This window comes from Marinoscillum pacificum, from assembly GCF_024714495.1.
GTDB lineage: Bacteria > Bacteroidota > Bacteroidia > Cytophagales > Cyclobacteriaceae > Marinoscillum > Marinoscillum pacificum.
On the sequence record NZ_JAMZMJ010000009.1, the window covers coordinates 1 to 216,707 of the forward strand.

At 39.3% G+C, this 216,707-nt stretch carries 181 protein-coding genes and 1 tRNA gene; 74 read left to right on the plus strand and 108 right to left on the minus strand.

What is annotated here, in order from left to right; translation table 11 throughout:
• Positions 1-312: 312 nt before the first annotated feature.
• The 4 genes from NXS00_RS18195 to NXS00_RS18210 are packed head-to-tail and all read right to left on the minus strand — an operon-like array spanning position 313 to position 4,639.
• Positions 313-1,590 (minus strand): adenylosuccinate synthase, encoded by a 1,278-nt coding sequence (locus NXS00_RS18195; RefSeq protein ID WP_258100689.1) that lies wholly within the window; start codon positions 1,588-1,590, stop codon positions 313-315.
• A 5-nt stretch (positions 1,591-1,595) separates the two neighbouring features.
• Positions 1,596-1,934, minus strand: coding sequence for an STAS domain-containing protein (locus NXS00_RS18200; protein WP_258100690.1), 339 nt, complete (start codon positions 1,932-1,934; stop codon positions 1,596-1,598).
• Positions 1,924-2,400: a Fur family transcriptional regulator gene (locus NXS00_RS18205; RefSeq protein ID WP_258100691.1), complete on the minus strand. Its 477-nt coding sequence runs from the start codon at positions 2,398-2,400 to the stop codon at positions 1,924-1,926. Before NXS00_RS18205 ends, NXS00_RS18200 begins: the two co-directional genes overlap by 11 nt.
• A 37-nt stretch (positions 2,401-2,437) precedes the next feature.
• On the minus strand, positions 2,438-4,639 hold the full coding sequence (locus NXS00_RS18210) for a RelA/SpoT family protein (RefSeq protein ID WP_258100692.1): 2,202 nt from the start codon (positions 4,637-4,639) through the stop codon (positions 2,438-2,440).
• A gap of 70 nt (positions 4,640-4,709) precedes the next feature.
• Between NXS00_RS18210 and NXS00_RS18215 the strand changes: the two genes are divergently transcribed.
• The 4 genes from NXS00_RS18215 (at position 4,710) to clpX (ending at position 8,198) form a co-directional block, all read left to right on the plus strand.
• A tRNA-Leu gene (locus tag NXS00_RS18215) sits at positions 4,710-4,791 on the plus strand.
• 88 nt (positions 4,792-4,879) lie between these two features.
• Complete coding sequence (gene tig, locus NXS00_RS18220) at positions 4,880-6,202, plus strand: trigger factor (RefSeq protein WP_258100693.1); 1,323 nt, start codon at positions 4,880-4,882, stop codon at positions 6,200-6,202.
• A 90-nt stretch (positions 6,203-6,292) separates the two neighbouring features.
• Positions 6,293-6,967: a ClpP family protease gene (locus NXS00_RS18225; protein ID WP_258100694.1), complete on the plus strand. Its 675-nt coding sequence runs from the start codon at positions 6,293-6,295 to the stop codon at positions 6,965-6,967.
• A 1-nt stretch (position 6,968) separates the two neighbouring features.
• Positions 6,969-8,198, plus strand: a complete 1,230-nt coding sequence (gene clpX / locus NXS00_RS18230) for an ATP-dependent Clp protease ATP-binding subunit ClpX (RefSeq protein ID WP_258100695.1) — start codon at positions 6,969-6,971, stop codon at positions 8,196-8,198.
• Here clpX and lpxB read toward each other — a convergent pair.
• Positions 8,184-9,287, minus strand: coding sequence for a lipid-A-disaccharide synthase (gene lpxB / locus NXS00_RS18235; protein ID WP_258100696.1), 1,104 nt, complete (start codon positions 9,285-9,287; stop codon positions 8,184-8,186). The genes clpX and lpxB overlap by 15 nt on opposite strands.
• Positions 9,288-9,296: 9 nt before the next feature.
• Positions 9,297-9,716 carry a 6-pyruvoyl trahydropterin synthase family protein gene (locus NXS00_RS18240; RefSeq protein WP_258100697.1) on the minus strand — a complete coding sequence of 140 codons (420 nt, stop codon included), beginning with the start codon at positions 9,714-9,716 and terminating at the stop codon, positions 9,297-9,299.
• A gap of 79 nt (positions 9,717-9,795) precedes the next feature.
• Here NXS00_RS18240 and rfaD point away from each other — a divergent pair, with 79 nt between their 5' ends.
• Entirely contained in the window at positions 9,796-10,701 is a 906-nt protein-coding gene (gene rfaD, locus NXS00_RS18245) for an ADP-glyceromanno-heptose 6-epimerase (protein WP_258100698.1), read from the plus strand.
• Here rfaD and NXS00_RS18250 read toward each other — a convergent pair.
• The 16 genes from NXS00_RS18250 to NXS00_RS18325 all read right to left on the minus strand — a co-directional run bounded on the left by NXS00_RS18250 (position 10,682) and on the right by NXS00_RS18325 (position 36,403).
• The gene (locus NXS00_RS18250; protein ID WP_258100699.1) at positions 10,682-14,008 is read right to left on the minus strand and encodes a S8 family serine peptidase; all 3,327 of its coding nucleotides are present in this window, start codon (positions 14,006-14,008) and stop codon (positions 10,682-10,684) included. The two genes, rfaD and NXS00_RS18250, sit on opposite strands and share 20 nt — an antisense overlap.
• Before the next feature lie 54 nt (positions 14,009-14,062).
• Positions 14,063-14,944, minus strand: coding sequence for a hypothetical protein (locus tag NXS00_RS18255; protein ID WP_258100700.1), 882 nt, complete (start codon positions 14,942-14,944; stop codon positions 14,063-14,065).
• A gap of 5 nt (positions 14,945-14,949) precedes the next feature.
• Positions 14,950-15,657, minus strand: a complete 708-nt coding sequence (locus NXS00_RS18260) for a hypothetical protein (protein ID WP_258100701.1) — start codon at positions 15,655-15,657, stop codon at positions 14,950-14,952.
• A gap of 11 nt (positions 15,658-15,668) precedes the next feature.
• Positions 15,669-17,066, minus strand: coding sequence for a RagB/SusD family nutrient uptake outer membrane protein (locus tag NXS00_RS18265; protein WP_258100702.1), 1,398 nt, complete (start codon positions 17,064-17,066; stop codon positions 15,669-15,671).
• Positions 17,067-17,092: 26 nt separating this feature from the next.
• Positions 17,093-20,065 carry a SusC/RagA family TonB-linked outer membrane protein gene (locus tag NXS00_RS18270; protein WP_258100703.1) on the minus strand — a complete coding sequence of 991 codons (2,973 nt, stop codon included), beginning with the start codon at positions 20,063-20,065 and terminating at the stop codon, positions 17,093-17,095.
• Between the two features lie 374 nt (positions 20,066-20,439).
• Complete coding sequence (locus NXS00_RS26885) at positions 20,440-23,844, minus strand: PKD domain-containing protein (protein ID WP_308709425.1); 3,405 nt, start codon at positions 23,842-23,844, stop codon at positions 20,440-20,442.
• A gap of 256 nt (positions 23,845-24,100) precedes the next feature.
• Positions 24,101-25,606, minus strand: a complete 1,506-nt coding sequence (locus NXS00_RS18280; protein ID WP_258100704.1) for a SusD/RagB family nutrient-binding outer membrane lipoprotein — start codon at positions 25,604-25,606, stop codon at positions 24,101-24,103.
• 12 nt (positions 25,607-25,618) lie between these two features.
• Positions 25,619-28,819 (minus strand): SusC/RagA family TonB-linked outer membrane protein, encoded by a 3,201-nt coding sequence (locus NXS00_RS18285; protein ID WP_258100705.1) that lies wholly within the window; start codon positions 28,817-28,819, stop codon positions 25,619-25,621.
• A gap of 219 nt (positions 28,820-29,038) precedes the next feature.
• Positions 29,039-30,967, minus strand: a complete 1,929-nt coding sequence (locus tag NXS00_RS18290) for an OmpA family protein (RefSeq protein ID WP_258100706.1) — start codon at positions 30,965-30,967, stop codon at positions 29,039-29,041.
• Positions 30,922-31,557 (minus strand): 7-carboxy-7-deazaguanine synthase QueE, encoded by a 636-nt coding sequence (locus NXS00_RS18295; protein WP_258100707.1) that lies wholly within the window; start codon positions 31,555-31,557, stop codon positions 30,922-30,924. The genes NXS00_RS18290 and NXS00_RS18295 overlap by 46 nt, the downstream gene beginning before the upstream one ends.
• The gene (locus NXS00_RS18300; protein WP_258100708.1) at positions 31,532-32,410 is read right to left on the minus strand and encodes a bifunctional 5,10-methylenetetrahydrofolate dehydrogenase/5,10-methenyltetrahydrofolate cyclohydrolase; all 879 of its coding nucleotides are present in this window, start codon (positions 32,408-32,410) and stop codon (positions 31,532-31,534) included. Before NXS00_RS18300 ends, NXS00_RS18295 begins: the two co-directional genes overlap by 26 nt.
• Before the next feature lie 64 nt (positions 32,411-32,474).
• Complete coding sequence (lepA, locus tag NXS00_RS18305) at positions 32,475-34,265, minus strand: translation elongation factor 4 (RefSeq protein ID WP_258100709.1); 1,791 nt, start codon at positions 34,263-34,265, stop codon at positions 32,475-32,477.
• A 75-nt stretch (positions 34,266-34,340) separates the two neighbouring features.
• On the minus strand, positions 34,341-34,790 hold the full coding sequence (gene dtd / locus NXS00_RS18310) for a D-aminoacyl-tRNA deacylase (protein WP_258100710.1): 450 nt from the start codon (positions 34,788-34,790) through the stop codon (positions 34,341-34,343).
• Positions 34,787-35,467, minus strand: a complete 681-nt coding sequence (locus NXS00_RS18315) for an NAD-dependent epimerase/dehydratase family protein (protein WP_258100711.1) — start codon at positions 35,465-35,467, stop codon at positions 34,787-34,789. Before NXS00_RS18315 ends, dtd begins: the two co-directional genes overlap by 4 nt.
• A gap of 21 nt (positions 35,468-35,488) precedes the next feature.
• Entirely contained in the window at positions 35,489-35,878 is a 390-nt protein-coding gene (locus NXS00_RS18320; protein WP_258100712.1) for a YkvA family protein, read from the minus strand.
• Positions 35,879-35,881: 3 nt separating this feature from the next.
• Positions 35,882-36,403 carry a DUF7935 family protein gene (locus NXS00_RS18325; RefSeq protein ID WP_258100713.1) on the minus strand — a complete coding sequence of 174 codons (522 nt, stop codon included), beginning with the start codon at positions 36,401-36,403 and terminating at the stop codon, positions 35,882-35,884.
• Between the two features lie 56 nt (positions 36,404-36,459).
• Here NXS00_RS18325 and NXS00_RS18330 point away from each other — a divergent pair, with 56 nt between their 5' ends.
• A complete protein-coding gene (locus tag NXS00_RS18330; protein ID WP_258100714.1) occupies positions 36,460-36,759 on the plus strand; it encodes a HesB/IscA family protein in 300 nt (99 codons plus the stop codon).
• Here NXS00_RS18330 and folB read toward each other — a convergent pair.
• The 3 genes from folB to NXS00_RS18345 are packed head-to-tail and all read right to left on the minus strand — an operon-like array spanning position 36,756 to position 38,827.
• On the minus strand, positions 36,756-37,106 hold the full coding sequence (gene folB, locus NXS00_RS18335; RefSeq protein ID WP_258100715.1) for a dihydroneopterin aldolase: 351 nt from the start codon (positions 37,104-37,106) through the stop codon (positions 36,756-36,758). The two genes, NXS00_RS18330 and folB, sit on opposite strands and share 4 nt — an antisense overlap.
• Positions 37,107-37,892 carry a DivIVA domain-containing protein gene (locus NXS00_RS18340; protein ID WP_258100716.1) on the minus strand — a complete coding sequence of 262 codons (786 nt, stop codon included), beginning with the start codon at positions 37,890-37,892 and terminating at the stop codon, positions 37,107-37,109.
• A 23-nt stretch (positions 37,893-37,915) separates the two neighbouring features.
• Positions 37,916-38,827 (minus strand): WD40 repeat domain-containing protein, encoded by a 912-nt coding sequence (locus NXS00_RS18345; protein ID WP_258100717.1) that lies wholly within the window; start codon positions 38,825-38,827, stop codon positions 37,916-37,918.
• 48 nt (positions 38,828-38,875) lie between these two features.
• Here NXS00_RS18345 and NXS00_RS18350 point away from each other — a divergent pair, with 48 nt between their 5' ends.
• Positions 38,876-39,481, plus strand: a complete 606-nt coding sequence (locus tag NXS00_RS18350; protein ID WP_258100718.1) for a 4'-phosphopantetheinyl transferase family protein — start codon at positions 38,876-38,878, stop codon at positions 39,479-39,481.
• Here NXS00_RS18350 and NXS00_RS18355 read toward each other — a convergent pair.
• The 8 genes from NXS00_RS18355 to NXS00_RS18390 form a co-directional block, all read right to left on the minus strand.
• Entirely contained in the window at positions 39,478-39,834 is a 357-nt protein-coding gene (locus tag NXS00_RS18355) for a hypothetical protein (RefSeq protein WP_258100719.1), read from the minus strand. The two genes, NXS00_RS18350 and NXS00_RS18355, sit on opposite strands and share 4 nt — an antisense overlap.
• Before the next feature lie 7 nt (positions 39,835-39,841).
• The gene (locus tag NXS00_RS18360; RefSeq protein WP_258100720.1) at positions 39,842-40,591 is read right to left on the minus strand and encodes a LytR/AlgR family response regulator transcription factor; all 750 of its coding nucleotides are present in this window, start codon (positions 40,589-40,591) and stop codon (positions 39,842-39,844) included.
• On the minus strand, positions 40,588-41,598 hold the full coding sequence (locus NXS00_RS18365) for a sensor histidine kinase (protein WP_258100721.1): 1,011 nt from the start codon (positions 41,596-41,598) through the stop codon (positions 40,588-40,590). The genes NXS00_RS18360 and NXS00_RS18365 overlap by 4 nt, the downstream gene beginning before the upstream one ends.
• Before the next feature lie 81 nt (positions 41,599-41,679).
• On the minus strand, positions 41,680-43,599 hold the full coding sequence (locus tag NXS00_RS18370; RefSeq protein ID WP_258100722.1) for a fasciclin domain-containing protein: 1,920 nt from the start codon (positions 43,597-43,599) through the stop codon (positions 41,680-41,682).
• 117 nt (positions 43,600-43,716) lie between these two features.
• Entirely contained in the window at positions 43,717-44,571 is an 855-nt protein-coding gene (locus tag NXS00_RS18375; protein WP_308709433.1) for a transglutaminase-like domain-containing protein, read from the minus strand.
• A gap of 69 nt (positions 44,572-44,640) precedes the next feature.
• A complete protein-coding gene (locus tag NXS00_RS18380) occupies positions 44,641-46,269 on the minus strand; it encodes an acyl-CoA carboxylase subunit beta (protein WP_258100723.1) in 1,629 nt (542 codons plus the stop codon).
• Between the two features lie 59 nt (positions 46,270-46,328).
• A complete protein-coding gene (locus NXS00_RS18385) occupies positions 46,329-47,270 on the minus strand; it encodes an MlaD family protein (RefSeq protein WP_258100724.1) in 942 nt (313 codons plus the stop codon).
• A 19-nt stretch (positions 47,271-47,289) separates the two neighbouring features.
• Positions 47,290-48,072: an N-acetylmuramoyl-L-alanine amidase family protein gene (locus NXS00_RS18390; protein WP_258100725.1), complete on the minus strand. Its 783-nt coding sequence runs from the start codon at positions 48,070-48,072 to the stop codon at positions 47,290-47,292.
• A gap of 80 nt (positions 48,073-48,152) precedes the next feature.
• On the opposite strand from NXS00_RS18390, the gene NXS00_RS18395 reads away from it, so the two are divergent.
• The 4 genes from NXS00_RS18395 to NXS00_RS18410 all read left to right on the plus strand — a co-directional run bounded on the left by NXS00_RS18395 (position 48,153) and on the right by NXS00_RS18410 (position 54,201).
• On the plus strand, positions 48,153-50,924 hold the full coding sequence (locus NXS00_RS18395) for a putative LPS assembly protein LptD (protein ID WP_258100726.1): 2,772 nt from the start codon (positions 48,153-48,155) through the stop codon (positions 50,922-50,924).
• A gap of 98 nt (positions 50,925-51,022) precedes the next feature.
• Complete coding sequence (locus tag NXS00_RS18400) at positions 51,023-52,738, plus strand: PAS domain-containing sensor histidine kinase (protein WP_258100727.1); 1,716 nt, start codon at positions 51,023-51,025, stop codon at positions 52,736-52,738.
• Positions 52,739-53,043: 305 nt separating this feature from the next.
• Positions 53,044-53,406, plus strand: coding sequence for a LytR/AlgR family response regulator transcription factor (locus NXS00_RS18405; protein ID WP_258100728.1), 363 nt, complete (start codon positions 53,044-53,046; stop codon positions 53,404-53,406).
• Between the two features lie 84 nt (positions 53,407-53,490).
• Positions 53,491-54,201 (plus strand): YebC/PmpR family DNA-binding transcriptional regulator, encoded by a 711-nt coding sequence (locus NXS00_RS18410; RefSeq protein ID WP_258100729.1) that lies wholly within the window; start codon positions 53,491-53,493, stop codon positions 54,199-54,201.
• 83 nt (positions 54,202-54,284) lie between these two features.
• On the opposite strand, the gene NXS00_RS18415 is transcribed toward NXS00_RS18410, so the two are convergent.
• Entirely contained in the window at positions 54,285-54,740 is a 456-nt protein-coding gene (locus NXS00_RS18415) for a hypothetical protein (RefSeq protein WP_258100730.1), read from the minus strand.
• A 190-nt stretch (positions 54,741-54,930) separates the two neighbouring features.
• Between NXS00_RS18415 and NXS00_RS18420 the strand changes: the two genes are divergently transcribed.
• From NXS00_RS18420 to NXS00_RS18440, 5 genes are all read left to right on the plus strand, one after another.
• Positions 54,931-55,485, plus strand: coding sequence for a hypothetical protein (locus tag NXS00_RS18420; RefSeq protein ID WP_258100731.1), 555 nt, complete (start codon positions 54,931-54,933; stop codon positions 55,483-55,485).
• Between the two features lie 67 nt (positions 55,486-55,552).
• Positions 55,553-56,095: a hypothetical protein gene (locus tag NXS00_RS18425; RefSeq protein ID WP_258100732.1), complete on the plus strand. Its 543-nt coding sequence runs from the start codon at positions 55,553-55,555 to the stop codon at positions 56,093-56,095.
• A gap of 16 nt (positions 56,096-56,111) precedes the next feature.
• Positions 56,112-56,933, plus strand: coding sequence for a glutamate racemase (gene murI / locus NXS00_RS18430; RefSeq protein ID WP_258100733.1), 822 nt, complete (start codon positions 56,112-56,114; stop codon positions 56,931-56,933).
• Positions 56,934-56,951: 18 nt separating this feature from the next.
• Positions 56,952-57,284, plus strand: coding sequence for a TfoX/Sxy family protein (locus NXS00_RS18435; RefSeq protein WP_258100734.1), 333 nt, complete (start codon positions 56,952-56,954; stop codon positions 57,282-57,284).
• Positions 57,285-57,287: 3 nt separating this feature from the next.
• Positions 57,288-57,746 carry a GNAT family N-acetyltransferase gene (locus NXS00_RS18440; protein ID WP_258100735.1) on the plus strand — a complete coding sequence of 153 codons (459 nt, stop codon included), beginning with the start codon at positions 57,288-57,290 and terminating at the stop codon, positions 57,744-57,746.
• A gap of 56 nt (positions 57,747-57,802) precedes the next feature.
• Here NXS00_RS18440 and lysS read toward each other — a convergent pair whose 3' ends face one another.
• Both lysS and NXS00_RS18450 read right to left on the minus strand, forming a co-directional pair.
• Entirely contained in the window at positions 57,803-59,518 is a 1,716-nt protein-coding gene (gene lysS, locus NXS00_RS18445; protein WP_258100736.1) for a lysine--tRNA ligase, read from the minus strand.
• A 285-nt stretch (positions 59,519-59,803) separates the two neighbouring features.
• Positions 59,804-60,985 (minus strand): proline dehydrogenase family protein, encoded by a 1,182-nt coding sequence (locus NXS00_RS18450; RefSeq protein ID WP_258100737.1) that lies wholly within the window; start codon positions 60,983-60,985, stop codon positions 59,804-59,806.
• A gap of 121 nt (positions 60,986-61,106) precedes the next feature.
• Between NXS00_RS18450 and aroB the strand changes: the two genes are divergently transcribed.
• The gene (gene aroB / locus NXS00_RS18455) at positions 61,107-62,171 is read left to right on the plus strand and encodes a 3-dehydroquinate synthase (RefSeq protein ID WP_258100738.1); all 1,065 of its coding nucleotides are present in this window, start codon (positions 61,107-61,109) and stop codon (positions 62,169-62,171) included.
• Here aroB and NXS00_RS18460 read toward each other — a convergent pair.
• Positions 62,164-62,325: a hypothetical protein gene (locus NXS00_RS18460; RefSeq protein ID WP_258100739.1), complete on the minus strand. Its 162-nt coding sequence runs from the start codon at positions 62,323-62,325 to the stop codon at positions 62,164-62,166. The genes aroB and NXS00_RS18460 overlap by 8 nt on opposite strands.
• 76 nt (positions 62,326-62,401) lie before the next feature.
• Here NXS00_RS18460 and NXS00_RS18465 point away from each other — a divergent pair, with 76 nt between their 5' ends.
• The 3 genes from NXS00_RS18465 to arsS all read left to right on the plus strand — a co-directional run bounded on the left by NXS00_RS18465 (position 62,402) and on the right by arsS (position 65,591).
• The gene (locus NXS00_RS18465) at positions 62,402-63,625 is read left to right on the plus strand and encodes a 3-phosphoshikimate 1-carboxyvinyltransferase (RefSeq protein WP_308709438.1); all 1,224 of its coding nucleotides are present in this window, start codon (positions 62,402-62,404) and stop codon (positions 63,623-63,625) included.
• 451 nt (positions 63,626-64,076) lie between these two features.
• Positions 64,077-64,412 carry an arsenosugar biosynthesis-associated peroxidase-like protein gene (locus NXS00_RS18470; protein ID WP_258100740.1) on the plus strand — a complete coding sequence of 112 codons (336 nt, stop codon included), beginning with the start codon at positions 64,077-64,079 and terminating at the stop codon, positions 64,410-64,412.
• Between the two features lie 132 nt (positions 64,413-64,544).
• A complete protein-coding gene (arsS, locus tag NXS00_RS18475; protein WP_258100741.1) occupies positions 64,545-65,591 on the plus strand; it encodes an arsenosugar biosynthesis radical SAM (seleno)protein ArsS in 1,047 nt (348 codons plus the stop codon).
• Positions 65,592-65,828: 237 nt separating this feature from the next.
• Here arsS and NXS00_RS18480 read toward each other — a convergent pair whose 3' ends face one another.
• The 3 genes from NXS00_RS18480 to NXS00_RS18490 all read right to left on the minus strand — a co-directional run bounded on the left by NXS00_RS18480 (position 65,829) and on the right by NXS00_RS18490 (position 70,314).
• Positions 65,829-67,583: a hypothetical protein gene (locus NXS00_RS18480; protein ID WP_258100742.1), complete on the minus strand. Its 1,755-nt coding sequence runs from the start codon at positions 67,581-67,583 to the stop codon at positions 65,829-65,831.
• Positions 67,584-67,679: 96 nt separating this feature from the next.
• Positions 67,680-68,618, minus strand: a complete 939-nt coding sequence (locus NXS00_RS18485; RefSeq protein ID WP_258100743.1) for a D-Ala-D-Ala carboxypeptidase family metallohydrolase — start codon at positions 68,616-68,618, stop codon at positions 67,680-67,682.
• Entirely contained in the window at positions 68,590-70,314 is a 1,725-nt protein-coding gene (locus tag NXS00_RS18490; protein ID WP_258100744.1) for a L,D-transpeptidase family protein, read from the minus strand. Before NXS00_RS18490 ends, NXS00_RS18485 begins: the two co-directional genes overlap by 29 nt.
• 209 nt (positions 70,315-70,523) lie before the next feature.
• Here NXS00_RS18490 and NXS00_RS18495 point away from each other — a divergent pair, with 209 nt between their 5' ends.
• The gene (locus NXS00_RS18495; protein ID WP_258100745.1) at positions 70,524-71,885 is read left to right on the plus strand and encodes a M28 family peptidase; all 1,362 of its coding nucleotides are present in this window, start codon (positions 70,524-70,526) and stop codon (positions 71,883-71,885) included.
• Positions 71,886-71,937: 52 nt separating this feature from the next.
• Here the strand turns inward: NXS00_RS18495 and NXS00_RS18500 are convergent, their stop codons facing one another.
• The 6 genes from NXS00_RS18500 to ettA all read right to left on the minus strand — a co-directional run bounded on the left by NXS00_RS18500 (position 71,938) and on the right by ettA (position 81,705).
• On the minus strand, positions 71,938-73,344 hold the full coding sequence (locus NXS00_RS18500) for a POTRA domain-containing protein (RefSeq protein ID WP_258100746.1): 1,407 nt from the start codon (positions 73,342-73,344) through the stop codon (positions 71,938-71,940).
• Positions 73,341-73,712 (minus strand): BlaI/MecI/CopY family transcriptional regulator, encoded by a 372-nt coding sequence (locus NXS00_RS18505; protein ID WP_258100747.1) that lies wholly within the window; start codon positions 73,710-73,712, stop codon positions 73,341-73,343. Before NXS00_RS18505 ends, NXS00_RS18500 begins: the two co-directional genes overlap by 4 nt.
• 170 nt (positions 73,713-73,882) lie before the next feature.
• Entirely contained in the window at positions 73,883-75,010 is a 1,128-nt protein-coding gene (locus NXS00_RS18510) for an efflux RND transporter periplasmic adaptor subunit (RefSeq protein WP_258100748.1), read from the minus strand.
• A gap of 26 nt (positions 75,011-75,036) precedes the next feature.
• Entirely contained in the window at positions 75,037-79,314 is a 4,278-nt protein-coding gene (locus tag NXS00_RS18515) for a CusA/CzcA family heavy metal efflux RND transporter (protein WP_258100749.1), read from the minus strand.
• A 6-nt stretch (positions 79,315-79,320) separates the two neighbouring features.
• Positions 79,321-79,746, minus strand: coding sequence for a hypothetical protein (locus tag NXS00_RS18520; protein ID WP_258100750.1), 426 nt, complete (start codon positions 79,744-79,746; stop codon positions 79,321-79,323).
• A 279-nt stretch (positions 79,747-80,025) separates the two neighbouring features.
• Positions 80,026-81,705 carry an energy-dependent translational throttle protein EttA gene (gene ettA, locus NXS00_RS18530; RefSeq protein WP_258100752.1) on the minus strand — a complete coding sequence of 560 codons (1,680 nt, stop codon included), beginning with the start codon at positions 81,703-81,705 and terminating at the stop codon, positions 80,026-80,028.
• Positions 81,706-81,785: 80 nt separating this feature from the next.
• Between ettA and NXS00_RS18535 the strand changes: the two genes are divergently transcribed.
• Positions 81,786-83,009 (plus strand): DUF349 domain-containing protein, encoded by a 1,224-nt coding sequence (locus NXS00_RS18535; RefSeq protein ID WP_258100753.1) that lies wholly within the window; start codon positions 81,786-81,788, stop codon positions 83,007-83,009.
• Positions 83,010-83,148: 139 nt separating this feature from the next.
• On the plus strand, positions 83,149-83,370 hold the full coding sequence (locus NXS00_RS18540) for a DUF2795 domain-containing protein (protein WP_090257868.1): 222 nt from the start codon (positions 83,149-83,151) through the stop codon (positions 83,368-83,370).
• 59 nt (positions 83,371-83,429) lie between these two features.
• On the opposite strand, the gene NXS00_RS18545 is transcribed toward NXS00_RS18540, so the two are convergent.
• Both NXS00_RS18545 and queA read right to left on the minus strand, forming a co-directional pair.
• A complete protein-coding gene (locus tag NXS00_RS18545; RefSeq protein WP_258100754.1) occupies positions 83,430-84,092 on the minus strand; it encodes a 2-C-methyl-D-erythritol 4-phosphate cytidylyltransferase in 663 nt (220 codons plus the stop codon).
• The gene (gene queA, locus NXS00_RS18550) at positions 84,092-85,138 is read right to left on the minus strand and encodes a tRNA preQ1(34) S-adenosylmethionine ribosyltransferase-isomerase QueA (protein ID WP_258100755.1); all 1,047 of its coding nucleotides are present in this window, start codon (positions 85,136-85,138) and stop codon (positions 84,092-84,094) included. Before queA ends, NXS00_RS18545 begins: the two co-directional genes overlap by 1 nt.
• 185 nt (positions 85,139-85,323) lie before the next feature.
• Here queA and NXS00_RS18555 point away from each other — a divergent pair, with 185 nt between their 5' ends.
• Positions 85,324-86,520 carry an ABC transporter permease gene (locus NXS00_RS18555; protein WP_308709447.1) on the plus strand — a complete coding sequence of 399 codons (1,197 nt, stop codon included), beginning with the start codon at positions 85,324-85,326 and terminating at the stop codon, positions 86,518-86,520.
• 338 nt (positions 86,521-86,858) lie between these two features.
• On the opposite strand, the gene recA is transcribed toward NXS00_RS18555, so the two are convergent.
• Complete coding sequence (recA, locus tag NXS00_RS18560) at positions 86,859-87,890, minus strand: recombinase RecA (RefSeq protein WP_258100757.1); 1,032 nt, start codon at positions 87,888-87,890, stop codon at positions 86,859-86,861.
• Positions 87,891-87,994: 104 nt separating this feature from the next.
• Here recA and NXS00_RS18565 point away from each other — a divergent pair, with 104 nt between their 5' ends.
• From NXS00_RS18565 to tsf, 8 genes are all read left to right on the plus strand, one after another.
• Positions 87,995-89,014, plus strand: coding sequence for an aminopeptidase (locus tag NXS00_RS18565; protein ID WP_258100758.1), 1,020 nt, complete (start codon positions 87,995-87,997; stop codon positions 89,012-89,014).
• A gap of 171 nt (positions 89,015-89,185) precedes the next feature.
• Positions 89,186-89,872, plus strand: a complete 687-nt coding sequence (locus tag NXS00_RS18570) for a response regulator transcription factor (protein WP_258100759.1) — start codon at positions 89,186-89,188, stop codon at positions 89,870-89,872.
• Positions 89,873-89,881: 9 nt separating this feature from the next.
• A complete protein-coding gene (locus NXS00_RS18575; protein WP_258100760.1) occupies positions 89,882-90,970 on the plus strand; it encodes a sensor histidine kinase in 1,089 nt (362 codons plus the stop codon).
• On the plus strand, positions 90,963-91,697 hold the full coding sequence (locus NXS00_RS18580; RefSeq protein ID WP_258100761.1) for an RluA family pseudouridine synthase: 735 nt from the start codon (positions 90,963-90,965) through the stop codon (positions 91,695-91,697). Before NXS00_RS18575 ends, NXS00_RS18580 begins: the two co-directional genes overlap by 8 nt.
• A gap of 132 nt (positions 91,698-91,829) precedes the next feature.
• Entirely contained in the window at positions 91,830-92,273 is a 444-nt protein-coding gene (gene rplM, locus NXS00_RS18585) for a 50S ribosomal protein L13 (RefSeq protein WP_258100762.1), read from the plus strand.
• 7 nt (positions 92,274-92,280) lie between these two features.
• Positions 92,281-92,667, plus strand: a complete 387-nt coding sequence (gene rpsI, locus NXS00_RS18590) for a 30S ribosomal protein S9 (RefSeq protein ID WP_258100763.1) — start codon at positions 92,281-92,283, stop codon at positions 92,665-92,667.
• Between the two features lie 7 nt (positions 92,668-92,674).
• On the plus strand, positions 92,675-93,433 hold the full coding sequence (gene rpsB, locus NXS00_RS18595; protein ID WP_258100764.1) for a 30S ribosomal protein S2: 759 nt from the start codon (positions 92,675-92,677) through the stop codon (positions 93,431-93,433).
• Positions 93,434-93,535: 102 nt separating this feature from the next.
• Positions 93,536-94,366 carry a translation elongation factor Ts gene (tsf, locus tag NXS00_RS18600; RefSeq protein ID WP_258100765.1) on the plus strand — a complete coding sequence of 277 codons (831 nt, stop codon included), beginning with the start codon at positions 93,536-93,538 and terminating at the stop codon, positions 94,364-94,366.
• A gap of 84 nt (positions 94,367-94,450) precedes the next feature.
• Here tsf and NXS00_RS18605 read toward each other — a convergent pair whose 3' ends face one another.
• A complete protein-coding gene (locus NXS00_RS18605) occupies positions 94,451-94,921 on the minus strand; it encodes a hypothetical protein (protein WP_258100766.1) in 471 nt (156 codons plus the stop codon).
• Between the two features lie 200 nt (positions 94,922-95,121).
• Positions 95,122-95,967 carry a zinc dependent phospholipase C family protein gene (locus NXS00_RS18610; protein ID WP_308709453.1) on the minus strand — a complete coding sequence of 282 codons (846 nt, stop codon included), beginning with the start codon at positions 95,965-95,967 and terminating at the stop codon, positions 95,122-95,124.
• Positions 95,968-96,206: 239 nt separating this feature from the next.
• Here NXS00_RS18610 and rpsT point away from each other — a divergent pair, with 239 nt between their 5' ends.
• The 11 genes from rpsT (at position 96,207) to NXS00_RS18665 (ending at position 108,071) form a co-directional block, all read left to right on the plus strand.
• Positions 96,207-96,458: a 30S ribosomal protein S20 gene (rpsT, locus tag NXS00_RS18615; protein ID WP_258100768.1), complete on the plus strand. Its 252-nt coding sequence runs from the start codon at positions 96,207-96,209 to the stop codon at positions 96,456-96,458.
• Between the two features lie 85 nt (positions 96,459-96,543).
• On the plus strand, positions 96,544-97,245 hold the full coding sequence (gene radC / locus NXS00_RS18620; RefSeq protein ID WP_258100769.1) for a RadC family protein: 702 nt from the start codon (positions 96,544-96,546) through the stop codon (positions 97,243-97,245).
• 79 nt (positions 97,246-97,324) lie between these two features.
• On the plus strand, positions 97,325-97,936 hold the full coding sequence (locus NXS00_RS18625; protein ID WP_258100770.1) for a DUF1684 domain-containing protein: 612 nt from the start codon (positions 97,325-97,327) through the stop codon (positions 97,934-97,936).
• A gap of 195 nt (positions 97,937-98,131) precedes the next feature.
• Positions 98,132-100,540 (plus strand): phenylalanine--tRNA ligase subunit beta, encoded by a 2,409-nt coding sequence (gene pheT / locus NXS00_RS18630; RefSeq protein ID WP_258100771.1) that lies wholly within the window; start codon positions 98,132-98,134, stop codon positions 100,538-100,540.
• Positions 100,540-100,839, plus strand: a complete 300-nt coding sequence (locus NXS00_RS18635) for a DUF3450 domain-containing protein (RefSeq protein ID WP_258100772.1) — start codon at positions 100,540-100,542, stop codon at positions 100,837-100,839. The genes pheT and NXS00_RS18635 overlap by 1 nt, the downstream gene beginning before the upstream one ends.
• Positions 100,840-100,848: 9 nt before the next feature.
• Positions 100,849-101,133, plus strand: coding sequence for a cell division protein ZapA (locus tag NXS00_RS18640; protein WP_258100773.1), 285 nt, complete (start codon positions 100,849-100,851; stop codon positions 101,131-101,133).
• Positions 101,134-101,204: 71 nt separating this feature from the next.
• Positions 101,205-102,764, plus strand: a complete 1,560-nt coding sequence (rny, locus tag NXS00_RS18645; RefSeq protein ID WP_258100774.1) for a ribonuclease Y — start codon at positions 101,205-101,207, stop codon at positions 102,762-102,764.
• A gap of 94 nt (positions 102,765-102,858) precedes the next feature.
• A complete protein-coding gene (locus NXS00_RS18650; RefSeq protein ID WP_258100775.1) occupies positions 102,859-104,850 on the plus strand; it encodes a DUF3858 domain-containing protein in 1,992 nt (663 codons plus the stop codon).
• Complete coding sequence (locus tag NXS00_RS18655; protein WP_258100776.1) at positions 104,847-106,727, plus strand: DUF3858 domain-containing protein; 1,881 nt, start codon at positions 104,847-104,849, stop codon at positions 106,725-106,727. Before NXS00_RS18650 ends, NXS00_RS18655 begins: the two co-directional genes overlap by 4 nt.
• A 91-nt stretch (positions 106,728-106,818) precedes the next feature.
• Positions 106,819-107,277, plus strand: coding sequence for a hypothetical protein (locus NXS00_RS18660; protein ID WP_258100777.1), 459 nt, complete (start codon positions 106,819-106,821; stop codon positions 107,275-107,277).
• Between the two features lie 47 nt (positions 107,278-107,324).
• Positions 107,325-108,071 (plus strand): MBL fold metallo-hydrolase, encoded by a 747-nt coding sequence (locus NXS00_RS18665; RefSeq protein WP_258100778.1) that lies wholly within the window; start codon positions 107,325-107,327, stop codon positions 108,069-108,071.
• On the opposite strand, the gene NXS00_RS18670 is transcribed toward NXS00_RS18665, so the two are convergent.
• The 14 genes from NXS00_RS18670 to NXS00_RS18735 all read right to left on the minus strand — a co-directional run bounded on the left by NXS00_RS18670 (position 108,072) and on the right by NXS00_RS18735 (position 131,541).
• Positions 108,072-108,272 carry an ABC transporter permease family protein gene (locus NXS00_RS18670; RefSeq protein ID WP_258100779.1) on the minus strand — a complete coding sequence of 67 codons (201 nt, stop codon included), beginning with the start codon at positions 108,270-108,272 and terminating at the stop codon, positions 108,072-108,074.
• Between the two features lie 259 nt (positions 108,273-108,531).
• A complete protein-coding gene (locus tag NXS00_RS18675) occupies positions 108,532-109,686 on the minus strand; it encodes a DUF4249 domain-containing protein (RefSeq protein ID WP_258100780.1) in 1,155 nt (384 codons plus the stop codon).
• Between the two features lies 1 nt (position 109,687).
• The gene (locus NXS00_RS18680; protein ID WP_258100781.1) at positions 109,688-109,915 is read right to left on the minus strand and encodes a hypothetical protein; all 228 of its coding nucleotides are present in this window, start codon (positions 109,913-109,915) and stop codon (positions 109,688-109,690) included.
• Between the two features lie 111 nt (positions 109,916-110,026).
• The gene (locus NXS00_RS18685) at positions 110,027-110,767 is read right to left on the minus strand and encodes a hypothetical protein (RefSeq protein ID WP_258100782.1); all 741 of its coding nucleotides are present in this window, start codon (positions 110,765-110,767) and stop codon (positions 110,027-110,029) included.
• A 241-nt stretch (positions 110,768-111,008) separates the two neighbouring features.
• The gene (locus NXS00_RS18690) at positions 111,009-113,258 is read right to left on the minus strand and encodes a Plug domain-containing protein (protein ID WP_258100783.1); all 2,250 of its coding nucleotides are present in this window, start codon (positions 113,256-113,258) and stop codon (positions 111,009-111,011) included.
• The gene (locus NXS00_RS18695) at positions 113,258-114,412 is read right to left on the minus strand and encodes a DUF4249 domain-containing protein (protein WP_258100784.1); all 1,155 of its coding nucleotides are present in this window, start codon (positions 114,410-114,412) and stop codon (positions 113,258-113,260) included. Before NXS00_RS18695 ends, NXS00_RS18690 begins: the two co-directional genes overlap by 1 nt.
• A gap of 1 nt (position 114,413) precedes the next feature.
• Positions 114,414-117,188, minus strand: a complete 2,775-nt coding sequence (locus NXS00_RS18700) for a TonB-dependent receptor (protein ID WP_258100785.1) — start codon at positions 117,186-117,188, stop codon at positions 114,414-114,416.
• Entirely contained in the window at positions 117,185-117,925 is a 741-nt protein-coding gene (locus NXS00_RS18705; RefSeq protein ID WP_258100786.1) for a hypothetical protein, read from the minus strand. The genes NXS00_RS18700 and NXS00_RS18705 overlap by 4 nt, the downstream gene beginning before the upstream one ends.
• Before the next feature lie 234 nt (positions 117,926-118,159).
• Entirely contained in the window at positions 118,160-120,829 is a 2,670-nt protein-coding gene (locus NXS00_RS18710; RefSeq protein WP_258100787.1) for an FtsX-like permease family protein, read from the minus strand.
• On the minus strand, positions 120,822-123,485 hold the full coding sequence (locus tag NXS00_RS18715; RefSeq protein WP_258100788.1) for an ABC transporter permease: 2,664 nt from the start codon (positions 123,483-123,485) through the stop codon (positions 120,822-120,824). The genes NXS00_RS18710 and NXS00_RS18715 overlap by 8 nt, the downstream gene beginning before the upstream one ends.
• Positions 123,478-126,045, minus strand: coding sequence for an ABC transporter permease (locus NXS00_RS18720; protein ID WP_258100789.1), 2,568 nt, complete (start codon positions 126,043-126,045; stop codon positions 123,478-123,480). Before NXS00_RS18720 ends, NXS00_RS18715 begins: the two co-directional genes overlap by 8 nt.
• On the minus strand, positions 126,038-128,710 hold the full coding sequence (locus NXS00_RS18725; RefSeq protein WP_258100790.1) for an ABC transporter permease: 2,673 nt from the start codon (positions 128,708-128,710) through the stop codon (positions 126,038-126,040). The genes NXS00_RS18720 and NXS00_RS18725 overlap by 8 nt, the downstream gene beginning before the upstream one ends.
• The gene (locus NXS00_RS18730) at positions 128,703-131,201 is read right to left on the minus strand and encodes a permease prefix domain 2-containing transporter (protein WP_258100791.1); all 2,499 of its coding nucleotides are present in this window, start codon (positions 131,199-131,201) and stop codon (positions 128,703-128,705) included. The genes NXS00_RS18725 and NXS00_RS18730 overlap by 8 nt, the downstream gene beginning before the upstream one ends.
• Before the next feature lies 1 nt (position 131,202).
• Positions 131,203-131,541, minus strand: coding sequence for a PadR family transcriptional regulator (locus tag NXS00_RS18735; protein WP_258100792.1), 339 nt, complete (start codon positions 131,539-131,541; stop codon positions 131,203-131,205).
• Positions 131,542-132,001: 460 nt separating this feature from the next.
• On the opposite strand from NXS00_RS18735, the gene NXS00_RS18740 reads away from it, so the two are divergent.
• Both NXS00_RS18740 and NXS00_RS18745 read left to right on the plus strand, forming a co-directional pair.
• Positions 132,002-133,927: a tetratricopeptide repeat-containing sensor histidine kinase gene (locus NXS00_RS18740; RefSeq protein WP_506530937.1), complete on the plus strand. Its 1,926-nt coding sequence runs from the start codon at positions 132,002-132,004 to the stop codon at positions 133,925-133,927.
• Complete coding sequence (locus NXS00_RS18745; protein ID WP_258100794.1) at positions 133,920-134,567, plus strand: response regulator; 648 nt, start codon at positions 133,920-133,922, stop codon at positions 134,565-134,567. Before NXS00_RS18740 ends, NXS00_RS18745 begins: the two co-directional genes overlap by 8 nt.
• Here NXS00_RS18745 and NXS00_RS18750 read toward each other — a convergent pair whose 3' ends face one another.
• From NXS00_RS18750 to NXS00_RS18785, 8 genes are all read right to left on the minus strand, one after another.
• Positions 134,568-137,294 carry an ABC transporter permease gene (locus NXS00_RS18750; RefSeq protein WP_258100795.1) on the minus strand — a complete coding sequence of 909 codons (2,727 nt, stop codon included), beginning with the start codon at positions 137,292-137,294 and terminating at the stop codon, positions 134,568-134,570.
• Positions 137,287-137,622: a PadR family transcriptional regulator gene (locus NXS00_RS18755; RefSeq protein WP_258100796.1), complete on the minus strand. Its 336-nt coding sequence runs from the start codon at positions 137,620-137,622 to the stop codon at positions 137,287-137,289. The genes NXS00_RS18750 and NXS00_RS18755 overlap by 8 nt, the downstream gene beginning before the upstream one ends.
• Before the next feature lie 128 nt (positions 137,623-137,750).
• Positions 137,751-140,231, minus strand: coding sequence for an FtsX-like permease family protein (locus NXS00_RS18760; RefSeq protein ID WP_258100797.1), 2,481 nt, complete (start codon positions 140,229-140,231; stop codon positions 137,751-137,753).
• A complete protein-coding gene (locus tag NXS00_RS18765) occupies positions 140,224-142,803 on the minus strand; it encodes an ABC transporter permease (RefSeq protein WP_258100798.1) in 2,580 nt (859 codons plus the stop codon). The genes NXS00_RS18760 and NXS00_RS18765 overlap by 8 nt, the downstream gene beginning before the upstream one ends.
• Positions 142,796-145,426 (minus strand): ABC transporter permease, encoded by a 2,631-nt coding sequence (locus tag NXS00_RS18770; RefSeq protein ID WP_258100799.1) that lies wholly within the window; start codon positions 145,424-145,426, stop codon positions 142,796-142,798. Before NXS00_RS18770 ends, NXS00_RS18765 begins: the two co-directional genes overlap by 8 nt.
• Before the next feature lie 72 nt (positions 145,427-145,498).
• The gene (locus tag NXS00_RS18775) at positions 145,499-145,831 is read right to left on the minus strand and encodes a PadR family transcriptional regulator (RefSeq protein WP_258100800.1); all 333 of its coding nucleotides are present in this window, start codon (positions 145,829-145,831) and stop codon (positions 145,499-145,501) included.
• A 123-nt stretch (positions 145,832-145,954) separates the two neighbouring features.
• Positions 145,955-148,300, minus strand: coding sequence for a glycoside hydrolase family 127 protein (locus NXS00_RS18780; RefSeq protein WP_258100801.1), 2,346 nt, complete (start codon positions 148,298-148,300; stop codon positions 145,955-145,957).
• Positions 148,281-150,677, minus strand: a complete 2,397-nt coding sequence (locus NXS00_RS18785) for a glycoside hydrolase family 127 protein (RefSeq protein WP_258100802.1) — start codon at positions 150,675-150,677, stop codon at positions 148,281-148,283. The genes NXS00_RS18780 and NXS00_RS18785 overlap by 20 nt, the downstream gene beginning before the upstream one ends.
• A 155-nt stretch (positions 150,678-150,832) precedes the next feature.
• On the opposite strand from NXS00_RS18785, the gene NXS00_RS18790 reads away from it, so the two are divergent.
• From NXS00_RS18790 to NXS00_RS18850, 13 genes are all read left to right on the plus strand, one after another.
• Positions 150,833-151,573 carry a GLPGLI family protein gene (locus NXS00_RS18790; protein ID WP_258100803.1) on the plus strand — a complete coding sequence of 247 codons (741 nt, stop codon included), beginning with the start codon at positions 150,833-150,835 and terminating at the stop codon, positions 151,571-151,573.
• Between the two features lie 3 nt (positions 151,574-151,576).
• Positions 151,577-154,339 carry a TonB-dependent receptor domain-containing protein gene (locus NXS00_RS18795; protein WP_258100804.1) on the plus strand — a complete coding sequence of 921 codons (2,763 nt, stop codon included), beginning with the start codon at positions 151,577-151,579 and terminating at the stop codon, positions 154,337-154,339.
• A gap of 232 nt (positions 154,340-154,571) precedes the next feature.
• Complete coding sequence (locus NXS00_RS18800) at positions 154,572-154,766, plus strand: type II toxin-antitoxin system VapB family antitoxin (RefSeq protein ID WP_258100805.1); 195 nt, start codon at positions 154,572-154,574, stop codon at positions 154,764-154,766.
• Positions 154,763-155,155, plus strand: a complete 393-nt coding sequence (locus NXS00_RS18805; RefSeq protein WP_258100806.1) for a PIN domain-containing protein — start codon at positions 154,763-154,765, stop codon at positions 155,153-155,155. Before NXS00_RS18800 ends, NXS00_RS18805 begins: the two co-directional genes overlap by 4 nt.
• 89 nt (positions 155,156-155,244) lie before the next feature.
• On the plus strand, positions 155,245-156,078 hold the full coding sequence (locus tag NXS00_RS18810) for an alpha/beta fold hydrolase (protein WP_258100807.1): 834 nt from the start codon (positions 155,245-155,247) through the stop codon (positions 156,076-156,078).
• On the plus strand, positions 156,079-156,564 hold the full coding sequence (locus tag NXS00_RS18815; RefSeq protein WP_258100808.1) for an RNA polymerase sigma factor: 486 nt from the start codon (positions 156,079-156,081) through the stop codon (positions 156,562-156,564). It begins immediately after the preceding gene.
• A 140-nt stretch (positions 156,565-156,704) separates the two neighbouring features.
• Positions 156,705-157,295: a hypothetical protein gene (locus NXS00_RS18820; RefSeq protein WP_258100809.1), complete on the plus strand. Its 591-nt coding sequence runs from the start codon at positions 156,705-156,707 to the stop codon at positions 157,293-157,295.
• Between the two features lie 130 nt (positions 157,296-157,425).
• Positions 157,426-157,983, plus strand: coding sequence for a hypothetical protein (locus NXS00_RS18825; RefSeq protein ID WP_258100810.1), 558 nt, complete (start codon positions 157,426-157,428; stop codon positions 157,981-157,983).
• 114 nt (positions 157,984-158,097) lie between these two features.
• The gene (locus tag NXS00_RS18830) at positions 158,098-158,418 is read left to right on the plus strand and encodes a hypothetical protein (protein WP_258100811.1); all 321 of its coding nucleotides are present in this window, start codon (positions 158,098-158,100) and stop codon (positions 158,416-158,418) included.
• Between the two features lie 500 nt (positions 158,419-158,918).
• The gene (locus NXS00_RS18835; protein WP_258100812.1) at positions 158,919-161,174 is read left to right on the plus strand and encodes an alpha-L-rhamnosidase-related protein; all 2,256 of its coding nucleotides are present in this window, start codon (positions 158,919-158,921) and stop codon (positions 161,172-161,174) included.
• A 220-nt stretch (positions 161,175-161,394) separates the two neighbouring features.
• The gene (locus NXS00_RS18840) at positions 161,395-162,015 is read left to right on the plus strand and encodes a hypothetical protein (RefSeq protein WP_258100813.1); all 621 of its coding nucleotides are present in this window, start codon (positions 161,395-161,397) and stop codon (positions 162,013-162,015) included.
• Between the two features lie 102 nt (positions 162,016-162,117).
• Positions 162,118-162,666, plus strand: coding sequence for an REP-associated tyrosine transposase (locus tag NXS00_RS18845; RefSeq protein ID WP_258100814.1), 549 nt, complete (start codon positions 162,118-162,120; stop codon positions 162,664-162,666).
• A 195-nt stretch (positions 162,667-162,861) separates the two neighbouring features.
• Entirely contained in the window at positions 162,862-163,374 is a 513-nt protein-coding gene (locus tag NXS00_RS18850; RefSeq protein ID WP_258100815.1) for a YfbM family protein, read from the plus strand.
• A gap of 86 nt (positions 163,375-163,460) precedes the next feature.
• Here NXS00_RS18850 and NXS00_RS18855 read toward each other — a convergent pair whose 3' ends face one another.
• The 3 genes from NXS00_RS18855 to NXS00_RS18865 are packed head-to-tail and all read right to left on the minus strand — an operon-like array spanning position 163,461 to position 165,027.
• Positions 163,461-164,480: a type II toxin-antitoxin system HipA family toxin gene (locus NXS00_RS18855; RefSeq protein ID WP_258100816.1), complete on the minus strand. Its 1,020-nt coding sequence runs from the start codon at positions 164,478-164,480 to the stop codon at positions 163,461-163,463.
• Positions 164,477-164,812 carry a HipA N-terminal domain-containing protein gene (locus NXS00_RS18860; RefSeq protein ID WP_258100817.1) on the minus strand — a complete coding sequence of 112 codons (336 nt, stop codon included), beginning with the start codon at positions 164,810-164,812 and terminating at the stop codon, positions 164,477-164,479. The genes NXS00_RS18855 and NXS00_RS18860 overlap by 4 nt, the downstream gene beginning before the upstream one ends.
• A gap of 2 nt (positions 164,813-164,814) precedes the next feature.
• A complete protein-coding gene (locus tag NXS00_RS18865; protein WP_258100818.1) occupies positions 164,815-165,027 on the minus strand; it encodes a helix-turn-helix transcriptional regulator in 213 nt (70 codons plus the stop codon).
• A gap of 269 nt (positions 165,028-165,296) precedes the next feature.
• Between NXS00_RS18865 and NXS00_RS18870 the strand changes: the two genes are divergently transcribed.
• The 3 genes from NXS00_RS18870 to NXS00_RS18880 all read left to right on the plus strand — a co-directional run bounded on the left by NXS00_RS18870 (position 165,297) and on the right by NXS00_RS18880 (position 166,967).
• Complete coding sequence (locus NXS00_RS18870; protein ID WP_258100819.1) at positions 165,297-165,956, plus strand: hypothetical protein; 660 nt, start codon at positions 165,297-165,299, stop codon at positions 165,954-165,956.
• Between the two features lie 72 nt (positions 165,957-166,028).
• Positions 166,029-166,691, plus strand: coding sequence for a hypothetical protein (locus NXS00_RS18875; RefSeq protein ID WP_258100820.1), 663 nt, complete (start codon positions 166,029-166,031; stop codon positions 166,689-166,691).
• An 18-nt stretch (positions 166,692-166,709) separates the two neighbouring features.
• Positions 166,710-166,967 carry a hypothetical protein gene (locus NXS00_RS18880; protein WP_258100821.1) on the plus strand — a complete coding sequence of 86 codons (258 nt, stop codon included), beginning with the start codon at positions 166,710-166,712 and terminating at the stop codon, positions 166,965-166,967.
• Positions 166,968-167,271: 304 nt separating this feature from the next.
• On the opposite strand, the gene NXS00_RS18885 is transcribed toward NXS00_RS18880, so the two are convergent.
• Positions 167,272-168,183: a site-2 protease family protein gene (locus NXS00_RS18885; protein WP_258100822.1), complete on the minus strand. Its 912-nt coding sequence runs from the start codon at positions 168,181-168,183 to the stop codon at positions 167,272-167,274.
• Positions 168,184-168,432: 249 nt separating this feature from the next.
• On the opposite strand from NXS00_RS18885, the gene NXS00_RS18890 reads away from it, so the two are divergent.
• From NXS00_RS18890 to NXS00_RS18905, 4 genes are all read left to right on the plus strand, one after another.
• On the plus strand, positions 168,433-169,212 hold the full coding sequence (locus NXS00_RS18890; RefSeq protein ID WP_258100823.1) for a CPBP family intramembrane glutamic endopeptidase: 780 nt from the start codon (positions 168,433-168,435) through the stop codon (positions 169,210-169,212).
• A 98-nt stretch (positions 169,213-169,310) separates the two neighbouring features.
• Positions 169,311-170,384: a serine hydrolase domain-containing protein gene (locus NXS00_RS18895; protein WP_258100824.1), complete on the plus strand. Its 1,074-nt coding sequence runs from the start codon at positions 169,311-169,313 to the stop codon at positions 170,382-170,384.
• Entirely contained in the window at positions 170,385-170,822 is a 438-nt protein-coding gene (locus NXS00_RS18900) for a putative quinol monooxygenase (protein WP_258100825.1), read from the plus strand.
• A 40-nt stretch (positions 170,823-170,862) separates the two neighbouring features.
• A complete protein-coding gene (locus NXS00_RS18905; protein WP_258100826.1) occupies positions 170,863-171,273 on the plus strand; it encodes a cupin domain-containing protein in 411 nt (136 codons plus the stop codon).
• A gap of 137 nt (positions 171,274-171,410) precedes the next feature.
• Here NXS00_RS18905 and NXS00_RS18910 read toward each other — a convergent pair whose 3' ends face one another.
• Positions 171,411-173,669, minus strand: coding sequence for a cellulase family glycosylhydrolase (locus NXS00_RS18910; RefSeq protein WP_258100827.1), 2,259 nt, complete (start codon positions 173,667-173,669; stop codon positions 171,411-171,413).
• A gap of 269 nt (positions 173,670-173,938) precedes the next feature.
• Here NXS00_RS18910 and NXS00_RS18915 point away from each other — a divergent pair, with 269 nt between their 5' ends.
• The 3 genes from NXS00_RS18915 to NXS00_RS18925 are packed head-to-tail and all read left to right on the plus strand — an operon-like array spanning position 173,939 to position 175,392.
• Entirely contained in the window at positions 173,939-174,106 is a 168-nt protein-coding gene (locus tag NXS00_RS18915) for a hypothetical protein (RefSeq protein WP_258100828.1), read from the plus strand.
• A 2-nt stretch (positions 174,107-174,108) separates the two neighbouring features.
• Positions 174,109-174,744 carry a LysE family translocator gene (locus NXS00_RS18920; RefSeq protein WP_258100829.1) on the plus strand — a complete coding sequence of 212 codons (636 nt, stop codon included), beginning with the start codon at positions 174,109-174,111 and terminating at the stop codon, positions 174,742-174,744.
• Positions 174,745-174,756: 12 nt separating this feature from the next.
• Positions 174,757-175,392 carry a hypothetical protein gene (locus NXS00_RS18925; RefSeq protein ID WP_258100830.1) on the plus strand — a complete coding sequence of 212 codons (636 nt, stop codon included), beginning with the start codon at positions 174,757-174,759 and terminating at the stop codon, positions 175,390-175,392.
• 73 nt (positions 175,393-175,465) lie between these two features.
• On the opposite strand, the gene NXS00_RS18930 is transcribed toward NXS00_RS18925, so the two are convergent.
• Positions 175,466-177,709, minus strand: a complete 2,244-nt coding sequence (locus NXS00_RS18930; protein WP_258100831.1) for a PAS domain-containing protein — start codon at positions 177,707-177,709, stop codon at positions 175,466-175,468.
• Between the two features lie 228 nt (positions 177,710-177,937).
• Between NXS00_RS18930 and NXS00_RS18935 the strand changes: the two genes are divergently transcribed.
• A complete protein-coding gene (locus tag NXS00_RS18935; protein ID WP_258100832.1) occupies positions 177,938-179,584 on the plus strand; it encodes an amidase family protein in 1,647 nt (548 codons plus the stop codon).
• A gap of 34 nt (positions 179,585-179,618) precedes the next feature.
• Here the strand turns inward: NXS00_RS18935 and NXS00_RS18940 are convergent, their stop codons facing one another.
• Positions 179,619-180,332, minus strand: coding sequence for an ankyrin repeat domain-containing protein (locus tag NXS00_RS18940; RefSeq protein ID WP_258100833.1), 714 nt, complete (start codon positions 180,330-180,332; stop codon positions 179,619-179,621).
• Positions 180,333-180,507: 175 nt separating this feature from the next.
• Here NXS00_RS18940 and NXS00_RS18945 point away from each other — a divergent pair, with 175 nt between their 5' ends.
• The gene (locus tag NXS00_RS18945) at positions 180,508-181,374 is read left to right on the plus strand and encodes a DMT family transporter (RefSeq protein ID WP_258100834.1); all 867 of its coding nucleotides are present in this window, start codon (positions 180,508-180,510) and stop codon (positions 181,372-181,374) included.
• A gap of 51 nt (positions 181,375-181,425) precedes the next feature.
• Here the strand turns inward: NXS00_RS18945 and NXS00_RS18950 are convergent, their stop codons facing one another.
• The 6 genes from NXS00_RS18950 to NXS00_RS18975 form a co-directional block, all read right to left on the minus strand.
• Positions 181,426-183,981 carry a GEVED domain-containing protein gene (locus NXS00_RS18950; protein ID WP_258100835.1) on the minus strand — a complete coding sequence of 852 codons (2,556 nt, stop codon included), beginning with the start codon at positions 183,979-183,981 and terminating at the stop codon, positions 181,426-181,428.
• A 422-nt stretch (positions 183,982-184,403) separates the two neighbouring features.
• Entirely contained in the window at positions 184,404-185,294 is an 891-nt protein-coding gene (locus NXS00_RS18955) for a DUF8428 domain-containing protein (protein WP_258100836.1), read from the minus strand.
• 72 nt (positions 185,295-185,366) lie between these two features.
• A complete protein-coding gene (locus tag NXS00_RS18960) occupies positions 185,367-186,731 on the minus strand; it encodes a sensor histidine kinase (RefSeq protein WP_258100837.1) in 1,365 nt (454 codons plus the stop codon).
• On the minus strand, positions 186,728-187,405 hold the full coding sequence (locus NXS00_RS18965; protein WP_308709474.1) for a response regulator transcription factor: 678 nt from the start codon (positions 187,403-187,405) through the stop codon (positions 186,728-186,730). The genes NXS00_RS18960 and NXS00_RS18965 overlap by 4 nt, the downstream gene beginning before the upstream one ends.
• Positions 187,406-187,454: 49 nt before the next feature.
• Positions 187,455-188,549, minus strand: a complete 1,095-nt coding sequence (locus NXS00_RS18970) for a Gfo/Idh/MocA family protein (protein ID WP_258100838.1) — start codon at positions 188,547-188,549, stop codon at positions 187,455-187,457.
• Positions 188,550-188,579: 30 nt separating this feature from the next.
• Complete coding sequence (locus NXS00_RS18975) at positions 188,580-189,152, minus strand: DinB family protein (protein WP_258100839.1); 573 nt, start codon at positions 189,150-189,152, stop codon at positions 188,580-188,582.
• Positions 189,153-189,349: 197 nt separating this feature from the next.
• Between NXS00_RS18975 and NXS00_RS18980 the strand changes: the two genes are divergently transcribed.
• The gene (locus NXS00_RS18980) at positions 189,350-189,496 is read left to right on the plus strand and encodes a lmo0937 family membrane protein (RefSeq protein WP_258100840.1); all 147 of its coding nucleotides are present in this window, start codon (positions 189,350-189,352) and stop codon (positions 189,494-189,496) included.
• 85 nt (positions 189,497-189,581) lie between these two features.
• On the opposite strand, the gene NXS00_RS18985 is transcribed toward NXS00_RS18980, so the two are convergent.
• The 5 genes from NXS00_RS18985 to leuC all read right to left on the minus strand — a co-directional run bounded on the left by NXS00_RS18985 (position 189,582) and on the right by leuC (position 194,960).
• A complete protein-coding gene (locus NXS00_RS18985) occupies positions 189,582-190,256 on the minus strand; it encodes a DUF2461 domain-containing protein (RefSeq protein ID WP_258100841.1) in 675 nt (224 codons plus the stop codon).
• A gap of 83 nt (positions 190,257-190,339) precedes the next feature.
• Positions 190,340-191,860 (minus strand): 2-isopropylmalate synthase, encoded by a 1,521-nt coding sequence (locus NXS00_RS18990; protein ID WP_258100842.1) that lies wholly within the window; start codon positions 191,858-191,860, stop codon positions 190,340-190,342.
• An 11-nt stretch (positions 191,861-191,871) separates the two neighbouring features.
• Positions 191,872-192,966 carry a 3-isopropylmalate dehydrogenase gene (gene leuB / locus NXS00_RS18995; RefSeq protein WP_258100843.1) on the minus strand — a complete coding sequence of 365 codons (1,095 nt, stop codon included), beginning with the start codon at positions 192,964-192,966 and terminating at the stop codon, positions 191,872-191,874.
• A gap of 6 nt (positions 192,967-192,972) precedes the next feature.
• Positions 192,973-193,563 carry a 3-isopropylmalate dehydratase small subunit gene (leuD, locus tag NXS00_RS19000; protein ID WP_258100844.1) on the minus strand — a complete coding sequence of 197 codons (591 nt, stop codon included), beginning with the start codon at positions 193,561-193,563 and terminating at the stop codon, positions 192,973-192,975.
• Complete coding sequence (gene leuC, locus NXS00_RS19005) at positions 193,563-194,960, minus strand: 3-isopropylmalate dehydratase large subunit (protein ID WP_258100845.1); 1,398 nt, start codon at positions 194,958-194,960, stop codon at positions 193,563-193,565. The genes leuD and leuC overlap by 1 nt, the downstream gene beginning before the upstream one ends.
• 157 nt (positions 194,961-195,117) lie before the next feature.
• On the opposite strand from leuC, the gene NXS00_RS19010 reads away from it, so the two are divergent.
• Positions 195,118-196,677, plus strand: a complete 1,560-nt coding sequence (locus tag NXS00_RS19010; RefSeq protein ID WP_258100846.1) for a hypothetical protein — start codon at positions 195,118-195,120, stop codon at positions 196,675-196,677.
• A gap of 409 nt (positions 196,678-197,086) precedes the next feature.
• Positions 197,087-197,650 (plus strand): SiaB family protein kinase, encoded by a 564-nt coding sequence (locus NXS00_RS19015; protein WP_258100847.1) that lies wholly within the window; start codon positions 197,087-197,089, stop codon positions 197,648-197,650.
• Here NXS00_RS19015 and NXS00_RS19020 read toward each other — a convergent pair.
• From NXS00_RS19020 to NXS00_RS19070, 11 genes are all read right to left on the minus strand, one after another.
• Positions 197,647-198,708: a VOC family protein gene (locus NXS00_RS19020; RefSeq protein ID WP_258100848.1), complete on the minus strand. Its 1,062-nt coding sequence runs from the start codon at positions 198,706-198,708 to the stop codon at positions 197,647-197,649. The genes NXS00_RS19015 and NXS00_RS19020 overlap by 4 nt on opposite strands.
• A gap of 49 nt (positions 198,709-198,757) precedes the next feature.
• The gene (locus NXS00_RS19025) at positions 198,758-199,546 is read right to left on the minus strand and encodes a hypothetical protein (RefSeq protein WP_258100849.1); all 789 of its coding nucleotides are present in this window, start codon (positions 199,544-199,546) and stop codon (positions 198,758-198,760) included.
• Positions 199,547-199,551: 5 nt separating this feature from the next.
• Positions 199,552-201,573: an excinuclease ABC subunit UvrB gene (gene uvrB, locus NXS00_RS19030; RefSeq protein WP_258100850.1), complete on the minus strand. Its 2,022-nt coding sequence runs from the start codon at positions 201,571-201,573 to the stop codon at positions 199,552-199,554.
• Between the two features lie 6 nt (positions 201,574-201,579).
• On the minus strand, positions 201,580-202,326 hold the full coding sequence (locus NXS00_RS19035; protein ID WP_308709480.1) for a shikimate dehydrogenase family protein: 747 nt from the start codon (positions 202,324-202,326) through the stop codon (positions 201,580-201,582).
• Positions 202,327-202,417: 91 nt separating this feature from the next.
• Positions 202,418-203,323 (minus strand): DUF368 domain-containing protein, encoded by a 906-nt coding sequence (locus NXS00_RS19040; protein ID WP_258100851.1) that lies wholly within the window; start codon positions 203,321-203,323, stop codon positions 202,418-202,420.
• Positions 203,320-204,081 carry a phosphosulfolactate synthase gene (locus NXS00_RS19045; protein WP_258100852.1) on the minus strand — a complete coding sequence of 254 codons (762 nt, stop codon included), beginning with the start codon at positions 204,079-204,081 and terminating at the stop codon, positions 203,320-203,322. Before NXS00_RS19045 ends, NXS00_RS19040 begins: the two co-directional genes overlap by 4 nt.
• A 71-nt stretch (positions 204,082-204,152) precedes the next feature.
• Positions 204,153-205,553, minus strand: coding sequence for a tetratricopeptide repeat protein (locus NXS00_RS19050; RefSeq protein ID WP_258100853.1), 1,401 nt, complete (start codon positions 205,551-205,553; stop codon positions 204,153-204,155).
• Between the two features lie 101 nt (positions 205,554-205,654).
• On the minus strand, positions 205,655-206,371 hold the full coding sequence (locus NXS00_RS19055; RefSeq protein ID WP_258100854.1) for a tyrosine-protein phosphatase: 717 nt from the start codon (positions 206,369-206,371) through the stop codon (positions 205,655-205,657).
• Between the two features lie 38 nt (positions 206,372-206,409).
• Complete coding sequence (locus tag NXS00_RS19060; protein ID WP_258100855.1) at positions 206,410-208,749, minus strand: GumC family protein; 2,340 nt, start codon at positions 208,747-208,749, stop codon at positions 206,410-206,412.
• Positions 208,746-209,546 carry a polysaccharide biosynthesis/export family protein gene (locus tag NXS00_RS19065; protein ID WP_258100856.1) on the minus strand — a complete coding sequence of 267 codons (801 nt, stop codon included), beginning with the start codon at positions 209,544-209,546 and terminating at the stop codon, positions 208,746-208,748. The genes NXS00_RS19060 and NXS00_RS19065 overlap by 4 nt, the downstream gene beginning before the upstream one ends.
• A 71-nt stretch (positions 209,547-209,617) precedes the next feature.
• Positions 209,618-210,724 carry a glycosyltransferase family 4 protein gene (locus NXS00_RS19070; RefSeq protein ID WP_258100857.1) on the minus strand — a complete coding sequence of 369 codons (1,107 nt, stop codon included), beginning with the start codon at positions 210,722-210,724 and terminating at the stop codon, positions 209,618-209,620.
• An 85-nt stretch (positions 210,725-210,809) separates the two neighbouring features.
• On the opposite strand from NXS00_RS19070, the gene hflX reads away from it, so the two are divergent.
• Positions 210,810-211,949, plus strand: a complete 1,140-nt coding sequence (gene hflX / locus NXS00_RS19075; RefSeq protein ID WP_258100858.1) for a GTPase HflX — start codon at positions 210,810-210,812, stop codon at positions 211,947-211,949.
• On the opposite strand, the gene NXS00_RS19080 is transcribed toward hflX, so the two are convergent.
• The 6 genes from NXS00_RS19080 to NXS00_RS19105 all read right to left on the minus strand — a co-directional run.
• Complete coding sequence (locus NXS00_RS19080) at positions 211,946-212,464, minus strand: DUF350 domain-containing protein (protein WP_258100859.1); 519 nt, start codon at positions 212,462-212,464, stop codon at positions 211,946-211,948. The genes hflX and NXS00_RS19080 overlap by 4 nt on opposite strands.
• Positions 212,454-213,245: a transglutaminase-like domain-containing protein gene (locus NXS00_RS19085; protein ID WP_258100860.1), complete on the minus strand. Its 792-nt coding sequence runs from the start codon at positions 213,243-213,245 to the stop codon at positions 212,454-212,456. The genes NXS00_RS19080 and NXS00_RS19085 overlap by 11 nt, the downstream gene beginning before the upstream one ends.
• 102 nt (positions 213,246-213,347) lie before the next feature.
• Positions 213,348-213,512: a DUF1328 domain-containing protein gene (locus tag NXS00_RS19090; RefSeq protein ID WP_258100861.1), complete on the minus strand. Its 165-nt coding sequence runs from the start codon at positions 213,510-213,512 to the stop codon at positions 213,348-213,350.
• A gap of 121 nt (positions 213,513-213,633) precedes the next feature.
• On the minus strand, positions 213,634-215,106 hold the full coding sequence (locus tag NXS00_RS19095; protein WP_258100862.1) for a hybrid sensor histidine kinase/response regulator: 1,473 nt from the start codon (positions 215,104-215,106) through the stop codon (positions 213,634-213,636).
• Between the two features lie 10 nt (positions 215,107-215,116).
• A complete protein-coding gene (locus tag NXS00_RS19100) occupies positions 215,117-215,566 on the minus strand; it encodes a response regulator (protein ID WP_258100863.1) in 450 nt (149 codons plus the stop codon).
• A 1-nt stretch (position 215,567) separates the two neighbouring features.
• The coding region (locus NXS00_RS19105; protein ID WP_258100864.1) for a sensor histidine kinase at positions 215,568-216,707 on the minus strand (1,140 nt) is incomplete at its 5' end.

The window sequence follows — 216,707 nt, forward strand, 5'->3', positions numbered from 1 at the left end:
GCGCCGTTTCTCTCAAACGGGACGCAAAGATAGAGAAGAGATTTTAATTAAAAAGAAAAAATCAAATCTTTTTTTTCTCTCCTTTCAGTATTTCAATCTGGCTTCCTGATTCATCTTCCTGACGCCTGATTATCACTAACCAAACACTCAAAAATATCCCTCAGTACCGCCTCTTTGCACGCCCGTTCCTCTCAAACGGGACGCAAAGATAAGTCAACATTTTCCCCAATTCCTAACTTCCAAACAAAGAAAATTTAAGATTTCTACAACAAAATCCTTATCTCGTTGAATTACTGTTAGTTATTGTTTGAATTATTTGGAAATCTCTTCTTTCATCAAGGTCTGAGTACGATCAGGACCTAATGAAATCAAGCTAATAGGAGTATTTGTTTGCTTTTCGATGTAAGCAACATAATCTGATAACTCTTGCGGAAGCTGGCTAAAGCTTGGAATGTCATTATTCTTCCATCCTTTGAAAGACTGGAACTCCAAACCAAGACCATCTTTATCTAAATAAAGCGGAAGTTCGTGTGTAATAGCATCTCCTACTTTATAGCCTTCGCAGATTTTGATTTCGTCCATATCCGAAAGCACATCAGCTTTCATCATGAATAGTTGGGTCACTCCATTGAGCATACATGTGTAGTTCAATGCAGGAAGATCTAACCAACCACATCTTCTAGGACGACCAGTAGTAGCGCCAAACTCATTACCTAGTTTGCGCAGTTCTTCCCCTGCATCTCCATGTAGTTCTGTTGGGAACGGCCCGGATCCCACTCTTGTGCAATATGCTTTGAAGATTCCATAGACTTCTCCAATCTTACCAGGGGCAACACCTAATCCGGTACATGCTCCAGCTGCAATAGTATTGCTACTAGTCACGAATGGATAGCTACCAAAGTCAATATCTAATAAAGAGCCTTGTGCTCCTTCTGCTAATACACTTTGTCCGTCAACCAAAGCTTGGTTGATCAAGTACTCTGTACTAAGTATATCGAACTCACGAACAACTTCGCATGCTTCGAAGAATTGCTTCTCTTCTTCCTTAAGATCTGCCTCGAAATTGTATCGCTCAAGTATTTCTAAATGGAAGTCTCTTAACTGCTGATAACGAGAATCAAAATCAGGTTCGTTGATATCACCAATTCTTAAACCCTTACGCGCAGCTTTGTCTTGATACGTCGGACCGATTCCACGTAAAGTGGATCCAATCTTTTTATCTCCCTTTGCAATCTCATAGGCTTTGTCAAGCATTCTATGAGTAGGAATGATCATTTGGGTCTTATTGGAAATAACCAAATGGCGTTTCAAATCCAGATTAAAAGGAGCCAGTCCTTCTATTTCCTTTTTAAATGTAATTGGGTCAAGAACAACACCATTTCCAATCACATTCAATATACCTTCATGGAAAATCCCAGATGGTATTTGGTGTAAAACATGCTTATGTCCATCAAACTCTAAAGTGTGCCCTGCATTTGGCCCACCTTGAAATCTTGCCACCACATTGTATTTTGGTGCCAAAAAATCCACAACCTTTCCTTTACCCTCATCTCCCCATTGAAGGCCTAATAAGATGTCTACTGCTGCCATTAAGTTTAGTTGATTTTACCGAGCGCTTGCTCTTCTGTATCTACAATGTTAAAAATCGCTTGAAGTTTGGTGATGATCAATAGCTTTTTCACATGCTCTGAAGGCTTGATCAAGAAAAGCTCACCACCTTTATTTCTGAATTTGGTAAGTATGGTAATCAAAACCCCGATGCCGCTACTATTAATGTAACGAACGTCAGCGATATCAATCAAACAATACTTAGCACCCTTGCTTAAAGTGTTGTTAACTAGCTCAACCAATTCGGGTCCATTGTTTTCACCGATTAGGTCTCCATTAAAAACAAGTCTTAGCTGATCTCCAGTAAGTGTGTGCTTATAATTCATTCTTGTTATTTCTTTTGTTCTCACAGTTTTCACGTTTACAGTTGGCATGTAGTATCAACGAATGCTGAACAACATCAAACTGTAAAAGTTGACCAACGGTATTTTGGATATTTTGGATTCGCGGATCGCAAAACTCCATCACCTTATTGCAATCTGTGCAAATTAAGTGATCATGCTGTCTGTAACCGTATGATTTTTCATACTGTGCCAGGTTCTTGCCAAACTGATGTTTAGTCACCAAGTCACATTCCACAAGAAGATCCAGAGTATTGTAAACTGTAGCTCTACTCACCCTGTAGTTCTTATCCTTCATGCTAATGTATAAGGACTCTACGTCAAAATGACCATTACGCGAATATATTTCTTCTAGAATAGCGTATCTCTCAGGAGTTTTTCTCAGTCCCTTCTTTTCTAAATACTCGGTAAATATGTTTTTAACTTCCTCAAATACGATCACTTGGCTCAAATTTTATACAAATATAGATGAGATGTTGAAAAATCAATTAGCTGTCTCTGGTAACTGACACAACACCTTGCACTTGCTCCAATTTTTCAATGAGCTGATCAACGTGATGTGTATCACTTACATATAATTGTATTTCGCCTTCAAAGATTCCTCCTTCTGTGTTAATAGTTATAGAACGCATATTCACCTTGAGTTCTCCAGAAATAATGCTTGAGATGTCATTGATCAAACCAATGCGGTCGGTTCCAATAATGTGAAGACCGGCAAGGAACGAATTATCCTGACTAGATGTCCATTTCGCTTTAACTACCCGATAGCCATAATTGGAAAGTAGTTCTGCCGCATTAGGACAAGTAGTTCTATGTATTTTGATTCCATCATTTACTGTAACGAAACCGAAGACATCATCACCAGGAATAGGATTGCAGCATTTGGCAAACTTATAGTCCACCACATCCATGTCCTCCCCTATTAATAAAAGATCGTAATCCTTCTCACGAACTTTCTTAATCTGAGACTGCATTCCTTTCGCATCTGAAACTCTGCGATACTTATGTTCTTTCTCTTTCTTCTCGTTGAATTTCTTAATAAGAGAGTGATCAATTTTTCCCTTACCTATAAGATAGAATAGATCTGTTGGAGTTTTAACTTCGAAATGAGCTGTGAGTTGCTCAATTGTTTCCTGACTGAAAGGAATCTTGAGTTGCTTCAATTTACGCTTGACTACCTCACGCCCTTCAGCAGCAAATTGTTTCTTCTCTTCTTTTAAGGATTCCTTAATACTAGACTTTGCTTTGGAACTTACTACATACTTTAACCAATCTTCATTTGGTCGCTGCTTTTTGGAAGTAAGTATCTCAATCTGGTCACCATTCTTCAATACATAATTAAGTGGTACCAACTTCTGATTGACCTTAGCTCCTAAACAACGAGCACCTACCTCTGTATGTATATCAAATGCAAAGTCCAAAGCAGTGGCACCGTTTGGCAATGTGATAAGATCTCCTTTTGGTGTAAATGCAAAAACTTCTTCCTGGAATAGGTTAGATCTGAAATCATCAACAAACTCAATGGCTGAGGCATCGTTTTGTTCAAGGATTTCCCGAACCTTACCGATCCACATTTCAAGACCTTTATCGGCATCAGGGTTTTTGCTCTCTTTATATTTCCAATGAGCAGCATATCCTTTCTCAGCGATTTCATCCATTCGCCTGGTTCGGATCTGCACTTCTACCCATTGTCCTTTACCACTCATTACTGTAGTATGTAAGGATTCATAGCCGTTAGCCTTAGGAATATTAATCCAATCTCTCAATCTATCTGGATTTGGCTGATAATAATCTGTCACTATAGAATAGACTTGCCAACAAGCAGCCTTTTCCTGTTCCATCTCTGTATCAACGATGATTCGAATAGCAAACAAATCATAGACCTCTTCGAAAGGCACATTTTGTTTTCGCATCTTATTATTGATACTATGAATAGATTTTGGTCGACCCTTTATCTCATAATTGAAACTCTGAGAATTGAGCTCTTCTTTTATTGGCTTGATGAAGTTTCGAATGAATTTGTTTCGAGCATCCTTAGTAGCATTGATCTTATTAGCAATGTGCACATACGCCTCTCTATCTGTATACTTTAAATAGAGATCTTCTAGCTCTGACTTAATAGCATAAAGTCCTAGTCTATGAGCTAATGGTGCATATAGATATATAGTCTCGTTAGCAATTTTCAGCTGCTTGTCTCTTGGCATACTTCCAAGAGTTCTCATATTATGTAATCTGTCGGCCAGCTTTATAAGTATAACCCTAACATCTTCAGAGAGGGTCAGCAACATTTTACGGAAGTTCTCCGCTTGCTGTGAGCTACCTTGTTCGAATACTCCAGATATCTTGGTTAGGCCATCTATGATCTTTCTAACCTTTACTCCATATCCTTTTTCTATATCTGTAAGAGATACTTCTGTATCTTCTACTACATCATGAAGCAGAGCTGATACAATAGAAGTGGTACCAAGTCCAATTTCACTAACACAAATTTGGGCTACCTCTAATGGGTGATATATATAAGGTTCTCCAGATTTACGACGCATATCCTTATGCGCCTCCATTGATAGGTAAAATGCTTTTTTGATGAATTTCGCATCTCCGTCTTTTAGTATCGGTTTGGCGTGTCTAAGCAGTTTTCGATACCTCCTAATGATCTCCTTTTTCTCTTCTTCTAAATCAATCTCAATCATTAATTAAAAATTTTTTCAAGCACTCTTGACAAAATTAAACTTTTATCTATATTTGCACTCCGTTTCACACGCGGATGTGGCGAAATTGGTAGACGCACTAGACTTAGGATCTAGCGCCGCGAGGCATGGGGGTTCGAGTCCCTCCATCCGCACTCAATAAAACAACCCTCTTCCGTTTCTTGATAACAATCGAGATTTGTAAGAGGGTTTTTATTTTTATAAACATTAATACGCACCAAATTGGAAATCACACTTGACAAAATCGACAAGACCACAGGTTTAATTAAAGTTAAATTAAACGAAGCTGATTACCAACCGGGAGTAAACGAAAAGATTAAGGATTACAGCAAGAAAGCTAATCTGAAAGGTTTCCGCCCAGGGAAGGTTCCAACAGGCTTAATCAAGCAGATGTATGGGAAGTCAATCAAGGTTGAAGAAATCAACAAATTAGTTTCTGATAAGCTAAACTCTTACTTAAGGGAAAGCGATTTGCAATTCTTAGGAGAGCCAATGCCGAACGAGGCTGATTTCGACAGCATTGATTTTGATACTCAAAAAGACTTTGAGTTTTCTTACAATGTAGGATGGGCAGAAGACTTTGATCTTCCAATAGATAGCAAAGTAAAAATCGACAAGCACTCGATCAAAATCGATGATAAAGTAATCGATGAGACTATCGAAAACTTACAGAGTCAATTTGGTGAGACTGAAACTGCTGAAGTAACAGAGGCAACTGATATGGCTTATGGCCCTATCAAAAGTAAAGATGGTGAGATCGACAAAGAGATCAGCATTGACTTAAAAGACTGTGAAAAAGCTGCTGCTAAAAAACTTACAGGTGTAAAAGTTGACGAAGAAGTAGAGTTAGATCCTAAGAAACTTTACACTGACAGTCACAAACTTCACCACCAATTGGGTATCTCTCATGACGAGTTTGATGCTCTAAAAGGAAAATTGACTTTTACTGTTAAAGGAATCAGCAGACAAAAGCTTGCTGAGGTAAACCAGGAGTTGTTTGACAAGACTTTTGGTGAAGGAAACGTAAAAGACGAAAAAGAATTCAGAGCAAAAGTTGCTGAATCTGTAGAAGGTAACTTCAAAAACGAAGAAGAGCGCTACTTCGAATTCCAACTAAGAGAAAAATTGGTTGATCAAGCGAAAATCAACACTCCTGATGAATTCTTAAAAGATTGGTTAGTAAAAACTAACGATCAGATTACTCCTGAAGTACTTCAAAACGAGTACCAGACATACGTAAACGAGCTTAAGTGGTCATTGATCAGAAACAAAATTGTAAAAGATCAAGATTTCAAAGTAGAAAACGAGGAAGTAATTGAAGAGGCAAAAGAATTGATCAGACAGCAATTTGGACAAGCTGGCCTAATGGGTCAGATGGAAGATAAGCTAGATATGTTTGCTCAAAACTACCTTCAAGCTGAAAATGGTGACAACTACATGAAAGTTTACAACCAGGTTCAGAACAAAAAAGTATTCTCATTCATTAAAGACAATATCTCTATTAAAGAGAAAAAAGTAACAATGGATGAATTCCGTAAGCTTTAAGGAAACTTAGTGCATACAAAACAAGTTTATAAAGAGTCCTTAGTATACTAAGGACTTTTTTATTTTTGCTTAGTAAGCTAAATTGAACTCATGATCAATAAAGAAGAATTCCGCAAGTTTGCCGTAAAAGGCCAGGGTATCAATGGATTAACTTTTGATACATATACTAATAGAGTAGAAAACATGACCCGTTCAGTAATCGAGGAGAGACCTACGAGATTTGCTGAAATTGATGTATTCTCAAGACTAATAATGGATAGAATTATTTTCCTTGGCATGCAAGTAGAGGAGAATATTGCAAATATTATCACTGCACAGCTGCTTTTCTTAGAGTCTGTTGACTCTAAAAAGGATATCCTTTTGTATATTAATAGTCCTGGAGGATCTGTATATGCAGGTTTAGGTATGTACGACACCATGCAACTGGTAAGTCCAGATGTGAATACTATCTGTACTGGCATGGCTGCATCTATGGGTGCTGTACTTATGTCTGGTGGAGCAAAAGGTAAAAGATCTGCCCTACCGCACTCTAGAATTATGATTCACCAACCAAGTGGTGGAATGCAGGGTCAATCAAGAGACATGGAGATCACTTTGAAGCAAATGCAAGAGCTTAGAAAAGATCTTTATGAAATATTGGCTCATCATACTGGTAAATCATACGAGCAAATTGAAAAAGACTCAGACAGAGATTACTGGATGAGAGCTTCGGAAGCTAAGGAATATGGCCTTATCGACGAAGTATTAGAACGTAAAAACAAGTAAAATGGCACAGGTAACGTGTAGCTTCTGTGGGAGAAATAAGAAGGATGTAGACCTGATGATCTCTGGGATTCACGCTCACATATGTGATAAGTGTATATCTCAGGCTCAGCAGATCCTAAATGAGGAGCTAAAAACAAAGAGCACAACTGAGAGTCCAAAATTCAACTTAATCAAGCCTGCGGATATGAAATCCCACCTTGATGAATTTGTGATTGGGCAGGATGAAGCTAAACGGTACATGTCAGTAGCGGTCTATAACCACTACAAGCGATTGATGCAAGCCGACAGTAAAGACGATGTAGTGATTGAAAAATCAAACATTGTAATGGTTGGTCAGACAGGAACAGGTAAAACTTATCTAGCAAGAACTCTTGCTAAGATTCTTCAAGTGCCATTCTGTATAGCTGACGCAACTGTACTCACTGAGGCAGGATATGTAGGTGAAGATGTGGAAAGTATCTTGACCAGACTTTTGCAAGCCGCTAACTATGAAGTTGAGGCAGCTGAGCGAGGCATTGTTTATATCGATGAGATAGATAAGATCGCTAGAAAGTCGGACAACCCATCCATCACAAGAGACGTGAGTGGTGAAGGTGTACAGCAAGCGCTTTTAAAACTTTTGGAAGGCACATCTGTGAATGTTCCGCCTCAAGGAGGAAGAAAGCACCCAGATCAAAAAATGATCACTGTAAACACTGAGAATATCCTATTCATCTGTGGTGGAGCATTTGATGGTATTGAACGTCATATTGCGAATAGATTGAATACTCGTCCTATTGGATTTGCAAGTAAGGACGACTTTGATATGGGACAAATTGACAAAGAGAACTTGCTACAGTATATCACTGCACAAGATCTTAAGAGTTTTGGATTGATTCCGGAATTGATTGGTCGTCTGCCTGTATTGACTCATTTGGATCCTTTGAATGGAGATGCGTTGCAACGCATTCTTACAGAACCAAAGAATGCTTTAATCAAACAGTACGAAAAGCTATTTGACATGGAAGATGTCAAACTTACCTTCAGTAAGGATGCTTTGGCTTACATCGTAGATAAAGCTATGGAGTTTAAGCTCGGAGCAAGAGGTTTGCGTTCAATCTGTGAAGCAATTATAACGGATGCGATGTTTGAAATTCCTTCAAGTCAGGACATCAAGGAAATGGAAATAACCAAAGATTATGCTTCTGAGAAATTCGAGAAATCGAAATTCAATAAGTTAAGAGCTGCATAATTTATAGATGATCTCAGCAGCATTTTTAGATGCGCTTTTGTCACCTAAAACTTTACGAATCTCCGAATAACCTTCGGAGATTCTTTTTTTGGTACCCTCATCAGTTAATAAGCTTTCTAACTCAGCAACTACATTGGCTGAATCATAATCACCTTGAATAAGCTCAGTCACTACACGATGCCCAGCAATCAGATTAACCAACGAGATATAAGGAACTTTTAACAGTAGTTTAGCTGCAACATATGTCAGCAAACTCGTCTTGTAAACTACTACTTGAGGAATACCTAATAAAGCAGCCTCTAATGTGGCCGTACCGGAAGTGACAACTGCAGCGGAAGAAGCTTTAAGAACATCATAAGTTTTTCCTTTTATGATCTCGACATTATCATGACTAAGAAGAGGTTTATAGAGTCGCTCGTTCACATTATCTACGGCTGCTATGAGGAACTTAATTTCTTCGAAGACAACCACTAATTCCTGAATGACTTTTACAGCATTTCTCACTTCTGATGTTCGACTACCAGGCAATACAGCTATTGTCTTTCGAGGATTGTATTTGCTAAGGAAAGCTTGATCTGGCTCGTAATTGTTCAATGCATCGAGAATAGGATTTCCCACATACTCAACATCCATGGATTCCTGCCTGTAAAATTGTTTTTCAAAAGGCAGAATGACCATCATCTGATCTACAGATTCTTTAATCTTCCTAATTCTCGATTTATTCCAGGCCCAAATCTTTGGGGAAATGTAATAGGTCGTTTTAATACCAAGCTGCCTGGCATAAGCAGCGATTCTCAAATTAAATCCAGGACTATCTATTAGAACAAGGCAATCAGGCTTAAGCTGTTCTATCTGTTGTTTACAGAGCTTCAACTTCTTATTGACGTGAAGCAGATTACTCAACACTTCTGACAGCCCAATAAAATTGATTGATTTATAGTCCTCGAGAATAGTAGCACCAGCATCACCCATTTGCTGACCACCCCAAGCATAAATCTCCCCTTTTGGATCCAAAAGCTTGATCTGGGTAATCAAGTTTGCCCCGTGAAGGTCGCCAGAGCGCTCGCCAACTACGATGAAGTATTTCATATCAAGGATTTACTCCCCAAAATACTCCACGTAGTTTCTTGGAGTTTCATAGAGTTTTAATTGATGCAGCTGACCAAATTTGGCAATGGCTTTTACTTCTGGCTCCAAAATCTTCCAAAACTCGATGATCAGAGTTTCACAACTAGCTAGCTTATCAGCCATAAATGGCACATCTAGATTCAAATTCTTGTGATCTACCTTGTCTATGACTTCTCTTCTAATTACTGTACTTAACTTTTTCAAGTCAACAACAAATCCAGTATCAGGATCAGGAGTCCCTTTTACCGTAACGATCAATTCGAAATTGTGACCATGCCAGTTTTCATTAGCACATGGCCCAAATACCTCCACATTCTTCTCTTTGCTCCAAGCTGGATTGTACAACTTATGAGCAGCATTGAAATGCTCTTTCCTACTTACGTAAATCATACCCTTGTGAATTCTCTTGCAAAGATAGAAAGTAATTTAATGGAGTCCTATGAAGGCATTTTTGATTTATTTTTGATTCATGATAGTTATCACCGGTGCTGCAGGATTTATTGGATGCAATCTCATTAGAGCATTAAACGAACTGAACTACAATCATTTAATTGCTGTAGATAAGTTTGATAATGAACTTAAGAACTCAAACCTGGAAGGAACCAAACTTTTAGCAACTATTGATCGAAATGCGTTTATTCCCTGGGCTAAGGAAAATGCTGAAGCAATCGAATTCATCTTTCACCTTGGAGCTAGAACTGACACCACTGAAATGGATTTACAACTATTGAGACAGCTCAATACCGAGTATAGTAAATCAATTTGGAAATTATGTGTAGCAGAACAAATACCTCTGATCTACGCAAGTTCTGCAGCCACCTATGGAAATGGGGAATTAGGTTTTTCTGATGATGAAGCGCTAATCCCGCAACTGAAACCTTTAAATCCTTATGCAGTGTCCAAGCAAGAATTCGATCTGTGGGCTCTGGCAGAAGAAAGGAAACCTTTTTTTTGGTCAGGACTTAAGTTTTTCAACGTCTATGGTCCATATGAGCAGCACAAAGGAAAGATGGCATCAATGATCCATCAATGCTATTTACAAATACAAGAAACTGGAAAAGTAAAGCTGTTTAAATCTTACAAAGAAGGAATAGCTCATGGAGAGCAAAAGAGGGATTTTATTCACGTAGATGATGTAGTCGATACATTGATCAAACTAATGCATCATCGAAAAAACTCTGGTATTTATAATCTCGGAAGTGGAAAGGCTAAAACCTTTAATGAAATGGTTCGCCAGGTATTCGCTTCACTGAATCTGGAGCCTCAAATAGAGTACATTGAGATGCCTGAAGGTTTAAAAGAGAGGTATCAGTATGTGACAGAGGCTGATTTAACCTCTCTTAAAACCATTCCAGTTATTCCACAATTATTTTGAATAGTCTAACCTCGTTTTTAGACTTCAATCTCAATATATATATTCCTGATAACCCTTCAAGATCAATCAAGTTATCCTCCATTTTATCAAGAATACCATCTTTAACTTTGAGACCTCCTATATCAAGGAGTTCATAGTAACAGTTCTTCCCTTTGAAACTAACTTGAATTTTACTAGCTGCCGGATTAGGAAAGACCTTGTAATCACTAGTAGATTGTGTACTTAATAATTCGAATATGAATATTGGTGACCTCTTTACACATGAAGCATTATTTATTTCAACATAATACTCTCCACTAGACAGATTACCAGCTAAAGAAGAACTTTCTTCTCCTTCGATTCGCTCGCCATTGTAATACCAATTATAGCTATTCCCAAAGGCTGTTGATTTTAATACTCCGTCAACCAATTCTAATTGTGGGTTTCCTAATTTCCCATTTTCAATTCGAACCGATTTTTCAAAATAACTCGTATCATTAAAAGAATCTACTACTCGCAATTGGACATAATATGTACCAGTATCTCTATAAATGTGTTCTGGGTTTTCAGTTAATGAAACATTATCCTCTGAATTTGTATCACCAAAATCCCATCTCCAACTCAATGGCTCACCATCACTTTGATCATGAAAAGTAGTTATTCCTCCTCTGCAAACAGACTCAAAGGTAAAATTTGCATCCAGAACATCTTCACAATTTCTAATAATCCAACCTTCACTATTTTCGACACTTGATGTTAATGACAACACTAACTTACTTGAACCTAAAGCATCAACATTCAATACATCTATACTGCCTAAACAAGCCTTATTGAACGCATCAGAAAAAATAGTTGCTTTCCCATTATTGCCAACAATTTTAACAATAGAAGAAGATTGAATATTTAACGCTTTTAGGATGTTTATTCTTGAACCAGACTGTAGTTTTAGAGAATCAACATTTTCTAAGGTCAGACTATCAAATTCGAAATATCCATTTAGGTTTACTTTACCTCCATCTGATCTCAGGTCACCAATAAACAAATCTGATACATCTATAGAAATCTCACCATTTATATTTCTAATACTTACATCCTCTACCAGGCCAAATTTACATAAACCATTTGTTACTGTTTGAACAGATAAATTTCCAGTACTCTTATCAATGTCTATATAATCTCCCTTTAGTTTCGCCTCATTGGAAAACAAATTTGAGTTTTCAATTATCATCGAATCAAACTCTAATGAAATATCATTTAAATAAACATTAGAATTATTTGCCGATATATTAGCAAATTGATTAGCCGTACCACTCTGTTTAAAGAATAAGTCTTTATCTGTCACTCTCAAATTTAACTTATTAGATTTCCCATTAAATTCAAATACTGTACGATTTACTCCAGCTATAAGTATTTCACCATTCTGTACTAAACAATTCTCGTTGAATACTCCAACGTTCTGAGATATCTCTAAACTATGACCGTTAAGATCAATGACTACTTCCGCATTACCTGAAATAACAAGAGATTTTAATTTTAAGTCTGAATTTATCACAATATCTAGCTGACTATCAGCCCTAACTATTGCAACATCTCTACTTGAAGGAACCAAAACAGTTGAGCTTCCCCCTTTCGACAAAGACCAAGCACCGGACTCATCTAGATTCTTTCCATTTCCCAGAAAGTAGAATGCCTTTCCTTCTATATCATTTAATTTTCTAGATGTAACAAAGACACCATAGTTCTGACTGATATCTAGTACTCCTTTATGACTAACTTCAATTCGGTAATTACCTGGAGGAACGATTGCTTGAATTTTCTCAACATTATCTCGAAAATTATCTCCTTTACTCACCTGTTTAGTTTCTGGATCAATAATCCAAGGATATATTATCTCTTGTGACACTTTGTTAATCAACCTAATATCCAAGTCATTTATTAGCATTAAGTCAGTGGGGTCAAGTACCGCTTCATTAATTGGGTTACCAGGAAGATCTGTCCAACAAATTGTAATATCTACTTTTGAAGAATCGATAACTGATAAATCATACGTCTTCTTTTCTTCGTTATTAATGATGTCTTCTAACATTCTAAATCCATCACCGCTAGCCGTTGAATTCAATAGATGATTAGCAGCATTCTTTCCACTAAATAATCCCCATCCATATATATAATCTGGGCCTTCTGCGGATCCTGCTTCATGTGCAGTATGAATCACCAATCCTTTCAACATGAAATTCTTTAATATATCGCCATGAAGGTCGACAGCTAATTCCTGCAGCAAAGCAAGCCCTCCAGTTACATTTGGGGCAGACATTGACGTACCACTTAAGGTTAAATAATCCTCATCTCCAGAAGCGGCGCTTGAAAGCACATTTACTCCCATTCCAACGATATCAGGTTTTATCCTACCATCATCAGTTGGTCCCCAACTTGAAAATGAACTCATCACAACACTTTGAGGATCTACATATCCTCCATTAATTGCCGTAACGGCACCTACTGTAAGAATATTCTTAGCACACGCCTGAGGTCCAAGTATGTCAAAGGGACCATCTGCCGGCCTAGTACCATTACCTGAATCAGACCTATCATTTCCTGCTGACTTCACAATAAGGTATCGTTGATTTTCATAGGCTATATCATCCCATACATAGGCATCTTGATTATACAAGCCAAACCTATAATCTTCTAGTGTACTTACATCTGCATCACCGAACCATTCCCATTTCTGATCCGTCCCATTATAATTCCATCCCAAAACACTACCATATGAGTGATTTGAAAGTATTAATCCTTCTGTAGCAAGTGATCTCATTTCCGAATCATCACCATTAAAATCATAATTATAAGATTTGGCATTGTAAGCCATTCCTTTAGCTTCAGGATTAATTCCTTTAGCCAAAATTGTACCTGTAACATGAGTTGCATGGTCAGATGTTCCGTTAGTATTATCTCGCTGAGTTGTTTTATCTTCCAACTCAACATGACTAACAAGTACACCTCCACCATCCCATACTCCAACCGTAATATTTTTTCCGGATAAATTCAATGCAAGTTCATCTCCAGAATAGAGCTGATTAATCTCTGTGGTTGATGCAGCTTTAGCATTTAATGTTTTGTAATAAAGCGGATGGTCATTGGGACCTAGATACTGAAGTTCATAATAAATTTCACCATCCGAGAATTTCACCGGAGCATTGTGTTCAAATGCCCAATCCAGCGCTTTTTGCTTTTCTCTTTGAAAGTCCTCGGAGGTTTTTATAATCTGGGCATTCAAACTAAAGCTTATAAAAACAACACTAAATAGAATTGAAAGTAGCTTTTTCATTACTGACAAAAAAGGGGAGCTATGCTCCCCTTTTGAATTAAAGTTAATATAAAATTAATTTCCGTTATCATATACAAATGTACCTGGGAAGTAAACCGTTGCCCCAGCTGTAAGCACATAATCCATTGTAATAACACCGCTCTCCAAATCATATTCTCCATTTGTAATGGTAAGAACATAATCATCTCCAGCTGCATTTGCATAAGGACTTTCACCAGCTGCATCATCAGCTGCATAAATTTTGAAGTCTCCATCAACTATCGTACCTGTTAAAGACTCTGGAGAGTCTTCTACAATACTAAATCCATTCATTCGAGCATCAGTTGTCGCGAATATAGAACCTGCTCCTCCAATAATATCAAATCCATAACAAGCTTCTGGAGTTGTTACTATAGAGATACTAACCGGAGAAGAAGAGTAACCCAAATCTTCTTCTGACAGAACAAATTCTGACATAAGGTTTCTAGGGCACCAGAAATCATCTTCGGTAATAGTAATGGCTACAGCACTTCTGCCTGAACCATCAGTTGCTGTTCCCAATCCTTGACCTACTGAAGCAATAGTTACACTAAGACCTTTTGCTCCATCAGTGATATTATCATTGTCGATTACAGAAAATGATACTGTAGCTGTAGATTCGCCGGCAGGAATTGTTACTGAAGTTCCTGAAGACCAAGTATAATCAACACCTGACGCCACATTAGTTTCAGTAATATTCAACCCGACTTCCAGATCAGAGGAAAGTTGCGGACCTACAAGTTGAACCTCAAATTGGAAGGTAGGATTTGCAGCGTTTTCCTGAGCAACAATTGAACCCGTAGAAAACTGTACAAATGGATCATAACTAGTATCGGTATCATCTTCAAATCCCGGATTACAGGAAAAACCGATGGCTGCCAGCGCAGCAAATGCTAATATTTTATTTAGTTTATTCATCTTTTTCACTTTAACATTTCAAGACGTCCTAATAAATTAATCAAATCTGATTCAGTATTAATTTTAACTTTATTCTCGTCAAAAAAAGACTGAAACTTATCATATCCCTTCAATGCATTCTCGAGATCTCGTCGCTTTAACTTTTCAAAACTTACGGTCTCTCCAGAGTCAAATACAATTAGATAATTTGACCCTTTATCAAATCGATCCGTAGGAGTTTTACTCGAGGCATTGTATCCAGTTTGCTGTGTAGTATTACCACCCTTGATTAATTGAACTCCATAATTCTTATACAGAGTCATTAAACCATCCGGACGCAAAACCTGGTAGAATTTTAAAGGATGTCCCTTAAATTTGGTGTTCACGAATTTAACTCGCTTACCATCCGAATTTAGAAGATCGAACTCTTTAACAAAGTCATTTGTCAATGCAATTATTCGATTATCATCCTTCTTTAATTCCAATGAGCCCTCATAAATATTATATCTAATACTTAGATCAACGAATTCTTTATCCAGGTTTGTAATAACCTTCCCTTTTGTGAATTCTTTATTTAAGTAAGGATCACCAGAAATTTCTTCATACCGATTATAAAGCAAGTCTGTAAGATTGGCTGCAGATTGATCCAAGTTGTTAAGTAACGGACCAGTTTGAGCCAAGGAAACGCTTCCAAATACGATAATGAAAGAAATGATTAATATTACTCTAGACATTATAAGTCTTCTTAGTTTGAATCACCATAGTTAGCGTTTTGCTCGATATTCTGGTTAACTTGAATTTCTACTCTAGGAATTGGGAAAACTCTAAGATAGGAATTGGCAGCAATCGAACAAGGAGCTTCTACCTCTAACCCAGAATTACACTGTGTTCTTTCAAGAGACCTTCCTGTTCTCCACAAATCAAAAGTACGATGTCCTTCGAAGGCAAACTCTCTGTTTTTCTCTGTGTAAATCTCTCCGATCACCTGATCATTTGGAAGAGATGCAGCATCTACACTAGTTTCACCTCTAACTGCACGCAACTTATTCAATTCACTTCTTGCACCATTGAAATCGTTTTGTTTTGCTTTAGACTCAGCTGCAATTAAAACCATTTCCTCTGATCTCAAAACTTTCACATTCATCAATCCTGGAACTCCCTCTTGTGCTAAATATTTACCATTGTAAACTTCTCCTTGCTGGGTATAAACCAAATCAAGTCTTGGATCAGCGGCATCATATTCGTCCAGTAAATCCTGAGCAACTCTAATATCCCCATATCCTTGTGGATTATAGATTTGACCTAAGTTATCTGACCCCAAGCTTTCATTTGACAATCTTCTAACAGTAAAGATTTCAGAATCATTTCCACTTGTTGACCAATAAGATGTCAAATCTGCTGCTGCGGTTAGTGGATATGAACCAAGCAAACTAGAAGCCAGTTGGTCAGCAGTACTCCATTCGCCTTTATACAACATTACACGCGCTTTAAGCGCAGTTGCCGCATCTTTAGTGAAACTATAAGGACCAGTAGCATTTCCTAAAAATCCAATCGCTTCATCTAAATCACTTTCAATTTGAGTATAAGTCTCACCAAGTGTATTTCTTGCTGGCTCATCTATTTCAGAAACCAATGTGACAGGAACACCTAATTGTGAGCCATTACCTTCTGCATATGGCAAACAAAATACTCTTGTTAAATCAAAATAATATAACGCTCTCAAAGCCAAAGCTTCTCCAAGAATTCTATTTCTCTGACCATCTACATAATCTTCAGGATTATCAATGTTATTGATAATGTTATTTACCTTCAATATACCAGCGTATAAATCAGTCCAAATATTAGCAGCAAAGCCGTTATCCTGATTGATTTGGTAATTATATTCAGTCAAAAATCTATTTGAATTGTTTATAGAAACATAAACATTATCACCTCCAACTTCTGGAACAACCACATAGTCTCTCCCATAGTAGTTGACATCCTGAAGTTCATCATATGCACCAGCCAAAGCCGCTTCCATACCCGAAGCATCAGACAATGATGCAGTAGTAGAAAGTGACTGGAATGGTTCTAATTCCAATTTTTCACCACAGCCTATTGCAAAAAGCAGTAGAAATGCATTTATTATTAATATTCTTTTCATGTTAATTCCTTTTTAATGTTTTCGATTTAGAAACTAATTTCAATACCCGCGGTGTATGCTCTACCAACTGGGTATCTAAAGAATTCGTCACCATCTTCTTCAGCTTCAGGATCAAAACCGGAATAATTTGTGAAAGTCAGTAAGTTTTGGCCTTGCACAAATATTCTCGCATTAGACATACCTACTTTTGAGATTACATTCTTAGGAAGAGTGTATGAAAGGTTTACGTTTCTTAACCTAACAAATGATCCATCCTCCAAATATCTTGTACTGATTGAGTTTGCTTGATTATTTCCACCCAAACGAGGCTGTGGTCTGCTAACAATATCACCAGGAGCTGTCCAATAGTCTTCTCCAGCAACTTCCAAGTGATTCCAGCCAAATCTTTGACCATCACTTTCAATAAATCTTCTTGAAGAGTTGAAAATCTCATGTCCCAAAGCGAAGTTAAAGAAGACATTCAGTGTTAAACCTTTATACGATAACGTATTACTTAAGCCACCAATATAATCTGGTGTTGCATTTCCTACTTCAAATAAGCCGGCATTAGCATAGTTTCCGGTTACGCCGCCATCTTCAGTAAACCACAATGGTGTACCATCAGCTGGATTAACACCAGCCCATTTCTGAATCTCCCAGGTTCTGATTGGCTTTCCTTCTCTCCAAACTTGATTTCCGTTATCAATATCTTCTCCATCAGGAAGTGACAAGATTTCATTTTCGTTATACGCTATATTAAAATCAGTTGTCCATTTCAGTTCTCCTTCAAGATTTACTGTGCTTAAAGTCAACTCAATTCCTCTGTTTCTTAACTCACCAATGTTTCGTGTTGCAGTAGTGAAACCACTCGTTCTGGAAACTGGCACATCTAATAAAAGATTCTCTGAGATTTTATTATACAGTTCAGCACCTAGCAACACTCTATTTTTAACGAAACCTAAATCAATTCCAATATTAAGAGTTGTACTCGTTTCCCATGTCAAATCTGGATTTGCAATTTGTGATGGAGCGCTACCTGGCAATCCATTATATGCAACTCCAAATCCATATAATCCTAAAGAAGCATAGTTACCAATTGAAGCGTTTCCAGAAGTACCGTATGATACTCTTAATTTCGCGTCAGTGAGGATGTTTTGTGGTTGCATAAACCCTTCCTCAATCAGTCTCCATGAACCTGCAACTGCCCAAAAAGTGGCATATCTATTCTCAGCTCCAAATCGAGATGATCCATCCCTTCTTACTGAACCTGTGAAATAATACCTGTTTAGGTAATTATAATTTAATTGACCAAGTACTGATTCAAAAGCGAATTCATTAACAAATCCATCAACACCTTGAGGAACCGCTGTAGATTGTAGCGTTTTCAGCTTACCAGATGCTAATCCCACACCATAGGCAGAAAAATTCTCTCTTCTATTTTTCTGGAATTCATAAACAGCCAACGCATCGAAAGTATGATCATTGCCGATTTTCCAATCTCCACTAATCTGAGTTTGACTTGTTACTGTGATATTTTCATTGTAATCATTTGTAATATCACCATTGTTATCAAATCCATCATTCGTTGTAGGATCCTGGAAAGAATTCTCCTTAATCGAAACAAAATCCACTGCACCAGTTTGAGATACTCTTAAATTATCCAAAATATCCCAAGCCAATACTCCTTTACCAAGTGTTCTAAGTGTATTAGTTGTAACAGGGTTAATCGGAGTGGAGTATAAGAAATTATCTCCTGTAAAAATCGCAAACTCAGGTTCCTGGCCGGTGTACAGCTGACCTGTATTTGGATTGTATGGACTTTGTAAAGGAGTATTAACAAATGCTGCTAATAGCGGAGAAGCAAATCTGTTTCCTGCAACCGCGTTTAATTGATCAGTATAAGAAACGTTAGAGTTCAATGAAAAGTCAATATTGTCTCTAAATCTTTTATCCAAATTAGCTCTAGCAGAAACTCTACTGAATGAAGATTCAATTAAAGTACCATCTTGTTGGAAGTAACTTCCACTTACAAAATACCTAGTTGACTCGTCTCCACCAGTTGCTTGTACCTCATAATTTTGAGTTTTACCTGTTCTAAATGCTGCATCTACCCAGTTGAAAGTAGAATCCAACATTTGGCTTGGTCTATTCGCATCAATTTGTGCCTCATTTTGTCCTGAATTTGCAAGAATAGTTCTCTCGTAATCCCAAGCTTGTTGAGCACTCATCATTTGGAAGTTACCAAATTGGGGTTTTGTTATACCATATTGAGCTCTAGCCGTAATTTTAGTATCTCCAGCTTTACCCTTCTTGGTCGTAATCAAAATCACACCATTACCGCCTCTAGATCCGTAAAGAGCTGTAGCTGCAGCATCTTTTAACACAGTCAGGCTAGCAATATCATTAGGGTTGATATTTGATAGAACATCAGCTGTTTCGGTTGCCGAAGTAAAATCTCCTGACTGAACAGGAATACCATCTATTACATAAAGCGGACCACGTCCTGCTGTAATAGATCCAGTTCCCCTAATACGAATGTTTTGAGCAGCACCAGGCTGTCCAGATGGAGCTGTAGAGTAAACTCCAGGCGCCCTACCTTGAATCAATTGATTCACATCTGGCATTGGAATACTCTCAATTTGAGCACCATCAACTGAACTAATTGCTGAAGTCAATTTGGCTTTGCTCGTATTGTTGTAACCGGTTACTATAACTTCTGTCAATTGTTGTACATCAGAAGCCATTGCAACATCAATAGCAGATCTAGCGCCAATCTCAACTTCTTGACTAGCTAAACCAATAAATGAAAACACTAAGGTCCCTCCCTCTTCGGGCACACTTAGTCGATAATTACCATCTAAATCAGTAGTGGTTCCTGTTGTAGTTCCTTTAAGAACTACGTTTACACCTGGAACTGTTTCTCCTGAATCATCAGTAACAGTACCAGATACTGTCCGTTGTGCTGTAGCAACGAATGCAACAACAAAACTGAACAAACTCAGTAGTAGAATCCTCTTCATATTTTACTGTTTTGTTATGTAAGCATTATGTTTCAATTCCCCTAATTTAGATCACCTGAAGCACATTTTAGTATTTTTTAACACCGGGTTTTTTCATGCTCATTATTAAAAAGACATTAAAATGCAATAAGTTTTGATAGATAATTTCATTTAATGCTTGCAGGCATAAACGACACCAAATAATCAACGGAAATAAACCTGATGCCAATATTTTATTTTGACTAAAAAAGTTGGATTATTTTATCTCTTTTTCATCGAAAAAGGTGATTTCCAGCAAAATAAATTAGTATTTCGTATGAATACTGGTAATTCTGAAATGCGAAGGCATAAAAAAAGCTCAATTTTCATTGAGCCTTCAAACGATATGATTTTTCTTATTTCTTAATGACTTTATAACTTAGCACATCCCCCTCATAGGTAGTAAAACTGAGAACATAAGTACCTGAACTACATTTCTTCCAATGATCACTCAGAGATAAACTTCGAGCACCATCTGGAACACTCCAACTAGCAATTACAGATCCTGAAAGTTCAATAAGATGAACTGATTTTATTCGCTCGTACATATGTACATTCAAAACATCATACGCAGGATTCGGATACAGTTCTATCATATTGGCTTCCTCTTCAGCGGCCACAATGTATATTCCTGATGTAGTCATAGTACATTCACCAATAGTCACAGCACCAGAATATGTACCACTTTTTGAGGCTTTTATGGTTTGCCCTATTTCTTCTGTAAGAACTTCATTATCCAAAAACCACTGATAACTATCACCAGCAGATAAACTTAAATCTACTGTTGGGCCACTTCCAGATTGTGTAACTATCGGCTCATGAGTTGGTGAAACGCTGAAAGTAGTGTCTACACTAATAGTATTTAAACTTTGATCAGCGGCTGTCAAAACCACATTGTAACTGCCTGCATCAACAAATTCTACAATATGTGGACCAGGACCAGAAGCCTGAACCGGAGAAGCACTTTCACCGAAATACCAAGACAAGTCATATATGGCACCTTCTGATTCGTTATAAAATGTATACGCAACACCAGAACAACCGGAATTCCCACTAGTCAACTCACTAGAAAATGCAGGTGCTATTTCCCCTAGTCCGGGCCCAATCAATTCAAAGTCATCGATTGCCATGCCAGCATCAACTTCCGCAGGATCTGTTAAAAACACAAACCTGAAAGAAACATGATTGGAACCACTCAAGAAACTTACATCTACTTTCTTTTGCTCAAAACCATCTGAGATACCGGTAAATATCGGGACCCCATTCCCAAAAATTGCGTTAGGATCTGACAAATCATCATACCATTCTTCACGCACTTGCTCATCTAACTTTGTCCATGTTTGTCCTCTATCAGTGGTATATTCTACTATAAAACCATCCCAAAGATTCTCAAATGAATACTTCGCAAAGAATGACATTTCATAATCACCGATGATGGCAAAATCAAATTCTGGAGTATACAAATATGCTTCTGAGTTATTAGCATAATTACCTTCTGCAAGACCAGTCACCCATGCCAAATCTCCAGAATTTGTCCCATCTTTTCCTGGAACATCTGAATTACCCAATTCAAATCCAGTTCCTGCGAGATTTACAGCAATAAAATCAGAAGTAGAACTTTCAAAATTTCCACCATCGCTCAATTGATAGGTCGAACCTTTTTGACTGATTACAGTGATATAGTTTTCTCTTGTAAAAGAAGACGAACCATTAGGATAATTAACTGTCAATGAGATATCAAAACTGCCTCCCTGATCATATATGTGAATTGGATTTTGGACATCAGAAGTGGTTCCATCACCAAAGTTCCACAGATAGCTAGTTGCCCCAGATGAAGCGTAAAAAAACTCAATTTCTTGATTGGGGAAATTAAAAGTTGTGTCAGCTGAATAAAAACGAGCTGTAGGATCAGATGCTAGAATTTGAAAATTATCAATCAACACACCCTCATTTCCATACTCTGAATTTTGCCCACCAGATAGCAAAAAATACGATATTTTAATCATTACGGAGTTACCAACTATGCCGTAAAGAGGATAACTCGCTGTTTTCAATTCATATGAATCGTCCGAATCCTTTGTATCAACACCAAAAAAATCACCATAGGCTATAGATTGATACCATGACTCCCCCAATCCATCATTAGCATTACCCAGCTTAGACCAAGTAACCCCGGAGTCCAAACTAAAAAACACTCCTGCATAATCAAACTCAGAGAATTCACCCAAATAATCAAAGCTTAAAACATAATCTTTAGATTCATCACTCAAATCGAAAACAGGACTTACTAATGCGCTTTCAATACTTTGATTTGGAGACACAATTGTATTGGATAACCCCGTAACCCAAGCCTGAGAAGAATAATTTTCAAATTTGTCAACTGGAATACCTAGTTCCCAGAGCCCTTGACCTGAAATATTGCTCGAGGCAATGAAACCAGCAGCATCAGAAGTAAAATCACCACCGTCACTTGTAGTAAATGGAGGATTTATAGAACTTAAACTAGTTAGTGTTACTTCATAGCTCCCTATTTCTGGAACTCTGTAACTTTTACTCAACGCATCACTTAATCCATCGAAATAGTAATTGAGGGATGACTTAGTAGCATCAGGACTTACATTAACTGTGAAAACACCTGAACTAACTTCTGCTAAATTATATGCTACGGTATCACCTCCATCATAATAAACATTCACCACAAAGTCATCGGTAATAAGTGTAGTATCAGATGCCAGAGTTACTTTAAAATTCAATGGTGAATTAACATCAGCAACTAGCAATGGACTGTGGTCTATATCTGTTCTAAACCATCCCATGTCAGCAAAAAAACCTAATGTAATAATTCCAGGATCGTGAATAACCTCCGACGGAGCAACAGCTGGTGTCATTAATGCATTCGCAGTATTATTAAATGTTGATTCATCCCAGTGTGATATACTTGACCCTAAATCATAATTTGATGGGGCATAAACTCTTGCAGGCCCACTGTTTGCACTATTTACTAATTCACTGGAAACATAAACATCAGCACTAGTTAGAAAGCTTCCAATTTCAGTACTCCCATTTGGAAGAGATATAATGTTAGTACCAACCCCATCTTCCAAATATTTCGTAAAAATCATTGGAAAACCAGTTTCTTGCAAATCCCATCTCCCTGTATCATCGGTATCATCATAATCTTCTCCGGATATAAACCCGAGACCATGCCCAAGTTCATGAAGAACAACCGACACAAGATCATATTGGCCTGATCCCTGACCATCAGTTCCTAGGTACCAATTACTAAAGCTGCTATTGAATGAAGCTTCAATATCAAATTCATCCTCTCCATTAAGATCTATTCCGGCAATTTTCTCTGCAAGAGGAATTGGGTACCAAGTATTTGATTCTGGTGCATTCTCAAAATCTCTAAAATATGTAGTTGCCCCCGCTGCACCAAGAACCCCAGATTCCAAAGGCTCCCAAGTTGCCTTTACACGTATTTTGACATCCGATTTCAAAATAGACTCCCATATATCTACAGCATATTGAAATGCTATCTGAGCCTCATCAGAAAAGCCTATATATTCTACTTCAAAAATACCATTTGCGGATTGTCCTTGCGCTGAACGTGTGTTATGAGGGATTCTTGACAACAACTTAAAGTCATTCGGCTTAGTTATTGCCGGACAAATTACTGGAGTCCCTTTTCTACTTTCTTGGGCTTCAGAAAGAAATCCCAAAAGAATAAGAAGTATAAACAAACTATTTTTTACAATCATTTCAGCTAATTCAATACAATCAAGAGTATTTAAAAACTATGCTAAATATAAATAATAGAGCTCTTAAGTGTATTGATAAATCTACATATCATCATTATGATATTTGGCAGACCTAGAATAATTGAGGAAAGTTGCACACAATTTTAAAATACCATCAAGCTTTTGTAGCATCCTTTCCCTTTGTCTTATTGGCATAAAAAAAGACTACCCTTTTTAGGTAGTCTTTTTAAAATATTGATATTCTTAGTTTATAGGATTAATTAGCATCCCACCATAATTTACCATCCAAATCATCTGCAGCCCAGCCTTGATTTGAAATAGCATCATTATAGTTACTAGAGTTCAAGTCTCTTTCACTTGTACTGTAACCTTGTCTTGTTGGTATTTCACCACTTTCATTTTGTGCGTTATCAGCAGGAGCCAAAGTAGGGAAACCTAATCTTCTCCATTCAGCCCAAGCTTCATATCCATTAGGGAATATTGCAACCCATTTCTGGTAAGCAATTTGCTCTATAGCTCTAGAAGCATCAAAAGCAACCTCACTGTTTGTGATATAAGTAGCATAATCTGCATCTACACCATGTTGAGCAAGAGAAGCCTGTATACCTTGCTCATAAAAAGTTTGAACATCTCCAGTTATCCAGCGTCTCTCAACACCTTCAGCTAAAGTGAAAGCCACTTGTGCAGAAGTGTAGATGTCTGCAGGAGTATCTTGCATTCTAAACGCATCACCTAAGAAAGATACAGCACTGTTAGAAATGGATCCAGCAGCAGCCTCAGTCAATCCATATGGCATACCTACATAAGTTGTAGTATTTTCAACTGGATTCGCATAAACTGGCAATCTTGGATCTGCAATCACATCCATCATACCTGATCCTTTAGCACCTGGGTGAGGACTAGTATATGTATCAATTTGCATGTAGTTCATCAAAGGATCTGCAATAGTCCAGTCTTTTCTACCACTAGTTACAAATGAATTATAGTATGGGTTTTCATAAGTCTGAACAGCTAAGTATCTGTAGCTGATATTTTCAGAATTATCCAGAGCTATAACACCATCACTGTAAGCACTAGCAAATTCAGTAGCAGCTTTAGAAGGAGAAACTTCTGACAACCTTGCAGCAGCAATTAGTCTAGTTGTGTTAGCAAATTTCTCCCACATATCCATATCACCACCAAACAGGATATCACCACTTATAGGATCACCACTAGCATCAATCATCGCTACAGCATCTTTAAGTGTTTGAATACAACCATCATAGATAGCCTCTTGAGTATCATATTCAGGAGTGATTACTGGTTCAGCAGCTGCTCCTTTCAACGCATCAGAATAAGGAAGGTCTCCCCATCTGTTGGTCATATGAAGGTAGTAATACGACTGAAGAATTCTAGCAATAGCAATTTGATTAGTATTAGAACCATCTCTTGCCGCCTCTGCCATAGTTTCTTCATTGGTATTCATATCGATGATCTTTTGCAAATCTGCAAGAGGACCACTATAGAATCCATCTGAAGAGAAATTAACAGTTGTGTAGTTATCAGCAGATGTATACTGACTGTTAGCAATGTACTGAACATACAATGCACCCTGAGTAGCTGTGATTGTACCACCAAGACTTAGCATACTATTAGTAAGTAATGCACTTGTCTTAGGTGTTGTTGAAGCATTAGAGTTTATTACATAATCACCATAATCATCCCATCCACATGAGTATGATATTAGGCCTGTAAGAACTAATAATATATATATATTTTTCATGATATATCTTTCTTAGAATTTCAATTTCAGGTCAAATCCAAATGATCTAGTACCTGGTAGGTTACCACTTTCTACCCATGCACCGTTGTTTCTAGATGTTTCTGAATCTCCACTGATTTCTGAAGGATCTATTCCATCAACGTTGCTATGAATTAACCATGGGTTATTAGCAACCAATGCAATAGAAGCGCCTTTAAGCACACCAGTTTTATCTAACATACTAGCAGGGAAGTTGTAACCAACTCTGATTTCTCTCATCTTGATGAATGTCATATCGTACATCCATGCTTCGTGAAGAGCGAATAAACTTTTCCAGTACTCATCAGCAGCAAGGTAAGTTGTGTTAGCAGAACCATCTTCGTACACACCACCAAAGCTTAATCCACCGCCAGTTTCTGGAGAATCTCTAATTGGATTGCCTTTGTCGTTAGTACCAACAGTTTCAGCAGTCAAACCTGAATATGCTCCAAACATTCTACTGATTGAGTGGAACATACCACCAAATTGGTAATCAATAGTAAATGACATTTCAAAATTCTTGTAAGAGAATCTATTGAACATACCACCAGTGAAATCAGGAAGCATTTGACCTAAATCTTCACCGTCATCATAAAGTGGAGTTCCATCTGTATTTACAACGATATTACCATCATCATCTCTTCTGAATTTACGACCTACGATTACTCCTAGTTCAGCATTTTCTCTAGCAACAGCCTGGATACCTCCCCAGCCACCAACAGTGCTTGTACCTCTAAATCCGTTAGATAAAGCAAAAGCATCATCTTCTTCTGGATCACCATAACCTAAGTTATCGATTACTGTAGTGTTCTGAGCAATGTTGAAGTTCACATCCCAGTTGAATCCACCTGCTGATTTAACAGGAGTACCTCCGATAGAAAGTTCCCAACCTTTAGTATGAGACTCTACAGAGTTAGTCAAGAAAACACTACCTCCTGAAGATGCAGGAATAGTTACATCCAAAGGCTCATTTGAGTTATCCTGATAGTAGTAAGAGAAATCTGTTTTCAATCTATTGTTCAAGAAACCTAATTCAAGACCTATTTCTTGAGAAGATGTAGTTGCTGGCTCAAGAGTTGGATCAATCAATCTATTAGGAACAGATGTGATTGCGTTACCATCATAAGCAATTCCTAAAGGATAAGTAAGCTGAGTTCTGTAAACATCACCTGAGTAAGGATCAACCTCAGAACCTACTCTTGCATAACCACCTCTTAATTTACCATAAGAAAGGAAGCTTAAATCTACTAGTTCAGAGAACACGAAAGATACTGATGTAGAAGGGTAAATGAATGCATTGTTACCGTTAGGTAATTTAGAGTCATAATCTGCTCTCAATGTTCCATCGAAATATAAGAAATCTCTAAATCCAAGTGAAATCTGTCCAAAGTAACTATTCACTTTACTTTGACCAACGTAGTTTCCTACTGTAGCTTGATCCACTGAAGCAGAGATATTGAATAGGTTATCCACACTCAAACCTCCAGAAGTTCCCATGTTCCATGTTCTGAAGTTATTTGTTCTGAAGTTAACACCAGCGTTTGCTACTAATGATAATGTTTCACCGAATCTTTTATTGTAGCTTAACATACCCTGGATGTTATCCTCAAATCTGTCATATGCACTTGTGCTGTATCCAGACAGGTTCAATGTTCCTGAAGCTGTTCTACTTTCAGACCAGTAATTCTGAGCATCTCTTGTTGCTTGTAAAGAAACTTTCAAGCCATCAATGATCTCATAGTTCAACGCAAATTTCGCACTGTAAACTTGCTTTTCCCACTCGCTTGAGTTTGCATAAACTGTTGTGTATGGGTTATCCCAATATAATGGAGTTGGATCAGTTGGTGAGTTGATGTTCCAACTTGTATAAGAGCCATCTGGCATTTGATAGTATTTCTTCAATAGATCAATATCCAATTGTCTCTGGAACCACTGATTCACGTTTGATCCCACACTATTGTAACCTTCAAACAAGTTACCAAAAGTTGAAGTCTTATTATAGTTTGCTGCAGCAACAAGCTCTAACTTATCAGTCAAGTTAGCGTTCAAACCTAAGTTGAAATATAGTTTCTCTTGATCTGTGTTTTCCATCACACCAGTTCTAGCAGATCTAGTGATTGTAGTATTCAAATTGTATTTGTCACCACTTTTAGAAACAGTAACACCAGTTGTATTGGTCACACCAGTTCTAAAGAAATCTCTTACGTTATCAGGATTAGAATTCCAAGGTCTTGCTTGACCGTATCCAGCAGTTCCTTTTGTGAATGCATCCCACTGGGCAACCATTCTACCATCTAACTTAGGACCCCAGCTTTCATCAGCGTAGAATTCAGTCATTGGCATCCCATCCAATCCTGCCAATCCTGCATCATGAATACTTGGATCGTAGTTGAATGTAGCAAAATCCTGAGAATAACCTCCACCATACTCATTCTGATATTCCGGTAGGATGTAAACTTTCTCAAACATAGTAGTTTGGTTCAAGCTAATACTAACTTGATCCTTAGATACACCTTTCTTAGATGTAAGGATAACTACACCATCTCTTGCTCTGTTACCATACAAAGCAGCAGCGTTCGCACCTTTCAATACGTTCAAGTTAGCGATGTTATCCATGTTGATCGATGAAGGATCCTGAACAACAATTCCATCCAAAACATAAAGTGGGCTGTTACCACTCAAACCTCTGATACCTCTAATACGAACAACTGGAGCACCAAACTTAGCACCAGAACCAGACACGATCTGTACACCGGCAATTTTACCAGCTAGAGCAGTGTTGATGTTCGTTTCACGAGCTACTCTTAGGTTTTCAGCAGCTACTTCTTGTGTAGCATAACCCAAAGATTCTTTATCTCTCTCAATACCTAATGCTGTTACAACAACTTCAGTAAGTTGTTGAACATCACTCTGCATTGTTACATTCACTACTGACCTTGAACCTACTTCAACTTCTTGAGTAGCCAATCCAATAAATGAAAAAACTAAAGTACCGCCTTCTTCAGGAATACTTAGTCTGTAAGTACCATCGATATTTGATGTGGTACCATTACTGGTTCCTTTCAGAACCACATTAACACCTGGAATTGTATTTCCGTCCTCTTCGGACACAGTTCCAGACACAGTTCTTTGTGCCCATGCCACATTGCTCATGATGCAAAGTAACACTGCACTAAGAAGTAGAATCCTCTTCATAATGTGCTGTTTAAAATTGTACAAAGTATGTTTCAACTGACAATTTATACAATTCACATCATATCATACAAATAAATTCCTTTGACAAATACTTAGAACAAGATTTAAAATGTTACTAAATACTTAAAATCAAAATTAAATTTTTGAAAATATGGCAATACCAGTGGATTTACAAAATTCTGACAGGTTTTGAGGGAATAGAAGAAAATATAATTTTTATTAGATTTTTGAAGAGACAGTAATATTAATTCTCCGGTTTTTACCGCGACCAATCACATTATCATTAGTTTCCAAGGGTTTAGCACTTCCAAAACCTTGGTAGGCAACCTGGGAACTGTGTATTCCATGAGCAAGTAAATAGTCATATACGGTGCGAGCGCGCAACTTAGAAAGCTCCAAATTATACGATTCAGACCCTGTATTATCAGTGTGTCCTTCTATTAAAAACTTCAACTTTGGATTCTTCTTCATAAATTGAACCAAATCATCAAGTTCAACTAAACTTCTATTATCCAAATTATAGCTATCTACTTCAAAATAGATGTTTTGAAGAACCACAGACTCCCCTTCTCTGATTGGACTTAATAAAATGTCCACAGTATCTGGCTCCAGAATGGAGTTGTCTCCGGCAGTAAAAGATAAGTTCTCAAACAAATAACCTTCTCTCTCTATAAAAACTCCATACTGATTACCCTGTGTTAAAACCAAGAAATACTTTCCAGATATCGAGTCAGATTCCACAAAATACACATCATCAGGATCTTGCAGGTTGTTCATTTTAAAATTGGCTCCTAAAACCTGACCAGTTTCTTTATCGAGCACCCTTCCAGTAACATAACTAGCCTTACTTGTCAATAATGTATCTGTAGGTATTTTAAACTTAGTAATGACAGACTCTGAGCTTCTTCGTCCTGCTGAATTCTCTATTGCATAATAACCGTAGCTGCCAGCCGCATTGATGAATAAAGAAATTTCATCGTTTGGAGAGTTCACAGCAACGCCTAAATTAACAGGTAAACTCCATCCATCATTTTTCTCACTAACAAATAAGTCCAACCCTCCAAGCCCATAATGTCCGTCAGATGAAAAGAATAGTGCTTTTCCATTGACATGTATAAATGGAGTGGTCTCGTCTTTCTCTGTATTTACAGGTCGACCTAAATTTTTTGGCGTTGACCATCCGTTCTCTGTCTTCTTCGAAACCCAAATATCTCTTTTACCAATTCCTCCTGGCCTGTTAGATGAAAAGTATAATGTCCGACCATCCGCAGACAAAGCCGGCTGAGAATCCCAATACCTACTATTGATACTATCCCCAAGATTTTCTGGGTTAGACCAATTGTTACCATTACGATAGGTCACATACAAATCACAACTCCCAAAAGATTTCCTACCCTCACAAGCTGTAAAGATCAACATCCGTCCATCGGCAGAAATAGAGCACGCGCCTTCATTAAATGTCGTATTAATGGAGTTAGAAATAGGCTGAGCTGGTATCCAGTTTCCATTAATCTTTGTACTGATATAAATATCTTCATCGGAAGAAGGACCTGCATTATCCCGTTTGGTATAGATGATCTTACTTTCATCCACTGTCAATACAGGAAAGTACTGCATTCCAAAAGCATTGATCTCTTCGGGCAACTCCTCCTTTTCTAAAGAAACTTTCGAAGACTGAGATTTAACAGCAAATTCAAGACTAAGCTTTAACAAGGAATCCGGTTTAGCAAGGCGGTTTATCGCACTTAAACCGTCTTCATAATTGCCTGCCTCATAATTCATTTTAGCTGCTGCGGCCCACATCTTATCTGAAACCTTGCTTTGAGGCGTTGCTTGTATTCCTTTATTGTAATACTCTACCGCTAAGTCTTTCTGTTGATAAACTGTATAAACACCCGTTAACTTGAAATATGGAGTAGGAAAAGAAGGATCAGTCTCTATTGCTTTTTTATACAACTCTACTGCTTCCGTGAAATCTCTTTCTTTGATAAGTGCGTCAGCTTTTTCTGTTAATTTGACAGCCTTCTTGCTGAATTCCTGCGCATTGACTACTGAAGAAACAAGGAAAATAAAAAGAGTAAAAGCAAATGTCTTTCTGAAAATCAAGGAATGTCCATGTATTTGTGAGTCTGTAAAGATATACGCCATTTAGGATTTTTCTTTACATACTCAACGATCAGGGGAAGCATTTGGTCTTTCTTGGACCATTCAGGCTGAAGAAATAAATTGACTTTATCTGCGCATTTGGCTGCATGCTCTTCAGCCCACTTAAAATCAGACTTATTGTAAACGACTACTTTTAACTCATCTGCCGCAGAATAGAATTCATCTTTAGGAGCCATAAACTTCTTCGGTGAAAAGCACAACCAGTCCCAGTTCCCAGATAATGAGTGAGCTCCTGAAGTTTCAATATGGGTCTTGAGGCCTGCAGAATGCAAACTATGAGTAAAGTGATCGAGGTTATACATTAGTGGCTCTCCACCAGTAACCACTACGATGTTAACTCCCTGCTTAGAAGCCTCATTCACAATATCTTCTACTGTTTGGGTAGGATGAGCCTCTGGGTCCCATGATTCTTTCACGTCACACCAAACACATCCTACATCGCATCCCCCTAAACGAATAAAATAGGCAGCACTTCCAGTATGACCTCCCTCACCTTGGACAGTGAGGAAAGATTCCATTACTGGTAATTCATCTATAATTAGTCCATTATCCCTCTGGATTCTGGTCTTCATAAGCTTTGAGTGTATTCAATAATAGTGATGCGATAGTCATAGGGCCAACTCCACCTGGAACAGGAGTAATAAATGAAGTTTTAGGAGCTACGGTATCATAATCAACGTCTCCTGAGAGCCTAAATCCGGACTTTTTAGTCTTATCTTCTACGCGAGTGGTTCCCACATCCACAATTACAGCTCCTTCTTTCACCATGTCTTCTGAGATCAGACCTGGCTTACCTACTGCAACAACCAAAATATCCGCAGACTTAGTATGAGAAGCTAAATCATTAGTGTATTTATGACACAGGGTCACCGTAGCATGTGCGCTTTCAGTCATCATCATACCAAGCGGCGCACCTACCAATCGGCTAGCACCAACTATTACACAATGCTTACCTTCAGTTTCCACATCATACCTTCTCAATAGCTCCATCACACCGAAAGGTGTAGCCGGGAGAATCAATTGATTTTTAGATACAATAGATCCAAAGTTTTGATTGGTAAAGCCATCTACGTCTTTTTCTGGCTTAATGCTTTCTGTAATTTTCTCTACAGAAATATGCTCTGGTAAAGGAAGCTGTACAATGAAGCCATCAATATCTTCATCGCTATTCAAATTCTCTACATGCTTTAGCAACTTCTCTTCAGAAATTGTACTAGCAAAGTGCATCAATGTAAAATCAAAACCTACCGACTTACAAGCAGCTATTTTACCATTAACATAAGTATGACTAGCTCCATCATCACCTACGATGATTATCGCAAGATTTGGTGCACGAAATCCTTTAGACTTACGCTCCTCTACTCTTGCTGAAATCTCATTTTTAATGTCGCTAGCTACTTTCTTACCATCTAAAATCGTCGGCATCTCTGATTAATTTGAAGTTTTAGGTTTAGGGTCAGTAGGTTAATCTGTTTATCCTAAATATGTATTATGAGTCAAGTTTAAGTACGGCCATGAATGCTTCCTGAGGAATCTCCACGTTACCAACCTGACGCATACGTTTCTTACCTTTCTTCTGTTTTTCTAGAAGTTTACGCTTACGAGAGATATCACCACCGTAACATTTTGCCAATACGTTCTTACGCATAGCTTTCACGGTTTCTCTAGCAATAATCTTAGTTCCAATTGATGCCTGAACGGCAATCTCAAACATCTGACGCGGGATCAATTCTCTTAACTTTTCACAAAGTCTCTTTCCCCACTCATATGCTTTGTCTCTATGTACAATTGCAGAAAGTGCGTCGACTTTATCCCCGTTCAACATGATATCTAACTTAACCATGTTTGATTGACGATAGCCAATTAACTCATAATCCAATGATGCATATCCTTTGGAAATAGTTTTTAGTTTATCAAAGAAATCAAATACTATTTCCGCAAGTGGCAATTCAAATGTCAACTCCACTCTGTCTGAAGTCAAATACACTTGATTCTTGATTTCTCCACGCTTATCCATACATAGCGCAATCACAGGACCGATATAATCAGCCTTCGTAATAATTTGTGCTCTGATAAACGGCTCCTCGATATGTGAAATAAAGTTAGGCTCAGGCAATTCTGAAGGAGCACTTACTTTTTTAATTGATCCATCATCACTTACGGCATGGAACTGCACGGATGGAACCGTTGTAATTACGGTCATATCGAACTCACGCTCCAAACGCTCCTGAACAATCTCCATATGAAGCATCCCCAGGAATCCACAACGGAATCCAAATCCTAGTGCCATGGATGTTTCAGGTTCCCAGACTAAAGATGCGTCATTAAGCTGAAGCTTCTCCATAGATGCTCTCAACTCCTCAAACTCGCTGGTTTCCACTGGATAAATACCAGCAAATACCATCGGTTTCACATCCTCAAAACCTTTTACCTGACGTTGAGTAGGTCTGTTCACGTGTGTGATCGTATCCCCCACTTTTACTTCTTTCGCTACTTTGATTCCGGAGATAAGGTAACCTACATTACCTGCCGAGATTTCTTTTTTCTTTTCGTGAGACAAACGAAGCACACCAATTTCATCAGCGTCATACGTTTTACCTGTATTCACGAATTTTACTTTTTCCCCTGATTTCAGCGTACCATTAAATACTCTGAAGAAAACTTCTATACCTCTATAAGAGTTGAAAACTGAATCGAAAATCATCGCCTGAAGAGGCTCTTCAGGATCTCCTGTTGGAGCAGGAATTCGATTAACGATTGCTTCTAGTATTTCTGAAATACCAATACCTTCTTTTGCACTGGCATGAATTATATCTTCTTTAGCACAACCAAGCAAGTCAATCACCTGATCAGAAACCTCCTCGATCATAGCCCCAGGAAGGTCAATCTTGTTAAGCACTGGAATTACTTCCAAATCATGTTCTAAAGCAAGATACAAGTTTGAAATAGTCTGTGCTTCAATTCCCTGAGCTGCATCTACAATCAATAGAGCTCCTTCACAAGCTGCAATAGACCTTGATACTTCATAGGAGAAATCGACGTGACCAGGAGTGTCAATTAAATTGAGTGTGTACTCTGTGCCTTCGTATGGAAAGTACATTTGGATAGCATGACTCTTGATGGTAATACCACGCTCACGCTCCAAATCCATGTCATCCAAAAGCTGCGCTTGCATATCGCGATCAGCCACAGTTTCGGTATTCTGAATGAGTCTATCAGCCAGTGTACTCTTACCATGATCAATGTGTGCAATGATGCAGAAATTCCTAATGTGCTTCATACCTAATTAAAAGTCTGCAAAGGTAGTATAAAGATGCATCAATAATGACGCATTAGGCAAAAGGTTTTCAGTGGATTACACCTTGTTTTTGGTATCCATTAGGATCGTTACAGGACCATCATTTACCAATGCCACTTTCATATCAGCACCGAACTCTCCAGTCTGAACAGGCCGACCGTATGAAGCAATGGTTTTAATGAAATTTTCATAAAGTGGAATAGCCACATCTGGTTTGGCCGCCTTAATATAAGATGGACGATTTCCTTTTTTAGTAGAAGCATGTAAAGTGAACTGACTAACAACCAAGAGCTCTCCATTCTGATCTAGCAGACTCTCATTCATTACTCCATCAGCATCTTCAAAGATCCTCATATTGACAATTTTCTTCGCCAGCCAGTCAATGTCTTCCTGATTATCAGCATCTTCTATTCCCAACAAGATCAGAAGACCTTTACCAATTTCACTTTTTACATTCCCCTCAATTGTTACTGAGGCTTCAGAAACTTTTTGTACGACTGCTATCAAAATCCAAAAGATTTAAGACGATTAGTCATATCACTTGAGCTCATAATTTTTAATCCCCTACGCTGATCTCGTGCTATTAAAAACATGCTTTTAGCAACGTCCGTAGCTTTGATAGACCAAAGTCTTCTCTTTAACCCAACCATGAAGAAACTTAAAAACGCTGAAAAGCCTTTGGCAATGGTTTCGCCGAGTCTAAACTCCTCCCGATCACCTAATAATAAGGAAGGTCTGAAGATCATCAAAGCAGACAACTTCATTTCGCGAAGCTTATCCTCTACCTCACCTTTTACTTGATTATAAAACAAGGGAGAATCGGAGTTAGCTCCCGCAGACGTTACAATCAAGAACTGCCTAAACAGGGAAGATTGCTTCGCAATTTTAGCTAACACTAGCGGGTACTCTAAGTCTACTTTTTTGAATTTCTCTTTTGATCCGGCTTGTTTGATAGTTGTGCCCAGACAACAGAAATAGTCATTCGCATTAAGCTGCTCAGCATATTCCTCGAGTTTATCAAAGTCATCAATGATGATTTCTTCGATTCTGTCATTGTGAAGATTCAAGGACCGACGACTAACTAACTTGATCGTAGAATAGTACGTATTCTCCAATAAAATATCCACCAGAGCACGTCCTACAAGCCCGGTTCCACCTATTACAAGTGCTGAATTATTTGGCATAAATAGCTTTTAAGATTTTAGTTACGCATTGGCTTCTTCCCAAACTCTGAATTTTGCGATATCATCCGCAAGACTCTTGAAAATGAAATACACCAACGAAATATCATCCGTCAAGCCTAAAGCTGGTATAAAATCCGGTATCAAATCTATTGGTGTGATAAAGTACACCAATGCAAATACCAGAGTAAGTATGGTTGTTGCTGAAAAAGCTCTGTATGAGCCATTGATATGAGCTCGGACCATTCTAATGATCACTTGCAATTGATAGATAAAAGTAGTTCGCTCATCAGAATCTGAATTGATTTCCTCTACTTTGTCTTTCACCTCAGAGATTAATCCCTTTACCTTCTCATTCTCGGTAAGGGTCTCCTTGGCCTTTTTGAAAATCTTATCAATTTTGAATTTGCTCATACACTAAAATAATTCTCTTATCTCACTTTTAATAAATGTCAGTGCTCCTGAAATGGTATCTGTTTGATTAGCCATGTTTTTCTCAAACACCTTTCTTGCTAAGTCTAAACTAGTAGCATCACCAGGAAGTTCATTTGCTGACTCATTGATCATAGAAATCAGCTGTTCCACAGCACTTTTCACATAGATCCATGCGTCATCTGACATATAAACTTGCTGAGAGAGATTATGATTCATTTCACTTCGAATTTCTGAAACCATCACTGCTTGCAATTGACCGGCAGTCATCTCCTTTTCATTCACTCGAGGAATCAAATTATTGGGAGTGATCCGCTCTAACAGCAAACACACTCTTTCATATGCTTGCATTCTTACTGGAAGTACTGTTTCCTGATTTTTGTGTCTCAAAGTCAGATGCAATTCATCCATCTGCTTGGTAAAATAGGAACGTACCATCAAGTATGTACTGTACAAAACAAGCACTGCAGGTATCGTAATTTTTAACAGGTCGTAAACCATCTCCATAATCTTGGTGTTAGCGGTTAGGTTAAGAATCAAAATTAAGTATTTTCTTTGGCGTTATGAATGTGCCCATACATATTACTGAGAAAGCTCGAAAAGAAATCAAAGACATCATCAACAATAAGAAAATCCCTGAGGGATATGGCTTACGTGTTGGTGTGAAAGGCGGTGGCTGTGGTGTTTCATTCATCCTGGGTTTTGATAAGGAAAAGGAAAATGACCAGAGCTACGATGTAGATGGCATTCCTGTCTATATCCAAAAACGTGAAATGATGTTTCTTATTGGCAAAGAAGTGGATTTCTATGAAGGATCTGATGCACGTGGCTTTGTATTCACAGATCCTGCCAAAACCAATTAACCTTCTAGGGTCACTACAGCTCTGTGACAAAGACCTTTGATCGGTGGGTTGTATTTACTCACCTTCACTTTCACCTGATTGACTTGTGGAAATTCGGTTTTGAGCTGACGAATCATTTTCCCAGCCAGGTGCTCCAATAACTGCGCATCGATGTTCATGACTTCAGCCACTACTTCATAGACCCGCTCATAGTTAACCGTGCCTTCCAGCTTGTCATCCATAGCTGCATCGGTAAAATCCACATCCAGCTCCACATCCACACTATATTTATTTCCGATTTTACGCTCCTCCTCATAGTATCCATGACGAGCATAAAACTCCATTCCCTCTAAAGCTACTTTACCCATTTACTCTTCTAACTCATCAAAAAATGAACTTCCACCGCTTGCAGGCTTGCTTGCGACTCTATCTTTTGGTTTTGGCGTTCGTACAGGAGCTGTACGAACAGGTTTCGGTTCTTCCACAGGCTGTGAAGCAGCTGGCTTTTTCACCTCTGGCTGCTTAATAGGATTCATCTTCACTGGACGCACCTGTAGATTTTCTTTATTAATTCTCTCTTCAGATTCTCTAACCAATGCTTTTACGCGCTTGGTATGATCCTCCATTTTAAAATCACCCTTTTGCTTGACCGTCCTATTAACTCTGTCCAGCAAATCATCAGAGAAGTTTTTCAGTTCCGAAACAATGTTATCTCTATGGTTCTCAAGGGATTTATAATTCTGCTCCAGTTCTTTGATCGCATCCTGCATCTCTTCAATGATCTGGCGCGCCTCCATCTCCGACTTTTCAATGATGTTCTTCGCCTTAGATTTAGCCTCAGACATCATTGCTTCTGCGTTCATCTGAGTTTCTTTCAAATGAAGTTCTGCAGCTTTATTCGCTTGATCAATCAAATTAGCACCGGTATCCTCAGCAGTTTTCAACGTTTTGAACAATGAACTTTCCACTTCCCGAAGCTTCTGAACCTCCTTTTCAGCCTGATCTAGCTTAATTTTATACTCCTTGTTCTCATCGAGAACACGCTCCCATTCGTTGGACAGTGACAGGAGAAATGCACTCACCTCATCCTTATCGTATCCACGAAGTTTCTTCTCAAAATTTTTCTGTCTTATTTCTAACGGAGTAATTTTCATTGTTCCTGCTTTCTAGAATAAAATTAAACTGAATGCTCAATTTCCCAAACTGAGATGGTGCGATCATCGCTACAAGATACTAACCAATTGTGATAATCCATCCACAAGAGCTTATTCACAGATGTGGCATGACCAGCATGACGTGCTTTATCGATCACTTTTAGCAATCTAAATTCCCGAGCATCCCACACCTTAACGGACTTATCCATACTGCATGTTGCAAAGTATTTTTCATCGGGACTGAAGTCCAAATGATTGATCGCATACATATGACCAACCACCTCTTCTACCAACTGATAATCATTATCGATATCCCAAACTTTGAAACGAGCATCCCTGCTGGTACTTATCAACACCGGCATCTGTGGATGATAACGAAGCGAAAACACAGAAATTTCATGTGCCTTAAACTCCTTTTTGGTTTCCAAGTTGTTAGAATCCAATATTCGAATTTGGTAATCGCTTGAACCCACTGCTATTTCATTCCCTTTTAGAGAAATAGCTAAGGTTCTTACACTTACCTCACTTAACTTAATAGATTTAGTTATGTTCAGATTCCAATCAATCTGAAGCAGTTCACCCGATCCAGTACCTACATAAATGAACTCATCATTTACTTTGATATCAAAAATGGCGGCATCAGTAATTTTCAGCGAACCAACCTCCTCTTTCTTATCAACATCAATCAAATGAATTCCACTAAAATTCTGACCTACCACAAGCAAATTGTGTTTTTCAGAAAAAGTCATCGCATACACAGATGAAGGCACTTTTACGATCATCTGACCGGTTTCCGGATCATTCAAATCCCACCGCACAACCATTCCATCTCCCCCTGCGGAGAAAAATACAGAGTCATTGTATCGACAGAGCGTGTACAAACAATCTTTATGTCCGGTTAAAGTATGCTGTTTTTTTACTTGAATTGCGCTCATAATCAATAAATTCGATGTAAAATTAAATTAAGGTTATCAGATTAGGTCATGCCTTTATTATTATCTAAACAAATAAGTCCTTGTGCGGCATATGCTGTGTGGAACATTCAAGAAACCAATCAAGTTCTCTTGAGTATGGTAGATGAAGAAATTCCTACCAATATGAACCCCACAAGACTCGCTGAATGGATTGTAGGCCGCATTCTAATCAAAAGCCTATGTGCACAATTTGGTATCGACTATCAGGGTGTGGCTGCACGAGAAACAGGCAAACCTCATCTCATAGGCACTGATGTAGAAATCTCCATTTCCCATTCATTTCCAATGGCTGCTGCGATGATTCATAAGGAAAGTCCATGTGGTATAGATCTGGAACGAATGCGCAGTAAACTGATTCGAATACAAGATAAGTTTGTCAACGATACAGAAACGGCTTACTTAAATAACCTTGAAAAGCTTTGTGCGATCTGGTGTGGAAAAGAAGCTTTGTATAAAATCTATGGTCGCAAAAAACTCAGCATGAAAGACGAAACGTTCATTGAGTTCGAATCAGATGAAATCATGAATGGCCTGATTAAAAAAGATGGGGACGAGCAACGATACAGAATCCATTACGAAGCTGTAAAAGACTACTACCTCGCATATAGCATCTAGCGTTTCTTTTTTCGCTTGTCCTTTTTTCCAGCCAGTAACCGAAAAGCATCTGTAAGTAAATAAGTACCCACGATTCCTGTGATTCCACCTGTCACCAATAGTGCCTGACCAAGCTGATCATTTTCTCGTCCGAGCATAAGCCCTCCGGTAATCACTGTGGAGTAACCAATGGTGGAAACAATGATACCCGCCTGAAATCTAGATTTGCTAGACTCCATTCGCAAATCTATGTTCTGAACATACTCATCTAATGCCAAAATTTCCTTTTTCAAACTATCAAGCGATGTGGCCACTTGAGCCTCAGCAAATACAGCAATAAAGGATAGCAGAACAATAATGAATAGTTTTTTCATAAGCCGATTAATGATTGATCCAGGATTTAAATTCAGAAACTCTTTCCTTACTGACTATAATCTCATGCTCTTGATCAATATCTAGAATAACCTTGAGTCGCTGACCTGGATGCTTGACTAGTGTTGATACTCTATTAAGTTGCACGACGTATTTTCTACTGACTCGATAAAATAAGGAAGGATCTAGAAAAGAAGTAATCAACTCATCCAGATTGTAATCAATGAAATATCGCCTTTTCTTCAAATCCACAAAGCTTACATTTTTATCCTCAGAGTAGAAATAGGCAATTTGATCAATCGACTTATGTATCAATTTATCTCCTATTTTACCCAAAAAGTGTCCTTTATATTGCTGAGATTTCTTTAAGCCTAGCAACACATCCAATCCTTGAATTTGGCGATTAGTCTGATATTTATTAATCGCTTTAGCTATGTCTGCAACTTCCACAGGCTTGAGTAGGTAGTGAAGACTATTCACATCAAAAGCTTTAATGGCATAATGATCATATGCTGTGGTGAAAATGATAGGCACTTCAGGATTTACTTGTTTGAAAATATCGAAACAAACTCCGTCTGCCAATTCAACATCCATGAACACGAGATCTAGATCGGTGCAACCCTGACTGAAATACTCTATCGCCTTACTAACAGAGTCAAGTTTACTAATCACTTTCGAATTTATCGATACCTGATCCAACAAGCGCTCTAAACGCTCTGCTGCAAAAGGTTCATCTTCTACTATAGCAACATTCATCATTCACTGGTTAACAAAGGCAGCTTAACTCTAAACACACTTCCGTCATTTAGTATAATTACCTTTTTGTCAATGAAGAACTCATACCTCTTAATAATGTTTTGCAATCCTACTCCCAGTGATTCTTTGGAAGCAGAAACTTTTGGCTGAATGGGATTTTCGACGATTAAATAATCTGAATCTGACCAGATAGTAACAACTAATTTTTTAGATGAGGACACTTCATTGTGTTTGATTGTGTTTTCTATCAACAACTGCAATGCCGCTGGCAAAATCATCTTTTTCAAGGCCATTTCATCCACATTCAGTTTTACAATTAAAAGATTTCTGTACCTTATCTCTATCAGGTAGATATAGGACTTAATGAATTCAATTTCCTCCTTTAAACTAACAAGATCTTCTGTTTGGTTTCGAGTTACATAACGATAGACCTTTGATAGCCTGGATAAAAACTTACTTGCTAACTCCTGGTCTTGAGCGATTAATTCATCCAATACATTTAAGGAGTTGAACAAGAAATGAGGGCTAATCTGACGTTTTAGCGCATTGTAATTTGCAATAACATTAGTTTTCTGAGCGATCTCCACATCCAACTTTGATTGTTGAAGCTGCTGCTGATAATAAATAATTGCGTTGACACAATGCAAAAATAGATTGACCCGGAATACAAAACCCAAAGACAACTTGAGCGCTCCCAAAAACTGCTGAATATGAAATACAGAGCTTATTCCGGCACTTATGCCTGAAAACAATACTACATGCACCCAACTCAACAAAAAACCGACAACCAAAAAACGCGGTGTAGAGACATCTAAGTGATGTTTGTAAAAATTAAATAGTAGCCTATTGCTTTCCCAAACAGCTAAAACAAGGAAACCAATTAACACTATCAGGTATACCTCAGACACACTACCTCCCAGCAGTTGATCCCCCTCCGTAAACTTGATATTGAGGTAAGAATAAACTGCTAAAAGTAAAATATACAAAAACCTATAGCGTGACTTAAACATAAATGAAGGTCAAATTACAGAATTAGGGAGCCATCAATGACAACTCCCTAAATTCACTATCTAATCAATCAAAATCAATAATTATGGTAAAATCACCTGATCAATTGTATGAATAACACCATTTGTTCCCAAGATGTTAGTTCCAACAATAGCGGCGTTATCCAATCCAATTCCTAATGCACCATCAGTCGCAGTGATAGTAAGATCAGAGTTTAGCGTGAAGCTGGCGTCAGTCAACACGGTAGACACACTCACATCTGAGCTACCATCGAGCAGGTTTGGAATATCGGTTGAGAACACCCTTCCCGAAACTACATGATACTGCAACACACTAGCAATGACTTCAAGACCTCCTGCAGCAGAGACCAGATCGGTAATATCAGCATCTCCATCTTCATCTTGATCCCCTACTGCATCATACAGTGTCTGAAAAGCCGCATCAGTTGGGGCAAATACAGTAAAAGCTGCGTCCGCATCAGATAAAACTGTAATCAAGTTTGGAGCGGATGCATCATTTTCAACTGCTGTAAGAGCGGCAACCAACTGCCCGAATTCAGCTTCTGTTGCCTGAGAAGCAGCAACTGCGATATCAACAATATTACTTGAAGGTGGTAATAACGTTCGGTCAATAACATGAACCACTCCATTATCAGCTGCAATATCTGTCGCAACCACTTGAGATATCCCATTTAGGAATATTCCATCTGCATTGATAGACAGATAAGAGTTTCCTCCTAGCGATGGCACTGCACTACCTGTTCCAAGTGCCGCAACTGCCTCTTGATCGGCCTCAAAATCCAATACATGGTAAAGGAGAATATCTGCCAGCTGTTCTGCTGAATAGTCATCTAATGAGGTAATTCCCGCTGCTTCAAACGCCGCATTAGTTGGGGCAAAAACGGTAAACGACGATTCACTATCTATTAATGTAGACAACAAATCAGCCTTAACTACAGCTGACGTCAACGTTGTGAAATCAGCGTTGAAATAAGCCGGCTCAACCACAGTATTAACAATACTCGCTTCTAAAGAAGGGACTAACACTGCGTCAACGATATGCACTACACCATTTATTGCGTTAACATCTGCAGTGACTACTGTTGCATTGTCAATCTGAACAGAAGAGCCTAAAGTTACTTTTACTGATTCTCCATCTAAAAGCGTAGCGATTTCTTGTCCATCAGAAAGGTCTCCTGAGGCTGCCACAGTTCCTGAAACCACATGATATTCTAATATTCTTCTAAGTACACTTTCAGGGATATCATCAAGTTCTTCTTGTCCTACTATACCCAATAAATCTGCAAAAGCCTCATTGGTTGGCGCAAAAACCGTAAACTGTCCGGAATTATCACTTAGTGCTTCCACTAAATCATCAAATTTAGTTAATGCCTGTACCAAAATACTTAAATCACCAGTTGCCACTGCTAGCTCCACAATGTCACTAACAGCAATAAATGAAGGTACAAGTACCGCATCAATAACGTGCACTACGCCATTAGTGGCTTCAATGTCTGCAGTTACAACAGTACTCATGTTAATCATTACTGTTGAGCCATTAATACTTACCAGAACAGATTCTCCTTCAAGGAGAGTTTCCAAACTCTGTCCATCATTCAAATCCGAAGACATAGCAGCGCTTCCCACCACGTGGTACTGTAGTACTTGCTTCAATAAATCGTCAGGTACTTCATCAAGACTGGAATAGCCTAAAACCTCAAGGAGTGTTTGGAATGCTGTATTGGTTGGTGCAAAAACAGTTAGTGATGCCTCAGTATCTCCAAGTGCAGCGACCAAATCGTCATATCCGCCTACAGCAGATACCAACGTACTTAATTCAGTGGTTTCCTGAGCGATTTCGAGAATAGTCTGGTTAACCACCTCGTTATCCATATCATCAGGATCTTCATCATTACAACTTGTCGTCAATACCGATACTGCAATAAGTATTAATAAAGGCAGCTTCAAATAAAGCTTTGAATTCGTAAAATTGAGTTTATTCATGATTATTGTGATGTTTAGTTACATCATCAATAACCTGAACACTATGTTTTAGAATTAATAAGGCTTCTCAACTGACTAAATGAATTACTGAATTAACTAAATCAAGTTCCAAACTGATTATTCGAATCCGGTATATTGATCATCAAGTCGTTTGAGCACAATCTTGATTTCATCGGACTTATGGTAATCCCCTAATTTCTCAAACGAAACAATGAGGTTTCTCAAAGACCTAAGCACAATATCCAAATGACTACAAGGCTCATAGAAAAGATCCTGCGGTGGAATATTTAAGTGATCCAAATAATTGTCGATATCATCTCTTGAAAAGATCAAACCTTTGTTGAATGCATTGATGTAAAATTCCGTGCCTTCACTTTCGTATTTCAAAATGAACAGATTCGGAAGATTAACACCATAAACGGGAATTTCCATTTTCTTGGCAATCAGAAGGTATACCGAACAAAGAGATATTGGATTACCTTTTTTAGACTCCAAAACCGCATTGATCATGCTATTAGCCGGAGAATGGAAATTTTTGGTATTTGCTCTAAACTTAAACTTATTGAAAAGGACGCTATTCATGATTCGTACCTGATCAAAAGGCATTAATTCTTCAGAAAACTCTCTCCAAACCTCCGTGTAGAGTTGATGAACATTTTGTTTCAGTTCATCAATATCAAGATCAGGGTATTGATATGTAGCCACCAACCAAAGACCCTCCAGAAGATTATCCGCCCGATTTTCTTTCCAATCAACCAAACGCTCCTGAAATAACTCAAACTGCAGTGTGTGAATCAAATCTTCTATTCGGCGTTGAATCATAGGATTGAAATTGGTCTCCCATTCTGCCTCTAACAGGGGAATCACACCAGTCCCTATCTCCATGAGCTTTTGCTCAACATGAGTTACAATTTCCTCATCTTCGTCTTCAAGAAGGGTAACTAACGCCTTTAATTCGCTATCCTTGATCAATGTATTGTGTCTAGAGTTACTTGAATTATTAAGATATCAATTATCCTAAACAGCCAAAGTAAACCATTTCTATGTTTGAATCACACCAACATTCATGGATTTTTCGATTGGTGCATTATTGGCTGCCTCTATTCCCATGGAAATAACCTTTCTGGTTTCTAACGGATCTATTACACCATCCACCCATAGTTGAGAGGCAGCATAATATGGACTCAGTTTCGCGTCGTAGCTAGCTTTGATCTCATCAAGCATCTTTTGCTGATCTTCCTCAGAGATCTCTTTGCCTTTAGCCTTCATCGCCGAAACCTTGATTTGCAAGAGCGTTTTTGCTGCCGACTTCCCACTCATTACAGCGATTTGAGCATTTGGCCAAGCATAGATCAAACGAGGATCATATGCTTTACCACACATCGCGTAGTTCCCCGCACCGTAAGATGCACCCATCACAATACTGAACTTTGGCACTACGGAATTAGATACTGCATTGACCATTTTAGCACCGTCTTTGATGATACCACCATGCTCTGATCTACTGCCTACCATAAACCCATTCACGTCATGAAGGAATACCAATGGGATTTTGCGCTGATTACAGTTCATGATGAATCGTGCGGCCTTGTCTGCTGAGTCAGAGTAAATAACTCCGCCCATCTGCATCTCTCCTTTCTTTGTCTTGGTTACGGTTCTTTGATTAGCTACAATTCCTACACTCCACCCATCAATACGAGCATATCCGCAGACAAGTGTCTTCCCGTAGAGCTCTTTGTATTGCTCAAACTCCGAGTCATCCACCATGCACTTAATGATATCAACCATATCATAAGGCGTGCTACGATCATTCGGGAAAAGACCAAAAATATTGTTTGGGTCTTCTTTTGGTGGAGCAGGCTTAATTCGATTAAATCCTGCTTTGTCTGTGTCGCCAATTCGCTCGAAAGTTCTTTTGATTGCATCCAGGCATTCTTTATCTCCCGGATATTTATTGTCTGTAACACCAGAAATCTCACAATGAGTTGTTGCACCACCCAATGTTTCATTATCTACATCTTCACCAATAGCAGCTTTCACCAAATAACTTCCAGCTAAAAATATGGATCCGGTTTTATCTACAATCATGGCCTCATCAGCCATAATGGGCAAGTAAGCTCCTCCTGCCACACAGCTTCCCATAATAGCAGCTATTTGGATGATTCCTTCAGAAGACATCTTCGCATTGTTTCTAAACTGTCTTCCAAAATGTTCTTTATCAGGAAAGATTTCATCCTGCATAGGAAGGAAAACCCCTGCACTGTCTACTAAATAAATTATTGGGAGTTTGTTCTCAATAGCAATTTCTTGCGCTCTTAGGTTCTTTTTAGCCGTCATTGGAAACCAGGCTCCGGCTTTCACTGTGGCATCATTGGCAACAATCACACACTGACGACCAGACACATAACCTATTCCTGTCACTACTCCGGCAGAAGGACATCCACCCCACTCTTCATACATTCCATCGGCAGCAAATGCGCCAACTTCGAGAAACGTATCCATAGAGTCAACTAGATATTCGATGCGCTCTCTGGCAGAGAACTTACCTTTTTCATGAAGCTTTTCAAGTTTCTTTGCTCCTCCACCTTCATGAACTTTGACAAGCTTTCGCTTCAGCTCTGATAAAAGGAGTTTATTGGAATCTTCGTTTTTATTGAATTTTAAATCCATAAAAATACAATTGGGGTGTTTGGGTTAATACGTAAGTAAGAGAATTGACTTTTGGGGTATCAATCCTCTTTTTCAAGATCCCGCATCACTTTTTTATGACTCTTTCCTAATGGCGCAAAGAAGTGTTTCGGGTAATAATTCAAATGATTTGCGAGACTATCAAAGTCGGATACCGTTTTTTGGATCGAATTGTACAACGAGTCATCAGAAATAAATTTGCCCAGAGTACCATTCGGGTCTTTTAATGCGGTGATAGTTGAATTTAAACTATCCAGAGTACCCCTGACGGATGCCAGAGTCTTATTAATTTCTAGATTGTTCAGTGAATCAAGTACTCCATCCGCTTTATTCATCAACGGATCAATGCGATCTAATTTATCATTGATTTTAGCTATAACCGAAGAAGTATTTGACATGATCTGAGCCAATTTGTATTGGTTTTCACCAATAATCTCATTGACACTCTTGGTCATGATCTTTACTTCATCTAAGGTCTCGTTAATTTTTTCACCAGAACCTTTCAGTCCAATTAAAATTTCATTGACACGAGTAATCGTCGTATTCAAGTTACTCGCAACTGGTTCTGCACTCGCAAATAGTTCACTTAAACCTTTATCTTGAAACGGAATTAATGTATCTCCTGGCTCTATGGGATTAGTCAATGGCCCAACATCCAGAATAATTCCCTTGCTACCTAAAAAGTCGGTATTGGACAAAGACGCCACGGTAGAATCTCCCAGTTGCAAACTCTCATCTATATCCAACTCTACCAAGATTAAGTTATTCGCATCTTGAAGAAGCTGGATACGACTTACTCTCCCTACTGCCAGACCATTAATAATCACTGGGTTCGATTTATTTAATCCTTCTACATTATCGTACAGGACATAATATTTATTAGTAGGTGAAAAAAAGTCGTTCCCTTTTAAAAAATTGAAGCCGTAGTACAGAAGCACTCCAGCGATGAGTGCAATTAGTCCTACTTTGAATTCTCTTGACATGCTAGCGCGTTATAATTAGTTAGTTCATCGATTCTAGTTCCTGCTTGTAATCTCGAAAAGCCCTATAAATACCCGAAGCAATGTAAACTTGATTTAGGCGATCATTGAGGTCCTTTTCTTCTTTCTCATTACTAAGGTAACCTACTTCAAACAATACACTAGGCATGGATGTTTTGCGCAAGACCAAAAAAGGTGCAGGTCTTACCCCTCTACTTCTTCTTCCTACTCTTGTTTTCATCTGATCCTCAATGTTTTGTGCCAACAACAAGCTATTCTCTTGATAAGCACTTTGGTATAAAGAAAACAAGATATAAGACTCAGGGGAGTTAGGATCAAACCCGTCATATTTCTGTTCGTGATCTTCTTCTAATAAAATCACAGAGTTTTCACGACTTACTACTTTGAAATTCTCATCTAGCTTTTCTACACCCATTACATAAGTCTCAGTCCCATGTACGCTTGGGTTTGCTACCCAATTGGCATGAATAGAAATAAAAAGATCTGCCTCTAGTTTATTAGCCACATCTGCACGTTCATTTAACTCGGGGAAACTATCATCCTTTCGAGTAAATTCAATTTGAACGTCCGGTAAATTGTCCTTGATTATTCTTCCCAGCTCTAGAGCAATGCCTAATGCGACATCTTTTTCCTTTGACATAGAGCCATGGGTGCCTGGATCCTTGCCTCCATGGCCAGGATCTATAACGATCTTGTCTATCTTATAACTCTTAACGCCTACTGGATTGAAGGCGCAAAGTACCAGCAAGACAGAAATGCTAAAAGTGATTGCAATATTTCTCACGGTAACTCGGTTATATACTAAAATCCCATAATTTTACGCAAAATTGTAAATTTTTCACCAGTAAATAAAATCTGCCGGGCTTGAGGAGAACTGCGTTTGTAATTATTTTATTGTTGGTCGTCGCTAAACTAACCGCGCAGGTGGATTCTACTTCCGTAGATTCAGCTCCAAAACCACTGCTAGATACACATCCTGAAGGAAATATCACTGGAGACTCATTCATTGCAGGAAAAGATAGCACAAATAGTGCCGTTCTTTCAGATACCCTACGTATAAAAGCAGATACTGCAGTTACCAAGCCTCCAAAGCAACAAAAAAAAGACATTGAAACGACTATCAACTATACAGCAGAGGATTCAATGTATTTTGATCTGGATAAAAGAAAGTTGTACCTCTACGGGCAATCTCATATAGACTATGGCAACATAACACTCGAAGCTGAACAAACTTCTATTGACTGGACCGAAAGAACCATCAAGGCACAATACAAGACTGACACGCTTGGCAGAAAACGAGGTAAGCCCGTTTTTTCGCAAAACAATGATGTCTACGAGACAGAAGATATTGTATACAATTTCAAAACACGAAAAGCGATTATCAAAGGCGTAATCACTGAAAAAGACGGTGCTTACATGCATGGAGAAGATGTCAAAAAGAATAGTGAAGACGAACTTTTCATAAGGGGAGCTAAGTACACCACATGTAATTTATCCGACCCACACTTTTTCATCGAATCAGATAAAATTAAGGTAGTTCCCGGCAAGCAGGTCATCTCCGGACCATTCAACATGAAATTTAGAGAGGTACCTACTCCTCTTTGGTTTCCATTTGGAATGTTCCCTCAGCCAAAAGAAAAAGCTTCCGGTATCGTATTCCCATCTTATGGTGAAGAGACTAGAAGAGGATTCTTCTTACGAAATGGTGGATACTATTTTGCTATCAGTGACTATGTAGACGCACGTATTGTGGGTGATATTTATAGCAAAGGTGGGTATGCACTAGATGCAACGAGTAACTATAAGGTTCGCTATAAATTTAGTGGTGCTGTCAACCTTTCTTACACTAAGAATATCACTCAAGGAGAAATAAACCAATCAGAGTCTAATTCATTTTGGGTACGGCTGAATCACACTCCTCAAACAAGAGGAAATTCCAGTGTAAGTGCTAGTGTATCTGCTGGTTCTACTAACTACAACGATCAAAACAACATCCTTCTAAGTGATCCACAACGAAGTATTACCTCGCAGTATACATCCAGTGTGAGTTACAATCAGCGTTTCAGAAACTTACCATTTAGTTTTTCTTCCAATTTCCGATTGAATCAAAATGTTCAAACAGGAATTTATGATGTAACCCTTCCTGATTTATCCGTACAGGTTCAGCGTTTTTACCCTCTAAAAAATGTGGTAAAAAACTCAAAATCACCACTTGCAAAGATCAGTTTAAGTCACAACTTCGTTGCGAAAAACCAGTTCTCTAACGCACCTTTATCTACAGGACTCAGTTTCGATGTAATCAACGAAAGTGAATCCAATCAAGATACGCTTAAGTTTAGTCTTGACAATCTAGGAGAAATTTACAAACGAGCAGACATTGGAGGTAGACACAGTGTACCAATCTCTACTTCCTTTAACATGTTAAAGTATTTTACAGTAAGCCCATCTTTCAATTATCAGGAAGTATGGTACACTCGTGAGCTGGACTACACCTATGTAGCTGAAGAAAATGGAGTTCGGATAGATACTGTGGATGGATTTAGTAGAGCTGGAAGCTGGACATCTGGAGCCTCGGTAAATACCAGACTGTATGGAATGTATTACCTGAAAGCCATTCCAGGCATTGAAGCTATTCGTCACGTAATGACTCCAAGTTTATCATTTACCTACAACCCTGATTTTGGAAGCGAAGATTATGGAGTATACGAAACCATTCAAATAGACTCTACGGGAAGAACGCAAAGAGTTTCCAAATATCAAGGATTCGCTTATGGTAGTCCTACTGGATCTGAAAGCAAAACAGTTGGATTCTCACTGACTAACAACCTGGAAATGAAAGTTCGTACCAAAAAGGATACGGCTAATGAGTTTAAGAAGGTGAAAATCTTTGACAACTTATCCATGAACACAGGCTACAATTTTGCTGCTGACTCATTCAAACTTTCTAACATTAGCTGGAATGCCCGAACGAGCTTCTTCAACAAGAATGTGAGCCTAACTCTATCAGGAAATTTTGACCCCTATCAATATGTGGAAAACGGCACTGAAAGTGGACAGCAAGTGGACAGATATGCATGGAACAACGGAAATGGGTTAGGAACATTGAATCGATTGAATACAGCAGTGAGCATTAACCTGAGACCAAAGAATAGCAAGAATAAAAACAACGATGAACAGCAAAACGATGGTCGCACCGACAACTTCAACAGCTTTGATGACGAAGTAGATAATAGCCCATTTGGCACCGAAGAACAAAAAGAGTATATCAAGCGAAATCCAAATGAATATGTAGATTTTGACATTCCTTGGACCTTGAGAATTAGTTACAATGTCAATAGATCCAAGAATGGACTGGCAGATCCTGAAATCAGCAGTCACGGTTTACAGTTTAGTGGCACACTAGGATTGACTGAAAAAACTCAAATAACCTTCAACTCAGGCTATGACATTAAGAATAAAGACTTTACACAAACCAGGCTTGGAGTAGTTAGAGATCTACACTGTTGGAGTTTAAACTTCTCATGGGTTCCATTTGGAAGATATCAATCATTTGCATTAACCATCAGGCCAAAATCATCACTTCTACAAGACCTAAAACTGGAGAAGAGAAGATCGTTCCAGGACTTCTTCAACTAGGCCAAATCACTGATAATCAAGCTTTACTTGCATAAATCTCCACTTTCCGTTATATTCAAGTAATGAAGGACTGATATTTCACCTTTGTTTCATCGACCTTGACCGAACCGCTACATAACTTCCTCATATCATTTTGGACAGAGTCCTCACATGATTTTGCGTTTTTGCAAGATGAGCTTACTCCACTAGAAAGAGTGGAATTAACAAGGGTCGTAAACCAGGGTGAACTCATTGATTTAATCAATTCAAGAATTCCTCAATTACTTGTAGTTGATGAACTCTTTGAAAGTGAACTAAACGAATTACTATCAAATCAACAACTTGATAAAATAAATAAAATAGTAATGACTACCGGGATGAACACGGTAGAACCCAACCGTAAAGGCACAGTCCCTATACTTCCGCTAACGGAACTTATTTTTTTTATCAGAACATTACAAGCGGCACAACGCCTAAGCATAGGTAGCAACCTAACGTCCAATTCTCTTTACACCATTTTAGTTGATTACGTCAAAGATTTAATCTTTTTCAAAGACACTCAAAAGCGTTATGTCATGATCAATCGATCATTCTCTAGTCATTATGGGTTACAAATGGTGGAAATACTTGGGAAGAACGATTATGAATTGTTCTCTGATGACATCAATACGATTTCAGAAGAATCAGACAATTACGTTTTAAATAGCCATCAATCGATAACCTTTGAAACATCCTACTTTTTAGATTCGAGAATGGTTCATATTGAGACTATCAAAACACCTGTCATCTCTGATAACGAAAGAATTATTGGCATTGTGGGCATAAGCAGAGACATCACTGCCAAAAGAGTGCAAGAAGACAAGTTGAGGAGAAATGCATTACTGCTCAACCAATCAGAATTATTAACTAATTCTGGAAGCTTTGAGATCAAACAAGGGAATAGGCACATTCAGTGCTCCGAGCAATTCCGAAAAATGATGGATCTGGACATAAACGCCCCTATTTCAATTGAAGAATTATATGAAAAAATTCACAAGGCTGACAGAGAAATATTTAAGGAAAAACTCAAGGACACCCTAAACAACGGCAGAAGAAATAGGATAGATCACAGGATTTATAATTTAACGACCTCCTCGTTTACTCCTTGCCAAACAATACTAAACATTGATACACGGGGAAAAAGTCCGATTCTATTTGGAACGATGCTCGACATGAGCGAGATACGTCAGAATCAGCAAGCTATTTTAGATGCTCAAGAAAACGAACGAAAAACCTTAGCGGCTAACTTACACGATGGACTTATTCAAAAACTAGTAGCTGCAAACATGTATATCAGTTCATTGGAAGAAGGCAAACACGATCATGAAAAACTGACTATTGCCAAAGAGCTTATCAATTCTTCTATTGAGGAAACAAGATCTATTACAAGAAACTTATCACTGAGAAATATTGAAAACCTGGGCTTAAAGAATGCGGTATTGGAAGTAATCGAGTCTTATCCAATGGAAACCGAGATTACCTATCATTTTGACTTTGAAGAGAAAGATATCAATCCAGAATTATCTACCACTATTTACCGAATCTTTCAAGAAACTATAGCTAATATCATGAAGTATGCCCATGCTTCATCAATCGATCTACTTATTAAATTCATGAATAATCATATACACTACCGCATTACTGACGATGGCATAGGTTTTACAGCAGCAGATGAAATAAATGGTAACGGTTTAAAGAATATCAGACAACGTGTAGCGCACTGTCATGGCAATTTTGACTTACAAACATCCAATAATCAAGGCACTACAATTAGCATCAAACTTCCTATCATTTGATAGATAATACTATCGTTATTTTAATTATTATTTAATATGTTTACCTAAATACTATCAATTGATAGAATGAGCGGTAACAATATTCATGGAGTTATTTGGTTTCATGGGGAGTATCAGAGTGGGTTACTAGAAGATTTTGAAATCTACGCTTCACAGCACAAAAATTCAAAATTGGTAATGAACTACTATGCGTCATCTCGGCAAGAGTTGGCCAATATTGCCAAAAGCCTTAATAATTCAAACTTACGTAGCATAGATAAAGTATGAGGACTACATTTGTAGCTCGTCTTAACACTTACTAAGTGATGACACAACCAAAAAGCTATAGATGTATCGTTGTAGAAGATGAAGTTCACCACCAGGAGCTCATCTCATTTTATCTCAAAAAAATCGGCAATGTTGAAGTGGTTGGCATGTTTGCTGACACAGTGAATGCAAGCATCCAGATCGAAAAACAGAAGCCTGACATTGTATTCTTAGACATCAATATTTCTGGACTAGAAGGACCTGAGTTTATTGACTTGCTGGAATATCAACCTAAAATCATCATGATTTCAGCACACTCAGAGGAGTTCATGAAGCAGCACTACGACATCCCGTATGAGGCCTATGTGCAAAAGCCAATAAGTCTAGATAAGCTAGAGGATGCCATAAAAGGAATAGAATAACTGAATTAGTTAAGAAATCCTTATCATCTACAAGGCATAAATCATTCATATTCATATTTTTGTGCTCCTAAATAATACGACATTATGGGTAGAGCATTTGAATATAGAAGAGCAGCTAAAGAAGCGCGTTGGGACAAGATGTCCAAACTATTCCCAAAATTATCTAAGGCGATTACGATAGCTGTAAAAGAAGGTGGTCCAGAGCCAGAGATGAATGCCAAACTTAGAACGGCCATTCAGAACGCCAAGGCTCAAAACATGCCTAAAGACAACATCGAAAACGCTATCAAAAGAGCTAGCGGATCAGATGCGGCAGATTATTCTGAGATCACCTATGAAGGTAAGGGCCCACATGGCGTATTGGTGTTTGTAGAATGTGCTACTGACAACACCACTCGAACAGTAGCGAACGTAAAATCTTACTTCAACAAAGCAGGAGGCGGAATAGCCCCGAATGGTTCTTTGGAGTTCATGTTTAGCAGAAAAGCTGTATTCGAATTTGAAAAACCAGAAGGAATGGATCTGGAAGAGCTTGAATTAGAGCTAATTGACGCTGGTTTGGAAGAGATAGAGTCTAATCAGGAAATGGTTTATCTATATGCTGATTACACCAACTTCGGTACACTGTCCAAGGCTCTAGAAGAAAAAGAAATAGACGTTAAGAAAGCAAACCTTCAGCGAATCCCAACAAGTCCAGTTGAGTTTACCGATGAACAAATGGAAGAGATCGAGAAGATGCTAGATAAAATAGAAGATGATGATGACGTACAGGCTGTATTTACCAACATCGCTTAAGTCATCTCGTTAGATAAATAAACAAAGCCCCTCAGATTGCTCTGAAGGGCTTTTTTATTACATAAAATTTACCGAATTTCTTATCAAAGCTGCACCATTCGCCTCCCGGCTTCATTTACAGCGTAGTTCTTAAAGTTTTCAAACTCATTATCACCTAATCCGGATAATGAATTAGCAACCTCATTTGGAGTCTCTTTACCTTCAGAATCCCACCACTTATTAGCAAGTTCCTTCGCACTGGACTCATCAATATCAAACAGGTGCAAGTGTGCATCTGAAATCACCCACACTTTGTCCTGAGCTGAATATTTTTTGAAGATCATATTTCTAATATTAGTAGCCGTTTGATCCCCAGATTTAAAATGCGCTTCCGTATAGGTCATCGTTTCAGGCTCAGTCATTTTGCTGTCCCAAAACTTCTTAGATGAGATGACTTGTGCTGTAGAAAGTAAATAAGCTGACTCCCTATCTAGCATACTGCCACTCAAATCGCACGACGCTTTAAATTTCTTTTTAGTCTTGTTGAATAGGTTAAACATGAATTATTCCGAGTTTTGATCAATAGGGTTTACTGTATTCTGAAGCAAAAGGTTACTCTCAACTTCAGATTTTTATCAGAATCTGTACAGCTATTCGTCTATCCGAATTATTCATTCTGCAAAAAAATGATTAAGTTAGGTAATGCCTTTAGTGGCTGAAAATGTATGTTCAACCCCAACATACCCAAAAATGAAGCAATTACAATACCTCAGTATTCAGGGTAAAAGTGCTCCGGCATACTGGTTTAGAAACTATGATTCACAGAACTTTCGTTCTTTCGTCGAATCAATCACCCTTAGTCAAGCCTTATTGGTTTCTTCTATTTACCGGACAGATTTGTTCTTTTATGCGGATTCTGGCCAGCACCTCGAAAGTATTCTAAAAGCCTGGCATGCGGTCAAGCGGATTCCGCACAAGGAACATATAATTGACAAATTCATTCGTGCTGAAACAAGGGCTGAAACGTTAGAAATGTATTTTGACACCCTGTTTCACTTGATGCATCAGCCCGCTCACCTGGCTAGATACAAAGAGCGATTTCGTGAAACGGTTCAGTTGGAACCACAAAACATCATCTTACAAGACTTGATGGCCTGTGATTTGCACCTGTCTGAGATGTATAAAAAAGATTCACTCTCCCATGTGCGTCTAAATGACAAACCTATTTGTGAAGCTACTTTTCTTCCATGCAAGCACTTCAGTTTGATCGCTGATAAAGGAATTGCAGAAATGATTTACAATTAATCATTTCACTTCTTAATGGCAGAATATTTGTTTTAACTTGAACGTTGGACAAGAAAGTTATAGACGAATGAAGAAATTAGTGATTATCTGCTTAGCTGTATTCCTTACACATTTAAGTTATGGCCAGGTTGGGACAATGTTTCCTGACATGGATGGCGAAAGTCTTGTGCATGGTATGGTAAAAATACCTCAAGACACTAAAGGTAAATACACCCTGATTGGGTTGGCGTTTTCCAAAAAATCTGAAAAATATCTTAACGGATGGTTTAATCCCGTTTATCAGAACCTACTTAAGGAGCCAGACCCGAATGCTTTGTTTGCAATGGACTATGATGTAAACGTCTATTTTGTACCAATGCTCACTGGCGCAAAACGACCTGCTTACAAATCAGTGATGAAAAAGGTGGAAGAAGATGTTGACAAGAACCTTCACCCTCACATTCTCTTCTATCAAGGAACACTCAAAGAATACAAAGATGCCTTGAGCATTGACGACAAGGATATTCCTTATTTGTATTTACTAGATGAAAATGGCAAGATTGTCTATATGGCAAAAGGTGGATATGACCAGAATAAGCTTCAAAAAGTGATTGACAAGTTACCGTTCTAGTCGCTAGATTCGCTGCATGATTCAAGGACCTATTGGTGTATTCGACTCTGGGTATGGTGGTCTCACTGTACTCAAAGAAATAGTCAAAGAACTTCCAGATTATGATTACCTCTATCTTGGAGATAATGCACGTACTCCTTACGGGACACGTTCATTCGAAACTATTTATGAATACACCCTAGAATGTGTTCAACACCTATTTGTACAAAATTGCCAATTAATCATTTTGGCATGTAATACAGCATCTGCCAAAGCATTGCGTAATATTCAACAAAAGGATTTACCCAAAATAGATCCTTCCAAACGTGTATTAGGCGTGATCAGACCAACTGCTGAAATCATTGGAGAGCACACAAAAACTGGACATGTTGGTGTATTAGGTACCAATGGAACGGTTTCTTCTGAATCTTACCTAATTGAGATCAAAAAGCAATTTCCAAATATAATCGTCCATCAACAAGCCTGCCCCATGTGGGTTCCGTTGGTAGAAAACAATGAGTATAACAGTGCGGGCGCTGACTATTTCATACAAAAATATCTTGATGAACTGTTTACCCAGTCATCCGAAATAGACACATTGTTACTGGCTTGTACGCATTACCCGTTGCTGATTGACAAGATCCGGAAACACGCACCCAATGGGATCACCATTCTCAATCAAGGTGAAGTAGTAGCTCCTAGTTTAAAAGACTACTTGCGACGGCACCCAGAACTAGAAACCAGATGTTCAAAAGGTGGAACACGTGATTTTATCACCACTGACTCTACTTCTAATTTCGATAATCACGCTTCTTTATTCTTTGGTAGTGCAATTAAAAGTGAGTTTGTGCATATTTAAGGCTTAATCGCCTTAGCAATGTCCTATAACGAACCACTGGCGGAGAGGATTCTCAGAGCAATTCCTCACGAAGACTTGCCTGACATCACCGAAAAGAAGATGTTCGGAGGGCTGGCCTTCATGTATCGCAATAAAATGTCTATTGGAATAGTGAAAGATGACCTAATGGTCAGGGTAATCGAGGCTAAAATGGACAAAGTTTTAGCGATGCCACATGTTAGGGAGATGGATTTCACCAAAAGACCAATGAAAGAGTTTATTTTTGTTTCCCCTGAAGGCTATAATACTGAGATTGAACTGAAAGAGTGGATTGCACTAGGTATAGAGCATGCACGGAGTAAAGTGGAATAGTAGATGAAGTTGGATATTCGCAAACTGGGGCACAGTGAGAAACCCCCGATGGACTTGCTGCTCAAAGCAGACCCATCTGAAGCCATGATTGAGAAGTACTTGTATGCAGGAGATTGCTATATAGCAGAATCTGAAGAAGAACTTATCGGAGTATTTGTCTTATTACCTAACACAGCTCATGAAATTGAGCTGATGAACATATCTGTGTTGGACAAATACCAGCATCAAGGTGTTGGTAAAGACATTATCAAGTTCGTAGCCAGAATAGCGAAACTGGAAGGCTATGAAGACTTGATTGTAAAAACAGCTGATGTCAGTAAAGACGCTCAGGAGTTTTACAAAAAAATGAAATTTGAATATGACTTCACGGTCAAAGGGTACTTCATCCAGTACTATGAGGAACCGATTATGGAAAATGGAGAACAAGCCATTGATCAAATAGTCTTCAGAAAGAAATTATAACAGAAAAGGCCGATTCAGCTAGCTGAATCGGCCTTTTTATAATTAGTTATTGAGCGTTACTTCGCCTCAATAAACATTCCATCATCTTCTTTAGTGACATTTACCATTCCGGCATTTCGAAGACCTTTCACAGCCTTATCCCACTTTTTATTGGACAAACCAGCAGCATCTTTCAATGCATCAAGTGTCATTTTTCCTTGTGGTTTTAGCAATTCTAACACTCGTTTTTCATCCTCATTCAATTCCACCTTTACTTTTTTCTCAGGCTTCATTTGCGGGAAGAACAATACGTCTTGAATTGACTTAGAATCCGTCATGATCATACTCAAACGATCGATCCCCAAACCAACACCTGCTGTTGGAGGCATACCAAACTCCAGTGCTCTCAAGAAGTCTTCATCAAGAACCATGGCTTCATCATCACCTCTTTTCGCAAGCTCCAACTGATCTTCAAATCGCTTTCGCTGATCAATTGGGTCATTCAACTCGGAATAGGCATTCATGATTTCTTTACCATTACAGATCGCTTCGAATCGCTCTACTAGCCCTGGCTTAGATCTATGCTTTTTAGTCAATGGAGACATTTCTTCTGGATAGTCTGTGATAAACGTTGGCTGAATCAACTGACCCTCACACTTCTCACCAAAGATTTCGTCAATCAACTTCGCTTTACCCATCGTATCATCAGTAGGTACGCCTAGTTTCTTCGCTGTTTCACGAAGCTCAGCCTCCTCCATTTCACTGATATCAATTCCTGTAAAGTGTTGGATGGCTTCAAACATGGTGAATCGCTTCCAAGGCCTCTGGAAGTCAATCGTGTTTTCACCAACTTTCACTTTTGTATCTCCATGAAGGTTGATGGCAATTCGCTCTACCAACTCTTCCATGAAATCCATCATCCAGTTGTAGTCCTTGTAAGCTACGTACAACTCGATTTGAGTGAACTCAGGATTGTGGAAACGAGACATTCCTTCGTTTCTAAAATCTTTAGCAAACTCATAAACCCCGTCAAAGCCACCGACAATCAATCGCTTCAAATACAACTCATTCGCAATTCGCAAATAAAGTTTCATATCCAGGGTGTTGTGATGCGTCTCGAATGGTCGAGCTGCAGCCCCACCATGAATTGGCTGAAGAATTGGTGTTTCTACCTCCAGGTATCCATGCTCATTCATGAAATCTCTGATGGTATTGACCAACTGCGTTCTTTTCTTGAAAGTCTCTTTGATGTGTGGGTTCACAATTAAGTCCAGGTAACGCTGTCTGTAACGCTGCTCAGGATCTGTAAATGCATCCCATGTCTTTTTATTTCCTTCTTCATCCTCACCTTCTTTTACGATAGGCAATGGACGAAGTGATTTACTCAATAGTTTGATATCCGTAACATGGATAGAAATCTCTCCTACCTGGGTAGTGAATACATATCCTTTGATACCGATGATATCCCCGATATCTAATCTTTTCTTGAAGAAATCATTGTACCATGAGGTATCATCACCTTCACAGATATCATCTCTTCGCACATAGATCTGCATACGTCCGGTGCTGTCCTGAATCTCAGCAAAAGAAGCAGAACCCATGATCCGTTTACTCATTAAGCGACCTGCAATAGAGATGTCCTTATAGTCGGTCTTTCGACGCTCGTAGTTCTCCATGATGTCCTTCACGCTTACGTTTACATCAAAAAGATCTGCAGGGTAGGGATCAATTCCCATTTTCATCAAAGCCTCACGCTCGTTTCTTCTCTGAATTTCTTGTTCGCTTAATTGCATTCTATATGACAAAAATTTGTTGTTACTAAACTTCTTTAACCACCCAAAGTCAAAAAAGTCTTTTCTATATAATTATCTACTTGATTTTGAAAATGTTGCGCAAACTTAAAGCATTCTTACCCTTATAAACAGGTATTACTCTAAAAACGCCGTTTTATCAAAACTGTCATTTCGACAATCGGAGAAATCTTCTTTCTAATCCACGATTCTTTTTAATCAAACAATTCCCGCACGATTAAGATAGAAACCTCTGACACACTCGGTAAGACAGTTTTGGGTATTGGCCTACTTACCCTTTCGCCTTTTTAATTCTTTCTGAATTAATCGGTACTCTCTACTGCTCTGACCAGCAATGGAGGTATTTTCTTCCGCTCTTCTAAACAAATAAGGAAGCACCTTCTCTACCGGACCGTACGGCACATATTTAGCCACATTATAGCCCATACTTGCGAGTTTGAATGAAATGTTATCACTCATTCCCAAAAGCTGGGCGAAGTATACGCGATCATCCGATTTATCAATTCCTTTCTCAGCCATCAGATCCACCAAATACTGGCAAGAGTCCTCATTGTGAGTACCTGCACATACGGCAAACTTGTCAATGTGGTCAATTACAAAAGCCAGTGCTTTGTTGTAATCTTCATCTGTAGCTTGTTTCGTTGGTTGAATTGGGTCTCGATAACCTTTCTCTTCAGCTCTTTCTCGTTCCTTTTCCATATAAGCACCACGAACCAACTTAGCAGCGAAATAACAACCAGTAGCGGTTACCTCCTCATATCCCTTTACCATGTTGGCATAGGACTCATGCCTGTAAAGCTGATAGGTGTTGTAGACATACGGTTTTTCTTTGTTATAAGTCTTCATCAGACGATAAACCATTTCATCCACTACATCCTGATACCAGGTTTCCTCAGCATCGATCATGAATTTAATATCGTTCTTCACTGCCTGAGCAACAATCTTATCCAGACGCTCATAAATTTTATCAAACCGCTTTTGTTCTTCCGGGGTGAACGGCTCGCCTTTTTGTTTTTTCTCCAACAACTTACCAGAGCCAATGCCAGTTGGTTTGATTACGCAAAATGGAATACTCACATGTTGCTTGGAATAATCCGATACACGCAATGCCTCCTCTACAGCATCATCGTATCCCTGCTCACTAGCTTCTCCTTCTACGCTGTAATCCAAAATAGTTTTCACCTTAGCTCCAGCCAGGCGTCGCATGCGCTCTTCACTACCTTCTATCGACTCACCCCCACAGAAATGATCAAACAGGGTTTTCTTGATCAGTCCTTTTACTGGTAATTTCATGGCTAAAGCAGCATTGGTCACTGCCGTACCAGCTTTCACGATGAATGGGTAATCCATCACACTGAATACCAAATGAGACTTACGCAACTGCGCATCAGATTTATGCGCGAATGCAGTTGCTGTGTCTTCGAAGTTGATTTTTGAATTTTCTGTCATACTTTTGAATCTGACCGCAAAGATAATATGCGGTTAATCAATTTATCACCCCGTTCGTGTAGTTGAGGAATTTTGTTTTACAAAACAATATGGCTCTCAATTCCGGATAAGAATATGTTGTTTGTTTACAGTAATAAAAGGAAAGAAGAGTTTGAAAATACCAGAGTACATCACTTTTACGAACAACCCAAAAAACACCCTAAATGAGCTTTTAAATGAATTCAAGCCAGATAAGGTTGCTTTTCTGGTGGACGAAAATACCAAAGCCAATTGTCTCCCTTTATTTGAATTGGATGAAAACGCTGATCTGATTGAAATAAAAAGTGGAGAAATCAATAAAAACCTAGACACGTGTCAGCATATCTGGCAATCGATGACCGACCTTGGCTTTAGCAGAAAATCGCTGTTAATTAATGTTGGTGGTGGAGTGATTGGCGACATGGGAGGATTTTGTGCTTCCACTTATAAGCGTGGCATACGTTTTTTCAATTTCCCAACTACCCTCCTTGCCGCAGTTGATGCCAATATTGGCGGAAAGTTAGGTATTGACTTCAATGGCTTTAAAAACCACATTGGTGTTTTCCAAGATCCTGATGCGGTAGTCGTTTGTGACCGGTTTCTAGCTACACTTCCAGAGCGCGAACTAAGATCTGGTTTTGCGGAAGTGATCAAGCATGGATTGATCTATGATGCGAAGTATTATACCTCTTTGAAAGAAAAGACTTTCCCAGACTTTAACTGGAACGAGATTATCCAAAAGTCCATAGAGATCAAAGGAGATGTAGTCGCTCAAGATCCTCGTGAAGGTGGAATTAGAAAGATTTTAAATTTTGGCCACACGTTAGGACATGGCATCGAAACCTGGTATCTGAACTCTGGAAAATCACTACTTCATGGAGAAGCCATTTCCATTGGAATGATCACCGAAGGATATCTATCTGAAAAGACAGGATTAATTACAAAATCAGATCTTTTGGACTTTACCGGTTATATCCAAAAGATCTACGGTCTTTTTGAATTGCCTCCATTGGAAGAAATCCTTCCGCTGATGCAGCAAGACAAGAAGAATGTGGGCAGCGAAATCAATTATTCACTGCTCGAGGGCATTGGTAAGTGTGGATATGACCAAAAAATTGGGCTGGAATTGATCGAAGAAGCCTTCGATTATTACGAAAATCTTAAATAAACAGATTTTCCTTATCCTCAATCCCGTTTTGCTCAGTAGTTTTGGCGGCTCTTAACTTGTTTTTAACCAATTTCTTTGGGCTGGTTACCAAAAAAGTAGCCGAACCAACTAGTGCGGTTACTACAATTGTTCCTAGAGTTTTTGAAAATGACATAGTCAATCGATAATTAAATTACGATAACGCAAACAACACCCCTGCTGTTTAACCTTATTTTAAAATTATTTAAATTTTGAAGTACCTCCTTAAAAAATTCGATCAACCGCTGAAAGGCAGAGTCCAATTGACATCTTCTAAAAGCGAGAGTAATCGTGCCTTGCTGATTAACGCACTTAGTGGCAATAAATTATCACTGGATAATTTATCCGCCGCTAGAGATACTCAAACTATGACTAGGCTATTACAAGAACTAAGCCAAACTTGGGACGTTCTTGATGCTGGCACAACCATGCGTTTTAGTACGGCCTATTTGGGAGTAAAAGGACAGGGAGAAATCATTACTGGCACGGAAAGAATGTGCCAGCGACCAATCGGTCTTTTGGTGGATGCACTAAGAAAACTGGGAGCCACTATCGAATATCAAAAAGAGGAAGGCTATCCTCCGCTCAAAATTTGGGGAATCAAAGAACAGAAAGCCAATAGAATAGACATTCCAGGTAATATTAGCAGCCAGTTCATCTCTGCTTTGTTAATGATAGGCCCTTCATTGCCAAATGGCATTGAAATCAACCTGACCACTGAAATTTTTAGCAGGCCCTACATTGAGATGACTCTTGGTCTGATGAAGCGATTTGGAGTAGACGCCGCATGGGAGAGCCAATTAATTAAAATAGCTCCACAAGAATATACAGGTGGTGACTATACAATCGAGAGTGACTGGTCTGGCGCCAGCTACTGGTATTCTATGGCGGCTTTGAATGCTGACTCAGACATCATTTTAGGTGGATTGAGAGAAGATAGCTTGCAAGGCGATCAAGAGATAGCAACGATCATGGAAAAACTCGGTGTGAGCACTACTTATGTTGACGGTGGAGCGCATCTTAAGACCACTGATCGAGTAGAAAAAGAAATTCACATCGACTTTAAAACGTGTCCTGATTTAGCTCAGACCGTATTGGTAGTTGCAGCAATTAAAGGAGCTACCCTAAAAATGACTGGTCTGGAAAGTCTGCGAATTAAGGAAACGGATCGTATTGCAGCCATGCAAAACGAACTAGCCAAAATGGGTGCTACTTTATCAGAAGAAGGTTCTTCATGGACATTGACGCCAGGTACGCTCCCAGCGCAAATTGAAATGATCGATACTTATGATGACCATCGTATGGCCATGGCTTTTGGTCCCGTATGCCAGCTGCAAGAGGTATTGATTGACGATCCATCTGTGGTTAACAAATCGTATCCTGCTTATTGGGATGATTTGAAATCTGTAGGTACCATCATAGAAGAAGTTCAATAAACATAATTGAAATTCAATTAGAACTAATCTTCTCGACAACTTTCAGAACTTAAGGAAACACCAAACCAACTTTTTTAAGAGTTGGACCATACTATTAAGTTAAGTTCTTTTAAAAAAAGTCCTTCTCCTCCCAGGAGAAGGATTTCGGATGAGGAAAGAACGAAACATCACTTAACTTAATAGTATTTAAGATCCAAAATAAAAGGTAAAAAGGGTACAAGTGATGTTAATCATCCTTGCGAAAAATCTTATTATCCCTACAATCAATAAAAAATCTTTCATTTGAACATCTGACGACATTTAGGCTTCGTAGATAGATCGAATTGTTTATTGCAACGTATAAGTTGTAACTTCATCGATCAGCTGGAAAATAAATGGAACATTCTTCAGCAACAATCGCTTGTGTAAGGACACAAGATTTTTTGAATCCTAAACTCAGATTCCATAGAGAATGAAAGACACGTACTACAATCGCGAAGACTTAGGCAAATTTGGAGACATCACGGAATTCCAAAAGGAACTTGGTGACAAGTTTTTCTCCTATTACAATGACGTATTCAAGCCTGGATCATTGACTCCTCGTGAAAAATCATTGATTGCCTTAGCAGTAGCTCACGCTATCCAATGTCCGTATTGCATTGATGCTTATACTTCCACTTCACTGAAAAAAGGTGCTGACGAAGAGCAAATGATGGAAGCAATTCACGTGGCAGCAGCTATTCGCGGTGGAGCTTCATTGGTGCATGGAGTACAAATGATGAACCAAATCAAAGACAAAACGATGTGACGCGTCGCGTCTTTTATTACTTGAGAAATAATATCTCAATTAAGTCATTTCAGAAACAACCCTTAAGCGACAGCACCCTAGATTCCTAGCTCCTAGACACCTCGAAGATTTTAGAAAGAAACGAATTAATTCATGTCACTAGCAACATTAAATCGACAGCAACACGAATTGGCCAAAGCGGCATCTCAGGTAGAAATATTGGATGACAATGAATCCATCGGCATTCCTACATTCAAGGAAAAGCTTGAGCCGATCGGATTATTTCCTCTGAAACCTACTGGAGTAGACATATTCCAGATCAATGTAGGCAAGATGTGCAATCAGGTTTGCAAGCACTGTCACGTAGATGCTGGTCCTGATCGTAAAGAGATCATGACTCGCGAAACGATGCAGCAAATACTGGACACGATCAGAGGAACAGATGTGCAGACTGTAGATTTAACAGGTGGTGCACCAGAGATGAATCCAGACTTCCGATGGTTCGTAGAAGAAATCTCAGCAATGGGCAAGTCAGTCATCGTGCGTTGTAACCTGACTATTATTGTTGCGAATCCAAAATACAATGATCTTCCTGAGTTTTATAAAAAACATAAGATTCAGGTAGTGTCTTCCCTACCCTACTTTGCAGCTAGAAGAACAGATGCTCAGCGTGGTGAAGGGGTTTTTGAAAAGTCGATCAAGGCCCTAAAAATGCTCAATGAAGTAGGTTATGGTATGCCGGATACCGGACTAAAACTGGACTTGGTTTACAATCCTTCCGGAGCATTTCTTCCAGGCGATCAAATGGAGCTTCAAGCTGAATTCAAAAGCAAGCTTCGAGAACTATATGACATTGAGTTCAACGAACTGTATGCCATCACGAACTTACCAATCAGTCGATTCCTGGATTATCTGAGAAACACCGACAATTATGAAGACTACATGCATGAATTGGTGAATGCCTTCAATCCGGCCGCTGCAGCTGGTGTGATGTGTAGAAACACGATCAGTGTGAGCTGGGATGGTTATCTCTACGACTGTGATTTCAACCAGATGCTGGATATGAAATTGGAGAATACCGCTACTCATATCTCTGAGTTTGACTGGAACACGGTGAATGATCGCCCAATCAGAATAAGTCAGCATTGCTTTGGCTGTACGGCTGGTGCTGGATCTAGCTGTGGCGGAGCGACTACTTAGTTAATTGGGGATGAGGAATTGAGAATTTTGAACTCTTTCACTTTTCTATAGAATATACCATTGAGCAGTGAAAGACTTAAAAAAGGCGCAAATCTAGATTTGCGCCTTTCACATTTCAAAACAGCAGGGAAAAATCCGAGTTCTTCGGGATTTGCAATCCCGAAGAAACGAGTAACAGGATTTAAAATTCAACACTCTGAAAACCGGATTAAAAACCCGAATTAGCCATCCTGGTAATTACTCTACACCAATATTCCAGATCTTGTCATAGCCCATTTCTATTTCCTTAGCTCTCAACGCAGCTATACCAGACTGCATGGCCATCAGGATCGTTTCATGACTACATACTCTTAGCAATTCTTCTTTGCTAGTTTTAAGCAAGTCTCCGTTGAATGGCTCTCCTGTAGTTCTTACCACATAGCCATCTACATACTTACCCTGCTTGCTATTGTTGTTTTCATCCCTTCCAGAGATGCTCAATGTGAATTTTGGAATCAGCACCACATTACCTTCTTTATTTCCTGCGACTTGAAGCTCGATGTGCATCGACATCAAACCATCCAACTCCCCGGCAGCTTTCATCATGTTGACTTTCGGATTATCAGCTGTTTGATTACTAGAAATACTTCCAAACACTTCAAAGATTCCCTCTGGATTTACTCTTTGAGTTCCTTTGTAGCTCATCGCCACTTTAGACTTGTTCAATTCTTCGTTGACAGGGAAAAGCGATGCATATTGCGGAGTGTTGACTACATCTTCCACAGGAACAAAATCGATCTCATAATTCTCTGCAAAGAAAGTTGCTACGTCTTTATAAATACGATCCATGACATATTCCCAGTGCTCTGCTGGCAACTGAGGGAATTCGTAAGTCGTAGTGGTGGTGGTTGTCTGTGTATACTTTGTATCACCTACAGTCCAGGATCTTTCTGAAGTCTCAGATTCTTGCTTGAAAGTGCTCGCACTCATGGTAAAAGACACCAATCCAAATTTAGAAGCTTTGGAGAACGGAATTCCTGTGGTAGCATTAGGCTTGTAAAACTCATATCCTAGGGTTTTATCTTCTGTCCTTGCTCTCACTTTAAGAGACGCCATAATTCCTTCGTCTTGCTTACCTTTTACGATCACAGGAATAGATGTATAAGAAACCGTCTTTAATTCAGATGTTGGGATTTCACCAGGATTTTGATCCGCGCCATATTTGTCTTTTCCGGTGATCACTTCTCTTTCTATAATCAAGAAATTCTCCCCTTTGTTAAACTGACCTGCATTAAGCTGGCCAGCAATTTCTGGGTTCGCTAAAGATTCCTTAGGAATAGTTACTTTCTGATTACCTGGTTTGGCCACTACAAACTCTGCAAAGTGGTTCAAAGCTCTTGCCCCCATTACATCGGTAATCAACGAAACGCGCACTCTTGTTCCTTCAGAACCTTCAGGATTGTAATACTCCAATTCGATATCCTCCGCCAAATCTAAGATTGGCAAGAACTGCTCACCGTTTACTGTTAAAATCTCTATTTCGGGAGTTGGATGTAGTGTAAACGATGCTTCATCACCTGTTGTCGTTTTGATTTTCACCTCCACAGGTTCAACCGGTGGAATAGCAAACCTGGTCAAATAAGACCCCATTCCCACATATTCCATTGGCTTACCTTCGCAAGTCACTTCTCCTTGAATTTCATAAAGTCCCATCCCTTCTTGTTTGAAGAAAGTGATAGATGCCATGTAATCACCCTCATAGGTTCCTTTAGGAAAATACTTTGCCTCGGATGTGGCAATCTCTGGAGGATAAACACTGCAGATATAGCCAGCTTTTACAGATACTTCGGCCAGATCATCAGACTTGCCTGTCATCAGGTTACCAGTCAAATTCCCGATTTTTTCCCCAATATTCATTTTGGGCATTTTGAACTTCTTCTTTTCTTTTTCATCCTGAGCAGAAAGGCTAAACAGGCAAAAGAAAAACAGTGTGATTGCGGCTATCTTCTTCATGGTTTCTTTTTTATTAGCAATTTAGAAGTAGCCTTTCAGAGGTTCAATCACGTCCAACACGTGATTCGCATACCGTCTTCAGGGTATATTTAGAAATCACTTATGCCCCCAGCGGGCTACATATCCTCTGGAGTCAATATGCACAAAGGCCGGATGTCTTGAATTGCGACCATAGAGACCAAGTCCTCCAATAAATGGCTTGTACCAACTTTCTTTCTGCAACCCATTCACCAAATTGAAGAGCACTCTGGCATCGCTCTTGTTACTTTTACCATCACCATTTAGATCATCCATCTGACCATCGCCATCTTCATCAATGTAGACATCACATGAATCCCCAAACACATGCCGGCTGAATTGCACATTGCCAATAGCTTTATTGTATTGAGGAGTTCTGTATCCGCTCATGATCTCCAAACCAGTACATTCATAGCCGGCCAGGTTTATTTGCTCGATGACCATTTCGAGTTTCAATAGCTGTCGCTGACTCATTACTACATACTTTGGATAGCCACCTACCTGCTTACATTTAAAATCTTGTAGGACAAAATGAGGCGACACCATAGTATTCTTGTTTTTATCAGTGATCTCCACAAACCCTTTAGGCTTGGCATATATCGGGTTATCACTATTTGGATACTGTCCAATGTAATAATCATTCAGTTTTCCGCCCTTCATGTCGCTGTATGGATACATTACGAAGCAATTGACGATAATGCTGTCCATCACATTCTTATTCTTGACCACCAGTACGTCGATGGCACCTTTCTTTTCCGGGGCTCGATATTTCCATTCATCAGCGGAAACAGTTTTTATACCACCAATAGAAACATAGGCTTCGTAAGCAGCCGGTTCAATATCCATCAAAGCTTCAACCTCAATTTCCTGACCCGGCAGTAAGAAAACTGAAAAATATGCATGCGGAGACACCTCATCTCCTAGTTTCAAACTAAAAGAAGGAACGGGCTCCTGAGCATAAACCAGAAAGCCTGTCAATATAAATACATTAGTCAGCCAAAGTCGTATATTTTTCAAAGTTCGATTCACTATCATATTCATAAATATCTTTTCTAAACTGCACCAGACCAGTTTCATCACCCCATGCAGACCGATACACCAGATATACAGGTAGCTTTTCTGACAACAGTACCGTTTTTGGTTCTTTCTGATTCATGGCTTCAGCAATAGCCTCTTCATCCCATCCTTTCAAATCTTTGAGTAAGTAAGCAGCAAGCTTGTCTGGATACTCTAATCTTATACACCCATGACTAAAGGCTCGTTCACTTCTGTTAAATAAATAATCAGATGGAGTGTCATGCAGGTAAATATTGACCGAATTCGGCATGATGAATTTCACCAAACCCAATGCGTTAGATGGTCCCGGATCCTGCACCACACGGTAAGTAATTGTTTCTGGATTGACACTGTTCCAATCTATTTTGTCCGACTCCAGTGGCTCGGAATCCTCCTGCCAGTCTGGATACAATTTATAACCTCTCTTGATCAAATATTGGTTATCTGCACGAAGCTTAGGTAGGATTTCATCACGTACAATCCCAGGCGGAACAGTCCAAGTAGGACTAAAAACAATGTATTCCAAATCTTCTCTAAAAATTGGTGTTTGCGACGCTTCCTTACCCACGATCGTACGCATGGAAAGAGTGTTTTTTCCTTTCTCAAAGATGTTGAGGTAATAATCAGGAATATTGACAATTATGTACTTGTCTCCTAAGTCTTCGGGCAACCAGCGCATTCGTTCCAGATTTAGCTTCAGCATGTCTATTTTACGTGAAATTGGGATATTGTAAGCAGCAATTGTTGCCTTACCAATAACTCCATCTGGCTCCAAACCATGTCGTCTCTGAAAATTTACAACTCCGGCCACAAAAACAGAATCAAAATCCTTGGTGACCAAAGCATCTTTAGCAAGATCTCCTGTCTGCATAAACCGGTTGGCCATCTTCAGTACATAGACGCTGGTGTCACCCATTTCCAGACTCAAGTCCTCTGGAAGGGGATCCCAATCAATGATTTCCTTCTCTAGTGTTTTGTATTTGGATAATGCAGCTACAGTCTGATAGTAAGCTGGCTCCTGAGGAGTCAACAAATCAATCGCTTTAGAAACGCTGTTATTCGCACAAATAGGAGCAACAGCAATCTGTGGCCCCACTTCCAAACCGGACAAAGTTCTAGGAGGAACAGACCCGTTTGCCATATGATAGGCATATGTCATGTAAGCAATGGTCATTCGCACATCAAGTACAGCCAGTGCCAAATTATTTGGATTTCGTTTTTCATAAACCTGCTTTCGAAGGTTGATTAACTTAAACACATCGTACGACTGAGGATTCAATCCATGCGAGCGGGCATTCAGAAACAAGTTGAGTAATTCATCAAATTCCTTAGTCGTTGATTTTTCACCTACCCAAACAACCGAAGTATTTTTTAATTGATAAAAATGAAGCACTTCCTCCTTTATCTGATAAGCATTGTACAAATCGCGAACGTGCCGGGCAGTTTCTATTGTATCTAAAACCGTAGCCAGATAATCAGACACATCAGCTGTAGCTGTTTTGTCAATTGGAACTGGAGTAAAATCCTGATCAAAAGTATCTGTTTCATAAGTTGCTAAATCAATGGAGGAAATCTCCAAAGTACCCAAAGTAGGTTTACATGCCACCATCAACACATAAATGAGTGGTATATATAAAGTTTGTCTAAGTTTTTTCATACGTGATTATTTAAGCTGTGGTACCATTCAGAACCGCACAACCCACCAGTTGTTTGAAATGAATTGAAGCTTTCATCACTATATCCATCCAGAAAGTACCACTAACAGCAAATTTTTACCTCCTGTGTTTTAGGCGTGTCTCTTACCTATCCAACACACCAATGACTCAATCTAAAACCCTATTTTTGGAGTAGCACAAACTATATATCATGAGAAAAGCACTTTTCCTGCTAATGCTAATTCCAGCACTTAGCTATGCTCAAGACCATACAGAAATGGTCAAAAAAATCTATGATCATCAACTCACACAAAGCCCAGTTTATGAAAACTTACGCTACTTGTGTAAAGAGATAGGACCAAGACTAAGTGGCTCTCCACAAGCAGCCGCTGCAGTAGAATACACTCGCCAATTGATGATGGACTATGGATTCGACACTGTATACCTTCAGCCAGTAATGGTTCCTCATTGGGTACGAGGACAAAAGGAAATCACCAGAGTGACTAATTCTGACATAAAAGGTGCTTTTGAATTGAATTCTATTGCGCTTGGAAACTCCGTTGGAACAGGAGCTGAAGGCGTGCATGCTGAGGTAATCGAAGTAAAAAGCATAGAAGAAGTGAACAAGCTAGGCAAAGCTGTAGCTGGTAAAATTGTCTTCTACAATGGCGAGATGGACCCAACGAAGGTAAATACTTTCGCTGCTTATGGATCTGCTGTAGTGCAAAGAGCTTATGGAGCATCAGAAGCAGCTAAGAACGGTGCCAAAGCCGTTGTGATCAGATCTATGACCAACAGAAGAGATGATATTCCACATACAGGATCATTGGTTTATAAACCTTTGATGCCAAAGATTCCAGCGGTAGCCATCAGCACCAATGATGCGGACGAGCTAAGCAAATTATTGGCTAAGCAAAAAGGATTGAAAATCTACATGGAAACACATTGTGAGATGAAGGAAGACATTCTTTCCTATAATGTGATTGGAGAAATCAAAGGATCTCAATATCCTGAAGAGATCATCACAGTTGGTGGACACCTGGACTCATGGGATGTGGGAGAAGGTGCTCATGATGATGGAGGCGGATGTATGATGTCTATCGAAGTAGGACGCACATTCATCGAGATGGGAATCCAACCCAAAAGAACGCTACGTGTAGTAATGTTTATGAATGAAGAAAACGGTCTTCGCGGAGGAACCGAATATGCACGTGTAGCTGAAGAAAAAGGCGAAAAGCATATTGCAGCCTTGGAATCTGATTCAGGTTCTTTCGGTCCAATGGGATTCTCGAGCATGGGCAAAGAAGAGCAGCGCAAAAAAGTACAAGGTTGGGCGAAGTACTTCACTCCATATCATGTGTGGAGTTTTGAGCGTGTAGGAAGTGGTGCAGATATTAGCCCACTAGAAAGTCAGGGAGTTTTCCTAATGGAAATGGAGCCAAATCCACAGAAATATTTCAACTATCACCACACCAATGCGGATACTTTTGAAGCAGTGGACAAGAGAGAGTTGGAGCTTGGAGCTGCTACCATGACGAGTATGATCTACTTGATCGATCAGGAAGGAATATAATTCAATTGGTTTAAGATAAATGTGAAAGCCGGGTGATGCCCGGCTTTCTTGCTTATTCAACTACCAAAAACTCTATATCAACAAACCACTCTTCCCCATCTTTATAAGGAGTAGGTGTTGGTACGATATTAATTCCTTCATTTTTAAGATTAAGTGTAGCCGCTATAAGTTTACTCCTGTTGAACAAGTCACCTGGCTTTACATCAATAAATGATTGCACATAATTCAAATCCGACAACCCTTGATCATCAACAGTGCAAACGCGGTTGATATAAACATCTTGTCCCTCATAAACATCAAAAGTCAGAGCCACCATACCATTATCCAATTCTTTTATTTCTGGTTCTACTCTGAAGAATAAATACCCCAGATCCATGTATAATGATGCAACATCCTTATCATCTAGTGATACAAAAGCTAAACGTTTATTTAAATCTTCCTCCATATAAACATCACCAGGCTTCAAACCAAGTTGTGCAGTCAATTCAGCATCCGAGTAAAGCTCATTACCTTCCCACTTAATGCTATTAATAACAGGCCCTGAAAGACTTACCTCTTCTGCATGCATGGTTTCAACTTCTTGAGTACAGGAGGAGAATATAAGACCTGCTAATAGTAAAACAGGCAACGCAAGAGCATATCTCCATAAGCTCTGTGCATTTGATTTTTGTGTGTTAATCATCATGATACGTTTTTTTAAATTTTGTTTAGAAAATGAATGGGTAATGCCTTGACTGGACGAACTACAAGCAAGAGAAAGCATCAACCGAGAGTATTGATCCACATCATGGCTTATAGCCATAGTCGCTTCATCAGCTTGATACTCATGAATCAGCCGTAAGTCTGACTTGATAAAATAAATGAATGGATTGAACCAACAAACAGCTGAAACCAGCTCCATTAGGATCAGGTCATAAGTATGTTTATGATCCACATGTGCCTTTTCATGAGATAAGATTAATGCTTGTGATTGTTCATCAATGGCCTGAAGACATGAAACAAAGATCCATTTCCCAAAGGAGAAAAAACGGGTACTTTGGGGAATGTAAATCAATTGAACTCCTGACTTCATATCCACTTCATTGTTACGAACCAATCTCAACACCTTACTAATTGAAAGAATTATTCGAATAATGAAATAGAGAACACCAATAAGATAGATCGAAAATATCACCACTGGAATTAATGAGAACCAATTGTAGGAAGACTCAACGCTCTCCGATGAGTGAGAGACCTCATTAGTTGATTCCGACCAATCCCAAGTGTATAATTCAGCCGGAGCAGCGGCATTATAAATCGGAATCTCCAATACAGGAATGAGGAATGAAACCAAGACAGTGGCAACCAGATACACTCTACTCCATTGAAAAGATGACAGCTTTTGAAAGAATAATCGATATACCAACCAAAACAAGAAATGGCAACATGCCACCTCTAACAAATAGATAAACCAACTCATGATTGATCCTTTTTGTATTGATCAATCAATTCTGAAATCTCTTTGATATCCTTTTCAGAGAGTTCATCCTCCTCTGCCATAAAGGAAACGACATTGTTCAAAGACCCACCAAAGAAATTCTTCACAAGGTCTTTAACTACATGTTTTTTGTACTTGATGCGAGAGACTATAGGAAAGTATTCATGAGTCTTCCCATAAGCCTTATGACTCACATAACCTTTGGTTTCAAGAATTCTAATGATAGATGAGATGGTCGTGTAAGGTGGCTTTGGCTCCGGATACATCTCCAAAACATCATTCACAAAGCCTTTTTCAATCTCCCAAAGAATCTCCAGAGTGGTTAATTCTCGTTGTGTAAGTTCTTTCATAGATTAAAGATATAACGCAACATTGAGTTAATCAACTTAACTATGCGTTATTTAACGTTAACTTACGTTAAAACCAGAAGTTAGACCATAAAAATGCCCTCAGAAACATCAGAGGGCATTCTAAAATCTTCAGGATAACCTGATACAAATTTTATATTGTAAAATATTCTTTAATGACTATGTGAACTCTCAACGTTTCCACCATTTAGGTTATAGTTTCCTCGCAAAACCACTTCCCTCCCATTGATTAGCTCCAGAGGTCCGAATATCGCCACATTTTTGCCATCATCATGTCCCACTTCTAATTGAACCTTCTTAAACCCCTCATTGGAATTGGTAAAAGCAAAGGAGTTTTCACCTTCTTTCAAAATTTCCGTTGATGGTAGCACCAAAGAAGAATCAACCTGATAGATGATTTTCCCAAAAACCACTGAATTAATCGCTACATCTGGAAAATCCTCAGCTGGATGCACGTGAATATTGGCAGATAGAGTCTCTCTATTAAGTTGTGAATTCACCAAAAACACTTCTCCACCATACTCCTGTGTTTCTCCAGGAAGTCTCAAGAATACTTTCATCCCCTTTTTTACTTTTCTTAAGTCTTGTTGGTATACCTGGAGTTCTACATGCTCATGTTCATGATTTAGAATACTCAAAATAGGCTCAGACGTATTGACATGTTCACCAGTTTTTAAAAACAAATCTGTGATCATTCCCTCAATTGGCGCTCTTAATGGTAAAGTCTGACTTACTGACTCAGAAGTAATCGAATAGGCGTTGATTCCCAATCGGTTCAAGTCAGCTTCAATAGCCCTAAGTTCAGCTTCAGCAGCTATTTGGTCACTCACTAGTTGCTCATAATTTCTCTGAGAAACCGTTTTACCATCCAGCAACTCTGATTTTCGAACTACATCCTTCTGTACAAACTCAAGATGTGATCTGGCTGACAAATAGTTCTTCTGCAATTCAGCTACCGACGGGTGCGTCAGATAACCAAGGACTTGCCCTTTCTTCACCTTGTCGCCTGGCAACACCAATACTCGAGACAGGTAAGCCTCTATTGGAGCCGATAATTTAATGGAATGATTCGGTGGAACATCCACATTTCCTGTTGAAGAAATGGTATGATAAACAACTCCCTTCGGAAGTTTACCCACCTCTATATGGTTGTACGCCAATTGCTCTTTAGTGAGCTTTAGCGCTGCATTCTCCTCATGTACCTCCTCAGTTGGAGCCTCTGATTGGCCACATCTCAGGACCAGGAGTCCTGCAATGATGATATATATGAAATTTTTCATGTCTTTAATTTCTATAATGGAATAGCTTATTCCGTGTAGTAGTTAAGTTCAATAAGTGTTTTGAGGTACAGGCTTTGAGTTGCTAATGCACTTCTTAGTCCTTCGTAGCTCTGATTGACCACATTGATAAAATCGAATGCATCTAACTCTCCAGCATCTAAAGCGACCTGCGCTTGTTGTACCAATACATCTAGCTGATCTGCGGAACTCTCTTGTGCCAATACAAAATCGTCCTGAATCAAACTTAGAGCTGCCAGGCATTTACTAAGCGATTGCTGAAGCTGTCGCATCTGCATATCATTTTGTACTTCCACCTGATCCAAAGCCACTTTTCGCTCCTGCACTCTGGCACTTTGTGGACGGAACCACAATGGAACTGATGCTCCAAACTGGACGCCTTGAAAACCAGAAACACCCTCGAGCTGCTGATTAAAGTAACCGACACTTAATCCCGGGAAATAGCCAAGTTTTTCTGTTTTCAATTGCTTAGATGCCAGAGTTTCGTGCTGATCCAACAGCTGATAGAAAACCGCGCTCAAAACCGTATCGCCACTCGTAAGAAGTGCTGGCAATTCTTGAGGCAATGAAAGTTCTTGCCTTCCCATTGTTGTCATCTCTACTAAGTATTGACTTGTGAGCTCAAAATCAACTTTAGCCTGAGCTACCTGATTCCGCAAATTGCTGTATTGCTGACTTAGGTAAGAAACCTCTAGCAAACTTTTATCCCCAGCTTCCACAGCCTTTTCACTACTTCCTACCACTTCTTTGTAAAGCTCAAGCTGTGATTGAAGTGATTGAAAAGCAAGTCCAGCCTTTACCCAATCGACATACGCCGAAGAAACTTCCATTTTCACCCAGCGCTTGTTCATTTCCTGATTCATCTCAGCGAGCTCAACAGCCATGCTTGCCGTTTTGCCACTAGAAATAGCCTTTGGAATATTACCCAGAGACTGAGTAATGGAAATATTGTAATCATTCACTCCAGCATTGATCTCGCCATACTGGACATTCACACCAAGATTACCCGGATCATATGATTGTTTTTTCAAAGCTGATTGCTTCTGTACTTCCAGGTCAGCCATTTTCACGGCACCATAGTTGGATAGTGCTTTTTGCTGAACTTCTTCCAGACTCGTTGGAGTTTGAGCATTCGTTGTAAAACCTAGTCCACATAACAATACAATGATCATTGCAGCTTTATTCATTCCGAACTTCTTATGATACACCATATTGTAAACCACTGGCAGCACAATCAAAGTCAGTAAGGTAGAAGTAACTAATCCGCCAATAACCACAGTTGCCAAAGGACGTTGCACTTCAGCTCCTGCAGTTGTAGAAATCGCCATTGGCAGGAATCCAAGTGCCGCAACTGATGCAGTCATTACAACCGGACGCATACGTACCATTCCTCCTTTTACAACCAGCTCTTTCAAAGTAATTTCTCCTTCTTCCTGAAGCTGATGATAGTATTGAATCAATACAATTCCATTGAGTACCGAGACACCAAACAAAGCAATGAATCCAACTCCCGCGGAAATACTAAATGGCATGTCTCGAATCCAAAGCGCCAAAACCCCTCCAATTGCTGAGAATGGAACTGCTAGGAAAATTATTAATGAATCGATGATGTTGTGGAATGTGAAATACAACAAAACCACAATGGACAACAACGCCAATGGAACCGCTAGCTGAAGTCTTGCCGTTGCTTTCTCAAGATTTTCAAACTGACCTCCAAACTCCATCACATATCCAGCAGGCATCTTTAGTTCAGCACCAAGTTTTTGTTTCAACTCTTCTACCAAACTAGCTACGTCTCTATTTCTCACATTAACTCCTACACTTATTCGTCTTTTTGCCTGATCTCTCGATATCTGAAGTGGACTTTGAGTTGAAATAACCGAAGCTACCTGTGACATAGGAATCAACTTTCCATGCATGGTCTCTACCCAAAGACCTCCAAGATTGAAATCATTTCTGAAATTTTCATTGTATCGAACCACGAGATCAAACTGGCGTTCATTCTCAAAAATCTGACCAACGGCATAACCCGCATAGGCTGCTTCCACCGTTCTGTTAAGATCTGCAACATTCACTCCATATTGCGCCATCATTTGACGATCATAGGTGATCTTGTATTGGGGAAGTCCTTCTGTTTGATCCACTTTTACATCCCCCACACCGTTCACATCTTGAATGATTTGACCGGTTTTATTAGCCAAGCCGGCCAATGTTTCCAGATTCTCACCAAATATCTGAATGGCGACATCTGTCTTTGCCCCGGTAACCAATTCATTGAACCGTAACTGAATCGGCTGAGTGAAGTCAAAGGAAGCACCAACAATGATTGATAACTTCTCTTTCATCAATGCCACCAGATCTTCACGATTGTCAGCCATAATCCACTCATCTTTTTCTTTCATGATGAGCATGATATCGGCATTCTCAACCGACATTGGATCTGTAGGAACCTCTGCCGTACCAATTTTGGACACAACATGCTCAACCTCTGGGAAGTTCTCTTTCAGTATCTTCTCCGCTGCAGTGGTGGTCTTTATACTTTGAGTCAATGAACTACCTGACTGGATGGTCATCTGCATGGCCATGTCTCCTTCTTCCAGATTAGGAATGAACTCTCCTCCCATTCTTGAAAAAAGAATTACAGATGCCAATAAGGCTGCAACAGCAAAGGCAATGACCAAACCAGGCACTCTCATTGCAAAGTTGAGAGTTGGTCTATACATATTTCGAAGGCCATCAACTATTTTATCGGAGAACGTTTTGTGTTCCTTGATATCCTTTTTCAGGAAAATAGAAGCCATCACCGGCACATAAGTCAATGAAAGGATCATTGCTCCCAGAATCGCAAAACTCACAGTGAACGCCATTGGGCGGAACATCTTTCCTTCGGTACCTACTAAAGTCATGATTGGCACAAAAACCACTAGAATAATCAACACCCCAAATGCTGCCGAGTTATAGATTTTACCTGAAGTCTTGATTACGGCATCATCCATTTCATCTTGAGTGAGCTTCCTACCTACATAGTTGGTATACAAAACATGCAGCACTGATTCTACAATAATCACCGCTCCATCCACTACAATTCCGAAATCCAGCGCTCCCAAAGACATCAAGTTGGCTGAAACACCGAAATAGCGCATTAGCATAAACGCAAACAGCATAGAAAGTGGGATCACAGAAGCTACGATCAATCCTCCACGGATATTACCCAGAAGCAACACCAACACGAAGATTACGATGATTCCTCCTTCAATAAGATTTTTCTCTACGGTACTAATTGCTCGACTAATCAAAGAAGATCGATCAAGATATGGTTCTATTTTCACTCCTTGAGGAAGAGATGACTGAATTTCAGCCACACGGTCCTGCACATTGGCTATAGCCGCCGAAGAATTACTCTCTTTCAACATGAGTGTGATACCTCCTACCACTTCACCTTTTCCATCCATGGTCATGGCTCCATAGCGTTTTGGGCTTCCCAATTTCACTACAGCAATATCACGAACGTATACAGGCAACTCACCATTCTGGGTAACCAAAACCTGCTCTATATCCTCTTTTGTTTGAAGTCTTCCAAATGTTCGGATATAGAATGAATTGGTTCCTTTTTCCTGATAGCTACCTCCGGAGTTTTCATTATTCACTTCCAGCGCACTAATCAACTGTGACATGGAAACACCTAATGAAAACATTCTTTCTGAGTTGATAGAAACTTCGTATTGTTTGACCAACCCTCCGAAGCTACTCACTTCAATAATTCCGGGGATACCTGCTAATTGACGCTTCACGATCCAATCCTGAATGGTTCGAAGATCCATGATATTGTATAGATCTTCATATTCTGGATCAACTGTCAGCGTATACTGGTAAATCTCTCCCAATCCGGTGGTAATTGGCATCAACTCCGGTTTTCCAAGTCCATCAGGGATACTAACTACCGACAGCTGTTCACGCACATACTGTCGTGAATCCAATGTCGGCATATCCTCTTCAAAAACTACGGTAATAACGGACAAGCCATATCTGGAAATCGAACGAATCTCCTCTACACCGGGTAGGTTAGAAATACTCGACTCTATGGGAAAGGTAATAAGCTGCTCTACCTCTTCAGCAGCCAGTGTAGGTGATACGGTCACCACCTGCACTTGATTGTTGGTAATATCTGGAACGGCATCCAATGGTATTCCACGCATGGAATAAACTCCACCGATGACAATCAGTAGTACCAACAAAAAAACAACGAGCTTATTCTCAACGGAATAAGCGATGATTTTTTGAAACATCAATTTTCACTTTAATAATTCGATACTTGTACATGGTGCCAGAGGCACGCGATAAATCAAACTAAAAAGTGAAGGGGGAGCCCGTAAAGTATGGGTAGTAGATAAGTATTGGTGATTGATTGGTAAAGAAACCTCATAGGATTCGGGTTTCTCAGATTGAATCTCAACAAACTCAAAGTCTAGCTCAATAATAGAAAGGACAATCAGATCTGTATTCAAATCTGGCTGAAAATCGGCTATTTCAAATTCTTCCAGGTGATTAAACCCTAGATCGAATTGAAAAACATCACTCAGCAAATTGCTAGGACATTGATGCTGTTGAGCAACAGATAGGCGTTCCCTCGCGCTCTCGTGATGGTGCGGAGTTACAGAATGCAACAGCAACATCAAGAGCGGTATCCACAGAAAGATATGTACACCTTTTTTACTCATGATCTCACAAATTTACGAAGAACATGAGAAATGGTTGGTAACGAGTGTTACAGCTTAGATAAATAAATAGACTAGAAATAAAATAATCAAAAGTATTGCCACCCATTTATAGCCAGGACTAAAGTCGGTAAACTCATAGCCACAGATGGGACACTCCTTGCTTTTAGCATCCACTTCCATTGCACAGGATGGGCATTCTTTCTTTTTCATTCTACAATATTCTCCTAAAAAAATTCACCCTCCCGAGTACTCGAAAGGGTGAAAATTGATCCTTATAATTTATTTTAATTTTCTGTATTTGATACGCGTTGGACCGGTATCTCCCAGTCGCTTCTTACGGTTTTCTTCATATTCAGTGAAGTTTCCTTCAAACCAATACACTTGAGAATCTCCTTCGTAAGCCAATATGTGTGTACAAATTCTATCCAGGAACCATCTGTCGTGACTGATTACCACAGCACATCCACCAAAGTTTTCCAATGCTTCCTCTAGCGCTCTTAGCGTGTTTACATCCAGGTCGTTGGTAGGCTCATCCAATAAAATCAGGTTAGCTCCCTCTTTCAATGTAATTGCCAAATGAACTCTGTTTCGCTCACCACCTGATAGTACTCCTACTTTTTTGGTTTGATCGGATCCTGAGAAATTGAACTTACTCACATAAGCACGAGCATTCATTTCTTTTTCTCCAAGCTTAATGTTCTCGTTTCCTCCAGTAATTGCCTGGAAAACAGAATCATCAGCTTTCAGGTCATTATGCTCTTGATCTACATAGGCCATTTTCACTGTTGGTCCTACTTCGAAGGTTCCTGTGTCAGGTTTTTCCTTCCCTGTAATCAAGTTGAATAAAGTGGTTTTACCAGCACCATTTGGACCGATCACCCCTACGATACCACCTTGAGGAAGATTAAAAGACAAGTTTTCAAATAAGAGCTTATCACCATATGATTTAGAAACATTCTCTACCTCGATCACTTTGGCACCAAGTCTTGGCCCAGCAGGAATGTAAAGCTCAAGTTGGTTCTCTTTCTCCTTACCTTCTTCTCCTACAAGCTTATCATAAGCAGAAAGTCTAGCTTTACTCTTCGCATGACGACCTTTTGGTGTCATCTTCACCCACTCCAACTCTCTTTCGAGTGTTTTCTGACGCTTAGACTCAGTCTTTTCTTCTTGCTTTAGTCTTTTCTGCTTTTGATCCAACCAGCTAGAGTAGTTTCCTTTCCATGGAATACCTTCACCTCTATCTAGTTCCAAAATCCATCCAGCTACATTATCAAGGAAGTATCTATCGTGAGTTACGGCGATTACTGTACCTTGATATTGCTGCAAGTGTTGCTCCAACCAATGTACTGACTCAGCATCAAGGTGGTTAGTAGGCTCATCCAGAAGCAATACATCTGGCTCTTGCAACAATAAACGACAAAGCGCCACACGTCTTTTCTCACCACCCGACAGGTTTTTGATCACTGCATCTTCTGGTGGCGTACGCAAAGCATCCATTGCACGCTCCAACTTGTTATCTAGATCCCAGGCACCTACCTGATCTAGTTTTTCCTGAACTTCTCCTTGCTTCTCGATAAGCTTATTCATCTTATCTGGATCCTCAAGAATCTCTGGCTCAGAAAATTTCAGATTGATTTCATCGTATTGTTTTAGCAAATCGGTAATCTCCGATACAGCTTCACTAATTACTTCTTTTACGGTTTTATCAGGATCTAATTGTGGCTCTTGCTCCAATAATCCAACACTATATCCAGGCGAAAAAACCACTTCTCCCTGATATTCCTGATCGATTCCGGCAATAATCCTCAATAAAGAAGACTTTCCTGAACCATTTAAACCCAACACTCCTATCTTCGCACCGTAGAAGAAGGAGAGATAGATATTTTTAAGTACTTGTTTCTGTGGCGGGTATATCTTGTTTACCCCTGCCATTGAAAAGATTATTTTTTCGTCTGACATTTTTGGTTAATTTCAAAATCGGAAGTCGAAGTTAACTTATTTATCTCATCGATCGGAATATAAGACTAATAGAATAAGTTGTGAGCGAAAAGGAAATACCTTTCGGTAATATTAAGGATGACAAAATTTTTCTAAATGCCTGGGGAGAACACCCTGAACGGCAAATTGGAGAGGTTAGAGAAGACGAAGAATCTTCGGTAGCCTACTTCGTAGAAAAATATGAAGAGCTGGTTAAAAAGATCAATGACCTGGAAAAGGAAATTGAGGAATCCGTTAACAAAGGTTCTTTTTTAATGAAATTGAAGCATTTGAAATCTCAACTATCAGAACATGATGGATTAGGAGATTACATTGTTTTAGAAGAACGACTTACCAAGCAGGAAGCACTTCTTGAGGACATCATTCTAAAGAACAGAGAGCGAAACTCTGAGATCAAAAAGAGTCTTCTAGAGGAAATAAGAACTGCGGCTGACAAAATTAACTGGAAAGAGGCCACTCTCGAAATTCACGATATCAAGGCTCGTTGGATCAAAACGGGTAACCCAAAAGAAGATGAGCAAGAACAGCTAGAAGAAGACTTTTGGGGAGTTATTGAAGCCTTTTTTGAAAAGAAAAAAGAGTTTTACGAAGACAAGAAGCGTCTTGGGGAACTTCGCAAAAAGGAATATGAAGAAATCATTGAGCGTACTAAAACGCTAGAGAATCTTCATGGCAAAGCGAAGTTTGACAAGATTGGAGAACTGAAAGAGGCTTGGAAAGAAGTTGGTAACATTCCTAAGGAAGAATACACTGAGCTTTTGAAAATCTTCAACAATCGATTGAAGCCTAAGAGACCGAGAGTATCATCTCACAGTCAGCCTGCAATGGACATCAAGCCAGTCCTTGCTGACTTAGACAAGTTCATAGATGGTTCTGAGAACTACAATTTCAAAAAATTGGATGAGATCAAAAATTCATTGAAGAATTACAGACCTCATGACTTTGATGGCAAAAACGCAAAAAAAGAAGCGTTCACCAAAGTCCAGTTATTGATGGAACGTGACTTTATAGACAAGCTTGCCAATAAGCGTTTCAACAATTTCAGAGAACTTGAAAAAGCAAAAAAACGTCAAATCAGAATCGGAATTCTAGAAGAATTGATCAGTCGTGATCAAACTGATTTGGAAAAATATCAAGAAAATTCAGCCAACTTCTCTTCATCAGGGAATGGCGGGTTAGGTTTCATTGAAAAAAAATTAGCTCAGCAAGAGGCCAAAATCAGAACGAAAAGGCAGCTTTTGAAGCTCATGAAAGAAGAAAAGTGAAATTTTTTCTTAAAAATGAAACAAAAAAATTGTGTTTTACATTAAAGTGTAATATCTAATAGTGACGTGAGCAAAATAAAAGTTTGATTTCTCACTAGAAAAACTATTTTTGCACGAAATTTTTAAAAGGCAGAAGAATATGTATTGGACATTAGAATTGGCTTCTTATTTAGAAGACGCACCATGGCCAGCCACCAAAGATGAGTTAATTGATTTCTCAATCCGTTCTGGAGCACCGCTAGAGGTGGTAGAAAATCTTCAGGAACTAGAAGACGATGGGCAGCCTTATGAAAACATAGAAGAAATCTGGCCGGATTATCCAACAAAGGAGGACTTCTTTTTCAACGAGGACGAATATTAATTTCGCCACCCGTATTATAAGAAACTGACACTAACCCTGATCTTCTGCATCAGGGTTTTTTATTTTTTCAATAATGCTTCAGCTAGAATCAGATCTTCAGGAGTAGTAATCTTGATATTGCGGTAGTCACCTGACACCACTTCTACTTGTTTACCACTTGCTTCATAGACAGAAGCATCATCGGTAAACAGTGGTGACTCTTCCTGCGCAAATGCCTGTTTAATCAATTCGACTCGAAATGTCTGTGGCGTCTGTACAGCATAGTACAAGGACCGATCTCTTGCTACAGTACCGCCATCACCTTTCTCACGTATAGAATCCTTTAGCGGGACCATTACCACTCCACTACCTTTAGCCTCTGCCAGCTCAAAAGAAGATCTTATTACTTCCTTAGAGATCATTGGTCGAACCGCATCATGTATGGCCACCAAGCCATTATCCACCTGATTCAGACCTGATTTCACACTCTGAAAACGTGTAGCTCCACCAAAAGCGATTGAAACGTCTTGACTAGATAAGTACTTAGCCTTTAACTCCGTCCAGGTAGGAAGATGAGCTTCAGGAAGAACCAGTACAATATGGATGGAAGGGTCATAAGCAAGAAAAGCCTCAATGGTGTGTACCATTATAGGCTTTCCTAAAATTTCTATGAATTGTTTTGGGAGGGCTTGTTTCATTCTAGACCCACTACCTCCCGCTACTATGATTACATGCTTTCGCATTAAATAATCAACATTGCATCACCATAAGTGAAGAATCTATATTTTTCTTTGATAGCAGTCTGGTAAGCCTCCATGATCAAATCATATCCTCCAAATGCAGCAGCCATCATTAACAATGTAGACTCTGGCAAGTGGAAGTTAGTCACCAATGCATTACAGATTTTGAACTCGTATTGAGGGAAGATGAATTTATCAGTCCAACCTTCGTTTGGCTTCAATCTTCCACCAGCAGATACAGAAGACTCTAAAGTTCTCATTACCGTAGTACCTACAGAGATAACTTTTTTCTTCTCATCCAATGCCTGATTTACTCTATTAGAAGTTGATTCTGGCACGAAGTAGTTCTCAGAATCCATTTTATGCTTTGTCAAATCCTCAACATCTACAGGTCTGAAAGTTCCAAGACCAACGTGTAGTGTAATCGGATCGATATCTACACCTTTAATCTCTAAACGCTTCATTACCGCTTGAGTAAAGTGAAGACCTGCAGTTGGAGCAGCTACAGCACCTACATTTTGAGCATAGATCGTTTGGAAACGCTCTCTGTCTTCTGGCTCAGCCGCTCTCTTAATATTTTTTGGAAGTGGAGTTTCTCCTAAACGATCAATCATTTTGTAGAAATCCTCCTCATCACCATCAAATAAGAATCTGATGGTTCTTCCTCTAGATGTCGTATTGTCAATTACTTCAGCAACTAGTTCGCCTTCGCCGAAGTAAAGCTTATTTCCTACACGGATTTTACGAGCTGGATCTACCAAAACATCCCAAAGTTTCATCTCCTTGTTGAGCTCTCTCAAAAGAAAAACTTCAATTTTGGCACCCGTTTTCTCTTTGTTACCGTATAACCTCGCAGGGAATACTTTGGTATCATTGATTACCATCACATCCCCTTCATCAAAATAATCTACAATGTCTTTAAATATCTTGTGCTCTATTTCACCTGTATCTTTATGGATAACCATGAGACGCGATTCGTCCCGGTTTTCCGTTGGGTGTAGAGCAACATGACTAGATGGTAGATCAAATTTGAACGCAGATAATTTCATATCGTATGCTTGGATTAACCGATGGTATGTTATTTAAACAAGTCGGCAAAATTAGCAAATACTTTTGTTTTTATCGCATAAAAACCATATTTACCTTGCAGACTCACTAACCTAACGAACAAAACACATTGCTAGTTCTCAGATTAATCATAGAAAGTTTTCGATTTGCGTGGAACGCGCTTAGGATGAACCTACTTCGCACCACCCTTTCCTTACTTGGTGTTACCATTGGGATTTTTGCCATCATCGCAGTATTTACTCTGGTGGATTCGCTCGAAAAAAGCATTAAAGATTCTCTAAGCTTCCTCGGCACCAACAACATCAATGTTGAAAAATGGCCCTATGGGTTTGGTGGAGGTCCTTATCCCTGGTGGAAATACCTCCAAAGACCTTACCCTACTTATGACGAGTTTGAATTTCTCTCAGAAAATGTAAAACATGCGCAGGCCATAACCATTGCTGCCAGCAGAGGAGGAATTATCGCTAAGCAAGGAAGCTCCAGCTCTGTAGACCTTTCATTAGTTGGCACAGTGTACGAGCACCAAAATGTCTATGAAATCCCAATAAGCACAGGGCGTTATTTCACACCACAAGAAGCCGAAGCAGGCAGGAATGTAGTTGTATTAGGTAGCAGGCCAGCTAAAGAACTTTTCCCTACTGGGGAACCAATAGGACAGGACATTAAAATCAAAGGACTAAAATACCATGTTATAGGAGTCATCAAAGAAGAAGGAGAAAGTTTCATGGGCACTCCAAGTAATGACGACAACATTTATATGCCGTTCAAGTCCTTTACCAAAATATTTTATAGTGGAGCTCGTGGCGGTGTAGAACCATCCATTACGGTAAAGGGACTTGAATCAGACATTGGATTGGTAGAATTAGAATCCGAACTAAGAGGATTGATGCGAAAGAAACGATCACTCAAACCTAAAGAAGAAGACGACTTTGCGCTGAATAGACCGGAAGCAATTGCTAATTTCATAGGATCAACTTTTGATGTAATTGGATTCGCTGGAGGAATTATTGGAGGGTTCTCTATCCTGGTCGGTGGATTTGGTATTGCTAATATTATGTTCGTGTCTGTACGAGAACGAACCAATATTATCGGAATCCAGAAATCACTCGGAGCAAAGAATTACTTTATTCTTTTCCAGTTCTTGTTTGAGTCAGTTTTCTTAAGTGTGATCGGAGGTGGTTTCGGGATTATCCTCGTCTGGCTCCTCTCTTTCATCAATCTCGGGTCACTGGACTTAGTTCTAACCTTCTCCAATATTGCCTTGGGGTTAGGAGTATCAGCAGCCATCGGAATGGCATCAGGAATCATCCCGGCAGCAATGGCAGCTAGACTTGATCCCGTAATCGCCATCAGAACTCAGTAGAGAAAAGAAATTGGCAATATTAGGATTTTGATAATCCTAATATTGCCATCAAATAAAATACTATTTAGAGAATGGAGTGCGATACGAGAAATTCACTCTTACAGTATTTTTGGTTATTGTATTATAACAATGCAAGTCAGCAAAAGGGCCAATATCAACTTTATACCCACCTATACCTGAAGCTTTTACATCTGAAATCCCCATTTCTCTTTCTAAATAACAGGCAAAACTATTATTCATGAAAATCTTGCAATCCTCCCTTGGAAATTCTTCTGATCGAGTGTTAATCTGATCAAAAAGTAACTTTAGGTTTTCTTGAGCTGTCAATCTGAATCTTTTTATTTCTCAACGCCTAACTCATCAGGCACTTCTTCAGCTCCAGCGATTTTAGCCTTAATCTTCGCTTCCAGCTCTTCCATTAGCTCCGGATTGTCTTCAATCAACTGTTTCACGGCATCACGACCCTGACCAAGTTTACTATCATTGTAAGAGAACCAAGAACCTGATTTCTTAATTACATCGAGCTCTACTCCAATATCCAATACTTCTCCAGATTTGCTGATACCTTTTCCATACATGATGTCAAACTCAACTACTTTGAAAGGAGGAGCTACTTTGTTTTTCACCACTTTCACACGTGTACGGTTACCCAATACGTTATCGGCGCTCTCTTTGATCTGACCGATTCTTCTGATATCCAAACGAACCGAAGCGTAGAACTTCAAAGCATTACCACCAGTGGTTGTTTCAGGATTACCGAACATCACACCGATCTTCTCACGAAGCTGGTTAATGAAAATACATGCACATCCAGTTTTGTTAATTGCTCCAGTCAACTTTCTAAGAGCCTGAGACATCAAACGAGCCTGAAGACCCATTTTACTATCTCCCATCTCTCCTTCCAGTTCGCCTCTTGGAACCAATGCCGCCACAGAGTCAATTACTACAATATCCAAAGCTCCAGAACGAATCAAATGCTCTGCAATCTCCAAAGCTTGTTCACCATTATCTGGCTGAGAGATCAATAAGTTCTCCGTATCAATACCAAGCTTTTCAGCATAGCTCTTATCAAATGCATGTTCCGCATCAATAATCGCGGCAAGCCCACCTTTTTTCTGTGCTTCAGCAATACAGTGCATTGCCAGAGTAGTCTTACCAGAAGATTCCGGACCGTAAACTTCAATGATCCTACCTCTTGGTATTCCGCCTACTCCCAAGGCCATATCCAAACTCAAAGAACCGGTAGAAATGATCGGCACATCCAAAACTTTGTTGTCAGAAAGTTTCATGATGGTACCTTTACCATATGTTTTTTCCAGTTTATCTATGGTTATCTGGAGAGCCTTTAGTTTTTCACTCTTTTCAGCCATGCTTTATCTGTATTGTAATGTGAATTTCTGATTTTTAAACAAGTAACAAAGTTATCTTGATTAATACAATATAACCTTGAAAAGCTAAATATATTAGCAAATATATGTTGAAAAAAATTATTTTAGGGTGTTTGCTCATAATAATAGCATTATCTATCTGGAATTGGAAATGGCTAGAATATGGCTATATGCAGGCAAAAGGCCAGATACGTGTCATAGTTGAGGCTAAACCGATAGAAGAGTTTCTGGCAGACCCTAATTACCCTGATTCGCTCAAGCAAAAACTGTTACTTACTAAAGAGGTGAGAAAGTATGCCATAGACAGTCTTGGTTTGTATCAATCAGACAACTACACCAAGCTGTTCGATCAGGGAGGAAAAACATTGCTTTGGAATGTATCTGCTTCAGAACCATACGAATTAAAAGCATATCAATGGAATTATCCATTTCTGGGAAGCATGCCATACAAAGGATTCTTTGGTTTAGAAGAAGCCAAAAAGGAAGCCAAAAAACTTCAAGACGAAGGATATGACGTAAGAATCCGAACTGTTGGTGGATGGTCTACTCTTGGAATCCTTGAAGACCCACTATTGTCAAACATGCTGGAAAGAGGAGATGGCGAATTAGTTGAGGTAATTATCCATGAGCTCACGCATGCCACTATTTTCATCAAAGGAGAAATTGAATTCAATGAAAATCTCGCGAGCTTCATCGGAGAACGAGGCACCGAATTATTCCTGACCAGCCACTTTGGAGATAGTTCAGCACAACTAATGGAGTACATCCACTCAGAATCTGATTCTCGTGCGTTGACTCAAATTATTTTGAAAGGAGCACAATCATTAGACAGTCTTTATGGAACCTTTAGCGAAGATGATCCAACAGCTTTTAAAGATTCACTCAAGGCTCAGAGCATTTTGAATATAACTCGTCAACTAGATTCTGCGGATTTCTACAATCCCCGATATCACCAGATCTTTGAAAAAACTCAACCGAACAATGCATACTTCATGGCTTTTAGAAGGTATCACAACCAGGAAGATTCTATTCGATCCATTTATGAATCCTATAATTCCAATTTCAAAACCATGATTCAGGACTTAAAATCAAAGTATGGAAAGTGAGGGTTAGTTAACAAATTGTTACCTTTTATAAAGAAAATTGATTTCTATTTAATTTTGAATAATATCGAATGTCTTTGCTTGCTTTGGGCAGTACTGTGATGAACAGGCTTAGATGAATTAATTTTTGATAAAAAATCGGTTAACCTAATATTATCTCAAACCAAAAACCACATGGCGAAGCATAACCAAAAAATACTGGTTGTAGATGACGAAGCGGACATTCTTGAATTACTAAAGTATAACCTGGCAAAGGAAGGTTACGATGTAAAAACGGCACAAGACGGAATCAAAGGGGTGGATACTGCCAGAACTTTCATTCCTGATTTGATCATTTTGGATATCATGATGCCCAAGCAAGATGGTGTAGAGACTTGTCGTCAAATACGTGAGATTCCAGAATTAGCCAATGCGTTCGTTATTTTCTTAACAGCTCGTTCAGAGGAGTATTCTGAAGTAGCAGCTTTTGACATGGGTGCCGATGACTACATCACCAAGCCTATCAAGCCAAGAGCACTTGTAAGCCGAATCAACGCGCTCTTTAGAAGAGAGTCTAAAAAGAAGAAGGAGTCTAACAAAATTGCAGTTGGTGATTTGATCGTTGACAGAACGAGTTACACCGTTTATGTAGGCGATGACAAGATTAACTTGCCGAAAAAAGAATTTGAATTACTTTACTTCCTGGCACAAAACCCTGGCAAAGTATTTAGCAGAGACGAATTGCTACAAAACATCTGGGGGACAGATGTATATGTTCTTGCCAGAACGGTTGATGTGCACATTAGAAAAGTGAGAGAGAAAATAGGTGAAGGCTATATCTCCACAGTAAAAGGTGTGGGCTATAAGTTCGATACCAATTAATAACAACCCATGATAATCAACTCCCGAGGACTGTCATTGCTTTTGGCATCAGTAATTGCTGCCATTACCACTGCTTTCCTCACATTGGTACCATCTGTATTACCGGCAGCGTTAGCCATTGGTTTTGGCATAGCATTCTGTTCATCGTATATCTTGATCAGGCTGGTGCTAGAGTTTTTGTTTTTCCGACATATCAACTCTATCCATGAAGTCCTGAATCACATGAAAGATCAGGAGTTGTCTAATCTGACCAAACCTACGAACAAAGTCTCTCTGAATCCACTGAAAAAGATCAACAGAGACATCTACCACTACGCCGAACGCAAGCAACAGGAGATTTTAGAGCTGAAGCGAATGGAAACCTTCCGTAGAGAGTTCATAGCCGATGTATCTCATGAGTTAAAGACACCAATCTTTGCAGCGCAAGGATTCGTCCACACGTTGTTGGATGGTGCTGTAGAAGACAAGAAGGTTCGGATCAAGTTTCTAAAGAAAGCCGCAAAGAGTCTTGACGGACTTGACATTCTGGTTCATGATCTTTTGACTATTTCTCAAATGGAAACTGGTGAGATCAAAATGCACTTTGAAAGCTTTGACATCATGCGTCTAACCAAAGAAGTAATGGATCAGCTAGATGGCAAAGCCGAAAAACGAGACATTGATGTGCAAATTGAAAACGCTGATCAGAAGTACTTTGTAAAAGGTGACTATCAAAGAATCTATCAGGTTATGATGAATCTGGTTTCCAATGCCATCAAATACACCAAAAAAGGCGGGGCAGTGAAAATTAGGTTTGAAGAAAAGGGCAATACCGTATCGACATTCATAATTGATAATGGGCGAGGTATCCCTGAAGAAGATTTGAGTAGAATTTTCGAACGATTCTATCGAGTAGAAAAGAGCAGGTCCAAAGAAAAAGGAGGTACTGGTCTCGGACTCTCCATCGTCAAACACATCATGGAAGGCCATGACTCCACCGTAGAAGTGGAGAGTGAAGTAAAAAAAGGATCCACTTTTAGTTTTAAATTGAAAAAAGGTAAGCCCGTAGCGCATAGATTTGTAGACGAAGAAGAAGACGAAGAGGACGACTATGCATAAGTATGTTAAAGGCTTAAAGTTTGAAGACATTATTTTATTTGAGAATGAGCACTATATCGTGGTAAACAAACCACCTTATATCTCCACTCTTGAAGACCGTAATGACCCTATCGACTTATTAAAACTTGCCAAAGAATATTATGCTGATGCACAGGTTTGTCATCGCCTGGACAAAGAAACCTCGGGAGTAATAGTCATAGCAAAACACCAGGAAGCTTATCGCCACTTCGCTATTTTATTAGAGAAGAGACAAGTAAAGAAAGTTTATCACGCCGTAGTTAATGGAATTCATGAGTTTGAAAACCTGGAGTGTGATCAACCTATCTACTCTACAAATAGCAAATCGCGTGTTGATTTTAGAGAAGGCAAGCCATCGCTTACTTTGGTGAGCACTTTGGAGTCATTTAAACTACACACTTTGCTGAAATGCTTCCCTGTATCGGGAAGATTGCACCAAATCAGAGTGCACCTTGCTTTCCATGGCGCCAATATCGGTTGTGATCCAATCTATGGAGGCGATTACATCTATTTATCCCAGTTAAAGAAGAATTTCAATCTGGGTAAATCAAAAGATGAAGAAAAACCGCTTATTGAAAGAGTGGCACTTCATGCGCACAATATTGCTTTCCACAATTTTGAAGGTGGAGAGAATGATGTTATTGAAGTTGTAGCAGAGTATCCAAAGGATTTTGCGGTGTTGGTGAAGCAGCTTCGCAAGTATCTTTGAGACATCTCAGACTCAGGCATTTAGCCCCTCAACATAAATCACTGCTAATCTTGGTTTTACCAAATAATACTTCTATTTTTGTGTCCCTTTTCTGAGGGGGAACCATTAAGTTCATTATAAACAATTAAAAAATTGGATACTTTAAGCTATAAAACAGTATCGTTAAACAGTGCTACAGTAGAAAAGAACTGGGTCATAGTAGACGCAGAATCTCAAGTGTTGGGGAGAGTGTCCAGCGAAGTAGCAAAAATAATCAGAGGCAAGCACAAGGCGGGTTACACTCCAAATGTAGATTGTGGTGACAATGTTATCGTAATCAACGCAGATAAAATTCGCCTGACCGGTAAAAAATGGACAGAGAAGCAGTATGTTCGTCACACAGGATACCCTGGTGGACAGCGTTTCGAAACTCCAGCGGAAGCTAAAGCAAAAACCTCTAGATTATTAGTTGAAAGAGCGGTTAAAGGCATGTTACCTAAGACTAAATTAGGAAACAAGTTGATCAAAAATCTTTACGTGTATGAAGGTGCAGAGCATCCTCATGAAGCACAAAAACCAAAAGAAGTAAAACTTTAAAACCTAAATGGAAATTACTAACACCATTGGAAGAAGGAAAACTTCTGTAGCTAGAATTTACCTACAGAGCGGTAAAGGCGAAATCATTGTTAACAACAAAGAATTGGCCAAATACTTTCCTTCTGAGATTTTACAGACCATCGTAAAGCAGCCTCTAGTGAAGCTGGAATTGGATGGCAATTATGATATCAACGTTAATGTTGATGGCGGCGGACCAAAAGGTCAGGCGGAAGCAGTAAGACTTGCTATTTCCCGTGCCCTTGTAGAACTAGACGAGGAAAACAAACCTCCTTTGAAGCACGAAGGATTCCTTACAAGAGACCCTAGAATGGTAGAGCGTAAGAAATACGGACGTAGAAAAGCGAGAAGAAGATTCCAATTCAGTAAACGTTAATATCATAATGGAAAAACTAGAATACAAAGACTTATTGGATGCTGGTGTACACTTTGGTCACCTTACTCGTAAGTGGAATCCACAGATGGCACCATACATCTTCATGGAGAAGAATGGCATCCACATCATAGATCTAAATAAGACGCTTACTTCATTGGATGATGCAGCACACGCTATTCAGTCTGTCGTGAGATCAGGCCGAAAAGTAATGTTCGTTGCAACTAAGAAGCAAGCTAAAGAAGTAGTAGAAACTGCTGCTCAGAAGCTAAACATGCCTTACGTAACTGAAAGATGGTTAGGTGGTATGTTGACAAACTTCACTACTATTCGTAAGTCATTGAAGAAAATGGCTGGTATCGATAAGATGATGAAAGATGAATCTTACACGAACCTTGCGAAAAGAGAGCGTTTGATGATCAGCCGTGAAAAAGAAAAGCTAGAAAGAGTATTGGGCGGTATTGCTGACCTAAACAGACTTCCAGCAGCACTTTTCGTGATCGACATCAAAAGAGAGCACATTGCTATTGCTGAAGCTCAGAAATTGAACATTCCTGTATTTGCATTGGTAGATACTAACTCTGACCCTACTCAGGTTGATTATCCAATCCCTGGTAACGATGATGCTTGGAAATCTATCAACTTGATCACTAGCTACATTGCGAAAGCAATCGAAGAAGGTCTAGCAGAGCGTAAGAAAGACAAAGAAGACGCTAAGCTTCAGGAAGAAGAAGAAGAAAAAAGAAAAGCTGACGAGCAAAACGCTTAATCTCAGCCTTACTTCATGAAATAATAATGTGAAAATTGAACATTGTCTCTGATGATGTTCAATTTTTGTTATAAGCATTGCTAAAAATTAAAAGATAAAATAATGGCTATTACTGCAAAAGACGTAAACAAACTTAGACAAATGACCGGTGCTGGTATGATGGACTGTAAAAAGGCATTGGTTGAGGCAGATGGTGATTTCGAAAAAGCAATTGAGCTTCTAAGAAAAAAAGGACAGAAAGTTTCTGCTAGTAGAGCTGACAGAGAAACCACTGAAGGTGTAGTTGTTACAAGAACTAACGCTGACAACACTAAAGGTTTGGTTATCGCTCTTACTTGTGAGACTGACTTTGTTGCTAAAAACGAAGATTTCGTAGGTCTAGCTAACAAAGCTGCTGATCTAGCATTCGAAAATTCTCCTGCTGACGTTGATGCGCTTTTAGCTCTTAGCGCTGGAGACATCACTCTAGGTGAGAAAATCACAGAAACTACTGGTAAAATCGGTGAGAAAATCGAAATCAGTGCTTTCGAAACTATGGAAGGCGAAGCAGTAGTTCCTTACATCCACTCTAATGGTAAATTAGGCGTGATGGTAGTATTGAAAAACGTAAACGGTGCTTCTGTAGAGGACGCTGGTAAAGACGTAGCTATGCAAATTGCAGCTATGAACCCAGTTGCTGTTGACAAAGACGGTGTAGATCCAACTGTTATCGAGAAAGAAATCGAAATCGGAAAAGAGCAAGCAAGACAAGAAGGTAAGCCTGAGAACATCATTGACAAAATCGCTCAAGGTAAACTTCAAAAGTTCTTCAAAGAGAACACGTTGCTTAGCCAGCAATTCGTAAAAGACAACTCGCTTTCAATTCAGCAGTACCTGGATACAGTAAGCAAAGGTCTTACAGTAACTGAATTCAAGAGAGTCTCTATCGGATAATCAACATCCGAATTCAGAATAAAAAACAAAGCCCAGACGATATCGTCTGGGCTTTCATCATTTTTGAGGGGTTATTTTATTGATCTAGTCGATCGAACTTATCAGTGCAAAATCCACTGGTATTAAGTGCTCATCAAAACTCAGCGTCTCCTCCCCTTTATCTTTCGTCTTCACGGACATTGAGTAGTAAATCTGTTCGTCTTTAAAAACGCTTATCTTTTTAAAGTATTGAACTTTGTACTTGTCATATTTCTCATCGAGGTAGTATTCAATCGATAACGGAACCTCTCTAGTCATATCTACTTCTTCGCTCAAGCGAATACCGTCTGACAAGTAAATAGTTTTGTATTCTTTCTCATTAAAAGTAAACTCTGCCTGTATCGCTTGATCTCCAAGCTTTTGCCACTGTTTACTCACGCTTTGGGGATAATGATGGAAATGCCATTTTAAAATCTCAAACCCAATATCATCCTCAGCTAGTACTTGAGCATTACAAAACGATGCCACACCAAACAAAAATGCAGCCATTACAAGTTTAACAAAATTAGGTTTCATGATGGTGATTATTTTGAGATTATTATTAAATCTAAAGAGAATAAATAAAAATATCCTAACATCATCGACGAAAAGTCCAATTATATTGACCTACCTCTTAGATTTTATCACCAAACGCTAAATTCAAGCCTAAACAGACCCCTGTTTTTAACTATTTTGAATTATTTCAAGGTAATTTGAAAGAATGCTAAAAAGACAGTTCACTTACTCCCAACCGACTCACCACTCTCGTGATTCCTAATATTATCTGGTTGTTCGTTTGTATTCAATTGTTCCTCTGCGGGTGAGAAACTTAAAAGTTCATTCAAATCGGGTTGTCCAGCATCTACCCAGGCGGTAAACCAAAAGTCACCCACCATCTTGATAGCTCTGCGCATGTGACGCTCCACCATCCCATTGAGCATCTCATGATATTCTTCTGAAAACTCATAAGAATACACCCGTACAGTCATAGCTCCGCGTTCTTCAAAACTATATTTCTTATCCTGACTAAACTTTGCACTCAGTTCTTTCTCAAATTGCAAAACCGAATCCAGAGCCAAATGCGCATACTCAACCGCTTTCCAGGCTTCTTGCTGCGTATTGTCTATATATTCGGCTTTGCCCACAAATAAGTCATAGTCCTCAAAAAACAACTCCGGCAATCTGGACTCCCAAAAACCATGAATACCATACTGATTGGAAAGTTGGCCATTGTAATTCTCCGTAGTATGAAGTGGTACATTCGCATCACCTATATAATGCCCTATATCTGCAGAGTACTTTAAGATGCGATCAATGTCTCTACTTAACATTGCCTGTGTCAGCTGATACTTCATTAAATTGATGTGCCATGGAACTATACCATACGCCTGGAGCGTATCTTCCGTATACATCTCCACCGCATCCCTCCAATTTCTTGGCATCTTATATAGCGCACTATCTCCGTAAACATCTAAATCGATATAATGACGAGCAGCTTCTTCTTTCATGATGTATCTACGCTTGTCTGGATTGACAGCCTTTTCCTCAAGAAATTGAATATTCTGTTTATAGAACTTAATCATTTCCGGTGGGAGGGTAAAAACAGCCATCCGATTAATGCGCTCATGGGCATAAAAACCCCATCCGGAGCACACCGTAAACACAGTCATTACCAAGAGGATAGACACAGTTTTCTTCATAAGTCCCAAAATACTGATTTTTTCCTTTAATTTTATCAGAGAGTTTCTTTCAAGTGTTTGTTTTATTTATCAATTACTTTATCTTTGCATCCCTTAATCAAGGATAGGAGAATAAAAAGCTTATGGCAAATCATAAATCCGCATTAAAGAGAATAAGATCTAACGAGGCGAAGAAACTTAGAAATCGTTATCAGCATAAGACTGCACGTACTTTCATCAAGAGATTGAGAGAGACTACAGACAAGACTGAGGCGCAAGAATTGTTGAAACAAGTAACTGGTATGGTTGATAAACTTGCTAAGAAGAATATCATCCATTCTAACAAAGCTTCAAACCTTAAGTCTAGCTTAACTAAGAAAGTTAACGCACTTTAAGACTCGTTATTAAGATATACGTACCCTACTTGATGCGTCAAGTAGGGTTTTTTGTTATCTTCAATCTTCTAATGATTGACCGATAATGGAAAAAGCATCAAATTCTTACCTTTCTATCACTCAGTGGGCTGAAGAAGATCGTCCTAGAGAGAAGCTTCTATTAAAAGGTAAATCCAGTCTTTCTGACGCAGAGCTGATCGGCATACTTTTAGGCTCCGGCACCAAAACATTAAGTGCCGTAGATCTTGCGAAGCAAATTCTTAACTCAGTAAACAATGATCTGCATACACTCGCTAAAATGAGTGTCAAGGATCTTTGTAAATTCAAAGGCATTGGAGAAGCAAAGGCCATATCCATCGTCAGTGCTTTAGAACTAGGCAGAAGGAGAAAAGATGCTGAACCCGTGAAGCAGCCACGCATTACCTGTTCAGATGATGCCTATCAACTTCTAAAGCCAGAGCTTACTGATTTACCACATGAAGAATTCTGGATCATTCTTCTTAAAAGAAACAATCAGGTCATCCGAAAAGAGCAGGTCAGTTTTGGCGGAGTATCAGGAACAATCGTAGACCCCAAAATCATTTTTAAGAAAGCGCTGGACAACCTGGCAAGTGGAATGATTTTAGTCCACAATCACCCTTCTGGCAACTTAAAGCCCAGTCAAGCCGACATTCAACTCACCAAAAAATTAAAAACCAGTGGTGAATTGCTAGAAATCCCCATTTATGATCACATCATTTTCACCGATCATGGATACTATAGTTTCTCTGACCAATCGATGATTTAAGCCAGAAACTATAAAACATCACCTCCTGCAAAAGGCATATCGCTTAATTTAGCAGCAACAACCTGTAAAGATTTAGCGCATGAAGAAAATTGCCTATTTAGCCGGAATCATCATATTATTCGTCATTATTTACTACTCTCTTGGCGGAAGTGATAACAATCAAGCTTATAGAGAAAAAGTGGCTGATGTAAGAGCCGAAAGAGTTCGCTTTCTAAAATCATCTGAGCAATCACCTTTCCAACAGTTTGACAAGAAATATCAACCAGTTAGCTACTTCGAAATAGATCCTAAATATAAAGTACGAGCAAATCTGGAACGAATCAGTTCACCAGTAAGAATGGCTGTTCAAAACAGTGATGGCACTACCACCACCTACAGCAAGTTCGCTTATGCCAATTTTAAGATAGATGACCAACCGTTTAAACTACTTATACTTAAACCAGCTGGATTTGGAGCATTACCCAACACCTATTTCACTGCGTTTGCGGATGAAACCAGTGGCTCGCTGACTTATGGAGGCGGACGTTACCTGGATTTAGAAATTGGAAAATCCGACAATATAGAGATTGATTTTAACCTGGCTTACAATCCGTACTGCGCCTATGTATCCGAATATTCATGCCCTTTACCGCCTGCAGAGAACGTTTTACCGCTCAAAATAGAGGCTGGCGAAAAGGCATTTAAGTATTAATTACAGTCATTAAAATCTTAACACAATTTTTGCACCGATTTACAACGGTGATTCGCCCTCACTTCCCTATTTTTGTCGATTGCTCGCAAAGCGTAGAACTTGTTGAGAATTTGGGAGTTGGGTAGCGAGATTGTAACCAACAATAGAATACGAGCAAAAGCATAATTAGAATATAAATAACGACGGAGAAGCAGGATGAAGATTTCCTACAATTGGCTGAAGGATTATATAGATATTAATGAGTCCCCTGAAGAGATTGGTGATGCACTAACGCAGACTGGTCTTGAAATGGAAGGAATAGAACATGTAGAGAAAATCAAAGGCGGGTTAGCTAATCTGGTAGTAGGTGAGATCAAAGAATGTGTACCTCACCCGAATGCAGATAAGCTGAAATTGACGAAAGTTGATGCCGGTATTGGAGAATTATTACCAATTGTTTGTGGTGCTCCAAATGTTGCTCTAGGACAAAAGGTAATTGTAGCGCCAGTTGGAACAATGATCTACCCAACTGAAGGTGATCCATTCCAAATTAAAAAAGCAAAAATCCGAGGTGAAGCTTCTGAAGGGATGCTTTGTGCTGAAGACGAAATTGGCCTAGGACAAAGCCACGCTGGACTGTTGATCCTGGATAATAACCTAGCAATTGGAACACCTGTCAAAGATCTTTTCGAAACAGGAACTGACAGTGTATTCGAAATTGGATTAACTCCAAACAGAGGAGATGCTACCGGACACTTAGGTGTAGCAAGAGATCTAAAAGCTTTCTACAAGAGAGCTATGAAACTTCCTGCAGCACAAGCTAAAGAAGCTAAAATTGATAATCCAATTGAAGTAGTGGTAGAAAACACTGCTTCTTGTCCAAGATATTCTGGAGCCACTATTCGTGGTATAAAAGTGGGTCCATCTCCTGATTGGTTACAGTGGAGACTGAGAGCAATTGGCCTCTCTCCTATCAATAATATTGTAGATATCACCAACTACGTGATGATGAGCCTTGGTCAGCCAATGCACGCATTTGATGCTGATCAAATCAAAGGAGGAAAAGTCATCGTAAAGAATTTACCTGCTGGCACTAAGTTCACTACGCTCGACGAAGAAGAAAGAACACTTCATCATGATGATCTAATGATCTGTGATGAAGCTGAAGGAATGTGCATTGCTGGTGTTTTTGGAGGAATCAACTCAGGCATCAAAGACGGAACAACTAGTGTATTCCTGGAAAGTGCTTATTTCTCAGCAGACTCAGTCCGTGCTACAGCGATGAGACATACGCTATCGACAGATGCGTCATTCAGATATGAGCGAGGAACAGATCCTGAAATGACTATTCCTGCCCTCCATATGGCGATTGATTTAATTTTGGAGATCGCTGGAGGATATTTGGCGTCCGAATACACGGATTTATATCCGACTAAAATAGAGCCCGTCCAAATTGAAACATCATTTGCTAATTTTCATCGATTAATCGGTATAGAAATACCAAATGAGCGAATCATCGAGATTCTGAACAATCTAGATATTGAAACTTCCAATATTACTGACAGCACTTTCACAGCAACTGTACCTCCTTACAGAAGTGAGGTAACACGTGAGGCTGACTTAGTGGAAGAAGTGCTTCGAATCTATGGGTTCAATAATATTCCATTGGAGGAGTCATTCTCTGCTGGCTATCTAGCTTCTTTTGATGAAAAAGAGCCTTATAAAGTACAAGAAAGCTTATCACTATTCTTGTCAGGAACAGGAATGTCTGAGATTCAAACAAACTCTCTGACCAATCCAAAGTACTATCAGGACTTGAAATTAGGTGGTGAACCAATTGAGATATTAAACAAATCAAGTGAAGAACTAGGCTACATGAAAACCAGCCCAGTTTACACAGCACTTGAATCTGTGAGACACAATATCAACCGTAGAATGAGTAATTTGTCATTCTTCGAGTTTGGCAAAGTGTATCATTTGAAAAATGAGAAATACCAGGAAGATGAAATCCTAGGATTGTACCTAACTGGCAACAAGCATGAAGAATCATGGCTGGCTGAATCAAAACCCAGGGACTTCTATGATCTTTCAAGAGCTGGATTTGCAGTATTGCATCACTTGAGAATTGAAAATTACACAACAGAACCAGCAGCTGATGATGAGCTATTTGATTATGGCTTGCACATCAAATTCAACAATAAAGTCGTTGGGAAGTTAGGTAAGTTAAAATCGAAGATCGCTAAGTATTTTGATATCAAGCAAGAGGTATTCTATGCAGAATTCCTTTGGAAGGACTTATTGAAGGCGACAAGACTTGAATCACAGTTCTCAGAAATCTCCAAGTACCCTGAAGTACGAAGAGATTTGTCTCTTGTGTTAGATAAACACGTGAGTTACAATGAGATTCGTGATTTAGCTTTTAAGTCTGAGAAAAAATTATTAACTAGAATAAATGTCTTTAGTGTGTATGAAGGAGACAAACTGGAAGCGGGCAAAAAGTCCTACGCGCTCAGCTTCTATCTTCAGGATACTACCAAGACGCTTACTGACAAAGTCATTGATAAAGTAATGAATGGCTTGATCAGAACATTTGAAAATGAGGTAGGGGCAATCATCAGAAAGTAATGAAAAACGAGACACTAAGAGCGGAATTGAACAATCTTGAAAGAAAAGTAAAACTTCTTCTTAGTGACTATGCCCAGCTCAAAACAGATTTTGACAAATGCCAGACGGAAAATCAGCATTTAAAAGCACAGATTAACGATCAACAGTCGAAAATCTCGAGCTTTCAAAATCAATCGAAAATTAGTAAAATTGTAGAAAGCATGGTAGTCGGCGAAAACGATTCGGAAGAGTTGAAGGATGTGATTGACGGCTATATTAAGGAGATAAATAAATGCATTGCTCATTTGGGTGAAGCTTAACAAACCGAAATGACAGAATTATCAATAAAGCTAAAATTAGCAAACCGGGAGTACCCCATGAAGGTGAAAGCGGAAGACGAAGAAGGCATCAGAAAAGCTGGTAAAATGCTCAATGAGAAGATCAAAGCATACAGAGACCAGTTTGGAATTGATGACAATCAGGATCTTCTAGCTATGGTTGCCTTCGATTGCCTGGTGGAGAAAATGAAAAAAGAGGAAACTACGGATTCTAAGGATGAAATAGCTCTCGATCAAATACGAAACATTAGCCAATTGATATCTGGTGCTATTTAAATAGCTCATTAATAGCCTACCAAATCCTAGCCTGGTACCGTGTATGTTAAATATACATATACACAACACCAATGGATATTATATATATAGTCATCGCAATAGCTGGTATTGCTGTCGGTTTTGCGGTTGATCGAGTGCTCCTGAAAAGGTCAGTCGATAAAAAGCTGCAGGAAGCAGAGGAGCAGAAGAAGCTCATCCTGAAAGAAGCTGAAGTAACAGGCGAAAGCATTAAAAAAGACCGAATTCTCGAGGCAAAAGAGAAGTTCTTCAAAATGAAGCAGGAGTTTGACGAAGAGTCTAACCGCAAGAAGAACCAAATCATCTCTAACGAGAATAAGCTTAAACAGCGCGAAGCAAACCTATCCAAACAGATAGAGCAAAATAAACGATCTGAAGCAGAACTAGAATCTCAAAAAGAGAACCTAACTGCTCAATTGGAGATCGTGAAAAAGCGCAAGGAGGAATTTGAGAAGCTAAAAGCTCAGGAAGTAACCATCCTGGAAAAAGCATCCAACCTTTCTGCGGAAGAAGCTAAAGCTCAATTAGTAGAAACTCTTAAAGATGAGGCTAGAACCGATGCGTCTGCTCATATCAAGCAGATTATGGAAGAGGCCAATATGACTGCCACTAAGGAGGCTAAGAAGATTGTGCTTCAAACAATCCAGAGAACTGCTACTGAGCACGCCATAGAAAACTGTGTCTCTATTTTCAACATTGAAAGTGATGATATCAAAGGAAAGATCATCGGTCGTGAAGGAAGAAACATCAGAGCTCTGGAAGCATCTACTGGAGTAGAAATCATCGTGGATGATACGCCAGAAGCGATCATTATTTCTGGATTTGATCCAGTAAGAAGAGAAATCGCAAGGCTATCACTTCACCGTCTAGTTCAGGATGGTAGAATCCACCCAGCTAGAATTGAAGAGATCGTAGCTAAGACGACTAAAAACATTGAAGAGGAGATTGTGGAGATTGGTGAAAGAACTGTCATCGATCTTGGAATCCATGGCTTGCACCCTGAACTGATCAAGTTGGTGGGCAGAATGCGATTCCGTTCTTCTTACGGACAAAACTTGTTACAGCACTCAAGAGAAGTAGCTAAGCTGTGTTCTACTTTGGCATCTGAGCTTGGATTGAATCCTAAGCTGGCTAAGAGAGCTGGATTGCTACACGATATTGGTAAGGTATGGCCGGATGAGCCAGAGAAACCTCACGCTATCATCGGTATGGAGCTTGCTCAAAAATACAAAGAGAATGCAGAGGTATGCAATGCCATTGGAGCCCACCACGACGAAATAGAGATGACTTCAATGATCTCTCCGATTGTGCAGGCATGTGATGCAATCTCAGGTAGTAGACCTGGAGCTCGTCGTGAAATCATGGAGCAGTACTTGAAGCGTCTGAAAGAGCTAGAAAGTGTAGCGCTTAGCTTTGAAGGAGTAAACAAGTGCTATGCTATTCAGGCTGGTCGTGAACTTCGTGTGATGGTAGACGCAGAAAATGTAACCGATCAAAAAGCTGGAGAGCTGTCGTTCGGTATCTCTCAGAAGATTGAGAAGGACATGCAATACCCTGGACAAATAAAAGTTACCGTTATTCGAGAGACAAGAGCCGTGGCTTTCGCGAAGTAAGATGTAACTGAATTCGTTATAAAAAACCTTTAAAAGAAGTTCTGTATTTCGCAGAACTTCTTTTTATTTATAGCGACTTAACTTAACTAACCAAATGATTAACAAGCTGACCCTTGCTTCCATATTTCTTATGGTTGCTTTCAATCTATTTGCTCAATTTGATGCGAGATTTGGAAAAGTCTCAAAGGAAGAATTAGAGTTAAAAGAATGTTCCTTCGATTCAGACGCCAATTCCATGATCCTTAGTCAAACGGGATACTTGCGTTTCATCTATAATGACTCCAAAAGTCGATGGCAATACAGGATAGACATTACCAAAAGAATCAAAGTTTTCAACAAACTTGATAAAGACGTTGCTAATATCTCAATCGTTCTATATGATCCTGAAAATAGTTCTGATGACGAAAGTGTCTCAAGTTTAAAAGGATTTACTTACAACCTGGTACAAGGCAAAGTAGAGAAAAGCAAACTCACAAACGCTGAAGAGTATAGGACTAGAATAAGTGACTATAGAACGGAAGTAAGTTTTGCCATGCCGGATGTAAACGACGGATCAGTTCTTGAATACAAATACACCATTACATCTGATTATATCAGCAACCTCTATACTTGGCACTTCCAATCCTACTTACCAATTTACTATTCTGAATTTGAAACAATAATTCCTGAATGGTTTAACTACTCCAGCAATCAAGTAGGCACCTATATACCCTTAGAAATTAAAGAATCAAAAATGGATGAGTCATTTACTTATTCATGGGAATCTCAAGGAGCACTTGGACAAACTAGAAAAGGAACGAGCAGTTTGAATTCAATTAGTACTAAAATGTCTCACATTGCCAGAAACACTCCAAAAATTGAGAATGAACCATTTATGAATAACAAACCAGATATTCCCGCTAGATTGGAATATCAGTTGATGTCTTATCAAATGCCTGGTTCTACACTTAAAAAAATTGCTGGCAATTATGATGAATACACTAAAAACATCATGGGTTGGGACTCATTTGGCCATGTACTTAACAAAGGAGGGTTTTCAAAGGACATTATAGCGTCCTTTTATTCAAGTGGTGACTCTCTAGCACATTCAATATATTCTCATGTCCAAAATCATTTCACATGGAATGATGTCAATGGGTTCACCAGTTCTGATGCCGGAAGAAAAGCATACAATGATGCCACAGGCAATGTAGGAGCCATTAATCTCACATTGATAGCTATGCTTAGAGAAGCTGGAATTGAAGCCCATCCTGTCATCTTGAGTACACGAGGACACGGCGTCCCTCATCCTATTTACCCAAACACAGAAGATTTTAATTATGTAATAGCATCCGTTCAACTGTCAGATAAAGTAGTCTTACTAGATGCTACATCTGATTACCCTTTTGGAACCCTTCCCGTAAGGTGTCTTAATGGCAATGGATGGATGGCTACAGAAAACGGTGGTAAATGGGTTGACTTAAAGCAAGGGGCTGAACATGGAATTTCAACTATGATTTCTATAACTATTGAAGATGATGAATTAATCAAAAATCATCAAATGAAATTTACTGGCCACGCTGCATTGGATGAAATTGAAGACTATGATGAAGAAAATGAATCCAAATATATAGAAGCCTTCGAAACATATTTTACAGATTCAGAGGTAGATGAATTTAAGTATGAATCTGATATTGACCAGGTTGTTGTGGCTTTTAATGCCACAAAAGATACTGATATGGAAGATATCATGTATATCCAGCCTATGAACATAGGACTCATACAATCAAATCCATTTAAAAGAGAAGTAAGACAATCTTTAGTAGATTTTTCATATCCAATTTCGCGTTCTGTTATTGTTCAAATAAACATTCCAGAAGGGTATACAGCTGAACTTCCAGAATCAACCATTATAGCCCTACCAAATAATGGTGGTAGATTCACCTATAGCGTTAATCAAGTTGGAAATAAGATCAGTTTGCTTTCCAGATACAACCTGAATCAAACCATGTTTACTACTCAGGAATATCCAGCTCTAAAGCAATTTTATGACTTAATGGTGAAGAAAAACACCGAGATGATTGTACTTAAACCTGTTGGGCCATGAGATTGAGCATTTTAATATTTTGCCTAATTTCATTTTCAAAAAGCTTTTCACAAGGAATTCTGAACAACATCCCTGATTCCCTTCAGAAAAACGCAAATGAAATCATACTGTATGATCACACTAAATTTGAGATCATCGATATTGCTAATTCTAAAGAATCACAGGAATATAAAGTCATCATTGTCAATGATGATACAGATGATCGCACAAGTATACAAATAGGATATGACCAGTTTACCTCCATAACGGATGCATCTGTTGTCGTTACGAACTTAGAGGGAGAAGAACTTGAAAGCTACAAACTGAAAGATTTCGAAGACTATAGTCAAAAGGGAGGAAGCCTGGCTTCTGATAATCGATCAAAATATCTTGAACCAAAATTCGCAACTCCTTATGTATTGGAAGTGAAGTATGAACTGGCTCATATAGGTTCTCTATTCTACCCTACCTGGATACCATTATCGGCAGAAAACCAAAGCCTCTTATCATCAACTTTGAGTATTACTAGCAGCAGAGACAATTATCGGTACAAGAGCTTTGGTGTTAAAGCCCCAATACAGCAAGCAGACAATACTTTGGTTTGGGAAGTATCAAATTTAAAAGCAATTGAAAGTGAATCTTATGCTCCGCAGTATTACAATTTTCTTCCTGTAGTTTATACTGCACCCAACCAGTTTATGATGGATGGATATGAAGGAAACATGTCCACCTGGAAAGGCTTTGGTGAGTGGCAAAACAAACTAATGCTAGGGCTAAATAACTTATCTGAAGAGGACCTCAGGGATTTGAAAGGCAAGATACCTCAAGATGCTTCTGATTTGGATAAAATTAGAATCGTTTATGAATATGTGCAAGCCAATACGCGCTACGTCAGCATTCAATTAGGCATAGGTGGGTGGAAGCCTTTTGAATCTCAATTTGTTCATGAGAAAAAATATGGGGATTGTAAAGCACTTTCATTTTACACCAGATCTCTGCTAGAAGCTGTTGGAATTAAATCTTACTATACATTGATTAATGCAGGTTACTCCAAAAGACAACCATTTGAAGACTTCCCAGCCAGCTATTTCAATCACGCTATTGTAACAGTGCCAATGCAAAAAGACACTATTTGGCTAGAATGCACTTCACAAACGAACCCTTTTGGTTACTTAGGGACTTTCACGAGTGATCGCAATGCATTGATGATTACTGAAGATGGTGGAAAATTAATTCACACCAAATCCTATACCTCTGAAGAAAATATTCAAAGCACATCAACCGTAGTTGAAATTAATGAAGAAGGTACCGCAAGTGTTAATTTGAGCAGATCATATTACGGACTCGAAATAGGAAATGATAAGTTCTCAGGTGCTGTATTAAAATCAGAAGATGATCAAAAAAAATGGTTCTACGATTACCATAGTTGGGGATCAACAAAGCTCTCTAAACTTGAATTAACTAAACCTAGCTTGGATCCTGTCCCAAAAGGCACAATGGTTTTAGAAGCCACTATTGAGCACTTTGCTTCTAACAATGCGAATCGCCTATTTCATAATCCATTCACATTTACCAATATCAAATGGATGGATATGAAAAGTAAAGAACGTGAACTGGATCTGGAAATCAAATATGCCTATACACAACTCGATACGACTTTAATAAAACTTCCAGCGAAGTATGCACCTGAAAACCTACCTAAGGAGGCAGCCATTTCGAATAAATTTGGATCATTTAGTTTGAAAGTGAATCCTTCTGCTGATGGAATACAACTAATTCGAGAGTTTAAAATCAATGAAGGTATTTACACAACAGAAGAGTATGGCGAGTTTAGAGACTTTATAAGAAGTGTGCAGAAAAGTGATCGTCAGAAAATAGTGATGGTAGATAAGACATAACACCAAAATTATTAATGTAATCTTAAGCCCTACTCGGTTTCCTGAGTAGGGCTTATTTATTTTATTATTGTCCCATCAAAATATCCATCTCATGGAAGAAGAAGATTTTAGAAAGCATGAAAAGCTGCCGATTTACCAAAAGGCTCTTGAAATTTATGATCTGGTTCATCAAATAGCGGATCTCATCCCTGAGGACAATGAGCGCTTGATGAATATCAAACAATTTATGCTCGCTGACGCTGGAATGCTGAGCGCAAAAATAGCCGGAGCCGAAGCGGGTGGGCTATACGATCTCAAAATGGAAGCTGCAGCTATTATCAGAAAATCCGCCAAAGACTTAATGCTCCACAACCACTCACTGGAAGCTTTCGGATTTAAAGAGTCCTCCTATTATCAACTAGTCAGAGACCAAATCGAAGAATTTCGGCTGCTATTCATAGACTGGGTAGCTGGTTTCGATCAGTGGGATTACGTGATTGACAATTGGGGACTATTCAATCCTCCAGGAGTTGGGCCATATGATGTCGATCCGGATGATTTGATTGAGTAATCAAACTTTCAATCATAAAATGAGTTTAACATTCAAAACCAACAACTATGAAAACCATACTCACCCTTTTATCCCTAGTATCTATCCTGTCAGTATCAGCCCAAATCGAGCCAGACATGATTCCAGCAAAACATACTGATATCAAGATTCAGCCAATCGGACATGGATCAGTTATCCTGGAGTGGAATGGTGAAGTGATTTATGTCGATCCATTTGGGGCCGAGAAGTATGAAGGACAAAAAGATCCTACAATGATTCTGATCACGGATATTCATGGAGATCACCTAAATGTGAAGACATTGGAAGCTATCAATACCTCCAATGCAAAGTTTGTAGTTCCGCAAGCTGTGAAAGATCAATTACCGGAAGCATATCACAAGAACTTATTTACATTAGCTAATGGAGAAGCGATAAAAGTCAATGATATTTCCATCTCAGCGATACCTATGTATAACCTTCCAGAAACTGATGACTCCAGACATCCTAAAGGCCGCGGTAATGGATACATCCTTAACCTTGGTGGCAAGAAAGTGTACTTATCCGGTGATACCGAGGACATTGAGGAAATGCGTGCGTTAGAAGGTATCGATGTGGCTTTTGTATGCATGAACTTACCTTACACCATGGATATTGATCAGGCAGCGAGTGGTGTACTGGCATTTAAGCCAGCCATTGTCTATTCATACCATTACAGAGGACAAGGAGGATTGAGTGACGTAGAGCAATTCAAAAAAATAGTCAATGAAGGCGATGCCTCCATTGAAGTAAGATTAAAGAATTGGTATCCAGAATGATCACTCATATTGGAGTGACTCCACTGGATTGGTTCTGGATACTTTAAATACTTGAGAGAGAATTGTTACTGCAGCTAGTATTAGCATCATGGCCGTGCCCAACAATACCGTTCCCCACCCAAAACTCACCTGGTTCGGGATATTATCAATCCACAGACGATTGACAAAGAAACTCATTGGAGCAGCTATGATAATCGCCACGCCAATCATGACCAATTCCTATCTTTTCTTGAAATACAGACCCTTTCTCTCCTACAAGCTCTACATACAGCACTTACTCAAATCAGACAACGGTCCTGTACTCTCACTTCTACAATATGCCGAAAAAACGATGGACTTTCCAACAATCAAATAGTCACTATTGAGATGACGTTTACTTCATCACGAAAATTTGAACTCTAAACCAAACAGTTTGAAACAAGAATGAAGAAAATCGAAATACTAAAAACTACACTCATCATTATTCTATCCAATATTCGGGTCTTTGAGTAGAACCAAAACTCGTACAATCTGTGCATGTTCCTGGCTCTAAAACCACAAACTGTTGTTCCTCATTATACTCCACCAAATCTACTTTAGGCAAATAAAATTCGAAGAAATCTTCAAACGTCACCTCTGTAGGAAAACAAAGTGTTCTGTATCCAGGTCTTGGAAAATTTGGATCTAAATCATTATAATTAAAAAAAACTCGTTTTTCTGACACACCGGCTACATCGAAGTATCCAAGTACTATTTCATCTGGATCTGTAAAAGAAGTTACGTTGCTTACCAGGGTTCCGCGCTGTTGATCAAAAAGTGACCCACCCGATTCATTTAATTCCTTGAACTGGCGATAATAACCGTATGAGCTAGCAGAAATAGCATATTGTTTCACACTAATTGAATATCTATTTCGAAGAAAATCATCCAGTCCAGAAATGAATCTAATTGGAAATTCTACAACTCGATTTCCAGATTTCACAGCCTGTGTTATTAAAATACTAGATGACTGTCCATATCCATAGCAGACACTAGTAGAATCTATAGTTACCTCCACTACTCCCTGCTGAAGATACTTATAAAATGCAACCTTAGGCGTTACGATCTTATAATCTTCTGTCCATTCATACAGGTAATTCTGTGCTTGATTCGTATCGTCATGTGTATCCAAAAAGAACTGAATCCCACCTTCATATTGATCACTTCCTTCTACTGATAATTCCGCATATCGATCATAAATACTATCAATAGGTGGCGAAGCAATCAATTCTATTTCATTGGAATTGTACCTCCTATCCGAACCTATCGTGAATTGGAGCTGATAAGTCTCACCAGGAATACCAGCGAATTCTTCTACTGAACTATAATAGCCATCAAATCCCAATTGAAAAAAATACTCCTGACCACTTCCTGCCACTACCTTTACATCTGCATCAGATATTGCTTCATAGAACCCATTATTTACTTCACTTGTGTAGCTCAACCTAATTTTATGAATTTTATACTCATCAGTGATCATTCCATCCACCACTACAGATTTTCTATATCCAAATGATTCTGAATCAATAGGAATAGAACAATACGAGAGTATACCTCCCAGTAACATCACGAAAAGTAGATTCTTAAGTACTTTCATTTTAGAACTTAAAGTTATAACTCACAGTAAGGATTGGCTTTCCAAAAACGACCAGCTTATAGCCTCGTACTTCTCCATTTACCAAATCGAAATAGACTGAACACAGATTGTCCCTACCCAACACATTATAGACAGAGCATGTGACGTCTGAATGTGCCAGTCGAGACAGTTTATGACCCGCCTCTAAACTGATAGTAAAATGGATACCTGGTTTCTTGCTAAAATTCATCGATTATGCTTTTTAGTGATTTCTGTGAATATTCCTTTCTGCTTACAGAAGCTGTCTCTTGAGCTCTACGGGCTAGACTCAAACTACAAAAAATAATAAAATAGAGTTGATTCATTGGGCAATAAGTGATTCACAATAGTTAACTACCTGAACAAAATCTTCATCATGGTCAGGACGAGCTATTTTAAGATGATTCTTTCTGGCATATAGCCTGATCTGCTTTTTGTATACCGGAAATAACTTGAGCAAATCTGACTTACGTTTGATACGATGGTACCCATTGTAGTCTATGAAATACCAATTTTGATTTCGATACTCACTTTCGCCTTTGCTTCCTCCTACGAGTACATACTTTCGTCTTTTAGCGATTAGTTTAATTTGTTCACCATCGTGTAGAAACTGGAAGAAGCCCTCACCTAATAAGTCAACAGAATTTGGTACATATTTAAAAACGGCATCCTTTAACCTAAACCATTCCACCTGATTTTGAATTAATAAAACTGGATGAGAGATAGCCTGATCTGAATTTTGAACTTTTAAGTATAACAGATCCTTTTCCAAATCATACATTAACGGAATCTCACCAAAAGTCTCATCACGATAAGACATACTACCATCAACCCAAATATTGGTACGAAAGAAAGGGTGAGAAACAACCGCCTTTACTTCTGGTATAGCTCGAGTTCCGATGATTAAAGAAGTAGATTCTGGTCCAACTTGACCGTCATACCATGCCTGAAGGTCACCATCCAAATTCAAACTATCTACATTGATAGCCTTTTGCGAATAACTGAAAAATGAAGACAATAAAAGTGCGGTGATAAAAATTAGCTGGTATAGTCTTGATCTCATTAGGCTAGAATGAACATTGTTAAAACTGTAAGTGTCTTCAAAAATGTGATTTCCCTATTCAGACACTCATAGCTAACTTACGCGAATAATATCATTTATCTCAATAAAGAACGTGATTCATTAAGTTCATTACATCCACTGTATAACAATGGTGATTAACTACTATTTTAATTATACCTCAATAAACGTGATGCCTCCATTGACGTAAGATTATAAAATTGGTATCCCAACTAACCAGAAATCAATTTACCGGTTGTACTACATTAAAGAATTCTATTATTGAATAGGGCTTTCCTTCTTCAGTAAAACCTTCAATCACCATTTCGTATTTCCCAGGCACATCAGAGGAAGTAAAAGATATCTCAGTGCTTTCTTCGCTGGACACAGTCAAGTCCGACGCCCAATACAACTGATCTCTCTGATCAGGGAGGTTTAGAGTATTGGTCACATTCTGGTTTATTTCTCCAATTGTTGAGCGTAGCTCCTTGATTTTGACCACTTCATAATTGTCTGGAAAATCAAAATCCTTAAAACTTCCAGGCTTTGTAGTCAAACTGACTACACCATCTGCAATATATGGCCCTAAAAAGTATCGATCTTTTAACACTTCAATTTTCTCAATGTTGTATGGAGAAAACTCCAATAACTGATCATGCGGAACTGGCACTCCATCCAACAAAACCAATGGAGGCTTCTGATCACTCTTTAAATTAAAGTCAGTCCAGGTTCTGATTTTGTAAGGTCTATTTTCCCTAACATTTACAGCCAAAATGTATTCTACAAATGTCTCTTTCAACGTTTTGAAACGTGTATACTCATCTAATATATATGACTGGTCAAAAGGGATCTGAGGTAACCACTTAGAGCTATCTAAAGATTCAGGTAGCTCAACAAAAAATGTATTTTGAATTTGGGACCTGATACTGCGAGCTATGATATCAGCTACCTGATCTTTCTCCAATGCTTTTAACTTATAATCAAGCTTTGGATAGCTACTCATAAACATGTCATCTAAGACAACATAATTACTCGAACTGGTATCCAATGCTACTATATATCCATTTATTTCAGACAATTGACTTTTGAATGGAAGCGTAAATGCCCCGTTGTTATCTGTTTGAGCTATTCTCAATTGAAATACTTCACCAGGAATGGTCAATGCCACAAATTGATTTGGCAGTGGAGTTTTATTAGCGTCAAACAATTTACCACTGATCAGTTCTTCACGAAATTCAGGAAGAAGATGAATACTTTCTGTTGTTTTGATTTTGGATGAACCTACTTCTTGGCTTGCGACCAATAGTAATGACTCCAAATCAATTTGATCAAGATTCTTAGTATTAAAATATGTTGACAAATCCACATAATCGCTAAATCTGGACAAGTCAGATTGATCAAGAATCACAGAAGACTTGGTTGCACTCTTCCCTTCAGCACATTTTCTCACAGAAACAGAATATTGTCCCTCTGGGATATTTTTAGTCAAATTTAAAGCAGTCCTTGTAGGATAATTGACATCTGATTCAGAGACTGTAACTGACGGCACATCAAAGTACCAAACTCGTGAGGCAAACAATTCGTCATTCTCACTATATAACTCTACGACAACCTCATCATTGTCAATCTGATCTCTTTTAATACGATTTTGTGAATTAAGGTTGACACTTCTGTCGTAATACGTCATACTTCTATCCAGAGAAGTAATTACCAACCTTCCAAACTCATTCATGTCCGGATACGAGCTGACTTGCACGTCAAGGTTGTATCGAGAATGCTCCAGTAATATGGTACTTCCTCCACCTGCTGACAATTCCATATCCTGAAAATGAAAATTCCCTTTATTATCCTCCAATATCACTTGATAACTCTCCTTAAGTGATGGCGTGAAAAGAAACTTGCCTAAGCCAAATTGATCAAAAGTAAAATCCAGAATTTTATCGCCATTAGCGTTTACTACTTTGCCTTTCCACAATTCTTGTTGATCTCCTCCTGTCAGCTGGTAACCAACCACATTTTCTACTTCAGAGACATACTTACCCGTAGCTGGACGAAGATCCAGCTTAAACGACTTTTTGCTCGAATCAACAGGTACTTTATAATCCTCATATGGATTGATAATAACTACTTCACTTTGATGATAATCTCCAAAGTTCTTCATCCATCGAGTGTAAGCAAACAAGTAGTATTTACCTGTTGGAATCAAAGAGTTCAAAAACAACTCACCACTGCCAACGCCATGATCAAGTCTTATCTTTTCTTGAAAAACAGCCCCTTTCTCACCTACAAGCTCTACATAAAGCACTTTACTCAAATCGGACAACTGTCCTGTACTCTCACCTCTACAATATGCCGAAAAAAGGATGGACTCACCAACAATCAAATAGTCACTATTGAGGTGAACGTATACTTCTTCTCGAATATTTGAACCCTGAGCCAAACTGTTTGAAACAAGAGCAAAGAAAATCGAAATACTAAAAACTATTCTCATCATTATTCTATCCAATATTCAGGTGCTTCAGTAGGGCCAAAACTGGTACAATCAGTACACGGTGGCGGTTGAAATCTCACTAACTGTTGATCCTCTTCATAATATGTCAAATCCATGGTAGGAGTAAAAAACATAAAGAAATCTTCAAATGACAATTCTGTTGAATAACATTGAGCACGATAACCAGGCCGAGGGAAATTTGGATCTAAATCATCATAATTAAAAAAAACTCGTTTTTCTGACACACCGGCTACATCGAAGTATCCAAGTACTATTTCATCTGGATCTGTAAAAGAAGTTACGTTGCTTACCAGGGTTCCGCGCTGTTGATCAAAAAGTGACCCACCCGATTCGTTCAATTCCTTGAACTGGCGATAATAACCATATGAGCTGGCAGAAATAGCATATTGTTTCACACTAATTGAATATCTATTTCGAAGAAAATCATCTAGTCCAGAAATGAATCTAATTGGAAATTCTACAACTCGATTTCCCGATTTCAAAGCCTGTGTTATTAAAATACTTGATGACTGTCCATATCCGTAACAAACACTTGTAGAATCTTGCAGAACAGGCACTACTCCTTGAGAAAGATACTTATAAAATGCAACCTTAGGTGTTACGATCTTATAATCTTCTGTCCATTCATACAGGTAATTCTGTGCTTGATTCGTATCGTCATGTGTATCCAAAAAGAATTGAATCCCACCTTCATATTGATCACTTCCTTCTACAGATAATTCTGCATAGCGATCATAAATACTATCAATAGGTGGCGAAGCAATCAATTCTATTTCATTGGAACTGTACCCCCTATCCGAACCTATCGTGAACTGGAGCTGATACGTCTCACCAGGAATACCCGCAAACTCCTCCTCGGAGCCATAATAGCCATCAAATCCCAATTGAAAAAAATACTCCTGACCGCTTCCAGTCACAACCTTTACATCAGCATCAGATATTGCTTCATAGAATCCATTATTTACTTCACTTGTGTAGCTCAATCTAATTTTATGAGTTTTATACTCATCGGTAATCATTCCATCCACCACTACAGACCGTCTATAACCAAATGATTCTGAGTCAATAGGAATAGAACAATACGAGAGTATACCTCCCAATAACATCACGAAAAGTAGATTCTTAAGTACTTTCATTTTAGAACTTAAAGTTATAACTCACTGTAGGGATTGGTTTTCCAAAAACGACCAGCTTATAGCCTCGTACTTCTCCATTTACCAAATCGAAATAGACCGAATACGGATTGTCCCTACCCAACACATTATAGACAGAGAATGTGACGTCTGAATGTGCCAATCGAGACAGTTTATGACCTGCCTCTAAACTGATTCCTATATCCATTCTTAAGTAATCTGGAATTCGATAGCCGTTTCTATCTGAATAATCAACTACTTCTATCCCTTTTAAATTATATCTGGCTATCGGGTAGGTAACTGGTTTACCTGAATTATATACCAAATTATAAGACACACTCAGTCTCTTGGTCAGTTTGTAGTTAGAAACAATATTGATCGTATGCGGCATGTCATAGCTGGCAGGATAATAGGCTCCATTGTTAATCGTTTCCTCTTTAAAAGCACCTTCCAATTGTATCAAGGTTCGTGCGTATGAATAATTGAACCAACCATTCAACCTTCCAGATTTTTTAACGGAAAACTCTACTCCATATGACTTACCAGGACCTTGAAGAATTGCAGTTTCCACATTACTATTCAGTAGAAAATCTGCCCCTGTTTTAAAGTCCACCAGATTCTGCAGATGCTTATAATAACCCTCTAAAGATGTTTCTACCTTATTAGCCCAAAAATTCCTAAACACCCCTACTGAATATTGATCTGCTATTTGCGGCAAAAGGTGCTCATTGGAGATACGCCAGGTGTCCGTTGGCGACAAAGACGCACTATTGCTTAATGTATGAATGTATTGCCTCGTACGTCCGTAACTTGCTTTGATGGAAGTGACTTTATCAAGAAGATATCGTCCAGAAACACGAAACTCAGGACCGCTATAAAAACTAGAAGTTTCTCCATCACCATAATAAGTTGAATCGATTATGGATTCTAAAGATTTTGGTTTGTCTGGATCGTAAGCATAAATGGTGCTTTCACCCAGTGATGCAAACATAGAATAGCGCACTCCTCCTGAAAGAGACAATTTATCATTTACTATATATTCATCATTTAGATATACCGCCATTTCCCGTCCGTACTCATGATCAATGAATTGCTCTTCAATTAATGACAGTTCACCTTCTCGAGACTTGGATCCTGGATTGATCTCGTAATTTTTAACTTCCAAACCTGCAGTAAAAGTGTTGATATCATCTAAATAATATCCTGCCTCCGCTTTGACTGAGGTCTCACCAATTTCAAAATCCTGTACAAACGCATTCGGTAATGACTCGGTATACTCTACTTCATACGAATAATTGGAATATACAGCACTTATATTCATATCCACTTTCTCAGAAAATGTATGCTTCCACTGGCCACTCAAGTTCTTATTGGTGTAAGAAAAGTTCGAAAATGAGAAAAGTGTATCTGCAGCCAATCTAAAATTGTCTTCACTGAAATACATGCTCAAGCTAAGCTCATCTTTGGCTGAGATATCGTGATCATATCTTGCTAGAATATCATAGAATGAAACTTTATTATCCTTATAGTCGGCATTCCCTACGTTGTTCAGTACCCAGTTCGAATAGGTTGTTCTTCCTGAAACCATCAACCCTGATTTCTCCTTGAAAATCGGCACTTCCAATGTCAATTTTGATGTGACTGGAGATATTCCTCCGACGCCATGAAATTCTGTTTTGGATGCTTTTTTGGAGGTAATATCAAATACAGACGATAACCTTCCTCCAAATTTTGCAGGAATTCCACTTTTATATATCTCCATATTGTCAATAGCGTCAGCATTGAAAACGGAGAAAAATCCAAGAAAATGCGATGTATTATAGATCGGTGATCCATTCAAAAGAAATAGGTTCTGATCTGATTTACCCCCTCTTACATTGAAACCTGAAGCACCTTCTCCAGAGCTCTGAATACCCGCAAAAGTGGTCGCAATTTTTACAATATCACGCTCACCTAATACTGCCGGAACATTTTTAGCAGACTCAACATCTAATCGATTGACACCCATCTGCACACTTGCAATGTTTGCATCCCGCTCCGATTCGATAGTCACTTCCTGCAGGGCGATCACGTCAGTTTCCATTGCTATATCTAGTCTTCCATCTGCAAACAACACCACATTCCTTCGTGTATTCTTCATTCCTGAATACTGGACTAACAATGTGTGCTTCCCATTTGGCAGTTTCAAGGAAAAAAACCCATCTGCATCTGTTGAACTTGCAATCATAGGGTCCATCATATAAACCAAAGCACCAATTAGAGGTTCACCGGTTTCCTTCACTGTCACATATCCAGCAACGGTAGAACTACCACCTGGCACCAAATCCGTTCTATTACCGATTTCAAAAACAAAATCCTCTTCACTAGAAGAACTATTCTCGATCATATATTCTTGAGAAAAAAGCAATCCCTTCTCCACTTCTTCTATCTCTCCTCCAGAAAGTGACTTGAATGATTGACCAATTTTAGGATATTGAATGATTCTCAAATCTTTTGCGACATAAACAGCAGAATCATAAATGAATGAATTAATATCAGTACCAGAAAGAACCTCCTTTAGGGCTGATTCCAAAGATCCAGCTTCAACTTTTCCAGAAAACGTCTGACCTTCAATATGATCTAACTGATAGAAAAATGGATACTTGGTTTCTTGATGAAAATCATCAAATATACTTTTTAGTGATTTTTGTGAATATTCCTTACTGCTTACAGAAGGTGATTCTTGAGCACTAAGGGCTAGACTCAAACTACAAAAAATGATAAAATAGAGCTGTTTCATTGGGCAATAAGTGATTCACAATAGTTAACTACCTGAACAAAATCTTCATCATGGTCAGGACGAGCTATTTTAAGATGATTCTTTCTGGCATATAGCCTGATCTGCTTTTTATATTCTGGGAATAACTTGAGCAAATCTGACTTACGTTTGATACGATGGTACCCATTGTAGTCTATGAAATACCAATTTTGATTTCGATACTCACTTTCGCCTTTGCTTCCTCCTACGAGTACATACTTTCGTCTTTTAGCGATCAGTTTAATTTGTTCACCATCGTGTAGAAACTGGAAGAAACCCGCACCTAATAAGTCAACAGAATTTGGTACATATTTAAAAACGGCATCTTTTAACCTAAACCATTCTACCTGATTTTGAATTAATAAAACTGGATGAGAGATCGTCTGATCTGAATTTTGAACTTTTAAGTATAACAAGTCCTTTTCCAAATCATACATCAACGGAATCTTAGCAAAATTCTCATCACGATAAGATATACTACCATCAACCCAAATATTGGTACGAAAGAATGGATGAGAAACAACCGCCTTTACTTCTGGTATAGCTCGAGTTCCAATGATTAAAGAAGTAGATTCTGGTCCAACTTGAGCGTCATACCACGCCTGAAGGTCACCATCCAAATTCAAACTATCTACATTGATCGCCTTTTGCGAATAACTGAAAAATGAAGACAATAAAAGTGCGGTGATAAAAATTAGCTGGTATAGTCTTGATATCATTAGGCTAGAATGAACAATGTTAATGCTTTAAGTGTCTTCAAAAATGTGATTTCCCTATTCAGACACTCATAGCGAACTTACATGAATAATATCATTTATCTCAATAAAGAACGTGATTCATTAAAATAATTACATCAACGGTATAACAATGATGATAAACTACTATTTTACTTATACTTCAATGGAAGCGACGCCTCCATTAACGTAAGATTAAAGAATTGGTATCCAGAATGATCACTCATACTGTAGTGACTCCACTGGATTGGTTCTGGATACTTTGAATACTTGAGAGAGAATTGTTACTGCAGCTAGTATTAGCATCATAGCCGTACCCAACAATACTGTCCCCCAACCAAAACTCACCTGATTTGGGATATTGTCAATCCAAAGTCTATTGACGAAGAAACTCATTGGAGCAGCTATGATGATCGCCACACCGATCATTATCAAAAAGGATTTTCCTAGAATTAAAATCAATTGACCTGAGCTAGCACCTAATACTTTTCTGATGCCAATTTCTTTGACTCTTCGTTCAGTACTGTAGACGGTCATTCCTAGTAACCCTAAACACGAGATGATAATCGCCAATACAGCAATAAAACCAATTACGGATGCAACATCGCCTAACCATTGATTGGACTTAGCCAGCGATTCATCAAAACAATAATACTGCATCTGATGCACAGGATCTACAGATGCCCACTTTTCTTCAAGTCCTACCAGAATATCTTCATTATCCGTAGAAGCTACTTTGACATTAAGATAGTTGAAATAAGCAGGGTCATATCGCATGAGCAATGACTTATCTCCTGCCCCACTTATTAAGGCCTGGAATTTAAAATCTTCCACAACTCCAATGATTTGCCATTGCCCTTCATGACCTCCTACATATATGGTTTGGTTTAGAGCTTCTTGAGGTGACTCATAGCCCATTAGCTGACTGGCAAAATCATTTATCACCAGCTGATTTGTTTGCCTGGAGTTATTATCCAGATTTCTTCCTGCTATCAATGGTAAGTCCAGAGTAGACAAGGTATTCGGATGCACACTCATCAACTCTGCCTGAAGCCAATCTCCTTCTGAGTCTCCATCTAAAGAATAGTAGGTTCCAAAATTATTAGGCATTGCTGGTATCAGGTGACATGCAGAAACCATTTCAACACCCGGTACGGATTTGAGCTCAGTCATCATTACTTCATAGTCGTTGCCTTGAAGAGGTAGATTGATGATATTCTGAGTATTCATACCATAATCAAAACTCAAGTAATGTTCGAATTGCTTAGCGATGGCGATTGAAGTCACAATTAAGAATAAAGAGAAAACGAACTGAGTCACATTAATAAAGGTCTTCAGTTTACCACTCCCTGAGGCATTTGCTCTAGCTAAAATTCTCGTAGGCGCAAATCGTGAAAGTACACTTGCGGGATAGATTCCTGCAAATACTCCTACAACCAAAGTAAAAACCACAAAAGCGATGAATACGGTCAAATTCAACGACAAATTCATCTGCAATTGCTGAATCACCCACATGGACTGAAACATGGGTTTTAATAAAAGTAGTATTCCATTTGCTACAAACAATGAAATGAAAGCGATCAACACGGACTCCACCATAAACTGGGAAAAGATGTCATTTTTAGTAGCACCATTCACTTTGCGAACCCCAATTTCCTTAGTACGTGTTAGAGACCTGGCGATAGATAGATTGGTATAATTCAATATCGCCGATATCAAAATCACCAGAGCGAGAATACTTAGCACATAATATGCTTCAATTGGCAGCCTCAGTGAAATAGGAGTTCCCATGAATTCACCAAGGTTGATCTCTGAAAATGATTGCACTTCAAAAGACTTTTCTCCAATCAAGTCTTTCTTATCAGCCATAATTCTTTGGAGGGATGCTGCTAGTTCTTCCTGGGAAGTTGATTCTTTCTGCAAAACATACGTATAGGCTCCAGAGTGAAGTCCCCAACTTCTCACATTGTTTTGTAAGTTCTCATCTAGTTGATTGGCTTTCACCAAAGGCTCAATACTAGCCACTGAAATGAGTACATCGAATTGGATATGTGATTTGACTGAAGCCACATCTACTACACCTGAAATAATAAATCCACCCCAGTCTCTGGCTTCTTTTCCATTGCTCATCCCCAGATCTATCTGAATGGGATCTAATCCACGATCCGTGAAGGTTACAGACTTGCCCAATGCATCTCCATCAAACAGTCGTTCTGCAACCCGCTGACTAATGACAATACTTCGAGGGTTAGATAAAGCACTATTAGCGTTTCCCTGAACCAATTCGAATCCAAAGACTTTGAAGAACTGGTCATCTGCAAAAAATCCACGAATTTCCGTACTGCTTTGCCCATATGGAAACACCAAATCTCCTCCAACACCTTTGACTAACTGAGTTACGTACTCCACTGATGGCTCTTCTTGTAGCGCTTCTGCTAAAGGTATTGGTGTAGAAGCATTTCTAGGTCCATCATCAGCACGAGTTACCACACGAGACATCCTTTCTGTATGTTCATGAAATCGGTCTGCTTGCTCCTGGTCTACAATCATCAAGATGATCAGCATGGCAATTGACATTGCCACGGCCAATCCGAATACATTGATAAATGAAAAAGTCTTGTACTTGAGGATATTCCTAATCCCCACTTTGAGATAGTTTTTAAACATGGTCCATTGATTTATTTGAGTAATTGATCTATTGAGTCTGATAATATCTGGTCTGAAAAGTTTCAAAACTTCCCATGTAAAGAGCAATCGAGCTTTATTGAGTCCTTTGGTCTCGACCTGTTCTTCAAAAAGTTCGAAAAGATCTCCTTCAATGTATTTTTGAAGATCTTTTCTGCAGAACCACCGAAAAAATTTGAGTGCTATTTTCGGAGGATTATTCATCTTTGAGCGACTTTACTGGATTGGTTCTGGATACTGTTACTATTTGAGTAATAATCGTTATAGATCCGATAAGCAACAAGCATAAGGAGCCAATTGCAACAGTACCAAGCCCAAAATCCACTCGATTTGGAAAGCTCTCCAACCATAGATTGCTAATTAAATAACTCAGTGGCCCTCCTATGACAATAGCAATCAGCAGGAGTATTAAAAACGATCTACCTAAGGCGAGTAGGAGTTGACTGGTATTGGCTCCTAGCACTTTTCTTATACTGACTTCCTTTATTCTCCTTTCTGTTGTATAAATGGCCATGCCCAAAAGTCCAAGACAAGAAATAATCACTGCCAAAGCAGCAATACCTATTACAATAGACACCAGATCCCCAAACCATCTGGTAGATTTGGCGAGCTGGTCCTGATAAATGAAATAATTGAAAGGATGAGTCTGATCGATCGCAGCCCACTTCTCCTCGAGTTGATGAACCACTTCATACGGATCTCCATTTACTTTTACATTCACAAAACTGAATAGCTCTGGCTTATTGACGAGGATCAAAGGAAGTTTGCCATCTCCCATGATTGGATTTTGAAATTTCACATCATTGATTACTCCAGCGATTTGCACTGCCTTTTGACCTTCCAAATAGATGGTTTGACCAAGTGCCTCATTTGGATTGTCCCACTTAAGTTTATCAATACAGGACATATTAACCACAACTGAATTTTCCAGATGAGCAGGCAAGTTCTTACCGGCAACTAATTCAAAACTCATCGTCTTGATGAAGTCAGGACTGACACTGATCATTTCTGCATTAAATAAATCTTCACTTGAAAATGCTCTACTAACGGATGCTCCATTGGTATGTAACAGTGCAGGTACAAATTCGCAAGCAGAAATATCAGATACTCCCGCAATTGATTCGAATTCTCTTTGAATCAGCTTGTAATCATTTCCCTGGATGGGAATGTTAATGATGTTTTCCGTACTGAATCCATATTCGAAATTGACAATGTGATGAAATTGTCTTGCGATCAGAATGGCGGTCACAATGAAAAGAAGCGAAAAAGCGAATTGTGCAATGTTTAGAATCCGCTTAAAACCAAACCGACTACTATGACTATCTGTAAGATTCTTAAGCGCTTTTAATGGAGTGAATCGTGATAGCACTAAAGCAGGATAAGCACCAGCCAGTAATCCTACCATCAGTGAAACTCCAAAAAAACCGACAAAAACCCACCCATTTATTGTCAAATCAAAATTTAAGACCTGGTTAATCCATAAGGCATTCAAAACCGGTTTTAAAAGGAGTAGCATCACCACCGCCATTGTTGACGCACAAAAGGAAGTCAGAACTGATTCCGTCAAAAACTGAAAGATCAAGCTTCCTCTATGAGCTCCATTTACCTTTCTCACCCCTATTTCTCTAGTACGAGTCAATGCTCTGGCAATCGACAGGTTAGTATAGTTAAATCCCGCGGATAACAAAATCACAATGGCCAAGCCAAACAGAACAAAGTAAGCTTCAATCGGTAAACGCAACGTAATAGGATTTCCGACAAAAGCACCTGGAGTTATTTGATTCAAACTTCTAGGTAGGAATTCAATACCCGATAAATCTGCAATATCCTTGTACTTCAAGTCAACCAATTCTTGCAAACTAGCCAGTAACTGCGCCTCCGATACATCAGGATAAACCATTAAATAAGAATAGCCTACGGAGTAATTTTCCCATGATTCAGAACGATCTTGAACCTTACCTTCCTGATAAAGCCTTGGAAGAGTTGAAGCAGAGACCAGCATATCAAAATCAATATGTGATTTGTAGTCATTTAAATTCACCACACCTGTAATAGTGAATGTTCCCCAGTCCTCAGCCACTTCTTCTTTACCTGTTCCAATATCAATCTTCATCAAGCCGAGCCCTCTATCTAAAAAGCGAACTTGCTGACCTACTGCAGGATCATCATGAAATAATTTCTGTGCAACTTCAGAGGTGATAACCATAGAATTCGGTTGAGCTAAAGCAGTGCGCTCATTACCTTCCTTTAACTGGAAGCTAAACACCTTGAAAAATTGATCATCAGCAAAGAATCCTCTGATCTCGGTATTAGTTGCTGAGTTAAAAATCACATCTCCACCAACTCCGGGAATCAGGTTCGTGCCTGATTCTATAATAGCAAAGTCGTTTTGCATGGTTTCCACCAGTGGCACAGGACTGGAAGCATTGGCTATAATCGAGTTATCAAGTTTGGAATGTATCCGATAAATCCGATCACTATGTGTATGAAACTGATCGTACTGGTGCTGGTCTACCAATAAAAGAATCAGCAACAATGTAACAACCATTGCCACCGCCAGACCAAAGATATTGATGAATGAAAAGGCTTTATACCTGAGGAGATTCCTTATCCCCACTTTGAGATAGTTTTTAAACATGGTCCATTGATTTATTTGAGTAATTGATCTATTGAGTCTGATAATATCTGGCCTGAAAAGTTTTAAAACTTCCCAGGTAAAGAGCAGTCGAGCCTTATTTAGTCCTTTGGTCTCGACCTGTTCTTCAAAAAGTTCTATGAGGTCTCCCTCGATGTATTTGAGTAGATCTTTTCTGCAGAACCACCGAAAAAATTTGAGTGCTATTTTCGGAGGATTATTCATCTCGAAGCAGGTTTACTGGATTTACTTCTGTGGCTTTAATAAGATGAATGACAATAGTGCCTCCGATTAGCAAAATACTTCCTAAGAAAGCAAGGGCGAAATGCACAACAGAAACATCAATATGGTACGCATAGCCATTCAACCATTTTCGCATAATGAAACTAACAAATGGCACTGCCAATGTAAATGCAACAGCAAAGAGCCAGGCAAACTTTCCAGAAAGGAGTCTGATCAATACAGACCGAGATGCTCCCAAAACTTTTCTAATACCTATTTCCTTAATTCGCCTATTGACTGTGTAGGCAGTCAACCCAATTATGCCAAGACTGGAAATGAGAATAGAAAGAGTCATGAACAAACTAAAAATCCACTTTATCTTTTGTTCTGATTGATACTGTCTTTCAATGTCTTTGTCAACAAACCTTAGATCTAGCTGTGCATTAGTGTCTAGATCTTTCAATGTAGCCTCCAACAATTCGACTGTCTGAGTAATTTGGCCAGAAGCGATTTTTATTGTAACAAAATCCTGAGATGATACTTGAGTAAGAATAATCGGCTCCACTGCATGATGTAACGATTTGAAATGAAAATTTTCAAAAACACCGACAATCTTCCCTTTCCCTACATTGTCCAGCCACTTACCTACTGCCTCATCCACCGTGAATCCCATTAGCTCCGCAGCTGCTCGATTGATCATATAGACAGGTTCCTCGCTAAATTTATCTTCAAAAAATCTTCCATTAAGCAACTGTAATCCAAAAACCTTAGCAAAACGACAATCAACTTCCATTTCAGGTATTACTGATTGTAGTTCAGAATCTTTCCCTTCCCAATCAACACCATGTGTTGCTTCTTTTAGATCAACCGGTATAGAAGATGAATATGCGAATGTTTGCAAAAGTGAGTGCCCAAAAAGGTGAGATTCAAGAGATTCAGGTTTCACCGCATGAGGCACCTTGAAGTAAGCCAACTGATCTTGATCAAAGCCCAAGTCCTTATCCAAAATCATGTTTATCTGACCTTGCATAATTATACCCGAGGAAATAAGGCAAACACTAACTAAAAACTGAAAGCCTACCAAAACATTTTTCACATCTAAAATACGCTCTCGACCATAGAGAGAACTCTCAGGTCTTTGTACGGTATTGACTCTAGTGAGCGTTATAGCAGGGTAAATCCCTCCTCCAATTCCAACAAAAAACAAAAGTCCAAGAATACACCAAACAACAACTGGTGAAGTAAAATCCAGGGCAAGATTCGTTTCCAAAATAGAATTGAAATAAGGTAAGAATAAGAAAGTCCCTAAAAGAGCTATAAGCATGCTTAAAGTGGCGTACATTAATGATTCTAAAATAAAATAAGCTTTCAGCTGTCTTGTTGATGCACCAATTGTTTTTCTTAATTTTATACCTTTCCACCTGCTGAGATAATGAGCAATACTCAGATTGTTATAATTAATACCAGCGATGAGTAAGATCAGAATGGCTATCACAGATAGGGCTCTTAAGTAAACAATGCTTCCACCGGAGTCTGTATCAAACTGTAGATTTTTGTATAAATGAATATCTCGGATCGGTTCTATATTAAAATCAACTTTAAGAGAGCTGACATTAGCTTCAAAAACTTCAATCATACGTTCATTGATGCTGGCTAATTCATCCTCAGATAGTTGCCTTGGATAGACTTTGAAGTAAGTCATAAAGCCAAACATATCCCAGCCATCATAGTCGTATGGAGAACTTTCCTCTTCGTAATACAACGGCATCACCACATCGAATCTCAAATGAGAGTTGGACGGTATATCTTCAAAAACTCCACTTACCACCAGGTCATGATCACTTTCGCGAATCACCTTACCAATTACATCTTCTGAACCAAAAAATTTCACGGCAGTAGAGCTGGAAATTGCTATTTGATTGAGACCCATCAGCAAGGTGTTTTCATTTCCCTTAAGAAGATTAAAAGAAAATTCCTGAAAGAAATTTTGATCCGCATGAATTACTCTTGATTCTTCAAACCTTCTGTTTTCAATTTCAAAAGTGTAATCAAACATCCCTCGAACCCTCACTGTACTTTCTATGAAGCTAAAATTATCATGAAGAGCACCTGCAAGTGATCCTGGACCAACCGCAGTGTGAAAGTCCTCTGCATTACAAGAAAGCCGATACATACGATCAGAATCTTCATGAAATGAATCATAACTGAACTCTTGCTCTACCCACAGCATAATCACAAGACATGTCATCAGGCCAGCTACTATACCAATCAGGTTGATAGATGCAAAAAACTTATTGCGTCTCAGGTGTCTTACTGAAGTAATCACATTATGTCTCACAAGACTAAGCTGACTCATCCTGTGAGTACCACTGAAAGACCTGATGATTCCAGGCCTAAACAACTTCAACACCTCCCAAACAAATAGCAACCGAGCTCTTATCAAACTCTTTTCCTCCACGTTTTCTTCAAACAACTCTATCAGGTCTCCCTCAATGTATTTGAGCAACTCAGGTCGGCAGAACCAGCGTAGGAAACGGAGTGATATTTTTGGCGGCTTACTCATTTCGGAGAGAGTCAACAGGATTAGAAAGAGCCGCAGAAATAACTTTATGAGAAACTGTGAGTAAAGTGATTGTAATCAGGATTAATGCAGGAATCAAAAAGAGATATGGACTTAGTTCGATTCTATATGCATAGTTTTCTAACCAATTACCTCCTACATATATTGATATCAGAGACGCCAATAGAATTGCGATGAAAAGGATGGAAAAAAAATCTCTTGACAGAATAGACAGTAGGTTGGTAATATTTGCTCCAAGTACTTTTCTAATTCCTATTTCTTTGATCTTTTGATTAGCAATAAATGAGACCAATGAAAACAGTCCAATACAGGCAATAAAAACTGCCAATCCACTAAACAATGAGACCAATTTTCCGAATTGCTCATCCGAATTGTACTGACGGTTAAATCGATCATCGAGGAAATAACTTTGGAAAGGATCATTAGGGTAAAGAGCTCGAAAGTTATCTTCGATAAATTCAACAGTCTGCTTAATACTTTCTCCTCCAATACGAATGGAAAGATTCACATTATACCCTGTCATACTTCCCAGGATCAATGGTTTGATATCTGAATGCAGAGAACTCCAATGAAAGTCTTTAACTACCCCATCTACACGAATGGTATCAGTTCCATCTAGAATTACGCTCTGCCCGATAGCTGAATGGGGATCCCCCAGATCAAATAATTCTACAGCCTTTTCATTGATGATTAATGCTTCATAATCCTGTATATCTGGAGAAAAATTATGTCCCGCAACAATTTCCAAATCATAAACATCTAGAAAGTCCGCGTCAATAAACACCGCATCTCCTAGTTCATTAGATGTTGAAAGTGCACCCATTTTACGCATGTTTCCTTGCCAGAGCTGCCCCGAAGACGGGATATTACTTGACCCACTGATCGCTCGTACATTTGGGTTTTTCAGTATGGTCTTTTTAAATAATTGGTGCTGCTTTTTCAAAAGCGTACCGCCTTCTCCAGCCAGTGACATGGGCCCTGATAACACCAAAACCTGCTCCATTTCTACTCCCGTGCTTTTAGATCTCATGTATGCGATCTGCTGACTTACCAAAAAAGCTCCGGTGATTAATACCATGGACAGAGTCAATTGTGTAAAGATCAATCCTCTACGCATCCATATTCCACCGGACCCAAAAAGACCTACCTGCTGAATTTTAGACTTTATTCCCGATAAAATAAATGCTGGATATGCTCCAAAAATGAATGCACCAATGAGTAATACCAGAAGCAACACCAACCAAAAGCCAGGTCTAGTCCACACAGCATTATCCAATTTGATCTGCAAATACTGTTGGATCTGGCTTGATAGTAAGAAGGTAAACACTAAGCCAATCACAATCGCCAGCAAGTGTACAATTACTGACTCTAAAATGGATTGTGAGAAAAGTTGATACTGAAAAGCTCCCAGACTCTTTTTAACACCAATTTCTTTTGCTCTGGTTAGAGCCTTACCTATCGATAGGTTAACATAATTCAACCAGGCAATAATCAGAGTGATTAACCCGATGGTAGCTATCAGCAATACTTTGCCAAGTTCATTATTATTCTCTGCAATATCTGTATCAAGACTAGAATGTAAATGAATATCCGTAACAGGCTGTAGCGTAATTTTTACCTGTTCACCACTTTGCTTGAGTTCATTTCCTAACCTCTTGTCAACTATATCATTAAGTTGAGACGATATATAGTCATGATCAGCTGACTCTTCCAAAAGGATATATGCTGCAAAATTGGTCCAACCCCATCCATCTTGCCTGGTGTAAGCCCCATAATGAGACAATAGAAAACTCATTGGAAGTAACATATCAAACTTCAGATGAGAATTGGGTGGAAGCTCTTCCAATACTCCGCCTACTTTGAATTTACCACTTACAGAACCTCCATGCACTCGTAGTATTTCACCAATGACATCTTCTTTTTGGAAATATTTGATGGCCTGCTCCCGGCTAATTACAACTTGATCTGGTGAAGAAAGTGCATTAGCGGCATCACCGAATACAAGACAGAAATCAAACACCTCCAGAAATCCTTCATCCACATACAGGATATCCTTTTCGTAGTAGGAACTTTGATCAAAAGGGTTTGACACGACCAATGACTCACCTCCTAAATACTTGACCGGGTGTACTCGGACCAACTCTTTAATTCCTGAAATTGTATTTTTAGCTTCCTCCCCAAGTGCACTCCAGGTGAAGCTTTCTTGATTAACCACTTCATCATTTCTAAGTGATGACTGATTTATACGATATAATCGATCTTTATTGGGGTAAGAACTGTCATAATTGAATTCGAAACTGAGGAATTGATAGATGATTAGTGCCGCTGTAAATCCTACAGCTAATCCCAAAATATTTGTCACTGCATAAGTCTTATCACGAGCTAAACCACGAAAAAGCATCTTGACATGAAGAACACCTAAACTTCCTAAGGACAAATTCCTTGACCCAAATGATTTGACTATTCCAGGCCTAAACAACTTCACCACCTCCCAAATAAATAGCAATCGAGCTATTATCAAGCTCTTTTGCTCCACATTCTCTTCGAATAGCTCTATCAGGTCTCCCTCGATATACTTGAGTAGATCCGGCCGACAGAACCAGCGAAGAAAACGGAGCGGTATTTTGGGTGGCTGGTTATTATTCATCCCGTAAAGAGTTTACAGGATTAGAAAGTGCTACTTTGGCAGAATGAACCCATACAATGAGGAGTGACATGAGTAGAAGACAAATACCCACAGTAATAAACACTGCTGCCGTGAGATTTATATGATAAGCAAAATTCTCTAACCACTGTCCTACACCCCAGATAGCCAAAGGAACAGCAACAGTAAAGGCTACTACAACCCATCTCAGAAAATCCCGCGAAAGCAGCACCATGATCTGCTTTGCATTGGCGCCCATCACTTTTCTGATGGCAATCTCTTTTGTACGGTTTTGGATAATACCCCAAGACAAAGAAAAAAGCCCGAAAAATGCGATCAAAATGCCTCCTATTGAAAAAACAGAGACCACATTCATCAATCGGAAATCATCCTGATGTGCTTTATGAATGGAATCATCAAGTGTGGTATAATCAAATGGTGTATCAGGAAATATATCTCTCCAGAGTGTAGAAACATCGCTCAAAACAGTATTCAAATCCCTATTGGAGTAATTCAAAAGTAGTGTATTAAAATCTCCTTGTGAACCTATCATAAATACAACTGGCGCCACTTTTTCTCTAAATGAAGCCATGTTTACATCTTCAAAAACACCAGCTATAGGGCTATCGAAGAACTTCCCCTTGCTCATTGCCGAATCTTCCCAATCCATAGCTTTGATATATGCCTCACTTACATAATAGCCTTTCAGAATAGTATCCAGATCAATTTTGAGATGTAAATCAAGGGTAGTTATCAAGTCCAAATCACCCGATATGGAATTTACGCCATCTTCTGGCAAATTAGCGCGATCAAGCAGGCGGAGCATATCAGAGAATGGATTACCTGTAGAGAGAGCTGCTTTGTCTACTAACCTTCTTTCCAGAACTTCTCCTTTAAACCGAGCTAATTCGGCTTTTCCTAATCCCTGAAGCACAACAATGTGCCGATTCATACCTATTGGTTTTGACTCGATAAAGTCCAGTTGCTTTAGCATAAACCATGAAGCGATGATCAATACTGCCGCAATTACAAATTGAGGAATCAGCAAAAATTTATTAATCTTCAATCGAAAATCGGAACTTCTACTGATCATTTTCACAGGAGATTTAATGTTGAATTTGGCCGCCACATAAAAGAGTGACAATAAAAGCATCGTGATGATAAGCCCCAACCACAGATACAAAACCCTAAACGAAAACAAATCAACATTTCTTAGTTCGGTACTAAACCGAAAATTGAAATATGATATAAGCTGACTTGCCACCATCAAGGAAATAAGACCTGCACTTATCAGATAGATCATAATATCCATACTAAAAGCTCCCCAAAGCACACTTTTCGTAGCTCCCAATATATGTTTGATTCCAGCCTCTTTGCGCCGATGCACAGCAGTAAGCGTGTACAGGTTGATAAAATTAAGGGTGGAGAGCACAAGTATCAACAGACATACGCCCCATCCAATGGCAAACATCTGCTCTGAGATAGATCTCACGTATAGGAAAGAATTGGCACTTGCATATGGAATTTCTCCTAAAGGCTCCAAAAAGAAGTTTTCTCCACTTATATATGGAATTTGCTCATTTGCATGCAAACTCTCAGTAAACAGATTGTGATCTTCACTTGGAGGTAAAGTCACATAAGAAGCAGAACCTCCATACATATGCCCTAAAACACCTTCATAAACCAAAATATCAAAATCAAAATGTGAATTATACGCTCCCAGATCCAACACTCCAGAGACAAAAAAATCCTTATTCCCCTGATCCTGAGCTATAGTCACGAGCTTTCCTATTGGATTGTCATATCCAAAAAACTGGTCAGCATAAGCTTTTGAAATCACCACACTTGACTTTTCAAGTGCTCCTAGAGAATTGCCTTCCAATAATTCAAATTCGAAAAACTCCAGAAAATTATCCGACACACCCATCACAGCTGGGGACTTGATAATTTGGTCATTGTATTTTATCGAATTTCCAACAGAGAAATATATCCGACACATGTTATCACCCTGATCATAATTGCTTTGGATGTAGTCCAGGGCCTCATCATCAAAAATGGCCAGTCTACTTTCAGTATCCGGTTTCCCATGCAAAAGCCGGTAGGTATTGGTTTTGCGTGAAAAATAGGCATCTGTATCCGGAATTTTAGAAAGATATGCCAGCAGCACATTGGCTAAAGAGAACCCAATGATGAGACTCAACATGATCACTGAGGCATAAAATTTCTGTCTTCTCAGTACTCGAATGGAGATTTTAAACTGTTCTTGTAAATGACCAATTATGATTATGCTTTTAGATTTTGGGTTCTTAATAATCCCAGGTCTGAAAAGTCTAACAACATCCCAACAGAATTGCCATTTCGCCATACGCAAACCGGTTTGCTCATGTCGTTCTTCGAACAACTCTATGAGATCTCCTTCGATGTATTTGAGCAGCTCAGGTCGGCAGAACCAGCGCAGAAAGCGGAGCGGTATTTTGGGTGGTTGGTTATTCATATCAACCAATCTTCACGTCCAAAGCAGGTTTCGGAATAGCATCATAGAGCTGGTTACGCATTTTGCGAGTTTCCTCTATAGCATTTTTTCCCTGAGCAGTGATATTGAAATAGCGTTTTGGTCTACCTCCTCGTTCGCTGGTAGATTCCCCCTCGTATGACGTGAGATACCCTTTATCTTCCAGGCGCTTCAATGCAGATTGCAGTGCTCCAACACTGACATTTCTACCTTGTCGCTCTTCTATTTCTTTCTTGATGGATACACCGTACGCATTGCCAAACAATACTCCTACTGTAAGCATCACTATTTCTTCAAATTCTCCTAATTGAAATTTCCCCATTTTAGTTTTCTCCTAATTGCAGTATTGCAATCATAGAAAGAAAAAAGGTTTTTTCCTAATTGTAGTATTAACTAAAAATGAGAGAGTTGATAGGATTAAAGGAAAAAAGGCCTTGACGAAACAGTATTCAAAGCCCTAGAATTAAACTGTTTAATCAAGACCTAAATTCTTCAACCCATTGTTGAAAAGGTCAAATTAATTCACACACATATCTGACAAAACCGCCAAAATGCATCTTCACATATTCCAATAGTATTTTAGACTAACGAAACCACTCGTACAAAATTGGAGTTGCGCATGATGCTTTATATCACAAATAACTTCATAATTTATATTATGAAAAATACGTGGCGCCACGTATTTTTCTAAGTATTGCCTCGTAAAAGACTTTGATTCGATACTTTATGAATAAATTCTCCGTAATTTTTCCCAACCAACCTTATCAATAGATAAACCACCTATGCCCTATTCCTGTAAGTGGATATTTTTAATTCTCGTATTTTTTTCAATACACCAGAACTGCCATTCAGCGCAAGTACCTGCCGGAAACACCCGCATTTCTACTTTGAAGGAGAAACTGTCAACTGCCAGCCTTACAGATCAGGTAAATCTATACAATGAAATTTGTGATGAGTTTGAAAGAATCGCTATTGATTCCAGTCTATTCTATGCTCAGAAAGGGCTTCAGATTAGCCAGAAGGTCAACTATCTGGAAGGTGAAATTAAGAGCCTGAACAACATAGGGTATCACTACCATGAAAAAGGAATGTATGATCAAGCACTTTCCTATCATCAGAAAGCATTGGATGAAGCTATTCAAAACCACAACAAACAATCTGAAGCCAAGAGCTGGAACTTCATAGCACGTGTTCATCGATCATTGTCCAATATGCCCAAGGCTATTGACTGCTTTTTAAAATCTCTCAATTTGAGATACGAAATAGGAGATAGCACAGGTATTGGGATCGTAAGTGGAAATCTTGGTTACCTGTATTGGTCTCTTAATGATTATGAAAATGCCGAAAAGTACCTTAACCAGGCTTTGCATATTGATTTGATATTAAAAGACACTATTTACATAGCTTCAGACTACCTAAATCTTGGCTTATTGGCCCAAAAAAGAGGGAAACTCAAAGAAGGAATAGAATTATCAGAGAGAGCCATGGCTCTTTTCACCATCAAAGAGGATTGGGAAAGCGTGGCCATTTTGTATGGAAACATCTCTCTAATGTACTCAGAACAAGGAAAATTCCCTCAGGCGCTTGCCTATCTTGACAAGTCATTTGAGATGAAAAAAGCCATCAACAACTCCAGGTCACTGACTTACACTTATGGCAATTATCAAAAAATCTACCAGGACAATAACCAAATGACCAAAGCCATTGAGGCAGGAGAAGAAGCTCTCGAATTTTTAAAAGATCATCCTAATATAGAAGTAAGTCAACGTGTGCTTGGTAGACTTGCTGAAGCCTATGAAACGGTGGGAAACTACAACAAAGCTTACTCTGCCTTACAAGAGTTTAACACAGTAAAAGATTCGATTCTTGACATAGAGAAATCACGACAAATTAAGCAACTCCAAACAATCTATGAAACGAATCAAAAAGATCTAACAATAGCACAACAAGAAGGTGAACTAAAACTTGCAAATGCTGCAAATGCTTTTAAAAGTAAACTGACCTGGACCATCTCGATCGGTCTGATTCTCGTATTTATCTCCATTTTCCTTTTCAGATCTTATCGATTTGCCATTAAATCAAAGAGAATGGAAAAAGAGTTTACTCAGCAATTGTTACTTGCACACGAACACGAGCGCAAACGCATTTCACAAGACTTGCATGATTCCGTTGGTCAAAGCCTGATACTCATTAAAAATAAGGTCTCATTACATAGTGACAACACAACCGCCGATATGGTCAGTAAAGCTCTCGAGGAAGTGCGATCGATCTCCAAAGCCTTGCATCCTTCTACATTGGATAAAATTGGCCTAACAGCCAGTATAGAAAAGCAATTGGAAGAGCTTGATAAGCACACCGATATATTCTTATCATATGAGGTTGATAATATCGACAGCCTCTTTGACAAGGATCAAGAACTTCAGATTTACCGAATTTTTCAGGAGTCAATTAACAACTTAATTAAGCATTCTAAAACCAAATCCGCACTTATAAAAATAGAAAACCAATCCACGCTTGTCAGATTAGAAATCACCGACTATGGCGTGGGATTTGACCTGACATCTGATGCGAGCTCCTTGCAAGGGCTGGGTATGAAAACGCTAAAAGAACGCACCCAACTACTCAATGGAAAGATTCTGGTGGATTCAACTAAAGGAAAAGGAACAAGCGTTATTTTGCACGTAAACAAACCGACCCAACATGTTTGAACCGTCTGAGCTTAGTTTGGTAATTGCCGATGATCATCCTTTATTATTACAAGGACTCAAAGACACTTTAGAGCATTATCATTTCAAACAAATTAATACCTGCTCCAATGGAACCAGCGCTTTGGAAGCCATCATTCAGCACAAACCAGATCTAGCCATTTTGGATATTGAAATGCCTTACCTTTCCGGCCTAGCTGTAGCCGAGGAATGTAAAAAACGAGGTATTGATACTAAGGTAATTATCTTATCCTATCACAAAGAATACAAGTTTGTAGCAAAAGCCAAAGCACTCAATATCAGCGGATATATCTTGAAAGAAGACACCACCACAGAGATCTATAAATGCTTGGAACAAGTCTATTACAATAAGTTTTATTACAGCCCTTCAATCAGTGAAGAAGTCGCTAGTTCAGACCTGATTACTCAAAAATTACAGCAGCTGTCACCGTCAGAATTAAAAATATTAAAACTCATTGCTGATTCCCTGGGGTCACAAACCATTGCTGAGATGCTTCACATATCCGAACGGACTGTAGAGAAGCATCGCAGCAACATTATCACCAAATTAGACATTGCCAAGCAGCCAAATAGCCTTTCCATTTGGGCCATTGAACAACGTCATGTAATTGAAGAACTGTAGTTATTCATCCCTCAATGAATTCACTGGATTTTTATAGGCAACTTTTAGAGATTGATAAGTGATCGTTGCTATGGCTACCATGAAGGCTCCTATAATCGCAACAGCAAATACCCACCAGTCAATGGTAGTTCTATAGGCAAAATTCGCCAACCATTGATCCACACAATACCATGATAGTGGGCCTGCAATCAGTACTGCAACAATTAGCAGCGAGGAGAACTCTGAAGAGAAAGACACCCAAAGCTCGGTGATGCTGGCTCCCAGCACTTTTCTAATGCCTAATTCTTTCACTCTTCTGTCCGCTGCAAAAGCAGCTAAACCAAATAATCCTAGGCATCCAATCACTAGAGCCAAAGCGGTGAAAACACTTAGAACTACCCCCATTCGCTGTTCAAATAAGAAAGCTCTCTCAAACTCCTGATCCATAAAACTATATTCGAACGGAACTGTAGCATCTGCAGATGCCAATACTTCCTCAACTTGCTGAATTACCTCCATTAGCAGAGCGGATGATTGCACTCTAGACTCATTTAACTTAAGTGAAAAAAAACTCAATCCTGCACCGTAATCCCAAACCTGATCATTTTTGTGATTAATCATGACTAAAGGGGAGATATTAGATTTGGCACTGTGGATATTGAAATCCTTGACCACTCCAATCACTTCAAACTCATCTTCATCTCCGGATGCCAAAGCGATTTTCTTCCCTACAATCTCGGCTTCATCAGACCACCCCAGTACTTTCACTGCAGATTCATTGATAATGACCTTGTACTTATCTGCTGGCCTTGAGGAGTCATAGTTTCTACCCTCGACAAACTCTACATGCAAAAGGTCCAAATAATCACCTTCCAATCGAACGTTATTCATTTGAACGACTTCACTATTGACTTCTGCCGCCATGTATCGATCTCCTGATAAGATGTTTGGAGGAAGACCGAAAGACTTTCCAACTTTAGTAAAAGCAGGTATTGACTCCAACTGTGATTTCAATTGTTCAGTCTCGAACCCAAATTGCTCAATATTGTGAATCTGTAGCACATTCTCTTTATCCATTCCCAGGTCGAGATTGGAGACATATTTTAATTGTTTCTGAACAAAAGCAGCACAAATGATGAGTGCAATGGAGACTGTAAACTGAAAAACAACCAATCCATTTCTCACCCACTTTCCTCCTATGGCATGACCTGAGTGACCTTTCAGCGCTTGCACAGGTTTGAAAGCAGAAATCACCATGGCAGGATAGAAGCCAGCTAAACCTCCCACGATCAGTATAAAAGCAAGAATTGCCAATATGACGGTCGGTTGACTAAGCAAGTCCACTAAATCCATTTCTTTGAATGTGAGCATATTGAACCAGTCCACAGAAAGAAAGACCAAACCTATTCCCAACAGAGAAGCCAACGCCACGTACATGATGGATTCTAAAATGAATTGATTAACCAAAATGGTCCTGGCAGAACCCAATACTTTCCTCACACCTACTTCCTTAGCTCTACCTGTAGATCGTGCCGTTGATAAGTTCATGAAGTTGATTGCTGACAATAACAGCACCAAAACACCTATGGCTGTGAATATTTTAATGAACAAAGGATTTCCTGTTGGCCCTAATCCATGATCAGCTGGACTACCGTCACTGTATACCGTACCTAATGATTGTAGTTCCAAAGTCCATGGATGTCCCTTGGTGAATTCCTCTACGGTTTGATTGAATATTCTTTCGGTAGTTGGGGCAGCCCACTTGGCAGGGAGTCCCTGAATTCGTTTTTCTAACTGAGCAACATCGACATTAGGTTTTACCAAAACATACGTCCCAAATATGTTCCAGATCCACTTCCATCCATTCATATCCATCTGATCTTGATAACTAGACATAGAAGCCAGCATATCAAATTGCAAGTGAGACTGTTCTGGAATATTCTTCAATATCCCGACTATTTTAAAGGACTTCCATTTACCATCCCATTCTTTGATTTCGACAGTTTGATTCACTAAATCAGCCATCACAGCGTCATCACCGAAATACCTCGAAGCTGTTTCCTCTGTCAAAACAATACTGTTCGGCTGAGAAAAAGCAGTTTGCGCATTTCCATGGAGTAGAGTGAAACCGAATAGCTTAAAGAAATTGTCTTCAGCTCCAAAGATCCGATCCTCTTTAAAAATCGTCTGCTTTTGATCCGGAGTAACCACCAAAGAGCCAATTTGCATCACTCTAGTTACCTCCTCAAATTCAGGTACTTCTTCCCGCAGTGCGGTAGCCACATTAGGTCCGGTGCTGGCAATCATCTCGTCCCAGTCACCCCAGATACTAGGTTGATTGACACGGTAGATCCGATCTGCTTTTGTATGAAATTTATCGTAGTTCAGCTCATCGTAGACATAGAGACTAATCATCAAACAAGCTGCTATGCCGAGTGTGAGACCAAAAAGGTTGATTAAGGTGAATTGTTTCTGCCTCAGCGCATTGCGCCAAGCCAGCGTCATCATGTTTTTGAACATACCTGTATTATTGAGTTTAATTGATCCAAAAATTGGGCGTACGATTCCTGGTCTGAAGAACCGGATCACATTCCAGGCAAATCGTCGCCTGGCTTTGGTTGCCCCAAAGTCCTCTACATCTTGCTCAAATTGCTCCTCCAGATCTCCCAGAATGAATTCCTGCAGATTTTTGCGACAATACCACTGGAAAAACCAGATAAAAAGTCCTGGGGGTCTCTGATTATTCATGAGAAAATTTGAGTTGGGGTGTGAGCTCCCACAGACTGGTTCGAGCATCTTTCATTTCCTGAAGAAGTGCTTTCCCAGCATTGGTGATTCTAAAATAGCGCTTGCGCCTTCCTCCTCTGGCCTGAGTAGCACCTCCCATATCTGATTGTAGAAATCCTTTTTCCTCCAATCGGTAAAGGGTGATGTGCACTGAACTCAGGTTTACCTCGCGGTTTTGATGCTCTTTGATCGCACTAACGATGGTGTTTCCATAGGCATCATCATTGAGGATCAAGACTACTGTGAGGATGAGCTCCTCAAACTCTCCTAAGAAATTGGTTCTTCCCATTACTATTGAATTTGTAAAACTAATGTACGGAAGTATTTCTATTTAAGTTGTAAAAGAAATAGAAATAATAGGAATTTTTAATTCAAACCATTAGAGATTACTGTATTATTTCATGAAGAAAAGACTGTTTACTCATCTCTCAAGCATTTGGTTGGGTTAACTCGTGAGGCCCAATATGCATGGGAACCAACGATCCCGAAAGAAATCAATCCTGCCAACATTCCTACTATAGCAAATATGTGATAAGGCATGTCTATGCGATATACGAAATTTTCCAACCATGACTGACTAACCCAAAAAGCTACAGGAATTGCCAATATAAAGGCAATCACAACCCACCCCATAAACGTCTTGGAGAGTAAGAATACTATTTGATAAGTGTTTGCTCCAATTACTTTTCGTATGCCTACTTCTTTAGTTCTGGCTTGAATCACCCCCCAGGAAAGAGCTATTAACCCAAATAAAACTATAATAATGGTTGCTCTTGAAAAAGCATTAACAATTTTCAATAACTTCAAGTCATCCTGATGATACTTTAAAAACTTTTCGTAGGTAGAATAGTAAATCATAGGATCATTTGGAAGGATCTCATTCCAGACGTTCTCAACTTGCTCCAGTACATCTTTCCTATTCTTACCAGAATAATTCAGGATAATTCGATAATAATTATCCTTGTCCCCGATCTCAATTATGGCAGGTTTGATAGAGCTATAAGCAGAAGCGTTCACAAAATCGTCAACTATACCAAGAGCAGGCTCATCTAATTTTGGAATCTTCCCATCATCGGCGCTTTGCCAACCTAATTTCTGTGCCAATGTTTCATTGATATAGTATCCATTCCTAACCATCTCATTTGGAAGAGTAATACCAACCGTAGATAAATAATCCTTATCTCCGGTTATTCTTAATATCTCGGATTGAAATCCATCGATATGATAAAACCATACACCTCCTCCAACGGGTGCTCCATAAGTCAAGGAGGCATTTTCTACAATTCGTTGAGAAAGTATTTCTGTTTTCAGCAAACTCATTTTACTTCTGGAATCCCTAATGGCTACTTCAAATACAAGTAAATCCTTTTCCATACCCATTGGACGGTCTTTCACATAATTGATTTGATCAACTATGATTAGGCTACAAATTATTAAGGAAATGGAAATCATGAATTGTGGAACCAGGAATAGCCTGGCCATTCGAGAACTTATACTTTTGCCCTTATTCAATAGCTTTAAAGGACTGGACTTTTTTAACTTTTCATAAGCAAGAACTCCGATAACTATTATCAAAATCAGCATCACACCAGACCAACATGCCACGACTTTATAATTAAAAAGATCATTTGGTTTTAGATTAATTTCCAACCACTGGTTTGTCTGAGGCAGTAGCAAAGAACTAATAAAGATTGCAACAAATGACCCGATGACCATAAAGACACCTACATCAATCATGACAGACCTTCGCAGTACCATAGCCCCAACACCGAAAACTTGCTTTATGCCTAGTTCTTTTCTTCTTCTATAAGATGACAATAAGAATAGATTGGTGAAATTAAAAACGATTACAATCAACACAAGAATTACAATACTCCAGCCTATAAAATATATAGTTGGTGATGTGTAATGATTGAAACTCCAGGAATGATCTGCATCGAAATGAACTTCTTCAAGTGACTGCAAATGCAAACGACATTCATAATCTGTTTGCGCAGTTATCTCCTTACCCCTATTAATTAGTGATTCATTTAAAGAAGCTTTTGATTGCTTAACGTAAAATACGGATTGAGTAATTGTTTCTGGAATAGGGACTACTGCATCAAACTTTAGTCCAGAATTGTAAGAAGAGATATCAATTACTCCAGATACAACAAAAGACATCTTGCTTCCTCTTTCATTCACCTCAACTATCTGACCCACTGGATTTTTTGAATAAAACATTCGAAAGGCCATTTCCGATGAAAGTATGATTTCATTTTTTTCAAGAGGAGACTCATCACTTGTATTCTGAAGTTCCAATTCGAAAAAAGATAGAAAATTAGTATCAACAGCGATAACTAAGGGTTCCAAAAAATCATTAGAAGATGCTGCAATTGAGGTGATTTCACTTTTACTAATGCGACACGAATTGGCATACTCAGGACAATCACTTCTTAGGTATGATGTAGCATCATCTGGAATAGAAGACATCCAAGCGTCACTATTGGGATCAATAAAATCATCTATTAATATTCTAAATACTTCTGACTTGCTAGTTAAGTAGTTGTCTACATCAGATGCTTTGGTCAGAAAAGAAAGTAACAAATGAATTAACGTCAATCCTACTACTAAACTGCCAATGATTAAGGCAGAATAGATCTTTTGTCTCCATAGAATTCGAAAAGAACTCCTAACCTGGTCTTTAAAAATGGGTAGTAGCATTGATTTATTAGTTAATAGTGGCTTTAATAGTCCTGGTCTGAATAACCTTAAGACCTCCAAAGAAAATCTCCACCTTGACGGGTTAATCTCAAACCTTTCCAGCAAATCGCCCTCTATGTCTTCCACATAGTCCGGATGACAAAACCAGCGGAAGAAGCTAAGTAGATATTTTGGTGGCGAAGGCTTTTTATTCATCTCTCAGCGTATTGACAGGATTAGCCGAAGCTGCTTTGAACACCTTTAAGCCTACAGTAAGTCCAGGAACTAAAACCATAATTGATAGGGCCATTGCAAATGAAGCCAACCCTAACTGCATGTGATAAGCATAGAAATGTCCGAACAGCACCCCTTCTATGAGGAGGGTTGCTAAAACGCATCCAACGATAAATGCTGCAAAAATGTAAACCACAAAGTCCTTAAGAATGAGACGAATCATATGGCTCATTGTAGCTCCAAATATTTTTCTGATCCCAACTTCCTTTGTGCGTTTTTGAACGCTTAGCGAAACAATGGAATAAAATCCCGCAGCAGACATAATCATGGTAGCAATGGCCAAAAACAAACACAGATTACGGATGATTGAGTTGATATGCAGCTGTTTATAAATCATCATAGACTGCCCAAATCCGTTAAATGGTTGATTTGGATTTATTTGATACCAGACCTGCTCTAATGTACTCAGTACTTCAGATGCGTTTTCATTACTCGATGTACTGATGTATTGAAATTGTAAGGGTGAAGCATAAGTGAAAATACAAGCAGGCTCTTCCTGTGTTAACCCAAACTCCTTGTGGTTTTTAACAATACCAACTACAGTAAAAGTTACCTCACCAATTAACACATCCTTACCTATAGGATCAGTGTAACCTAGTTCAGCAGCTAGTTTTTCGTTGATAACTACATTCTCTTGATCACTAACTCCTTGTAAACCTCTCCCTTGAATCAATTCTATTCCCACCGTTTCAAGATAATTGACCCCTACACTCAACTCCTGAGCATCATACCCCAAATCTTCTTTTTCTTTCCTAATCGTTACTTCTGTAGATTGTCCAATTATTTGAGAGGACCCAGCTATGTTATTAAGGATAGGAGTTTGCTTTAAGGCTTTAATCAGCTCGTTTTGCTGGTCACTCTGATTTACAGCAATCACCTGCACCTCATGCAATCCATATCCAAAATCAAGTTGCTGCTGATAGTCGGCATTTTGTGTTAATACAATGGCTCCAACAATAGCAAAACATGCCACAATAAACTGTCCCACCAGCAAAGACCTGGTTAGCCACCCCATTTTCATGACACTGGTCTTGCCTTTCAGAATTTGAACTGGTTGGTATTTGCTAATCTTAATGGATGGATATATTCCGGAAAGTACTCCCACCAAAAGTGGAAACCCAACGATAAAACTCAATACTCTTATTTCCAATGCATATCTCAAGTCTAATGTTTGCTCAAAAAGACCATTGTAGGCAATAATCAGGTAATGAGCAATGATAAAAGCTACTACAACACTTATCAGGCAGAGAAGCATATTCTCTATTAATAGTTGACCGATCAGCTGAGTACGCGTGCCGCCAATGACCTTCCTGACACCTATTTCTTTCAATCGATTTCCAGAAAAAGCAATGGCCGTATTCGTGAAATTAAAGCTAGCCGTTATTAGAATGAGCAAAGACAAGATAGAGGTGATTCCAACAAGAAATCCAACAGCATTTCGATTGAGCATTCTTCCTCTTACCCAGTTTGGCAAATCAATATCCGAAGTAAGTGCAAGCTCTGAAAATGGCTGTAAATAAAACTTTGAAGCAGTGAATTGCCTATCCGCACCTTCGTTAAAACTCTTCGCATAAGAGGATAGCGTTTCACTCACTTGCCCTGGTGATGTTTTATCTGCCAGCTCAAGAAAAATAGAAATCTGTTCATTGGAGGTCCAGTCCTGCCCAGCATTATAAATCCTATCAAAAGGCATCAGTACATCAAACAAAATGCTCGTATTCTCTGGTACCGTTTGTGTGACAGCTCCTACAGTAAATAGATGTTTTTGATCGCCGATATAGATCTGTATTTCTTTACCTACAGGGTCCAGGTCATTGAAATATTTTTGTGCTGTATTTCTACTTAGCACGACAGCATTCCTTCCTTTCAAATTGGAGATACTTCCATAAACCAAAGGGAAATTGAGCATTTCAATCAGAGACATATCAGCTAAATGGATTTTCTCACTAAAGGATTTTCCATTGGATTTTACAATCCCAGACCCAACATTTAGCCTCGCAAACTTACTAACGCCCGGAACCTCATCTTGAAGCACATTCCCTAAAGCAACTGGTGACAATCCCCAGTCTTCTTTTCCGTCTTGTGATACCCTTGTAGTATTGACTCGATAGACATTTTCAGACACCGGCTGATGATATTCATCAAACCGAAGTTTATAATCAAGGTTAAGAAAACTCACCAGACAACAAGCCAAAGCAAATCCCATCCCTAACATATTGATCAGCACATAGGTCTTGTGCTTTTTCAAATTTCTGTAGGCTATTTTGACATCATTCAGAAGTGTATCCATAAGACGCAAGCGAGGAATTAACGATGATTTGTGTATCAAACCAAATCGTAAAAGCTTAATCACTTCTAAGAAAAATATCCAATTAGATGGTTGCCGATCATATCGCTCCAACAAATCCCCCTCTATGTCTTCCACATAGTCTGGGTGACAAAACCATCGGAAGAAGCTGATCAGAAATTTCGGTGGCGAAGGATTTTTATTCATCCTTTAGTGATTTCACAGGATTGGCTACTGCTACACTTACAGTTTTGAAACTCATGGTGATCAATGATACCACCAATGTGATCATTGCTGCCATGGCAAACACTCCCCAACCAATGCTGATGCTGTAAGCAAAGTTTTGAAGCCATTCATTCATTACGTACCAGGAAAGTGGCACTGCTACACAAAGAGCTATTAAGAAGAGCTTGACAAAACTCATGGACAACAACCTCACAATTTGGCCAACGGATGCCCCAAGAACCTTTCTTATACCGATCTCCTTTGCGCGCTGAGCCGTGCTATATATGGTTAGGCCAAGTAAACCCAAACAAGCGATAAACATGGCAATACCTGAGAACACACTAAATACAGATCCAAACCGATCATCTGCTTCATACTGATCATTAAAATTTTGGTCAAGAAAGTAACTGACCATAGGTCTTTGAGGTACCAATTCCTGCCATTGGCTGTCAATAGACGCCAATGCTTTGCTTATGTCATTTGATTTCAGCCTTAAAGACAACATTGAAGTTGTCTCCGCTGTAGAGTATCGCAGGGATAAGGGCTCAATTCGGTCATGAAGGGATACATAATTGAAGTCTTTCACCACACCCACTACATGACCTGTCCTATTCCATTGATCAAATTGCTTTCCAATGATATCCTCTGGATTGGGATAGCCATATAGTTTGGCCGCAGCCTCATTCACAATTAACGAATTGGCCGAATCGGCAGGAAAGTCTCGGGAGAAATTCCTTCCTGCTACGATTTCCATTTTATATGTTGGAATAAAGTCATCATCTATTTCATAAATAGCTGGTGAACGCATGATCATTTCTCCCTGTTCATTTTCTATTTTGGTACCTGCATCAGGAAAGAAGAATCCAGGAACAGCACGAGATGCCGCTACTGCTTCTACATGTTCGTTTTTTAACAGCTCATTTTTAATGTATTTCAAATGCTTTTGTACTTTCGGATCCCAACCATAATCCACCACCAACATTTGTTGAGAATCATAACCCAGTTCATAGTTTCGTATAAAATCTAATTGAGTAAATACTACTGTAGTACCAACCAGCAATATGATCGACAAAGCAAACTGTACAACAACCAATGACTGACGCAGTAACGTCCCAGAAGAGGAAGTTTTGAATGCTCCTTTGAGAACTTTAGCTGGTTTGAAGTTAGACAATACCAAAGCCGGATAACTTCCTGACAATATGCCTACCAATAAAATACCTCCTATGAATATTCCAATAAACTGAGGTGACATCAACCACTCAACTGACAGCTCTTTCCCAGATATAACCTCTAGAAACGGCACTGACAAAATCACCGTAAACAAGGCCAATATTCCTGATAATAAAACAATCACCATGGATTCTATAAGGAACTGAGCAATCAAAGTAGTCCTGAAGGAACCTATAACCTTGCGAATGGCAACTTCTTTAGCACGTTCTACAGCTCTGGCGGTAGATAAATTCATAAAGTTGATACATGCTATTAGCAATACAAATACAGCTACTGTCAAAAACATGTAGATATTGGAAAGGCTACCTGTTGGTCCCGGCTGACGCAATGCGTCAGAATATAAATAAGCATCAGAAACAGGCTCTATCTGGAAGTTGTAATAATTCTTTGCATTACCTGCATGGTTCTCAAGCACTTGAGGAATTTGTGAAATTATACTGGCTATATCAGTTTCAGGTTTAATCGTGAAGTAGGTATAAAAATCCACGTAATCCCACGTAGTAAACACGCTTGGTCTTCTGCTCTGAAACGTACTCATAGAGATCATCGCATCGAAGGAAAAATGAGAATTGGAAGGAATATCTTCCATGACACCTGTCACTTCAAAAGGATCCTTATTTTCCATGATCACTGTTTGACCAACAGGATTCTCATCTCCAAAGTACTTCTTTGCCAGACTTTCAGTAAAAACAATGGTGTTTGGACGAACCAGGGCAGTCTCTGGATTTCCCTTCATCATCTTCCAACTAAAAACATCAAATGCCGTGGAGTCTGCAAATACGATGTTTTCTTCCTGAAATTTCTTATCTCCCGTAGCGATGAGCCATGGCTCAGCACTAGTAAATCGAAATACATCTTCAACCTGAGGAAATTCTTGCTTTAGAGCCGGACCCACAGGCGCACAGCCCCAAACTTGATACTCAAAACTCGAGGGCACTGATGGATTACCATAAGCACCTAAAACCCGATAAGTTCTTTCATATTTTTCGTTGTATTTATCATATGACAGTTCATTCTGAACATAAATCATGATAAGAATGCTGCATGCTATTCCTACAGAGAGTCCTGCGACATTGAGCACCGAAAAGGCCTTGTGCCTCACCATGTTTCTAAAGGCGATTTTGATGTAGTTTTTGATCATTGCGTTTGGTAGTATTGAGTTAGTCCTAAATAGTGGCCGAATAAGTCCCGGCCTGAGTAGTTTGAGTATTTCTAGAAAAAAGAACCACCGCGCTCTGGATAAACCTTTCTCACCGCGCTTGTATTCAAAGCGCTCCAGCAAGTCTCCTTCTATGTCCTCCACAAAATCCGGATGGCAAAACCATCGGAAGAGGATAAGTAAGTATTTGGGTGGATATTTATGGTTCTTTTCCATTTTTAATCATCGAATCAAAAGTCCTCCCTTTAGTCCCGATAGTCATCGGGAGGGGAGTAAAATTGTTTGTCGTTACCTTTTATCCAATGCAAAATCAGGAATAGCATTCCAAAGGCCTAGTCGTTGCTCTTTGGTTTCGCGAAGGATTGTTTGACCATGTTGTGTCAAGGCAAAAAAACGTTTACGCTTTCCTCCTCTTACAGCCGTTGCTTCTCCAAACTCAGATTTCAAATACCCTTTCTTCTCTAACCGACGCAGCACTGTCTGGAGTGAACCAATGCTCACTTTGCGATCCAGGCGTTTCTCCATCTCCTCAATGATGCTAATTCCGTAAGCATCTCCTTGCAGGATGGCTACGGTCAGCATGACCACTTCTTCAAATTCTCCGAGTTGATATTTTCCCATGATGAATATATTTACCTTAAACGTAGTTAATATGTTTCATCAAGTCCAAAATATTTTTACCTTAATTGTAGTTTTTAATACAAAACCATTGCTCAAAGCTCAATTTGAATGATTTAGAAGCGGTTACTTTTTGCGCTCTACCGTACGAACGCCGAAGATCGGCCCTGCTCTATTGCCAATATGTGGTTTGAAATCAACCTGTACTTTTTCCTTGTCTTGTGTTAAACCTTCAGGAATGGAATAGGTCACTTGTATGAATTGACCATCGGCTTTTCCAGAAATATTCTCGGTGGAAATGACCTGATCATCTACTACAATATCAAAGGTTTTAGATCCGGTAAACCCACCCCAATATTCAACGGTAAGATCCATTGCCGATTTCGGTTTCACCTTCATTTCCATACCAAACCATCCACCTCGATTGGCTACTCGTCCTTTTCTATTTCGGAAATCAATCACGTAAATACTATCTCCGGCGAAGGAATGATCTCTCTCGGGCTGCATTTCTCCAGGCTGAAAGAAGTCAAAGGTCAAAGCCTCTAATTGCTGTTTTTCAATCTGTTTTTGTTCATATTCTGATTGGAAGGCTTTCCACTCCTCGTCATTGAACAAATCAAAATAAACCGTGTAGCGTCGATCATGAGTCTTATAAAATGGCTTTAGCAAGACATCTCTTGGATAACCCACCTGGTTGGTTTTGAAGGTATTTGGCTCATTCAAAGGCATTAGCCAATCTGATGGATTTCGTGTTTGCGCCAAAAGCACTGGCACATTTCCAGGCTCATAAGACATCTCCAACGTATCCGGACCAATATCTCCTGCTAACACCACTGGTCCATAAAACAGAGCTACTCTACTGGAGTCATCTGGCATTTGCTCCATTCTTAGCGTAAAAGGTAGCTTTACTTCTACTCGATCTCCATCTTCCCATGTTCGGTTAACAGAAACGAAACTTCCTGGCTCACCCTTAACTTCTTGTAGTTCTCCATTGATCAATAGTTTCATACCATTTTCGGCCCATTTTGGATACCGCAAATTGAGGGTAAACGCTGTAGGTGAATCAATTGACAATTCCAGTGTTGTTCCCTGCTCCTCAGGATAGGCGGTGATTTGTTTTACCACAACTCCCATTTCTTCCCAATTCAGTTCAGACGCCACATACTGACTTACATACAAGGACTGGTCGCCTAGAAAATAAAGATGTTGACCATATTTGCTGTGTGTTTCCATACCTGTCCCTACACAGCAAGTAAACCATAAAGGATCCTCATAGGCCTTCTTCCCTCCCATCTCTAAGGATAAGTTGTAAATCACTCTTCCGGTTTCTGGATGTTGAGATGACAGAATGTGATTGAATAATGCGCGCTCATAATAATCAGCTATTTCTGCCTGTGGTTGCCACTCAAACAAATGCCCTGAAAGCTTCAGCATGTTGTAAACATTACATGTCTCAGTGGTCTCATCACTCAAGCGATTGGTCAATTGGTCTTCTGGGCCGAAATATTCGTGATTACCATGTCCACCAGTCACATAACTATGGTGATTGACCACTGTAGACCAGAAAAATTCAGCGGCATGTTTTTCATTTTGATCTCCAGTCAGTTCATACAGTCTTGCCGATGCAATCAGCTTTGGAATCTGCGTGTTTCCATGCTTCCCAGGTAAAATATCTTCTCCTTGAGCTAAAGGATCTATGATATCATCATCGTGAAATTTCCTGGTAAGAGCTAAAAATGTGGTATCTCCTGTATCGGCATACAAATCTGCCAGCGGTTCGTGAATACCTCCAAATTCGCAAGCAAGCATTGTTTGAATTTGATCGTTAGTCAAGGGATTTACAATTGTTGCTATCCAGTTGGCTAGTTTTTTAGCAACCTCTAAAGCTTGCGTATTGCCACAATAGTGATATGCATCGCGTAAACCAGCTAGGGTTTTATGTTCATTGTACCAGGGCACCCAAATCCCATTCAAATCAAATCCCTGAGAACGAATATTTCCTTTAGCCACTTCTTCCTCCAATATTCGTTTACCATCTGGAAATGCCCCAATAAATCCATCACCATCTGCTTCCTGACACACTTTCAATTCGTTCACTATATAAGTAACTCGTTCCTTAAAACGCTCATCGTCCGTGGAGGCATACATCAATGCACATCCACTCAAATAATGACCCAACGAGTGCCCAGATATAGTTTCTGCTTCCCAACCTTCATAATGATCAGCCTTAGGCTCTAATCCAGCCGCTTTTCGAAAGTTAGCCAACAGCCGATCAGGCTCATAAGCCAACAAACTCTGTTTATTCAGATTCAAGGCATTCTGAAAGGGTCCATCCAATATTCTAACCTTCTCTAATGATGCCGATCGGACCTCAAAAATTTGATCGGATGAATTCTCATTCTTAGTAGGCGAACATCCAATTATTAGGGCTGCAACTATCGGGCAGCATAGATTAAAAAATTTCAACTTCATGAATTCCACTGGCATATTCTTTAGGTAATTGAAGTTCAAGGCGAACCGATTTCGTTTTTAAAGATTTAAAATCAACTCGATTCCATTCGTCTTTCTTGACATCATACTTGGTCTGAACAGGTAGCCAGGAATCATCTTTTTTATACTTCACCACCCAACTAGCTGGAATTCGACATCCTCCATCTGGTCCATCATCAAACCAATAAACTTTAACTCCAGAGATGGATTTCACCTGATCGAAATCAAACTGAACCCATTCTGTCGTATCCTTTTTGGGCCACCAATGAATAATAGAATTCGTCTGATCGGATGAACTAGATGGAAGCAATTGATCCTTTATAGCATAAGATCTCTTATTTTCTGATGTAGTGATATCGCTTTGGTAAACGATAGTTGGAGCAGGAACTGGAGTCACAGCATCTTGAGTATAAGGCAACCAAACGCTCATTTCACCTGCTCCTCTGTTGTTCCATAGATGATATGGAATTAGTTGCACGGTTTGAGTTCCCTCAGCTGCCACCTGACCGTCTAACGTTTTTCGAACTGTTTTGCTTTCTCCTGAAAGAGCGATTATTCCTCCTAATTTTTGTGATTGAACAGGACTCCAGGTTTGATTTTCATCAAACACCTGTCCCAAAGCTTTCCCGTTTGGCACATCAGGCCATTCCACACAGTAAAGCAGTGGCCCTCTTTCTACAGCATATTTCTCTAAGTCAGCAGTAACTTCAGGTCGCGCCTTTATTTTATGGACTTCAAATGGAAACTTGATTTGAATGAGATCATCTTTCCAAGATTTTTCCAATTGGATATACCCAGCCTTATCCACTTCAAATTCTTGTGCTTGTCCATTGACCGATAATTCTATAGAAGGTTTTGTCTCATTGAGATAGCTATACAATCCACACGGAGCTGGCTGACCATTTACATAACCAGGCACTCGTAAATGAATGGTTGCGTTGGATTCTTTTTCAGATTTAACTCGTAACTCAACATTTCCTTGCCAGGGAAATCCACTTTGCTGACTAATCTCAACTTCGCTGATATCTGTCAGAAATGTAGTTTGACTGGAAACATACAGGTTCACATATAAGTCATTTCCTTTTTGCGCATAAATGTAGCCAGGCATGGAAGGTAAAAACCTCGAAACATTTGGAGGACAGCAGGCACATCCAAACCATTCGCTTCTCGCATGCTGACCATTAGAAGCCAATGGGTTTGGGTAGAAAAAATGATCACCTGACAAGGAAACACCGTCCAAAATATTGTTGTACATCGTGCGCTCGAGCACATCAATGTATTTGCTCTCCCCTGTCATCAAGAACATGCGATGATTCCAAAGCGCATTCCCTACCCCTGCACAGGTTTCACAGTATGCCGTCATATTCGGCAATACAAACGGATCATCAAACCCTTCATGATTGCCAGTAGCACCTATTCCACCATTGATATAGTATTTGGTTCCAACCACGTCATTCCATATGGCCTTGATGGCTGCAGTGTAGGTGGTATCTCCGGTGATCGCGGCAATATCCGCCATGGCAGTCCACATATAAGTAGCTCGCACTGAATGCCCCACTGCCTCTCGTTGATCCACCACAGGAATGTGTGACTGGTCATACGTTTTAGGCTGACCTACACCTGGCTTTCCTCGTACGTCCAGGAAGAATTTGGCCAGATTTAGATATTTCTCATCACCCGTTGCCCGATATAATTTCACCAAACCAATCTCGATTTCCTGATGTCCAGGATAGTCTTCTAATTTGTTAGGACCGAAAACATCATCTACCAAATCTGCGCTTTTGATAGCAATCTCAAGTAACGAACGCTTGCCCGTGGCTTCATAATGTGCCACAGCTGCTTCATACATATGTCCCAGGTTATACAGTTCATGGCTCAAGTCATGCACCAATTCCCATCGCTCATTCCCAGCCCATTCGTGCAATGGTTTTCCAATGGTACGATTAGTATAGAGATACCCGTCTGGCTCCTGCGCTGCTGCAATGAAGTCAATCAGTGAATCGATCATTACTTCCATTGCCGGATCCGGAAAAGTTTGCAAGCTATAACTAGCCGCTTCTATGATTTTATAAATGTCTGAATCATCAAATGGGTAGATCGAACAGAATCCTCCTTCTGCCAAACCTCCGGCTATTTTAAAATTCTTGATTCTACCAGATTCCTGACTTTTTTGAACAGCTATCGGGATAGTAACATCATGATTGGTTCTGATCTTTTTTGACCAAAAATCATCCAATACTTCTACTGACTGAAAGGACACAGGACTTATTGGATAACCAGAAACAGGCTTTTCTGTAGTGGGTTGAGAACATGATGTAACTACCAGGTAACTCAACAATAGGATAGTAAAAAATCGCATCACAGGGAATTAAGTGTTGATTGTACAATTTAACAAACTTGACCGTTTGATCACAATTCCACTTTTATTGTGCGCTTAACACTCTTTAACTTTCATTAAGAACCTTTTAACACCTGACTTCCGATTAGTAGCTAAACCAATTTAACTATCTAATTATGAAGCAATTATTACTATCCACTCTCATTTTACTAGGAATTACAGCTAACGCACAACAGTCTGGAAAGATCATCTATGACGAAGTGACTCAAATGGAAATCAACTTCCCGGAAGGCATGGAATTGCCCGAAGGGTTTGAAATGCCAACAGAAAATGTGGCGAACAAAATTCTCTTATTCAAAGGTGATGAGTCCATTTACAAGACCATTCCGCAAGAGCCTGTGGTCAACGAAGTGAAGTCCGAAGGATTCCATCTGGAAATCAAAAATGACATTCCCGAAGATGAGTACTACAAGAACCTGAACAAAGGAAATAAAGTCGAAAAACGTGATTTCCTTGATCGCACTTTCCTAATGAAAGGAGACTTGAAAGCTTTCCAATGGAAAATCGCTCCTGAGCAAAAGAAGGTACTGAACTATACGGTACAAAAAGCTACCACTACCCTCGACACCATGGAAGTTATTGCCTGGTTTGCTCCACAAATTCCTGTAAAAAACGGTCCTGATAAATTCGGACAATTACCTGGAATGATTCTCGAAGTAGAAATTCCTGATCTTCAACGCGTGATCACTGCCAAAGAAATTACTCTGGGAGAAATGAATGAAGAGATCATCGCTCCTAGTAAAGGAAAGAAGGTTTCTGACGAAGAATTTGAGCAAATCAGAGCAGAGAAACTCGCTGAAATGCGTGCACAGTTTGGTGGTAAAGGCGGCGTTTTCATCCAGACGATAGAAAACTAATTCATGCGTCTTCATTTATGGGGATTGCTCCTCCTTGGGTTAAGTACCTCTGCCTTATCCCAGCGAGTGGCCATTCAAGGAAAGCTACTGGACGAAAACAACGAAGGTCTGGTAGGAGCTACCGTCACACTTCAGAATCAAAGTGATTCTGTAATGGTAGCGTTTAGCGTGACAGACTCGGAAGGCAACTTCTCAATGGAAAAAGCTCCGAAAGGAGATTATGTACTGGTAGGATCATTTATTGGCTATGAACCTTTGACTCAACAGCTATCCATCACTGATCAAACACCCGAACCGTATGTTTTGCAACCGAAAAAAATGTCTCCCAAAGATCAGGTACTCTCTGAAGTAGTAGTTGGAAGTGAGCGCATTCCCATTACACTGAAGCAGGACACTATTGAATACGATGCACAGGCATTTAAAACCAATCCCAATGCATCAGTTGAGGAGCTCCTGAAGCGACTTCCTGGAATGGAAGTACAACGCGATGGGACCATAAAAGCACAAGGCGAAAAGGTGCAAAAGGTACTAGTAGATGGTAAGGAGTTTTTCGGTAATGATCCGAAAATGGCCACCAAAAACCTACCTGCCGATGCCATTGACAAAGTACAGGTCTTCGATAAAAAATCGGAGTTTGCAGAGTTTGCTGGGATAGATGATGGCAACGAACAAAAAACCATCAACCTGGCACTCAAAGAAGACAAGAAAGATGGGACTTTTGGCAAAATCACCGGAGCTTATGGAACAGATAATCGGTTCCAGGCGAAAGCCAATATCAATCGATTCAATGCACAAAGTCAACTTTCCTACATTGGAAACTACAACAACATCAACCAGCCAGGATTTACCATTGGTGATTATCTGAGTTTTGCCGGAGGAGGTGGATTCAGCTCTGGAGGAGGATCCTTTTCTCTGGAAGTCCCTAATGGAATCTCCGTAGGGAACAGTGGTCAGGATGGAGTTATAACCAGCACTGCCACCGGCATCAATTTCAACAGGGATTTTGGTAAAAAACTAGAGTTGAGATCCAATTACATTTTCAGCTCATCGGTTGGAGATGTACAGCGACAAGTGAATCGAACCAATTTTCTGGAGGATGGCTCACAGTACAGCAGTAAATCAACTTCCAATCAGGACAACCGGAATTTCAATCACAACTTAAGTACCCGTTTAAAATATGAGCTTGATCCGAGTCAGGACATCACTTTAAAGACCAATATTGGAATAATTGACAGAAGGTATCTGATTGAGAATGAAAACAGCAATTATCGAGGAGAATCCATTCAAAATCAGACAATCGGCAGCTCAGAATCTACCGGTGATGATTATTCCATTAATCTCACTGGATCGTATCGAAAGAAGTTTAAAAAAGCTGGCAGAACTATTTCAGGAAGCCTGGAAACAACTTTTGGGAATACGAATAACCGCAGTGACATTTTAGCTATAAGTGATGTGTTCTATCCAGATTCCACCATTAGAACTACATTGATTCAGGATCAAATCTCTGACAATAATGTATTGAACTATTCAGGACAACTGAGTTATACCGAGCCTTTGAGCACCTATAACTACCTGGATTTTCAAGTGGTGCGAAGAAACTTCAATAATGGCGTAATTAGTGATTACTATGACCTTATCAACAATGAACGAGTATACAATGCAGCACTTTCTCGCTCGTTCACAAAAGACTATGTATATGAAGTTTACAGTGCCGGTTACAACTTCAATAAAAAGAAATTTAGTCTGGCAGCGGGAGTGAAGTATCAAACAAGTGAATTGACCGGAGAGATTACCCCAGAGTCGGTAACTGTACAGCAGGAATTCAATCGATTCTTGCCAAATGCTCGAGCTGGATATGAGTTTGGAAACGGAAAAGACATTAAGTTCTCTTATCGAACCAATCTAAAGGAGCCATCACTGCAGCAACTTCAGCCAACAGTGAACAACAATGATCCACTGAGAATTTACCAGGGAAATCCAAATTTGAATCCCGAATATGCACATGAAGCCAGTCTGAATTTCATTTGGTTTGATCAATTTTCGTTTACCAATTTCTTCGCTTTTGTTCAGGGTGTTTATACCAACAATAAGATTGTTACCGCATCAAGCATCGATGATAATTTGGTGCAATACTCTCAACCTATTAACACCGATTATGATCTGTTATTGACTGGTTCGTGGAATTTTGGAAGACCAATCAAACCACTAAAAATCAAATACAACATTCGTCATCAGATCACCTACAATGAAGGTTTTGTTTATTTGAACAATGTGGAGAATATCGCCAATCGATGGGATCACTCCATGACTTTCAAAGTAGAGAATCGAAGCAAGGAACATTTTGATTTGGTAGTTGGCAGCAAGGTACAATTGAACACAACCAGCTACTCCGAAAGTGAACTCTATGACCAGGGCTTTACCAATTATGATCACTTTGTGGATTTGTCAGTCAACCTTGGAATAAAATGGATCATTAAAAGTTCGATTGATCGCTTGACCTATTCCTCGGAGGACTTCAGCACTCAACCCAATAGGACCTTGTGGCGAGCGGAACTTTCGCGGTTCATTCTCAAAGGAGATCGAGGTGAACTGAAACTAGTGGCGTTTGATTTACTCAACCAAAACATTGGTGTGGATCAATCCAGTGCAGCGAATTATATACAAGAAGAACGTGTGAATTCTCTTGGTAGATATTTCCTGATGAGTTTTACTTATAGTTTGTCTGCCTTTAAAGGTGGAGGAATTCATTTTGAGCGAGGTAGGTGATTTCTTTTACATATTAAGGCAAATTATTGTTGATTCTGAGGGAGTCTAATAGAAAAAAAGATTCCCCTAGAATCACACCACGATCAGCCTTCAAATTATTATATTCTTAAGTGATTCGGGGAATGACGTCTCCTCAGGTTCCATAATGATCCTTCTCTGTATGAATTAGAGTTGAATCCCCGGAACTAAACTATTCTTATGTATATTTATATGCATATAGACACAACTAATTATGCGAACAACCTTAGACATTCCAGAAGAACTTATCGATGAAGCGATGAAGATCTCTGGAGCAAAAACCAAAAGTGAATTGATTAAAAAGGCATTAACTGAGCAAATCAACAGACACAAACGCATGAAATTACTTTCATTCAAGGGAAAAATTGATCTAGATATTGATTTGGACATCACCAGAGATCGAAAATGAGTAAAAAATATCAGGTCTTAGTTGATTCTTCTATCTGGATAGATTTTTTCAGAAATGGCAACTCTTCACGGCTCGAGGATTTAATTAATGAGGATTTGGTATGCACTAACGAATTGATCTTAACAGAACTATTGCCATCTCTAGAGCAGCTGGGCCATCAAGAGGTCATTGAGAGTCTACTTCATCTGCAGCGTATTCCTCTAAACATAGACTGGGATATCATCAGAAAATATCAACTATCGAATCTTAAATCAGGAATTAACAAGGTAGGCATCCCAGACCTCATCATTTTACAACAAGTGATACAAGAAAAACTAACTCTTATGACACTGGACAAGCATTTCCATTTAATGCAACAAACCTTCCAATTCGACATTATTGAGTCATAAGTTTGAGTTTTCATATCCTCTACTAAAAAAAATCCCCCTAGCTGTAACAAAAATCGAGTCGCTGTATCTAAGCAATAAAAACTTAGAAAATGAAACGATTTTTTTACTTAACTATCCTTATCGTATTCGCTCATCTTGGTTTTGCTCAGAGCAAAGCCTACGAAGTGAAAGTCTCTGGCAAAGGTCAGGCAATTATCTTCCTTCCAGGATTTACCTGTCCGGGAGAAGTTTGGGACAACACTATTTCGAATCTGGAACCAACCTACCAGACGCATCAGTTTACTTATGCTGGCTTTGGAGACGTTCCTGCAATTGAGCTGCCGTGGTACGGGACACTAGCGGACGAGATTGCTAACTACATCGAAACTAAAAAGCTAAAGAATGTCATCATCATAGGTCACAGCATGGGCGGGATGCTAGCGATCGACTTGGCAGCCAAACTTCCTAAACAGATCAGCAAAATGGTGTTGGTAGATGCCCTCCCAAACATCAAAGAAATAGTGATGCCTCAAGTACCTGTGGAGCAGATCTCTTTTGATAATCCATACAATCAGCAAATGATGGCCGCAAGTGATTCAGCTCTGGCGGTAACTGCGGGATATATGGCTATGGGAATGAGTAATCAGACTGATAGACATCAGGAGCTCATCAACTACATCCTTCAATCTGACCGCAAGACCTATGTCTATGGCTATACGGAATTGTTGAAACTAGATTTGAGAGATAAACTTGCCAACATTAAAGCAGAAACCCTGGTACTTGGCGCTGATTTCCCATCAAAAGAAGTGACTCTTCCCAATTTCGAATCCCAGTTTTCACAACTGGAAAACAAAGAAATCAAGATCGCTTCTGGCAGCAAACATTTCATCATGTTTGACCAACCAGAGTGGTTCTACCAGGAAGTCAATAACTTTCTAGACTAAATGCAGGATCTCAACCAACGATTTGAAACCTATTACTCAGAGTACCAGGACATGGTGTACAGCCTATGTCTTGGTTACTCCAGAGGAGATCAGGATCTGACGAATGACCTGGTACAGGAAACGTTCATGAATCTATGGAAAGCCTTGCCAAAATTCGAGGAACGATCCTCTCCCAAAACCTGGATCTACAGAATCTGCGTGAACACTTGTTTGCTTCATATCCGAAAAAACAAAAACAAGCAAACAGCAGGTCTTGATCAGGAACATACGGTGATTGCGGATGAACCCTCCACTGATAAAAATTACAATGAGCTCTATCAGGCCATTGGCCAACTCAAAGAGCTGGATCGGATCATCATCATGCTGGTTTTAGACGAACTACCTTATGCGGAGATCGCAGAAATCACCGGTATTACCGAAGGAAATCTACGAGTGAAGATCTCCCGAGCCAAACAACAACTAAATAAGATATTGAAGTCAAAATAATGAATCAAAGAATTTCACAGGTCACTCAAGATTTGCCCCTACCCTGAAGGGAGCAGAAATTGATCCCTTTAGGGAATAAAAGGGTAATCGATAGAAATACTTAACAAAACGAAATTCTTTGAACTTTAAAAGAAATGAACATGGAAGATAATTTCGATCAACTAAAAAATAGCTGGAAAGCAGCCAAACAGGAGCATCCAACTCCTTCAAAACCAGACATGCTCCAAACCGTAAAAGCGAATTACAGCAAGTCTAAAACGGCCCATATCTGGAATGCTATTATCCTCGGATTGGTATTCATAGGATTAGCAGCCTTCTTTTACTTCGTTGCTCCAATGCAGGAAATCTTGAGCCGAATAGGTATTGGGCTAATGATCGGAGGATTGATTGTTAGAATCATCATCGAACTGGTAAGTCATCAAAAAGCAAATAACATCGATTATGCTGCGGCAAGCAATGAATCTGCTGAGCAAGCCAGAAACTTTTACGCTTACAGAAAAAAGATCCATGGTCCGGTAACCATCACAATTATCGCACTTTACACCATTGGCTTTTATGCCTTGACACCAGAGTTTTCGAAGTATTTCAGCACATTCTGGATGTGGATGATGGATGGAAGTTATTTGGTCATCGGCGTTGTACTGTTTGTGATCATCCGAAGAGGAGTCGTTCAGGAAATGCGTGATTTAAAGCAAATCACCGAGTTGCAAAACTCCTTATCAGAAGCTTGAACTTAATGTATTCTTAACAACTCACACTTTAGAGTTAAGCCTTCTTTATGCTTGCATCAAGAAGGCTTTTTGTCATTGGTAGTGATACCTCTCATGCTTTCATTTGCTATCCCAACCAAGAGCTCTTAAAATGAAAGCAATAGAATACCTATGGATTTTTGCCTCATTGACCCTCACCCTACCCCTTTGTGCCCAAACATTTGATGCAGATACAAAAGCAGAAGGCATTGTTGTGACTCATTCCGATAAATTAAGTGGTGCCATCGATGTAAATAAGGATCTAAACCAGGTCTTACTTACTCAAGGCAACTCCATGAAAATCATCAGTGCACGTGACATCAAAGAAGTACTCATTGATGGAAAACTTACCTATAAAGGGTATGAGCTTGATGACAACTTCTACTTGATGGAGGTCATCGCATATGGCCACATTACCATTTACTACAAAGAAGGAATTGAAAAAGATACCTACACCCACAAGCAGTATTCAGGGTATTTCTTTGAAAAGAATGGAAAAATCCGAGAGGTTGAAGGTAAAAAAGATTTTCTTGGCTTATTTGGTAACGACGAGAAATGGATGTCACTGCGTATTAAAAACCAGGGATTTGACCTGAACAAAAAACAAGACGTGCAGGCAGCTTTCTTGTATTATAATCAGTCATTCGAAGTAACCAATCCAAGCCCTTAACCCTGGATTCGACTAAATTGGTCGAAATAAGCGCTCAATACCACCTAAAATCAATAGTTGCCGGTTACATTTGTCACACAACCTAATACTATTAGTATTCGTTAGGAAGGAATAATGCAGATCAACAAGAACATATATAACAGATACTTTGACCAGATGCCGGTTTTTCTCAGGCTATTTGGAATACTATCGTTATCGTTTGTCTTAACGTTCTCATCTGCATTTGCGGCACAAACGGTAGAGGAAGAGGAAGTCAAAACGGAGGAGCGACACCTCATCAAAACGACCTGCTTTCAGTTTGTCCACCCGGTTAAGGAAGAGCAATCCTTCTTACCAAAACCGACTTACCAATCTTATAACATTGTACAGGCATCAGCCACAATCGATGCCCCAAAGATCTACCTACTCCATTGTCAATGGGTTTTCTATGAGTAAGACAAGATAGTTACTCATTAATGATCACTGCCAAGTTGTTTCATTATTACTATCTTAAAATTACTAACAATGCAATCTCAATTATATGTGGGAAAGGTACGCCCTTTGCACATAGACACAACGCAATTGGCTAACTACCAATTTACCAATAATGAGGTTCTCAATTCCAAAGAAGCTATTAGGCAACGATGGATAGACCTGAACCGAGGAATGGAATTAGGAAAACTAAAACAAGCACCTTGTAGGCTTATTTTTGAAAGCGACGAAGGTGATCTAATAAGTCTTGAAGACAATATTTGGGCCGTAACCATGAAGAGTGTAATTCTCCAAAGTGGTCGAGTAATACCAATACCCTGTATTCACGATATCGTTTTCTAATATAAAGTAGCCTGCTTTCTCTTCAGAAGCAGGCTATTTCATTTAATACCCAAGCTATCCGCTGCTGTGCTTGACGATTTTACAGGATTGGCCTATCTTCAACGCACCAAAAATGATGAAGTATGAAGAAGTTCCCCCTATTTTTTGGGATAGGTATGTTCCTAATTGCCTGTTCTACTGGACCCGATGCATCCACTCCCCTGTCGGATGTCCTCCAATCCACCACAGGAATAACCGGAAAACGAGAATATTTAAACACACCCTATGTTACGGCCGGTGATCGTGTATACTCTGTAGGATTACAAAATGGTGCCTTTGCCGACTTAGGGTGGCACATCACTGATGAAATGGGTGGCATTTGGGATCACCCAATCAAGCTGATGGATGGCTATGTACTCGGTATCCAAACCGCTGACAACAGTTATTGCCTTAAAGAAGCGACCGAATTCACCAATTTCCCTGTTGGGAATCAACATCTGTTTGATCTTGGAAATGAATTACTAGTCACCAGATCTCAGTTTATTCCAGATGGGCGTGAGGGTATGATTGTAGAATATGTGGTCACCAATAAATCAGGCCATGAATTAGAACTATCACTAAACTTTACAGGCATGGTGGATCTTCGTCCTACCTGGCTGGCGGATAGTTTAGACATCATCGATGGAACAGATGAGGGCAACTTTGATGATGCTTCGCAGACATGGTCTGTGCAAGATGCCAACAACAATTGGTATACTGCTTTTACCACGAACCTCCCAGAGTCGAAATCAGCAAATGCTAACTCTTGTGGATATGAGCGCAGAGGCAACGGAAAAGACTTCACCATTCAATCGAAGCTTGAAGTAGCATCCGGGGCATCTATTCCAGTTCGCTACTACATCGCTGGGTCTTATGAATCTAAAATAGCGCTTAATCAAACCCTTGAAGAACTTCTGGAAAACGCTTCTGAATTGTTGACCTCTAAAATTGAGCGGTATCAATCCATCAAAAGCACGGCAGACCTGACCATTCCAGATAAACGTGTTCAGGAAATGTACACCTGGGTGAAATACAACACCGACTGGTTGATGCGAGATGTTCCCGAACTAGGCAGAGGACTTTCCGCAGGGATTCCAGACTATCCGTGGTGGTTTGGAACCGACAATACCTACGCACTGCAAGGTCTATTGGCTACAGGTCAGCATGAAGAAGTAAAAGCTACTATCGACTTGATCTTCAAACTATCTGAATCAGTCAATGACAATGGACGCATCATGCATGAGGCGAGCACCAATGGCGTGGTGTTCAATCCCGGAAACCTCAACACCACTCCTTATTTCATCAACTTGCTATGGAAATACTATGAATGGACAGGAGACAAAGACTTCTTAGAAACCACCTATCCAAAAGTGCAACAGGGATTAACCTGGCTAGCCTCTCAGGACAAAGATGGCAACGGCTATCCAGATGGAGCCGGCATGATGGAGATTCATGGACTTCATTCAGAAATGATAGACGTGGTAGTCTACTCCCAGGCAGCATATGCAGCTGCAGCCAAAATGGCCGAGCAACTGGATGATGACGCCAATGCTAAAATCTATCAGGAGAAAGCAGATCAACTAAAAGAACAAATTAACTCTGACTGGTGGGTGGAAGAGTCCAACTCATTTGCTGACTTCAGAGCTTCCAGAGCAGAAACGCTAAAACTCATCGATGATGCCATTGTGCGATCAGACACCATCAAAAAGCCCTGGGCAGTGGCGGAACTTCAAAATCTAAAAAGTAAAATAGCATTACCAAAAGACAACCGTGTACAAGGATTTGTAGTTCATCACAACTGGGTAGTCAACACCCCGATGGAACTCGGAATAGCTGATCCCGACAAAGCAGCCAAAGCGCTGAAAACCGGCAGCAACTATGCCAGCAAGTATGGCATGTACGTGACCGGACTGGATAGAGACGAGTCCACGGATGCCTCCTCCAAGTGGAAAGTATTTAGCTACGTAGGTGCGGTAATGACCCTCCCAACCGGAGTGCAAGCCATTGGCGAAGCTCGCTATGGCAATGCTGACAAATCACTAGAGTACTTAAAGATGCTGAGCAACAGCTTTAGCTATGCGCTGCCCGGCTCCATGTATGAGGTGAGTCCCGACTATGGAATGATCTGCCAGGCATGGAACATCTATGCAATAGCCACTCCAATCATAGAGCACTACTTTGGCGTGAAGCCCATGGCCGACGATCAGAAAGTGATCATAGAGCCCAACTTCCCTTCCGGCTGGGATAATGCCAAACTGGACAACATCCGGGTAGGTGACAATGTGATCTCGATAGAAAAAGCAGGTGATGAAATCAACGTCACCCAAAAGCTGAACTGGGAGATAGAGGTAAGAGACTAAAGTTTATACAACCACTGATATTAAAACCTCCAGGGTCTTCAAGACCCTGGAGGTTTTGTTTTTATATCCCAACCGTTTCTTGAAAAGCAGTGAGGATTCCGTTATTTTGGAGGTAATAATTGAAAACATCAGTTTTTACACACGGATAAAAGAAAGCTGATATTGGTCGTGTACAATTAGTTGCGTAATTACGAATGCTATGCTCAATCCCTCAAAACTCATGAAGAACATATTAATATTGACAATTGCAGTAATGACGTTCAGTTGCAACCTTGAACAGCAAAAACAGGCAAAAGCAAACGCAGCTTTCGAGCTGAAGGTTGAACAGGAAATTAACAGCGGAATTCGAAACGACACCATATTTCTTGGCTATCGATTCGGGATGTCTGAAAAGGAGTTTATTTCATGGACAAAAAAACTTATTCGGGATAAAAAATTGTATGAGAACGAGAACCGACAAGTGGCTTACAAAATGACATTGGACGACAACAACTTTTTAGCAACTGCAGAAGCAGTTTTCTCACCTGAATACTTTGAAGGCAAACTATACAAACTAAATATTTCAGTAGAACCAACTGATCATACCGTTATTGCTCTAACTCAAATTCAGCTCGTGAAAATTTTCAGCGACAAGTATGGGTTTTATGACCATACGGAGAACTCGGTTATTGACGATAGCAAAGACTACATTTGGATTGATGGGAATAGACAAATCGAGATCATCAAAGGTTTTTCCGATGCGCGAATTTTTTACACTGATTTAACGGCTGAACGCTCACTTAACCAACTTAAAGAGATCGAACAATCTGAGGAACTAAAGACTACAACCAACGACATTTAACAAAAGTATAATCAAGTAGACACCCTTGCTAGCGCACGCCTGTGGCGTGTGATTTAATAATTAACCCTCCCATTTCCGCTATTTTCTATTTAACTTCTAATCATGAGTCGGAAGTACAAATTTCATAACCCAGAAGGGATGTATTTTGTGAGCTTCGCAGTTGTATACTGGATTGATGTTTTTACTCGTACTGACTATTGTCAAATAGTTATAGAAAGCCTGAAATACTGCAAAACGAATCTAGGAATGGAAATTTATTGTTACTGCATCATGCCAAGTCATGTTCATTTGATTTTTAGAGCTGCAGAAAATAATCCATCTACATTGTTAGGTAGATTTAAAGAGCACACATCCAAAACGATAACCAAAGCAATGAGCGAAAATACTCAAGAAAGTCGCCGAGAGTGGCTACTATGGATGTTTGAACGTGCTGGCTCCAAAAGCAGCAATGTAAGCGACAAACAATTTTGGCAGCATCATAACAAACCAATTGAGCTTTGGAGCAACCATGTAATTGATCAAAAGGTTGAATATATCCACATGAATCCTGTAGAAGCAGGCTATGTAGATAAAGCAGAAGATTGGAGATATAGCAGTGCGAGAGATTATGCTGGTCAAACTGGATTACTAACTATTGATTTTATAGAATAATTGAAAAGCACACGCGAAACGCGTGCGCCAGCATTTGATACCTGTCCGACCTCTGGCAGAACACCAACAGAGGCAGAGGTATTTCAAGAAACAGTTGTGTAGGTGGCACAGCTTTGCTAGTTTAGTTTTCCATCAGCTAAGTTCGGGACATACACACTTTAGCTAGACGTAGACACAACTAAACCTGCAAGAAACATGGGAATGATTGGTAGCTTCATTCGGCTATCCGAGAAGGAGCTGAATGAAATTAAAAATGACTCTGAACTTTTGGAAAGTAAGGCATTTGCTGAAGACGCTTTTGACGCTGATTGGATGTTGGACGTTGATAAAAGCTGGGAAGGTCTTCACTATCTCCTTACTGGACAAAGCTTAGCTGATAGTGAAGTTGATGGGTATCCCGACGGCATTCGATCAAAAATCGTTTTCAGCAATCAGTTTGTCGATCCAGAACAAGATCTTGGTTATGGACCTGCACATTACCTAACAGCAAGCCAGGTAAAACAAGCTGACGAAGAGCTGTCAAAAATGAACTTGGAGGTGCTGAGAAAAAATATTGACTGGTCTGATATGCAGGCGAGAAATGTCTACCCACAGATTTGGCAAGAATCCGAAGGTCCAGAGTATTTATTTGAAAACTTTACGGACTTAAAAGAATTCGTAAAAAAGGCCGCCGAAGAGAACGAAGCCTTGATTTCTTTTATCTGTTAAGCAAGTGTCAAATTGCCCTTGTTGGCCTTCAATGACGTTATGGTCATGACACCTACAGATGCGAAAAATTAGTAGACAAGAAATCTCTAACTACCCTCCTTCCTCAAATCCAATTGAGCTCTCTTGTTTTCATAGTGCATCAGGTATGCTTTTTTGGTAGATTCATCAAGAAATGACCTGCGAATGAGCTGCTCCACTAGCGGTTGCTGTTGAACAAATGGGCTCAGTAATGGATCAATGCGCCGTTCTCCAACCCCTATTCTTCTGGCAAACTCACGAAAATCTTCGAGGCCAGCCTTACCATTGTCCCGCATGTGCTGTGACATGTAATCGTCCTTGAATAGACCTTCGTTCAAAGCAAAGTCCGTATCATCTACATGAATTCGTGTATTGATCAGATCGTAAGCAGGACTCAAGATATGATCACCACTGGCCGTCTGTAGCAAGGCAAAATTCTTCAAATGTGCATCACCATTAGAAAACAGATAGTTGAATACGACCAGAGCAAAAAACTTTTCCATTTCAATTACCGATGCTGGAACATATTTTCGAATCAGCATGGCTATTTCTTCATAACTGTATTCGTACTTAAAATTTGCTCCGGCATTTTCACTTGTTCTACCTGCCAATGAAGCAAAATCTTCTTTCCCCCATTTAGTGTTTTCATCTCTTACATCGAAGCGTTTAGTGATATAAGCAGGTGCGCCATCCTTAAAAAAAATCAACCCATTTTCAGCTGTATGGATGCCATAGACCTGCCTCGCTATCTGCATAGTGAGGTGTTCATTGGCAGGGACTTGTCCTACATTCTTCAAATCTCTTGGAATAGGTTTCAAAATATAGGTTCCTTGTTCCCCCTTTTCAGTAAGACGTAGCTTGTTCTTCACAAGTATCAACGAAACTTTTTCCTGTACTCCAGAAATCGAAATCCGCTTCCGGTTATCTATAAACTTCTCGGCATCCTCCTCACTTAATGTTGGCGGATTGTAAGGAAGTATATGGCTCACCTTTTTACCATTAAACAGTTTCCTCAGGCAAGCTTGACTGTAGGTATCAAACCCCTCTGACAATGTACCAGGACAAAAGCGTAGCTCAGGCAAACTCATTTACTCTCATTAGTTATTGCAACAACACTCACCGCCCCAATTCCATCCTTTGAGCTGGTAGCAAGTAATAATCCGAAATAATCCTTTTCATCGATACGAAGAAATCTGCTCTGCAAATTTCTATTCGCTCCTTCCGAAAGCATGTTGAAAAAGAAAGGAAACAGGTGATTTGACTCATACTTCTTCTTGCTTTTGGGAAATGTAAGGCTAATCGCTGGTTTACTACTATCGGCAAACCACGCATCATCATATTCAAATTCATAATGCAAAGCATCCAACTCGGTGAGCATTCCAGCCAGTTGATCATTCCAAAAGACCTGTGCTTTTCGCATGACTATAATTCAATATTCTTGACGACCAATTTCACTTCCATTCCCAGTACGTCAGCTAGCTTATTTAAGGTCACGAGCGTTGGGTTGCCCTTCTTACTCTCCAAAGCCTTCAATGTACGCAAGCCCACACCAGATAGATCAGCCAGTTGTTCCTGGGTAACACCAAGTTCTTCCCTTCGATGTTTTAAAGTGATAATTAATTGATCTAAGTGCATTATACTGCTCTATTTTTAATTAAAACTAAAACAAAAACACAATAACACCTACAATAGTGCAATAAAATGCACTTTACCCACATACTTCCTAATCATCACGAGCAATCAAACGAAGAAGTGCCATATAATGCACTATTTAGAAATATAATTATGCTTCCCTGGCTAGCGTACACCTGTGGCGTGTGTCTAAATAATTAACCTATAAGTTTCCGCTATTTGTATTTGAGTTATGAAAATGTAAACTTGTAGCCATAGCATTGCGATCCATTATGCAATTCAAACTTTTTATTATCAGGCAATCCAGGGTACTACTTGCCTTAATATTTTTTGTCTTCGGCTTTCTCCTATCACTGGTTCTAATCATCAATATCGAAAACTTAGCTCTGAGGATTATTGCACCATTATTATTAAGCATATCGATAACAACTTTATCAGTATATGCTACATACTCTAACTTACTTGTTAAAGTCATTGAGAATGAAATTGAATTTTATTGGGCAGACAAATTCTTTTTCAACTTTACGTCTAAACAGAAGATCAACGTTGAAAGCATTAAATTTCTAGTAATTGATAAAGACCCAAAAACAAATACCGATATTCTAAGATCTATTTGGACCAATGATACCAAAATTGATTTAGGACTTGGGAAAATAAAACGATATGATACTGATTCATTTATTGATTTTCTTAAACAGAATACCAATGCAACGGTAATTGACAGTTGGGACAGGTGGAAAAAGTTAGGTTTGCTAAAAGGGGCTTATATTATTTCAACCGTTCTATTATATGGGATTCCCGGTGCTCTCATAATTGCTGCTTTATCGAATGATTTCTTAGAAATAGAATTACACAAATGGCTCTATTTAATTGGATCTTACCTAGCTTTTATTCCATTATGGCGAGAACTAAAAAGAAAGTTAAATAAGTAAAATTCTTTCCATTACAAGCTTTCTATTTTCGCTTAGCTTGGTGTCTCACAATACTCTCAATTAACCGCCTCCATGAACAGAACTTTAAAATCACTAGCGTTACTTCTACTAATTGTATTTGGCTGTAACGCCCAGCAGAGCGAACCCGCAAATTTCATCCCAACTGGATTTGTCCTCTATGAAAAGTTCTTTGGAGACCTCAATAAAGACGGACTGGAAGACTGTGTTTTGCTCATCAAACAAACGGACACCACCAATATCGTCATCGATCGATTTGACAAACTAGTAGATAGAAATAGGCGCGGCATCATCGTATTATTCAAAAATGAAAGCGGTTACCAACTGGCTGATCAAAACCATGACTGCTTTTCATCCGAAAATGAAGATGGTGGAGTTTATTATGCTCCCCAGTTAGGGATTGAAATCAAGAACAATAAATTGTACATCCACTACGAACACGGCCGATATGGATATTGGAAATACACCTTCCGATATCAAAACGCCAACTTTGAGATGATCGGATATGATGCCAGTAGCAATTATGGACCAATCGTCAACACAGAAACGAGCATCAACTTCTCAACCAAAAAGAAACTCGTCAAACAGAACACCAACGAAGATGCAGAAGGTGGTGATGAGGTATTTGAAGAAACCTGGAGCAAAATTGAAATAGCAAGCCTCCTTAAACTGTCTGAAATCAAAGACTTTGACAGTTTAGAAATGTATAAGTACTAACCACCAAAGCGGTAGCTCATGAGATCTGCGCTTTCCATATTGACCGTATTATTTGGATTAGTCACTGCGCTGTTCCTTTGGATGTACGTGCAACGAGCCCAATTGGAATACAATGCTGATGGCAGGAATTTCTCCGCTGAAGAAGGAGTCGTTTACTTAGAGCAAACTAAGGATACTTATGGCATCCTTGCGATAGTCGGATTGGTAATAACCACTATTCTAGTAACTGTATGGACAAGAAGTTTGAAGATTATTGACAAAACTAAACGCCATTAACAAACAGTCATTAATGGTAAGAATCCTATGATAGTACGAACTTGCAACACATCCAGTGAGTAGAATTCTCGTAAAAAAAGATCGTTTGACTTTGAGTAACACATCGTTAATTACAAGTATGACTACCGAGCTATACAAGGCTACCGATATTTTAGTTCTGCCCCTGTTCGTCTTATATCCCTAGTCAATAATAAGGATTTCTCATATCTAATGATGACAACTGGTCGAACACCAAAAGTGCGAAAGAAGTGTACTCTGCTGGTAAATGTTGTGTCTGCTGGCCATAGTGAAGACCGATCTACCATTACTCACCTGGTATCGGGCTATCTGAACCATACTTTTTACATAGTTTATCAATTTCTTTATTGAATGCTTTCACCAGTGACTGTGAAACTGACTTTCCTTTATTAGCATATTCCGCAATTACTCGCTCGTCCAATACTTCACCCATTTCTATCTGATAGCAAATCAAATTGAACATCCCAAAATATTGAGTAAACGAACTCTCATCAGTGATCAAAGTCTGTATATCCTCCTTCTTGATGTTTTTATAAGAATTATCCTGAGCGTAGCTTCCCATGATTTTTAAAATGGCCAATTCGGTATCCTGATCTCTACCAGGCTTGACTAAACGCTGATACCGCTTCCTATCCGTATAAAATATCCCGGTTTTTGCTGGAATGGTAGTCACTAAAAAAATCGCTATTGAAATACCCGCACCAGACAAAAAAACAGTTTGTAATATATGATCTTCCAAAAGTTGTGAAACCACCAAAGAGTAGAGTGCAAACAATACTGATGCTATTGGCCCTGCCAGTAAAACAAAAGCAAACTTTTTTGCATTGTCTGGATGACCATCCCGAGGAGAGGTAGCTGCTATCCCTCCGTAGTACTCGAGGTTTTTGTTTAAATACATTTTTACTCGCTCACCATCCCTCTTAAACCCTAGTGTACCTATTACAAATTGCTCAAAACGAAAACCCTGAAGCAACCCTGTTATCAAATGACCTAATTCATGAAACATTAGTACCAGAAACATCATGACCAATATTCCGATTATGATGATCATCTTTTCCTGAGACACTTCTAAATCAAGATTGTCAAAACCAACTTTATTGAGCATCAATGGACCAAATACGGCTATCAATACCAATCCACATATTCCTACTAAACTATACACCCTGATTGATTGAATAGCTCGACTAATATTACTCATGTGATTATGTTGAAAATTGACGGACTGAACATTTCATTCTCGTTAGTGATGGATAGCAGCCACAGATTACATTTTCGGAAATAAAAACCTTAAAACCCGAAAACAGATCCTGCCAGAGTCAGGACCCAGAGTAGTAGGAAGTGCTTGATTCTTGAATGGTAATCCGTTAACTTAAACGAAGTTAGACGTTGGCTCCACCAACCGTCTAGCGAGTGCACTCCATACGAAAACGCTAATACTTTAACGAGGATGAACAAACAGCTAAAAATAGTCCTGGTAACACTCCTGTCATTCGGTCTCTACTATTATGTGGATGAACTCTATTTCTACACGATCAGAGAGGGGTTCAATGGATTAATCAATCAATATGGAATTAGCCATATCCTGGCGTATATCATTGTTGGCATACCTATTTTACTAGGAACCTTATTGCTGCATCAAAGAAATCATCTTTTACAGAGACTTGGACTAAACCAATCAATTGTCAAAGGATTTGTCTTTGCGCTCATTTGCACACTTCCTATGTTCATAGGGTTTGCTTTCTTGTTTGATCTAAATGAAGAAATCTCCTTCAACACCATTCTGATTGGTATCATAGCAGCCGGCTTATTTGAAGAATTATATTTCAGAGGCTTCCTGTTTGGTCAATTATTTCGATTTACCAGATTAGGATTCATCACCTCCGTACTGCTAGGGGCAGTTCTGTTCGGTCTGGTGCATATCAAGCAGGGAACCAGCCTAGACGAAATCATTGGGATTTTTCTGGTGACCTTTATGGGAGGTATTTTGTTCGCCTGGCTCTTTGTGGAGTGGAATTGTAACCTATGGGTTTCCATATTTCTTCATATGCTCATGAACCTGGCTTGGGACTTATTCGCTGTAAGTGATAATGCCCTGGGAGATAATTATTCCAACATTTTCAGAATAGCAACAATATCCCTATCCATCATACTGACCATAATCTATAAAAAGAGAAAGGGAATAAGTTTACAAGTAAAAAGATCAAACCTAATTATGAAAGCCAAATAAGTTGTGAATTTGTATCCACAATCTACCGATATCAACACCTAGCTTCTGATATCTTATGTTTACTTTGACACCATTATTCATTACCTAAGACTAAGAAATTGATTAAACCAGCTCCGTATGTATGCTTGTTAGGCATCACCATCCTGTCGTTTACAAGTTGTAATCAATCCAATACAGCATCTGAACTAACTACTCCTGAACTGGTAGAAAAGTATGCCAACGAGTTTTTGGAGGACGACAGAATTCACTCTGTTTCCATTGCCATTTACAATAATGGGAAAAAGCAGACATTCCATTTCGGAGAGCAGAATCCAGGCAAGAACAATCCACCGACAGACTCTACATTGTATGAAATCGCTTCCGTAACCAAAACTTTTACAGGTACGATGGTTGCAAAAGCTGTTATAGATGGTAAAATCTCGCTTGATGACGACATTCGAGACTATTTACCACAGGAATATCCCAACTTCGCTTATGATGGCGATAAAATAACCATCAAGCACCTCATTACACATACAGGAGGCTTTCCCAACTTCCCGCCCACGGATGAAAGTAAAGAAGCATTTTGGGAAGGACTGCATGAGGTTACCATAGATCCTCAACCAGGAACGGAATTCCGCTATTCCAATACCGCTCCAGAAATCACCGCTTATATCCTCGAGCAAGTCTACAACACCCCCTACCAGCAACTCGTTAAGCAGTACATTTTTGACACTAATAAAATGGTCAATACTAAGTTTGAGTTGAATGAGAAAGAGCAGGATTTATTGATACAAGGGTATAATGGAGATCAGGAACCGCAAGAGCATTTTCGCAATAACCTATGGGGAGGAATTTCAGGTGCTCATTCCAATACTATTGACCTAATGCAATACATGGAGTATCATCTAAACGAATCCATTCCAGAAGTGAAAGAGTCTCACAAAAACTTCTTCAGCACACAATATGATTTTGATATCGGCTATCACTGGAATATTCTGAATATAGACGATGAGATCTGCTATCGACATCACGGAGGAATTTGGGGAATGCAGAATTGGCTCATGATTTTCCCGGAATCCAATGTTGGGATTGCAGTATTATCCAACGCTAGTTTTCAGGGAAATGTATTCTCACCAGGAATTGATGATCGATTAGAAGATTTGGCATTGTCCATTAAAAAAAACTTATAAATGAACGCTAATTTTATTAAAACCACTTTCATTGCCTTTAGTATTTCATTATTGACCTGGTCATGCACTCAGTCAACTAAAGAATCCGATATGAAGCCTGAAGACATGATGATCCGAATCGCTGAAATCGAAATAGACTCGACCTATTTTGATGACTACATCTCTATACTTAAAGAAGAATCTGCAGCTTCTATTGCCCTGGAGCCTGGAGTCTTGTGCATCTATCCTATGTATAGGAAGGACGACCCTACTAGCATTCGGCTCTTAGAGATTTATGCAGATCGTAATGCGTATGAATCACACTTAAAAACTGAGCATTTCCTCAAGTACAAAACCTCCACAATGCACATGGTTATTTCACTGAAGTTGATTGACATGGAGGCCATTGACCCACAGTCTATGGATTTGATATTTGAGAAGTTGCAGGAGAGAAACTAGTTAAGACACAACAGCAACTTACTCCTGTCAATATTAAAATATGAAGCACCAAACTAGTCACAACGAACCCATCATCTTAGCAGAAGGAGAAGGTCGAAAATACAACTGTGGTACGATGACGCCTATTTTCAAAGCAGATGAAAACGAGACTGACAACCGATATAGTATCTCAGAATGGTGGTTAGAACCAAACTCTGATGGACCGGGAGCCCACCTTCATGAAGCAAATGACGAGGTGTTCTATGTTTTGGATGGCACAATTTCCATTCTTGTAGGAGATAAATGGATAAAGGCAAATAAGGGTGCGTTTATTAGAATTCCGGCTAATACCATGCATGATTTCAAAAACGAAACGGAGCATAAAACAGGGGTTTTAAACTTTTTCACTCCTGGAGGTTTCGAGCGAAATATGCCTTCCATAGTACAATGGTTTGAGGAGAACCCTTCTTAAATAAGAGATTTTTATTACTCAAATCAGTTCATTTTGAAGCCAATCTACTCAGAGACTTTGGGAAAGGATTTGAGAAAATCAAAGATTGATAAACAAACTCTAATTAGTCCTTTCCTAGGAAGTCTTCTTAACAACGACTACTCCACAACAACCCTTCTCTTTGTAGAGTCTTTCTCTCCTTTTATCTCAATCAAATAAACCCCTTTTTCAAAGTCAGACACATCAACAGTTGTCGGCTGCTCGAGTGTATTACTTTGAATAAGCTTTCCACTTACATCATATATACTATAGACAGCAGCACCATAAACAGCTGGAACTTCCAAATAAAGCAGTTCAGAAGTTGGGTTAGGCCATATCAACAAATTTTCCACTTGCTCACCCAATGGCAATGGGGCAGCATTGATAGTAAGAGAAAAAGTAGCTGATGTTCCCGAGCCATCATTGGCAAGAGCTGTGAGCACGACCTCCCCTTCGGCTTGAGCTGATACAAACCCGATATAATCTACAGTCGCAATTTCAGGATCAGAAGAAGACCAGGATACCGTTTCATCGGCAGCATTATCTGGTGCGGTCGTCACAGTCACATACTGCGCTTCTCCAACTATCATTGTAGAAACTCCATTGATCGACACACTTTCCAGCAAAACTGGATTGACCGTAATTACAAAAGTGGACGTAGCTCCTGAAGCATCATTGGCGGTGGCTACTATATCTACTGTACCTACAGCAATGGCCGTTACCAACCCGTTTTGGTCTACCGTGGCAATGGATGTATTCGCAGAAGACCACACCACTGATTGATCTGCTGCATCACCTGGAGTAACGGTAGCAGACAAAACCTGAGTTTCCTCTACCTGCATTTCAGCGTCTCCGGTTATCGCCACACTTTCTACCAAAACGGGCCCTACGTTCACCGTAAATGAAGCTGAAACCTCTGAGCCATCATTTGCAGTAGCTATGATTTCCACAGTTCCTTCTGCAATAGCCGTAACCATTCCCGACTCATCTACCGTAGCAATATCGGCATCGGAAGAGGCCCAGGACACTGTTGGGTCAGTTGCCTCGTCAGGCGCCGCAGTAGCTATCAAAACCTGCGTATCTCCCGGATTCATCTCTGGTTCTCCGCTAATGCTCAGACTTTCCACCAACACAGGTGTCACTGATATGGTAAACGATGCCGAAACTTCTGAACCATCACTGGCTGTAGCCGTGATATCGGCAGTCCCAAGAGCTACAGCCGAGACTGTACCTTCCGCATCTACTGTGACCACATCTGTGTCACTAGAAGACCATGTTAATGTAGAGATGGTATGATTTTCTGGACCAATTTCAGCAGTTAATGATTGCTGAGATCCAATAGCCATTTCAGCATCACCTGTGAGCACAATGCTTTCAATTAGAACAGGATTGATATAGGGTTCCAACGCGCTCATCTGAGGCTTATCCTCCCCACCAGAGCCAGGCTCTAGTAAGAAAATGTAATTGGACCACCACGGGCCAGCAGCCCACCAGGTCCATCCCATCCACACATCATTATTGGCATACATGTAATCAAGCATCCCTTCCAGTGCCTCGTAGCAATTGCTGTTATCAGCAACACCAAACTCACCTAAAAAGGCTCTTTTACCATTTTCCTTAGCCCAATTAGTGAAATCGATAAGCTTCTCCGATGCTTCAGCAGCAGTGATACATTCTGGAGACGTACCTGAGTAATCGGAATCAAGATACTGATGGATCTCGTAGGCATAATTATCTAATGAATCCACTATGCCTAGCATCACCTCCGCATTAGGTGTGCCATACCAGTCATGTGTCCAGGAATGACCTCCCGTCCAGGCGTTACCCGGAACTAGTAACAGGTTATGAGCTCCTGTTCTACGAATGGCCTGTATCGCCACATTGGCATCCTCTAACCACAGTTCCGTAGACATGTCATAGGGCTCATTCATTATACCAAATATCACATAAGAATTGTCTTTGTAATGCGACGCCAGTCGGGACCAAAAATCTCCAAATGCCGAAACAGGAACCGCATCAGTTCCGATGATCTCACCGTACCATCTGGCATAATTGTGTGGATCTAAAACTACATATGCCTCTTTTGAGGTGGCGTATTCCACAAAATCATCCATGTACGAAAGCTCGTCAGCATCCAACTCTCCATTAAGAGTTCTCTGCATACGCTCCCACTTGAAAGGCACACGAAAGGTATTCATCCCTTTCGAGGTAAAATAATCAACCTCCTCATGTGTTGGGTATACATAATCTCGGTTAACAGTACCAGGAAGGGAGCCATCACCAAACTCAGCACCTGCAAGGTTAACACCTGCATATTCTACTTGTGCAAAAACAGGAGAAAAGAAACAAATGACAACAATAAAAACTATAATCCTCATAGTTTTAAAGATATCTAAATTTCATAAAAATAAAAGGTCAGGCCTCATCAACTTCAACCACCTCCACGACTTTAAGCCCCCACCATCAGCAACCAAATTACCCGTTGTTGTCCATTTCCATCCTGCTGAATTCCCCTTTTATAGATTGTGATCACCTTACAGTTCACCTTTCCAAAATCGAATCCTGTTGTGCAAATAACGTGTGTTTGCAGTTGAATTGTTACCCATTTCCATACGACATTTGATCTCACAATCAAGCACATACTACCATGAAAACCAGACAAGTAATAAAAGAATTGAGACTTAAGAAAGGGATGGCTCAAGAGGATCTGGCAAGTAAAACGGAGATTCATACACCTCCATTTCCCATCAAACAATTGCCTATCCAGATTGAATGTATTAATTTGAAAATCAGTCTAATAAAATCACTTGATTAACTATGCTTGACTACTCAACGGCTCACTGGATCACTTTTTTCACCGCGGCGATTCTGCTCAATCTTTCTCCGGGACCAGACATGGTGTTTATCATTTCACAAACGTCCAAAAAAGGAACTCGATCAGGCTTCACAGCTGTATTAGGCATTTGGCTAGGCACTTTTGTGCATGTGATTTTTGCCGCTTTAGGACTTTCGGCTATTCTAATGACCTCCGCTACCGCATTTAGCATGGTCAAGTGGGTTGGTGCAGCCTATTTGGTATGGTTGGGTATACAATCCCTCAGTTCAAAAGGAACAAGGCTACAAAGCAATGACCAAGCTCCTACGCTCAATCTAACCAAGACCTTTAGACAAGGCATTTTCGTATCCTTACTCAACCCGAAAGTAGCCGTATTTTTCCTGGCCTTTTTGCCTCAGTTCGTAGAACCACAAGCAGGGGTTGTAGGCACTCAGCTGTTTCTTCACGGTTCCTTAATTATAGTCGTGGCGGGCTTTATTGAAATTCCGATCGTACTGATGAGCAGTCAGCTAACTAATTACCTTAGAAATCACCCAAAAGTATCACAATGGATGGACCGTGGATTAGGAGCATTGTTCATCGCTCTTGGAGTTAAATTAGCTGCGTGTAATAGATAAAAAATCTCATCAATGAAAGAACTCATTCCCTATAACTCGGTAGAAGAAGCATTAACAGATCTCGATAATGGAGGTCGGTTTTATAACATCCTCACCAAAGCCAATGATGATCATATCTCAACCGCAGAGTTGGCGAAAGCTGCCGGAGTATTCTCGGATAAGCAGAACATGATCTTATTTCTGGAGATGGCTCTCATGCAGCTGGAAACGAAGCATCAAAACAAGGTGATTTCTTACCTATCTGAGGAATTAAAAGAACTGTATTCCAAACATTTACCTGTACGTTTCACGCCAGCTGAAGCCAATCAGCATGGACAATCTTCACAACCGGCCATTATCACAGGAATTCCTAAACTGATCGATTCCAAAACTCAGTTTACAGGCTTCATTATGGTGCCCATCATCACCAACAATGTCACCACTTTCGCCATGATTCCAATTATGGATCAGTATGATGTCTACGAGTTAAGAGATCAGGAGACAGACACAGACTTTTTCATTGCTCATAAGAGAGGAAGTGAAAAACTTGCTGAAAACACCACTCATTGCGCGGGCATTATTAAAGAACTGAAAGCAAAACAGAAAGAAGACTCTGAAGCCAGTACTTTCTTAGAAATCGTCTATTATGCGGAAGCTAAATCTTCTTAAAGTGTCCGTTTGTAGATTTCAAACACTAATGAAAAGAAAGTATTTCTAAAATGACAGGTCCCCAATAAACAAATCACAAACCACCAAATGGAATATTCACCTCTAGAATAGTTTCTTTATTGGGAACACATTGAATTTTCATGGTGCCTCCAATGTTTGCAACTCGATTACTGATCCCATTGATACCAAAATTGCTATTTTCTAATTTTTCCGGCTCTATTCCTACTCCATTATCCTTTACAGTCAATCTAATGATCTCATTAATCTGCTCAAGTTTAATATAAGATTTGGATGCTTGCGAGTGCTTTACAATATTGCTAATCCCTTCCTGAGCGATTAAATAAAGACCGATTTCAGTATCAATAGGAATTTGCTGATAATCACTCAAGTAACTTTCAAAAGATATTTGAAAATCTGTATCTGCATACTTTTTCACTAGTTTATGAATGGCGTTTGACAAACCATAACTAGCAATATCCGGCGGCACCAAATCATGAGCTATGGACCGAGCTTGCTCCACACTTTCCTTTAGCAATTCCTTTGCATTCATTAATATTTTGTGGTTCCTATCTGCCATGATCTCAGAATCCAGGGAATTGAGATTCATAAGCGTAGCAATAAGGGATTGCTGCAGGCTATCATGAATGACCTGGGCAATTCTCTGTCTTTCCATTACTTGAGTAATGTAGGTATTGACTTGTAAATCACGCTTTATCTCCATGATCTCTGTTACATCCTGAGCAGTACCAAATAACCGAACGACCTTACCATTGGCATCCTTTTCCGCAAAACCATACTCTTCTATCACTTTACTTTCACCTGCAGGAGTGATAATTCGATACTTAACATTAAATGGCTCCCCTGTTTCTTGTGTATGTAAGCTTGCTCTTTTGGCGTATTCCCGATCCTGTGGGATAATCAAACTAAGAAATGAACCGTGCGTTTCTTTGAACTGCTTGTCATCTACTCCAAAAACCTGATACAATGTATCAGACCAAAGCAATTCATTCTTTCGAAAATCAAAATTCCAATTTCCCATTTTCGAATACGTCTGAGCCTCTTTTAAAAGCTTCTCACTTTCTTTCAATCGAATCTCTGCCTCCTTAGCTTCAGATACATCTTGAATAAATGTATCCCAAGCCGTTGACCCATCTTCCATTTTCATTGGCTTTCCAGCCCCTCTTGCCCAAATGACCTTATTTTTCACAGGATGATGATAACGCCACTCATCCATCCAGTAATTCATGGTTTCTCTAGATTTCTCTATGGATTTTTGAACTCTCTCGACATCCGCTTTATCTATTCTGCTCCAAATAATACTAAGATCTGCTGTTACCTCTTCTGCGGTAAAACCCCAAACATCCACATATCCTTCGTTGATCAACTGTACTCCATCCGTATTGTCCGGTCTTAAAATGTATCTGAATACTACTCCGGGTACGTTATCAGTGATTGCCTTATACAAAACTTCATTTTTCTTCCGTTCGGTTATCTCGATATGAGTGCCCGACATAATGAGCGGCTTGCCGTCATGTGTCCATTCCACCACTTTACCACGGTCATGAATCCATACATCCTGACCGTTTTTGTGGCGCATCCGAAGTTCCACATTGTAGTACTCCTCTTCTCTACTGAAGCATTTTTGTAAGGCCTCTTCCGAAATAATGCGATCATCAGGATGAACCAGTTCATACCAAGTATTGATTGACACCGGAGATAGTTCACATCTTTTGTAACCAACTATTTCAAACCACCAATCATTGAAAGTAACTTCTCCAGATTGAACATTCCAGATCCACGTCCCTATGCGACTAGCATCCAACACATCTTCGAGACTCTGGTGTTCATTAGCCTTAGCAAACAATTTGGCCTCATAAATCCTTTTTTGAATCAGTTGCTCACATTGCACTCCAATCAATCTCAGCGATTTTTGAACCTTTGAAGAGATCTGCCTTGCTTGACTGTCGATAAATACCAGATTTCCCACATGAAGATCCTCCCATACCAATGGAAATGAAAAGAACGAACCAATCGATTCCCCATCTATTTGCAGAGATATGGAATCAAAATTTTTGACATCTTCTACAAAAACCTCTTCGGCAATCAGTTCTAATTCTGATTGCTCAAAACAATGTTTCACAATGCCGCGCTTAGCCTTTACATGATGTAATTCTTCATCACGCAATGAAATAAATGAAATAGAAGTGTCAAATAGAATATTGGCCAGGTCTAATATAGAATCAAATTCTTCCTCTTCTATAGTATTTATAACACCTAGCGACTTGAGGGTATTATATGTTTTTGGCGATTGGATCATGCGACCTTGTTTCCTTTAATTTACGACAGAATAGCAATAATGATTGTCGTATTACTCAGAATATTAAATGAGGAATATCATATATCTAACTTTAGAACTCTTTCTTAATCAGCAAATTAAAGGTTTATCCATTCATTGAATTCCTCTACCATCTATTGAAATCAACCTCGGATTTCAATCGTTCTATTGTAATTTCCTTCCTACAAATCAACAACCTAATTTATACCTATGTACAAGAAATTTCTACCAATCCTGCTCATCACTGGACTAGCATGTAAGCAAGAACCCAAAACCATCATTGATCCATGGGTTCCGTATGACCAGTCGAGCGAAATAGCTGCCAATGCTGATCATGAATCTACTCGTATGCAGTACAAACTGATTCAAAGCCGTGTCAGTGATAAAAATGATTTATGGAGTCAAATTGGACCACAAATCACCTATTTCGGATCGGAAGACTATGAAGCATTAAAACCATTGATTCTTGATCAAGACATACCTACGCTTCAATCACACGTCAAATCAGGTAAACTCACTTATGAAAAACTAACACAGTGGTATCTCTACCGAATAGTGAAATTTGAAAATGATTCAGCTAGTTACTTAAACAACCTATTGGCCATCAACCCTAATGCTGTAGCTGAAGCCAAAAAATGTGATGCGAATAAGTCGGACGATGACCATCCACTTTATGGAATGCCGGTTTTACTCAAAGACAACATCAACTTTGCCGGACTTCCAACTACAGCCGGCACGTACTTGCTAAGAGGGAATGATGCCGCTGACGCATTCATCGTTGATCGCATACAAGACAAAGGAGGGATTATCTTAGGCAAAACATCATTGAGCGAATGGGCCAACTTCCTATGCCTGGGGTGCCCTAACGGATACAATGCAGTAGGTGGACAAACGCTAAATCCTTATGGAAGAAAAATCTTTGACACAGGCGGTTCAAGTTCAGGAAGTGGATCAGCTATTGCAGCAAATTATGCCGTCGCAGCTATAGGAACCGAAACTTCCGGATCTATTCTTTCACCTTCAAGTCAGAGCTCCCTCGCCGGATTAAAGCCTACCACTGGACGTCTTAGCAGAAGTGGAATCGTACCTTTATCCAGCACCTTGGATACGCCTGGTCCAATGACGAAAAGTGTAATTGATAACGCTATTTTTATGTCTGCTTTGACAGGTGAAGATACTACAGATCCAGCAACAGTTGATAATCCTGACACTCCCACATATTGGGAAGACGTACAATCAGGAACACTAGAAGGAAAAAGATTCGGAGTGAACAAACAGTATTTGGAAGATTCTATTTATGCTTTAACTGTTAAGAAAATTGAAGATCACGGAGGAATTATGGTAGAGTTTGATCCAGCAGAAATGGATTGGACAGGATTTGGTGAGTTGCTCAATGCCGATATGAGAGTCGATCTGCCAGCTTACCTCAACCAATATGCTCCAGATTCTATAACAGCGAGAACCATCGAAGAAATTGTTGCTTACAATTACGAAGATTCAACTTTGAGAATCCCATACGGACAGGGTCGATTTGAAAGAATTCTAGAAACCAATCTCAGCGAAGCAGGTGTAGATTCTTTAAGAACTAACCTTCGTGCTGCTGGACAAGGATTCTTTGAAGCAGCGTTTGAACCAAATGATTTAGATTTCGTGCTCTCCATCAATAACTGGAATGCAGGTCATGCAGCTGCAGCAAACTACCCTTGCCTTACTATTCCTATGGGATATAAAGAGAGCGGTGAACCAATCGGATTGACATTTATAAGTAGACCTTTTGAAGAGGATCAGCTTCTTAAAGTGGCCTATGCTTTTGAACAAGCTACACAAGCTCGAAAAATGCCTGAGGCATATCAATAATTAGAAATAGCATGTAGTAAAAAGGAGCAACTGATTATTCAGCTGCTCCTTTTGATTTTAAGTAAGTGGACACTTCATCACTCCCTTCCCTCTGAGCGATAGCCAATGGTGTATCACCATTATCCATTTTCGGTGATAACTCAGCTCCCTTTTCAATCAAAAGCTCTACGATTGGTAAATTGTTGCGATGTGCCGCAGAATGGAGAGCGGTAACGCCTTGCATTTGAACTGCATTGACATCTACTCCTTTTTCTATCAATAACTCACAAAGTTCTTTATTCTGTTTGGCTACTGCAGAATGGAGCGCATTCACTTTAGAAGGGTTTTTAGCTGAAAGATTCGGATCTGCATCATATTCTAACAGCAGTTTAGCAATATCCATCTCATCAAAGAATGCTGCAAGTGACAAAGGAGCAAATCCATCTTCTGAATATTCGCCGACTAAATCCGGCTCAGCAGCCAATTGTTTTTCCACAATACTGTACTGCCCAGCAACAATGGCTTCATGAAAAGTAAATTTTTCCTTTGCTTTAACAGCCTCTTCAAAAGCTTCAGAGCTTCCGCTGTAGGCAAGCAAAATAAAACCGGTACTGTTATTTTCATCCGTCATCTCGAGAATCTCAGGATGTTCTTTCAGTAATACTAAAATAGCCTCTGTGTCCTGTTCCTTAATTTTATTTTTGAGAGTATCAATCATATGGGTTTGCTGATTAATGTGAGTTGCTAAAAATAGGATTATCCATTTCATCTTTTTAGTTAAATGAAACGGCATATCAGTTCATTAACTCCCTAAAGATCACCTTGTTTGCATTGAAATGGAAATATTTACATAGCAACCAACTATGAAGAAAGTAAGAAAAACATGATTCTATCCAGCCTGCTACATTAATCATGAGCAATTGCAACCTACCTTTGCCTAACGAATGAATCAAAATCGACCTTCACACTTTCTACAATTCGGACTAGCAATTGCCATCATGTCCACCTCTGGTACTTTAGGCAGATATATCGAGCTTCCACCTCCGGCCATTATATGGATACGATGTGTGATAGGCAGCATTGCTTTATTTCTGGTGATGAAAGCTCTGAAATTGGATTTGACGATTGGAACACGTAAAGGCTTTTGGTTCATCGTTTTAGGAGGAATTTTGCTTGGAGGTCATTGGGTAACCTATTTCTATGCATTGCAACTATCAACTGTTGCAATAGGTATGCTCTCGCTGTTCACGTATCCTGTGATCACGTCTATTCTGGAGCCGATCATTCTCAAAACGAAATTTCAACCATTCAGCATTGTGCTGGCCATCATTTCTTTGGTAGGCGTTTCCTTTCTTGTCCCAGAGTTATCTCTCGACAACAGCTATACGGTAGGAATCTTGATCGGTATCCTTTCTGCTGTTTGCTACTCCTTCCGAAATATTCTACTGAAAAAACAAATTGCCAATCAATCAGGAATGTCCTTGATGTTCTACCAACTGTTGGTTATTTCATTACTGGGTTGGCCAATGCTTTGGGCTGTGGATGTAAGTGTAGAATCCATATCGATGAACTGGAAAGGTCTACTGATTCTTGGCTTGTTGACGACTGCTACAGGTCACACCTTATTCACGTTCAGCTTCAAACATTTTACGGCAAGTACTGTCAGTATTTTAAGCGCTTTAACTCCACTTCTTGGGACACTCTATGGCTATCTATTTCTTTCTGAGGTTCCTGCAGGTAATACTTTTATTGGTGGCGCTTTGATTTTCACCACAGTTATTGCAGAAAGTATTCGATCGATGAGAAAATAAAAAAGGCTGCTTTTTCTCAAAAGCAGCCTTTTACTAATAATTCACAATAAATTATTCTTTCAAGAATTTCGTCTCAAACTTTCCTCTTTCTGTAGTTACCTCAATTAGGTACAGACCGGACTTGAGATCAGAAACATCTAGTTTATTTTCAGTAGGGGTACCAGACTTCATCAGCTGACCTCCTAAATCAAAGATTCTTACTTTGCTGATTTCCTTGAACTCGCCCAACTCTATTCCTAAAGTATTAACTGCTGGAGAAGGATATACCATAAACATTCCATCAGCTGCATTGTCGCTCAATCTTTCACTTGCAGGAGCATCAGCCATCGATCCCATTCCTCTGCTCCCAGAAGAAATCACAACTGTGTAATCCTCTACTTCGCCGTATGAGAAGCTACCACAGCTTTGAGCAGTGGAGTTCCAACGCATAACTACTCTCATTCTGGTAGAACCAAGACTAGCAGATGCTGGTACAGTGAAGTTCCCTGAGTAAGTGCTTCCGTTAGATGAAGTCCCAGTAACTACTGTTTCACCAGAATCAGTAAAGTCACCATCCTGGTTGTAATCAATGTAAACTTTCCAGTTTTCACTATATGAAGAACCGCTAAAACCAGCACTGAAATAAACCGTATTGCTAGAACCTGGTGCCAATGTTGTCGATTGAGAAGTGAAATCACCATATCCACCATTGCCCGCAGAACTGTTATTGATAGCTCCAAGCTGAACCAAATCAATCCACTCATAGCTAGAATTATTTCCAGAAGAAGTACAGTAAGTGATCACGATTGCGTCTGTTGTAACAGAAAGCGCACTACTTGCTGCAGATACATTTCCAGCAGCATCTTCAGCAGTTACAGTGAAGCTATAAGTTGTTTCAGGACTTAATCCTGTCACTGACAAGTTTGTTGCAGTAGGCGAAGCAATCAAAGAACCATTCTGATACACATTGTATCCAGTTACTCCAACATTGTCTGATGATGCAGACCATGATAAAGTAACACTGCTTGTAGACACGTTAGATGATGACAAACCAGTTGGCGTTGTTGGAGCTTGAGTATCTCCACCAGAGCTTCCTTCTAAACAGAAGCTTGTACTTTCCGAATTTCCAAATGCGCCACCAGAAACAATCACATTGTTATTATCGTCAGTTAATGAGTAGGATCCGCTTCCGTATGAGCAGCAAATACCATCTCCATATGAATCATTGATAGTAAAGGAATAGCTACCTGCACCAAAATCAAAATTCTCGGTGATGGTTTGACCATTAGTACTGTATCCACTGCCGGAAGCAACAGTTGAGCCATCTTTAGTTAAAGTCCAGCTAGTTTCAGAAGGATAGTTATCCAAGGTCAACGACAATGTTACAGGACCTTCGTTACAGTTACTACCTGTAGTAGTTATCGAGAAGCCAGCAGAATAAGCACCTTTTGTTCCATCAGAACAAACCGATCTCACTTGTACAGAATAAGTTGTTCCTGCAGTCAACCCTGTGATAGAGATACTAGTACTTGAAGTGTTGGTAACAGTTCCATCCACATTCACATCGTAGCTAGCAGCTCCAGACACACTACCCCAGCTTAGCGTGAAGCTGTTGTCTTGAATGTTTGAAGAAGACAAGCTACTTGGTGCAGCCAACGAGCATCCTCCAGATGAAGATCCAAGGTTTTCTCTAGATCCACCAGGTTCGAATAATGCATCCATTCTAGCTTTTTGACCTGCACTAAACATAAACATACAAGCATCATCTACATAATCCATGTAGTTCATAAACATGTCACTGGTAAATCCTCCATTGCTTGAACAAGATTTGGAAGGATAAGAAGGACAACCATAGTTTGCTGCACCAGCCGTTGGTGTATCTGATACAAAATCGTCTACAGTACATCCACCGTCTCCCCAAATGTGTCTAAGGTTCAAATAGTGACCTACTTCGTGAGTGGCAGTTCGACCTTTGTTGAATGGTGAGCTTAGATAAAAGTTTTGTCCAGCTGCTTGCTTATCGATGCTTCCGAAGTAATTCGGGGAAATTACAACTCCATCGGTAGAAGCTGGTCCACCGGGGAACTGAGCATACCCCAGGATACCACCACCGATATTACATACCCAGATATTCAAATATTCATCAGGGTTAACAACATCCACGCCTCCTTGAGAAGAACTTTTCATCGCATCATTCGTACCCCAGGAAGCTCTGCTACTTTGCTTTCTGGTGATTTGAGCCAGGGAGAATTCAATCTGAATATCAGAAGCCAGTGGTGCAAATTCAGAAGGAATTAGCCCTACATCTGAGTTTAACAATCTAAAATCCTCAGTCATTACATCAATCTGAGACTGAATTTGTGCATCTGATATGTTTTGTTGAGAAGTATTATAGATGACATGAACAATCACTGGAATAGTCAAGATGCCAGTTCTAGCACTTGACTGACCTCCATTGGCCATAAATCGCTGAGTTTGTTCCTCGATTCGTGATCTTAATTCTCTGACTTTAGGATTGTTATTTTGGCGCTCATAGACCTCATCGGCAGCACAGGCCCTTCGATCTTGCGCAACGGTTGTAAATGCCATATACAGCATGGCAGCCATTAGTAGAAATGGTTTTTTCATAGTGAATTAGGTTAAAATAAAAGTTACGTATTAACACATCTCCTCTAAATGTAAAAGAGAGGTGCTAATTGAGTTTTTCTTACTTATTGATTTCAGTTGAGTAGACTGAAATTCGCTCTACAAGACATCTTTAGGTTAAGAGATATCAAAAAGCAATAGACAATTTGTAAAAAGGAGAGAACTTTTCAAAATGGACTAAATGACTCGCAACAGTAGAAAAATTTACCATAATCCATAATTAGTCATCCTAAAAAAATTAAATACCGAGGTTTTCATTTTTACAACACCAAACTTAATTATTTGAGAATTTTGAAGAATATTATCTTTTCTTAAGAAATTTATCAAAAATATACTTTGGAGAATAAAAAAAGAGGCTCGTAAAACGAACCTCTTTATCAACCAACCTTCTACCTTTTAACCTATTATTTTAATCTAATCTGACTACTTCCAATAAAGGTGTCTCCAGAAAAAATATTGATGTGATAAATTCCTCTTACCAGCCTATTTTCAGGCTTATAGGTAAGCACTACGTGTTTCTTTTGCTGAATATTAGAGGAAGGAATACTGGATTGTATACTCGCAGTGGCTGTTGCATCACTAAATTCAAAATCATCGACAAACGTGTAGTTTATGGTTTTGGAATTATTACTTGAAGTCAATTGACCATCTGGTGAGGTAATTGTAAACATAAGGCTCTCACTCATTCCATTTGGCACATCGAACCCCAACTTTATTTCTTTTGTTCTTTTGGCATTGACAGTCAGTTTCTCGCGTTTTTTATGTGCTTCAGTACTGAAGTTCTCAGAGATTATTTGTGACATCACATAGTTTTTTGTCACCAAATCTTCATTACTCACCTCCATCATTGCAATAGCATCTTTTAAGGTACTATTTTCTTTTTGCAGAGATGCCATCTGATCCGACTGCCTCATCAATTCTTCTTTCAGTTGATCTCTGATTGTCTTTAGTTCTGCCAATTGCTTCTTGTATTCATTGCTTGCCATGTCCTGATTTCGACCTGCTGCCTGCAATTGTTTCTCCTTGGTTTTAAGTGAAGTCTCCAGTTCAGCAAGTTTTTTATCCAATGAGCTACTTTTTCCTTTGTAGCCGCCTATCTCTTCCTTTAGTTGCGCGATCTCTTTCGCTAGAACCAACTTCTCAGAGAGCATTTTTTCACTCTTTACCTTTTCACCCATCAACTCCTCTTGATTGTAGGAATTCAAACGAAAATAATAAACAGCAACGCCAGCTGTGAGAACGAATGAGAGGGTTAAAATCATTGCAATAACACTCTCCTTAGATTTAGATATCATGGTATATTTTCCTTTATATCTGCTCTAACGCTCTCAGGATTAAGAAAAAATAAGTAAGAAATTAAGAAGTGATTAAAAATGCTTATAAGGAAGGAAAATCTTCACGGATGTCCCAATACCAATACTGGATCGGATAAAATACTGTCCGTCATGAATATCTATGATCTTCTTTACCAAATTCAATCCTATTCCACTTCCACTAAACCCTTGAGTATTGGTTCCTCTAAAAAACGGCTCACTAATATGAGCCAGATCATTATCATCTATACCTATGCCTTCATCCGCAATCGTCAGCACCAGTTCACTTTGCTCTAGACTCAAAGTAACTCGAACCTCATTATCTGAATATTTACATGCGTTTTCAAGCACATTCACCACCACGCTTCTCAGCAACTGCTCGCTTCCCTGAATCATTAGGAATCTCTCATCATCTATGTCAGGAGACAGGTCTACCACTATCTGATTAGAGAACTGTTTGGATAAATCAGAGGTTGCCTGCCATATTAAGGAATCAAGCCTTACAGGAACAAAAGTTTCTTTAAATGCATCAATTCTTGCTAATAACAAGAGTCTTTCCGCCAGTACGGCAAGTTCACGAACATCTTCTTTGATGGAAGAAAGTGAATGAATATATTCCTCACTTTCTCTTTCTTTAAGTAAGATAACATCTACCTGTGAAAGTATACTAGTCATGGGAGTACGTAGTTCATGAGACGCGTTGGCAATAAAACTTTTTTGGCTATCAAAAGCTGCCTGCAAGCGCCCCAACATTTTATTAAATGTACCTCTCAATCTGGCTATTTCATCTTTTCCCTTCCCCTCATCAAGTCGTTGGCTCAAATTATCAACTCCAATCTGACCAACTTCTTCAATCACTTGAGCAAATGGCTTAAGTGCTTTCCCCGCATAAATACGAGCAGCAATGGCAATTAAAAAAACCGCCAACACAAAAACCAAAGCAAGAACATTACTGAGATAATCTAACTTCCGGTAACCGAAGGTATCCTGACCTGAAGAAATGACCACAAATCGATCAAATTGATCTGTGTACAATATTCCCAAGACCTCTATTTCACCTTGTTTCCACTGCACATCACCATTAATTCTGATATCATTAAACCGATCGATATCCACAATGATCGAATCCTCTGAATCAGTGGTAAAAATTTCTTCATTATTGAAATCATATATGGTAAGTCGTTCGCCTGGTAATTTGAACGTATTTGCAGATTCGATCTTTTTTAAAAGCAGAGCATCAACCTCTTCAACTTCGATTAAAAGTTTGGCAGCAGTAATCGCTTTCGTATGAAGTCTTTGGTAAAACTCTTCTTTTCTAAAATCAGCAAATGACCAATATATCGTCAGTGCTCCAGCAATCCATAGAACAGTAAAAACAAGTATGAATCGAACCGTGAGAGTTTGTTTGATATTCATCATTCCTGATCATCCAAGAAATAACCCATACCCACACGAGTATGAATCAACTTTGGCTCAAAATCCTTATCAATTTTCTTCCGCAGGATGTTGACATAAACATCCACAACATTCGTTCCCGGATCAAAATCGAGATCCCAAACTTGCTCGGTGATATCCAACCTGGACAATACTCGACCTTTATTTTTCATAAGGTATTCAAGTAACGAATACTCTTTAGCAGTTAGATTAATTTTCACTCCACCTCTAACAACTGTTTTCTTAGCCTGATCAAGCTCTAGGTTAGCAATTTTTAATGATGGTGAATAACTAATCTGTTGAGTCTTTGAGTGTGCTCTGATTCGGGCAAGCAATTCCCGAAAATCAAATGGTTTGACGATATAATCATCAGCACCTGAATCAAACCCTTCTACTTTATCATCTGTAGCGCTTAGAGCAGTCAACATGATAATTTTGACATTAGGCTTAAGCTGACGCATTTCTCGACACAACTGAAACCCATTCTTCCCAGGCAAAATTCCGTCGAGTAAAACCAGATCGAAAGGCTGCTGTGAAAACAACCGCAGAGCTACATCTCCATCATAGGTAATAACTACTTCATAGCCTTGTTCCTCTAAGCCTTTCTTTAGATGCTTGGCCACTTTGACCTCATCTTCTACCACCAGGATTTGAATCATGATGATGCTGAGAACGGAAAAGAACCAAAATAGTTGATTGAGAATTTAATTACTCAATCTCTATTCGCCGACCTTCTCTGGCAGATTGATAAACGGCTTCAACTACTCGAATATCCTTGAGTCCTTCTTCCCCAGGAACGATTACCGCAGATTTATTCAAAATTGCCAAAGAATCATCATCCATCTGTCTGGCCTGCTCGTTTTCAATTGGAGTATTGAGCTTCTTACCATCACTTGTGGATCCCATTATGCCGTTGTAAGCCTGAAATGGAAACAAACCATACCAACCTTCAGCACAATTCACTTTTAGTTCATTGAGGTTAGCACCAAAGCTAGTCTTACAGTTAGCGATAGCACCACTGGGAAACTCCAGCTTGAACGTAGTGGTCTCATCTACTTCAGAGTAAATCTCTGGACGAGTGGTGCTTATGGAAGCTGTCACGGCAATAGGTTCTTCACCTGTCACATATCGAGCGGCATTCAAAGAGTAAACACCCATATCATACATAGCTCCTCCACCCATTGCTTTTTGAAGTTTCCAATGATTGGTACTGCCATTGTAGAATCCTGCTTCAGCTGTCAGGTTCTGAATGTTTCCATAAGGCTTGGTTTTAGACCATTTGATGAGCGTTTGGGTATTCGGCTCATGTTGCATCCGATATCCAATAGACAAGTAGCGCTTATTCTTTTTACAAGCATCGATGATCGATTGGCATTCTGCAACCGTTCGGGCCATTGGCTTTTCACACCAAACGTGTTTCCCTGCATTTGCTGCTTTGATAGCATATTCTGCATGCATTGAATTTGGCAACACCACATAGATCACATCAATTGCATCATTGTTCGCGAACTCATCCATCGTATCGTAGCTATAGATGTTCTGATCTTTGATGCCGTATTTTTCTTGCCACACAGGAATTTTTGAAGGACTTCCTGTTACTATGCCTCGCAGTTCGCAATGCCTGGTCAATTGCAAAGCTGGAGCTAATAAGTCAGTACTGTAATAGCCCAATCCAACCAAAGCAACACCCAGCTTTCTTTTTTGAGGAATTAAAATATTGGCAAAGGAACTTACAGGTAGAGCCGTTACAGCAGATGCAGCAACTACTTTAGAAAGAAAATCACGTCGTTTAAGCTTATCCATAACCTCAGGTTTCCCTCAAGTTACATAAAATCAATCTCTCAGTTTGCCTGTGAAAACGTTCGCTTTAGAATTAAAAGGATTGCCCGAGGACCTTCTAAAACTAACAACTTGCCCTACATGCCAAATTGCATCTGCTATGGGTCCATTCAATTGATGCCAAAAAGGAAAAGTAGTATCGGATCCTTCAAACTGAATGACCAATTCGGATGCCTTCACATTTCCGCTTAATAGAATTTCACTTGCCTCCGACAGATTCATCAAAGTAGCTTTTCTTAACTCTTCAAATGAATAACCACTTACATCCACAGCTTTTTGAGACTCCTGCTGCATAGAACTAATCACAACTATGGATAATGCATGAATGTGTTCGAGTGTTTCTCTGGATGTTCTTGCATCTTCATTTGGCTTGTACTCCAAATCCTCCAAGCGCAGACCCTCTGTTGCCCAATAGTACCGAAAACCAAGACCATCAATCATTCTTGCACAAACACTCTCAGCACTATACTCCTCTGGATAATCAGGGATTTCTCGATATGGCAAATTTTCCTGCGCTGATAATTGTAATACCAAAATGATGAATATTGATGTAATAGTATATTTCATAAAACAAGGTTTTAAAGGGCTACTGCAAATTTCGCTTCAAATTTGCCTGATGATTTCATCAATAGGAGAACCATTTTGAAAAAATTATTCCTGATTTGAGACAATATTTATGCTAAAACACAGTTTACGGGCACTTTGAGCGATTGGCAAGGTCATTGGCATATAGCTAGCATACTCAAAACTTAAACTTACACATTATGAGAGGCTTACTATATATTATCGCAATCATCCTTGTTATTGGATGGTTATTAGGATTTTTTGTTTACAGTGCTGGTTCATTGATTCATGCGCTACTTGTAATTGCAGTAATTGCGTTGCTTATCGGAGTAATCAGACGAGCTTAGCATACCAATAGATAACCTCAAGGCATCTGTATTAAACTCATTTTCTTGGTCGAATCTTATGATAATCGCAGATGTTTTGAGGCTATCACATCAATTCCTCCCCATTGAGATCAGTTGTCAGGATCTCACTCATATAATCAAAGAATGGTCTAAGGTTTTGGAATCCTTCATTTAGTTGATCCATAAATCCTGCTGACAAAACTTCTTCATCAGAAAAAGCATGTTCTACGTAAAACTGCTTGTGCCGTAGAACCTCTATTGCTTCATCATCTTTTTCAAATCCTTTAGGAGCAGTCTTCAATCGCTCTCCTCGTAACTCCCCAAAATAGTTTTTAAAAACATCACTGTTTAGAATTTCAAACATCGGATCAGGATATTGACTTATTTGATTTCTGATATGTAACAAGTCTTTGGCATTCGGTCCAAAAAATCCTCCAGCCAAAAATGAATTTCCAGGCTCCAATTGAAAGTAATATCCACCTCTTAAAAAATGAGTAGCACGCTTGAAGTTGAATGCCAAATATCCCTTATATGGTGTTTTATCTTTTGAGAAGCGTACATCTCTGTAAATCCTGTAAACTCGTCCTTTCTCAATCTGATCATGAGCTTTCATTTTCTCCATCAATGCAGCATGAAAGTGCTTGAACTCATCATACAATGTTTGATACCGTGGTTTCTGTGCATCAAACCACTCTCGATTGTTGTTTGTCTGAAGCTCTTTGAGAAAAGTGAAAATTTCCGGGTTGATTGCTGGATTCATAATGTGAAGATAAAGTCTATAGCAAAAAAAGAGGCCTCACAGAGACCTCTCTTTTCATTAAGTTAACCATAATTCAAATTGTCTTATGCGCTAGCCTTTATTGCTTTGTTTTTGACTGACGCTATTTTATTGATTGCATCAACATACGCTTTTACCGATGCAATAATCATGTCTTTATGTACTCCGAATCCCATGTAGTGCTGCTCATCATACTTAACTCGCAGGTGAACTTTACCATCGTCATCTCTATTACCCATAGACTGAACAAGGAACTCGTCCATATCAAATGTATCTCCTAGAATTTGATCCACCGCTCTGAAAGCAGCATCTACAGATCCAGTTCCAGTAGCAGATGCATGAAGTACTTCATTATTCACTTCAAGCTCCACTGTAGCCGATGGGAATACATTCTCTCCACAGATGATCTGAACGTTTTTCAATTTGATACTACCTTCTGGAAGAGACCCTTCCACCAATACGATCAAATCTTCATCAGTCACATCTTTCTTCTGATCAGCCATTTTAAGGAACTCTTCATAAACTTCCTCTACACGCTTCTCATCCAAATTATAACCCAAACGATCCAAATGATATTTCAAAGCGGCTTTACCACTTCGAGCCGTCAAAATGATTGAAGACTGAGGTATACCTACATCCTCAGGATCGAGGATTTCATAACTTTCTCTGTGCTTGATCACACCATCCTGATGAATACCAGAAGAGTGAGCGAATGCATTTCTTCCAACGATTGCTTTGTTCGGCTGCACTGGCATACGCATCATTTTGCTTACCAATAAGCTCAATGCATAAATGTGTTTGCTATTGATATTGGTGTGCACATCAATATCCTTGTGAGTCTTCATGATCATAGCTACCTCCTCCAAGGAAGTGTTACCAGCACGCTCACCGATACCATTAATTGTTACTTCCACCTGACGAGCACCATTCAGTACACCAGCCATGGTGTTGGCTGTAGCCAACCCAAGATCATTGTGGCAGTGGCAAGAAAGGATCGCCTTATCAATTCCTTTTACATTTTCTTTTAGGTACTTAATCTTCGCACCATATTCTTCAGGAAGACAATAGCCTGTAGTATCTGGAATGTTAACCACTGTCGCCCCAGCAGCAATTACTGCTTCTACCATTCGAGCGAGGTATTCGTTTTCTGTTCTACCAGCATCTTCGCAGTAGAATTCTACATCTTCCACGTATTTCTTCGCATACTTGGTAGCTGCGATCGCTCTTTCCAGAATCTTTTCTCTATCACTTCTAAACTTGTATTTGATGTGATAATCAGAAGAACCGATTCCTGTATGAATTCTTTTTCGCTTAGCGTATTTCAACGCATCCGCTGCAAAGTCAATGTCTTTTTCAACAGAACGAGTCAAAGCACAAATTACTGGCTCTGATACCGCCTTAGAAATTTCAATCACCGAGTTGAAATCCATAGGACTGGAAATAGGGAATCCAGCTTCTATGATATCCACTCCGAGAAGTTCCAGCTCCTTCGCTATCTCGATCTTTTCAGGGGTAGATAACTGGCAGCCCGGGACTTGTTCCCCGTCTCTCAATGTGGTGTCAAATACATAAACTTTATCACTCATGATTGTTTGTTTTAAGATGCGACTGCTGCCTTGATTCGATCGACGACTTGCTGACCAATGGCATCAGTTCCCAATATTTTATCTTTAGGTGTTGTGCTTTCTGCGATATCTGCAGTTCTGAAGCCGTCTTTTAAGACAGCATCTACTGCATCAATTACAGCTTGACTTTCTTCTTTCATTCCGAATGAAATATCTAAAAGCAATGCTGTAGAAAGTATAGTTGCTAGTGGGTTTGCTTTGTTCTGACCTGCGATATCTGGTGCAGATCCATGGATTGGCTCGTAGATTCCTACGCTATCTCCTACAGAAGCAGAAGCTAGCATACCTAATGAACCAGCAATTTGAGATGCTTCATCAGTCAGGATGTCTCCAAACATATTTCCAGTAACCACTACATCAAATTGCTTCGGATCTTTGATCAACTGCATCGCTGCATTGTCAATGAACATATGAACCAATTTAACTTCAGGGTAGTCTTTTGCTACTTCATTCACAGTCTCTCTCCAAAGTCTGGATGACTCCAATACATTGGCTTTATCGATAGAATGAAGAATTTTTCTTCTGGTCATTGCCGCATCAAATGCTTTCTCAGCAATTCTGCGAACTTCCATTTTAGAGTAACGCATCGTATCGACTGCTACTTCTCCATCTTCTTGTCTTTCTCTAGGCTCACCAAAGTAGATTCCTCCTGTCAGCTCTCTAAAGAAAAGAATATCTGAACCCATCAATATCTCAGGCTTGATACTGCTGGCATGAGCCAACTCATCAAAAATCTGGATTGGACGGATATTGGTATACAAACCAAGAGACTTTCTGATCTTCAATAGACCTTGCTCTGGACGTACCTTTTTTGAAGGGTCATTGTCATACATCGGATGACCTACTGCTCCTAAAAGTATGGCATCAGCTGCTTTACAAGCATCAAGTGTCTCATCTGGCAATGGATTACCAGTTGCCTCGATAGCTGCATGCCCAATTAAATGATTTTGGAAAGAGAAGGTATGACCGAAAGCATCAGCGATATTTTTTAAAACATCATTACCCCAAGCTGTCACTTCCGGTCCGATACCGTCTCCTCCTAGTATTACTATATTTTTATTTGCCATTGTCCTTTAAAATGTCACTCGTTTTGACTCAAATGCCTCTATATCTGCCTTTCCGCTCAAGATGTAGTCGATATCATCGTATCCTTTGATCAAACACATCTTCTTGTAAGCGTTGATTTCAAATGTTTCAGAATTTCCTGTAGACACATTCGTGATGGTTTCTGCTTCCAGATCTACAGAAATCTCTGCTGCAGGATCTTTTTCTACAGTTTCCATTAGCTCTGCTAAAAATGGCTCAGATACCTGCACAGGAAGCAATCCATTATTCAAGGAATTACCTTTGAAGATATCTGCGAAGAAGCTACTCACTACTACAGCGAATCCATAGTCTTTGATTGCCCAGGCAGCATGCTCACGGCTACTACCACAACCAAAGTTCTTTCCAGCAACTAACACTTTTCCACTAAAGGTATCGTCGTTCAAGACAAAATCAGCTTTTGGCTGATCGTTGCTATCAAACCTCCAGTCTCTGAATAAGTTATCACCAAACCCTTCACGAGTTGTCGCTTTTAGGAAACGAGCTGGAATGATCTGGTCTGTATCTATATTTTCAATCGGCAATGGAACTGCCGTACTTTTCAATGTTGTAAATCCCATTATGCAATCATTTCTCTAATGTCCGAAATCTCACCTGTCACTGCAGCTGCAGCTGCCATTAATGGACTCACCAAAAATGTTCTGGCTCCGGGGCCCTGACGTCCTTCAAAGTTCCTATTGGAAGTACTTACACAATACTTCCCGGCAGGCACCTTGTCTTCATTCATTCCTAAACATGCTGAGCATCCTGGCTGACGAAGTTCAAAACCAGCAGAGGTAAAGACTTTATCCAATCCTTCTTCGATTGCCTGTGCTTCCACTCCTTTTGATCCAGGAACAATCCACACATTCACACCATCAGCTTTCTTTTTGTCTTTCACAAATTCAGCTACTTCTCTCAAGTCTTCTATCCGTGAGTTGGTACAGCTTCCGATGAATACATAATCTATTTTCTTTCCTTTCAATGCCTGATTAGGATCCAAGCCCATATAAGCTAACGCTTTGGTCATGTCCTTAGCAGTACCACCAATCGCTACATCAGGAATAGATTGAGAAACTCCCATTCCCATTCCTGGATTGGTACCATAAGTGATCCACGGCTCAATATCTTCCGCATTGAATACTTCTACTCTATCGTATACAGCATCGGCATCACTTGGAAGTGTTTTCCAATAAGCAACAGCTTTTTCCCAGGCTTCACCTTTTGGAGCAAACTCTCTTCCTTTTACATATTCGAAAGTCGTTTCATCTGGAGCGATCATTCCACCACGAGCACCCATTTCGATACTCATATTACAAATGGTCATTCTTGCTTCCATAGATAGCGAAGTAATCGCAGAACCAGCATACTCTACAAAGTATCCTGTACCACCTGCCGCTGATAGCTGGGTAATGATGTAAAGAATGATATCCTTAGCTCCCACTCCTTTTCCTAGCGTCCCATTCACTTCGATACGCATAGTCTTAGGTTTTGCCTGAAGCAAACATTGAGTAGCAAGTACTTGCTCTACCTGTGAAGTACCTATTCCAAAAGCAATGCTTCCAAAAGCTCCGTGAGTAGAGGTATGACTATCACCACAAACCATGGTCATACCAGGCTGTGTAAGTCCCAAATCAGGTCCGATCACGTGAACTATACCTTGTTTCTCGTGACCTAAATCGTATAGTTCCACACCAAACTCCGCACAGTTTTCACGCAGCTTTTGCACCTGAAATCTTGACAACTCTTCCTTGATCGGAAGGTGCTGATTAATTGTAGGAACATTATGATCTGCAGTAGCTGAAGTTTGCTCTGGTCTGAATACAGGTAAACCTCTCTTTCTCAACCCGTCAAAGGCCTGAGGAGAAGTAACCTCGTGTATATAATGTCTGTCTATGTAAAGGACATCCGGAAAACCCGGCTTGGATGAAACCACATGTGATTCCCAAACTTTCTCGAAAAGTGTCTTTCCCGCCATTAAAATCGTCTGAGTCTTTTTCTATTCTATTTCAGTGCTGTAATCTAGATGTATGAAGAGGAAGTCTAAAACCTAATAAAAATTTAATTACGATCCCTAACAGAACCATTTGGATAGATTATCAATAAATTAGCATCAGTACCACATTTTAACTACTATGTCTAAAGACAGATCCGATCATTTATACACGCTTATCAAGTCCATGAAGAAAAGTGAAAAACGCTACTTCAAGGTGAGAAACAACAACGGATCGAAGGAAGACTCGAAGTACTTAATGTTATTCGATGCATTATCTGAGCAAGAGTCATTCAATGAGGAATTAATCATTGAAAAAAATAGCTGGATCAACCCAAAACAATTCAGCAACCTAAAGGCTCACCTCTACAAGAAAATACTTCACAGTCTCAAGGAGTATACTTCTTCATCCAACGAAGACATCCTTATACGAGAGCAGATCGATTATATTCAAATACTTTTTGACAGAAGCCTTTACCAACAGAGCATGCAACTGCTTCAAAAAGTGAAGAAGGCGATCAAAAAAAGTGACAACCTGGAGTTGCAACTAGAAGTATTGAAATGGGAGAAAAACTTACTTCCCTACACTCTCGGAAGGAATAATATTCAACGAGTTAATCAGATTGTAGAAGAGGCTAATACGATTAATGAACGCTTATCACGAGTAAATATCCTTACCAACCTGGCGGTTGAGCTTAATGCCATATATCTAAAAACGGGTTATATCCGAGGCAAAGAAGATAAAGATCGAATCCAACGAATTTTTGATGAGCAATTACCGGAATGGGATGTCAAAGACTTTTCATTTCGAGAAAAACTCCTTTGGTACGAAATACAACTGAGCTACTACAGTTTCATTCAAGAGTTTACGGAAGTTTACAACTATGCGAAGAAATGGGTAGACCTGTTTGACCAAACTCCCAACTCAGCATTCTATTTTGAGATGTACATCAAAGGTCTAAATCAATTATTGAATGCTCAATCACGATTAATGAAGTTTGAGGAATTCATCGAAACACATAAAGTTTTAAGAGACCTGGCCAAGCACAGGTTAATAGGCATCAATGAAAACATCCAAATAAGATTGTTCAAGTATAGCTATGCTCACCAGTTTAATGGATACTTCATGTTAGGTGAGTTTTCCAAAGGTGTAAATATGCTTCAGCGTATCGAAACCAGGCTGGAAAGCTATATTGGTATGATCGACAAGCACTCAGAACTGGTGCTATTCTACAAAATCGCTTGCCTGTATTTTGGCAATGGAAACTATCGCAAATCCATCAAATGGCTCAATCGAATTATCAACTCAGAGGATCAAGACATTCGAGAAGATGTGCATTCATTCGCCAGGATAATTAACTTAATCACTCATTATGAGTTGGGCAACCGAGATGTTATTGACTACTACATTCGATCTACTTATCGTTTCTTGTTAAAAAAAGATGACTTACACGCATTTCAGCAATACATTCTTGAATTCCTTAAAAACCTATCACGAGAAATAACACCAAATCAACTTATAGATCGATTTAAGAAACTAAGAGATCAATTGATAGAATTATCACAAAGCAAATATGACAAGCGAGCGTTTGTTTACTTTGATATCATTTCGTGGTTGGAGAGCAAAATAGAAAACCGATCTGTTGAAGATGTAATCAAATCAAAAATTAAAGTCAAACAGAAAAAAATGCTCGCAGACTGACAAAGTATTCCACTTTATACAAAAGCAAAACTTGCTTAATTATTCTCCTTAAGCAATATACCTACAGCCTCTAGAGAAATAACCTAAATCATTGATTTTGAGGAATTTTCATCGATTTCTTCTGGCAGTTAATCACAGTAACTCGTAGATTATTCTTACTTAACACAGTTAAGGTAGTAGTGTTGCAGGGGGTGTTTGTCAGTCCTCAGTTAGTCCGGAACTTTGCCTGAAGACCTGACTGCCCCCTGCATATCTTACTAGAACATTTTTTATTCCACCATCTGAATATATAAAGTTTAAATCAAATAATAATAAGTAACTAATTAAGTTTCAGATCGTTATTCTTTGTGGTTAATTATTAATTGATTTACATTTATGTGATCATTACGTCTGTAAGACACTTTTGCTGATGAATCTTAACTTGAAATCCGACCAAATTCTCTTTCTTCATAAGGGAACCATTACCAAAGAGCTGATAGAATTAGTTGTAGAAGCTCTTGAACAGAGTGTTACCAATCTAGAAACTGACAGAAAGGTAAGAAGAAAAATCACCAATGTATTTATTGAGGTTTTCCAGAACATCGGCTACCATGGAATCAAGAATCCTGATTTCAGCAGTTCGGACATGGTTATTGTTCTATCTTTAGAGAAGTTCTACAAAATAGGCACAAGAAACCTGATTAAAAGAAGCACGAAGGAAATCATCCAGAAGAAATTGAATATGATCAATGGAATGGATGAAGAGCAACTTCGTGAAGAATACAAAAAAGCATTGAGCAGCAATGAACTCTCTGACAAAGGAACTGCAGGCTTAGGATTTATTGATATTGCTCGTAAGTCTGGCGAGAAACTTTACTGTGAATTTGAAGATGCGGATGAAGATCACGTATTCTTTTACTTCGAGACTAGAATTGCAAAAGACCAATCTGCCGGAGCTAAATCCAGCAGACGATCTGCATCTGTTGAAAATTAATCCTTAATTCGAGTAAATCTCAAAGCTTTTAACATGAAGTCCGGAAGTGGCTTCAATGGATCTCGTTTTTCCACATCAAGGAAGATTCCTAGCTTTTCTATGATTGGAATTTTATACACTTCAATCAACTCAAGCAAGATTCCGTCTGGATCATCGATATAGGTACAATGAACTCTCGTGGTTCCACCCATATCCAAAGTATCTTTAGTGTCGCAAGTAAAACCAAAGCCTTTATCTGCTAGATCCTGCCCAAGGCCTTTCATACCACGCACATCCATTCCTACGTGCACAAATCCTACGTCACCCCAAATCCTTCCTTTCCAAACTTTCTTTGGTGTGTAATCTATAGCTTGAATCAACTCAATATAGGTATCAGCGGAAACCTTAGCAAAACCACCGCCTGGAGGGTTGGACTGAGTTAAACGCACTCTTCTGAATTTCTTCTCACCACCTTTCAGAGATTTAAAATCTTCAAATACAGCCGTTTGATCATACACGACCTGATCGTAACCTAAAATATCAGAATAGAGTTTTCTAGAATTATCAATATCAGTTACACCAATCACACATCCATTAGGTCCACCTGTAACGTGTTTACTATTAGTGTAAAAATTGCTACCTTCTACAATCTGGAAAATCAACTCATTCGGGTCTTCCACATAAAACGTGGAGGAACCATCAGGCATTTTCACTAGATCAGAAAGCAACTTTGCTCCATTTGCCTTGAAGTATTCAAATGCTTTCTGAATATCTCTGGTCTTTACCTGATTGATATAGATAGCGATATCTCCTAGCTCCACATCAAACTCCACCTTCTTAGGCTGGAATGAAGTAGGATTCACCACTTCCATAGCACAACCGCCCTGAAGGTTTAGAATCATTGAAGCCCTTTTGGTGATCGTTTCGTTATGCGTATAAACATCCATCAATGGCGCAGGAGCTACTCCATCAAACATACGAATGTCCATTCCTAAAAATTTACGATACCATTTCTGAGAAACTTCAGAATCTAACACTCCAACACCAATGTGCTGTATTCCATTTATGCGCTTGTACATATCAAATCAGTTGATTGTGGGCAAAAATAAAAGAAAAATCTTCTTAACGTTATTTGATCTGAAGATGAATATGATCATCATGACGCACAGCTCGACAACTGTGGAACCGAACTTTGTCATTACTAGCAAATCCCCATCGCTCCTTTAAATGTGGCTCAATGAAAATTTTGGACACCTCATCGTATTGAGCAATTTCTGTAACGATCCAAGAAGTTCTACCAGCATCGACTACATAATCCTCAATTATTGGAATTATCCATTTCAACAATCCATATTGCCAATAGCCCTTTTCAGCACAAATCCCTGGAAAATCAACCTCTCCAACTTTCGGCTCATCATATATTCCATAACCAATCCATGAAGGCACTTCTTCAGTCATTTGACCAGCTGCATCATTGTAACTAAATGCCAAATCAACCTTTTTACCATCATTATGACTCAAATGTGGCATCAACGGAAATCCATTAAAGAATGGAAAGTTCGCATCCAAATAATTGACAGAAACACCATATTCTTCGTGATAATTAGCTGACATATCAACTAATACATCATACAATTCCGGTGAAACATAATGACGATTCAAAAGGCATGTCAAATAAGAAACAGGACTTAGGTTTCCTGACAGTGGTAGTGGTTTTCGACCAAAAACGGGAGCAAGGTGAGGAATTATTACGGTTGCAAAAAGAAGATAAGCTCCTAAAAACAGAAGCATGCGCTTCCATAAGTACAACTTCAGCTTTCCAGAAATAAAATATATTAATAAATAAAGGACGCCTCCTAGTTGAGTTAAAACGGTCAGAATTACTATCACCAAAAGGTGAGCAGCGATCTTGAGCATTCCCTTTACCCTTTCATCATTTTCTCTATTTCCATCATCTCGTCTCTTAGTCGAGCTGCTTCCATAAAGTCAAGATCCTTAGCTGCTTTCTCCATCTTCTTACGTGTTTCATCAGCCAGTTTCTTTAACTGATCCTTATTCATGTATGCTACAACTGGATCAGCAGCAACAGATGCTTCCTGCTCTTCTCCTGTATAGTACTTCTTGGCTCCTTTTTTCTTATCTGCAGCTGAAGTCTGACCAAGAATTGCTTCACGATTTTTAATAACAGTTCTAGGAACAATGCCGTGTTCCTCATTGTATGCTTCCTGAATCGCTCTTCTACGATTGGTTTCATCAATGGACTTCTGCATGGAATCCGTGATCTTATCGGCATACATAATCACCATTCCGTTTTCATTTCTTGCTGCACGACCTATCGTCTGTACCAGAGAACGTTCATTTCGAAGGAATCCTTCTTTATCTGCATCGATAATCGCCACAAGAGATACTTCTGGCAAATCGAGACCTTCTCTTAGTAAGTTCACACCAACTAATACATCAAACACTCCTAATCGCAGTTCTCGCAAGATTTCCACACGATCCAACGTATCCACTTCTGAGTGAATGTATCTTGTTTTAACACCAGCATTCACCAGATATTTCGTCAACTCCTCTGCCATACGCTTGGTCAAAGTAGTCACTAAAACGCGTTCCTCACGTTCTACACGAAGTTGAATTTCCTCCATCAAATCATCAATCTGATTCACGCTAGGACGAACTTCAATAATGGGATCAAGTAAACCAGTAGGACGAATCAACTGTTCCACAACAACCCCTTCAGACTTTCTTAATTCGTATTCTCCAGGAGTAGCACTAACGAACACCACCTGATTGATCATCTCTTCGAATTCATTGAACGTCAATGGTCGGTTATCCAATGCTGAAGGAAGTCGGAATCCATAATCAACGAGATTCACTTTTCTACTACGGTCACCACCCCACATGGCGCGAACCTGAGGCACTGTCACGTGACTCTCATCAATCACCATCAAGAAATCATCCGGAAAGTAATCCAACAAACAGAAAGGCCTCGCCCCTGGAGTTCTTCGATCGAAGTATCTAGAATAATTCTCTACGCCTGAGCAATAGCCGATTTCACGAATCATTTCCAGATCAAACTCTGTTCGCTCTTTTAATCTTTTCGCCTCTAGAAATCTCCGTTCCTGCTCAAAGAACCCAACCTGAGCGACCAGATCATCTTGAATTTCATGAATTGCTGTATTCAGCAAATCCTTTCCGGTTACGAACAGATTAGCTGGGAATATCGTAATGATTCGCTCCTCAGAGAGCTTTTCACCTGTTTCAGGATTTATACGTTGAATGTTTTCTATCTCATCTCCCCAGAAAATAAAGCGATAAGCAAAGTCAGCATACGCCACAAAAACATCAACCGTATCTCCTTTAACCCGGAATGTCCCACGCTTAAATTCAGCCTCGGTTCTACTGTAAAGGATATCTACGAGATTGAACAAAAATTGACTTCTAGGAATAGAATCTCCTTCCTGAACTTTGATAACATTCTTGCCAAATTCTTCTGGGTTTCCAATACCATAGATACAGGAAACAGATGCAACAACAATCACATCTCTTCTACCGGAAAGAAGTGAAGAAGTAGCAGCTAATCGAAGCTTCTCTATCTCATCATTGATGGAAAGATCTTTTTCAATATATAAGTTGGTGGTAGGGATAAACGCTTCTGGCTGATAGTAGTCGTAGTAACTAATGAAATACTCTACCGCATTGTCAGGAAAAAAGCTCTTAAACTCCCCATAAAGCTGAGCAGCCAATGTTTTATTGTGACACAGAATCAAAGTAGGCTTTTGTACCTCTTGAATCACATTGGCCATGGTGAATGTCTTACCCGAACCTGTCACACCCAATAAAGTTTGAGCAGGCTCTGCATTGCCAATACCTTCCGTTAGTTGAGCTATTGCTCGTGGCTGATCCCCTGTTGGTTCGTATTCCGAACTTATTTTAAAATCCATGTAGTCTTATGCGTTCCAAATTTCCCAGGCTCGGTCGGCCTGTAGATGCAGCATTTCCAGTCCATTTTTGGTGCGAGCACCTCTTAACCTTCCTTCTTTCATGAATGCTGTTTCCTCTGGATTGTAAACGAGATCGTAAATGTATTGTTCCGCATGAATGGCATCATAAGGAATGTCTGGCTTACCTTCAATATTCGGGTGCATCCCTAGCGGAGTTGTATTTACAATCATATCTACCTTCTCGATGTAAGACGGATCAGATTTAAGTTCAGCATACACCAGATCTCCCTTGGTTCTTTGACGAGAAACCACCATATATTTAATCCCCAAATCAAGAAAAGCCGCCTCAACAGCCTTAGAAGCTCCTCCTCCACCAAGAATTAGGGCTTTCTTCACTGTCACTTCCCCCTGAAAGTAATTGACCACAGATTGCTTGAATCCATAAAAGTCGCTGTTGTAGCCGATCAGTTTATCTCCTTCCTTTTTGATCACGTTAACAGCTTCAACTTTATGTGCGCTACTATCTAGACGATCTAAAAAACGACGAATATTCTCTTTATGAGGCACGGTTACATTGACACCAATGAGATCAGGGTATTTCTCCCAGAGTGATGGAAAATCCTTGAGATACTCTAATTCGAAAAGATCGTATTTACAGTCACTCAACCCAAGGCGTTGGAATTTTTCATTGAAATATCCTCTAGAGAAGGAATGCCCAAGCGGGAATCCAATAAGACCAAATCTTTTCATCATAAAGCCAATTAATTTAATTCGTCAGTGGTAGGGTGTCGAAAGAAGGCTAAATATATTAAAAGAGAATTGTTATTCCTGTGAAATCCAGGAACTATATAGCTGATTGATCTTTGTTAGCGTACCGCTCCATTAACCAAACAAGCAAGAAACCAACAATCATTAAAGCAATAGCAATATAGAACTCAGTACCCACTGCAGGCAACTGCCATTCATACCCTATCGCTTTTTCTTTTCCACCTTCAAGAATCATGTATTGTGTCTCTTTCCAGGGCCAGATAATAGCCAAAGAACCAGCAACAAAACCTGTAAGGATGCTAATGGTGAAATCCTGATAACTCTTAAAAAGAAATGAAAGCAATCTTGAAAAAAATACCAGCCCTAAAATACAGCCTATAGCTATAGGAGCTAAAATCGAAATACTCAAGTCACCAATTGCTTGCATGACCAGAACATAATTACCCATTAGAAGCAAAATATAACTCCCAGACAAGCCTGGCAAAATCATGCTACAAATAGCTACTGCTCCGCAAATGGTTAAGTAAATAAACGAATCATTGGCTTCAGCAGGTGGTAAAAAGGCAATTCCAGCAGCAATAGCGACACCAAGCAATAACGCCATGATATTCGATATATTGAAGGATGAAATCTGCTTCCCAACACCAAGAATAGATGCAATGATTAAGCCAAAAAAGAATGCCAAGGTCAACACTTCATAGTTCACAAAAGCATATTCCAATACTTTAGCCAAACTCAAGATGCTGATGGCAATCCCCGCAAAAATGGCGATTAGGAAATACAAGTCAGTCTTCAGTGCGAAAACCTTGAAATCTCCTTTCAATAAAAGTTTTAATGCGTTGAGATCAAAAGATTTCAACGCATCAATTAGTCTTTGATAAATACCTGTGATGAAAGCTATAGTACCACCTGAAACACCTGGTATCACGTTAGCAGCTCCCATGGCCAGACCCTTTAGGAACAGACTTAAATATTGGTTCATTTATCTAAGAAATGATCGAATGTATCTCCTCTCAATCCAAGACGAATTGTCTCCAGAGGAATCACTTCATTTGGAGCAATATTTCCAAGGTTTACGTTGGAACCTATCAATTTAATAAACCATACTTGCTGCGCTTTCTGCGGAGCTTCCCAAAGAATTTTTTCTTCTGGAATCTTCGTTAAAATCTCTTCTACAAGACCCTGACGAACTTCACCTGAATCCCTGAAAAGACCAACGTTTCCGCTTTCTCTAGCTTCACCGATTACTTTCCATGCACCTGCATCCAACTCTGTCTGCATTTGCTCAATCCATTTATATGGAGGAATGATTTTAGCAGCATCCTTAGACCCTACTTCAGAAAGTACAGTTACTTGTTTTGATAAGGTATTGATGTATTCACATTTTTTATCGTGATCCATCACCAAACTACCATCAGATACTTCAGCATATTCCAAACTGAACTGATCCAGAACTTTCTGATAATCTTCAAACTGTTCTCTGGCAATGAAGGCTTCAAACAATGTCCCTCCCAGATATACTGGAATCCCATTAGCCTTATAAACCTCCAGCTTCTTTTTCAGGTTTTTGGTCACAAAGGATGTAGCCCACCCAAGTTTCACAATATCGATATAGTCACCCGAAACCTCAAGCATGTCTTCAACCTCTCTTGTACTCAGGCCTTTGTCCATTACCATGGTAAAACCTGTGTTTCTTGGCTTGACAGTCCTTTCGGGAATTTGATTTAGATGATAATTCATAGAACGTCGTAAATCGCTGATTTTTCGCAAAGTCGCAAAAATCAGTAATTCTGATTAAAATGACTTAGCTTTTAACTGTTTTTCCTGTATTGCTCAATGATTTTATAGAGCGCCTTTTGCGTCTGCAAATTGGGGAAAAATTCGAACAATTGTAAATGTCCGTCAAAATCAAGCATTAACCCTGTCTCCAGCCTGTTAATAGCCATTTTGTATTTTCCTCCTTCAATCAAATACACCACACTTCTGTAATACAGGTCGGCATTTTCCGGGCAATCCACCAGACCGTCTTCAACCGTATCCTGAGCTTTGTCAAAATCTCCTTGCTCATAATATACATAAGACCAATCCAACCAAATGTGTGCATCCTCTGGATCTAAGTTAGCAGCCTCATTGTAAGCATCCAAAGCTGAAACAATATTACCTGTCTTGAACTCGGCATCAGCTACTGCTTTCCAGTACGAACTATTCTCAACATCCAGCTTAAGGGCCTTGTTAAAAAAATGAATAGCTTCATACCATCTCTCAGAATGTGATAAACAAACACCTAGTCCATACCAGGCTTCATGATATAAGTTATCAAGCTTTGTCGCTTTTTGGTAGTGCTTTATTGCCAATTCAAATTGCTCCATCTTCTCATATGCCGCAGCTATATGGCAATAAGTCTCAGATGTAGGACCTTCCAGATCCATTGTTTTGACGTAACAATTTAGCGCTTTATCATACTGCAGAAGATTCATGTAAGCATTACCCATATTGAAATGTGCACTGCTAAAATCATCGTCAATAGCCACCGCATACTCATAAGCATCAACTGACTTATCGAACATTTCCAGTTTGTTGTAAACAATCCCTAGATTGTACCAGGCATATTCTGAATATGGATCCTGATCAATAAACTTATGATAGTAATCCAGGCTGCTTTCCAACTCACCTGCCACATCTAAACAATAAGCCAGTTCGTAAAGAGCATTTTCATTCAGCATATTATGCTCGATAGCCTTCTTGTGACTCTCTGCAGCCTTCAGGTGATCTCCCATTCCCTGATAGGCCAAACCTATAGAGTAGTAGATCTCGTCTTTTTCTTCTGCAAACTCAATGGTACGCTCATAGCAATCAATAGCTTCCTGATATTGAGACATCAATGAATGAATCGTGCCTTTTTGAATCAAAAGTTCCGGGTCATTCGGATGATAGTTCAATGCTTTTTCCAGCGTCATGATTGCTTCTGCATGTCGATCCAATTTGACGAGTACATCGGCTAACTCCATTGTTAAATCAATAGAGAAAGCATACTGCTCCAAACCGAGTTCACACGCTCTTAAAGCTTTCGCAAATTTTTCATGATTTTGATAGTATCCTATCACTTCAAGGTAAGCGTCCTCATCAAAATAAAAGGACTCTTTGTTTTTAAGGAATGCTTCAAACTTTCTTATCAACTCCCTCTCTTCCTTGCGCTTATACTCTTCTTGCATATAAAAAAGTTAAAAAGTATGTCATGGATGATGTATGAATATAGTCCAATTAAATATCTGAAGTACTATATGCTCATCAAAAGTTATCCACAACAAAACGATCAAATTAGTTCGTTGTTCTTTAAATTTTGTGGAATTATTTTATGTCTCAACGACTTCTCAAATAGTGGTAATTGATTTTTTCTATGGAGGTCAGACCCGATAAAGTCCACCATATTTTCTTTCAATAACTGATTAGCGATCTTTTGTGGACCTTTTCCATATCCTCCTACTAAGGAACTGGAAGTAATCTGCAATTGAACTCCTTGTATTCTAATTTTCTTCAACCAGGACATGTCATCCATTAAGTAAGTATATCGCTCTGGATGAGCCAATACAGGCACGAAACCATGTGATTTCAACTGAAATACTACTTCATCAAAAATCAATGGCTTGTTCATAAAGGGAGTCTCCATCAAAACGTACTTGAATCTCCCGAACGACATAATCTCCTCTGAGTTTTCAATCAACGATAGAAACTCCGAATCGATGTAATACTCTGCAGCGGCTTCAATCTTAATCGTAAGTCCTACCCGAGATATTTCTTCCTTTAATGTCTGGAGGCCAGATTCAATTACTTGTTTCGTATTGGGATAATACTCTGAATGAATATGTGGTGTGGTGATTATTTTCTTATATCCCAACTGCTGAAAGGACGTAAGCATTGCAATCGACTCGTCTATTGATCTGGCACCATCATCAATTTCTGGTATTAGATGACTATGAATGTCCACATCGACACTGTAAGCCTTTTTATTATTCCCAAACCAACCTAACATTTACTTCCTTTCCCTTTATCTGCTGCAAAGGTATGCAGTTACTGATTATCGTCATAATATCCATAACCATATCCGTAACCATATCCATAACCATAAGATTGACTTCCAGAATCAACCCCATTAAATATGACTGTAAGGTTTGAAAAACGATTAATTTTTTTGAGGTTCTCTATAGACTTTGCAAATGATCTTTTAGAATAATCTGATCTAACCACATACATCTGAAGAGCAGACATTTTCATAGACAGTACAGCGTCTGTCACTAAACCCACAGGCGGTGTATCGAGAATAATCAGGTCATATTTAAGCTGCAATTCTGCAAGGATATTTTTGTACTCTTCATTTAGAATAAGCTCTGATGGATTTGGTGGAGTTGGTCCCGCTGGGATGTAATCAAGCCGAGGTGTACCTGTGTTCACAATACAGTCTTCCACACTGTCTTTACCAATCAACATGGTGCTCATACCTTTATAATGTGGTTCATGTCCAAAAGCAACATGTACTTTGGGCTTTCTCATATCCAGATCAAGAATACACACCTTCTGGTTTGACAAGGCGATAATCGCGCCAAGATTTACAGCCACAAATGTCTTACCCTCCCCTGAAATAGTTGAGGTAATAGTAAGAAATTTATTGCTTTTAGCTGTTCCATTCAAGAACTCCATATTTGTCCTGATTGTCCTTAAAGCTTCACTTAGGGCTGATTTAGAGTTTTGACCGACAACAAGTTTAGTAAGCTCTAGTTTTTCCGAACGATATTTTGGTATGGCACCAAGTACAGGAATGGAGATAAGACTTTCCAATTCTTTTAGAGTCGTAATCCGATTATTCATAAGATATCTTATCATTATAAAGAATAAGGAAAGAATGAAAGCAACAGCGGTTGCTCCACCATAAATAATGACTGGTGTCGGTTTGATAGGAGCTGAAGGTAGATTTGCTTGAGCCAGTACAACAAAATTTGTCACTGTTCCTGCTTTTGTAATCTCCAACTCCATTTTAGAACGAGTAAGGTTAAGTAAAAAGCTTTCTTGCAATGAATAAAATCTCCTACTTTTATTGAATTCGGTACTCATCGCAGGCATATCATTAAACGCCCGCTCAATGGACGACTGTCTGACCCTAACCTTATTCAATCGTTCATCTAAATAATCAGAATACTCAGAAATGACTTCTTGAAAATCTTCCTTTACAATATCCAATTCGGCATTTAACTTCTTAATTACAAAAGTTCGCTCATTATAACTTGATAGTTTCTGATCTCGTTCATTCAAGGTTTCACTATATCTCTTTAGACGCTCAGATATAATAGCCGGAAGTTGCCGGATAAGAATAGGACTGATATCCAACAATCCTTCTTTTGCAATTTCTTCTTGAAGCAGTTTCAGTTCATCAATCTGCGACTTAATGTTATACTCCGTTGAATCTAAAACATTAAGCACTCCAATTGTTTGGGCAATGTCATTTTGGTAATTAAGCGTTCTCTTTTCTATTATAAAATCCTCGAAGTATTCATCATAATCTTCAATTCTACCTTCCGTTTCATCAATCTGAGAGTTTAAGAATTCTATTTTTTGATCTAGTGTTTGATTCTTTGCCTGCCTGGTATGTTCTAAATAAAGAGTATCGATTGCATTGACCAAGTCTCTAGCTTTATACTTATTGTGATCTGTAAGGGAAATTCGGATAGTTCGGGCATTCAAGTTTTCTGGAGTAACTTTTACATTCCTCTGAAAATACGAGATCAATGCATCTTCACTATTTATTGTAAAATAGTATAACCCTTTCACCTCTGGGAACTTAAAAAACTCAGATTTTTCAATCAATAAATTAACCTGACTATTGCTTATTTCCTCACCAAAGGAATAGATTTCCTCACCATTTCCGATACCAGATTTTATTGTAAATGTTTCATCAGAAAGAATTTCAATATCAATAGGTCTATTGAAAATACTTCCATCTTTTACTTTATATGAAACAATAAATGGTGAATTTTTATAACGCTCATCCGTCAGGTACCGCCCGTAATAGAAATAACTAACCTCAAGATCTGCCACAGCTACGACTTTACTTAAAAACAATCGTGATTTCAGCAGCTCTATCTCCCCTGACATACCACTTTGGTTGATTGCTCCAAAGGATCCCGCGAGACCAAGTGAAGTAGCCTCACTCTGCATATCCAGTTTCAATAAAGATTGAGACTCATACAAAGGCTTCGTATATCTAACAATCAGAAATGAGACTGTCCCCGCAATAACAAAGAACAACAGCACCCAAATTAAGCTCTTCTTGACTGTGTGAAGAAACTTCACCAGATCAAATGAATTTAATAAATCATCGGAAGATGAATTCTGTTCTATTTCGACTGAACTGCTCACTTAGCTGTATTCTGTAAAAACAATATAAAAGTCAATAGACCTGTGGTCAGACCTACTATTGACGAAATATCTCTTAGCCCCTCAAGCCAAGGTCTCCTCCAAGGTTCGATGTAAATAATATCTCCCGGTTGAACTCCAATCACTGAAGCTCTCATAGCATCAATGGTAGATAAGTCTATCATATATACCTGAGGATTAGACAAATCTCCTCTAATTAATTTGATAGTACTTGCCTTGGAACCAAAATTAATTCCTCCAGACAAAGCAAGAATTTCTGCAATGGTCATATTTTCGTTTGCAAGAGGAATAACCTGTCCAGAATTAGCTTTTAAAACAATCACGCGCCGGTTAATCACTGTAATCCGAACATAACACGAAGAATAAAAATCATTGTATAGAGATGCTAGAAATTTCTCTGCTTCTACAACAACTTTCCCTTCAAGTTCAACAGAACCTACCATCGGTAAGAACACAAACCCATCCTCAGTAATTAGATAAGGAGAAATGTTCAAATTCTGATTTTGCTGATTACCACCACCTCCACCTTGTAGTTGGCGCAATTCAAAATCGGGATCAATAATTCGTTCTCCATCATTGGTATAAACCCTAAATTCAAAGTAATCTCCCTTGCGAAGCACATAGTTTTCTGACGCTTGCGCTATTGGCTTAGAGAGATTTTCTTCATTGAAATTATCATTTAGTTGAAACAATAAATCCTGCTTGTAAGCTTTACAGCTTACCAAAAAAAGTACTCCAAATAGGATGATCAGCCTGACCGGACTGCAATGAATTCTCATAAACTTTTAATATTCGGACGAATTTAAAGCATTTAATTAAAGAATGACGGAAAGTAACTGACATTCAAGGATTATAACGCAAACTGATCGATAAGTTTCAGATACTCATCGATGACCAGTCTTTCATCAAATTTCTCAACAATCAAATTACGAGAATTGATTGATAATTGGTTTTGCTCTTCTTTACTTAAGGACAAGTAAAGCAACATTTTAGCAGCCAGGTCTTTTGGAGATTGAAGCTTGCACAAGAAGCCATTCTCACCATCCTCTACCACATGCCTACACCCCGGTACATCCGTAGCAATCATAGCCTTTCCCATGGCCCCAGCTTCGAGCAACGTACGCGGCGTTCCTTCTCGGTATGAGGGCAACACAATTACGTCTGAAGTAGCTACTGCGTCGCGTACATCAGATAAGTGCGGAACATATTCTATTAACTCATCAGCTAACCATGAGTCCAGTTCAGCCCTTTGAATACTCCTCGAATGCGTCTCATCCAGCTCTCCAATCAATCGAAAATGCGTATCAGGCTTTTTCTTTTTAACAATTTTAATAGCTTCTATAAAATCATAAACACCCTTTTCAACGATCAATCGCCCGATCATTGTGAATACTGGCACTTTATTCGGCTCTACCTTCATTGGTTGAAAGTGAGTGGTGTTAATCCCTGAACCAGGCAACAAACTCGTTTTATCTTTCGAAATGGGAATGAATTTCAGAAAGTCATCTCGATCTTCATTGTTTTGAAAAAACACCCAGGAATTCTTCTTGAAAGCACGCTTATAAAGTCCCACGGCAATCTTCTTTACAGTTCCTTTCCATAAAAACACTGTACCTAAACCACTGACATTGCAGATACATGGAATTTTTAAGTTTCCACAAACCAATGATCCGTATATATTGGGCTTAATCGTATAAGTCAATAAGATATCAGGTTGCTCCTCTTTCAGCACCTTTCTCATTTTGACCATAAGTCCAAAATCTGTTGCTGGATTCATTCCGCTAGCACTCATATCCAGGTGACGAAATCGGCAACCAATTTCTTCCAACTTTCCTGAGTAATCATCTTTAGGTGCTATTGCCACCACTTCATCCCCTCTTTTGATCAATGTTTCTATCAATCCTCGTCTGAAATTGTAGATATTCCAGCTAGTATTAATCATGATCGCTACCTTCATATGACTATGAGCTCTTTTTTTCACTAATTTTGAAACTTCCTAGAGACAATTTATGTACTGTAGGACAATAATTGTGTGATTTTTTATGATAGAAACCAAAAAAGAGCAGGAATTCGGTGTATTGGTGGCTGTGGCTCCAAAGTTTCAGACAGATGACAAAACGCAAGAGTATCTGGATGAGCTAGAATTTTTGGTTCAAACACTCGATATAAAAGTAGAAAAAGCCTATTCGCAAAAGCTTGAACACCCTGATACCAGGACCTATGTTGGAAAAGGTAAACTAGAAGAGATCTGTGAGTTTGTAAAGGCAAAAAATATAGGCAATGTCATTTTTGATGATGACCTGAGTCCATCTCAACTTAGAAACCTGGAAAGAGAACTAAAAGTCAAAGTATATGACCGAAGTTTATTGATCCTGGATATTTTCTTAAAACGAGCTCAAACCAATCAAGCAAAAACGCAAGTGGAGCTTGCGAGATATCAATACTTGCTTCCAAGACTAACTCGAATGTGGACTCACCTGGAGCGACAAAGAGGTGGTACTGCAACTCGTGGTGGTGCTGGTGAGAAAGAGATCGAGACGGATAGACGTAACATTCGCAACCAGATCAATATACTACGTAAGAAGCTTGACAAAATTGAAACTCAAGCTGCTACAAGAAGAAAGTCTCGTGATGGCATTGTACGTGTAGCACTTGTAGGATATACCAACGCAGGCAAATCTTCCTGGATGCAATTGCTGAGTAAAGAAGATGTTTATGCTAAAGATGAGCTCTTCGCTACTGTAGACTCTACGGTTAGAAAAGTGGTGATCAATCAGATTCCATTCTTACTTTCTGACACAGTTGGATTCATTAGAAAACTACCTCACAACTTGATTGAGTCTTTCAAATCAACGCTTGAAGAAGTAAAAGAAGCAGATATCCTATTGCATATCATTGATGCTTCCAATCCTTCTTATGAAGAGCATATTTCTGTAGTGGAGCAAACACTAGAAGAAATTGGTGCTGCTGACATTCAAACAATCAAAGTCTACAACAAAGTGGATAAGATTGAAGATATCTCAGAGTTTAACCCTGAGGGAAGTCAGAACAGTAAAGACAGCATTTTTGTCTCAGCTCATACCAAATATCATCAGGAAGAATTCAGAGATCTGGTAAGAGAATATGTACAGAAAGAGCATTTAAAAATTTATCCTAATTACCTTCTTCCGGAGCAATACTAAAATCCGGAAGGAGGCAACTCCGGATACGGGACTAGTGCTTCAATCAACAGTTTCACGCCATCTTTAGAAAAGATCGTCAGTGTAATAATGATTGTACTGATGATAATGGCCACTCCTACATTGTTGTTTTTAATTTCCTCAAACTCATCAATAGGAGTCAATTTGGCATAAAGGAAAGTGCTGATCAAACCAATGGCCACTGCTATTGTATACGCAATTCCTATGTAAATCGCTCCAGTGCCAAAGTATTTCAGTGAAAACAGCAGGCTATTATCTGACATATTCATCAATCGAAAAGATGAAATTAGAGGATCAATGATTCCTTCTACCATAATACCAACTGATAAAATAATAGCTCCGGTGAAGATGCTATAGGCAAGGTTATACTCCTGAATTCCGTAGTATTTCCTACCAACCCATTGCACCAACTTATAGGTGAGTGACAATATAAAAATACCAATTGTGATCGCAGAGAAGATCTCAATCAAGCTAATAATGATCAAATTAGAGTTCATTGGCTAATGCTATTTTCCAGTAGTCTTTATTTCCATAAGAAGGAGGAAGCATTCCTGCCATCCAACCTTTGGCTGTGGTTTCCCAAAAATAATATTTCTTCCCTTTGTGTGTAATGAAATCTCCTGAAGTAGGAATATTCAACGCAATCATGGCGTGAGCATATTCATCACTTATTACGATAACTGGCTCAAAACCGAGACGTTCTAAAACAGCAAATATCAGCACTGCTCGGGTATCACAATCTCCCATCTCTGTATGAAGAAACTCGTAAGGCGTATATAATCCCAATCGAACGTTCCCAACACACGGATGTCCATCCTTATCCCAATCATCACAGTCTCCGGTAATCACAAAACTGTAAGGTATGTCCTGAACAAAGGTGACCACCAATTCAGCCAAATCAATTCCAGAAAGTCCTTCATTGATGGCGATGGTTCTCATGCTATCTACTAGAAACTCTACATCCTCATCGCGATCTGAAAATTCGCGATAAAGCTGTTTCCACGGGTCAGAAGGTTGGGCAAGTCGACTGTAAACTTCGAAGCGATGATCTCTGGAGGCAGCATTTGCCTGAGACTGAGTTTGAAAACTCATGCAATGCCTTTCAGAAGTAGAAATGAATTGCCAATTGCGTTGATGATCAGTATACTCGGAATATTCAGTCATTTCATCTTCGCAGAGTTCTCCATTTTGGAGATTGACTTTGAAGAATGCAATTAAAACCGAAAAACCCCACCAAACGCAAAGAATAATCACAATGGCTCGTATGACTTTTTTCACGGGTTAAATATGCTCATAAGCATTAAACTAAACCTGTATAAAACAAAAAAAGTGAAGGCACTGCCATCACTTTTAGTCGAGTTTACATAGTGAGTCGAAAAATTAATTTCCTTTAGCTAATCGCATAATGAGTGCTATTACAAAGAGAACGAGGAAAATGAAAAATATCACTTTCGCGATGGCTGCCGCTCCGGCTGCTATTCCTCCAAATCCAAAAAGTGCTGCAATAAGCGCTACTACTAAAAATATTAAGGTCCAACGTAACATATCAAGTTCTTATTTAGTGATGCTTATGTATAAGACAAAACCATACCAAATGTCATACTGACCTCAAATTCAATATTCCTCGAAAAATCTGTGGAATTATCTACACAGTATGTAGAAATGATTACCTGTTTTGTGTCTCAGGCAAGCAAATAGTGAAGGTGGTTCCTTCACCTAGTTTACTCGTTACTTTGATTTGACCATGATGCGAGTGGACAATGTTCTGTGTGGTAGTTAACCCAAGTCCCATACCATCCTGCTTTTTGGTATAAAATGGATCAAACAACTGCTCCAAATCCGCTTGAGTCATCCCTTTTCCATTATCTGATATCAGTAGATAGATGGAATCATTTAAGTGTTTGGTTTTGACTTCCAGACAACCCTCGTTAGGCTGCATAGCTTCTACCGCATTTACAAGAATATTCAGTAGGGCAATTTTGACGTTTTCAGGATCAGCCTCGATTGTTATTTCACTATTGAGCTGGTAATCCCTTTCTATTCGCATACCTTTTAAGGTGATGCGGTCCTTCACCAAATCAAGAGCTCCTTCCAATACATCAATGATTTTGCACGTAACCATCTCAAGCTCTTTGGGCTTGGAAGAATTCAATAGATCTTTAATAAGCTGATCGATTCGTCCTACATTGCGATGAGCGATGGTCATGTAAGTATCTGAAAGGTCACTTTCTGGATTCAACTCATCTTCCAATTGATTCAGTGCGAGCTCAAGGTTGGTCAGAGGATTTCGTACCTCATGAGCTATACTTCGCACGAGTTTACCTGTCATAGACAATCGTTCTGCTAACAGCAACTGCTCTTCTGCTCGCTTATTGAGTGTTACATCATGTATTAGCCCTTGATATCCAATATGCTCTCCATCATGATTGTATCTTTCAATCATCGTTAACCTACAAATCAATGTTTCATTATTGGCTGAGGTAAATGACTCCTCAAAATCCTTCACCTGACCAGAATTGGTCTTCAATTCTGTCAGAAGTTGGTTAAAGGAAGACTCTTCCTTGAAATACACTTTCAAGCTCTTATGCTTTACGGCAGCATGATCACAGCCAAACAATCGACAGAATGAAGGATTTACATCTACTAGTTTGAAATCTAAATCCACCAGATAAATAGCATCTATAGAACGTTCAAACAGATCTCGGTATTTCCCTTCGTTTTCGCTGATCTTTTTTAAGGCTTGAGAATGATTCAGGGAATATCTGATTGAGCGTTCAAGCAATTCAGGTGATATTTCACTTTTAACCAAATAGTCAGACGCTCCTTTTCTCATAGCCTCCATATCTATTTGCTTATCACCAACTCCCGTCAATAAAATCATTGGACTCAAAAAACCCATTTCAAGCGCCTCTGAAATTAAGGTCAACCCGTCCATTTCACCCAAGCGAAAATCAACCAGGTATACATCATGCGAATTGGCAAAAATTTTCTCTTTTGCCGTACGATAGTCATTTTCCCAATCCAACTGGTAGGTAAATGATTTCATTTCCATGAAAAGATCTCTGGTTAAGATGTAGTCATCTTCATCATCGTCTATTAATAGAATTCTAACGTCCCTACCGTTGGTTAATGAGTTCATGTTTTATTGATTAATCTGGTAAAACCACTATTCCGAACCAGTATTTCCCAAGCTCTCTCGTTACTTGTACTAAATCATCAAAAGTCACCGGCTTGGTGATGAATGAGGACACTCCTAAATCGTAGCTTTTCAAAATATCTTCTTCAGACTTGCTAGTAGTCAAAACCACGATCGGTATTCGCTTTAAGGAAGGATCACTTTTGATTTCCATGAGTGCTTCACGGCCATCTTTTCTTGGCATATTCAGATCCAATAAAATCAAGCCTGGTCTAGGAGCGGTTTCTTTATTGTATTTACCTCTTTGATGTAAATAGTCCATTAAATCTTCTCCGTCAGAGACAAATCGCAATGGATTGAGCATTTGGTTTTCTTCAAATGCTTCTTTGGCCATGAGCTGATCATCCGGATCATCATCGGCCATGAGGATTGTGATAGGTTTCAAGTTATCGTTTTGATTCATTTTATTTAGGTAAATACACACGGAATGTTGCCCCAACACCTGCTTCTCCTTCTGCTTCTATTTCTCCATCATGATTGGTAACAATTTTTTCACAAATCGCCAATCCAATGCCGGTGCCAGAATATTCTGATCTTCCATGCAATCGTTTAAAAATCACAAAAATTTGTTCACTGTAGGAGGGATCAAACCCAATCCCATTGTCTTTAAAAGTAAGTTCCCAGCAGGGCTCCATCACTTGGGTCAAACTCATTCGCTCCACTTCCTTCACTTGAATGGAAACAACTGGCGGCACGTCTTCTTTGGAATACTTGAGCGAATTAGATATTAGGTTTTGGAATAACTGACGCATTTGTCCAGCATCACCTTCTATTATTGGTAATTTATCCTTTGTAATACTCGCCTGTTTATGGTTGATCTCAACTTCCATATCCAGAAGTACCTCATCTAAAATCACTTCAAGATTAACTTCATCAAAAGTATATTCAGCTCTGGAAACTCTTGAATACTTGAGCAAATCATCTATCAAAGTCTGCATACGTGCAGAAGCATTCTGCATACGACTGATGTAGTCGGAACCTTGTTCACCAAGCTCCTTTTCGTACTTGGACTTGAGGCGATCACCAAATGCTCTCACTTTCCTAAGCGGCTCTTGCAAATCATGAGAAGCTATATAAGCAAACTGCTCCAACTGATAATTGGTATCTTCTAACTCGCTTTGCTTCTCCAGCAATTCTTGTTCATGCTGCTTGATAAAATTAATGTCCGAAAAAGTGATCACTACTCCTTCGCCATTTTTAACAACATTAATATCGTACCAGGTATTCAGTCCCTGATATTCATAGAACTTTTCTGTATGGAAAGACTCGCCAGTTTCGGCAACATGCACGTATTTATCAAACAATTGGGCCTCCTTACTATCTGGAAACATCTCCAAGAGCCTACGACCAATCATTGCTGCCTGATCTTTCCTAACTAACTTTGCCGCTGTTGCATTAGCCACCTTTAGCTCAAAATCAACAACCTCACCATCACTATTTCGAATGGAATTGAATGCCAAAATTCCATTTGGAGAACTATCTAACACACTCTTAATGAGGTTCTGATAAAACTTTCTTCGGTCTATTTCGGACTGCAGTTCTTC

Excerpts from the sequence above, each read along its gene's own strand:
- NXS00_RS18840 (WP_258100813.1), top strand. The coding sequence starts at position 161,395 with ATGAAGAACATATTAATATTGACAATTGCAGTAATGACGTTCAGTTGC.
- NXS00_RS18855 (WP_258100816.1), bottom strand. The coding sequence starts at position 164,480 with ATGAGTTTGCCTGAGCTACGCTTTTGTCCTGGTACATTGTCAGAGGGG.
- NXS00_RS18935 (WP_258100832.1), top strand. The coding sequence starts at position 177,938 with ATGTACAAGAAATTTCTACCAATCCTGCTCATCACTGGACTAGCATGT.
- NXS00_RS18945 (WP_258100834.1), top strand. The coding sequence starts at position 180,508 with ATGAATCAAAATCGACCTTCACACTTTCTACAATTCGGACTAGCAATT.
- NXS00_RS18960 (WP_258100837.1), bottom strand. The coding sequence starts at position 186,731 with ATGATGAATATCAAACAAACTCTCACGGTTCGATTCATACTTGTTTTT.
- NXS00_RS18250 (WP_258100699.1), bottom strand. The coding sequence starts at position 14,008 with ATGAAAAAGCTACTTTCAATTCTATTTAGTGTTGTTTTTATAAGCTTT.
- NXS00_RS18350 (WP_258100718.1), top strand. The coding sequence starts at position 38,876 with ATGCCTTTATTATTATCTAAACAAATAAGTCCTTGTGCGGCATATGCT.
- NXS00_RS18675 (WP_258100780.1), bottom strand. The coding sequence starts at position 109,686 with ATGAAAGTACTTAAGAATCTACTTTTCGTGATGTTACTGGGAGGTATA.
- NXS00_RS18655 (WP_258100776.1), top strand. The coding sequence starts at position 104,847 with ATGAGATTGAGCATTTTAATATTTTGCCTAATTTCATTTTCAAAAAGC.
- NXS00_RS18490 (WP_258100744.1), bottom strand. The coding sequence starts at position 70,314 with ATGAAAAAACTTAGACAAACTTTATATATACCACTCATTTATGTGTTG.
- leuB (WP_258100843.1), bottom strand. The coding sequence starts at position 192,966 with ATGGCAAATAAAAATATAGTAATACTAGGAGGAGACGGTATCGGACCG.
- NXS00_RS18255 (WP_258100700.1), bottom strand. The coding sequence starts at position 14,944 with ATGAATAAACTAAATAAAATATTAGCATTTGCTGCGCTGGCAGCCATC.
- NXS00_RS18715 (WP_258100788.1), bottom strand. The coding sequence starts at position 123,485 with ATGAATAATCCTCCGAAAATAGCACTCAAATTTTTTCGGTGGTTCTGC.
- NXS00_RS19045 (WP_258100852.1), bottom strand. The coding sequence starts at position 204,081 with ATGAATTATCATCTAAATCAAATTCCCGAAAGGACTGTCAAGCCAAGA.
- NXS00_RS18965 (WP_308709474.1), bottom strand. The coding sequence starts at position 187,405 with ATGATTCAAATCCTGGTGGTAGAAGATGAGGTCAAAGTGGCCAAGCAT.
- rpsI (WP_258100763.1), top strand. The coding sequence starts at position 92,281 with ATGGAAATTACTAACACCATTGGAAGAAGGAAAACTTCTGTAGCTAGA.
- uvrB (WP_258100850.1), bottom strand. The coding sequence starts at position 201,573 with ATGGATTTTAAAATAAGTTCGGAATACGAACCAACAGGGGATCAGCCA.
- rfaD (WP_258100698.1), top strand. The coding sequence starts at position 9,796 with ATGATAGTTATCACCGGTGCTGCAGGATTTATTGGATGCAATCTCATT.
- NXS00_RS19065 (WP_258100856.1), bottom strand. The coding sequence starts at position 209,546 with ATGAGAATTCATTGCAGTCCGGTCAGGCTGATCATCCTATTTGGAGTA.
- NXS00_RS18710 (WP_258100787.1), bottom strand. The coding sequence starts at position 120,829 with ATGAATAATCCTCCGAAAATAGCACTCAAATTTTTTCGGTGGTTCTGC.
- NXS00_RS18760 (WP_258100797.1), bottom strand. The coding sequence starts at position 140,231 with ATGAATAAAAAGCCTTCGCCACCAAAATATCTACTTAGCTTCTTCCGC.
- NXS00_RS18950 (WP_258100835.1), bottom strand. The coding sequence starts at position 183,981 with ATGAAAAAACCATTTCTACTAATGGCTGCCATGCTGTATATGGCATTT.
- NXS00_RS18320 (WP_258100712.1), bottom strand. The coding sequence starts at position 35,878 with ATGAGCAAATTCAAAATTGATAAGATTTTCAAAAAGGCCAAGGAGACC.
- NXS00_RS19040 (WP_258100851.1), bottom strand. The coding sequence starts at position 203,323 with ATGAACCAATATTTAAGTCTGTTCCTAAAGGGTCTGGCCATGGGAGCT.
- NXS00_RS19035 (WP_308709480.1), bottom strand. The coding sequence starts at position 202,326 with ATGATGAAAAGATTTGGTCTTATTGGATTCCCGCTTGGGCATTCCTTC.
- NXS00_RS18290 (WP_258100706.1), bottom strand. The coding sequence starts at position 30,967 with ATGGCGTATATCTTTACAGACTCACAAATACATGGACATTCCTTGATT.
- NXS00_RS18265 (WP_258100702.1), bottom strand. The coding sequence starts at position 17,066 with ATGAAAAGAATATTAATAATAAATGCATTTCTACTGCTTTTTGCAATA.
- NXS00_RS18270 (WP_258100703.1), bottom strand. The coding sequence starts at position 20,065 with ATGAAGAGGATTCTACTACTGAGTTTGTTCAGTTTTGTTGTTGCATTC.
- NXS00_RS18780 (WP_258100801.1), bottom strand. The coding sequence starts at position 148,300 with ATGAAGTTGAAATTTTTTAATCTATGCTGCCCGATAGTTGCAGCCCTA.
- NXS00_RS18440 (WP_258100735.1), top strand. The coding sequence starts at position 57,288 with ATGAAGTTGGATATTCGCAAACTGGGGCACAGTGAGAAACCCCCGATG.
- NXS00_RS18435 (WP_258100734.1), top strand. The coding sequence starts at position 56,952 with ATGTCCTATAACGAACCACTGGCGGAGAGGATTCTCAGAGCAATTCCT.
- NXS00_RS18835 (WP_258100812.1), top strand. The coding sequence starts at position 158,919 with ATGAAGAAGTTCCCCCTATTTTTTGGGATAGGTATGTTCCTAATTGCC.
- NXS00_RS18280 (WP_258100704.1), bottom strand. The coding sequence starts at position 25,606 with ATGAAAAATATATATATATTATTAGTTCTTACAGGCCTAATATCATAC.
- leuD (WP_258100844.1), bottom strand. The coding sequence starts at position 193,563 with ATGGGATTTACAACATTGAAAAGTACGGCAGTTCCATTGCCGATTGAA.
- NXS00_RS18705 (WP_258100786.1), bottom strand. The coding sequence starts at position 117,925 with ATGATATCAAGACTATACCAGCTAATTTTTATCACCGCACTTTTATTG.
- NXS00_RS18815 (WP_258100808.1), top strand. The coding sequence starts at position 156,079 with ATGCAGGATCTCAACCAACGATTTGAAACCTATTACTCAGAGTACCAG.
- NXS00_RS18460 (WP_258100739.1), bottom strand. The coding sequence starts at position 62,325 with ATGTCATTTTCAAAAACTCTAGGAACAATTGTAGTAACCGCACTAGTT.
- NXS00_RS18610 (WP_308709453.1), bottom strand. The coding sequence starts at position 95,967 with ATGATTAAGTTCTATAAACAGAATATTCAATTTCTTGAGGAAAAGGCT.
- NXS00_RS18765 (WP_258100798.1), bottom strand. The coding sequence starts at position 142,803 with ATGAATAAAAATCCTTCGCCACCGAAATTTCTGATCAGCTTCTTCCGA.
- NXS00_RS18795 (WP_258100804.1), top strand. The coding sequence starts at position 151,577 with ATGCGTCTTCATTTATGGGGATTGCTCCTCCTTGGGTTAAGTACCTCT.
- NXS00_RS18605 (WP_258100766.1), bottom strand. The coding sequence starts at position 94,921 with ATGAAACCTAATTTTGTTAAACTTGTAATGGCTGCATTTTTGTTTGGT.
- NXS00_RS18370 (WP_258100722.1), bottom strand. The coding sequence starts at position 43,599 with ATGAATAAACTCAATTTTACGAATTCAAAGCTTTATTTGAAGCTGCCT.
- lpxB (WP_258100696.1), bottom strand. The coding sequence starts at position 9,287 with ATGAAATACTTCATCGTAGTTGGCGAGCGCTCTGGCGACCTTCACGGG.
- NXS00_RS19010 (WP_258100846.1), top strand. The coding sequence starts at position 195,118 with ATGTCTAAAGACAGATCCGATCATTTATACACGCTTATCAAGTCCATG.
- NXS00_RS19070 (WP_258100857.1), bottom strand. The coding sequence starts at position 210,724 with ATGAAGGTAGCGATCATGATTAATACTAGCTGGAATATCTACAATTTC.
- NXS00_RS18660 (WP_258100777.1), top strand. The coding sequence starts at position 106,819 with ATGGAAGAAGAAGATTTTAGAAAGCATGAAAAGCTGCCGATTTACCAA.
- murI (WP_258100733.1), top strand. The coding sequence starts at position 56,112 with ATGATTCAAGGACCTATTGGTGTATTCGACTCTGGGTATGGTGGTCTC.
- NXS00_RS18300 (WP_258100708.1), bottom strand. The coding sequence starts at position 32,410 with ATGCCGACGATTTTAGATGGTAAGAAAGTAGCTAGCGACATTAAAAAT.
- NXS00_RS18790 (WP_258100803.1), top strand. The coding sequence starts at position 150,833 with ATGAAGCAATTATTACTATCCACTCTCATTTTACTAGGAATTACAGCT.
- NXS00_RS18515 (WP_258100749.1), bottom strand. The coding sequence starts at position 79,314 with ATGTTTCAAAAAATCATCGCTTATTCCGTTGAGAATAAGCTCGTTGTT.
- clpX (WP_258100695.1), top strand. The coding sequence starts at position 6,969 with ATGGCACAGGTAACGTGTAGCTTCTGTGGGAGAAATAAGAAGGATGTA.
- NXS00_RS18665 (WP_258100778.1), top strand. The coding sequence starts at position 107,325 with ATGAAAACCATACTCACCCTTTTATCCCTAGTATCTATCCTGTCAGTA.
- NXS00_RS18985 (WP_258100841.1), bottom strand. The coding sequence starts at position 190,256 with ATGAATCCAGCAATCAACCCGGAAATTTTCACTTTTCTCAAAGAGCTT.
- NXS00_RS18750 (WP_258100795.1), bottom strand. The coding sequence starts at position 137,294 with ATGAATAATCAGAGACCCCCAGGACTTTTTATCTGGTTTTTCCAGTGG.
- NXS00_RS18540 (WP_090257868.1), top strand. The coding sequence starts at position 83,149 with ATGTATTGGACATTAGAATTGGCTTCTTATTTAGAAGACGCACCATGG.
- NXS00_RS19050 (WP_258100853.1), bottom strand. The coding sequence starts at position 205,553 with ATGCAAGAAGAGTATAAGCGCAAGGAAGAGAGGGAGTTGATAAGAAAG.
- lepA (WP_258100709.1), bottom strand. The coding sequence starts at position 34,265 with ATGAAGCACATTAGGAATTTCTGCATCATTGCACACATTGATCATGGT.
- NXS00_RS18315 (WP_258100711.1), bottom strand. The coding sequence starts at position 35,467 with ATGCCAAATAATTCAGCACTTGTAATAGGTGGAACCGGGCTTGTAGGA.
- NXS00_RS18865 (WP_258100818.1), bottom strand. The coding sequence starts at position 165,027 with ATGCACTTAGATCAATTAATTATCACTTTAAAACATCGAAGGGAAGAA.
- leuC (WP_258100845.1), bottom strand. The coding sequence starts at position 194,960 with ATGGCGGGAAAGACACTTTTCGAGAAAGTTTGGGAATCACATGTGGTT.
- NXS00_RS18195 (WP_258100689.1), bottom strand. The coding sequence starts at position 1,590 with ATGGCAGCAGTAGACATCTTATTAGGCCTTCAATGGGGAGATGAGGGT.
- NXS00_RS18545 (WP_258100754.1), bottom strand. The coding sequence starts at position 84,092 with ATGCGAAAGCATGTAATCATAGTAGCGGGAGGTAGTGGGTCTAGAATG.
- NXS00_RS18850 (WP_258100815.1), top strand. The coding sequence starts at position 162,862 with ATGGGAATGATTGGTAGCTTCATTCGGCTATCCGAGAAGGAGCTGAAT.
- NXS00_RS18820 (WP_258100809.1), top strand. The coding sequence starts at position 156,705 with ATGGAAGATAATTTCGATCAACTAAAAAATAGCTGGAAAGCAGCCAAA.
- NXS00_RS18380 (WP_258100723.1), bottom strand. The coding sequence starts at position 46,269 with ATGGATTTAAAATTCAATAAAAACGAAGATTCCAATAAACTCCTTTTA.
- NXS00_RS18725 (WP_258100790.1), bottom strand. The coding sequence starts at position 128,710 with ATGAATAATAACCAGCCACCCAAAATACCGCTCCGTTTTCTTCGCTGG.
- NXS00_RS18570 (WP_258100759.1), top strand. The coding sequence starts at position 89,186 with ATGGCGAAGCATAACCAAAAAATACTGGTTGTAGATGACGAAGCGGAC.
- tsf (WP_258100765.1), top strand. The coding sequence starts at position 93,536 with ATGGCTATTACTGCAAAAGACGTAAACAAACTTAGACAAATGACCGGT.
- NXS00_RS18510 (WP_258100748.1), bottom strand. The coding sequence starts at position 75,010 with ATGAAAAATTTCATATATATCATCATTGCAGGACTCCTGGTCCTGAGA.
- NXS00_RS18385 (WP_258100724.1), bottom strand. The coding sequence starts at position 47,270 with ATGTCAAGAGAATTCAAAGTAGGACTAATTGCACTCATCGCTGGAGTG.
- NXS00_RS19095 (WP_258100862.1), bottom strand. The coding sequence starts at position 215,106 with ATGAACTCATTAACCAACGGTAGGGACGTTAGAATTCTATTAATAGAC.
- NXS00_RS19025 (WP_258100849.1), bottom strand. The coding sequence starts at position 199,546 with ATGCTCAAGATCGCTGCTCACCTTTTGGTGATAGTAATTCTGACCGTT.
- NXS00_RS18885 (WP_258100822.1), bottom strand. The coding sequence starts at position 168,183 with ATGAGTAATATTAGTCGAGCTATTCAATCAATCAGGGTGTATAGTTTA.
- NXS00_RS18210 (WP_258100692.1), bottom strand. The coding sequence starts at position 4,639 with ATGATTGAGATTGATTTAGAAGAAGAGAAAAAGGAGATCATTAGGAGG.
- NXS00_RS18685 (WP_258100782.1), bottom strand. The coding sequence starts at position 110,767 with ATGAGATCAAGACTATACCAGCTAATTTTTATCACCGCACTTTTATTG.
- NXS00_RS18505 (WP_258100747.1), bottom strand. The coding sequence starts at position 73,712 with ATGAAAGAACTTACACAACGAGAATTAACCACTCTGGAGATTCTTTGG.
- lysS (WP_258100736.1), bottom strand. The coding sequence starts at position 59,518 with ATGCAATTAAGCGAACAAGAAATTCAGAGAAGAAACGAGCGTGAGGCT.
- NXS00_RS18730 (WP_258100791.1), bottom strand. The coding sequence starts at position 131,201 with ATGAATAACCAACCACCCAAAATACCGCTCCGCTTTCTGCGCTGGTTC.
- NXS00_RS18200 (WP_258100690.1), bottom strand. The coding sequence starts at position 1,934 with ATGAATTATAAGCACACACTTACTGGAGATCAGCTAAGACTTGTTTTT.
- pheT (WP_258100771.1), top strand. The coding sequence starts at position 98,132 with ATGAAGATTTCCTACAATTGGCTGAAGGATTATATAGATATTAATGAG.
- NXS00_RS18680 (WP_258100781.1), bottom strand. The coding sequence starts at position 109,915 with ATGAATTTTAGCAAGAAACCAGGTATCCATTTTACTATCAGTTTAGAG.
- NXS00_RS18330 (WP_258100714.1), top strand. The coding sequence starts at position 36,460 with ATGAATGTGCCCATACATATTACTGAGAAAGCTCGAAAAGAAATCAAA.
- NXS00_RS18830 (WP_258100811.1), top strand. The coding sequence starts at position 158,098 with ATGCAGATCAACAAGAACATATATAACAGATACTTTGACCAGATGCCG.
- NXS00_RS18720 (WP_258100789.1), bottom strand. The coding sequence starts at position 126,045 with ATGAGTAAGCCGCCAAAAATATCACTCCGTTTCCTACGCTGGTTCTGC.
- NXS00_RS18500 (WP_258100746.1), bottom strand. The coding sequence starts at position 73,344 with ATGAGTTGGTTTATCTATTTGTTAGAGGTGGCATGTTGCCATTTCTTG.
- NXS00_RS18775 (WP_258100800.1), bottom strand. The coding sequence starts at position 145,831 with ATGGGAAAATATCAACTCGGAGAATTTGAAGAAGTGGTCATGCTGACC.
- NXS00_RS18260 (WP_258100701.1), bottom strand. The coding sequence starts at position 15,657 with ATGTCTAGAGTAATATTAATCATTTCTTTCATTATCGTATTTGGAAGC.
- NXS00_RS18480 (WP_258100742.1), bottom strand. The coding sequence starts at position 67,583 with ATGAAGAAGATAGCCGCAATCACACTGTTTTTCTTTTGCCTGTTTAGC.
- NXS00_RS18405 (WP_258100728.1), top strand. The coding sequence starts at position 53,044 with ATGACACAACCAAAAAGCTATAGATGTATCGTTGTAGAAGATGAAGTT.
- NXS00_RS19100 (WP_258100863.1), bottom strand. The coding sequence starts at position 215,566 with ATGAATCAAAACGATAACTTGAAACCTATCACAATCCTCATGGCCGAT.
- NXS00_RS18940 (WP_258100833.1), bottom strand. The coding sequence starts at position 180,332 with ATGAAATGGATAATCCTATTTTTAGCAACTCACATTAATCAGCAAACC.
- NXS00_RS19080 (WP_258100859.1), bottom strand. The coding sequence starts at position 212,464 with ATGAACTCTAATTTGATCATTATTAGCTTGATTGAGATCTTCTCTGCG.
- NXS00_RS18495 (WP_258100745.1), top strand. The coding sequence starts at position 70,524 with ATGAGAAAAGCACTTTTCCTGCTAATGCTAATTCCAGCACTTAGCTAT.
- NXS00_RS18225 (WP_258100694.1), top strand. The coding sequence starts at position 6,293 with ATGATCAATAAAGAAGAATTCCGCAAGTTTGCCGTAAAAGGCCAGGGT.
- NXS00_RS18955 (WP_258100836.1), bottom strand. The coding sequence starts at position 185,294 with ATGATATCTAAATCTAAGGAGAGTGTTATTGCAATGATTTTAACCCTC.
- NXS00_RS18770 (WP_258100799.1), bottom strand. The coding sequence starts at position 145,426 with ATGGAAAAGAACCATAAATATCCACCCAAATACTTACTTATCCTCTTC.
- NXS00_RS18745 (WP_258100794.1), top strand. The coding sequence starts at position 133,920 with ATGTTTGAACCGTCTGAGCTTAGTTTGGTAATTGCCGATGATCATCCT.
- NXS00_RS18345 (WP_258100717.1), bottom strand. The coding sequence starts at position 38,827 with ATGAGCGCAATTCAAGTAAAAAAACAGCATACTTTAACCGGACATAAA.
- NXS00_RS18805 (WP_258100806.1), top strand. The coding sequence starts at position 154,763 with ATGAGTAAAAAATATCAGGTCTTAGTTGATTCTTCTATCTGGATAGAT.
- NXS00_RS18870 (WP_258100819.1), top strand. The coding sequence starts at position 165,297 with ATGCAATTCAAACTTTTTATTATCAGGCAATCCAGGGTACTACTTGCC.
- NXS00_RS18915 (WP_258100828.1), top strand. The coding sequence starts at position 173,939 with ATGAAAACCAGACAAGTAATAAAAGAATTGAGACTTAAGAAAGGGATG.
- rny (WP_258100774.1), top strand. The coding sequence starts at position 101,205 with ATGGATATTATATATATAGTCATCGCAATAGCTGGTATTGCTGTCGGT.
- NXS00_RS18575 (WP_258100760.1), top strand. The coding sequence starts at position 89,882 with ATGATAATCAACTCCCGAGGACTGTCATTGCTTTTGGCATCAGTAATT.
- NXS00_RS18410 (WP_258100729.1), top strand. The coding sequence starts at position 53,491 with ATGGGTAGAGCATTTGAATATAGAAGAGCAGCTAAAGAAGCGCGTTGG.
- NXS00_RS26885 (WP_308709425.1), bottom strand. The coding sequence starts at position 23,844 with ATGATTGTAAAAAATAGTTTGTTTATACTTCTTATTCTTTTGGGATTT.
- NXS00_RS19020 (WP_258100848.1), bottom strand. The coding sequence starts at position 198,708 with ATGTACAAGCGCATAAATGGAATACAGCACATTGGTGTTGGAGTGTTA.
- NXS00_RS18930 (WP_258100831.1), bottom strand. The coding sequence starts at position 177,709 with ATGATCCAATCGCCAAAAACATATAATACCCTCAAGTCGCTAGGTGTT.
- NXS00_RS18810 (WP_258100807.1), top strand. The coding sequence starts at position 155,245 with ATGAAACGATTTTTTTACTTAACTATCCTTATCGTATTCGCTCATCTT.
- NXS00_RS18420 (WP_258100731.1), top strand. The coding sequence starts at position 54,931 with ATGAAGCAATTACAATACCTCAGTATTCAGGGTAAAAGTGCTCCGGCA.
- NXS00_RS18650 (WP_258100775.1), top strand. The coding sequence starts at position 102,859 with ATGATTAACAAGCTGACCCTTGCTTCCATATTTCTTATGGTTGCTTTC.
- queA (WP_258100755.1), bottom strand. The coding sequence starts at position 85,138 with ATGAAATTATCTGCGTTCAAATTTGATCTACCATCTAGTCATGTTGCT.
- arsS (WP_258100741.1), top strand. The coding sequence starts at position 64,545 with ATGTCACTAGCAACATTAAATCGACAGCAACACGAATTGGCCAAAGCG.
- NXS00_RS18975 (WP_258100839.1), bottom strand. The coding sequence starts at position 189,152 with ATGAAATATACTATTACATCAATATTCATCATTTTGGTATTACAATTA.
- NXS00_RS18635 (WP_258100772.1), top strand. The coding sequence starts at position 100,540 with ATGAAAAACGAGACACTAAGAGCGGAATTGAACAATCTTGAAAGAAAA.
- NXS00_RS18625 (WP_258100770.1), top strand. The coding sequence starts at position 97,325 with ATGAAGAAAATTGCCTATTTAGCCGGAATCATCATATTATTCGTCATT.
- NXS00_RS18450 (WP_258100737.1), bottom strand. The coding sequence starts at position 60,985 with ATGACAGAAAATTCAAAAATCAACTTCGAAGACACAGCAACTGCATTC.
- NXS00_RS18425 (WP_258100732.1), top strand. The coding sequence starts at position 55,553 with ATGAAGAAATTAGTGATTATCTGCTTAGCTGTATTCCTTACACATTTA.
- NXS00_RS18690 (WP_258100783.1), bottom strand. The coding sequence starts at position 113,258 with ATGATGAGAATAGTTTTTAGTATTTCGATTTTCTTTGCTCTTGTTTCA.
- NXS00_RS18800 (WP_258100805.1), top strand. The coding sequence starts at position 154,572 with ATGCGAACAACCTTAGACATTCCAGAAGAACTTATCGATGAAGCGATG.
- NXS00_RS18325 (WP_258100713.1), bottom strand. The coding sequence starts at position 36,403 with ATGGAGATGGTTTACGACCTGTTAAAAATTACGATACCTGCAGTGCTT.
- rpsT (WP_258100768.1), top strand. The coding sequence starts at position 96,207 with ATGGCAAATCATAAATCCGCATTAAAGAGAATAAGATCTAACGAGGCG.
- NXS00_RS18470 (WP_258100740.1), top strand. The coding sequence starts at position 64,077 with ATGAAAGACACGTACTACAATCGCGAAGACTTAGGCAAATTTGGAGAC.
- NXS00_RS18520 (WP_258100750.1), bottom strand. The coding sequence starts at position 79,746 with ATGAGTAAAAAAGGTGTACATATCTTTCTGTGGATACCGCTCTTGATG.
- NXS00_RS19055 (WP_258100854.1), bottom strand. The coding sequence starts at position 206,371 with ATGTTAGGTTGGTTTGGGAATAATAAAAAGGCTTACAGTGTCGATGTG.
- radC (WP_258100769.1), top strand. The coding sequence starts at position 96,544 with ATGGAAAAAGCATCAAATTCTTACCTTTCTATCACTCAGTGGGCTGAA.
- NXS00_RS18580 (WP_258100761.1), top strand. The coding sequence starts at position 90,963 with ATGCATAAGTATGTTAAAGGCTTAAAGTTTGAAGACATTATTTTATTT.
- NXS00_RS18360 (WP_258100720.1), bottom strand. The coding sequence starts at position 40,591 with ATGATGAATGTTGCTATAGTAGAAGATGAACCTTTTGCAGCAGAGCGT.
- NXS00_RS18565 (WP_258100758.1), top strand. The coding sequence starts at position 87,995 with ATGTTGAAAAAAATTATTTTAGGGTGTTTGCTCATAATAATAGCATTA.
- NXS00_RS18825 (WP_258100810.1), top strand. The coding sequence starts at position 157,426 with ATGAAAGCAATAGAATACCTATGGATTTTTGCCTCATTGACCCTCACC.
- ettA (WP_258100752.1), bottom strand. The coding sequence starts at position 81,705 with ATGTCAGACGAAAAAATAATCTTTTCAATGGCAGGGGTAAACAAGATA.
- NXS00_RS18295 (WP_258100707.1), bottom strand. The coding sequence starts at position 31,557 with ATGAAGACCAGAATCCAGAGGGATAATGGACTAATTATAGATGAATTA.
- NXS00_RS18890 (WP_258100823.1), top strand. The coding sequence starts at position 168,433 with ATGAACAAACAGCTAAAAATAGTCCTGGTAACACTCCTGTCATTCGGT.
- NXS00_RS18980 (WP_258100840.1), top strand. The coding sequence starts at position 189,350 with ATGAGAGGCTTACTATATATTATCGCAATCATCCTTGTTATTGGATGG.
- NXS00_RS18755 (WP_258100796.1), bottom strand. The coding sequence starts at position 137,622 with ATGGGAAGAACCAATTTCTTAGGAGAGTTTGAGGAGCTCATCCTCACA.
- NXS00_RS19015 (WP_258100847.1), top strand. The coding sequence starts at position 197,087 with ATGAATCTTAACTTGAAATCCGACCAAATTCTCTTTCTTCATAAGGGA.
- NXS00_RS18695 (WP_258100784.1), bottom strand. The coding sequence starts at position 114,412 with ATGAAAGTACTTAAGAATCTACTTTTCGTGATGTTATTGGGAGGTATA.
- NXS00_RS18240 (WP_258100697.1), bottom strand. The coding sequence starts at position 9,716 with ATGATTTACGTAAGTAGGAAAGAGCATTTCAATGCTGCTCATAAGTTG.
- NXS00_RS18990 (WP_258100842.1), bottom strand. The coding sequence starts at position 191,860 with ATGAGTGATAAAGTTTATGTATTTGACACCACATTGAGAGACGGGGAA.
- NXS00_RS18735 (WP_258100792.1), bottom strand. The coding sequence starts at position 131,541 with ATGGGGAAATTTCAATTAGGAGAATTTGAAGAAATAGTGATGCTTACA.
- rpsB (WP_258100764.1), top strand. The coding sequence starts at position 92,675 with ATGGAAAAACTAGAATACAAAGACTTATTGGATGCTGGTGTACACTTT.
- NXS00_RS18920 (WP_258100829.1), top strand. The coding sequence starts at position 174,109 with ATGCTTGACTACTCAACGGCTCACTGGATCACTTTTTTCACCGCGGCG.
- NXS00_RS18365 (WP_258100721.1), bottom strand. The coding sequence starts at position 41,598 with ATGTTTAAGTCACGCTATAGGTTTTTGTATATTTTACTTTTAGCAGTT.
- NXS00_RS18355 (WP_258100719.1), bottom strand. The coding sequence starts at position 39,834 with ATGAAAAAACTATTCATTATTGTTCTGCTATCCTTTATTGCTGTATTT.
- NXS00_RS18785 (WP_258100802.1), bottom strand. The coding sequence starts at position 150,677 with ATGCGATTTTTTACTATCCTATTGTTGAGTTACCTGGTAGTTACATCA.
- NXS00_RS18900 (WP_258100825.1), top strand. The coding sequence starts at position 170,385 with ATGAACGCTAATTTTATTAAAACCACTTTCATTGCCTTTAGTATTTCA.
- NXS00_RS18740 (WP_506530937.1), top strand. The coding sequence starts at position 132,002 with ATGCCCTATTCCTGTAAGTGGATATTTTTAATTCTCGTATTTTTTTCA.
- NXS00_RS18910 (WP_258100827.1), bottom strand. The coding sequence starts at position 173,669 with ATGAGGATTATAGTTTTTATTGTTGTCATTTGTTTCTTTTCTCCTGTT.
- NXS00_RS18845 (WP_258100814.1), top strand. The coding sequence starts at position 162,118 with ATGAGTCGGAAGTACAAATTTCATAACCCAGAAGGGATGTATTTTGTG.
- NXS00_RS18555 (WP_308709447.1), top strand. The coding sequence starts at position 85,324 with ATGAACCTACTTCGCACCACCCTTTCCTTACTTGGTGTTACCATTGGG.
- folB (WP_258100715.1), bottom strand. The coding sequence starts at position 37,106 with ATGGGTAAAGTAGCTTTAGAGGGAATGGAGTTTTATGCTCGTCATGGA.
- NXS00_RS18875 (WP_258100820.1), top strand. The coding sequence starts at position 166,029 with ATGAACAGAACTTTAAAATCACTAGCGTTACTTCTACTAATTGTATTT.
- NXS00_RS18285 (WP_258100705.1), bottom strand. The coding sequence starts at position 28,819 with ATGAAGAGGATTCTACTTCTTAGTGCAGTGTTACTTTGCATCATGAGC.
- hflX (WP_258100858.1), top strand. The coding sequence starts at position 210,810 with ATGATAGAAACCAAAAAAGAGCAGGAATTCGGTGTATTGGTGGCTGTG.
- NXS00_RS18970 (WP_258100838.1), bottom strand. The coding sequence starts at position 188,549 with ATGGATAAGCTTAAACGACGTGATTTTCTTTCTAAAGTAGTTGCTGCA.
- NXS00_RS18880 (WP_258100821.1), top strand. The coding sequence starts at position 166,710 with ATGAGATCTGCGCTTTCCATATTGACCGTATTATTTGGATTAGTCACT.
- NXS00_RS18860 (WP_258100817.1), bottom strand. The coding sequence starts at position 164,812 with ATGCGAAAAGCACAGGTCTTTTGGAATGATCAACTGGCTGGAATGCTC.
- NXS00_RS18340 (WP_258100716.1), bottom strand. The coding sequence starts at position 37,892 with ATGAAAATTACTCCGTTAGAAATAAGACAGAAAAATTTTGAGAAGAAA.
- NXS00_RS18700 (WP_258100785.1), bottom strand. The coding sequence starts at position 117,188 with ATGAAACAGCTCTATTTTATCATTTTTTGTAGTTTGAGTCTAGCCCTT.
- NXS00_RS18905 (WP_258100826.1), top strand. The coding sequence starts at position 170,863 with ATGAAGCACCAAACTAGTCACAACGAACCCATCATCTTAGCAGAAGGA.
- NXS00_RS18925 (WP_258100830.1), top strand. The coding sequence starts at position 174,757 with ATGAAAGAACTCATTCCCTATAACTCGGTAGAAGAAGCATTAACAGAT.
- NXS00_RS18640 (WP_258100773.1), top strand. The coding sequence starts at position 100,849 with ATGACAGAATTATCAATAAAGCTAAAATTAGCAAACCGGGAGTACCCC.
- NXS00_RS18415 (WP_258100730.1), bottom strand. The coding sequence starts at position 54,740 with ATGTTTAACCTATTCAACAAGACTAAAAAGAAATTTAAAGCGTCGTGC.
- NXS00_RS19090 (WP_258100861.1), bottom strand. The coding sequence starts at position 213,512 with ATGTTACGTTGGACCTTAATATTTTTAGTAGTAGCGCTTATTGCAGCA.
- recA (WP_258100757.1), bottom strand. The coding sequence starts at position 87,890 with ATGGCTGAAAAGAGTGAAAAACTAAAGGCTCTCCAGATAACCATAGAT.